Annotated in this window: 199 protein-coding genes and 3 tRNA genes; 140 read left to right on the forward strand and 62 right to left on the reverse strand. The window is 69.5% G+C overall.

The annotated features are described in order from the left end of the window. The first annotated feature begins 69 nt into the window (after positions 1-69). From ACFYWM_RS20815 to ACFYWM_RS20830, 4 genes are all read left to right on the forward strand, one after another. A complete protein-coding gene (locus tag ACFYWM_RS20815) occupies positions 70-243 on the forward strand; it encodes a hypothetical protein (protein ID WP_389917020.1) in 174 nt (57 codons plus the stop codon). Beyond that, positions 240-494 (forward strand): excisionase family DNA-binding protein, encoded by a 255-nt coding sequence (locus ACFYWM_RS20820; protein WP_362807591.1) that lies wholly within the window; start codon positions 240-242, stop codon positions 492-494. Before ACFYWM_RS20815 ends, ACFYWM_RS20820 begins: the two co-directional genes overlap by 4 nt. Next, the gene (locus ACFYWM_RS20825; protein WP_389917023.1) at positions 494-1,666 is read left to right on the forward strand and encodes a tyrosine-type recombinase/integrase; all 1,173 of its coding nucleotides are present in this window, start codon (positions 494-496) and stop codon (positions 1,664-1,666) included. Before ACFYWM_RS20820 ends, ACFYWM_RS20825 begins: the two co-directional genes overlap by 1 nt. Before the next feature lie 247 nt (positions 1,667-1,913). Beyond that, a complete protein-coding gene (locus ACFYWM_RS20830) occupies positions 1,914-2,612 on the forward strand; it encodes a DUF6188 family protein (RefSeq protein ID WP_389917025.1) in 699 nt (232 codons plus the stop codon). 532 nt (positions 2,613-3,144) lie between these two features. Here ACFYWM_RS20830 and ACFYWM_RS20835 read toward each other — a convergent pair. Beyond that, entirely contained in the window at positions 3,145-4,098 is a 954-nt protein-coding gene (locus ACFYWM_RS20835; protein ID WP_389917027.1) for a hypothetical protein, read from the reverse strand. Positions 4,099-5,084: 986 nt separating this feature from the next. On the opposite strand from ACFYWM_RS20835, the gene ACFYWM_RS20840 reads away from it, so the two are divergent. Beyond that, positions 5,085-5,738 carry a response regulator gene (locus ACFYWM_RS20840; RefSeq protein ID WP_389917029.1) on the forward strand — a complete coding sequence of 218 codons (654 nt, stop codon included), beginning with the start codon at positions 5,085-5,087 and terminating at the stop codon, positions 5,736-5,738. A 100-nt stretch (positions 5,739-5,838) separates the two neighbouring features. Here ACFYWM_RS20840 and ACFYWM_RS20845 read toward each other — a convergent pair whose 3' ends face one another. Next, complete coding sequence (locus tag ACFYWM_RS20845; RefSeq protein ID WP_389917031.1) at positions 5,839-6,237, reverse strand: hypothetical protein; 399 nt, start codon at positions 6,235-6,237, stop codon at positions 5,839-5,841. 377 nt (positions 6,238-6,614) lie between these two features. Here ACFYWM_RS20845 and cutA point away from each other — a divergent pair, with 377 nt between their 5' ends. Next, on the forward strand, positions 6,615-6,875 hold the full coding sequence (gene cutA, locus ACFYWM_RS20850) for a divalent-cation tolerance protein CutA (protein ID WP_389917033.1): 261 nt from the start codon (positions 6,615-6,617) through the stop codon (positions 6,873-6,875). On the opposite strand, the gene ACFYWM_RS20855 is transcribed toward cutA, so the two are convergent. Next, entirely contained in the window at positions 6,841-8,334 is a 1,494-nt protein-coding gene (locus tag ACFYWM_RS20855) for a helix-turn-helix domain-containing protein (RefSeq protein ID WP_389917035.1), read from the reverse strand. The two genes, cutA and ACFYWM_RS20855, sit on opposite strands and share 35 nt — an antisense overlap. 316 nt (positions 8,335-8,650) lie before the next feature. Between ACFYWM_RS20855 and ACFYWM_RS20860 the strand changes: the two genes are divergently transcribed. The 9 genes from ACFYWM_RS20860 (at position 8,651) to ACFYWM_RS20900 (ending at position 15,987) form a co-directional block, all read left to right on the forward strand. After that, positions 8,651-9,001 carry a hypothetical protein gene (locus ACFYWM_RS20860; RefSeq protein ID WP_389917037.1) on the forward strand — a complete coding sequence of 117 codons (351 nt, stop codon included), beginning with the start codon at positions 8,651-8,653 and terminating at the stop codon, positions 8,999-9,001. A 428-nt stretch (positions 9,002-9,429) separates the two neighbouring features. Beyond that, positions 9,430-10,161 carry a GntR family transcriptional regulator gene (locus ACFYWM_RS20865; protein ID WP_389917039.1) on the forward strand — a complete coding sequence of 244 codons (732 nt, stop codon included), beginning with the start codon at positions 9,430-9,432 and terminating at the stop codon, positions 10,159-10,161. A 122-nt stretch (positions 10,162-10,283) separates the two neighbouring features. After that, positions 10,284-10,709, forward strand: a complete 426-nt coding sequence (locus ACFYWM_RS20870; RefSeq protein WP_389917041.1) for a plasmid replication, integration and excision activator — start codon at positions 10,284-10,286, stop codon at positions 10,707-10,709. Further along, positions 10,706-11,029, forward strand: a complete 324-nt coding sequence (locus ACFYWM_RS20875) for a hypothetical protein (RefSeq protein ID WP_389917043.1) — start codon at positions 10,706-10,708, stop codon at positions 11,027-11,029. The genes ACFYWM_RS20870 and ACFYWM_RS20875 overlap by 4 nt, the downstream gene beginning before the upstream one ends. 84 nt (positions 11,030-11,113) lie before the next feature. Next, the gene (locus ACFYWM_RS20880; protein ID WP_389917045.1) at positions 11,114-12,538 is read left to right on the forward strand and encodes an FtsK/SpoIIIE domain-containing protein; all 1,425 of its coding nucleotides are present in this window, start codon (positions 11,114-11,116) and stop codon (positions 12,536-12,538) included. After that, on the forward strand, positions 12,535-12,729 hold the full coding sequence (locus ACFYWM_RS20885; RefSeq protein ID WP_389917047.1) for a hypothetical protein: 195 nt from the start codon (positions 12,535-12,537) through the stop codon (positions 12,727-12,729). The genes ACFYWM_RS20880 and ACFYWM_RS20885 overlap by 4 nt, the downstream gene beginning before the upstream one ends. Then, entirely contained in the window at positions 12,726-14,432 is a 1,707-nt protein-coding gene (locus tag ACFYWM_RS20890) for a replication initiator (protein WP_389917049.1), read from the forward strand. The genes ACFYWM_RS20885 and ACFYWM_RS20890 overlap by 4 nt, the downstream gene beginning before the upstream one ends. Positions 14,433-14,452: 20 nt before the next feature. After that, positions 14,453-14,659, forward strand: a complete 207-nt coding sequence (locus ACFYWM_RS20895) for a helix-turn-helix domain-containing protein (RefSeq protein WP_030924563.1) — start codon at positions 14,453-14,455, stop codon at positions 14,657-14,659. Continuing rightward, positions 14,659-15,987, forward strand: coding sequence for a tyrosine-type recombinase/integrase (locus tag ACFYWM_RS20900; RefSeq protein ID WP_389917051.1), 1,329 nt, complete (start codon positions 14,659-14,661; stop codon positions 15,985-15,987). Before ACFYWM_RS20895 ends, ACFYWM_RS20900 begins: the two co-directional genes overlap by 1 nt. Before the next feature lie 101 nt (positions 15,988-16,088). Here the strand turns inward: ACFYWM_RS20900 and ACFYWM_RS20905 are convergent. Further along, positions 16,089-16,162 (reverse strand) — tRNA-Gly (locus ACFYWM_RS20905). Positions 16,163-16,286: 124 nt separating this feature from the next. On the opposite strand from ACFYWM_RS20905, the gene dcd reads away from it, so the two are divergent. The 3 genes from dcd to ACFYWM_RS20920 all read left to right on the forward strand — a co-directional run bounded on the left by dcd (position 16,287) and on the right by ACFYWM_RS20920 (position 18,901). Further along, on the forward strand, positions 16,287-16,862 hold the full coding sequence (gene dcd, locus ACFYWM_RS20910) for a dCTP deaminase (RefSeq protein WP_389917053.1): 576 nt from the start codon (positions 16,287-16,289) through the stop codon (positions 16,860-16,862). A 416-nt stretch (positions 16,863-17,278) separates the two neighbouring features. Next, positions 17,279-17,896: a DUF47 domain-containing protein gene (locus tag ACFYWM_RS20915; RefSeq protein WP_030924556.1), complete on the forward strand. Its 618-nt coding sequence runs from the start codon at positions 17,279-17,281 to the stop codon at positions 17,894-17,896. Then, the gene (locus ACFYWM_RS20920) at positions 17,897-18,901 is read left to right on the forward strand and encodes an anion permease (RefSeq protein ID WP_389917055.1); all 1,005 of its coding nucleotides are present in this window, start codon (positions 17,897-17,899) and stop codon (positions 18,899-18,901) included. It abuts the gene before it with no gap. 297 nt (positions 18,902-19,198) lie between these two features. On the opposite strand, the gene mshD is transcribed toward ACFYWM_RS20920, so the two are convergent. Further along, positions 19,199-20,122, reverse strand: coding sequence for a mycothiol synthase (mshD, locus tag ACFYWM_RS20925; RefSeq protein ID WP_389917057.1), 924 nt, complete (start codon positions 20,120-20,122; stop codon positions 19,199-19,201). Between the two features lie 131 nt (positions 20,123-20,253). Here mshD and ACFYWM_RS20930 point away from each other — a divergent pair, with 131 nt between their 5' ends. From ACFYWM_RS20930 to ACFYWM_RS20940, 3 genes are all read left to right on the forward strand, one after another. Beyond that, positions 20,254-22,062, forward strand: coding sequence for a bifunctional metallophosphatase/5'-nucleotidase (locus ACFYWM_RS20930; RefSeq protein WP_389917059.1), 1,809 nt, complete (start codon positions 20,254-20,256; stop codon positions 22,060-22,062). A gap of 294 nt (positions 22,063-22,356) precedes the next feature. Then, positions 22,357-23,490: a sensor histidine kinase gene (locus ACFYWM_RS20935; protein ID WP_389917061.1), complete on the forward strand. Its 1,134-nt coding sequence runs from the start codon at positions 22,357-22,359 to the stop codon at positions 23,488-23,490. A gap of 126 nt (positions 23,491-23,616) precedes the next feature. After that, positions 23,617-24,348, forward strand: coding sequence for a response regulator (locus tag ACFYWM_RS20940; protein WP_389917063.1), 732 nt, complete (start codon positions 23,617-23,619; stop codon positions 24,346-24,348). A gap of 120 nt (positions 24,349-24,468) precedes the next feature. On the opposite strand, the gene ACFYWM_RS20945 is transcribed toward ACFYWM_RS20940, so the two are convergent. Continuing rightward, complete coding sequence (locus ACFYWM_RS20945) at positions 24,469-25,182, reverse strand: winged-helix domain-containing protein (protein ID WP_389917065.1); 714 nt, start codon at positions 25,180-25,182, stop codon at positions 24,469-24,471. A gap of 206 nt (positions 25,183-25,388) precedes the next feature. On the opposite strand from ACFYWM_RS20945, the gene ACFYWM_RS20950 reads away from it, so the two are divergent. The 9 genes from ACFYWM_RS20950 (at position 25,389) to ACFYWM_RS20990 (ending at position 30,423) form a co-directional block, all read left to right on the forward strand. Beyond that, positions 25,389-25,640 (forward strand): MoaD/ThiS family protein, encoded by a 252-nt coding sequence (locus ACFYWM_RS20950; protein WP_389917067.1) that lies wholly within the window; start codon positions 25,389-25,391, stop codon positions 25,638-25,640. A gap of 235 nt (positions 25,641-25,875) precedes the next feature. Then, positions 25,876-26,556, forward strand: coding sequence for a DUF2993 domain-containing protein (locus ACFYWM_RS20955; protein ID WP_389917069.1), 681 nt, complete (start codon positions 25,876-25,878; stop codon positions 26,554-26,556). Positions 26,557-26,604: 48 nt separating this feature from the next. Beyond that, on the forward strand, positions 26,605-27,117 hold the full coding sequence (locus ACFYWM_RS20960; RefSeq protein ID WP_350969222.1) for a sigma-70 family RNA polymerase sigma factor: 513 nt from the start codon (positions 26,605-26,607) through the stop codon (positions 27,115-27,117). A 2-nt stretch (positions 27,118-27,119) separates the two neighbouring features. Beyond that, entirely contained in the window at positions 27,120-28,052 is a 933-nt protein-coding gene (locus ACFYWM_RS20965) for a zf-HC2 domain-containing protein (RefSeq protein WP_389917323.1), read from the forward strand. A gap of 167 nt (positions 28,053-28,219) precedes the next feature. Continuing rightward, a complete protein-coding gene (locus ACFYWM_RS20970) occupies positions 28,220-28,636 on the forward strand; it encodes a TlpA family protein disulfide reductase (RefSeq protein WP_389917071.1) in 417 nt (138 codons plus the stop codon). 91 nt (positions 28,637-28,727) lie between these two features. After that, positions 28,728-28,811 carry a putative leader peptide gene (locus ACFYWM_RS20975; protein ID WP_350969279.1) on the forward strand — a complete coding sequence of 28 codons (84 nt, stop codon included), beginning with the start codon at positions 28,728-28,730 and terminating at the stop codon, positions 28,809-28,811. Between the two features lie 62 nt (positions 28,812-28,873). Continuing rightward, positions 28,874-29,272 (forward strand): DUF4395 domain-containing protein, encoded by a 399-nt coding sequence (locus tag ACFYWM_RS20980; RefSeq protein ID WP_389917073.1) that lies wholly within the window; start codon positions 28,874-28,876, stop codon positions 29,270-29,272. A 15-nt stretch (positions 29,273-29,287) separates the two neighbouring features. Continuing rightward, positions 29,288-30,127, forward strand: coding sequence for a sulfurtransferase (locus ACFYWM_RS20985; protein ID WP_389917075.1), 840 nt, complete (start codon positions 29,288-29,290; stop codon positions 30,125-30,127). Beyond that, a complete protein-coding gene (locus tag ACFYWM_RS20990; RefSeq protein ID WP_344746938.1) occupies positions 30,127-30,423 on the forward strand; it encodes a DUF1416 domain-containing protein in 297 nt (98 codons plus the stop codon). The genes ACFYWM_RS20985 and ACFYWM_RS20990 overlap by 1 nt, the downstream gene beginning before the upstream one ends. 115 nt (positions 30,424-30,538) lie before the next feature. On the opposite strand, the gene ACFYWM_RS20995 is transcribed toward ACFYWM_RS20990, so the two are convergent. After that, a complete protein-coding gene (locus tag ACFYWM_RS20995; RefSeq protein WP_389917078.1) occupies positions 30,539-31,549 on the reverse strand; it encodes a DsbA family protein in 1,011 nt (336 codons plus the stop codon). A gap of 215 nt (positions 31,550-31,764) precedes the next feature. On the opposite strand from ACFYWM_RS20995, the gene ACFYWM_RS21000 reads away from it, so the two are divergent. After that, entirely contained in the window at positions 31,765-32,979 is a 1,215-nt protein-coding gene (locus tag ACFYWM_RS21000; protein ID WP_389917080.1) for a hypothetical protein, read from the forward strand. Here ACFYWM_RS21000 and ACFYWM_RS21005 read toward each other — a convergent pair. From ACFYWM_RS21005 to ACFYWM_RS21015, 3 genes are all read right to left on the reverse strand, one after another. Then, positions 32,969-33,784, reverse strand: coding sequence for a hypothetical protein (locus ACFYWM_RS21005; protein WP_389917082.1), 816 nt, complete (start codon positions 33,782-33,784; stop codon positions 32,969-32,971). The two genes, ACFYWM_RS21000 and ACFYWM_RS21005, sit on opposite strands and share 11 nt — an antisense overlap. Before the next feature lie 779 nt (positions 33,785-34,563). Further along, positions 34,564-35,133, reverse strand: a complete 570-nt coding sequence (locus tag ACFYWM_RS21010) for a hypothetical protein (RefSeq protein ID WP_389917084.1) — start codon at positions 35,131-35,133, stop codon at positions 34,564-34,566. 338 nt (positions 35,134-35,471) lie between these two features. Continuing rightward, positions 35,472-36,119 carry a hypothetical protein gene (locus ACFYWM_RS21015; RefSeq protein WP_389917086.1) on the reverse strand — a complete coding sequence of 216 codons (648 nt, stop codon included), beginning with the start codon at positions 36,117-36,119 and terminating at the stop codon, positions 35,472-35,474. Positions 36,120-36,295: 176 nt separating this feature from the next. On the opposite strand from ACFYWM_RS21015, the gene ACFYWM_RS21020 reads away from it, so the two are divergent. The 4 genes from ACFYWM_RS21020 to ACFYWM_RS21035 all read left to right on the forward strand — a co-directional run bounded on the left by ACFYWM_RS21020 (position 36,296) and on the right by ACFYWM_RS21035 (position 43,889). Further along, complete coding sequence (locus ACFYWM_RS21020; RefSeq protein WP_389917088.1) at positions 36,296-38,236, forward strand: hypothetical protein; 1,941 nt, start codon at positions 36,296-36,298, stop codon at positions 38,234-38,236. A 307-nt stretch (positions 38,237-38,543) separates the two neighbouring features. Next, positions 38,544-41,516, forward strand: coding sequence for an ATP-binding protein (locus ACFYWM_RS21025; RefSeq protein ID WP_389917090.1), 2,973 nt, complete (start codon positions 38,544-38,546; stop codon positions 41,514-41,516). Positions 41,517-41,896: 380 nt separating this feature from the next. Next, positions 41,897-43,183: a MurT ligase domain-containing protein gene (locus tag ACFYWM_RS21030; protein WP_389917092.1), complete on the forward strand. Its 1,287-nt coding sequence runs from the start codon at positions 41,897-41,899 to the stop codon at positions 43,181-43,183. Then, entirely contained in the window at positions 43,173-43,889 is a 717-nt protein-coding gene (locus tag ACFYWM_RS21035) for a type 1 glutamine amidotransferase (protein ID WP_389917094.1), read from the forward strand. The genes ACFYWM_RS21030 and ACFYWM_RS21035 overlap by 11 nt, the downstream gene beginning before the upstream one ends. Before the next feature lie 273 nt (positions 43,890-44,162). Here ACFYWM_RS21035 and ACFYWM_RS21040 read toward each other — a convergent pair whose 3' ends face one another. Continuing rightward, entirely contained in the window at positions 44,163-44,525 is a 363-nt protein-coding gene (locus ACFYWM_RS21040; RefSeq protein WP_389917096.1) for a DsrE family protein, read from the reverse strand. 67 nt (positions 44,526-44,592) lie between these two features. Here ACFYWM_RS21040 and ACFYWM_RS21045 point away from each other — a divergent pair, with 67 nt between their 5' ends. From ACFYWM_RS21045 to ACFYWM_RS21055, 3 genes are all read left to right on the forward strand, one after another. Further along, on the forward strand, positions 44,593-45,102 hold the full coding sequence (locus tag ACFYWM_RS21045) for an FABP family protein (RefSeq protein WP_389917098.1): 510 nt from the start codon (positions 44,593-44,595) through the stop codon (positions 45,100-45,102). A gap of 115 nt (positions 45,103-45,217) precedes the next feature. After that, a complete protein-coding gene (locus tag ACFYWM_RS21050) occupies positions 45,218-45,523 on the forward strand; it encodes a DUF2470 domain-containing protein (protein ID WP_389917100.1) in 306 nt (101 codons plus the stop codon). 321 nt (positions 45,524-45,844) lie between these two features. Beyond that, complete coding sequence (locus ACFYWM_RS21055; protein WP_389917102.1) at positions 45,845-46,780, forward strand: NAD(P)-dependent oxidoreductase; 936 nt, start codon at positions 45,845-45,847, stop codon at positions 46,778-46,780. A 657-nt stretch (positions 46,781-47,437) separates the two neighbouring features. Here the strand turns inward: ACFYWM_RS21055 and ACFYWM_RS21060 are convergent. The 3 genes from ACFYWM_RS21060 to ACFYWM_RS21070 are packed head-to-tail and all read right to left on the reverse strand — an operon-like array spanning position 47,438 to position 48,759. Then, entirely contained in the window at positions 47,438-47,956 is a 519-nt protein-coding gene (locus tag ACFYWM_RS21060; RefSeq protein WP_389917104.1) for a DUF6941 family protein, read from the reverse strand. Further along, complete coding sequence (locus ACFYWM_RS21065; RefSeq protein ID WP_389917106.1) at positions 47,956-48,369, reverse strand: helix-turn-helix domain-containing protein; 414 nt, start codon at positions 48,367-48,369, stop codon at positions 47,956-47,958. The genes ACFYWM_RS21060 and ACFYWM_RS21065 overlap by 1 nt, the downstream gene beginning before the upstream one ends. Before the next feature lie 30 nt (positions 48,370-48,399). Continuing rightward, positions 48,400-48,759, reverse strand: coding sequence for a hypothetical protein (locus ACFYWM_RS21070; RefSeq protein WP_389917108.1), 360 nt, complete (start codon positions 48,757-48,759; stop codon positions 48,400-48,402). 192 nt (positions 48,760-48,951) lie between these two features. Here ACFYWM_RS21070 and ACFYWM_RS21075 point away from each other — a divergent pair, with 192 nt between their 5' ends. Together ACFYWM_RS21075 and ACFYWM_RS21080 are read left to right on the forward strand one after the other, a co-directional pair. After that, entirely contained in the window at positions 48,952-49,365 is a 414-nt protein-coding gene (locus ACFYWM_RS21075) for a Fur family transcriptional regulator (protein WP_389917110.1), read from the forward strand. A 135-nt stretch (positions 49,366-49,500) separates the two neighbouring features. Then, on the forward strand, positions 49,501-50,484 hold the full coding sequence (locus ACFYWM_RS21080) for a YgfZ/GcvT domain-containing protein (protein WP_389917112.1): 984 nt from the start codon (positions 49,501-49,503) through the stop codon (positions 50,482-50,484). Positions 50,485-50,733: 249 nt separating this feature from the next. Here ACFYWM_RS21080 and dtd read toward each other — a convergent pair whose 3' ends face one another. Beyond that, positions 50,734-51,159 (reverse strand): D-aminoacyl-tRNA deacylase, encoded by a 426-nt coding sequence (gene dtd / locus ACFYWM_RS21085; protein WP_389917114.1) that lies wholly within the window; start codon positions 51,157-51,159, stop codon positions 50,734-50,736. A gap of 57 nt (positions 51,160-51,216) precedes the next feature. Here dtd and ACFYWM_RS21090 point away from each other — a divergent pair, with 57 nt between their 5' ends. Beyond that, a complete protein-coding gene (locus tag ACFYWM_RS21090) occupies positions 51,217-52,173 on the forward strand; it encodes an asparaginase (protein ID WP_389917116.1) in 957 nt (318 codons plus the stop codon). 52 nt (positions 52,174-52,225) lie between these two features. Here ACFYWM_RS21090 and ACFYWM_RS21095 read toward each other — a convergent pair whose 3' ends face one another. Beyond that, entirely contained in the window at positions 52,226-54,067 is a 1,842-nt protein-coding gene (locus ACFYWM_RS21095) for a DUF2207 domain-containing protein (RefSeq protein WP_389917118.1), read from the reverse strand. A gap of 134 nt (positions 54,068-54,201) precedes the next feature. Between ACFYWM_RS21095 and ACFYWM_RS21100 the strand changes: the two genes are divergently transcribed. From ACFYWM_RS21100 to ACFYWM_RS21110, 3 genes are all read left to right on the forward strand, one after another. Continuing rightward, the gene (locus ACFYWM_RS21100; RefSeq protein WP_389917120.1) at positions 54,202-55,230 is read left to right on the forward strand and encodes a neutral zinc metallopeptidase; all 1,029 of its coding nucleotides are present in this window, start codon (positions 54,202-54,204) and stop codon (positions 55,228-55,230) included. A gap of 315 nt (positions 55,231-55,545) precedes the next feature. Continuing rightward, positions 55,546-56,118 (forward strand): SGNH/GDSL hydrolase family protein, encoded by a 573-nt coding sequence (locus ACFYWM_RS21105; protein WP_389917122.1) that lies wholly within the window; start codon positions 55,546-55,548, stop codon positions 56,116-56,118. Between the two features lie 242 nt (positions 56,119-56,360). Beyond that, positions 56,361-56,681, forward strand: a complete 321-nt coding sequence (locus tag ACFYWM_RS21110; protein WP_389917124.1) for a hypothetical protein — start codon at positions 56,361-56,363, stop codon at positions 56,679-56,681. A gap of 199 nt (positions 56,682-56,880) precedes the next feature. Here ACFYWM_RS21110 and ACFYWM_RS21115 read toward each other — a convergent pair whose 3' ends face one another. The 4 genes from ACFYWM_RS21115 to ACFYWM_RS21130 form a co-directional block, all read right to left on the reverse strand. Then, positions 56,881-58,440 (reverse strand): cellulase family glycosylhydrolase, encoded by a 1,560-nt coding sequence (locus ACFYWM_RS21115; protein WP_389917126.1) that lies wholly within the window; start codon positions 58,438-58,440, stop codon positions 56,881-56,883. Positions 58,441-58,656: 216 nt separating this feature from the next. After that, the gene (locus ACFYWM_RS21120) at positions 58,657-61,182 is read right to left on the reverse strand and encodes a glycoside hydrolase family 9 protein (RefSeq protein WP_389917128.1); all 2,526 of its coding nucleotides are present in this window, start codon (positions 61,180-61,182) and stop codon (positions 58,657-58,659) included. Positions 61,183-61,374: 192 nt separating this feature from the next. Further along, positions 61,375-64,311 (reverse strand): glycoside hydrolase family 48 protein, encoded by a 2,937-nt coding sequence (locus ACFYWM_RS21125; RefSeq protein WP_389917130.1) that lies wholly within the window; start codon positions 64,309-64,311, stop codon positions 61,375-61,377. Positions 64,312-64,740: 429 nt separating this feature from the next. Then, a complete protein-coding gene (locus ACFYWM_RS21130; RefSeq protein WP_389917132.1) occupies positions 64,741-65,955 on the reverse strand; it encodes an ice-binding family protein in 1,215 nt (404 codons plus the stop codon). A 391-nt stretch (positions 65,956-66,346) separates the two neighbouring features. Here ACFYWM_RS21130 and ACFYWM_RS21135 point away from each other — a divergent pair, with 391 nt between their 5' ends. Next, the gene (locus ACFYWM_RS21135; protein WP_389917134.1) at positions 66,347-66,535 is read left to right on the forward strand and encodes a DUF397 domain-containing protein; all 189 of its coding nucleotides are present in this window, start codon (positions 66,347-66,349) and stop codon (positions 66,533-66,535) included. Between the two features lie 83 nt (positions 66,536-66,618). On the opposite strand, the gene ACFYWM_RS21140 is transcribed toward ACFYWM_RS21135, so the two are convergent. The 11 genes from ACFYWM_RS21140 to ACFYWM_RS21190 all read right to left on the reverse strand — a co-directional run bounded on the left by ACFYWM_RS21140 (position 66,619) and on the right by ACFYWM_RS21190 (position 75,112). Continuing rightward, on the reverse strand, positions 66,619-67,998 hold the full coding sequence (locus ACFYWM_RS21140; protein ID WP_389917136.1) for a serine/threonine-protein kinase: 1,380 nt from the start codon (positions 67,996-67,998) through the stop codon (positions 66,619-66,621). After that, complete coding sequence (locus ACFYWM_RS21145) at positions 67,985-69,046, reverse strand: LacI family DNA-binding transcriptional regulator (RefSeq protein WP_389917138.1); 1,062 nt, start codon at positions 69,044-69,046, stop codon at positions 67,985-67,987. The genes ACFYWM_RS21140 and ACFYWM_RS21145 overlap by 14 nt, the downstream gene beginning before the upstream one ends. A gap of 48 nt (positions 69,047-69,094) precedes the next feature. Beyond that, positions 69,095-69,646 carry a GNAT family N-acetyltransferase gene (locus ACFYWM_RS21150; protein ID WP_389917140.1) on the reverse strand — a complete coding sequence of 184 codons (552 nt, stop codon included), beginning with the start codon at positions 69,644-69,646 and terminating at the stop codon, positions 69,095-69,097. Between the two features lie 246 nt (positions 69,647-69,892). Continuing rightward, positions 69,893-70,222, reverse strand: coding sequence for a DUF2516 family protein (locus ACFYWM_RS21155; protein WP_329089733.1), 330 nt, complete (start codon positions 70,220-70,222; stop codon positions 69,893-69,895). 209 nt (positions 70,223-70,431) lie between these two features. Beyond that, the gene (locus tag ACFYWM_RS21160) at positions 70,432-70,902 is read right to left on the reverse strand and encodes a hypothetical protein (RefSeq protein ID WP_389917143.1); all 471 of its coding nucleotides are present in this window, start codon (positions 70,900-70,902) and stop codon (positions 70,432-70,434) included. A gap of 3 nt (positions 70,903-70,905) precedes the next feature. Next, complete coding sequence (locus ACFYWM_RS21165) at positions 70,906-71,436, reverse strand: helix-turn-helix domain-containing protein (protein WP_389917145.1); 531 nt, start codon at positions 71,434-71,436, stop codon at positions 70,906-70,908. A gap of 176 nt (positions 71,437-71,612) precedes the next feature. Next, positions 71,613-72,539 carry a M56 family metallopeptidase gene (locus ACFYWM_RS21170; RefSeq protein WP_389917147.1) on the reverse strand — a complete coding sequence of 309 codons (927 nt, stop codon included), beginning with the start codon at positions 72,537-72,539 and terminating at the stop codon, positions 71,613-71,615. Continuing rightward, positions 72,540-72,908 (reverse strand): BlaI/MecI/CopY family transcriptional regulator, encoded by a 369-nt coding sequence (locus ACFYWM_RS21175; RefSeq protein WP_362866522.1) that lies wholly within the window; start codon positions 72,906-72,908, stop codon positions 72,540-72,542. Between the two features lie 61 nt (positions 72,909-72,969). Next, positions 72,970-73,500 (reverse strand): GNAT family N-acetyltransferase, encoded by a 531-nt coding sequence (locus ACFYWM_RS21180; protein WP_389917150.1) that lies wholly within the window; start codon positions 73,498-73,500, stop codon positions 72,970-72,972. Positions 73,501-73,559: 59 nt separating this feature from the next. Beyond that, positions 73,560-74,372: a class I SAM-dependent methyltransferase gene (locus ACFYWM_RS21185; RefSeq protein WP_389917152.1), complete on the reverse strand. Its 813-nt coding sequence runs from the start codon at positions 74,370-74,372 to the stop codon at positions 73,560-73,562. Between the two features lie 2 nt (positions 74,373-74,374). After that, entirely contained in the window at positions 74,375-75,112 is a 738-nt protein-coding gene (locus tag ACFYWM_RS21190) for an SDR family oxidoreductase (RefSeq protein ID WP_389917154.1), read from the reverse strand. A gap of 107 nt (positions 75,113-75,219) precedes the next feature. Between ACFYWM_RS21190 and mshA the strand changes: the two genes are divergently transcribed. From mshA to ACFYWM_RS21205, 3 genes are all read left to right on the forward strand, one after another. Next, positions 75,220-76,503 carry a D-inositol-3-phosphate glycosyltransferase gene (gene mshA / locus ACFYWM_RS21195; protein ID WP_389917156.1) on the forward strand — a complete coding sequence of 428 codons (1,284 nt, stop codon included), beginning with the start codon at positions 75,220-75,222 and terminating at the stop codon, positions 76,501-76,503. Between the two features lie 127 nt (positions 76,504-76,630). Continuing rightward, complete coding sequence (locus tag ACFYWM_RS21200; protein WP_362866532.1) at positions 76,631-77,110, forward strand: YbjN domain-containing protein; 480 nt, start codon at positions 76,631-76,633, stop codon at positions 77,108-77,110. 51 nt (positions 77,111-77,161) lie between these two features. Then, on the forward strand, positions 77,162-77,905 hold the full coding sequence (locus tag ACFYWM_RS21205) for a phosphoglyceromutase (RefSeq protein WP_389917159.1): 744 nt from the start codon (positions 77,162-77,164) through the stop codon (positions 77,903-77,905). A gap of 70 nt (positions 77,906-77,975) precedes the next feature. On the opposite strand, the gene phoU is transcribed toward ACFYWM_RS21205, so the two are convergent. Beyond that, positions 77,976-78,635: a phosphate signaling complex protein PhoU gene (gene phoU, locus ACFYWM_RS21210; protein WP_389917161.1), complete on the reverse strand. Its 660-nt coding sequence runs from the start codon at positions 78,633-78,635 to the stop codon at positions 77,976-77,978. Positions 78,636-78,793: 158 nt separating this feature from the next. On the opposite strand from phoU, the gene ACFYWM_RS21215 reads away from it, so the two are divergent. Continuing rightward, positions 78,794-79,975, forward strand: a complete 1,182-nt coding sequence (locus ACFYWM_RS21215) for a sensor histidine kinase (RefSeq protein WP_389917324.1) — start codon at positions 78,794-78,796, stop codon at positions 79,973-79,975. Beyond that, positions 79,972-80,661, forward strand: coding sequence for a response regulator transcription factor (locus ACFYWM_RS21220; protein ID WP_362678267.1), 690 nt, complete (start codon positions 79,972-79,974; stop codon positions 80,659-80,661). The genes ACFYWM_RS21215 and ACFYWM_RS21220 overlap by 4 nt, the downstream gene beginning before the upstream one ends. 286 nt (positions 80,662-80,947) lie before the next feature. Here the strand turns inward: ACFYWM_RS21220 and ACFYWM_RS21225 are convergent, their stop codons facing one another. Continuing rightward, a complete protein-coding gene (locus ACFYWM_RS21225; RefSeq protein WP_389917163.1) occupies positions 80,948-81,529 on the reverse strand; it encodes a copper chaperone PCu(A)C in 582 nt (193 codons plus the stop codon). Positions 81,530-81,790: 261 nt separating this feature from the next. Between ACFYWM_RS21225 and ACFYWM_RS21230 the strand changes: the two genes are divergently transcribed. From ACFYWM_RS21230 to ACFYWM_RS21245, 4 genes are all read left to right on the forward strand, one after another. After that, a complete protein-coding gene (locus ACFYWM_RS21230) occupies positions 81,791-82,273 on the forward strand; it encodes a CarD family transcriptional regulator (protein WP_030924410.1) in 483 nt (160 codons plus the stop codon). Between the two features lie 17 nt (positions 82,274-82,290). Beyond that, positions 82,291-82,749 carry a 2-C-methyl-D-erythritol 2,4-cyclodiphosphate synthase gene (gene ispF / locus ACFYWM_RS21235; protein ID WP_389917165.1) on the forward strand — a complete coding sequence of 153 codons (459 nt, stop codon included), beginning with the start codon at positions 82,291-82,293 and terminating at the stop codon, positions 82,747-82,749. Between the two features lie 188 nt (positions 82,750-82,937). After that, positions 82,938-83,204, forward strand: coding sequence for a GlsB/YeaQ/YmgE family stress response membrane protein (locus tag ACFYWM_RS21240; protein WP_389917167.1), 267 nt, complete (start codon positions 82,938-82,940; stop codon positions 83,202-83,204). Between the two features lie 92 nt (positions 83,205-83,296). After that, on the forward strand, positions 83,297-83,563 hold the full coding sequence (locus ACFYWM_RS21245; RefSeq protein ID WP_389917169.1) for a GlsB/YeaQ/YmgE family stress response membrane protein: 267 nt from the start codon (positions 83,297-83,299) through the stop codon (positions 83,561-83,563). 792 nt (positions 83,564-84,355) lie between these two features. Here the strand turns inward: ACFYWM_RS21245 and ACFYWM_RS21250 are convergent. Beyond that, positions 84,356-85,786: a DUF2637 domain-containing protein gene (locus ACFYWM_RS21250; RefSeq protein WP_389917171.1), complete on the reverse strand. Its 1,431-nt coding sequence runs from the start codon at positions 85,784-85,786 to the stop codon at positions 84,356-84,358. An 81-nt stretch (positions 85,787-85,867) separates the two neighbouring features. On the opposite strand from ACFYWM_RS21250, the gene ACFYWM_RS21255 reads away from it, so the two are divergent. The 13 genes from ACFYWM_RS21255 (at position 85,868) to ACFYWM_RS21315 (ending at position 97,926) form a co-directional block, all read left to right on the forward strand. Next, entirely contained in the window at positions 85,868-86,272 is a 405-nt protein-coding gene (locus ACFYWM_RS21255; RefSeq protein ID WP_389917173.1) for a PPOX class F420-dependent oxidoreductase, read from the forward strand. Between the two features lie 104 nt (positions 86,273-86,376). Beyond that, positions 86,377-87,774, forward strand: coding sequence for a cysteine--tRNA ligase (gene cysS / locus ACFYWM_RS21260; RefSeq protein WP_389917175.1), 1,398 nt, complete (start codon positions 86,377-86,379; stop codon positions 87,772-87,774). Between the two features lie 23 nt (positions 87,775-87,797). Beyond that, positions 87,798-88,766 (forward strand): 23S rRNA (guanosine(2251)-2'-O)-methyltransferase RlmB, encoded by a 969-nt coding sequence (gene rlmB / locus ACFYWM_RS21265; RefSeq protein WP_389917177.1) that lies wholly within the window; start codon positions 87,798-87,800, stop codon positions 88,764-88,766. Positions 88,767-88,838: 72 nt separating this feature from the next. Then, positions 88,839-88,911 (forward strand) — tRNA-Thr (locus ACFYWM_RS21270). A 537-nt stretch (positions 88,912-89,448) separates the two neighbouring features. Next, entirely contained in the window at positions 89,449-91,413 is a 1,965-nt protein-coding gene (locus tag ACFYWM_RS21275; protein WP_389917179.1) for a glycosyltransferase family 2 protein, read from the forward strand. Positions 91,414-91,482: 69 nt separating this feature from the next. Then, the gene (locus tag ACFYWM_RS21280) at positions 91,483-92,559 is read left to right on the forward strand and encodes an energy-coupling factor ABC transporter permease (protein ID WP_389917181.1); all 1,077 of its coding nucleotides are present in this window, start codon (positions 91,483-91,485) and stop codon (positions 92,557-92,559) included. After that, positions 92,559-93,323: a cobalt ECF transporter T component CbiQ gene (cbiQ, locus tag ACFYWM_RS21285; RefSeq protein WP_389917183.1), complete on the forward strand. Its 765-nt coding sequence runs from the start codon at positions 92,559-92,561 to the stop codon at positions 93,321-93,323. The genes ACFYWM_RS21280 and cbiQ overlap by 1 nt, the downstream gene beginning before the upstream one ends. Before the next feature lie 2 nt (positions 93,324-93,325). Further along, a complete protein-coding gene (locus tag ACFYWM_RS21290; RefSeq protein ID WP_389917325.1) occupies positions 93,326-94,108 on the forward strand; it encodes an energy-coupling factor ABC transporter ATP-binding protein in 783 nt (260 codons plus the stop codon). Positions 94,109-94,244: 136 nt separating this feature from the next. Then, entirely contained in the window at positions 94,245-94,583 is a 339-nt protein-coding gene (locus ACFYWM_RS21295; protein WP_389917185.1) for an anti-sigma factor antagonist, read from the forward strand. Positions 94,584-94,648: 65 nt separating this feature from the next. After that, positions 94,649-95,422: an SDR family NAD(P)-dependent oxidoreductase gene (locus ACFYWM_RS21300; protein WP_389917187.1), complete on the forward strand. Its 774-nt coding sequence runs from the start codon at positions 94,649-94,651 to the stop codon at positions 95,420-95,422. A gap of 9 nt (positions 95,423-95,431) precedes the next feature. Continuing rightward, positions 95,432-96,196, forward strand: a complete 765-nt coding sequence (locus ACFYWM_RS21305; protein WP_389917189.1) for a crotonase/enoyl-CoA hydratase family protein — start codon at positions 95,432-95,434, stop codon at positions 96,194-96,196. A gap of 154 nt (positions 96,197-96,350) precedes the next feature. Beyond that, positions 96,351-97,001 carry a rhomboid family intramembrane serine protease gene (locus ACFYWM_RS21310; protein ID WP_389917191.1) on the forward strand — a complete coding sequence of 217 codons (651 nt, stop codon included), beginning with the start codon at positions 96,351-96,353 and terminating at the stop codon, positions 96,999-97,001. 517 nt (positions 97,002-97,518) lie between these two features. Then, positions 97,519-97,926 (forward strand): BlaI/MecI/CopY family transcriptional regulator, encoded by a 408-nt coding sequence (locus ACFYWM_RS21315; RefSeq protein WP_389917193.1) that lies wholly within the window; start codon positions 97,519-97,521, stop codon positions 97,924-97,926. A gap of 111 nt (positions 97,927-98,037) precedes the next feature. Here ACFYWM_RS21315 and serC read toward each other — a convergent pair whose 3' ends face one another. Both serC and ACFYWM_RS21325 read right to left on the reverse strand, forming a co-directional pair. Then, on the reverse strand, positions 98,038-99,147 hold the full coding sequence (gene serC, locus ACFYWM_RS21320) for a phosphoserine transaminase (RefSeq protein ID WP_389917195.1): 1,110 nt from the start codon (positions 99,145-99,147) through the stop codon (positions 98,038-98,040). A 231-nt stretch (positions 99,148-99,378) separates the two neighbouring features. Beyond that, on the reverse strand, positions 99,379-100,485 hold the full coding sequence (locus tag ACFYWM_RS21325) for a citrate synthase 2 (protein WP_389917197.1): 1,107 nt from the start codon (positions 100,483-100,485) through the stop codon (positions 99,379-99,381). A gap of 196 nt (positions 100,486-100,681) precedes the next feature. On the opposite strand from ACFYWM_RS21325, the gene pdxH reads away from it, so the two are divergent. The 5 genes from pdxH to ACFYWM_RS21350 all read left to right on the forward strand — a co-directional run bounded on the left by pdxH (position 100,682) and on the right by ACFYWM_RS21350 (position 106,642). Further along, complete coding sequence (pdxH, locus tag ACFYWM_RS21330; protein WP_389917199.1) at positions 100,682-101,308, forward strand: pyridoxamine 5'-phosphate oxidase; 627 nt, start codon at positions 100,682-100,684, stop codon at positions 101,306-101,308. A 56-nt stretch (positions 101,309-101,364) separates the two neighbouring features. Then, complete coding sequence (locus tag ACFYWM_RS21335) at positions 101,365-102,639, forward strand: MFS transporter (RefSeq protein ID WP_389917201.1); 1,275 nt, start codon at positions 101,365-101,367, stop codon at positions 102,637-102,639. A 131-nt stretch (positions 102,640-102,770) separates the two neighbouring features. Next, positions 102,771-103,475, forward strand: a complete 705-nt coding sequence (locus ACFYWM_RS21340; protein ID WP_389917202.1) for a metal-dependent transcriptional regulator — start codon at positions 102,771-102,773, stop codon at positions 103,473-103,475. Positions 103,476-103,592: 117 nt separating this feature from the next. After that, positions 103,593-105,818, forward strand: a complete 2,226-nt coding sequence (locus ACFYWM_RS21345; protein WP_389917203.1) for a SpoIIE family protein phosphatase — start codon at positions 103,593-103,595, stop codon at positions 105,816-105,818. A 50-nt stretch (positions 105,819-105,868) separates the two neighbouring features. Beyond that, a complete protein-coding gene (locus ACFYWM_RS21350) occupies positions 105,869-106,642 on the forward strand; it encodes an alpha/beta fold hydrolase (RefSeq protein ID WP_389917204.1) in 774 nt (257 codons plus the stop codon). A gap of 46 nt (positions 106,643-106,688) precedes the next feature. Here the strand turns inward: ACFYWM_RS21350 and ACFYWM_RS21355 are convergent, their stop codons facing one another. Next, positions 106,689-106,850 (reverse strand): hypothetical protein, encoded by a 162-nt coding sequence (locus tag ACFYWM_RS21355; protein ID WP_389917205.1) that lies wholly within the window; start codon positions 106,848-106,850, stop codon positions 106,689-106,691. 221 nt (positions 106,851-107,071) lie between these two features. Between ACFYWM_RS21355 and ACFYWM_RS21360 the strand changes: the two genes are divergently transcribed. Then, positions 107,072-107,473, forward strand: coding sequence for a hypothetical protein (locus ACFYWM_RS21360; protein ID WP_389917206.1), 402 nt, complete (start codon positions 107,072-107,074; stop codon positions 107,471-107,473). A 282-nt stretch (positions 107,474-107,755) separates the two neighbouring features. On the opposite strand, the gene ACFYWM_RS21365 is transcribed toward ACFYWM_RS21360, so the two are convergent. Then, entirely contained in the window at positions 107,756-108,901 is a 1,146-nt protein-coding gene (locus ACFYWM_RS21365; RefSeq protein ID WP_389917207.1) for an acyl-CoA dehydrogenase family protein, read from the reverse strand. Between the two features lie 401 nt (positions 108,902-109,302). Here ACFYWM_RS21365 and ACFYWM_RS21370 point away from each other — a divergent pair, with 401 nt between their 5' ends. The 3 genes from ACFYWM_RS21370 (at position 109,303) to ACFYWM_RS21380 (ending at position 114,047) form a co-directional block, all read left to right on the forward strand. Then, complete coding sequence (locus ACFYWM_RS21370) at positions 109,303-110,580, forward strand: hypothetical protein (RefSeq protein WP_389917208.1); 1,278 nt, start codon at positions 109,303-109,305, stop codon at positions 110,578-110,580. Between the two features lie 12 nt (positions 110,581-110,592). Next, complete coding sequence (locus tag ACFYWM_RS21375; RefSeq protein WP_389917209.1) at positions 110,593-111,426, forward strand: class F sortase; 834 nt, start codon at positions 110,593-110,595, stop codon at positions 111,424-111,426. Between the two features lie 1,391 nt (positions 111,427-112,817). Then, on the forward strand, positions 112,818-114,047 hold the full coding sequence (locus ACFYWM_RS21380) for a glycerophosphodiester phosphodiesterase family protein (RefSeq protein ID WP_389917210.1): 1,230 nt from the start codon (positions 112,818-112,820) through the stop codon (positions 114,045-114,047). Between the two features lie 203 nt (positions 114,048-114,250). Here ACFYWM_RS21380 and ACFYWM_RS21385 read toward each other — a convergent pair whose 3' ends face one another. From ACFYWM_RS21385 to ACFYWM_RS21415, 7 genes are all read right to left on the reverse strand, one after another. Beyond that, positions 114,251-116,353: a xanthine dehydrogenase family protein molybdopterin-binding subunit gene (locus tag ACFYWM_RS21385; RefSeq protein WP_389917211.1), complete on the reverse strand. Its 2,103-nt coding sequence runs from the start codon at positions 116,351-116,353 to the stop codon at positions 114,251-114,253. Next, entirely contained in the window at positions 116,350-117,399 is a 1,050-nt protein-coding gene (locus tag ACFYWM_RS21390) for an FAD binding domain-containing protein (protein ID WP_389917212.1), read from the reverse strand. The genes ACFYWM_RS21385 and ACFYWM_RS21390 overlap by 4 nt, the downstream gene beginning before the upstream one ends. Then, positions 117,396-117,986 (reverse strand): 2Fe-2S iron-sulfur cluster-binding protein, encoded by a 591-nt coding sequence (locus ACFYWM_RS21395; RefSeq protein ID WP_389917213.1) that lies wholly within the window; start codon positions 117,984-117,986, stop codon positions 117,396-117,398. The genes ACFYWM_RS21390 and ACFYWM_RS21395 overlap by 4 nt, the downstream gene beginning before the upstream one ends. 148 nt (positions 117,987-118,134) lie before the next feature. Next, on the reverse strand, positions 118,135-119,109 hold the full coding sequence (locus tag ACFYWM_RS21400; protein ID WP_389917214.1) for a sugar-binding transcriptional regulator: 975 nt from the start codon (positions 119,107-119,109) through the stop codon (positions 118,135-118,137). A 287-nt stretch (positions 119,110-119,396) separates the two neighbouring features. Then, positions 119,397-120,509, reverse strand: a complete 1,113-nt coding sequence (locus tag ACFYWM_RS21405; RefSeq protein ID WP_389917215.1) for an ABC transporter permease — start codon at positions 120,507-120,509, stop codon at positions 119,397-119,399. Then, on the reverse strand, positions 120,506-122,152 hold the full coding sequence (locus ACFYWM_RS21410) for a sugar ABC transporter ATP-binding protein (RefSeq protein WP_389917216.1): 1,647 nt from the start codon (positions 122,150-122,152) through the stop codon (positions 120,506-120,508). Before ACFYWM_RS21410 ends, ACFYWM_RS21405 begins: the two co-directional genes overlap by 4 nt. Next, positions 122,149-122,823 (reverse strand): DUF2291 family protein, encoded by a 675-nt coding sequence (locus tag ACFYWM_RS21415; RefSeq protein ID WP_389917217.1) that lies wholly within the window; start codon positions 122,821-122,823, stop codon positions 122,149-122,151. Before ACFYWM_RS21415 ends, ACFYWM_RS21410 begins: the two co-directional genes overlap by 4 nt. Positions 122,824-123,660: 837 nt before the next feature. Between ACFYWM_RS21415 and ACFYWM_RS21420 the strand changes: the two genes are divergently transcribed. The 3 genes from ACFYWM_RS21420 (at position 123,661) to ACFYWM_RS21430 (ending at position 126,737) form a co-directional block, all read left to right on the forward strand. Further along, positions 123,661-124,569 carry a hypothetical protein gene (locus ACFYWM_RS21420; protein WP_389917218.1) on the forward strand — a complete coding sequence of 303 codons (909 nt, stop codon included), beginning with the start codon at positions 123,661-123,663 and terminating at the stop codon, positions 124,567-124,569. A 13-nt stretch (positions 124,570-124,582) separates the two neighbouring features. Further along, on the forward strand, positions 124,583-125,434 hold the full coding sequence (locus tag ACFYWM_RS21425) for a class F sortase (RefSeq protein WP_389917219.1): 852 nt from the start codon (positions 124,583-124,585) through the stop codon (positions 125,432-125,434). A gap of 157 nt (positions 125,435-125,591) precedes the next feature. Beyond that, complete coding sequence (locus ACFYWM_RS21430) at positions 125,592-126,737, forward strand: acetyl-CoA C-acetyltransferase (protein WP_389917220.1); 1,146 nt, start codon at positions 125,592-125,594, stop codon at positions 126,735-126,737. Positions 126,738-126,898: 161 nt separating this feature from the next. On the opposite strand, the gene ACFYWM_RS21435 is transcribed toward ACFYWM_RS21430, so the two are convergent. Both ACFYWM_RS21435 and ACFYWM_RS21440 read right to left on the reverse strand, forming a co-directional pair. Beyond that, positions 126,899-127,090 carry a hypothetical protein gene (locus ACFYWM_RS21435; protein WP_389917221.1) on the reverse strand — a complete coding sequence of 64 codons (192 nt, stop codon included), beginning with the start codon at positions 127,088-127,090 and terminating at the stop codon, positions 126,899-126,901. A gap of 478 nt (positions 127,091-127,568) precedes the next feature. Next, complete coding sequence (locus ACFYWM_RS21440) at positions 127,569-128,279, reverse strand: class I SAM-dependent methyltransferase (protein ID WP_389917222.1); 711 nt, start codon at positions 128,277-128,279, stop codon at positions 127,569-127,571. A 385-nt stretch (positions 128,280-128,664) separates the two neighbouring features. Here ACFYWM_RS21440 and ACFYWM_RS21445 point away from each other — a divergent pair, with 385 nt between their 5' ends. The 3 genes from ACFYWM_RS21445 to ACFYWM_RS21455 all read left to right on the forward strand — a co-directional run bounded on the left by ACFYWM_RS21445 (position 128,665) and on the right by ACFYWM_RS21455 (position 132,327). Next, on the forward strand, positions 128,665-130,782 hold the full coding sequence (locus ACFYWM_RS21445) for an ATP-binding protein (RefSeq protein WP_389917223.1): 2,118 nt from the start codon (positions 128,665-128,667) through the stop codon (positions 130,780-130,782). Between the two features lie 179 nt (positions 130,783-130,961). Next, positions 130,962-131,534, forward strand: a complete 573-nt coding sequence (locus tag ACFYWM_RS21450; protein ID WP_389917224.1) for an RNA polymerase sigma factor — start codon at positions 130,962-130,964, stop codon at positions 131,532-131,534. Beyond that, complete coding sequence (locus ACFYWM_RS21455; protein ID WP_389917225.1) at positions 131,521-132,327, forward strand: hypothetical protein; 807 nt, start codon at positions 131,521-131,523, stop codon at positions 132,325-132,327. Before ACFYWM_RS21450 ends, ACFYWM_RS21455 begins: the two co-directional genes overlap by 14 nt. A gap of 143 nt (positions 132,328-132,470) precedes the next feature. Here ACFYWM_RS21455 and ACFYWM_RS21460 read toward each other — a convergent pair whose 3' ends face one another. Beyond that, positions 132,471-133,490 carry an adenosine deaminase gene (locus ACFYWM_RS21460; RefSeq protein WP_389917226.1) on the reverse strand — a complete coding sequence of 340 codons (1,020 nt, stop codon included), beginning with the start codon at positions 133,488-133,490 and terminating at the stop codon, positions 132,471-132,473. Positions 133,491-133,989: 499 nt separating this feature from the next. Between ACFYWM_RS21460 and ACFYWM_RS21465 the strand changes: the two genes are divergently transcribed. Both ACFYWM_RS21465 and ACFYWM_RS21470 read left to right on the forward strand, forming a co-directional pair. After that, positions 133,990-136,107, forward strand: coding sequence for an ATP-binding protein (locus tag ACFYWM_RS21465; protein ID WP_389917227.1), 2,118 nt, complete (start codon positions 133,990-133,992; stop codon positions 136,105-136,107). Positions 136,108-136,133: 26 nt separating this feature from the next. Then, positions 136,134-138,140, forward strand: coding sequence for an ATP-binding protein (locus ACFYWM_RS21470; RefSeq protein ID WP_389917228.1), 2,007 nt, complete (start codon positions 136,134-136,136; stop codon positions 138,138-138,140). A 110-nt stretch (positions 138,141-138,250) separates the two neighbouring features. Here ACFYWM_RS21470 and ACFYWM_RS21475 read toward each other — a convergent pair whose 3' ends face one another. After that, positions 138,251-139,456: a pyridoxal phosphate-dependent aminotransferase gene (locus ACFYWM_RS21475; protein WP_389917229.1), complete on the reverse strand. Its 1,206-nt coding sequence runs from the start codon at positions 139,454-139,456 to the stop codon at positions 138,251-138,253. Between the two features lie 256 nt (positions 139,457-139,712). On the opposite strand from ACFYWM_RS21475, the gene ACFYWM_RS21480 reads away from it, so the two are divergent. The 50 genes from ACFYWM_RS21480 to truA all read left to right on the forward strand — a co-directional run bounded on the left by ACFYWM_RS21480 (position 139,713) and on the right by truA (position 178,786). Beyond that, positions 139,713-139,785, forward strand: a tRNA-Trp gene (locus ACFYWM_RS21480). 75 nt (positions 139,786-139,860) lie between these two features. Next, positions 139,861-140,109 carry a preprotein translocase subunit SecE gene (gene secE, locus ACFYWM_RS21485; protein ID WP_329089906.1) on the forward strand — a complete coding sequence of 83 codons (249 nt, stop codon included), beginning with the start codon at positions 139,861-139,863 and terminating at the stop codon, positions 140,107-140,109. 76 nt (positions 140,110-140,185) lie between these two features. After that, a complete protein-coding gene (gene nusG / locus ACFYWM_RS21490) occupies positions 140,186-140,974 on the forward strand; it encodes a transcription termination/antitermination protein NusG (RefSeq protein WP_344746620.1) in 789 nt (262 codons plus the stop codon). A gap of 146 nt (positions 140,975-141,120) precedes the next feature. After that, positions 141,121-141,552, forward strand: a complete 432-nt coding sequence (rplK, locus tag ACFYWM_RS21495; RefSeq protein WP_389917230.1) for a 50S ribosomal protein L11 — start codon at positions 141,121-141,123, stop codon at positions 141,550-141,552. A 174-nt stretch (positions 141,553-141,726) separates the two neighbouring features. Next, positions 141,727-142,440 (forward strand): 50S ribosomal protein L1, encoded by a 714-nt coding sequence (rplA, locus tag ACFYWM_RS21500; protein ID WP_389917231.1) that lies wholly within the window; start codon positions 141,727-141,729, stop codon positions 142,438-142,440. Positions 142,441-142,585: 145 nt separating this feature from the next. Continuing rightward, on the forward strand, positions 142,586-143,419 hold the full coding sequence (locus ACFYWM_RS21505; protein WP_389917232.1) for a DUF1396 domain-containing protein: 834 nt from the start codon (positions 142,586-142,588) through the stop codon (positions 143,417-143,419). A 428-nt stretch (positions 143,420-143,847) separates the two neighbouring features. Beyond that, positions 143,848-144,372: a 50S ribosomal protein L10 gene (gene rplJ, locus ACFYWM_RS21510; RefSeq protein ID WP_389917233.1), complete on the forward strand. Its 525-nt coding sequence runs from the start codon at positions 143,848-143,850 to the stop codon at positions 144,370-144,372. A gap of 84 nt (positions 144,373-144,456) precedes the next feature. Further along, positions 144,457-144,846 (forward strand): 50S ribosomal protein L7/L12, encoded by a 390-nt coding sequence (gene rplL / locus ACFYWM_RS21515; RefSeq protein ID WP_389917234.1) that lies wholly within the window; start codon positions 144,457-144,459, stop codon positions 144,844-144,846. A 248-nt stretch (positions 144,847-145,094) separates the two neighbouring features. Beyond that, the gene (locus ACFYWM_RS21520; RefSeq protein ID WP_389917235.1) at positions 145,095-145,622 is read left to right on the forward strand and encodes a hypothetical protein; all 528 of its coding nucleotides are present in this window, start codon (positions 145,095-145,097) and stop codon (positions 145,620-145,622) included. After that, positions 145,619-146,143 (forward strand): hypothetical protein, encoded by a 525-nt coding sequence (locus ACFYWM_RS21525; protein WP_389917236.1) that lies wholly within the window; start codon positions 145,619-145,621, stop codon positions 146,141-146,143. Before ACFYWM_RS21520 ends, ACFYWM_RS21525 begins: the two co-directional genes overlap by 4 nt. A gap of 443 nt (positions 146,144-146,586) precedes the next feature. Further along, the gene (rpoB, locus tag ACFYWM_RS21530) at positions 146,587-150,054 is read left to right on the forward strand and encodes a DNA-directed RNA polymerase subunit beta (protein ID WP_389917237.1); all 3,468 of its coding nucleotides are present in this window, start codon (positions 146,587-146,589) and stop codon (positions 150,052-150,054) included. A 27-nt stretch (positions 150,055-150,081) separates the two neighbouring features. Beyond that, positions 150,082-153,969 carry a DNA-directed RNA polymerase subunit beta' gene (locus ACFYWM_RS21535; RefSeq protein WP_389917238.1) on the forward strand — a complete coding sequence of 1,296 codons (3,888 nt, stop codon included), beginning with the start codon at positions 150,082-150,084 and terminating at the stop codon, positions 153,967-153,969. Between the two features lie 567 nt (positions 153,970-154,536). Beyond that, positions 154,537-154,908 (forward strand): 30S ribosomal protein S12, encoded by a 372-nt coding sequence (rpsL, locus tag ACFYWM_RS21540; RefSeq protein WP_012887826.1) that lies wholly within the window; start codon positions 154,537-154,539, stop codon positions 154,906-154,908. A 2-nt stretch (positions 154,909-154,910) separates the two neighbouring features. After that, positions 154,911-155,381, forward strand: coding sequence for a 30S ribosomal protein S7 (gene rpsG / locus ACFYWM_RS21545; protein WP_012887827.1), 471 nt, complete (start codon positions 154,911-154,913; stop codon positions 155,379-155,381). An 87-nt stretch (positions 155,382-155,468) separates the two neighbouring features. Next, the gene (fusA, locus tag ACFYWM_RS21550) at positions 155,469-157,517 is read left to right on the forward strand and encodes an elongation factor G (RefSeq protein WP_389917326.1); all 2,049 of its coding nucleotides are present in this window, start codon (positions 155,469-155,471) and stop codon (positions 157,515-157,517) included. 161 nt (positions 157,518-157,678) lie between these two features. Continuing rightward, the gene (gene tuf / locus ACFYWM_RS21555) at positions 157,679-158,872 is read left to right on the forward strand and encodes an elongation factor Tu (protein WP_344913796.1); all 1,194 of its coding nucleotides are present in this window, start codon (positions 157,679-157,681) and stop codon (positions 158,870-158,872) included. 334 nt (positions 158,873-159,206) lie between these two features. Continuing rightward, on the forward strand, positions 159,207-159,515 hold the full coding sequence (gene rpsJ, locus ACFYWM_RS21560) for a 30S ribosomal protein S10 (protein WP_030912931.1): 309 nt from the start codon (positions 159,207-159,209) through the stop codon (positions 159,513-159,515). Between the two features lie 14 nt (positions 159,516-159,529). Then, positions 159,530-160,183, forward strand: a complete 654-nt coding sequence (rplC, locus tag ACFYWM_RS21565) for a 50S ribosomal protein L3 (protein ID WP_329089937.1) — start codon at positions 159,530-159,532, stop codon at positions 160,181-160,183. Next, a complete protein-coding gene (gene rplD / locus ACFYWM_RS21570) occupies positions 160,180-160,827 on the forward strand; it encodes a 50S ribosomal protein L4 (protein ID WP_344746698.1) in 648 nt (215 codons plus the stop codon). Before rplC ends, rplD begins: the two co-directional genes overlap by 4 nt. Then, positions 160,827-161,129, forward strand: coding sequence for a 50S ribosomal protein L23 (rplW, locus tag ACFYWM_RS21575; RefSeq protein WP_030912923.1), 303 nt, complete (start codon positions 160,827-160,829; stop codon positions 161,127-161,129). Before rplD ends, rplW begins: the two co-directional genes overlap by 1 nt. 91 nt (positions 161,130-161,220) lie before the next feature. Further along, complete coding sequence (gene rplB / locus ACFYWM_RS21580; RefSeq protein ID WP_329089941.1) at positions 161,221-162,057, forward strand: 50S ribosomal protein L2; 837 nt, start codon at positions 161,221-161,223, stop codon at positions 162,055-162,057. An 11-nt stretch (positions 162,058-162,068) separates the two neighbouring features. Next, a complete protein-coding gene (rpsS, locus tag ACFYWM_RS21585) occupies positions 162,069-162,347 on the forward strand; it encodes a 30S ribosomal protein S19 (protein ID WP_012887835.1) in 279 nt (92 codons plus the stop codon). A gap of 64 nt (positions 162,348-162,411) precedes the next feature. After that, positions 162,412-162,765: a 50S ribosomal protein L22 gene (gene rplV, locus ACFYWM_RS21590; RefSeq protein ID WP_030912916.1), complete on the forward strand. Its 354-nt coding sequence runs from the start codon at positions 162,412-162,414 to the stop codon at positions 162,763-162,765. After that, a complete protein-coding gene (gene rpsC, locus ACFYWM_RS21595) occupies positions 162,765-163,628 on the forward strand; it encodes a 30S ribosomal protein S3 (protein WP_389917239.1) in 864 nt (287 codons plus the stop codon). The genes rplV and rpsC overlap by 1 nt, the downstream gene beginning before the upstream one ends. A 2-nt stretch (positions 163,629-163,630) precedes the next feature. Further along, positions 163,631-164,050 (forward strand): 50S ribosomal protein L16, encoded by a 420-nt coding sequence (gene rplP / locus ACFYWM_RS21600; RefSeq protein WP_030912912.1) that lies wholly within the window; start codon positions 163,631-163,633, stop codon positions 164,048-164,050. Further along, positions 164,050-164,286 (forward strand): 50S ribosomal protein L29, encoded by a 237-nt coding sequence (gene rpmC / locus ACFYWM_RS21605; protein ID WP_030912909.1) that lies wholly within the window; start codon positions 164,050-164,052, stop codon positions 164,284-164,286. The genes rplP and rpmC overlap by 1 nt, the downstream gene beginning before the upstream one ends. After that, on the forward strand, positions 164,279-164,560 hold the full coding sequence (gene rpsQ / locus ACFYWM_RS21610) for a 30S ribosomal protein S17 (RefSeq protein ID WP_326635528.1): 282 nt from the start codon (positions 164,279-164,281) through the stop codon (positions 164,558-164,560). Before rpmC ends, rpsQ begins: the two co-directional genes overlap by 8 nt. 181 nt (positions 164,561-164,741) lie before the next feature. Further along, positions 164,742-165,110 (forward strand): 50S ribosomal protein L14, encoded by a 369-nt coding sequence (gene rplN, locus ACFYWM_RS21615; RefSeq protein WP_012887841.1) that lies wholly within the window; start codon positions 164,742-164,744, stop codon positions 165,108-165,110. After that, complete coding sequence (gene rplX / locus ACFYWM_RS21620; protein ID WP_389917240.1) at positions 165,110-165,487, forward strand: 50S ribosomal protein L24; 378 nt, start codon at positions 165,110-165,112, stop codon at positions 165,485-165,487. Before rplN ends, rplX begins: the two co-directional genes overlap by 1 nt. After that, positions 165,487-166,065, forward strand: coding sequence for a 50S ribosomal protein L5 (rplE, locus tag ACFYWM_RS21625; RefSeq protein WP_329089947.1), 579 nt, complete (start codon positions 165,487-165,489; stop codon positions 166,063-166,065). The genes rplX and rplE overlap by 1 nt, the downstream gene beginning before the upstream one ends. A 2-nt stretch (positions 166,066-166,067) precedes the next feature. Further along, on the forward strand, positions 166,068-166,253 hold the full coding sequence (locus ACFYWM_RS21630; protein ID WP_012887844.1) for a type Z 30S ribosomal protein S14: 186 nt from the start codon (positions 166,068-166,070) through the stop codon (positions 166,251-166,253). A gap of 147 nt (positions 166,254-166,400) precedes the next feature. After that, a complete protein-coding gene (gene rpsH / locus ACFYWM_RS21635; protein WP_329089949.1) occupies positions 166,401-166,799 on the forward strand; it encodes a 30S ribosomal protein S8 in 399 nt (132 codons plus the stop codon). Positions 166,800-166,817: 18 nt separating this feature from the next. Continuing rightward, the gene (gene rplF / locus ACFYWM_RS21640; RefSeq protein WP_362870057.1) at positions 166,818-167,360 is read left to right on the forward strand and encodes a 50S ribosomal protein L6; all 543 of its coding nucleotides are present in this window, start codon (positions 166,818-166,820) and stop codon (positions 167,358-167,360) included. A gap of 2 nt (positions 167,361-167,362) precedes the next feature. After that, a complete protein-coding gene (rplR, locus tag ACFYWM_RS21645; RefSeq protein WP_344913778.1) occupies positions 167,363-167,746 on the forward strand; it encodes a 50S ribosomal protein L18 in 384 nt (127 codons plus the stop codon). 73 nt (positions 167,747-167,819) lie between these two features. After that, the gene (rpsE, locus tag ACFYWM_RS21650) at positions 167,820-168,452 is read left to right on the forward strand and encodes a 30S ribosomal protein S5 (RefSeq protein ID WP_329089955.1); all 633 of its coding nucleotides are present in this window, start codon (positions 167,820-167,822) and stop codon (positions 168,450-168,452) included. Between the two features lie 3 nt (positions 168,453-168,455). After that, a complete protein-coding gene (gene rpmD, locus ACFYWM_RS21655; RefSeq protein WP_012887849.1) occupies positions 168,456-168,638 on the forward strand; it encodes a 50S ribosomal protein L30 in 183 nt (60 codons plus the stop codon). A gap of 2 nt (positions 168,639-168,640) precedes the next feature. Beyond that, positions 168,641-169,096, forward strand: a complete 456-nt coding sequence (gene rplO / locus ACFYWM_RS21660; protein ID WP_329089958.1) for a 50S ribosomal protein L15 — start codon at positions 168,641-168,643, stop codon at positions 169,094-169,096. Positions 169,097-169,275: 179 nt separating this feature from the next. Continuing rightward, positions 169,276-170,595 carry a preprotein translocase subunit SecY gene (gene secY / locus ACFYWM_RS21665; protein ID WP_389917241.1) on the forward strand — a complete coding sequence of 440 codons (1,320 nt, stop codon included), beginning with the start codon at positions 169,276-169,278 and terminating at the stop codon, positions 170,593-170,595. Next, the gene (locus tag ACFYWM_RS21670; protein ID WP_389917242.1) at positions 170,595-171,245 is read left to right on the forward strand and encodes an adenylate kinase; all 651 of its coding nucleotides are present in this window, start codon (positions 170,595-170,597) and stop codon (positions 171,243-171,245) included. Before secY ends, ACFYWM_RS21670 begins: the two co-directional genes overlap by 1 nt. 124 nt (positions 171,246-171,369) lie before the next feature. Next, positions 171,370-172,188, forward strand: a complete 819-nt coding sequence (gene map, locus ACFYWM_RS21675; RefSeq protein WP_389917243.1) for a type I methionyl aminopeptidase — start codon at positions 171,370-171,372, stop codon at positions 172,186-172,188. 32 nt (positions 172,189-172,220) lie between these two features. Next, on the forward strand, positions 172,221-172,667 hold the full coding sequence (locus ACFYWM_RS21680) for a DUF1707 domain-containing protein (protein WP_389917244.1): 447 nt from the start codon (positions 172,221-172,223) through the stop codon (positions 172,665-172,667). A gap of 111 nt (positions 172,668-172,778) precedes the next feature. Then, positions 172,779-173,261: a hypothetical protein gene (locus tag ACFYWM_RS21685; RefSeq protein WP_389917245.1), complete on the forward strand. Its 483-nt coding sequence runs from the start codon at positions 172,779-172,781 to the stop codon at positions 173,259-173,261. A gap of 627 nt (positions 173,262-173,888) precedes the next feature. Next, positions 173,889-174,110 carry a translation initiation factor IF-1 gene (gene infA, locus ACFYWM_RS21690; RefSeq protein ID WP_012887858.1) on the forward strand — a complete coding sequence of 74 codons (222 nt, stop codon included), beginning with the start codon at positions 173,889-173,891 and terminating at the stop codon, positions 174,108-174,110. A gap of 25 nt (positions 174,111-174,135) precedes the next feature. After that, complete coding sequence (gene rpmJ, locus ACFYWM_RS21695) at positions 174,136-174,249, forward strand: 50S ribosomal protein L36 (protein WP_003956441.1); 114 nt, start codon at positions 174,136-174,138, stop codon at positions 174,247-174,249. Positions 174,250-174,461: 212 nt separating this feature from the next. Next, positions 174,462-174,842, forward strand: coding sequence for a 30S ribosomal protein S13 (rpsM, locus tag ACFYWM_RS21700; RefSeq protein ID WP_012887859.1), 381 nt, complete (start codon positions 174,462-174,464; stop codon positions 174,840-174,842). Positions 174,843-174,887: 45 nt separating this feature from the next. After that, complete coding sequence (gene rpsK / locus ACFYWM_RS21705) at positions 174,888-175,292, forward strand: 30S ribosomal protein S11 (RefSeq protein WP_012887860.1); 405 nt, start codon at positions 174,888-174,890, stop codon at positions 175,290-175,292. Positions 175,293-175,312: 20 nt separating this feature from the next. Then, the gene (rpsD, locus tag ACFYWM_RS21710; RefSeq protein WP_030912875.1) at positions 175,313-175,939 is read left to right on the forward strand and encodes a 30S ribosomal protein S4; all 627 of its coding nucleotides are present in this window, start codon (positions 175,313-175,315) and stop codon (positions 175,937-175,939) included. Positions 175,940-176,037: 98 nt separating this feature from the next. Further along, positions 176,038-177,054, forward strand: a complete 1,017-nt coding sequence (locus tag ACFYWM_RS21715; protein WP_089210160.1) for a DNA-directed RNA polymerase subunit alpha — start codon at positions 176,038-176,040, stop codon at positions 177,052-177,054. A 152-nt stretch (positions 177,055-177,206) separates the two neighbouring features. Then, positions 177,207-177,761 (forward strand): 50S ribosomal protein L17, encoded by a 555-nt coding sequence (gene rplQ / locus ACFYWM_RS21720; RefSeq protein WP_389917246.1) that lies wholly within the window; start codon positions 177,207-177,209, stop codon positions 177,759-177,761. Between the two features lie 134 nt (positions 177,762-177,895). Then, positions 177,896-178,786 carry a tRNA pseudouridine(38-40) synthase TruA gene (gene truA, locus ACFYWM_RS21725; RefSeq protein ID WP_389917247.1) on the forward strand — a complete coding sequence of 297 codons (891 nt, stop codon included), beginning with the start codon at positions 177,896-177,898 and terminating at the stop codon, positions 178,784-178,786. On the opposite strand, the gene ACFYWM_RS21730 is transcribed toward truA, so the two are convergent. The 3 genes from ACFYWM_RS21730 to ACFYWM_RS21740 all read right to left on the reverse strand — a co-directional run bounded on the left by ACFYWM_RS21730 (position 178,776) and on the right by ACFYWM_RS21740 (position 183,281). Next, a complete protein-coding gene (locus ACFYWM_RS21730; protein ID WP_389917248.1) occupies positions 178,776-181,037 on the reverse strand; it encodes a hypothetical protein in 2,262 nt (753 codons plus the stop codon). The genes truA and ACFYWM_RS21730 overlap by 11 nt on opposite strands. Before the next feature lie 520 nt (positions 181,038-181,557). Next, the gene (locus ACFYWM_RS21735; protein ID WP_389917249.1) at positions 181,558-182,496 is read right to left on the reverse strand and encodes a hypothetical protein; all 939 of its coding nucleotides are present in this window, start codon (positions 182,494-182,496) and stop codon (positions 181,558-181,560) included. Between the two features lie 35 nt (positions 182,497-182,531). Then, the gene (locus tag ACFYWM_RS21740) at positions 182,532-183,281 is read right to left on the reverse strand and encodes a CAP domain-containing protein (protein ID WP_389917250.1); all 750 of its coding nucleotides are present in this window, start codon (positions 183,279-183,281) and stop codon (positions 182,532-182,534) included. 551 nt (positions 183,282-183,832) lie between these two features. Here ACFYWM_RS21740 and rplM point away from each other — a divergent pair. The 3 genes from rplM to glmM all read left to right on the forward strand — a co-directional run bounded on the left by rplM (position 183,833) and on the right by glmM (position 186,226). Next, a complete protein-coding gene (gene rplM / locus ACFYWM_RS21745) occupies positions 183,833-184,276 on the forward strand; it encodes a 50S ribosomal protein L13 (protein ID WP_344746717.1) in 444 nt (147 codons plus the stop codon). Positions 184,277-184,345: 69 nt separating this feature from the next. Then, the gene (gene rpsI / locus ACFYWM_RS21750) at positions 184,346-184,867 is read left to right on the forward strand and encodes a 30S ribosomal protein S9 (RefSeq protein ID WP_389917251.1); all 522 of its coding nucleotides are present in this window, start codon (positions 184,346-184,348) and stop codon (positions 184,865-184,867) included. 3 nt (positions 184,868-184,870) lie between these two features. Beyond that, positions 184,871-186,226, forward strand: coding sequence for a phosphoglucosamine mutase (gene glmM / locus ACFYWM_RS21755; protein WP_389917252.1), 1,356 nt, complete (start codon positions 184,871-184,873; stop codon positions 186,224-186,226). A 92-nt stretch (positions 186,227-186,318) separates the two neighbouring features. On the opposite strand, the gene ACFYWM_RS21760 is transcribed toward glmM, so the two are convergent. The 10 genes from ACFYWM_RS21760 to ACFYWM_RS21805 form a co-directional block, all read right to left on the reverse strand. Then, positions 186,319-186,786 (reverse strand): hypothetical protein, encoded by a 468-nt coding sequence (locus ACFYWM_RS21760; protein WP_389917253.1) that lies wholly within the window; start codon positions 186,784-186,786, stop codon positions 186,319-186,321. Positions 186,787-186,788: 2 nt separating this feature from the next. After that, positions 186,789-188,141: an AAA family ATPase gene (locus ACFYWM_RS21765; protein ID WP_389917254.1), complete on the reverse strand. Its 1,353-nt coding sequence runs from the start codon at positions 188,139-188,141 to the stop codon at positions 186,789-186,791. Between the two features lie 50 nt (positions 188,142-188,191). Continuing rightward, the gene (locus ACFYWM_RS21770; protein WP_389917255.1) at positions 188,192-188,908 is read right to left on the reverse strand and encodes an ABC transporter permease; all 717 of its coding nucleotides are present in this window, start codon (positions 188,906-188,908) and stop codon (positions 188,192-188,194) included. Positions 188,909-188,910: 2 nt separating this feature from the next. Continuing rightward, positions 188,911-189,825, reverse strand: coding sequence for an ABC transporter ATP-binding protein (locus tag ACFYWM_RS21775; RefSeq protein ID WP_362678441.1), 915 nt, complete (start codon positions 189,823-189,825; stop codon positions 188,911-188,913). Then, a complete protein-coding gene (locus tag ACFYWM_RS21780) occupies positions 189,822-190,712 on the reverse strand; it encodes an ABC transporter permease (protein WP_389917256.1) in 891 nt (296 codons plus the stop codon). The genes ACFYWM_RS21775 and ACFYWM_RS21780 overlap by 4 nt, the downstream gene beginning before the upstream one ends. After that, positions 190,705-191,610, reverse strand: a complete 906-nt coding sequence (locus tag ACFYWM_RS21785; protein WP_389917257.1) for an ABC transporter ATP-binding protein — start codon at positions 191,608-191,610, stop codon at positions 190,705-190,707. Before ACFYWM_RS21785 ends, ACFYWM_RS21780 begins: the two co-directional genes overlap by 8 nt. Before the next feature lie 84 nt (positions 191,611-191,694). Beyond that, the gene (locus ACFYWM_RS21790) at positions 191,695-192,642 is read right to left on the reverse strand and encodes a DUF389 domain-containing protein (protein WP_389917258.1); all 948 of its coding nucleotides are present in this window, start codon (positions 192,640-192,642) and stop codon (positions 191,695-191,697) included. Positions 192,643-192,747: 105 nt separating this feature from the next. Then, on the reverse strand, positions 192,748-193,335 hold the full coding sequence (locus ACFYWM_RS21795) for a hypothetical protein (RefSeq protein ID WP_389917259.1): 588 nt from the start codon (positions 193,333-193,335) through the stop codon (positions 192,748-192,750). A 199-nt stretch (positions 193,336-193,534) separates the two neighbouring features. Next, positions 193,535-194,068 (reverse strand): TetR/AcrR family transcriptional regulator, encoded by a 534-nt coding sequence (locus ACFYWM_RS21800; protein WP_389917260.1) that lies wholly within the window; start codon positions 194,066-194,068, stop codon positions 193,535-193,537. A gap of 98 nt (positions 194,069-194,166) precedes the next feature. Beyond that, entirely contained in the window at positions 194,167-194,940 is a 774-nt protein-coding gene (locus tag ACFYWM_RS21805) for a MerR family transcriptional regulator (protein WP_389917261.1), read from the reverse strand. A gap of 218 nt (positions 194,941-195,158) precedes the next feature. Between ACFYWM_RS21805 and ACFYWM_RS21810 the strand changes: the two genes are divergently transcribed. The 3 genes from ACFYWM_RS21810 (at position 195,159) to ACFYWM_RS21820 (ending at position 197,146) form a co-directional block, all read left to right on the forward strand. Then, on the forward strand, positions 195,159-196,415 hold the full coding sequence (locus ACFYWM_RS21810; protein ID WP_389917262.1) for a helix-turn-helix domain-containing protein: 1,257 nt from the start codon (positions 195,159-195,161) through the stop codon (positions 196,413-196,415). A 99-nt stretch (positions 196,416-196,514) separates the two neighbouring features. Beyond that, complete coding sequence (locus tag ACFYWM_RS21815; RefSeq protein WP_389917263.1) at positions 196,515-196,859, forward strand: hypothetical protein; 345 nt, start codon at positions 196,515-196,517, stop codon at positions 196,857-196,859. Continuing rightward, on the forward strand, positions 196,856-197,146 hold the full coding sequence (locus ACFYWM_RS21820) for a hypothetical protein (protein ID WP_389917264.1): 291 nt from the start codon (positions 196,856-196,858) through the stop codon (positions 197,144-197,146). The genes ACFYWM_RS21815 and ACFYWM_RS21820 overlap by 4 nt, the downstream gene beginning before the upstream one ends. The last annotated feature ends 109 nt before the right edge of the window (positions 197,147-197,255 follow it).

A 197,255-nucleotide genomic window follows, 5' to 3' on the forward strand; every position in this document is an offset into this window, starting at 1 on the left:
TCGGGCGGGTAGTTCTTCATCACCATCAGGGACATCTCTTCCCCTGGACCTCAAGATCCAGTCTCTAAGGTGTCCACATTCAAGGGGGAACGTCCCAACCGCACCCCGCTGGCCAAACGGCTGCTGCGCGAGGTCGCCAACCGCCAGCGCACCCGCGCACGCCTGATCGAACTCCAGGCCAGAGCGGACGGCCTACCTGTTCCAGATCTTTCGGCAACTACGGGACTGGAGGTGGCGGCATGACCAGGAAGACCAGGCAAGAGCCCACCTCTCCTCTCCCGGAACTCGCACAAGGCCGGTTGCTCACCGTCGAAGAGGCGGCCGAACGGCTCAACACCTCGGTCCGCTTCCCCCGCCGCCTGATCGAGGAACGGCGGATCGCCTTCATCCACGTCGGACGCAACGTCCGCATCCCCGAAGCGGCTCTTGAGGCGTTCATCGCCGCCGGGCTGGTCGAACCGATCACCACCACACGACGCAGGAGGGCCGCGTAATGGCCAGGACCACACTCGCCACCCCTGAGGAAGAGCCCCGGAACTCCGCCAAGGGCAAGCCGGTCAAGAGGCGCTTCGGGCGCGTTCGGCAACTGCCCTCCGGTCGGTTCCAAGCTCGCTACCGGGGACCGGATGACATCGATCGGGCGGCCCCGGAGACCTTCGCGACCAAGCGCGACGCGGAGGTCTGGCTGACCAAGAAGGAGGCCGAGATCCTCGTGGAGGACTGGAGCAATCCGGACCTCGGCAAGTACGGCTCCGACTGGGTGAACGAGCGCCCCGGCCTGCGGCCCAAAACGGTCCAGCTCTACGAGGGCCTGCTCCGCCTGCACCTGGTCCCGACGTTCGGCAACCTGGCCGTGAGTGAGATCAAGGCGGCTCACGTGCGCAAGTGGCGCAAGACGCTCCTGGACGGAGGAGTCGGGCCGGTCACCGTCGCCAAGGCGTACCGGCTGCTCAAGGCGATCATGAACACGGCCGTGGAGGACAAGATGATCAAGTCCAACCCGTGCCAGATCAAGAGCGGCGGTAAGGAGGAGTCGCCCGAGCGTCCGACGCTCACCATGGAACAGGTCTTCACGCTGGCCGGTGCGATCGAACCACGGTTCCGGGCGCTGGTGCTCCTGGCGACGTTCGGCAGTCTGCGGTGGGGTGAGCTGGCGGCGCTCCGGCGCAAGAGCCTCAACCTGGATGCCCGCACGGTTCGGGTCGTGGCCTCCACCACCGAACTCAAGGACGGGTCGGTGACCGTCGGCCTGCCCAAGTCCGTGGCCGGTACGCGGACGGTCGCTCTTCCCGAGCTGGTGGTCTCGGAGCTTCGCACGCACCTCGACACGTACACCGATGAGCATGACGAGGCATTCGTCTTCCTCGGCGCGAAGGGCGCGATGCTGCGGCGGCCGGCCTTCAGCCGGATCTGGGCCAAGGCGCTGAAGGAGGCGAACCTCTCCGGCGTCCACTTCCACGACCTTCGCCATACGGGCAACACGTTCGCCTCGCAGTCGGGTGCGACGCTGCGGGAGCTGATGAACCGGATGGGGCACTCGACCACGCGGGCCGCGCTGATCTATCTGCACACCGAGAACGGGCGGGATCAGATGATCGCCGACGGCATGGGGAAGCTCGCCGAGGCCGCTCTCAAGAAAGAAGATCCACCGGCATCGGGCACGTAACGGGCACGGAAGATCGAAAGCGCTCCGGAAACAACTAAGGCCCCGGTCTGGATTTACGTCCTGACCTGGGCCTTTGTGAGTGGAGCGGGTGACGGGAATCGAACCCGCGCTGTCAGCTTGGGAAGTGTATGGATCACGGCTTGTAGGGGCGCTGAGCTGGGCATTCGGCCGGCCGTGAGTGACCGTGGTTGACCCCTCGTCACCCTGTCTAATGGCACGCTAATGGCACGAGCGGCAGGATGATCCGGTGAAGCTGAACGAGAAGGTCGCGGCGGGGATCGCGGAGGAGTACCTGGACCGATGGCGACGTGTCGCGCGCTACGACGAGCTTGCCGGGATGGAAGAGAACGGTGACAAGGACTGGGAGAACGTCACCGGCGAGGACGGCCAGGAGTACAAGGTCCTCTCCTACGTGCTTCCACATGGTGACGAGACGCTTCGGATGGTGATCTCGGTGAACCACCGGAGGAAGGATGATCATGCGGCTGCTGACCCGCTGATCCGGGAGGCGATTATGCGCTCAGACGGCACTGTGACCACACCGGCAGATCTGGCTGAGCTAGAGGATCGTTGGCTTCTGCCCTATCGCGGTATGCAGGTAGTCCAGGTCCGGGTGAGCTATCAGTTGACGTTGCTCCTCGACGGTGACGCCCACGTGAACATCGAGACCACGGCGACCCTCACCAGCGGCCCGCTGAGCGCTCCCGACGCGAAGCCGGTCCAGCTGGCCCCTGAACGCCAGGAGGTCGCGCCGGCCCTGGCGCTCTTCGGCGCGACAATCGTGTCGTCGGTCGCCTTCAAGTCCGGTGCGCTGCGGCTGGTCTTCGACACCGGGACACACCTGACCGTGAAGCCCGATTCCCACTACGAGGCGTGGAGCACCTGCGGCCCTGACGGTTTGCTCTTCGTCTGCCTGCCGGGCGGCGGGCTTTCGATTTTTCGATGATTGGAAGAGCCAGTTCGGAAGACCTCGGCACGTGACTCTCGGACCTGCTACTTCCTAGGTCAGCGGCGGTCGCGCTGTGTCCGTAAGTCCCCCTTGTTTACCCTCCTGATGAGCACGCAACGGGCACGGCATAACGCCAAACCTAAACCGCATTAGCAGTTCTGATCTTTCCCGTCCTGATTGGTTCAACGTGGACCAACTGAGCTTACCGCTCTGCCCGGAATGCAATTGCATGGAGCTGAATTGCAACTAAAACTGCAATTAGGTGGGCTATGGTTTGTTGAGCTGGAAGTCTGTCCAGCTAGGGATGACCAGAGTGTCACCGATAGGTTTTCAAGCTTCGCCGAATCGCACGAATTCATCAACACGAGCAAGGGCAGACCATCGGCCGTCTTAACCGTACAGGCGAATGCATCGGCTGCGACGGAACGGCCGCCCTCTTCCTAGTAGCCGTTCTACGAGTACTTCGCGAACATAACGAAAAAACAGACATACAGGAAAGCGGATTACCGAACCTTGAAGATCCAAAGTGCTAGAGATAGCGATTTGGATCCAGGCGGACCCAGTAGTCGGGTTTCTTCCCGACACAAGGCGGGTGGAGTGGCAAATTACTCCACGTTAAAAAACAGTGACCATAGAGGACTTCGGTTCGCCCTGGAATAACAAATCTAAAAGGCCGTTCCCCATCGCCGACAGTGTATTTTTCCGCTTTTCCGCCCGGCTCCAATGCGATCACATCCACAAGCCATTCGTATTCGAATCCTTCGTCGGCATTTTTGGATTCGATGAAGAATATTTCCTGTTCGCCCGGTGCCAGCGTCACTGTTTTCTCTTCAAAATATCGATAGTACCGTAATTCCTCATTGAGCGCCGTAGCCGAAAGTGATGAGTCACTGAAGTCGATGATTAATGGAATGTTGTCAGCCTCTCCTGCCGATCCCGGAAGGAAAAAGGTCCCTCCAGCCAAAGGCTTGCGACTTACGATACGTCCTCGCACGTCAAGTATGTTGACTTGACGTCGCCCCTGGAGGGTTAGCTTTATTTTATTGCCACCGACATGCACCGCGTCGGGCCTATCTTCCAACCAAGAGTTAAGACTACCGTTGTTTATCGAAGCCAACTCTGTATCCGAGAGAATCAATGGCTTTTCAAAGAATGCGCTTGGCCCATTGGTGTACTTGGACGTGACGCTCACCGGCTGCACGAACGACGATAGGGTCAGAGACGGCCCACTCGTGATTGCCGCTGTCGGAGTTGGAGGCAATTGCTGAACCGGGCAATTCACGTATCCGGCATTGCCGCCAACCTGGCAATTATTGTTGTCTCCGCTCGGTATTTTCGAAGCCGGATCAGCGTCATTACCGCCACAGGAGATCAAGAGTGTGGCTATCAGGCTCAGTGTTCCTATCAGGGCACCCACTGGTTGCCACATATGTGAACTCAGAAATGTCACTACTGTAGATTTGCTTGGAAGCATGAGCATCATCGCCCTAGATCGTAGATCCGACAGATATCACAGGGGCGGCACTTCTGCATCAGTCTTACCATATTTTCATTTGCGGACACTGAATATGGCATGTCCTTTATAGGAAGTGCCTACCCAGCGGCCATACGTCACCTTCAGAAGGCGAAAGGTCAGTCGATCCTCGAAGCCGCAGTAAATGTCCAGATCTACCTAGCTCTCAGAGGTGCCCGCTTGGCCGAAGAACCACCAGCTAGAGAACCTGTGATTGACGCTGCCAGGCGGTGTGGGCTCAGTGCTGGCACGGCAACGACGAGTGCGCCGGTCGGTGGCCGAGGCCGCTGGCTCTCCGGAATCGGCGCCCATGCCGCACACCCGGACGGCAGCAACGGGGGCCGGATGTACCGCACGAAAGCTCTGGCTGAGAGCTTCCTGTGTTTGTAATTCCGAAGCTATAGACCTTGTCCATGACAGCCGTACTCTTTTTTACAAGATCTCGGTACGCGACCCTCTGAGCTGCTGCGGCGCTGGTCAGAGACGGTCTCACCCTGTCCGTGAGTCCCCCTGATTTCCCCTTGTTCCCCGGCCTTACTGGCACGCGAATGGTACGGCCTGAGAACCCCGTGCGGACGCATATACCTCGCCCGCCTGATCTTCCCGTCTGCCTCGTCCCACCCCGGAGGGGCAACAGCTCGGGGACGGAGGATCAAGGCCGTCTTCGCGTGTACGCCGGCCGGTAGACGTTCCTCGGCCATGGGATGCCAACGGTCACAGACGGCCTTGATCCGGAGGAGTCGAGATGTTGGGCTTGCCTGGGACGCGGCAGGCGGGAAGATCCGGCTTCCACCTCAACCACCTATGGCCCTCGTGGTGCAACGTCGATCATCCCGGAGCCGAGTACCCCCCGCCGGAGGCACAGTGCTGTAACGGATCCCCATTATTCAATACGTCCACTATCTAGGGTGCTATCCCTCGGAGGGGATGGACGGTGTCGGGTTTTCGGAGGTCTTGTGTCTGAAGCGTTGTGGGGCAAGCTGATCGACATGGTTCCAGCTGTACTCTGGGTGGTTTTTGCATTCGTGGTGTATTTGGGCTTACGGAAACCGCTCAAGGAGGCCCTACCGCGAATGACGAGGATCGGGGCGTTAGGTGTTGTCGAGGTCGAGTTCACGGAGGTTGAGCGACTGCTGACCAAGGCTGTCGAAAGCAGCGGTCAGGAGGAGGCAGAGCCGCTGGTCAGTCGTGCAGATCGTCAGGCGGTTATCCGAAGGCTGGACCATGCGGCCGTGTATCTCAAGGGTGGCCGGATGCTTTGGGTGGATGATCTCCCAGGAGGTAATTCGTATCTGACCGCCCTGTTCAGGCAGTTGGGCATGGTGGTAGATGAGGTCACTTCAACGGATGAGGCTTTGGTGCACCTCGACCGGAATGCGTACGACCTCGTGATCAGCGACATCCATAGAGGGATGGATGGTCAGGCTGGGATCAAGATGCTCCACACCTTCCGTGCGAGAGGTATCAACCTGCCGGTCGTAATCCACGCGGCGCGGTTTGATCCCACGTTGGGTGTCGACCCCATGATCTTCGGCGGTACGAATCGTGTCGATGATGTCGTGCACTACGTGATCGATGTCATGGAACGAGTACGGCTGGGAGATGGCTGATGCTGTGGATGGCGCGGCGCGCCGCCGCTCGATCTGCATACTGCCAAGGATCGGGATCGGGCCATCGCCGACGCACTAGAGGAGATCGTCAAGACGGGGATCAGCCCTCATCAGGCGATCGCCAGGGCAGTACCTTCGCGTCGGGATAGAGCAGCAAGATCTTGTCTAAAACCTCCTGCATGGTTGTCTCCACGTCCCACCACGTGCTGTCCAGGGCGCGTATCGTCAGATCGACGATCGCCCCGTCCGCATCGTGAGCGGTCAGCTCACCGTCAATGAGCTGAGCATCGTTTCCGAACATCGTGACAAGTTGCTCAGTTCCCATGAGACTGCCTTTGGCAGCTTCGGCGATCTCCTGATAGCGGGGGCTGAGGAGTTCGTCTATCACCAGCCGCCACCGGTAGCCCTCGGTTATCGAATCCAGAGATGTAAGAAGGTCCGCGAGGGTGACACGACCCTGGTCGCGCCAGCACTGAAAAGTCAGACCACTTTTTGCCATTGGATGGCCGCCTCTCGGGCCGGTGCGGACGGCTGCTACGCGACCAAGGCTGCCTTAACTGTCTCTGAGCCGCACCTTTGAATAGCCGATTCCTCAACACAGCGGCGGCGGGCCGGTGGTCGGCGAGTGCCTTGGGTACGACGGGTGCGCGGGTCGGTGGACGGCCCGGGTCGCCGCCGGCCGGGACCGGCGCCCACGCCGCACGCCCGGTCGGCGGGCGGCAGAGGGCCGGGTACGGCGGCGCGGCGCGCCGCCGCTTGATACCTATGAGAACAATTCGGCAGTGTGTTGGCATGATCCAAAACAGTGCGGATTGCATCGAGGTTCGCGTCACTGCCGGCAGCCGTGATGAGGCGGATCGGATTTGTTCGGCAGTGGTGGAGCGTCGGCTGGCCGCGGGGGCTCAGATCGTTGCGCTGGTCGAGTCGACCTACTGGTGGGCCGGGGAGATCCAGCGCTCCCACGAGTGGTTGTTGCTGATGACGACGACCACCGGGCGATTCGAGGATCTGGCTCGGTGTGTGCGGGAGCTGCACTCCTACGAGGTTCCGCAGATCATCGCCAGCGCCCTCGTAGCCGGCACTGCTGACTATCTGGAGTGGATCAGGCGGGAGACGGCCCCGCGTTCCGGCGGGTAGCGGCGATGTCGCCGAGCAGCTCGCGGACAGCCTGGTCGGTGTGCGGTGCCAGGGCCTTCTCCACGGTGGCGAGGTGCTCGATCCCCCAGGTGGATTCGCTGCGCTGGGCGGATTCCAGGGCGCGGCGGGCGTAGGTGATTCCTTCGGCAATGTCGCCGATCTGGAGTTGGGCCTGGGCGATGTCGGCGTAGACGATCGCGGCCTTCTTGTGGTCGCTTTCCTGAGCGACGGCCGACAGGGCGGTCTGGCCGGCTTCGATGACGTGGTGTTCGTCGCCGAGTCGTACATAGGTGGAGAGCTGGAAGGCGGCCATCCGGCCGGGGTCTAGGAAGCGGGTCCAGGCGCGTTCGCGGTGGGGGCGGGCTCGGCCGTATGCCTCTTCGGCCTGGTGCATCACCTCGATGGCGCGGCGGTCCCCGAGGGCGGCCAGTTCTTCGGCTTCTCGGCTGAGCAGCCAGGCGCGGGTGGCGTCGTCTCCCTGGGCGGGGAGGAACTGCTGGGCTTGGCGTACGGCCTCGTAGGCGGCGCGGCCTTCGACGGCGTACGACTTGTAGGCGTGGGTGCACGCTTGGATGATCTGGTGCCCGCTCTCTTTTGCGGCCAGGGCTGAGACGCGTTCGAAGGAGGAGGACTGTCCGGGCTGCTTGAGGTCCCAGGCGATCCAGGAGGCGAGGGTGGCGGCTTCGCCGGCGGTGGCGGCCAGGCGGCGGCGGAAGCGGTCGGAGGGGCCGCTTTGGAGCAGGGTGCTGAGTTCGTTGATGTGGGTGGTGAGCCCTTGGTAGATGGCTCGGGCCGGGAGGACGTACTCCAGGCGGTGAAAGCCGATGGTGCGTGCTTCGAGACGTTCGATGGTGTCGTCATCGAGCGCTTGGGGTCCGGTGAGGGCGCGGGAGAGTCGCTCCCAGGGGTCGCTGATGGTGGCCGCGGCTTCGGCGGTCATTCCGGCGGCGAGGAGGAGCATCGTTCGACGGTCCACGTGTGAGTCCAGCCTTCCCACGATCCAGGCCAGCGTTGGAAGGTCGACGTCCCAGGGGTCGTCGAGTCGGCGCGGGCCGGTGGCTACAACGCTTTCCACGTTAGGCAGAGAGCTTGTTGGCCTTCCATCCCGAGACGGGATGACTGCGGCGGGATGAGTGGTGGTGTCGATCACGCGAGATGGCGCGGTGGGGGTGGGGGCGAGTCCCAGGGCCATGCGGGCGGGGTTGGGCATGTCTAGGCCATCGGCGACGCGTTCGAAGACGTCGAAGGCGGTGACCTTGACGGTTCCCTTCATGATCTCGCTGATCTTGCCTTGGCTGAGATTCACGGCGGTGCCGATGCGGGTTTGACTGACCCCGGCGTATTGGCGGATGAGTTGAAATACTTGGCCGATATTGCGGTTTTGGAGGGCCGTTAGCATTTCGGGGCGCTGCCACAGTTCCGGCAGGATAACGACTGGTTTAGTCGCATCTGCGGGCATGCGTGGCGTCTCCCTTGCGGCCTCGGCTTCCGGATATACAACGCTTGCCGCTGAGAGTTATCCCGTCAAGGGATATCGACTATTCGGGGCAAGGATTCCGGCTCGGGATGGGTTGGGTAACCCCAGGTGACGAACCTTGATCCATGATTTCCGAGGATGAGTCGACGGGCGAGGATTGCGGGGCCTGCTGCGGTCGTGGCTGGCGGTGGATTCGCCGGAGCCGTGCCGATGTCGAATGCCGCATGGACGGCCAGGCGGTAAAGCCGGTCCGGATCAAGTGCTTCGACTGCCTGGGATCTGGCGAGGTGGCGGCCTGATGAGCGGCAACGAGATTCCGGCCATCAGCCGGCAGAAAGCGATCACCCCGGTACAAGCGGCACGGCGACTGCGTGATGAGTTGGCCGCGTTGAACATTGCCTCGGATGTTCATGACGGGTACGGGCTGGCGCTGGTGTCGGTCTGGTTCGGGTTGGTTGTGTGGACCGATGGTCAGGTGTTCCGCTGGTGGGCGGGACAGGAGGTGGGGCGGGCTCGTCTTCGGCGTTACGCCTTCTGCCCTGCGGGGGATCCGGTGACGGCTGCGCGCCGGGTGGCGAGTCGTTGCGTTGAGCTTCGCGAGCGGGGGCCGGTTCCGGTTCCCGGCCCGAACGGTTGTGCTCCGCAATGATCGAGCTGACGGGCTGCCTGAGTCCCCACGTGTCCACACCGCAGCGTGATTACACGCGGCTGGTCTGGCTGCCCCCTGACCGGGGGACGGTGCGCCTGCGGGTGATCACTTGGACCTGCCGGTGCCGGGCCACGCTGTACGAGTTGTGCCAGGCCGGAGGACAGGGCTTCATCCGGCGCACACTCCAGCGAAAAGGCAGATCGGAAGTACACGAGACCTATCGATGGCCGATCCGGCAGGCCAGCGATATATGGAGGGCGTTGCTCTCCGGGGAGGCCCGATAGGCGGACGCGGCGGCACGGCGAGCTTCGGTTGGTCGTGTCGTCGCGTCACGGGGTGAGAACTTCCTGTCGATCGAAGGGCTTCGCATCATCGACATGCGCTGATAGCCTGCTTGGCTAGACAAGCATGTTGAATGTGAGGCTCTAATGTCGTTTGAGTACACGCCTCCCAAATACGCGCAGTTGATCGCCGAGCTTGAACGGCGCATCGACTCCGGCGAGTATGCGGCGGGCTCGCTGCTGCCCAGCGAACACACGCTCATGGCGGAGTTCGGCATGGCACGACCCACCGTGGTCAAGGCTCTCGGCGTCCTACGCGATCAGGGATGGATCGTCACCCAACAAGGCAAGGGCCGTTTCGTACGCGGTCGCCCAGCGATCCCCAAAGACCAGAAGGCGCGCACGGGCCGCGAGCTCCTCGACCGGACAGAAACTCAGGCCGCGAGCAAGCTGCTGACGGCCGGACCGGTGGAGGCTCCCAACCGCATCGCCGCCTACCTCGGCCTGGAGCAGAAATCCACGGTCGTGCTGCGCAAGATCCTGGTGGAGCGCGACGGCGAACCCACCGAGATCTCCGCGACCTGGGTCCCGGCCGATGTCGCCGAAGGCACGGCCCTTGCGGAGTCGGCCGATCTGCGCCAAGGCATCCGGCGCTATGTGGAGAGCGCGGCCGGCGTCTCCCTGGATCACGTCATCGAGCACATCACCGCGCGCAACCCTACGGCGGAGGAACGCAAGCTCTTGGGCGTGAAGGCCTCGGCCGCGCTGCTAGCCGTGTATGCCGTCGCCTGTGATGCGACGGGTAAGCCGTGGGTAGTGGTGGAGACCGTCCTTCCTGGCGATCTTCACGAGCTGGAAGACGCCTACCCGATCCGGTAATCCAACTTTCCCCATGAAGCCCGCTTGGTGCACTTGACTAACCAAGCGGGCTTCGTGCTTAATGTAGAAGCAACTTGGTCAGTCAAGCTGACTGGCTAATCAAGAAGAGGAGCTGTTGCTTTATGGCCATCCAAGGCCCCATCCCCGTCCACTTCGAGCAGGTCTTCCCGCACGGCTGCTTCATCGTCGGCGAGGTCGAGCAGGTCAAGGACTTCGACGCCTCGTCCAAGGGCCGCACCGTCTACGCCAAGGACAAGAACACCGGAGAGCTGGTGTGGCAGGTCGCGGTCATGGACGCCGACCCGACCGTGAAGGCCGGCCAGAAGACGGTCTCGGTCAAGATCCTGTCCCCGGTCCAGCCGACCGTTCCGGCCGCGCTGCCGGGCCTGCCGTTCGTGCCGATGGAGTTCGACGGCATGACCGCCACCGCCTACGTCAACCAGAACACCGGACGCCTGGCCTGGTCCATCCGCGCAACGTCGATGCGTCCTCCCCGCACCGCGGTGTCTTCGGCCAAGGCATCGGCCGGTAAGGACGTGGCCGCGTGAGAGAGCACCTGCCCTACACCCGCGCCGCGGTGACCCTCGACGACGACGGCACCCGACTCGACACCTCGTTTCGCACCCCGCACCTGTCGGTCACGGTGCTGGGCACCGATGGCGGACGGCCGTTCCTGCACCTGTCCTCCCGTGAGGCACAAGTGGTCATCTCCACCACCGGCGGCGGACCGGTCACCGAGCGAGACGTGACCCTCGCCCGACAGATCGCCGATGCCGCCGCGCGCTACCTGGCCGACTGCGAGCGCCTGCACACCGACCAGTCCACCAACCCCCACCAGGCCGAGTCCGAGCAGGGCAAGGCAGCCTGACACGAAGTGGGGCCGCTGGAAGGTGCAACTTCCGGCGGCCCCTCGGTTCTCCCCAGACGCAAATCAAGAGAGGGCTCAAGCCTAATGTTCAAAAAACTGCCCGGCGACGAGGCACGCACCCTCGTCACCACCACCCCCGACACCGCCGTGGTGTTCCGCCCGGCCGTGGTGCGTACCCCGGCCATCTTCACCATCACCATCTTCCTGTGGCGGCTGCTGGCCGGACTCGTCCGACTCGTCTGGCGTCACCCGATCGCCGTAACTGTGCTCGCCGTTCCCGCGGTGCTCGGCGTCCTGTACGGCTGGCGCCTCGCCCTGGTCGTCGTCGCCGTTCCGCTCTCGCTGCTGGCGCCGTGGCCGTTCTTCGATCGGTCCTCGTTCAACCGCTGGATGGGCTGGCGGCTGCTGGCCTGGTGGCGGCTGGTGTGGCTCTACCGGCGGCACTGGCAACCGGTGATGATCGTCTCCGGTCTCGGCCGGAACCTGCGCGGCCGGGACTACCTGCCTCGCATCGTGCGCGTCACCTGCACCTCGTGGGCGGACCTGGTCACGGTGAAGATGATCAGCGGACAGTCGGTCAAGGACTGGACCGACCGCATCGAGCACCTCGCCCACGGATTCGGCGCCACCTCGTGTCGGGTGACGGTTGCCCGGTCGGGCCGTTTGCTGCTGGCCTTTCCCCGGCGTGACCCGCTGGCCACCCCCTTACCCGCCCTGCCCATCCCCGAGGTGGCGTCGGTCGGGCCGGTCGAGATCGGCCGATGTGAGGACGGCACGCCGTGGCGGCTCAAGATTCACGGCACGCACGTCCTGGTAGCTGGCGCCACCGGGGCGGGCAAGGGCTCCATCATCTGGTCCACCATCCGTGGCCTCCTGCCTGCGGTGCGGGCGGGTCTGGTCCAGGTGTGGGCGCTGGATCCCAAGCGGATGGAACTGTCCTTCGGACGCGCCCTGTTCGGCGACCGCTACGCCGCGAGTCCGGCGGCCTGTGCTGATCTGCTGGAAGCGGCGGTGACGGTCATGCAGGAGCGGGCCGATCGATTCGCCGGCCTCCAGCGCTCCCACACCCCCACCGTTGAGGATCCGTTCGTCCTGGTGGTGGTCGACGAGGTGGCGTTCCTGACCGCCTACCAATCCGACAAGGGCCTCAAGCTGCGCATCTCCGCTGCGCTGGCGACGCTCACCACCCAGGGCCGCGCGGTCGGGTTCGGTGTGTTGGCCGCGCTCCAGGATCCGCGCAAGGAGGTCATGAACGTCCGCAACCTGTTCCCCGACAAGATCGCGCTCCGCCTGGACGAGTCCGAGCAGGTGGACATGGTCCTCGGCGACGGCGCACGCGACCGCGGAGCACTGGCCGATCACATCTCGCCCATCCCCGAGCAGGGCGCGGGCATCGGCTACGTCCGCCTGGAGACCTCACCCGACCCGATCCGCGCCCGTGCCGGCTACGTCTCCGACGCTGACATCCGCGCCATGGTCGCCGACTTCGCCGAGGAGGTGAACCAGTGAAGATCATCATTCAGGGCACCCTCGTCGAGATCGACACCATCCCCTTTCGCCTCCTCAGCCCTCTGTCCGACTCCCCAGCGCGGTTTGAGCTGGTGCTGTCCGACCTGGTGAACATCCGGCTGCGCCGTGACCCCTACAGCGCTTCCTACCGCTTCACCGCCGACGTGCTCGTCCGAGAGGAGGGCATGTGACCGAGACCCCCGCCTCCTCGCCGGACGGCGCCGACCGCACTCTTCCCCGCCTCATTCGCGACACCCTGCCCTTCGCTCTGGACGTCGCGGTGGAGGTCGCCAAGAACAACGGCGTTTGCATCCGCCCGATCGAGTTGCGGCGCCTCGACACCCACACCGGTATGACCGAGTCGTTCAACATTCCTTGCGGCGCCACCCAGGAAGCCAAGTGCCCGCCGTGTGCTCAGCGCAACAAGCAGCTGCGTAAGGCTCAGTGTCGCGAGGGCTGGCACCTGGAGGCCGAACCCGTCGCCGAACCTCACCCCTCCACCGACGACCAGCAATGGCTGATCGAGTTCCGGGCCGACGTCCAAGCCAAGCGCGACGAAGCCGAACGCGACGGGGAAGACACCCTCGACTGGGACGAAGCCATCGCGGGCATCGACGCGGAGATCAACGCCGCGGGAATGCGCGGCAATGTCCTGGGTGGTCGGGCGACCCCGAAGCGTTCCCGTTCGACGAGGCGGCGTCAGGATGCGCCGGACCTGCCCAAGCGGGCCAAGCAAGACACCACCCTCGGCCGGACCTTCATCGCCCCCGATGGCAAGGTCTACCGGCCGTCGCTGTTCGTCACACTCACCCTGCCCTCCTACGGAAAGATCCGCTCCGGCCTGGGCGTGCCCGTCGATCCCAGCATCTACGACTACGCTCGCGCGGCCCGCGACGCGCTGCACTTCTCCAAACTCGTCGACCGCTTCGTGCAGAACCTCCGCCGGGTGGCGGGCTACGACGTGCAGTACTTCGCCACCGTCGAACCACAGAAGAGGCTCGCCCCTCACCTGCACATGGCAATCCGCGGGACCATGCCACGCGCGGAAATCAAGGCGATCGCCGCCGCGACCTACCACCAGGTGTGGTGGCCATCGGTCACTGAGGTCCGCTTCGACGGGGAGCACCTGCCCATCTGGGCGGAACGGGCCGACCTGGGCGACGGCGCCACCTACCCGGACGGACAGGCCGGCGACTACCTCGACCCCGCCACGGGCGAACTGCTGCCCACCTGGGACGAAGCTCTCGACCAGCTCGACGCCGACGAGGCGGCCGAACCGCTGCACGTGGTGCGCTTCGGTGCTCAGGTCGATGTTCAGGGCCTCGTCGCCGGATCACCGGACGCTCACAAGCGCATCGGCTACCTCACCAAGTACCTGACCAAGAACCTCGGCGACCCCCTCGACCCTGACGATCAGGACAACCAGGCCCGACGTGACCACGCCACCCGCATGGTTGAGGCGCTGCGCTACGAACCCTGCTCACCGACGTGCCCGAACTGGTTGCGGTACGGCGTGCAGCCCAAGGGGGCCAAGGCGGGCATGCTGCCGGGCCGGTGCAAGGGCAAGGCGCACAAGGCCGAACACCTGGGCTACGCGGGCCGTCGCGTGCTGGTCTCGCGCAAGTGGTCGAACAAGACCCTGCGCGAACACAAGGCCGACCGCCGGGCCTGGGTGCTCGACATGCTCGGCCTGCCCGACGACACCGTGACCGACCCGCACCGCTACATCTGGCGGCCGGTCTCCTCCAAAGACCCCAACCGCACCCCACTGGCCAAACGGCTGCTGCGCGAAGTCGCCAACCGACAGCGCACCCGCGCACGCCTGATCGAACTTCAGGCCAGAGCGGACGGACAACCCGTTCTAGATCTTTCGATGACTTCACTGGCCGCCTGACCTCTGACAGGAGAAATTCATTGGACGAACTACTCAAGGCACACGAGGCCGCCGCACTGCTTCACACCTCGGAGCGTTTCATCCGCCGACTGATCGCGGAACGCCGGATCGAGTTTGTGAAGATCGGCCGTCACGTCCGCATCCGAGAGTCCGCACTGCTCGCTTTCGTCGTCGCGGGGACGGTTGAGCCCCTGATGACTCACGACGTCACCGGAAAGGCGGCCTGATGGCGAACAAGGACGGTCACCGACGTTTCGGCAACGTCCGCAAGCTCCCGTCCGGACGTTTCCAGATCCGCTATCCCGGCCCGGACGGGCGTATGCGGACCGGCTCGGACACCTACGACCGCAAGGGGGACGCGGAACGGGCACTGTCCCTCGTTGAGGCTCAGATCATCAAGGGGGAGTGGACGGATCCGGATCGCGGGAAGATCAAGCTTCAGGACTACGCGGAGACGTGGATCTCCCAGCGCGCGGGCCTCCGCCCCCGCACCGTCGACCTCTATCGCTGGCTGCTCAAGAAACACATCGCCTCGCACTTGGGCGGGGTCCAGCTCGGCAAGCTCTCCACCGCGATGATTCGGCAGTGGCGGGCCGACCTGCTCGGCAACGGGGTCTCGGTCAGCATGGCGGCCAAGGCGTATCGCCTGTTGCGGGCCGTGTTGATGACGGCGGCCGAAGAGGATCACATCATCTCGCGTAACCCGTGCCGGATCCGTGGGGCCGGCGACGAGCACGCCCAGGAGCGCCCGGTGCTCACCGTGGCCCAGGTCTTCGAGCTGGCCGACCTCGTGGGCCGTCGTCCGGTCGGTAACGTCCGCAAGCTCAAGGACAACGCCTATCGGCTGCGCTTCCAGCGGCACGGCGAGATGCGCACCCATCCGGAGGTCTTCACAACACGGGCGGACGCCGAACGGGCGCTGTGGAAGATGGGCACGGACGGTCGGGCTGACTGCACCCATGACCGGCGTTTCCGCGCCCTGGTGCTCTTGACTACTTTCGCCAGTCTGCGATGGGGCGAGGTGAGTGCGCTCCGCCGCAGTGACATCGACCTCGATGCGGGGACGGTGCGCATCCGGGCAGCCTTCGTCGAGCGCTCCACGGGTGAGCTGGTCCTCGGCCAGCCCAAATCCAAGGCCGGGCGTCGCGTGGTCGGTATCCCCCAGGGCGTCATTTCGGTGCTGCGGGAGCACCTGGCCACCTATGTCCAGGAGGATCCCGGCGCGCTCGTCTTCCCCGGCGCCAAGGGCGGCCCGCTCCGGCGCAGCGGGTTCAACACCCGCACGCGCTGGGTGGATGTGGTCAGGGAGATGGGTCTTCCCGGCCTCCACCTCCATGATCTCCGTCACACGGGCAACATGCTCGCCGCAGAGTCCGGCGCGGGGCTCAAGGATCTGATGGCCCGTATGGGTCACGACAACGTGCGCGCCGCGATGATCTATCAGCATGCTGTGCGGGGTGCCGACAGAACGATCACGGACGCGATCGACCGGCAGATCAGTGGGCGCGACGACGAGGAGGACGGCTCGTCGGGGAAGCTGATCCCAATGCGCTGATCGAGAGCTAATGGCACGCTAATGGCACGCGAAGATCAAATAGCATTAGAAACAAACAAGGCTCTGGTCGGGAATCCATCCCTGACCTGGGCCTTCGCTCTTGGAGCGGGTGACGGGAATCGAACCCGCGCTGTCAGCTTGGGAAGCTGATGTTCTGCCATTGAACTACACCCGCGTGCGGCGTGCCGCGCGTCACTACTCTAGCGGAAAGTTGAGCGAGTCTCGTCCTCCCGGGAGCAAGATTCGTACGGCGCTCGGGGGAGCGGGATTCACGGCCCCGGCGTTGGTAGGTTCCACACGTGCTGCTTTCCGATCGTGACATCGCCGCTGAGATCGAGGCTGGAAGGGTCAGGATCGATCCCTTCCAGCCGGAGATGATCCAGCCGTCCAGCGTTGACGTACGCCTGGACCGCTACTTCAGAGTCTTCGAGAACCACCGCTACCCCCACATCGATCCGGCGGTCGAGCAGCCCGATCTGACGCGGATGGTCGAGCCGGACAAGGGGGAGCCGTTCATCCTGCATCCGGGGGAGTTCGTGCTGGCGAGCACGTACGAGGTCGTCACGTTGCCGGACGACATCGCCTCGCGGCTGGAGGGCAAGAGCTCGCTGGGCAGGCTCGGGCTGCTGACGCACTCGACGGCCGGGTTCATCGACCCGGGGTTCAGCGGGCACGTCACGCTGGAGCTCTCCAATGTCGCGACGCTGCCGATCAAGCTGTGGCCCGGCATGAAGATCGGTCAGCTGTGCATGTTCAGGCTCAGTTCCCCGGCGGAGCACCCCTACGGCTCGGAGAAGTACGGATCGCGCTACCAGGGGCAGCGGGGGCCGACGCCGAGCCGGTCGTACCTCAACTTCCACCGGACCCCCATCTGATCTCCACGATCCCGGCCGTGTACGGACCGTAGCGAAGATCCCGGACCCGGTTTAGTGGGGAGCCGTGATGGAAATCACCCTGATTGCTCGCGAGAGCTACCGGTCTGTCCGACCTTGGTAGATCTCGGGGAAACGCCGTGGAAGCGGGGGCTTCGGAGGGGAGTGTGGGCGACCAACCGGACGACGATCCGGGGGAGAGAGTCCCATACGTGACCTGCCTTCGGCATAATGTGGCCGAAAACTAGCAAAAACGGTCACCGGAAAGATGCCCGCAAGACTGCCTCAAGCTGTGTGTCGCCGGGTACCCGCCGGGTAACGACATCACGAAGAGTGTGTGTCTGGCGGGTGAAGTTCGCATTTCCGCTGGTAACCCGTACCCTTCTCTGCGGACCATCCCCGCACATCTGGAGAACGACGTGCGCCTGCGTCTCACACCTAGTGAGGACAGCTACTACGACTTGTTCGCCGACTCGGCGAACAACCTCGTCACAGCGTCCCGTCTGCTGGTAGAGATCATTAGTGACGGATCGGACCGGGAAGCCCTGGCCGAGAAGATGCGCGCATGTGAGCACGCCGGCGACGAGCGCACTCATGCGATCATGAACCGGCTCAACGAGAGCTTCATCACCCCCTTCGACCGCGAGGACATCTACCGTCTCGCCTCGAACCTCGACGACGTGATGGACTACATGGAGGCGGCCGCCGACCTCATCGTCCTGTACCAGATCGACCACCTCCCCAAGGAGGTCGTCCGGCAGGTCGAGGTCCTGGAGCGTGCCGCCGAGCTCACCGCCGAGGCCATGCCGAGGCTGCGCTCGATGAAGAACCTCAACGAGTACTGGATCGAGATCAACCGGCTGGAGAACCAGGCCGACCAGGTCTACCGCCGCCTTCTCGCCAAGCTCTTCGGCGGGGAGTACGACGCGTTGACCGTCCTCAAGATGAAGGAGGTCATCGATCAGCTCGAGATGGCCGCCGACGCCTTCGAGCACGTGGCCAACACGATCGAGTCGATCGCGGTCAAGGAAAGCTAAGTGGACCTCACGCTCGCACTCGTCATCGGCGTGGTGGTCGTGGCGTTGGTGTTCGACTACACCAACGGCTTCCACGACGCCGCGAACGCGATCGCGACCTCCGTCTCGACGCGCGCGCTGACGCCGAGGGCCGCCCTGTTCATGGCCGCGGCCATGAACTTCCTGGGTGCGCATCTCGGTACGCAGGTGGCGGCGACCGTCGGCAAAGGCATCATCGACGCCCCGCAGGGAAGCCACGGTCTCGTCATCGTCGGCTCAGGTCTGGTCGGCGCGATCACCTGGAACCTCGTCACGTGGTACTTCGGCCTTCCCTCCTCGAGCAGTCACGCGCTGATCGGCGGCCTGGTCGGCTCCGCGCTCGCCTCGGCGAGCACCGTCCACTGGGACGGTGTGATGGAGAAGGTCGTCATTCCGATGATCCTGTCTCCGCTGATCGGCTTCAGCCTCGCCGGGCTCATCATGATCGGGATCCTGTGGGGGTTCCGGCGATCCCAGCCCACGAGGACCAACCGGGGCTTCCGTCACGCGCAGACCGTGTCCGCGGCGGCGATGGCCCTGGGCCACGGTCTCCAGGACGCGCAGAAGACCATGGGGGTCATCTTCCTGGCCCTCGTGGTCGGCGGCTACCAGAACGACGGCGACCCGATCCCCCAGTGGGTCATCCTCGCCGCCGCCACGGCCATCTCGCTCGGCACGTACGCGGGCGGCTGGCGGATCATGCGGACGCTCGGGCGGCGGATCATCGCTCTCGACCCCCCGCAGGGATTCGCCGCGGAGACGGCCGCGGCCACCGTGCTCTACACGGCGGCCATCGGCTTCGGCGCCCCGATCTCGACCACCCACACGATCACCAGCGCGATCATGGGCGTCGGCGCCACCAAGCGCCTGTCGGCCGTGCGCTGGGGCGTCGCGGGAAACATCGTGACCGCCTGGATCCTCACGATCCCGGCCGCCGCGCTCGTCGCCGCGCTGTCCTACTACGCGCTCCACTGGATGGTCGAGTAGTCACAGTTTTCGGACAGTTACAGCTCTCGGACAGTTACAGCTCTCGGACAGTTACAGATCTCGGGTAGTCACAGCTCTGGGGTGACCGCGCCGGGCCGGAGAGGAATCCGGCCCGGCGCGCCTCGTGTCCGGGGTGCGTCTCTGCGCTCCCGCGTCCCCGTGTCCGGGGTGCGTCTCTGCGCTCCCGCGTCCCCGTGTCCGGGGTGCGTCTCTGCGCTCCCGCGTCCCCGTGTCCGGAGTGCGTTCCCGCGTCCAGGATGCGTCCCCGCGTCCGGGGACGTCCCTGCATCCGGTACGTCACTTCCGGTACATCACGTCGACGTCCCACCGGGTGAAGCCCAGCCGCTCGTACAGGCGGAGCGCCGCGGGGTTGCTCTCGTCCACGTACAGCATCACCTGGCTCAGGCCCCGCGACCGCAGGTAGGTCAGGCCCGCGAGGGTGAGTGACCTGCCCAGGCCGCCTCCGCGCTCGTCGGGGTCGACGCCGACGACGTACACCTCGCCGAGGGGCTCGTGCGCGTGGTCGCCGTCGCCGTGGACCTTGGTCCAGTGGAAGCCCACCAGCCGGTCGCCGTCCCCGGAGCCGTCGGGTCGTACGGCGAGGAAGAACCCGGCCGGGTCGAACCAGGGCTCGTGCTCGCGCCGCTCCAGGTCCTCGATGGTCCAGGCCCCCTGCTCGGGGTGCTGGGCGAAGGCTCTGGCGTTGAGCGCCACCCACGCCTCCCGGTCGGAGGTGCCGGGCCGGAACGTGCGCAGCCGTACCCCCTCGGGAAGGTCGAAGGCGGGGACGGCGGCGGACAGGGAGCGGCGCATCCGCCACAGGGACCTGATCTTGTCGAACCCCGCGGAGCGGGCGAGGGCCTCGGCGCCCGGGTGCCCGCCGTGCGCCCACAGGCGCAGGTGCCCGCCGGTGCGGTCGAGCACGGCCTCCAGCAGCCGCCGCCCGTAGCCCCTCCCGCGGAACGCCGGGTGGACGACCAGCTCCCCGCTGGGACCCTCGACGGGGTCGGTCGGGTCGACGTGGGCGTAGCCCGCGAGGGCGTCCCCGGCGTACAGCAGCACGGCTCCGGCCCGCTCGTCGCCGCCGTAGCGCAGGTGCAGCATCACATGTTCGTTGAGCGGCCTGACCCCGTCGGCCTCCGTGGCCGCCTCCACCACCGCGAGGACGTCGGACACCTCTTGCTCGCCGAGCGACCCCCGGTACTCCACACGCGCGTTCATGGTGTGGACTCTAAGCGGGCACATGTCTCCCGAGTGCACCGGGGACTGGCAAAAGGCGCCATGTGCCCGCCGGGTGAATCGTTACCTCTCGGTCATTCCATGCTCAGGCAGTCCCTTTAGTGTCGTGGTTCATGATGTCTCGTTCCTTCCAGCGGCTGGCCATGGCGGGCGTGCTCGCCGGGGCCGGTCTCGTGCTCGCGATGGGACCGGCCCAGGCGGGCAACAAGCCCGCTGCCAAGCCCGCCAAGACGGTGCCGGTCCGACTGCTCTCCCTCAACGACTTCCACGGCAACCTTGAGCCGCCGACCGGTTCCTCCGGCCGCATGGTCGACGAGAACGGCGCCACGGTCGACGCGGGCGGTGCCGCGTTCGCCGCCACCCACCTCAAGCAGCTCTCCGACAAGAACACGCTGAAGGTCGCCCAGGGCGACCTGATCGGCGCCAGCCCCCTGATCTCCGCGGCCTACCACGACGAGCCGTCGGTGGAGTTCCTCGGCAAGATCGGCGTCACCGCCTCCGCCGTGGGCAACCACGAGTTCGACGAGGGGTACGCCGAGCTCAAGCGGATCATGTACGGCGGCTGCCACCCGGTGGACGGCTGCTCGCCCGCCGGCAAGTGGAAGGGCGCGAAGTTCAGCTACCTCGGCGCGAACGTCCTCTTCAAGCGGCCGGTCCAGGGCGCCGAGAAGCAGGCTCTGGAGGCCCTGGGCGGGACGAACGGCAACTCGCTGCGCAACCTCCTCAAGGACTACGGCATCCCCGCGCTGCCCCCGGTCGCGATCCGCTGGATGAACGGCGTGCCGATCGGCTTCATCGGCCTGGTCACCCAGACCACCCCGAACATCGTCACCTCCGAGGGCATCAAGGACATCGAGTTCATCGACGAGGTGAAGGCCGCGAACGTCGCGTCCAAGCTTCTGAAGATCGTCGGCGTCAAGGCCCAGGTCGTGCTCGTGCACGAGGGCGACCAGGTCACCGCGGGCCAGTCGCCCGACGCGTGCAGCGCCCAGCCGGGCGCGGGCAACCGGATCGCCACCCAGGTCGACGCCGAGATCGACATGATCCTCAGCGGGCACTCCCACCAGGCGTACCTGTGCCGGGTGGCCGACCCCAAGGGCGGCACCCGTCTCTACAGCCAGGGCGGCTCCTTCGGCCGGGTCATCACCAAGGTCGACTTCCAGGTGGACGTCAGGACCCGTGACGTCGTGCGCTCCACGGTCGTGGCCGACAACCAGGTCGTGACCAGGACCGTCACCCCCGACCCGGAGATCACCACGTTCGTCCAGACGTGGAAGGACCGCGTCGCGTCGGTGGCCAACAGGCCGATCGGCAGGATCACCGCGGACATCACCAACGTCGCCGTGGCCTCCGGGGAGTCCTCCCTGGGCAACCTCATCGCCGACGCCCAGCTCGCCGCGACCAGGACCGGCGGCAACGCCCAGCTCGCCCTGATGAACCCGGGCGGCGTGCGGGCCAGCCTCAACTACGCGGGCTCGCCCGCCGGTGAGGGAGACGGCGTGGTGACGTACGGGGAGGCGTTCACGGTCCAGCCGTTCAACAACCTCATGCAGGTGGTCACGCTCACCGGCGCCCAGCTCAAGACCGTGCTGGAGCAGCAGTTCGTCGGCGGCCCCAACGCCCAGGCGTTCACCAAGATCCTGCAGCCGTCGTCGAACTTCACCTACACCTACAGCGCGAGCGCGCCGTGGGGGGCGAAGGTCTCCGACATGAAGATCGACGGTGTCGCCGTGACGGACACGCAGTCGATCAGGGTCGCGGCCAACAACTTCCTGGTCGGCGGCGGGGACGCGTTCCTCGCCTTCAGGGACGGCACCGACCTGTGGAGCGGCCCGCTGGACATCGACGCCTTCGCCGCCCACTTCGCGGCGAACCCGTCGATCACGCCCCCGGTGCCCAACCACATCACGGTCGTTCCGTAACGACCTTTTCGTAATGGTGGTTCCGTAACACGGAGGAAAGGCGTGCCGCGCCGCGAGGGCGTGACACGCGTGAGAGGCCCATCGGACGCGTCCGGTGGGCCTCTCGTACGTCGGACCGCGTGCAGAGTGCCCATGGGTGTCTCGCCGTGCGTCGCCGTGCGTGGTGCGGAGGGGACCGTACACCGGGAGCGGTGTCCGTGGCCCGGTGGAGGGCGGCGTACGGCGGGGGATGTACGGGCGACCTCCCCCTCGCGGGGGAAGGCGCGGCGGGTACGGTGACCTACCGTGTCAGGGGTGAGGACCCGGAGAACCGATGCGCTGGTCGCGGCCGGGGTGCTGGCGGGGATCGTCGCGGGCACCTACGGCGGGCTGTCCAGCTCGGGTTCCCCCGAGCGCCCGCTGGACACGTTCGGCCTGATGTTGATCACGGTGTCGTCGCTGGTGCTGGCATTCCGGCGGAGCGCGCCGCTGCCGGTGGGAACGATCACCGTGGCCTGCGCCGTCGCCTACTACGCCTGGCGGTTCCCGGGCATCTTCGCCGCCGCGCCCGCCCTGATGTCGATCTACACGGCGGCGGCCCTCGGACGGCGCCGCCTGGCGATCTGGCTGGCCGTCTCGATGAGCGTGGGGGTCTACGGCCCCATCGCGCTGTCCGACGTCGACCCCGCCCCCGACGGGGGTTTCACGCTGCTCAGCGGCTGGCTGGTGGCGATGGTGGTCCTCGGGGAGACGGCCAGGAACCGTCGCGCGTACCTGAACGAGGTCGAGCGGCGGGCGGTCGAGGCCGAGCGCACCCGCGAGGAGGCGGCGCTGCGCAGGGCGGACGAGGAGCGGCTGTGGATCGCCCAGGAACTGCACGACACCCTCACCCACAACATCTCGGTCATCAACGTCCAGGCCTCCGTCGCCGTGCACCTGCTCGACAGCGACCCCGCGCTGTCCCGCGAGGCACTGACCGTGATCAAGGAGTCGGGGCGGGAGGCGATGGGGGAGCTCCGCGCCACGCTGGGCGTGCTGAGGCAGGCCGGCCCCGACGGCCCCGGGGCGGGTCTCGCCCGGCTGCCCCGGCTGGTCGCCAGGGCGGAGGCGGTGGGATTGCCGGTCAGGGTCCTCGTCGTCGGGGAGCGCCGGGACCTTCCCCCGGACGTCGACCGGGCGGCCTACCGCATCGCGCAGGAGGCGTTCACCAACGTGCTCCGTCACGCCGGGCCCGCCTCGATCACGTTGACGACCGAGTACCGGCCCGAGACGGTCGTGCTGCGCGTCGAGGACGACGGGGAGTCGTCCGCCGAGGTCACGAGATACGGAATGGGGCTGATCGGGATGCGCGAGCGCGCCGTCGCGGCCGGAGGGTCGCTCACCGCGGGGCCGCGCCCGCGGGGCGGTTTCGCCGTCCGGGCCGAGCTGCCCCTGGCGGGACGGCCGTGATCGGGGTGCCGCCGGTCCACGGCCGGGCATTGGGGGTGTGATCGGGGTGCTGTCGGTCCACGGCCGGGCGTTGGGAGGCGTGATCAGGGTGCTGCCGGCCTGTGACCGGGCACCGGTGGGGTGGCCGTGATCAGGGTGCTGCTCGCCGACGACCAGGCGCTGATCCGCGCGGGCTTCCGGGCGCTGCTCGAAATGGCCGACGACATCACCGTCGTCGGTGAGGCGGGCAACGGCGTCGAGGCCGTCGAGATGTCCCGCGCGCTGCGGCCCGACGTGGCGCTGCTGGACGTCAGGATGCCGCTGCTCGACGGGATACAGGCCACCAGGAGGATCGGCGCCGACCCCGAGCTCGACGCGGTACGCGTGGTGATCCTGACCAACTACGCCCTCGACGAGTACGTCTTCGCCGCGCTGCGCGCCGGGGCCGGGGGCTTCCTGCTCAAGGACATCGAACCCGCCGAGCTGCTGAGGTCGGTCCGGGTGGCCGCCGCCGGTGACGCGCTGCTCTCGCCCTCGGTGACCCGGCGGCTGATCGAGGAGTACGTGTCCACCCCGCCCAGGCCCGTCGCCGGGCCCGGCCTGGAACGCCTGACCGGCCGCGAGCTGGAGATCCTGGCGCTGGTCGCCACCGGCATGTCCAACGCGGAGATGGCCGGGCACCTGGCCATCAGCCACGCCACCGTCAAGACCCACGTCAGCCGGTCGATGACGAAGCTGGGGGCACGCGACAGGGCGCAGCTCGTCGTCTTCGCCTACGAGTCGGGGCTGGTCACGCCAGGAGCATCCGGGGCATCCGGGACACCCAGAACGCCTGGCACGCCGGATGCGCCCGGTTCGCCGTCCGGTGGGCGTGCCTGAGGGCAGACGCCTCACACATCTGTCCGGCTCCCTTCCCCGTGAGAATTCCGCGGGGCGGGAGCGGGAACGTGCCACGGCCGGTTCCGGCGACTCCCGGAAGCGGTTCTACAGGAAAAGGGGCTAGTGGCGCGCGGGCTCGCGCTCCTCGGCGGGCTCGTTGCCGCGCTCGGGGACGAACCGGTAACCGACGTTGCGGACCGTGCCGATCAGCGCCTCGTACTCGGCGCCGAGCTTGGCGCGGAGCCGCCGGACGTGGACGTCCACGGTGCGGGTGCCGCCGAAGTAGTCGTACCCCCAGACCTCCTGGAGGAGCTGGGCGCGGGTGAAGACCCTGCCGGGGTGCTGCGCCAGGTACTTCAGGAGCTCGAACTCCTTGAAGGTCAGGTCCAGCGCGCGTCCGCGGAGCCTGGCGGTGTAGGTGGCCTCGTCGATCGACAGGTCACCGTTGCGGATCTCGTCCGGCACCTCCTCGGCGGCGGACAGGTGGAGCTTGCCCACGGCCATCCTGAGCCGCGCCTCGACCTCGGCGGGTCCGGCGGTGTCGAGGATGACGTCGTCGGCACCCCACTCCGCGGTCAGCCCGGCCAGGCCGCCCTCTGTGACGATCACCACCAGGGGGCAGGCGACGCCCGTGGTGCGCAGCAGCCGGCACAGGCTCTTGGCCTGGACGAGCTCGCGGCGCGCGTCCACCAGGATCGCGTCGGCGGGTGGGGCGTCGAGCAGGGCGGATGCCTCCGCGGGCGCGACCCGTACCGAGTGCAGTAGCAGCCCCAGCGCCGGAAGCACCTCGGTTGAGGGCTCAAGGGCGTTGGTGAGCAGCAGGAGATTGCTCACGATGCCTCCTTCCCGCGTAATGCCGGCGACAGCCGTACAAACACGTAAGGACCCGGGGGCTACGTTGCCCAGGTCCCGTAGTACGTGAGGATAACCCACAGGGGTTCAGCGTCCAGCGAACGTCCACCTGGTGAACACCGGTTCTCCATGTGAATTCGCCGTAATGGCAAGGTAACTCTACGTGTGCTTGAGGAGTTGATTCACTGATGGCGACGGTCATTGTCAGATATTGGGCCGCGGCGAAGGAGGCGGCCGGGGTCGCGGAGGAGCGCTCCGAGGCCGTGACGCTTGCCGAGTTGATGACCAAAATCACATCCGACCGTGAAGGGCTGGCCCGCGTGGTGAGCCGGTCGTCGTTCCTGGTCGACGGGGATCCGGTGGGCAGACGGGCCCACGAGACGATCATCCTGCCGGACGGGGCGACGGTCGAGGTGCTCCCGCCCTTCGCGGGCGGCTGAGCGGGAGGGCCTGATCGGGAGGACCTGATCGGGAGGACCTGATCGGGAGGACCTGAGGGAAGACCTGAGCGGGAAGATCTGGGCACGGTTTCGAGCGGGGAAGCCCGAGCAGGCGTTCCGGGTGGGTGCGCCCGGGCGGGGTGGGTGCTACCACCGGGGCGGCGTTTCGGACAGGATTGCGGGGGGAGGTCACGCCAATGGCCACCCTCGGGCCGGAGAACGAACAGGGAGTCGGATGCGCAAGCTGATCGGTTTTCTCCTCGTCCTGCTCGTTCTCGTGGTGATCCTCGACAGGGTCGCCGTCACGGGGGTCCAGCGCGAGATCGCCACGCAGACCACGGCGAAGTACGACCTCGCGACCCCGCCGGAGGTCACGATCGAGGGCATACCCTTCCTGACCCAGGCGATCGCCGGGCGCTACGAGGAGGTCAGGGTCGCCGCGGGCGCGATGACCGTCTCGGGCATCCGGCTGTCGAGCGTCGACTTCACCCTGCGCGGCGTCACCGCCCCGCTGGAGGACCTGGTGCTCCGTCCCCAGCAGGTGGACATGCGCGCCGAGCGCGTGGAGGGGGCGGTGGTCGTCTCGGTGGCGACGCTCAACCAGAGGGCGCCTCGCGGGATCAAGGTCAACATCGTGGGAGACGAGCTCAACGTCAGCGGGGAGATCACCGTGCTGGGGCAGAAGGTGCCCGTGAAGGCGGCGCTCAAGGTCGACATCGTCGAGGGCGGCCTGCGGCTCGTCCCCGGGAAGGTGACCCTGGGCGGGGGCATCCCCGTTCCCGACCCCGAGCGGTTCATCAACTACCGCATCCCGATCGGGAAGCTGCCCTACAACCTCAAGCTGACCGAGGTCAAGGCCGTTCCCGAGGGTCTGCGCATCTCGGGCGAGGCCTCCGACGTGCCCCTGCGAGGTTGAACGTGCGCCGTGCCTGAACCGGATCGTCCCGCCGTACGTCGTGAGGGTGTGAGCCAAGCCGGAACCGCCGACGAGCAACTCGTCAGGGCGCTCTTCGACGAGCACGGCGGGCCACTCTACGGCTACGTGCTGCGGCTGACGGGCGATTCGGGGAGAGCGGAGGACGTCGTGCAGGAAACGCTGTTGCGGGCCTGGCGCCATCCTGACGCGTTCGCCGGCCGCTCCATCCGCGCGTGGCTGTTCACGGTGGCACGCAACCTCGTCGTCGACCAGCACCGCGCGCGCAAGGCGCGTCCCCCGGAGACGGGTGACGAGGCGCTCGCCGTGGTGCCCGCCGACGACGAGCTGGAGCGGGCCGTCGAGTCGTGGGCGGTCGCCGAGGCGCTGGCCGCGCTGCGGCCCGAGCACCGCGAGGTGCTGGCCGAGGTCTACTACCAGGGGAAATCCGTAAAGGAGGCCGCCGAGTCGCTCGGCATCCCCGCCGGAACGGTTAAATCGCGCACGTATTACGCGCTTCGGGCGCTCAAGCTGGCGCTGGAGGAGCGGGGGCTCGCGCCATGATGATGACCTGTGAAGAAGTACGGATGTCGCTGGGGGTCTACGTCCTCGACGCCCTGGAGCCGGACGAGCGCGTGCTCGTCGAGGCCCATCTCGCCGAGTGCGCCGAGTGCCGGGCCGAGCTGGAGGAGCTGGCCGGGGTGACGACGTTCCTCGGCAGGGTGTCCGAGGGCGATGTGGCGCAGGTGGCGAGCCCGCCCACGGTGGTGCTCGAACGGCTGCTCAGCGCCAAGGTCAGGCGGCGCCGTACGAACCGCCTGATGCTCTCGCTGGCCGCCTCGGTCCTGGTGGTCGGGCTCGGCGGCGGGACCTTGTGGGCCGTCACCCAGAGCTCCCAGCAGGCCACCCCGGTCTCGGCGCCCATGATGGACGCGCCGTCGGCCTCCGCGGAGGAGCAGGGGGAGAGCGCCCGGTCCCTCTCGGACTCGACCCTGCCCGAGACCGACGCCAAGGCCAGTGCCAAGGTCAGGTCCTCCCCGTCCCCGGCGGACGGTTCCACCGCGGAGGCATTCAGGTCTCCGGCGACAGGCTCGGCACGGGAGTCCTCCGATTCGTCGACGGCCGGTCCCGAGTCCCGGACCTCCGAGTCCACGCTGTCCAGCCCCGCGCCGGAGGTCCTGCTCGCCCCGAGCGAGCTGCGGTTCAAGGGGGCGGACCGCACGGGTACGGTCCGCGCGACGGTGACCGCGTCCACCGGGGAGGGGGCGACCACGATCAAGGTCATGCTCACCGGGGTGGCCAAGGGCACGCGCTGCCGGCTGGAGGTGGTCGGGCAGGGCGGGCTCAGGGAGACGGCGGGCAACTGGGTCGTTAACAGGGCCGCCTATGACGAGTCGGGCGGCTTCGAGGGCACCACGACGATCCCGCCGGAGCGGATCACGTCATTCGAGATCACCACGGCCGAGGGACGGGTGCTGCTCACGGTTCCCGCTTCCTGATCCCGCTCCGTTCACGGTTGCCGCTTCCTGAATCCGGATCTGTTCACGCTCCCCGTTCCCCGATCCCGCTCCGTTCACGGTTCCCGCTTTTTGAATCCGTCCCGCCGGATCCGTCCCGCCGGAGCGGCGCGGGAATGGTCCGGGGGGCACGCCTGTTGTCGTGTTCCGTGACCGGTTTGACGGTGGTGGTCGTCACCCTCGCCCTCGCCACGCTCGTGGGCGTGGTGCTGCGGCGGCGGAACGGCGTGGCGCGGGAGGTGAGGGGCGACGTGGAACGGCTCACGTCCGGCGACATCCACGCGGAGCTGGGAAAGCGGGCCACGCTCGTGCAGTTCTCCACCTCCTTCTGCCAGCCGTGCCGGGCGACCCGGCGGATCCTCGGCGAGGTGGCCGAGATGGTGCCCGGTGTCGCGCACGTGGAGATCGACGCGGAGTCCCGCCTCGACCTGGTCCGATCGCTGAACATCCTGCGCACCCCCACCGTCCTGGTCCTCGACGCGTCCGGGCAGGTCGTGAAACGCGCCTCCGGTCAACCCAGGAAAGCCGACGTCATCGGCGCCCTCGGTCTGGCGGTCGGCGAATGAGCGGGGCACCCTATCGCCCATTGAACGATCATGTCTCAGAAATTGGACAGGGATGTGACAGATGGCGGGACGCCGGGGTAATGTCGTGGACATGAACTCCACGACAGAGCTGCTCACGAAGCGGCGCGCGGTTGATTTCTGCCGCGTGACCACCGCTCTCTGTCGCGTTTCCTAAGGGCGATCTCAAGCGGTCGTCGAGCCGCACCGATCTGCACGACCCTTCAGGAGCATCAGGCGATGCAGGTTGATTCCCGAGCCCTCCGCTTCTCAGCGGCCGTCACCACCGTCGTGCTCGCGCTCGTCCTCGTGACGGGCAGCGCATGGCTGCTGGCCGCACAGGCCGTCGTGTTCACGCTGGGCACTCTCGGCACCTCGCCGTACGGGATGATTTTCAAAGGGATAGTGAAGAGTCCGCCGAAGGAGCTGGAGGACGCCGGCCCGCCGCGTTTCGCGCAGGGGGTCGGACTCGCCTTCGCTCTGGTGGGCTTGGTCGGATACGTCGCACAGATAACGCCGCTGGCCCTCGGCGCCGTCGCAGCGGCCCTTTTCGCCGCATTTCTCAACGCCGCTTTCGGTTTCTGTCTCGGCTGCGAGATGTTTTTGATCATTCGCCGTTTACTACCCGCCGCACGATGATCCTGGAGGATCAAAATGAGCCGCTCCGCCGTCCTGGTCGACGCTGACTGGGTTGAGGCCAACCTCGACACTCCCGGCGTCGTTCTCGTCGAAGTGGACGAGGACGCCAGCGCATATGACAAGGGCCACATCCGTGGCGCAGTGAAGGTCGACTGGAAGCAGGACCTCCAGGACCCGGTTCGCCGCGACTTCATCGACCGCGAGGGCTTCCAGGCGCTGCTGTCGTCCAGGGGCATCGCCAACGACGACACCGTGGTCCTCTACGGTGGCAACAACAACTGGTTCGCCGCCTACGCGTACTGGTACTTCAAGCTCTACGGCCACGAGAACATCAAGCTCCTCGACGGTGGCCGCAAGAAGTGGGAGCTCGACTCCCGCGAGCTGGTCAAGGACGTCGTCGCGCGTCCCGAGACGAGCTACCAGGCCAAGGACCAGGACCTGTCCATCCGCGCCTTCCGTGACGACGTCGTCGCCGCGATCGGCAAGCTCAACCTGGTCGACGTGCGCTCGCCCGACGAGTTCACCGGCAAGCTGCTCGCGCCCGCCCACCTCCCGCAGGAGGCGGCGCAGCGCGGCGGCCACGTTCCCACCGCCCGCAACATCCCCTGGTCGAAGACGGCCAACGACGACGGCACCTTCAAGACGGACGAGGACCTCAAGGCCCTCTACGAGGGCGAAGGCGTCGACTTCTCCAAGGACACCATCGCCTACTGCCGCATCGGGGAGCGCTCGGCGCACTCGTGGTTCGTCCTCCACGAGATCCTCGACCAGGCAAGTGTCAAGAACTACGACGGATCGTGGACCGAGTACGGCTCGCTCATCGGCGTGCCGATCGAACTGGGAGAGGCACGATAATGACTCAGGGATGCGCTGCTCCGGAACAGACGGTTGCCCTTCCGGCCGGGATCGACCTTTCGAGCCAGGCCGTCATCCAGGGTGTGGTCTCGGGCGCGGGCACGGCATACGCCCGCCTGCTCGACCACGCGGGAGAGTTCACCGGCGAGGTCGTGGTGTCCGACGAGGGCATCTTCCGCTTCTTCGCCGCTCCCGGTGACTGGACCGTCCGCATCATCGCGGGCGGCGGGATCACCAAGGACATCCCGGCCCAGGCCCGCCTGGGTGAGGTCACCCAGCTCGCCGTGGCCGTCTGACCCTCGGGTTCCGACCGGTACGAACAACACGAACAGTACGAACCAGCAGGGTGAGAGGACCGGCGCTCCTTCGGGAGGGCCGGTCCTTTCCGTTACACCGGAGGTGTCGAAGCCGTCAGACCGTGAGCCGGTCCGCCAGACGGTTCTCGACACGGTCGAGGGCGTCGACGTAGTCGGGCTCCGGGGACATGGCCGCCGCCAGGCGCAGATGTGGCAGGGCCTCGGGGAGAAGGTTGGCGCGTTCGAGGGTACGGCCGAGCAGGAACCGGGCGTAGTGGTCACCGGGAGTGCGCTCCAGAAGCGACTCCAGGGTCTCCCTCGCCCTGCCGAGCTGGGCCGAGCCGAAGTAGGCGCGGGCCGCCAGCAGCCGTACGGCGGGGTCGTCGCCGTGGTCGGCCAGCAGCGGGCGCAGGATCCACAGGGCGCCGAGGGGGTCTCGGACGTCCAGCAGCGCCTCGGCCCGGCGCAGCCACCTGACCTCGTCGGGGAGTTCCCGCGGGGGAGCGGCGTGCCGTACCAGGTCGGCGAGGACCTCGGCCGGCTGCGCGCCCGAGACCATCGTGTCGCCGACCGCGAAGGTCGGCGAGGTGGTGATGCCCTCGGCCTTGCCGCGCAGCAGCTCGGAGCGGACCTCGTCCGCGCCGTCGCCGCGGTCGAGCGCCTCGGCCATGCCGTCCAGGCCGGCCTCGGCGGCGAGCGCCACCAGGGTGGCGCGGTCCCCGATGTCGGAGCCCTCGACGAAGTGGGCGCGCAGGATCCGCTCCACGACCGCGTCCTGGAGCGCGGCGCCGCCCCGTCCGCGGGCGAGGGCGATCACCCGGTGCGCGTCGAACGTGTTCGCCCGCCACACGGCACCCCGCGGCCGGCCGCCGTCACCGGCCTGATCCCCGGCCTGATCCCCGGCCCGGTCCCCGGTCGAGGGCGAGGTCGGGTGGAAGGCTCGCAGGGCGCCCTCGGCGACCGGGTCGCGAAGCTCCTCCTCCAGCGGTTCCGACGGCACCGGAGCCATCGGGTCGATGACGTACGGACGCCAGACGATCTCCACGTCCTCGCCGAGTTCCGCCTGCTCCAGGCGTCGCCTGCCGATGTAGGCCCACGCGCAGGCCATGTCGGCCCAGACTTCCATGCGCTTCATTGCCGCTGCAACAAACGAGGCCGGCCGTTTATTCGACGGGCACACGGGAGCGAGGGAGGGCGGTGTCGCGCCGGGCTCGGCCGGTCGGGCTGCGCTCCGTCAGGGGAGTCGTTAGCATGCGTCGGGTGCCTGAAACGCCTGTTATGCCCGCACAGTCGCCGGCAGTCGGCCGGAGGCCCGCCTCGCTTTCCGCGGCCTCGCTGCCCATGCACACGTTCAGGATCTTCGGTGCCTGCGCCCTGTCGCTGATCCTGTGGTTCTCGGCGGGCAAGGTGGTCCGGGGGCTGCTGATGGTGGCCGCCAGCGAGGTCTCCCACGGTGACCACAAGCAGGTACGGCTCGTCGTCACGATGTTCGTCTTCACGTTGATCGTGCTGAACGAGCTCGTCGTGATGGTCGGCATGCTGCACTCGGTGCGCGGGGCACTGCGGGAGATCCGGGCGCGCCGGGAGGGCGGCGAGGCGGACGAGAGCATGTTCGGCGCGCTGAACCGGGCCACGCTGGTCTTCGCCACCATCTACCTCGCCTGGAGCTTCCAGAACGCGGACGCCAGGGAGTTCATCGCCGTCGACACCGCCAGGCGGGTCGACCAGGACTTCGCGACGAGTCTCGCGGGGGGCGAGGTGGAGGGCGGCACCGGACTCTCCACGCTGGACGTGCGGGTCTCCATCGGGGTCGCCGTGGTCGCGTACCTGCTCAAGTCGCTGTTCAGCTGGTGGCACGTCAACGGCAAGGTGAGGGGCAGCGGCGTGTTCGCGACCTTCTTCGAGCTGGCCTTCGCCTTCTACAGCATCAACGCCATCTTCGCCTTCGCCGACGCGCGGACGGACTGGCTGGACCACCGGGTCGTCGTGGCCACGGCCAGGGACTGGGCGGAGCGGGCGGGCGAGGCCGTGCCCTTGTGGAAGACCTTCTGGGACGCGGCCGGGGACGTCTGGCCCCATGTGATCGACGGCCTGTTCGTCCCGCTCACCTGGCTCACGGTCGCCTCGCTCGTCTACGGGGCCTTCGCCGAGGACACCCGGGCCGTCGTACGGGGAACCAGACTCGACAACGTGGCCACCCGGATGGAGCGGACGCACAACCTCACCCAGACTACGATGACCCGTGCCACGGCCGGGTTCCAGGAGCGTTGGGTCCCCCCGGCGAACGCCTTCCGGCTCGCGGTCCGGGGCGGTCCCGCGCTGTTCGGCCTCTTCTGCCTCGGTTACGTCGGGATCAGGGTGGCCGCCGACTACGCGGACCGGGGCGTGCGGATGCTGATCGGCAACGAGGACCCGTTCGTCTGGCTGGCGCTGGCCGGGCCGGTGACGTTCTTCAGGGAGATGGTGGTGCTGACGCTCACCGTCTGCCTGCTGGCGGCCACGTTCGACATCGCGGCCACCCGCAGCCGTGAGGCGGGGGAGACCCTCACCGCCTGAAGCGCAGCACCTGGTCCTGGACGGGGTCCTTCTGCTCCGCGGCCTTCTTGAAGATGTCCTTCACGGACTCGTCCTCCACGACCTGGTACGTGGCGGGGCGGACGTGGACCTCGACCTGCCCGGCCAGCTTCTTGGGCACCATGCTGACCATGTTGTAGGAGTAGGCCGTACCGATCTTGTGGTCCTTGGCCTCGTCCGGGATGTCGTCGCTCTCGGGGAGGACCTTCCACACGCGGCCGTCGGAATGCCTCATCTCGACCTCGGGGTCACCGCGCAGGCCGACGCCCTCGGCGTCCAGCGCGGTCCTCGTCACCTTGATCTTCAACCACTGGCGGTCGGCCTGGGCGGGCTTCTGGCCGCCCAGGCTGTCCACCTGCTCGACCGAGGCCTTCCACGACACGTGCATCAGCGTCATGGCGCCCCCCGGCGCGACGGTGTAGACCCTGTCGGCGGGGTTGCCGGTCCTGTAGACGGTGTAACCGTTCCAGGTGGAGGCCACGATGCCGAGCCCCACGGCCACGATCGCCCCGCCGACCCGCAGCGCCGTACGACGGCGCCTCGCCGGTGCGGTCTCCTCCGCGGTCGCGGGGTTCGCCGGGGTGTCCGGGGTGTCCGGGGTCTCTGGGCTCTCCGGTGAGGGGTGTCCATCGGGTGGCGTGCCGGTAGGTACGGCGGCGGAGGGTCTGGGCAGTGGAGTCCCGGCGACGGAGGGGAACGGCTGGGTCGAGGCTCCCGGCGGCTCCTCCTCCGGCTCCTCCACGGGCGGCTTCGGGGGCCAGACCTGTTCGTCCGGGAAAATCTGCATGGGGCCGGGCGTCCACTGACCGCCACCGCCCGAAGGTCGCGGGCGCTGGGGCGGGGTGGGGCGGCTCCTGGCCTGAGAACCCCCGGCCTGAGGAGCAGGTACGGAGGGGAGGCTCGGGGCCGGGCCGGGTGGCGCGGCGGGCCGGGAGGTGGGGGCCGACCACGCTGAGGCGGGGGATCCCTGCCCGGCACGGCGGTTCCCGGGCTCGGGCGGGTTCAGCCGCCGGGCCCGGGGCAGGGGCGGCCGTTCCGGATTCTGCGCGGTGTGCGTCCGGGGGGCCACGGGAGGATCCGCCGGGCGTTCCGGGTGACGTTCCGCGTGCCGTCCGCGAGGTTGCGTGGGCGCGTCGTCGTCGGGGCCGGGCGGTGTCGGATGCTCACCGGTAGGGCCGGTAGAGGACGGATGCTCGCCGGCAGGGCCGGGGGGCGCCGGCCAGGTGCCGAGGGTGGTGGGCCAGGGACTGCCCCGGTAGGAGTCCTGGGAGGGCGTGGCGGAATCGCCTTCCGGGGCGAACCGGTCCTGTACGGGCCAGCTCGTCCCCACGGGCCCGTTCTCCCCTGTGGGCCAGGGCTCTCCCGTAGGCCAGGACTCTCCTGTGAGCCGGGGCTCCTCTATGGGCCGAGGTCCCCGCGCGGACCGTTCCTCGCGCACGAGTGGTTCCTCCCGCGTGGGCCGGTCGTCCCGCGTGGGCCGGTCCTCCCGCGTGGGAGGTTCCTCCCGTGAGGCGAACCAGTCGCGGCCCTGCTCGTCCTCGGGGCCTCCCCGGTGTGGCGTCCCCATCAGTTCCTGCTCGCCAACTCGTGGACGTCCTTCGCGGTGGAGGTCAGCCGTCGCGCGGCCGCCTCGTCCAGGCCCAGGTCTATCTCGATCTCGGGTCCGTTCGGCTCGACGATGAAACCGGACGAGGGGGCGAGCAGGATCCGCGAGTCCGGGAGCTCCCCGGGGGGAATCTCGAAGACCGTCACGCCCTCGGTCCACCAGCCCGGCTGGATGTAGGGATGGGTGATGGTCGACATCTGGTCCACCCTGTCGGAGGCCACGTAACGGTGCCCGCCGCCCGTCAGCAGGCGGGGAGGCCCCAGTTGCTGCGGCTCCCAGGTCGCCGTGGCGCCCACCTCGACGATGACGAAGATCCCCTTGGCGGTCACCCGCTCCTGCTCGCCGCGGGTGTTCTCGGCCGCGATGGCCTTGGCCGCGTGCACGGCCTTGACCCGTGCGGAGATCCGGGAGCCGGTGACCTCCTCGTTGATGTCACCGGTCGAGGTGAGGGGCGCGTCGTGGTCGGCGATCCCCGAGCCGAACGCCTGCAGCGCCACGGCCGAGGCCGCCAGCGCGATCCCGGCCAGCACGGCACCGGCGGTGCGCCACCGGCTCGGCGGCGCGGCGGTCCCGCGGCGGGCGGAAGTCCCGGAACGGGAGCGGGAGCGGGAGCGCTGATCGGGCCGGGGACGGGTCTCGGACCGGGCCTGGGCCTGGGACCGGGGGTAGGACTCGGGCCGCGAATGAGCCTCGGGCTGGGAGGACCGCGAGGACCGCGAGGACCGCGAGGGCTGAGAGGGCTGAGAGGATCGCGAGGGCTGCGAGGGCTGAGAGGATCGCGAGGGCTGCGAGGGCTGAGAGGGCTGAGAGGACTGCGAGAAAGGCTCGGGCTGAGGGTGGGTCTCGGGCCGGGGGTGGGAGGGGAGGTTCACGAGCGCGCTCCCTTCGGCACGACGGGAAGCGTGACCTGGGCCGTCACCACCGGCTTCGCCTTGCCCGCCTCGTTCTCCGTCACCAGGAACCAGCCGGGCGCCAGGGTGATCCCGTCACGCCACTCGTACTTGCCGACGTCGATCGTGAGCTGCTTGGGAGCCCGCTGCCCGTCCTCCAGCTCGTACTTGACCACGACGCTGGTCGGCAGGGCCGGGTGGAGTTGCGTGCTCTCACCCCCTCCGGTGGGGGAGAACAACGACGCGCCGTACTTGCCCTTGATCGCGGGGGTGATCCTGACCAGGGACGAGCCGAGGGATCCGCCGCCCAGGCCGCCCTCGTAGAGCAGTCCCGTGATCGCGGTCTCGTCGCCCTTGTTGACGACCCGGAGCTCGATCTCCAGGAAACGCTTGGGCGGGCTTCCGAACAGGCCGGGCTCGCTCAGCGTGCGGGACCCGACGAACGTGGTCGTGAACTGTTCCTGGTCCACGGTCGCGCCCTGGCCGAGCCGCTTGGGAGGCTTGTCGGGGGCCGTGGCGAAACCGCCGGTGGCGGCGGTGACTCCCAGGCCGGCGATCGTCACGAGGGCGACGAGCGGGACCGCGATGGGGCGCCGTCTGGTGGGACCCTCGGACGGGGGAGTCATGAGAAATGATGTTAATCGCTGACGTCCGTCCCATCCGACTCATCTGTCCCTTAAGTACTGGTGAACCTGGGGAAAATACAGCGGATTGATGGGAACGCTGCCCGAATATGATGTCGAACTCTTACGCTGTCTCCGAGGCTTTCGATGAGCCCGATGGCGGAGGTTCCGTGGCGGACGTGCATCCAGAGCATGCGCAGCTCCAGGCGGACCGGATCTACCTGGGCTGGCAGTACGCCTTGTTGCACCCTGATCCGGGTCCGGCTCCCAAGCGACCCTCGCCGGTCGAGAATCCTCCCGAGCCGATCGACCCCGAGTGGGTGCGCAGGGAACGCCTCAACGAGGATCTCCTGAACCGGCCGGTCAAGATCGTTCGTGGCTTCATGGCCGCGCTCGCCACCCTGATCCTCGTCCTCGGCCTCACCGAGATGCTCAGCTGGTCGTTCGCCGCCGTCGGGGTGATCGCCGCGGGCGGCATCGCGGCGTTCTGCAGCTACGCCGTCCACCAGGGCGACCGGGCCGTACGCCACCGCATCAAGGAGCGCGAGGTGGCCGGGGACCGGCTGCGGGAGGAACGTGACAGGGAGCTCTTCCTCGCCCAGGAGGAGCACGCCGCCCGTTACCGCGAGTGGGCCGAGAAGAAGGAGCGCCACGACCGCCAGCTGACCTGGTACGCGGTGGCGGTGCCCGACGAGATCGACCGGATCGACGTGGCCGGGGGCACGCTGCCCGGCTGGTCGGCGCTGATCACCCTGCTCGGCGCGACCCGCCTCTACAGCGGCGGCCACCTGACCGTGCTCGACCTGTCCGAGGGCGCGGTCGCCAAGGACCTGATCGAGCTCGCGCGCCGGGGCGGCGACGACCCGCTGGTCTGGGTGCTGCCGGTCGACCTGCCCCGGCTCGACCTGGGCGCCACGCTCGCCCCGGAGGCCTTCGCCGACGTCCTCGCCCACGTCGTGAGCGTCAGCGAGGAGCACCGTTCGACGAGGGACCTGTCGTTCGACAACGCCATCCTGGAGCGGGTCCTGGAGGTCCTCGGCGAGAGCGCCACGATCAACCAGGTCACCGCCGCCCTGCGCGCCCTGGCCCAGGTCGGCGACCCCCGTGAGGACCTGCGCTACGGCCTGATCACCGCCACCCAGCTGGAGCGGATCGGCACGCTCTTCGGCCGGGGCGTCAGCGACCGGGTGGTGATCGAGCGGGCGTGGGCGCTGGAGTCGCAGCTGCGCAAGCTGGAGACCCTCGGCTCCGAGGCGGTGCGCCTGCCGCCCGCGCGCCTGCGGGTCGTGTCGATGGACCGCCAGGCGGGCGTGTTCGGCAACCGCGTCCTCGGCACGTACGTGGCGACCGCGCTCACCCACATCCTGCGCCAGTCGCCCGCCTCCGAGCGGCCGTGGTACCACACGATCATCGTCGCGGGCGCGGACAAGCTCCGCGGCGACGTGCTCGACCGGCTGATGGACGCCTGCGAGACCTCCAGGACCGGTCTCGTGCTCACCTACCGCGCGCTCACCCCGACCGTACGGGAACGGCTCGGGCGCGGGCACGCGGCGGTGACGTTCATGCGGCTCGGCAACGCCGAGGACGCCCGGGTCGCCAGCGAGCACGTCGGCACCGAGCACCGGCTGGAGCTCGCCCAGCTCACCGAGACGATCAGCGCCGCCGGGGCCGGGATGGACGGCGGCTACGTCTCCACGGTCGGCCAGGCCGAGGAGGGCGACGAGGAACGCGACGTGAGCCACGCGGACCTCAAGGAGGACATCACCGAGTCCACCGAGTGGGGCCGCCGCGCGACCAAGGCGATGGGGGAGACCGAGCGGGTGCTGCACCGCTCAAGGGAGTTCCTCGTCGAGCCCCACCAGCTCCAGCAGCTTCCCACCACCTCGGTGATCGTCACCGACGCCACCGCCGACGGCCGCAGGGTCCGTCTCGCCGATGCCAACCCGGCCATACTGACCTTCCCCAAGACGACGCTGGGCGAGTTCGACGAGATCAAGGAAGCCGCGCTGGAACACGGGCAGCAGGAGAGGAAGTCCGAGCCACGGGCGTCGAGCGCGTTCGAGGACGCGCCGCCCAACCTCGGCCCGCCCCCGGCCAGGCTCGACTGGCGCCGCCGCTGATGAGGACCCGGCCCACGCCGACGAGGACCCGGCCGACGCTGATGAGGACCCGGTCGACGCGGGCCCGGGGGGTGAAGGTCCGGGCGGGGACCGTCCGGGCGGCGGCGTTCTCACCGGATGCGTCAACGAGCCGTCCGTATGTCGTAATGGGATGGTCAATGCCGGGGTGCGAGCCCCGAGTCAGGTTCGACCGTGGTTGCGGGGGTGACCTACCCTCGATCTCGATCATGCGTCGGCCGGTACGACGGAGCGATCCGTGAAGCGTCAACCCTCCGGCCTGGAGCCGGGTCCCCCGGGTGGAGACCAAATGCAGCCAAGTGTGTCCCGTCCGCCCAACGCCCTGACCGGTCCCTGGTACAGAATCCAGGCGATCACGGCGCCCTCGCGCAGCTCCTCCGCCGAGTGGGACTTCGTCACCGTCCTGCCCGCCGTACTCTCCACGGCCCAGCGCAACCGGCCCTTCGTGGTCGGCTGGCTCTCGCGCGGGTCCGGCGCCCCGCTGGAGCTGATCACCAACGCGGGGCCGCTCACCCCGCCGCGCCCGCCCCGCAGGGCCGCCACCGAGGCCGAGCACGCCCCCGGCGGTCCCGAGCCGCTGCTGTTCCCCAGCGGCGCCCGCGGCGTCCGGATCGGCGACGAGTGGCTCCGCGACCTGTCCGACCTCGCCTGGACCGTGTGCCCCGGACGGCAGGCCCCGCCGCTCGGCGGGCGCCGCGAGCCGGACGCCGACGAGATCAGGCGGCCCACGCTCTTCGAGTCGACGCTGGTCACGCTCATGTCCCGGCCGTTCGCCTGGCTGGTGGTGGCCGAGCAGACCGACCTGCTCGACGCCGAGGTCGCGCACCTGCGCACCCAGCTCAACGTGCTGCGGCAGTACGGCGACGCCTCCGAGCGCTCCCGCTACGACGCCGAACGGGCCGAGCGGCGCATGCAGGAGCTGGACGCCTTCCGCGAGGCCGGGCTCTGGAACGTCCGGGTGCTCGCCGGGGCCGCCGGGCCCGAGGAGCTGCGCCAGATCGCCCCGGTGCTCGTCGGCTCCGCCGAGATGAGCCACCACCCCTACCGCCTGCGCAGCGCGCTGTCCGGCCCCGTCTACGGCTTCGCCGAGGCGCTGGCCACCACCCTGCAGGACCCGGCGGACGGCGCGGCCTCCCCGTTCGCGGCCACCGCCGGGGCCCTCGCCGCCCTCGCCGGGCTGCCGCACCGGGAGGTGCCGGGGGTGCGGGTCCTCGACGCGGGCTTCTTCGACGTGACCAGCGAGGCGGACACCGTGCCCGGCGCGCTCACCGTCGAGCTCGGGTCCATCCTCGACGGCCAGGACAGGCCGGTCGGCTCGTTCAAGGTCCCGCTGGCCACCCTCAACCGGCACGCGTTCGTCACCGGCGCCACCGGCTCGGGCAAGTCCCAGACCGTGAGGCACCTGCTGGAACAGCTCACCGGCGCGGGCATCCCGTGGCTCGCCATCGAGCCCGCCAAGTCCGAGTACGCCTCGATGGGCGGCCGGATCGAGCACCTCGCCCCGGTGACCGTGATCAACCCGTCGGCCCCGGAGAGCGTGCCGTTCAGCGTCAACCCGCTCGCCCCCGAGCCCGGCTACCCGGTCCAGGCCCACATCGACATGGTCCGCGCGCTGTTCATGGCGGCCTTCGACGCCGAGGAGCCGTTCCCGCAGATCATGTCCCTCGCCCTGCAGCGGGTGTACGAGGCCAACGGCTGGGACGTGGTCACCGGCTGGGCGGCCCCGGGGGCCGCGGTCCGGCCCGCCGTGCCGACCCTCGAACAGCTCCAGCAGCACGCGATGGACGTGATCAAGGAGATCGGCTACGGCCGGGAGGTCCAGGCAGACGTGGAGGGCTTCATCTCGCTGCGGCTGCGGTCGCTGCGGGTCGGCTCCGCGGGCCGGTTCTTCGAGGGCGGCCACCCCGCCGACATCGGCGACCTGCTCCAGCGCAACGTGGTGCTCGCGATCGAGGACGTCGCCAACGACGAGGACAAGGCGTTCCTGATGGGCACCCTGATCATCAGGATCGTGGAGCACCTGCGGATGCGGGCCAGGAAGGAGCGCAGCAGCGGGCTCAAGCACGTCATCGTGATCGAGGAGGCGCACCGGCTGCTCCGCGACCGGGGCGCGGGACGGGCCAGCACGCACGCCGTCGAACTCCTGGCGGGCATGCTCGCCGAGATCCGCGCGTACGGCGAGGGCATCGTGGTCGCCGAGCAGATCCCCACGAAGCTCGTCTCCGACGTGGTGAAGAACACCGCGCTGAAGGTGATCCACCGCCTCCCCGCCGAGGACGACCGCCAGCTGGTCGGTGCGGCGACGAACCTGAGCGAGGAGCAGTCCCGGCAGGTCGTCTCGCTCCCGCCCGGCGTCGCCGCGGTCTTCGCCGACGGCATGGACCGGCCGTTGCGCATCCAGGTCCCGCTGGGCGAGGACCGCGAGCGCCCGGTCCCCGGCCACATGCCGCCCATCTGCGGGCGCCGGTCGGCGGCCTGCGGGCAGGAGTGCCGCAACGGCCGGGCGTGCACGCTGGTCGAGCTGCGCGAGGCGGACCTGCTCGCCGGGGCGTCCGAGTGGGCCTGGCTGCGGATCTGGGCCGACACGCTGGTGCTGGCGTTCTGTACCAACCGGCCGGTGCCCGGGGTGCCCAGGGCGCTGGCCGACCTCTGGGCGGACGTCCCGCCGCGCCGGCGCGAGTGCCTGCTGGCCACGGCGGTGGAGCGCTGCGTGGGCCGCCGCGCGTGGTCGCTGCGCACCGTGAGCGATCCGGCCAAGCTGACCGAGCAGGTCGCCACGGTCGCGACCAGGCTGCTCGGTCCCGACCGCGACCCCGGCGAGCGGCCGGGGCCCGCCTGGGTCATCCCGCAGGTGCGGTGGCTGCACGAGGTGGACAGGCTCTTCCCGCACGGCCAGCCCGCGCCCAACCCGCGCGGCTCCGCGCCGGTGATGGAGTACGCCCTGTTCAACCGTCCCGCGGGCGGCACGGAGCTGCTCGGCCACCGGGCCAAGGCGCTTCGCCACCACCCGCTGTCCATGGAGGTCGACAGGAACCGGGAGCTGGCCTGGCGGGTGATCCTCGGCGACGACGAGCGCGAGAGCGTGGAGCGCGACATCCTCACGGTCACCATCGGCGTCGACCCGGCCGACCGGCTCCGGCACGTCTCCCAGACCATGGGGGCGGGCTGGCTGGAGAGCGTGCTGTCGTGGCCGCACCGGTTCGTGCTGCCCTTCGACGCCGACTCGCCGGAGCCCGCGGAGCTCGCCTTCGCCGAGCAGTGAGGGCGGCGCTTCCCGCGGTGCTTCCCGGAATGTTTCCTGCAGTGCTTCCCGGGATGCTCCTCGGGATGCTTTCCGCGGTGGGCTCGCTCTGCGGGCCCGCTCCGTGTTTTCCACGGGCTTTTCCATGAGCGTTTCCGTGGGATTCGCCCGGGGCCTTTCCCGGGTGCTTTTCGACCGGGTCCGAGGGCTTTCGTACCTCACCGTCACCGAGGGGTACGTGTGACGTGCCGCCGGGGGTTACGGTGCCGAAGCAGGGCTAAGATCTGCGGCATGAACGATTCGGTGATTCCGGTCCCGCGGCCGGGCCGGTCGGCCGCCGGGTCGTCCCGCGACGGGTCGCCAAACTCGTCTCACGACGGGTCGCCAAGCGAGGAGACGGCATGACTCAGCTTCCGCTGCGGGCGCAGCTCGCCACCGCTCTCGGCCGGACGGCCGCCACCCTGTCCCGGGTCACCGGGCGCGGAGACGGATCGGTGATCGGGGGCCGGGTCAGCCTGGTCCTGGAGCCCGACCTGCTGCGCAAGCTCGCGCACGACCGCAAGCTCGCGCTGGTGAGCGCGACCAACGGCAAGACCACGACGACCCGCCTGATCACCTCCGCGCTGGCGGAGCTCGGCGACGTCGCCACCAACGCCTTCGGCGCCAACATGCCCGCCGGGCACGTCTCGGCGCTGTCGTCGGCCAAGCACGCCCCGTACGGCGTGCTGGAGGTCGACGAGAAGTACCTGCCCGAGGTGATCGAGACCACCGGGGCCGGGGTCGTCTGCCTGATGAACCTCAGCCGCGACCAGATGGACCGGGCGGGCGAGATCTGGCTGCTCGCCCAGAAGTGGCGGCGGGCGCTGGCCGGCAGGAACACGCACGTGATCGCGAACGCCGACGACCCACTGGTCGCCTGGGGCGCCTCCACCGCCGCCTCGGTCACCTGGGTGTCGGCCGGGCAGCCGTGGAAGGAAGATTCCTGGTGCTGCCCCGAGTGCGGCGGCCCCCTCGACCGCAAGGGCATGGAGTACGTCCCGCCCGGCAGCGCCGGCGCCGGTGCCCCCGCGCAGGCGGGGGAGAACGACTGGGCCTGCCGTGAGTGCACCTTCCGGCGGCCGGAGCCGTCCTGGGTCCTCGACGACGACGCGGTGATCGACCCGCGCGGGCGGCGCTGGGTGCTCGACATCCAGCTCCCCGGGCGCGCCAACCGGGCCAACGCGGCGATCGCGCTGGCCACCGCCGAGGTGTTCGGCCTGCCCGTCGACCGGGCGCTGCCCCGGCTGCGCGAGGTCAGGTCGGTCGCCGGCCGGTACACCACGGTGGAGCGCGACGGCCGGCACGCCCGGCTGCTGCTCGCCAAGAACCCGGCCGGATGGCTGGAGGCGTTCGACGTGCTCGACTCCTCGCTTCCGGTGATCCTGTCGGTCAACGCCCAGGGGCCCGACGGCCGTGACACCTCATGGCTGTGGGACGTCGACTACCGGGTGCTGCGCGGCAGGCCGGTCTTCGTGGCCGGTGAGCGGCGGCTCGACCTCGCGCTCCGGCTCGACGTGGCGGACGTGCCGTTCCAGCTGGCGGACTCGTTCGAGCAGGCGCTCGCCGCGCAGCCGCCGGGCAAGGTCGACGTGATCGCCAACTACACCGCCTTCCAGCAGATCCGATCGGAGTTCGGTCGTGCAGTCTGACAGCGCCCTGCGCCTTGTCTGGATCTATCCGGACCTACTGAGCACGTACGGCGACCAGGGCAACGTCCTGGTCCTGGAGCAGCGCGCCCAGCGCCGGGGCATCCCGGTCGAGACCGTGCACGTGCGCTCGGCCGACCCGGTTCCCGAGGGCGGCGACATCTACCTCATCGGCGGCGGTGAGGACCGGCCGCAGATCCTGGCCTCGGAGAGGCTCCGGCGCGACGGCGGCCTGCACCGGGCCGTCCAGCGGGGCGCGGCCCTGCTGGCCGTGTGCGCGGGCTACCAGATCATCGGCACCACGTTCGGCGGCGAGGAGGGCCAGCCGGTCGACGGCATCGGCCTGATCGACATCTCCAGCGGGCGCGGCCAGGGCCGGGCCGTCGGCGAGCTGGCCGGGGAGGCGGACCCGGCGCTCGGCATCCCGACGCTGACCGGCTTCGAGAACCACATGGGCGTCACCCGGCTCGGGGCCGGGATCCGGCCGCTGGCGCGTACGGCGGTCGGCACGGGCAACGGCGACGGCACCGAGGGCTGCTACACCGGCAAGATCGTCGGCACCTACCTGCACGGTCCCGCGCTCGCCCGCAACCCCGGCCTCGCCGACCTGCTGCTCACCTGGGCGGTGGGTGCCCAGCTGCCGCCGATCGACGACACCTGGTTCGACCGTCTCCGTGGGGAACGTCTGGCCGCGGTGCTGCCCCACTGATCACGTACGGCCCTGCCGGCGGGGACGTCTCCCACATGAAGGCGTCACCGACGGGGGCGTCCCGCCGATGGAGGCGCCCCGCTGACGGGACGTCTCGTTGATGGGGACGTCTCGTTGACGGGGGCGTCCCACCGGCAGGGGCGGCCCGTCCGAGCTCGGCGGCGTCTCACCGGCGCGAGAGGCGGGAGACCGGCTCCGGACGCCCGGCCTCGCCGGGCGGCCGGTGGTTCGACGGCCGCGGGATCGGTGGGCGGTGTTACGGAGGTCTCAGTCTCAGTAGACGAGGGCCTGGACGCCCTCGCCCAGCACCTCTTCCACGAAGGTGGGGGCGCCCGCGATGCGGATGCCCTCGATCACGTCGTCGACCGCGATGTCCCGCCGGGACGCGCACTGCGTGCACAGGGTCACCTTGCCCCCCGCGAGCACCGCGTCGAGCAGGTCGCCGAGCTGGGCCGCGTGCGGGAGGGTGAACTCCTTCGCCCGGCCGGGAAGGGCGAACCAGGCGGATTCGCCCGTCAGCCACAGGGAGACGGGAACCCCGCTCGCCAACGCCGCCGCGGCCACCGTGAACGCCTGATTGCAGCGCTCAGGTGAGTCTTCGCCTGCGGTAACCTTGATCACCAGTGATCGTGCCATGTTCGAAGCCTATGCGGCCCGGTGTCACCGGCGCGAACCATACCGGAGCGGCCCTAGGCTCGTTTCCATGGACGTTCCCGAACTGCATCCCGATCTTGAGCCGATCGCCTTCCTCGTGGGCCGATGGGAAGGCGCCGGGGTCGGGGGATATCCGACGATCGAGAGTTTCAACTTCGGCCAGGAGATCGTCTTCGGTCACAACGGCAAGCCGTTCCTGACCTACACCAGCCGCACCTGGCTGCTCGACGAGGCGGGCGGCAAGGTCCGCCCGCTGGGCACGGAGACCGGTTTCTGGCGCCAGCTTCCGAACCGCCAGCTTGAGGTGTGCCTGTCACACCCCACGGGCATCGTGGAGATCTACGTCGGTGAGGTGGTCTTCAACAAGATCGAGCTTCAGACCGACGTGGTGGCCCGCACCGCGACCGCCAAGGAGTACACGGCGGGCCACCGCCTCTACGGGCTGGTCAACGGCAACCTGATGTGGGCGTACGACATGGCGGCCATGGGACAGCAGCTCCAGTCCCACATCTCGGCCGAGCTCAAGCGGGTCGGTGACTTCGTACCCGACGTGGTGTGAGGTTCGCGCTCGGGATGTCTCGGGATGTCTCGGGATGTGAGGTCGCGCCCGGGGGCGGGGTCTCCGCCAGGTGCCCGCGACGAGGTGGGGCGGGGGCGCTGGCTACCCTCTGAGCATGAGCACCCCCTTCACCCCCGACGTAGTCGAGGCCATCAAGCGCCACATGAACGACGACCACGCCGATGACGCGCTGCTGATCTGCAGGGGTCTCGGCGGGCAGCCCGAGGCCACCGCCGCGACGACGACCGGCGTCGACGCCGAGGCGATCGAGTTCGCCGCCGTGGTCGGCGGGCGGGACGTCACGGTACGGGTTCCCTGGAGCGGCACGCTGACCGAACGCGCCCAGGTCCGTATGGAGGTCGTCCGCCTCTACCGTGACGCCTGCGCGGCCCTCGGCGTCCCCGCCCGAGGCGAGCACTGACCGGCTGAGTCCCGCTCCTCCCCGGCCGTCACGCCGCCCGCGTACAGACCCGGCCGGATCCGGTGGGGGTGGTGATCCGGCGCATGGCCCGTGTCGGCCGGCCGGACATGGGCCGAGGACCCCTTTCCGGCGGGGCCTTCTCCTCGCCGTGGCCTTTCCCTCCGACTGGGGCCCGCTGGGACCGGGCCCCTTCTTCCGGTGGGAAACGGGAAGCGGGAGGAGCCGGTGGGCCGGTTGATGACGGTCCGATCACTGTCGAGACCGATCGTGGTGTTCGTGGAAAGCTCCCAGATACCAAAATTTCCTGAAAAAGGAGGCGCGGTGAAACCACGAGCACTCGTACTGGCGCCGATGCGAGGTCAAGAGTGGAACCGCCTGAGAGAGTTGATCGACGTCCACTACGACCCGGCCGACCACCCTCCCCACCAGGCGGCCGAGCTCGCCCGGCAACTCTCGGACACCGGCGCGCGCATCCTCATCACCGAGTCCGACGAGGTCGCCGGTCCCGTCCTGGACCTTCCCCTGCTGGTGGTGGGCTGCGCCCGCAGCGAGGCGGGGAACGTGGACCTCCCGGCCGCCACGGCGAAGGGCATCCCCGTCGTCTGCGCTCCCGGACGCGACGCAGACGCGGTCGCCGAGCTCACCCTCGCCCTGATCCTCGCGGTGACCCGCCGGGTGGCGGTCGGCGACAGGGAGATCCGGCAGGGCATGGCCTCCTACCGGCGCCACCGCGCGTGGGAGCTCGCGGGCCGTACCGTCGGCCTGATCGGTTACGGGGCGGTCGGCCGTGCGGTGGCCTGGCGGATGAAGGGGCTGGGCATGCGCGTCATGGTCCACGACCCCGAGGCGGCGGAGAACCGGTACGGGCTCGACCTCCTGCTGACCCAGGCCGACGTCGTCTCCGTGCACGCGCCCGCGTCCACGGGCCGGTTGGTCGGGGCGGCGGAGTTCGCCGCGATGAAGCCCGGATCGATCTTCGTCAACACCGCGGACGCGGCCCTGCACGACATGGACGCGCTTGTCGGGGCCCTGAGGGCGGGCCATCTCGGCGGCGCGGCCCTCGACCGGTTCGCCGGGGACCGGCTCGACCCGGCCCACCCGCTCGCCGACATGGACAACGTGGTGCTCACCCCTCACCTGGGCTCGGGGACCTACGACACCGAGATCAACCACACCCGGATGATCTGCGAGGACATCGTGAGGGTTCTCGGCGGTGAGCGCCCGCTGCACTGCGCCAACCCCCGCTTCCAGGAGTGACGGCCGGCGCGACCCCGCGGTGAGAAGGCGGTTCTGTGGGGTCGCGACGGGGATGTACCGCTTCGTGAAACCTGTGAAGAGGGGCGGTCCCGCCGGAGGGAGACGGTTTCGTGAGGGAGGGGCGGCTTCCGGAGGGGGACCTCGCGGAAGCCGGAAGATAACCTCGCGGAAGCGAGGTGATCGAGGAGGAAGGCGCTGGAAAGGGAAGAACCCCGGGCCACTTCCCCCTGCTTCGCAGGAGGGCCGGTGGACTACAGGCGGGATCGCCCGCCTCCGGCGGCCCGGGGTTCCGGTGATTGTCGTGGATTCGCCGAACGTCGCCAGACGCCCGGACAGAGTCCGGTCGCGGCGTCCTAGCGGACAGCCACCTCGCTAGCCCAACTATGAGCAACCATCGTTCGGACCACCTCCTTTCGGCGTGCCTGTACGTTATGAAACTCCGGGCCCCCAGGGCAAATGTATTTTCCCGCCCGCCACAGCCGGCCGGATGCAGCCTTCTGACCGGCCCTGACGCGGCTCGACGAGGAACCAGCAGGACACCGCACGACCGGCCCCGCCCGCCCGCGCGGCCGGCACCCTGAACGAACGTCGGCACTTTCGGTACCGAAGCGGTCGCCGAAAGCGAGGAACTTGCCATAGATGAACGGTGCCATCCATCTATAAGAAGTGAAGCCGGGGCCGGACGGCGTGTCGAGCCGGTGAGGGCGTTGCGCGCGTCGAGGTCAAACCGGTTCTTCGGCGGGGAGGGAGGATCGGGCGTATCGCGAAGTCGGCGCACGCCAGCTCCCGCCCGTCGACGTCCAGCTTCCACTCGTAGCGGCGACCGGCCTTCAGCTGGAACGGGGTGACACTGATGGCGAAGCTGCTGTGGATGTCGGTCATCCGGATGAAGTCGTCGGGGCCCGGTTCCTGGGTGATGCCGAACTCGCCCCGGTGCTCGACCGGGAAGCTCTCCCCGTCCCGCGCGGCGATCACGGGCTTGTCCTCGTCATCCACCAGCCGGAGAGTGAAAGGGCGCGGTGACGTCGCCTGCTCCCAGGGGATGCGGAGGAACACCGCGACCGTCATCGGAGGCGTGGAAGAGTCGGCCAGGGACCAGTCGGCGCCCAGCATGTGCATTTTGCCGGTCGCCTGGTCGCGTTGGGCCGAGTCGCACAGCACGATGAACGCCTGCACTACGCGGTCACCTTCCGCTCTCCGCCGATGCCACGCGTGGAGATCTCGAGTCCGGCGGCGAACGTGGTCTCCTTCGGGCCGTCCGTCGAGACGACGAACACGGGTGCCGCCTGCGTCGTCGCGCCGGTGACCACGGTTGAGCGGACCACGTGATGCACGGACGCCCCGACCGCCAGCGCGTAGCGTCGAACGGTCGACAGATGCGGGTCGCCACCCAGCCGCTCGAAGTCCGACACCGAGGGCTGGCTGCGGCCCATCCGCTCCGCGACCTGGGCCTGGGTGAGCCCCTGGGCTCTGCGAAGCTCCACGAGACTCTCGATGAGTCGCATGTCGCGGTCGATGGCGGCGTTCTCCCGCCGGACGCCGGGATCGCTCAGATCGATGCCGAGCAGCTCGGCGACGTTGGGATCCATCACGGTCGACCTCCTCGTATCGGCTTAACCTTATATTCTCCGCAGCCAGTCGGCCGGCCGCTTCCTGGCGAGCGCGATGACTCGATCTTGAGCACCCTGGCCCCCTTTCTTGTGGAAGGCCAGCCCCAGGAGTATGTGTTCCTCCTGCGGGCCGCGCGCGTAGTACAGGCGGTATCCGATCCCCGTGTGGCTCAGCCGGGCTTCGTGGAGTCCTTTGCCCAGCGAGCCGATGTCGCGGGGCAGGTGTGTCCCGAACTGGATTCGTGACATCAACGCCCCGAGTTCCTTGAGGGGCGGCCCGCCTTCCAGGAGCTTGTGAATCTCTTTGCTGACCACCTGCTCCCCCGAGGCGGAGGCGTACAGCAGCCAGGTGGCTTTGGGCCTCTCCAACGCCTGCGCCCCCGTTTTCTGATGTGACAGCCGGAACAGGGCTGCCGAAGATATCCGCTCCGACCTCGGCTCCGCATACGGTTCGCGATGATGGCGGCCGTGCTTCTCGTATTCCGGCGGCAGTGATCCCCACCTCCGGTCTCTCGGACCGTAAAACGACGAGGAGAGTCCTGGTGCTCATAGACTCTCGGTATGACCGAGACGTCGTGGCATGAGGAACTGCGGGCGCGCGGTTACCGGGTCACTCCGCAACGCCAGCTGGTGCTTGAGGCGGTCAAAGCCTGCGAGCACGCCACCCCAGAGGAGATCTGCAACCGGGTGCGGGAGACCGCGCGCGGGGTGAACATATCAACCGTCTACCGGACCCTTGAGCTCCTTGAGGAGCTCGGCATGGTCACCCACTCCCATCTCGGGCACGGCGCCCCCACTTACCACCTGACGGCCGAGGCCGATCACGTGCATCTGGTCTGCCGTGGCTGCGGGGAGATCAGCGAGGTCAGCCCCGACCTGGTGGACAACTTCGTCACCAACCTCGACCAGAAGCTCGGGTTCCTCACCGACGTGCACCACCTGACGGTCTTCGGCCGCTGCCGCAACTGCCGCTGAACAGGCGAGGAGACCGCCGCCGGAGTACGTCGCCCGGTCACCGGGGGATCGTGCCGGGGTGTGCCGTACGGCCGTGGACCCGCCCGGGGAAGAGCCGCTGCCGCTCTCCTTGGCGGGGCCTCGTAGGCTGTGTCCATGCGAAGCCCTCTGCTGGACACTCCCGGCGCGGTCGCGGCTGAGACCCCCGACGCCGACGTCGCCGGACACTACGGCGACCCGTTCGCCGAGCAGCGCGCGCTGCTCGCCGGAGAGGCGATGGTCGACCGGAGCAACCGCGAGGTCGTCCGGATCTCCGGGCCCGACCGTCTGAGCTGGCTCAACAGCCTCAGCTCGCAGAAACTCGACGACCTCGAACCCGGGCGGCCCACCGAGACGCTGCTGCTGGACGCCCAGGGCAGGGTGGAGCACCACCTCGTCCTCGTCGACGACGGCGAGGCGGTGTGGGCCCACGTCGAGCCGGGCACCGGCGCGGAGGTGACCGCGTTCCTCGACAAGATGCGGTTCATGCTGAGGGTCGAGGTCGCCGACGTGACGGACCGCTACGCCGTGGTCTCCGTGGCGGGGGAGGCGCACCCCGACCTGCCCGAGGGCGCCGTCGCCGTCGGGCGTGACATCCTGCTCCCGCGCGACCTGCTGGCCGGGCGGCTCGGGCTGGGCCTCGCCGGGCTCTGGGCGTACGAGGCGCTGCGGATCGAGGGGCACCGCCCCCGCCTGGGCTTCGAGACCGACCACAAGACGATCCCGCACGAGGTGGGCTGGATCGGTTCGGCCCTCCACCTCAACAAGGGCTGCTACAAGGGCCAGGAGACCGTGGCCCGCGTGCACAACCTGGGCCACCCGCCGCGTCGCCTGGTCTTCCTGCACCTGGACGGCAGCGTCGACACCCTGCCCAAGCACGGCACCCCGGTGACGCTCGACGGCACGGAGGTCGGTTTCGTGGGGAGCTCGGCGCGCCACCACGAGCTGGGCCCGGTCGCGCTGGCCTTGGTGAAGCGGACCGTGCCGGTGGACACCACGCTGGAGGCCGGGGGGGTGGCCGCGTCCCAGGAGGTCATCGTGCCGCCGGACGCCGGGCGCAACGTCCAGATCGACCCGAGCCTGCGCCGCCGCATCCGCTGACGGGCCGGCACCCACACCTACGCCTGGCACCCGAGGGTTCACACCCGGCGGCGTCGCGTTCCGGGCGGTCCATCCCGGTTTTCCCGGATGCCACCGTCACGGTCCCGGACCGGTTCCGGGCTTCCGGGACACGGTTCCGGACCGGTTCCGGGCTTCCGGGACACGGTTCCGGACCGGTTCCGGGCTTCCGGGAACGGTCCCAGGGCTGCTCCGACCTTCCCGGGGCGCGTGCGCGGAGCCTCGGGCGGCTCAGATGTCCAGGACCAGGGTGATCGGGCCGTCGTTGGTCAGGCCGACCTTCATGTCGGCGCCGAACACCCCCGTCTCCACGCGGGCGCCCAGCCCGCGAAGCTCGGCGCAGACCGCCTCCACCAGCGGTTCGGCGACCGGGCCCGGGGCGGCGGCCTGCCAGGTCGGGCGGCGTCCCTTGCGGGTGTCGCCGTACAGGGTGAACTGGCTGACCACCAGCAGGGGCGCGCCGACGTCGGAGCAGGACTTCTCGCCGGAGAGGATCCGCAGGCCCCAGAGCTTGGCGGCGAGCCTGGCCGCCTCGGCGCGCGTGTCGGTGTGGGTCACACCGACCAGGACCAGCAGCCCCGGCTCGTCGATCGCCCCGACCGTCACGCCGTCCACCACCACCGACGCGGAACTCACCCGCTGTACGACCGCACGCATGCCCCCATCATCCCGCGCCCCAGGCCATCCCTAGACTTCGGACGAAAGGAGACAAAGGTGTCTGCTGAGTCATTGCTGGTCGAGGTTGTCCGCTCGGGGTTCGTGGAGTCCACCCATCGGGCGCGGATGCTCGCCGTGGCCGCCGACGGGTCGCTGGTGAGGGTCCACGGAGAGGTGGACGCGCTGGTCTCGCCGCGCTCGTCCATGAAGCCCCTGCAGGCGCTCGCCATGGTCCGCGCCGGGCTCACCCTGGAGGGTGAGCTGCTCGCGCTGGCGTGCGCGAGCCACGCGGGGGAGCCGTTCCATGTGGACGGGGTACGGAGGATCCTGGCCGGGGCCGGGCTGGACGAGGGGGCGCTCGGCTGCCCGGAGGACCTGCCCGAGGACGTCGCCTCCCGCGACGAGGTGCTGCGCTCCGGAGGGGGCCGGGCCAGGGTCTACATGAACTGCTCGGGCAAGCACGCGGCGATGCTCGCCACCTGCGTGGTCAACGGCTGGCCGCCGGCGACCTACCTCGACCCGGCGCATCCGCTGCAGCGGGCCGTGCGCGCCACGGTCGAGGAGCTGACCGGCGAGCGTGTCGCGGCCAGCGGGGTGGACGGTTGCGGCGCACCGCTGTTCTTCGTCTCGATGCTGGGCGTGACGCGGGCGTTCCGCGCCCTCGTCCGGGCCGGCGAGGACACCCCGGAGCGCCGCGTCGCCGACGCCTTCCGCGCCCACCCCGAGTGGACGTCCGGTACCACCCGCCCCGAGGCCCGGTTGATGCGGGCGGTCCCCGGGTTGCTGGTCAAGGCCGGGGCCGAGGCCTTCGACGCCTTCGTCTTCGCCGACGGGCGCTCGGGAACCGTCAAGATCGAGGACGGTGGCCAGCGCGCCCGGGTCCCGGTCACCGTCGCGGCCCTGACCGCCCTCGGCTTCGAGGCCCCCGAGCTCGACGAGCTCGCCGCCGGGGTCCTGCTCGGCGGGGGGCGTCCCGTGGGCGAGATCCGCCTGAGCGGGCCGGTCTCCGGGTGATTCCCCGGGAGACCGGCCGCTGAGCCGCTGAGCCGCTGAACCCGCAGGTCGCCTACAGCGAACGGAACTGGCGGGTGGTGGAGATCGCCCCCGAGGTGGTCATGGTGAAGGTCCGCATCGAGTCGGCGAACCTGGACAGGTCCCACTCGGCCGGGCCGTGGTACCAGTACAGGTGGTCGGCCTGCTGGCCGTTGCCGGTGACCGAGGAGACCACGCGGGCCCAGCGGTCGACGCTGTCGAAGATCACCGCGTAGGGCAGGTAGCGGGAGAACAGCTCCACCCGCTGGGCCACCGGGACGTCCGCGCCGATGTCGGCGCCGGACAGATACTCCCTGAAGCCCAGGGTGTGAGCGAGGGCGCCCGCGCCCTTGGCGGTCTTGGCGGGCATGTACTGGCCGCCCACGGCCAGGGCGGCACCGGCGATGATCAGAGCCAGACCGAGCAGCCCGTACGTCGTGAACCAGGCCAGCGCGACGGTGGCGAGGACGCCGAGGGCGGTGAGGACCACGCCCATGGTCGTCCAGCGGGTGCGGACGGTGTCGGGGCGGCGGGCGAACCAGCCCTGCGTGACCACGTCGCGGTAGAGCGCCTCGCGGACCTTGCCGAGCTTGGCCCCGAACGATCCCTGCAGCTCCGAGAGCAGCACCGTGTCACGGCCGTCGAAGATGGCGTCGTGGAGCTCCCGCTCGTAGGGCATCAGCGAGGTGACCTGGGCGGCGGGCATTCGTACCAGCCTCCAGTCGGGCGTCTCGTACGTCTGCCGGGGCTGCTCGTCGATCCTGAGGTAGCCGCGGACGGCCAGGTCGACGATCGTGGCGGTCACGTCGATCACGTCGGCCTGCTCGTCCATGAGGGTGCCGATCTGGCCGGGGCGGACGCCGTCCGGCGGGGCGAAGTGGCCGTTCTCGACACCGCTGAGCGAGCCGGACTCGTGGCCGACCACGCGGGCGTCGCGGCCCCGGGTCCAGTAGAGGAGGCCGAGGCCGCCGAGCATCAGGAGCAGCAGGCCGGCCAGCGCGCCGCCGGTGACGGCGTTCAGGGTGAAGGCGTTGGACAGCTCGAAGCGGCGCTCCAGGATCGGCGCGCCCTTGGTGGCGCCGGTGGGGTAACCGACGACCACGGTGAGCACCTCGCCGGTGCCGAGGTCCTGCTGGCCGAACTCGGCGGTGACGCCCGTGTGGTCCATGGAGGCCTCGGTGCAGGCGATCGCCGAGCTCAGGGGGCCGGCGAAGCACGACAGGTTCTGCATCGTGGCCGGCCCGCTCACGCTGACCTTCGCCTGCTCGACCGGGACGGACCAGGCGCCCACCGCGTACCACCGCAGCTCCTGGGCGTCGGCCAGCGGCGTGACGGCGCCCTGGACGTCGTACTCCAAAGTGGCGTTTCCCGCGCCCTTGAGGGTGATGGTCTCGCCGGTCAGCGTGGCGTCGCCCTTGAGGTTGGCGATCCGGTAGAGGCGGTCGTTGCCGTCGTCGTAGCGGATCCGGTCGACGAGGCCACGCGACGGCGCGTCACCCTCGAAGACGACCTCCTCCTTGACGTGGAGCACGCCGTCCTGCCGGAGCTCCAGCTGGACCGTCGTGCTCGTCACCTTGCCGGCCTGCGCGGCCTGCTCGGTTTGCACGTCCTGCCCGGTTTGCGCGGCCTGGGCGACCTGCGTGGTCTGCGCGGTCCAGGGGGACTCGGCGGCAGGGGCGCTCGCCAGGGCCGGGGACGTGAGGGCAGGGGACGCGCCGAGTGCCAGCGCGAGGATGGCCGTCGCGGCCAGGCTCCCGGCGGCCCTGCGCGGGAAGGCCGCCCTGCGCGGGAAGGCCGCCCGTCGCGGGGAGGCGACCCGGTGCGGGGAGGCCGCCGGGCGCGAGGGAACCGCTCGGTGCGAGAAAGATGCCGCCATGAGTCGGGAGCTTAGCGAGATCCACAGGCCCGTGATGGCCGACCGCGTATCCATTTTTTCCGGCTCATAAACGCATATGTGGTTATATCCGCTAGATTGCCGCCCGGAGATCCACTCTTTGGAGAGGCGGTCGCATGCGCCCACGGGGGTCGAACCCGCTGGCCTTCGGCGTGCTCGGTGTCCTCGCCCTGGCGTTCGCCACGGTCGTGGTGATCGCCGGTCTGGCCGGTGGGGAGAAGGCCGAGGCGCCCGCGGGCCCCGGGACCGCGCCGGTGGCGACGGGAGGCGCGTCCCCCCGGCAGACGGGTGACACCGAGATCACCACGCCGGACTTCACCCCGCCGGAGAAGCTGAACCTCGGCTCGCTGGGCGACATCGAGATCGCCCCGGTCGCCGCGGCGCGCACCATGGCCGTCGACCTCCGCTACATGCGGCGCTCGGACACCACGGCCCGGCTCAAGCGCAACCCGCTGTACGGCACGGGTCTGATGCGCCCGACCACCTGCCGCGCCCCGCGCCCCTCGACCCAGCCCCGCGACATGCTGTCCTACCTCAACGCCGTCACCGACTGCCTGGAGCGGGCGTGGTCGGCGAAGTTCTCCCAGGCCGGTGCGGTCTTTCTCCCGGCGCGCAAGGTCTACTGGTCCCGTCCCGGACGAGGTCCCTGCGGGACCTATCCCGACAAGTTCGCCTCCGCCTACTACTGCCCGTCCAACCGGGGCATGTACATCGGCCTGAGCCACGTGATCGAGCAGAGCGGTGACGTCGACCCCGCCAGGAACCACGTGCCCTACCTGAGCGTGCTCGCCCACGAGTACGCCCACCACGTGCAGAACATGGCCGGTATCGGCGGAGCCTGGTGGTGGGAGGTCTCCAACAAGTCCCGTGCCGCCCAGGACTCCCACTCCCGCCGCCACGAGCTGCAGGCGCAGTGCCTCGCCGGGGCCTTCGTCCGGACCGTACGGGAGCCGCTGGGCGTCACCAACGCCCGCTGGCAGGAGGTCCTGCGGACGGAGTTCGGGCGCGGCGACGACCAGAACGGCAACCCCCGGCGCGACCACGGCAGCGGGGAGCACTACGCGGCCTGGCTCCACCAGGGCTGGAAGTACGCCAGGATCGCCTACTGCAACACCTGGTCCGTCGGCCCCTCGGACGTGAGCTGACAGCAGGGAGCCGTCGCGATCAGGACGGCGCCGTCCTGATCCGGCGGGGCCGGGCCGGAATCGTGAGTCCGGTGATGTTCATGAGACGGAGTAGCCGCGCTCGGCGGCGGACATCTGCAATCATGTCAGGAGTCCGACGTTTCCCGAGGTGGCATGCGCGCGCCCGTACGCAGACGACCGTGGACATTGGCGGTCGCCTTTCTTGTAGCGATTTCCTGCTCTATTTCGGGATGCAGTCTTGGAGCGGGCGCGGCCACGCCGCCGACCGCCGGTACGGGAATTCCGGTCACCGCACCGCTCCCCGCCCCGCTCGTCATGATCGTCGGTGACAGCTTCACGGTCGGGTCGGGGCCCGTACGGGCGTGGGACGGCTACGCGGCCAGGGTCGCGCGGGAGCTGGGCTGGCAGCTGATCACGGCCGGCGCCGGGGGGACGGGCTTCGTCAACCCCGGCCGGGTGGGCCGGACCTTCCAGGACTCCTTCGTCAAGGAGCTCTCCTGGCGTCCCGAGCCCGACATGCTGATCATCTCCGGCGGGCGCAACGACCGCCGGATCGAGGCCGCGAGGGTCGAGGACGCGGCGGTCCGTCTGGTGGAGCTGGTCAGGCGGCGATGGCCGCACACCAGGATCGTGCTGGTCGGCCCGATCTGGATGACGAAGGCCCCCCACTGGGCCTACGGGGTGAGGGAGGCCGTCCAGCTCGCCGCCGACCGGCAGGAGGTGCCCTTCCTCGACCCGTTCGAGCCCCTCGGCCCGCACGGCCGGGGCTGGGGGCGCGGAGCGGTGCTGCCCGACGGCGTCCACCCCACCCTCGCCGGCCACGTACGCCTCTCGCGCTGGATGGTCTCCACGCTGCGGAAGCACGGCGTCGAGGCGCGTTCCTCCTGAGGGCACCGTGCCGGCCTGGATGGCACATAAGGGACATTTCACTACAAAGCGACTCGTAAGTGTTTAATAATCCCCATAAGGCGACGATAATAGTGCAAAAGGATTGAATTATCGTTTATGGGCAGAGATCGCAGGAAAGTATGACAAGCGGGGATGGGGCATATCTATCCATCGCTAATGGTTTCCGACTGATCCAGAAATGTCGGTAATCGGGGTAATTGAACCTTTCGAGGGGAAAAGCAATGCCCAAGTTCAAGAGTGTCATCACAGGACTCGCTTTCAGCATGGTGCTGACCGGCGGGGTTGTCGGTATGGGTGCGGCGACCACCGCCGCGAGCGCCGCCGCGACGACCACCGCGGTCACCGCGGCGGCCTTCCCGACCTGGGGCGGCGGGGGCTGTCGCCGCGGCTGCTGCGGCGGCGGGGGCTGTGGCCGATGGGGCGGCTGGGGACGGCACGGCGGCGGCCACCACCGCGTCAAGATCAGGATCAACAACCACAACAACAACAACAATTACCTGTCGAACAGGAGCCGCAGCGGCGGCTTCGGGTTCGACGACTGACGTGTCCCCCGAGCGCCTGACCACGCCCGCGATCTGATCCGGGCGCGGCACGGGGAAGCCCCGCGGCCGGTGTGAACCGGCCACGGGGCCGCGGCGGGACCGCCGGTGACGGCGGTCCCGCCGCCGTCGCACGCCGGAGCCGCCGGGAGCGGGGGAGGGGCATCGGCGTACGGCGTCGGTGTACGGCGTTGGCGTACGGCTAGGAGACGGTGGGGGCGGGCGGGGCGCCGGTGCCCGACCAGGTGCCGATGAAGCCGAAGGTGGTGGATCCCCCGGCGGGGAGGGAACCGTTCCAGGCGGCGTTGGTGAAGGTGAAGACCGGGGGAGCCGCGGAGAGGGTGGAGCTCCACGACTGGCTGACGTTCACGCCGGAGGGGTAGGTGAGGACGGCTCTCCAACTGGTGACGGCCGCGGTGCAGCGGACGGTGACCTCGCCCTGGAAGCCGCCCTGCCAGTGGCCGACCACGCGGTACGTCGGGGTGCAGCCGCTCGGCGGGGTCGAGGTGGTGGTGAAGGTCGTGGCCGCCGAGGCGGCCGAGGTGTTCCCGGCGGCGTCGCGGGCGACGACGGTGACGGTGTAGGCGGTCTGCGCGGTGAGGCCGGTCAGGGTGATCGAGTTGGTCGCGGACGAACCGATCCTGGTGCTTCCCCGGAAGACGTCGTAGCCGGTGACCGCGCGGTTGTCGGTGGAGGCGGTCCAGGACAGCCGGGCGCCGGTCGAGGTGACGTCCGAGGCGGCGGGCGTGCCGGGCCGGGTCGGCGCCTCGGTGTCGGGGGTGCCGGTGCCGCCGTAGACCGTGGCCTCGACGGAGGTCTGCGCGATGCCGTTCGCCCCGTTGAACAGGCGCTGTCCCCAGGTGGTGAGGCGGGTGACGTCGAAGTTGGTCACCTGGTCGAGATACTCGACGCCGCCGCCGTTGCCGCTCCACGACCAGCCGAGGTAGCCGACCCCCCTGGCCTGCGCCTGGGCCATGATCGTGTCCTCGTCGGGGTTGCCGTCGGAGTGGTTGAAGCCGAACTCGCCGATCACCAGTGGCAGTCCCGCCGTCTGGAACGCCTGCAGGTAGGAGGTGACCTCGGCCGCCGTGTCGAACACCCCGTACATGTGGACGGAGAAGACCGTGTTGCGCTGCGGGTCGGCGGCGGCGACCGTGGCCGCGTTGTCGCGCATGGTGAAGTTCCAGTCCTGGCCCCAGTTGGGCGCGTCCACCATGATCAGGTGCTGGAACCCGTTGCTCCGCAGCCGGGTGATCGCGGCCGTGGTGGCCTGGGTCCAGTTGGGGGTGGTCGGGTTGTTGCCGATGGGCTCGTTGCCGACGTTCAGGACGACGTAGTCCTCCTGGCCGACGATCGCGCTCTTGACGCTGATCCAGTAGTCCACGGCCTGGTCGAGGGTGTACGCGCCGCTCTGCTCGCCGTACCCCGTGGTGTCATGATTTTCCAGGACACAGATGAGTTTGTTCTGCTTGCAGAGCGAGACGACGTTCGCCACGTCGGAGGCGCCGTTGGCGGTCCACCGGCCGCCGCTGAGCACCACCCTGACGGTGTTCGCGCCCAGCGACTTGATGTTCGCGAACGAGCTGGTCTGGGTCGCGTACCAGGTGTGCGCGTGGCTGGTGCCACGCATGACGAACGCGTTGCCGTTCGCCTCGAGGATCCGCGTACCGTCCACACGGAGGCCCACGGCGGCGTGGGCGGGCGGTATGGAGACGAGGAACGGGAGAAGGAGCGCCGCGAGCAGCGCCAGTCTGATGCGCATGACCTACCTCGGTTAGGGGAGTGCCCGGCCGGGCGGAGGGGTCGTCGCGCCCGGCCGGGGCGGCAAGACGTCCGGGGAAGGGAGAACGGACGCCTGGACAAGGGGGAACACGGGGGAGCGAGTCCCGGATCGCCGATGTGGATCACCGGTGCGGGTCGCCGGGGGTTCCGCGGGTGCGGAGAGGGCCGCCGGCCCGGGGCGCGGGCCGGCGGGGGGTCAGCCGGTGGTGCAGTCCACCGGGGTGGGGACGCCGTTGGTGCCGCTCTGGCTCGCGGTGAAGCCGAAGGACGCCGAGGCGTTCGGGGCGAGGGAGCCGTTCCAGTTCACGTTCCTGACCGACACGTCCGCTCCCGTCTGGGTGTGCGTGCCGTTCCAGAGCTGGCTGATCGTCTGGCCGTTGGGGAACCGCCAGGTCACCGTCCAGCCGGTGATCGCCGAGGTGCCCGCGTTCGTGACGGTGACGTTCCCCTGGAAGGCGCCCTGCCAGCTGTTGCCGATCGTGTACGTGGCCGTGCAGCCGCCCGCCGGGGCCGTCGTCGTGGTGAACGCGGTGTTCTCGGACGCGGTGGAGGAGTTGCCCGCCGCGTCCCTTGCCACCACGGACACGGTGTACGCCGTCGAGGGGGTCAGCCCGGTGAGGGCGTACGAGGTGCCGGTGGAGGTGGCGACCCTCGTCGTCCCCCGGTAGACGTCGTAGCCGCTGACGCCCACGTTGTCGGTCGAGGCCGTCCAGGTCAGGGTGGCGCCGCTACCGGTGATCGCCGAGACGGCGGGCTTGCCCGGCCGCGACGGCGCCACGGTGTCGTCCTCCGGGGGAGGCTCGTCGCCGGGCGGGTTGCCCCAGATCTTCGTCGTCCCCGCGTAGACCGTCATGTTCTGCGTCCGCGCCGGCGTCGCGCCCGGTGTGGTGGGGATGCCGGTGTACGACCAGTCGTTCGACGGGTCCCACGTCCCGGTGCTGGCGATGCGGAACTGCACCTCGCGCCGGTGCTGCGACTGCCCCGCCGGGGCGATCGAGGTGTTCGAGCAGTCGACGGTGACGTAGTACGTCCTCCCGGACAGCAGGGTCGGCCCGGTCGGCGTCTTGCACTGGTTGTAGGCGGACGTCACGGAGACCTGGCTCGCGGTCGTGGTGCCGTCGAGGGTGAAGTAGTAGCGGAACGAGCCGTCGGCGAGCGGGCGGGCCGGCCAGGCCGACTGGTTCCGCACGATGGCCTTGATCTCGGTGAACGCCGAGCCGGAGGCGTTCACCCCGGCCTCCACGAAGATCTCGGGACCGTCGGGGGTCTCGGCGGCGGGGAAGTTCGCGGCCGGGGCCCCGCCGTACTCGCGGTAGAGGCGGGCGAGGGCGCTGGTGAAGCCCGCGTTGTAGTCGGTGGCGACCTCGTTCATCACGTAGTCGTCGCGCCTGTCGGTGTAGGCGTCGTCGGGGTCGGGCGGGCCGCCGACGAGGGCGCCGTACAGGGTGTGGCGGGTCTCGACCGGGTTGGTCATCTGGTCGGTCCACGAGCCGTGCGCGGTGCGGTGGTGCGGGTTCTTCGGCGGGTTCGCGCCGAACCCGATCACGTACGAGGAGTTGCGCGGGTTGTCGCCGAGCGCGTAGTTGATCTGCCTGACCGCGAAGTCGTGATATCTCGCCTTACGTGTCGCGTCGGTGATCGAGTCCGAGTGGACCAGCGCCGCGAACGAGGTGTTGGCCGCGTAGCGCAGCGAGCCCCACCGGTCGAGCACGGCCTGCCCGCCGGGGGAGTACCTCACCCGCTGCCCGTTGACCCCGACCGTCCAGAAGTCGAGCCAGCGGTTGGCGTCGTCGAGGTACTTCTGCTTGCCGGTCAGCTTGTTCAGCAGCACGTAGGCGCCGTAGGACTTGTCGTCCCAGGCGATCGTCCACTTGTAGGACTTGGTCGTGGACTGCGGCTCGGTGCCGAGGTTGTCGTAGTACGACTCGGCCTTGGCCAGGTAGGAGGCGTCCTGGGTGGCCCGGTGCAGCCAGATGGCGCCCCAGACCAGCTCGTCGTTGTAGCCGCTCCACGACTGGTAGTAGCCCGAAGCGTCGGTGATGCAGTCGCTGTACTTCTTCCGCACGGTGTCGGCGAAGGTGTAGAGCTGCTTGGCGTGCGTCACCAGGGTGTCGGCATAAGTCGGATTTGTCGGGCGGAAGACGATCGACGAGGCCGCCATCGCCGCGGCCGTCTCCCCGGCCAGGTCCGACCCGCCGCAGGAGGCGTCGATCTTGTACGCGGGCCGCTCCATCTGCATCGCCTCGGCCGGGCCCCACCAGGCGTGGTCCCTGCCGCCGTTGCCGACCTGCCCGTACAGCACGTTCGCCGACGGGTGGGCCTTGATGAAGTAGTCGTTGACGAACTTGAGGTTGTTCAGCAGGTGGGTGAGCTGCCCGGAGGAGGCGTACGCGTCGCGGTACTCCACCGCGCCCCAGGCCAGCATCGTCGCGCTCGCCGCCATCGGCAGGCCGAACTTGACGTGGTCGCCCGCGTCGTACCAGCCGCCGGTCAGGTCGAGCCCGGCGTCCTGGCCGTCGGTGAGCCCGGAGGGGCCGCGCCAGCCGACGCGGTTCCAGCTCGGCAGCGTCCCCGACTGCTGGGCCTCGTAGAACCAGATGGACTTCTGCAGCGCCTCGCCGTACGCGAAGGCGGGCGCCGCGGCCTGGGCGCCGGTGGCGGGAACCGTCACCGGTAGGGCCGCCAGCGCCAGCAGCGCGAGCGCCGCCAGGGATCTCTTCATCGGGGGGTGCGCCTCTCGGAGGTGGTGCTCAGGGCGTGGCGGCAGGTCAGGGGTACCGCCACGCCCCGAGGTCTCAGGGGGGTCGGGCCCGGCCCGGACTCGGGCCAGGCTCAGGTCGGGCTCGGGTCCGGCCCGAGGGAGGGCCGGACCCGAGGACGATCAGAGGGGGGTCAGCGGGAGGTCAGCGGGAAATCAGGGGAAGAGGCGGCCGTACTCGGCGAGGGCGACGGCCACGTCCACCTGCGCCCAGAACCGGTGGTAGTTGAAGGTCGGCGCGGGGCCGGTGCCCTTCAGGTAGGCGTCCACCTTCGGCCAGTCCGGGTCGTTCTTGTAGAAGGACCGGATGGACATGAAGGTCGAGCTGGAGTTGATCGTGTCGCCGTTGGGCATCTTGCCGGTCCAGCCCGGGGGCACGTAGACCGGGTCGTTGAGGCGCCGGTAGTCGGCCTTGGTCTCGGGGACCGACACGCCCCTGGCGTCCTGGTTGTTCCGCCACATGCCGTCGAGCAGGCCCTTGGCGACCGTCTTGGCCGTGGCGTCGCCGGACTTGGCCGCGTAGTACATCAGCACCTTGGCGTACGAGCCCGCCACGCCCACGTCGGTCGTGTAGTCCCTGATGCTCACGTGCAGGCCGGAGTTGGGGCCGGGGTTGTTCGGGTTCCAGGTGTCGGGCTGGCCGGTCCACACCAGCGTCGAGGGGATCTGGTAGGTCCCGTCGGCGTTGATCGTGGTGTTGTCGGTGGCCCACTTGACCCACTTGTCCAGCACGAGCTTGGCGTCGGCGTTGCCGGTCGCGTAGTACAGCTCCGCGACCCGCTCCATCGACCACGCCTGGAAGCCGAACCACTGGTTGGACGGCGGGTCGTGGTAGACCGGCTGCCAGTCGTACGCCATCCCGTAGAAGGTGGGCAGCGTCGACGGCGGGGCCGCGTAGTGGCCCTGCCAGCTGTTGGTGGCGCCACCGGCGATCGCGCCCTCGGTCGACTGCAGCCAGCGGTAGAACTCCAGCTGCCGCTTGGTGCTGGTGGTCCAGTCCTGCACGGCGGTCGCGCCCTTGGGCTTGAGCGCGTCCACGCTGGACAGCACCCACGCGGCCATCGGGTTCTGGTAGCCGGAGTGGTTGTGGCTGGAGCCGATCCGCCAGGCCCATCCGGCGGAGGTGTCGTAGGCGCCGCCCCAGGCGTAGTACCAGCTCAGCAGGTAGGCCGAGCTGTCCTTGCCGGTTCCGGCCGCGCACGAGGTGCTGGTGCAGCCCTGCTTCTTGAAGTACTTGTCGTACATCGCGTAGCGCAGGTAGTCGCCCATCTTCGCGGCCTTGGCCACCGTGGCCGAGACCTGCGAGGCCTTGTTCTGCTCGGTGGCCCAGGTGTGCGCCCAGTAGGCGACCTGGACGGCGCGGGCGTCGGCGTCGGGGGCGTTGGTGTACTTCCACTGCTTGGCGTAGGCGCTGTCGCCGGTGAACAGGTCCAGGAACCCGTTCGGGCCACCGTGCTTGAAGGTGTCGCAGGACGGCTGCGGGATGGTCTCGAAGACCGACTCCTCCGGGCCGCGCTGGTAGGTGTTGATGTACGCGGGCTTGGTGGTCCCGTCCCCGCAGCGGCCGAAACCGTAGGTGTTGTCCACGTCCAGCAGCCAGTGCATGCCGTAGACGTCACTGGTGCCGTACGCCGTCTTCAGCTCGTTGGCGATCGGGTCGACGCCGACGCTCACGCCGTTGTCCAGCTTGGACGGGTACTGCTTGATGTCGTCCCACTCACCGGCGTAGGTGGCGGGCTTGGACGGGTTGTAGTTGGCGTTGGTCGGCTGGTCGGCGGTGGCCGGGATGATGTACTTCTCCATCGAGGCCCAGGCGTCGTTGAACTTGCTCCAGTCGCCGGTCACCTTGCCGTACGCCGCCTCCAGCCACAGGTAGTAGCTGTAGGCCTCGGAGGTGGTCTCGTGCCCGTGGTCCGGCGCCTCGACCATGAAGGTCTCGACGGAGTGGTAGGGCACGCCCTGCGGCGAGAAGTAGCCGTTCGCCGGGTCCTTGAGCTTGTTGTACATCGTGATGAAGCGCTGGATGTACTCGTTGTCCCCGCCGCCCGAGTCGTTGTCGACCTCCGTGGCGGTCGCCTTGGCCGAGGTGTGGCCGGAGGCGGTGGAGGTGAACTCGGCGCTGCCGGAGGCCTGGTCGCTGTCCTCGGCCGCCGCGACCCGTACCGTCTGGGCCGTGTTCCAGTTGGCGGTGGTGAAGGTGAGCGACGCGCCGGAGGCGACGGTGAGGTCGGTGTCGCCGCTCGTCCTCGCGGTCGCCACCGTGACGCTCGCGGACGGGGCCTTGGAGAGCTTGACCGAGAGGTCGGCCGAGCCGCCCTCGGGGACGGCGACCGTGGCCGGGGTGACGACCACGGCGGGGGCCGAGTCGGCGGTGACGGTGATCCCCACCGGGGAGGAGGTGGTGGCCGCGCCCTTGTCGTCGGTCGCCCTCGCGGTGAGGGAGTAGCTCCCGGCGGCGACACCCGTCCAGTTGTAGGCGTACGGCGCGGTGGTGTCGGTGCCCAGCAGCGTGCTGCCGTTGAAGAAGTCGACCTTGGAGACGGTGCCGTCGCTGTCGGCCGCGTTGGCGGTGATCGGCACCGTCGCGGGCGCGGCGAAGGTGGCCCCGGCCGCCGGGCCGGTGACGCTCGCGGTGGGCGGCTGGTTGACGGGGGTCCCCCCGCAGGTGGTGCCGTTGACCGTGAAGGCGGCCGGCTTGGGGTTGGAACCGGACCAGGTGCCGTTGAAGCCGATGCTGGTCGAGGCTCCGGTGGCCAGGTTGCCGTTCCAGTCGAGGTTCCGGGCGGTGACGGCCTGGCCGCTCTGCGCCCAGGTGGCGCTCCAGCCCTGGGAGATCCTCTGGCCGGTCGTCGGGAAACTGAACCCGAGGGTCCAGCCGGTCAGCGGGTCGCCCAGGTTCTTGACGGACACGCTGGCGGTGAAACCGCCCTGCCAGTCGTTGGTGGTGTACGTCACGTCGCAGGCGACGGCGGCGAGGGCCGGAGAGGCCGCCAGGGCGGTGGTCGTCCCGGCCGCCAGGCTGAGCAGCGCCAGCGCGGCGATCCGTCTCCGGAAGCGTGGGAGCGCTCCCGCTTTACTGGGGAACAAATGCATGAAATGGGCCTCCGTGAGTGGGGATCGATGCGAATTCGCTGGTGATGGCTCCGCATCGGATCAAGCAAGGGAGAGAGGGGGTGGGAGCGCTCCCATAAAGAATTCTGGAGGCGGTGAACGGGATGTCAATGGCATGCGTCCCCGGTTACGCCGATGTTTCGCGACCAACGTCGCCAGGCTGCTGCGATCCGGACGGCCTTTTTCGCGAGCCGTGAAAGTTTCAGAGCTTCCGGCCTTTCCAGCCGAGTGCTTGCTTGTTCGCGGTCCTCGGGTTCCCCTCGCGACGACCCCGCCCCACCGGCCGACGGCCGATGGGGCGGATCCGCGATCTCGGAAGGCGCTTTCCGGACCGGTCCGACCCGGTCCAGCCCGGCCCGCGCGTCCCTGTCGGCCCGGCTCTGTCAGCGCGGCTCTGTCAGCGCGGCTCTGTCAGCGCGAGCGGCGGTGGTGCCCGGGGCGTGCGTGATGGTGACGGCCGCGCTCGCGGTTCTTCCCCTTGAACGCCCTTCTCGCGGGCGGCCACGTTATGGTGCTCCGGTTGTGCTTCGCGTTGCTGCCCGCCTTGTCACCGGGGGCGCCGCTACCCGCGGTGGCCGGGCTCGCCGGCGGTGCCGGGCAGATGCCCTCGGGGCCGACGACCACTTTCAGCACCGGTGAGGTGCTGGGCTCCAGCCGGTTCGTGCCCGAGAAGGCCGCCACGAACTCGTGGGTTCGCGGCGGGATCCTGGAGACGATCAGTTTCGCGTGGCCGGTGGCGTCCGTCGGGAACTGGTCCTGGCGCACCCCGTTGGCGAAGAACTCGACCGGCCCGACAGGCGGGACCGACCCCTCGGACGTGACGGTCGCGACGAGGGCGAGGTTGCCCGGCGATTTCGGGTCGCAGAACGCGCCCAGCTTGGTGACGGTCCTCCTCTGCGGCAGGGTCGCGCAGGCGGACCGTGTGACGGTGGCGGCGTCCAGGTTGACGTTGCCCGCGCGGGCCAGCAGGCGGCCGTTCACGGTCGCGCCACGGGCCGCGGTGATCGAGGTCAGCGCGAGGACGCTCCCGGTGAAGCGGGAGCCGGCCCCCAGCGTGGCCGAACCGCCGACCTGCCAGATGACGTTGCACGCCTGGGCGCCGTTGGCGAGCCGCACCACGCTGGCGGGCGCGGTGGCCAGGGCGGGAGCCCTGAAGACGAAGAGGGCGTTCGGATCCCCCTGCGCGTCCAGGGTCAGATCACCGCTGATCTGGAAGGAGCCCGAGACGGAGTTGTAGACGCCCGGGGTCACCGTGGTCCCGCCGAGCTGCGGCCGCAGGGAGGCGGTGCCGGGCCGCCCCACGGCGCTGTCGTAGGCGGCGGTCAGGTCGTCCTGAGCCTGTTCGGCGACGGGATCGTCCAGGTAGACGGCACCGGCCACGACGCCCGGCGGGAATCCGGCGGTCGTCGAGCCCGGGCTCACCCCGACCTCGCCGGTGACGACGGTGGCCCCGGTGCCGGTGACCGTCGTCCCCGCCAGGACCGCGAAGTTCGCGGCCGCGCCGAGCGACAGCGCCGCCGCCGGGCTCGGCTCGCTCGCCGTGCTCGCCGTACGGGTCGCGCTCGCCGCGCTCGCCGCCGTGTGCGGTGTCGCGGTGACGCAGCCCAGCGCGACCGCGACCGTCACGGTCCCCGTCAGCCAGGAACGGACGGTATTCCGCGAAACGATATGGGAGTGACCGATGACTGTCACAGTCTCATCCTTTTCCTTTGGTATTTCGCCTTCCAGGCGCATTGCCGATGATGCGCCATTTCTGTTAACCCTACTGATCGACGGCGCCGTACTCGTTATACGACATGCGGGGTATTTGGTTGCGTAGTTATCAATGCATATAGGAGGGATGTTTCTATGTTGCTTTTTGTAGGGATTCCCGAGATTCCCGATTCCTGGCCTTTTCCGCCACGCCCCGTACGGCCATCGCCCCGCCCGTCGTCGAACGGCTCCCGGTCCATCGGGGAGGGTCACGGCATCCGGTGGAACGGTGGGGCTGTAGTCGGACTGTCGCGTCTCACCGCACATGATTAGGACATGCCGCGAACTCGCCAACGCCGAATGGCGCGAATCCTCGCTGTCCGGTGGCGACGGCGGCGATCGCGCTGAGGCCGCCGATCCGTGCGGGGGACGTACGGCGGTCAGGGACGGTAAGAATCCGTCCGGGCGCTGGTGTTCACCCGGGGCGAATGGGCGGCCTTCGCCGGCGGTGTGAGAAGCGGCGAATTCGGCCGGCGGCCAAATCCTAAGCCCCCTCCACATTGAGATTTGAGGGGGCTTAGTCGTATATTTCGGTTTTTAACCGGCCAGGGCGACCGACACGAGCAGGAGCTGGGCCTCCAGAGCCTCGCGGAAATCGTCGGGCAGCGAGCCCTCACGGTGGCGGCCGACGATCTTTTCCCGGATCGGGGTGAGGTCGCGGGAGTCCCAGACGCTGCTGGCCATCACCTGCCGCAGGTCCAGGGCCACGTCGGAGCGGATCCTGCCCTCGTCCTCCCCCTTCGCCAGCACCGCGTTGAAGCGCCGCACGCTCTGGTTGAGGTTCGGGTCGTAGGAACGGATCGCCTCCACCCCCGGTGCCGGTTCCGCCGCGTGCCCATCCCGCTTGCGGGTGACGGTGGCCGAAGGAGAGGGGCCCGGTTCGGGGTGGGCGACGGTGGGGTCGAGGACCGTGGACGTCACCGCCCCGCGCCCCTGCGGACCGGCCACCCGCTCCTCGTGGGAGCCGGAGATCCGGCTCCACACCAGGAGGCCCGCGAGCACCGCCGCCACCGTCGCGACCACCGTCCAGCGCACCAGCCCGTGCCCGCGGGCCCAGTGGACCGGGACGGAGGCCGGGGGCCGCAGGGCCGCGGCCAGGTCGTCGGCCACCTCCTGCGCCCCGGGCCTGGCCTCGGGCCGGTGCGACAGGCAGACCTGGCAGAGCGCGCTGATCCGCGCGGGCATCCCCGGCACCTCCGCGACCGGCGGCGGTCCCTCCCGGCGGACGTTCTCGATCTCCTCCCAGGTCCGTTCCGGGTACGGGGGGTCGCCGGTGAGCATCTCGAACAGCAGCACGCCCAGCGCGTAGACGTCGCTCGCCGGGTCCGCGACCGTGCCGGTCAGCCGCTCGGGCGCCACGTAGGGAGGCGTCCCGTAGTCGGAGGCCCGGTCGTCGCCGTCCTCCCCGATGAACGCCGCGATGCCGAAGTCGAGCAGCTTGGCGCCCGCCGAGGTGAGCAGCACGTTCTCGGCGGTGACGTCCCGGTGCACGATGCCCCGCTCGTGGGCGGCGGCCAGCACGGTGGCCAGCCTGGCGGCGATCGTGACCGCCTCCGCCCACGGCAGCGGGCCCTCGGTGATCCGGTCCGCCAGCGGACGCCCCTCCAGCAGGCGCATGACGACGTACGCGGCCAGGCGACCGTGCGAGGTCACGGTCTCCCCGTAGTCGTAGACCTCGATCGCGTCGGGGTGGATGAGGCGCGCGGTGGCACGCGCCTCCCTGCGGATCAGCTCGCGCTCCCCCAGGTCGACGCCCAGCTCGCCGTCCAGCAGCTTGACGGCGACCATGCGCTGGAGCGACTGGTCGAAGGCACGCCAGATGACGCTCATGCCACCCCACGCGATCCGCTCCAGCAACAGGTACCTGCGGGTGAGCACGTCCCCCGCGCGAAGTCCGACCTGGTCAGGCGGACTCACGGACCACCAGCTCAGTGGGGAGGACGGGATTGTCGCGAGGAGAGCCGCCCGAGCCCATCGAGAGCAGCAGCAGCCGGGTGGCGAGCGCGGCGAACTCCTCCACCGGCTGGCGGACGGTGGTGAGCGTGGGGGAGGTCCGCCGCGCCGCGGGGGCGTCGTCGAACCCGATGACGGCCACGTCCTCGGGCACCCGGCGACCGGCCCGGCGCAGGGTCTGCAGCGCGGCGGCGGCCATCACGTCGGAGGCGGCGAAGACCGCGTCGACGTGCGGCATCCTGCGCAGCAGCCACTGCATGCCGTGCACCCCCGACGTGTGGCTGAAGTCGCCGTACGCCACCGGCACGCCGGTCATCCCGGCCAGGGCGAGGGTCTGCATGAACCCGTCGAGCCGGTCGCGCGCGGCCGGAAGGGCGGGCGGGCCCGCGATCACGCCGATGGACCTCCGGCCGCCGAGCAGCAGGTGTTCCGCCGCCTGCCGGCCTCCGTCGCGGTTGTCCATGTCGACGTGCGGGAGGTCGATGCCGTCCGGGGGACGGCCCGCACTCCGTACGGGAATGCCCGAGGCGGCGAGGGTCACCACGAGCGGATGCCTGTCGCGCGCGCCGATCAGCAGGACGCCGTCGATGCCTCCGGCGACGAGCGGCGGCGTGGCGATGGTGGAGGTGGCCGCCGTGGCGGTCATCACGGCGAGGGGGACGCCGTGCCCGGTGAGGACCTCCTCCGCAGCCGTGATCATCCGCGCGTAGAACGGCTCGGTGAAGAGCCGGTGCGCGGGCTCGCAGACCACGATGGCCACGACCTGGTCGGATCGGCGGCCGGAGCCGCCACGGGGAGCGCGATGTCTGACGTAACCGAGACGCGATATTGCGTCATGCACCTGCCTACGAGTCGATGTGCTGACTCTGACTGAACCGGTGAGTACCCGGGACGCCGTGGCGGGGGAGACCCCTGCCTCTGCCGCGACCTGGGCAAGTGTGGGTAGATCGGCCATAACTTCCTCCACACCAAGATTCCGCACAGGTGGGAGCGCTCCCAGTGAACCTAGCATTGTTTCGGAAGTGTCAAAAGATGTTTCCGAAAAATCACCATGTGTATGTCAAATTTCCCTGACAACCCAGTCAGGGGCAAGTATCGACATGATTACGGAGTCATACCATTCCCCGTTTAGACGCAGAGCGTCACGGCAGACGCCCTCCTGGACGAAGCCGATCTTGCGGTAGACGTGCGCGGCCCGCTCGTTGAAGGCGTAGACCTCCAGGGCCACCCGGTGCAGCGGCGTGGTGGCGAAGACGTGGTCGAGGGTGAGCCGGATCGCCTCGGTGCCGTACCCCCTGCCGTACGCCCGGGGGCCGATCAGCGCGATGCGCAGGTTGCAGGAGAGGTTGTCGGCGTCGAGCTCGTTGAGCACGATCTCGCCCACGTAGGCGTCGTCCGCGGCGGAGCAGATCGCCAGGTCCAGCCGGTCGGGCTGCTCGCCCCGCGAGCCGTACCAGACCTTGAGCCCCTCGTAGTCGGGCTTGCCGTGCGAGCCGGTCAGGCGGACGGTCTCGGGGTCGTTGACCAGCTCCCAGAGGCCGTCCACGTGCTCGGGACCGACCGGGCGGAGCGTCACGTGCTCTCCGGAGAGCGTGGGTTTGCGCGCGAACATCATCCGGCGTGTCTACCGGCCGGAACCCCGTCGGGCAACCCGGTTGTCCGGAGCCGTCCTCGGAGCCGCACCCGGATCATGCCGCCCGGCCGCGAGCAAGAGCCCCGCCCGGCCGCCCGGATCGTGCCGCCCGGCCGCGGGAGTCGAACCCGCCCGGCCGCGAAGACGAGCCCTGTCCGGCCGCGGGAGCGAGCCCTGTCAGGCCGGGTGCCGGGGCCGCGTCGAGCCCCGGCCCCGGGGCCAGGTTCACCAGGGTCCGTACGGCCCCTGGTTGCCGCCGCCCTTGCCGATCTCCCGCACGGCGGGACGCACGTCGGCCAGGTAGATGCCCGAGGCGATGACGGACGCGATCGTGAAGATGCTCAGCACGCTGAGGTACTGCACCGCGGCGGCGAAGCCGAACAGCGCCGCCAGCCCGAGGATGACCAGCCACAGATTCTTGGTCTGCTTGCCGGTGACCGCGAACGCCCTCGCCGGGGTCTTCACCGCGTGCACGAGCGCCCAGCCCGACAGCGCGAACACTCCGACGGCCAGGATCCAGAAGACCAGGTCCAGGGCACCGTGGATTTCGATCATCGTCTCTCCAGAACGTTCGCCTCGCCGGTCTCCCTCAGCCTAATGCCGAAAGCCCCTTTCGCGTCGTCCCCGGTTCGTACCGGCCGGGCCCGACGGCCCGTTCCTCGCCTCCGGCCGCTCCCGCCCTCGCCGGGCGCGGGCCCTGAAACGCCGAGGACCCGCCCCGGGGAGGATGCCGGGGCGGGTCTCAAGGGTGGTGAGAAAGGTGCTCAGCCCTTGGAGGTGCGGGCCGTGCGGGTCGTACCGGTGGTGCCGGTCGTGCCGGTCTTCGCGGTGCGGGTGCCCTTCCTGGGCGTCCGGGCGGCGGCGATCGCGGGCTCGGCGGCCTCGGAGACCTCCTCCAGCTCCAGGGCGATCTCGCCGCTGGTCTTGGAGACGACCTTGCGGCCGCGGTTGGCGAACTCCTCGTACAGCTCGCCGGCCCGGCCGGCGATCTGGTCGGCGTAGTCGCGGGCCTTCACGGGGAAGTCCTTGGCGTAGCCCTCGGCCCTGCCGGCGAGCTGCCTTGCCCTCTCCGGGATGTCCTTCGCGACCTCGCGGATCTCCTCGCGGCGGCCCTGCAGCTTCTGGATCTGCTCGGGAAGCTCGAGGAGCTTCTCGACGGCGAAGTCGCCGACTCCGGCGACGGCGTAGAACGGCTTGGACTCGGCCAGCTTCTTGACTTCGGAGGTGATGGGCATGGGTTAACCTTCCTTGGTTTCCTCGGTGATGTGGCCGTTGCCCGGGGGGACCGCGTAGGGCTTCAACGCGGTGAGGTATTCCCCGGGGAGCGGCGCCTCGTCGTCAGGCGAGGAGTCCGCGTCACCCCGCCGGGGCTCCGGTGCGAGGCGTGCTTTCTGGGAGGTCTGCACGTCCTCGTCCGGGGTCTCGGCCTGGTGGTTCTCCTTGCGAAACGACTCGTAGATGTCGATCAGCACCTGGCGTTGACGCTCGGTGATGAGGTGGTCGGCCCGGATCGCGGTCAGCACGTCGCTGTCCGGCTCGCGCTCCTCGATGAGGCCCGCCTGGACGTAGAGCGCCTGCGACGAGATGTGCAGGCCCTTGGCGATCTGGTTCAGGATCTCGGCGCTGGGCTTGCGCAGCCCGCGCTCGATCTGGCTCAGGTAGGGGTTGGAGACCCCCGCCGCCGCGGCGAGCTGTCGCAGGGAGATCTTCGCGTGCGTGCGCTGCTCGCGGATGTACTCACCGATCGAGCCGACCTTGGGTAGTGCCATGCTTCGAGTCTGCCGCACCGTGCTTGCAATTGCAAACGGGTTGGCTAACACTTGCAAGCACTTTGGGGTGAGTTTGGCGGAACCTGGAGGAAACCGCCCGAAGTCCCAAGAACGGGCTCGGGGTTCGGTGCGGGAGCCGGCCGTACGGTCAAGGCGGGTCAACGCGAGACCGGCTTCTAGTGCGGGACCAGCCAGAGCAGCGGAGCCGACGACGTCAGGATCACGGAGAAGGCGACGATGGCGTAGCGGACCCCGCGCGGCAGGACGGGCGCCGGGGTCACCAGGCGCTCGACCCTGGCCATCACGGCGGCGGCGGAGTTCGCGGCGCCCAGCGCGCCGTGCGGGGCCGGGACGGCGCCCGCCGTGCCGAAGCGCAGCAGGGCGGTCGCCAGGCGGCGCGCGGAGCACCCACGCCGGGCGACGTCGTCGGCGGCCATCTCCACGAGCAGGCCGACCTCGCCCTGCGCGTCCCTGACCACGCGCGACCAGGGCAGCGCCCGGCGCAGCGCGGCGAAGGGCAGCAGCACCAGGTCGTGCCGCTCGCGCACGTGGGCGGCCTCGTGGGCGAGCACCGCGTTCAGCTCGTCGGCGGAGAGCAGCTTGAGCGCCCCCTCGCTGACCACCACCTGGGAGCGCAGGCCGGGCACGCAGTAGGCGGTGGCGCCCGGGTGGTCGAGCACCCGCACGCCGGGGACCACCGGGTCCTCCCTGGCGACCAGGGCGAGCAGGGTGCGGTGGCGGTGGCGGGCGCGGAACGTCTGCGCGCCCGCGGCGAGCAGCACCAGGATCAGCACGGCCAGCGCGGTCAGCCCGGCGACGAACGCGACGATCCTCGGCGGTTCGTACGGCCGGGGAAGCCCGAGCCCGCCGCCGAACGCGGAGATCGCGAACTCGTGCATGCCGTGCAGCACGCCCTCGCCGTAGGGGGAGAGCGCGTAGCCGAGCAGGGCGCCCGTCCCGGCCAAGCCCCAGGTGACCCCCAGGGCCTGCCACAGGACGATGGCCACGTGCGGGGAGCGGTAGGTCCACCGCGCCCGGGTGAGCCGCCAGGCGCCGACCGCGCAGACCAGGGCGAGCGTCGCCAGGGCTGCCACGGCGGCCATCTACTCGTCCTCCAGCTCCCCCTCGAGGTCCGTCAGGGCCCTGCGCAGGATGTCGGCTTCGGTGCCGGTGACGGCCTGGGCGAACCGGGTGAGGGCCGCCGACCGGTCACCGGTCATATCCAGCGCTTCCAGCATAAGCTCCGCGACGTAGGCGTCGCGGCTCTCCGCCGGTGCGTACCGCCACGCGCGCCCGTCGCGGGTGCGGAGCAGGAACCCCTTGCGGGTGAGCCGGTCGAGCACGGTCATCACGGTCGTGGGCGCCAGGTCGCGGTCGGCGATGAGCCGCCCGACCTCCCGCGCCGTCACAGGGGATGGCTGTGCCCAGATGATGTCCATGATGCTGCGTTCAAGCTCGCCGAGACCCTTCACGCGTCCAAGCCTAACTCCCGCACCACGAGGGGTAGTACTACGGGTTGTCGAGTGACATGCGTCACAGCTGTTTGACCATGTAGATCTCGTCCCGGTCGTCGCCGGGAGCGAGGCGGATCGCGCGGGGGATCCGGCCGACCTCGACGTACCCCAGCCGGCCGTAGAAGCCCTCGGTCCCGGTGCCGCCGCGGACCGTCAGGTGCAGCGCCTCCACGCCCAGGTCGCGGGCGGCGGCGTCGGCGGCGCGCATGAGCAGCGTCCCGTACCCCCTGCCCTGGTGCTTGGGGTGGACCATCACCCGCAGCACCCAGCGCCAGTGGGCCCGCAGCCACGACTTCCCGTCGCCCAGGACCAGCCAGCACGCCACCCGGTCCTCCTCGTCGAACCCGACCAGCAGATGGTCGGGGCCGTGGCGGGTGGTGTCGCAGGCGGCGAAGGTGGCGGACGCCGTCTCCGCGATGTCGTCGGAGATGACCGGGGGGACGAAGCCCACCGACCCCCCGGCGTTGACCACCTCGGTCCAGCACTCGACGAGCTCCCCGGTGAGCGCGGGGGTGAGTTCGGGGTCCACCACGAACCGCAGTTCTGCCATGCGTGGACTTTACCAAATTCACGCGCCTTACTTAGGCTTGCCTTACCAAACTCCTTGGATCACTTCGGCGCTACCGCGGACCAGGGAAGGGTGATCTCGCCGAGCCGCCAGCGCGCCCGGCCGCCCAGCGGGGGGCGCTCGGCGAGCGGCCAGGTCCCGGCGAGCGTCGCGGCCGAGGCGATCCAGCGTTGCCGGGAGCCGTACGAGCTCAAGGGGGCGTTGACCGCCCAGGCCCGGTCGAAGTCGCGCAGGAACGCGTGGACGGGCTCGCCGGGCACGTTGCGGTGGATGAGCGTCTTGGGCAGCCGGTCGGCCAGGTCCGAGGGGCGCTCGAAGGAGTCGAAGCGGGCCGAGAGGGTGAGGGTCCGGGGGCCCGAGCGGTCGAGCCCGGCCCAGACCGCGCGGTGGCCCACCTCCGAGCAGGTGCCCTCGACGATCATCCCGCCCGGCGCGAGCCGCTCGCGGAGCATCGCCCAGTACTCCCACGCCTGCGCCTCCCCGTACTGCCGCAGCACGTTGAACGCCCTGATCAGCAGGGGCGGCCGCGCCACCGGCAGCTCGAAGCCGCCCAGCCTGAAGGACAGTCCCGGCCGCTCGTACGGCTTGGCCGCCGCCACCCTGGCCGGGTCGATCTCGACGCCGACGACCTCGACCGAGGGGCAGATCACGCGCAGCCGCAGGAACATCTCCAGGGTCGTGGTGTGCGAGGCCCCGTACCCCAGGTCGACCACGAGCGGGCGGACGGCGGAGCGCAGCGCGCGGCCGTGTGCGGCGACGATCCAGCGGTCGGCCCGCCGCAGGCGGTTGTGCCCGGTCGTCCCCCGGGTGATCTCCCCTACCGGCTTCGGCGCGGTCGGACTCGGCTTCGGCACGGTCAGACGCGGTGGACCTTGTGCTGGGCGGCCTGGGCCCGGGGGCGGATGACGAGGCGGTCGACGTTCACGTGGGCCGGGCGGGTCACGCACCAGGCGATGGCGTCGGCCACGTCGTCGGCGGAGAGCGGGTCGGGCACGCCCTCGTAGACCCGCCCGGCGGCGGCCGAGTCGCCGCGGAAGCGGTTCAGCGAGAACTCCTCGGTGTGGACCATCCCCGGGGCGACCTCGACGATCCTGACCGGCTGTCCGACCAGCTCCAGCCGCAGCACCTCGGTCATCGAGGTCTGCGCGTGCTTGGCCGCGTTGTAGCCGCCGCCGCCCTCGTACGAGACGAGCCCGGCCACCGAGGTCAGCATCAGCAGCACGCCGTCGCCCGACTCCACCAGCCTGGGCAGCAGCGCCTGGGTCACGCGGAGCGTGCCGAGCACGTTGACGTCGTACATCCGCTGCCAGTCGGCGACCTTCCCGCTCGCCACGGGCTCCAGGCCGATCGCGCCCCCGGCGTTGTTGACCAGCACGTCGCAGCGGTCGAGCGAGGCGGCCAGCTCGTCCACCGACTCCTGCGAGGTCACGTCCAGGGTGACCGGGCGGATGCCCGGGACCTCGGCGGCCAGCTCGTCGAGCCGTTCCCTGCGCCGCGCCGCTGCCACCACGTCGAAGCCCTCGGCGGCGAGCCTGCGGGCCGTCGCCTCCCCGATCCCGCTACTGGCCCCTGTCACCACAGCTGTCCTCTTCATAAACCCCCATCCTGCCAGGGGCCGTCAGTGTCGCCCTGTTCGGACCTGGTGTGGCTATGTGTCGGGAATGTTGCTGATTTCCCGATGGTTGAGCCCTCTCGGAGGTGGTGTCGGTGAGGCGACGACGGGTCAACCGGGTCGCGACGATCAGCATGCACACGTCCCCCCTGGACCAGCCGGGGACCGGGGACGCGGGCGGGATGAACGTCTACATCGTCGAGGTGGCGAAACGCCTGGCCGAACTCGGGGTGGAGGTGGAGATCTTCACCCGGCAGACGTCCCGGGACCTGCCACCGGTCGCCGAGCTCGCCCCCGGCGTCTCGGTCCGCCACGTCACCGCCGGGCCGTACGAGGAGCTCGACAAGGGCGACCTGCCCGGCCAGCTCTGCGCCTTCCTGTCGGGCGTGCTGCGCACCGAGGCCATGTACGAGCCGGGCCGCTACGACGTCATCCACTCCCACTACTGGCTCTCCGGCCAGGTGGGCTGGCTGGCCAAGGAACGCTGGGGCCTGCCGCTGGTGCACACCATGCACACCATGGCCAAGGTCAAGAACCTCCTGCTCGCCGAGGACGACAGGCCCGAGCCGGCCGCCCGGGTGCTGGGCGAGCAGCAGGTCGTGGACGTCGCCGACCGCCTGGTGGCCAACACCCCGACCGAGGCCAGGGAACTCGTCGAGCTGTACGGAGCCGCCCCGGCCCGCGTCGAGGTCGTCAACCCCGGCGTGAGCCTCCGGGTCTTCCAGCCCGCCTCCCGGGGCGCGGCCCGCCACCGGCTCGGGCTGCCGCAGGACGCCCACGTGCTGCTGTTCGTGGGCCGGGTGCAGCCGCTGAAGGCCCCGGACGTGCTGCTGCGCGCCGCGGCCAGGATGCTCATCGACGACCCCTCGCTCCGGTCGAGGCTGGTCGTCGCCTGCGTCGGCGGCCCCAGCGGCAACGGCCTGGCCAGGCCCTCCTACCTCACCGACGTGGCCGCCTCGCTGGGGATCTCCGACGTGGTCAGGATCGTTCCCCCCGCGCCCCAGTACGAGCTGGTCGACTGGTACCGCGCGTCCGACGTGACCGTCGTCCCCTCCCACAGCGAGTCGTTCGGCCTGGTGGCCCTGGAGTCCCAGGCCTGCGGCACCCCGGTCGCCGCCGCGTCCGTGGGCGGGCTGCGCACCGCCGTACGCGACGGCGTTTCCGGGGTGCTCGTCGAGGGGCACGACGCCCACGACTGGGCGCGGGTGCTCCGCAAATTCGTCTACGAGCCCGCCTGGCGGGAGACGCTGTCGGCGGGCGCGGTGGCCCACGCGGCGGCCTTCGGCTGGTCGGCCACCGCGGCCCGGCTGGCGGACGTCTACGCCGGGGCGATGACGAACCTGCACAGCGTCCCGGTCGCGGTCAGCTCGTGAGGCGCGAGCGGCCCGCTCGCGTCCAGCACGTCGCGGGAGTGGGCGCGCCGGTCGTGAGCCCCGCCCGCGCGGCCCGCTCGTGAGGCGCGGGCGGCCCGTCCGCCGGGCCCGCTCGTAAGCTGGGCGCATGCGCGAAGTGATCGAGGCGGCGCTGAAGAGCGCGGACGCCTCCTACGAGCAGCCCCGGCCGGGGGCCTTCCTGGTGAGGCTCCCGGGCCAGCACAAGCTCGCCACCATGACCTGGCTGATCGTCGGCGACCAGGCCCTGCACGTGGAGGCGTTCTTCTGCCGGCAGCCCGACGAGAACCACGCCGAGTTCTACCGCTGGCTCCTCACCAAGAACGGCTCCATGTACGGGGTGCACTTCGCCCTCGACCCCGTCGGAGACGTCTACCTCGTGGGCCGCGTCCCGCTGGAGGCGGTCACCGACGAGGAGGTCGACCGGCTCCTCGGATGCGTGCTCACCTACTCCGACGAGGGCTTCGACCGCGCCCTGGAGCTGGGCTTCGCCTCCTCGATCCGGCGCGAGTGGGAGTGGCGGGCCAAGCGGGGCGAGTCCCTGGCCAACCTCCAGGCCTTCGCCCGCTTCGCCGACCCCGAGCGCTGAGGGCCCGAGCACCCCGAAAACGCCAAGCAAGCGCCCACTAAGCTTGTCGGCATGTCGACTTTGGTGCTGCTTCGGCACGGTGAGAGTGAGTGGAACGCGAAGGGTCTGTTCACCGGATGGGTGGACGCGGGGCTCTCGGCCAAGGGCGAGGAGGAGGCACGCCGCGGCGGGCGGCTGCTGCTCGACGCGGGGGTGCGTCCCGACGTGGTGCACACCTCCCTGATGACCAGGGCCATCCAGACGGCCAACCTCGCGCTGGGCGCCGCCGACCTGCTCTGGCTGCCGGTCTCCCGGTCCTGGCGGCTCAACGAGCGCCACTACGGCGCCCTGCAGGGCAAGGACAAGGCGCAGACGCGGGCCGAGTTCGGTGACGAGCAGTTCATGCTCTGGCGCCGCTCCTACGACGTCCCGCCGCCCCCGATCGCCGACGACGACGAGTTCTCCCAGGCCGGCGACGCCCGCTACGCGCTCCTGCCGAGCGAGCTGCTGCCGAGGACCGAGTGCCTCAAGGACGTCGTCGAGCGCATGCTCCCTTACTGGTACGACCAGATCGTGCCCGACCTCGCGCAGGGCAGGAACGTGCTGGTCGTCGCGCACGGCAACTCGCTCCGGGCGCTGGTCAAGCACCTGGACGGGATCGGCGACGACGAGATCGCCGGGCTCAACATCCCCACCGGCATCCCGCTCCGGTACGAGCTGGACGACGCCTTCCATCCGCTCACCAAGGGCGGCCAGTACCTCGACCCCGCCGCCGCCGAGGCCGCCATCGAGGCCGTGGCCAACCAGGGCAAGTAACCCCGAGACGCGCGAAAAAGAGGAGGGGCCCGCCGGATCCGGCGGGCCCCTCCTCTTATGACCGAAGGGGTCAGAACGCGGAGGTGTCCTGGGGCCGGGAGCCCGTCACCAGATAGACCACGTCGTGCGCGACGCGGACCGCGTGGTCGGCGTAGCGCTCGTAGTAGCGGCCGATCAGCGTCACGTCGATGGCCGGCTCGACGCCGTACTTCCAGTCGGGGGCCATCAGGACCTTGAACAGCTTACGGTGCAGCTTGTCCATGGCGTCGTCGTCGGACTCCAGCTCCAGGGCCGACTCCACGTCGCGCGAGGCGATGCAGCTGCCGGTCTTGGTGACGAGGCGCTCGGCGATCTGCCCCATCTCCAGGATGGTGGAGCGGACCTCCGGCGGGATCGCGGAGTCGGGGTGGCGCAGCCTGGCGATCTTGGCCACGTGCTCGGCGAGGTCGCCCATGCGCTCCAGGTCGGTGCCCATCCGCAGCGCCGCGATGATCATCCTGAGGTCCACGGCCACGGGCTGCTGCCTGGCCATCAGGTCGAAGATCGAGGCCTCGATCTCCGCGAAGATCCGGTTCACCTCCTCGTCCTGGGAGATGACGCTCTCGGCGAGGTGGACGTCGGCGTCCAGGAGGGCCGTGGTGGCCCGCGATATCGCCGACCTCACGAGCCGGGTCATCTCGACCAGCCGCTCGGTGAGGGCGTCGAGTTCTTCGTGATAGGCGTCGCGCATGAGGTTCACCGTAGGGCGGTAACGGTGAACGAACCTCGACCGTAAAGTGAACTTTATGGGAAAGGCCGTGGTCATGCCTCCTCAGCAGTCCTCAATGGGAAAAGCCCGACCTACCATCGAGGGCGTGAAGCCTACGGGAGGACCACGTGAGTGAGCTGATGGCGAGCCTGGCCGCGCTGGCCGGTTTCGTCGTGGGAGCGCTGGCCGTGATGGTCGTCCGCCACACCCATGGACAGCGGAGTGCGATGACACCGGTCGACGGCGTTGAGCCCGGCGCGCTGCCGCAGGGGGTCGCCTCGGTGCTTGCCGTGCTGCCGTCCTCGGCGGTCGTGCTCGACAAGGAGGACCGCGTGCTGCGGGCCAGCTCGGCGGCCCGCGCGTTCGGCCTCGTCAAGGGGGACCACCTGATGGCGGCCGAGCTGCTCGCGCTGGCCAGGAAGGTACGCAGGGACGGCGAGATCCGCGAGAGCGAGATCGAGGTGGCCGGCCACAAGTTCGGCCAGGAGTCGACCAACTTCGCGGTGCGGGTCGCCCCGCTCGGCTCGCACGGCCAGGTGCTCGTCCTCGCCGAGGACCAGACCGAGCACCGCCGCGTCGAGGCGGTCCGCCGCGACTTCGTGGCCAACGTGAGCCACGAGCTCAAGACGCCGGTGGGCGCGCTGTCGCTGCTGGCCGAGACCATCCAGGACGCCGCCGACGACCCCGAGGCGGTCACCCGCTTCGCCGGGCGCATGCAGCACGAGGCGGCCCGGCTCACCTACCTCGTCCAGGACCTCATCACCCTCTCCCGCATCCAGGGCGCCGAGCCCATCCCCACCCCGGGCCCGGTCCTGATCGACGAGGCGGTGCACGAGGCCATCGACCGCTGCAACACCACCGCGGCGGCCAAGGACATCACCCTCGTCGCCGGCGGGGTCGAGGGCCTGCGGATATGGGGCGACGACGAGCTCCTCGTCACCGCCCTGCGCAACCTCATCGACAACGCCGTCGCCTACAGCCCCGAGCACACCCGGGTCGTGGTCAGCGCCCGCGCGGCGGGTCCCAACACCGAATCCGTCGAGATCAGCGTGAGCGACCAGGGGATCGGCATTCCCGAGAGCGCCCAGGAGCGGATCTTCGAACGGTTCTTCCGCGTCGACGCGGCACGATCGCGGGCGACCGGCGGCACGGGCCTCGGCCTGGCCATCGTCAAGCACGTGGCCGCCTCCCACAACGGGGCGGTCACGGTGTGGAGCAAAGAAGGTTCCGGTTCCACATTCACCCTCCGCCTGCCCGCCTTCGGCGGCATGGCGGTCACGGAACCCGTCACAGTCACCATTCCCCTGGAGGCCGCGCAGTGACTCGCGTGCTCGTTGTCGAGGACGAGGAATCGTTCTCCGACGCCCTGTCATACATGCTGCGCAAGGAAGGCTTCGAGGTGGCCGTGGCCACCACCGGGCCGGAGGCGCTGGAGACCTTCGACCGCAACGGCGCCGACCTGGTGCTGCTCGACCTGATGCTCCCGGGCCTGCCGGGCACCGAGGTCTGCCGCTCCCTCCGGCAGCGCTCCAACGTGCCGGTCATCATGCTCACCGCCAAGGACAGCGAGATCGACAAGGTCGTCGGGCTGGAGCTCGGCGCCGACGACTACGTCACCAAGCCCTTCTCCTCCAGGGAGCTGGTGGCCCGCATCCGTGCCGTCCTGCGCCGTCAGGGCGATGTGGAGGAGCTGGAGTCGGCGGTGCTGGCCGCGGGGCCCGTCCGGATGGACGTCGACCGCCACATCGTCGCCGTGCGCGGTGAGCCCGTACAGCTGCCCCTGAAGGAGTTCGAGCTGCTGGAGGTGCTGCTGCGCAACGCCGGGCGGGTGCTCACCCGGGGCCAGCTCATCGACCGGGTCTGGGGCGCCGACTACGTGGGCGACACCAAGACCCTGGACGTGCACGTCAAGCGGCTGCGGGCCAAGGTCGAGTCCGACCCCTCCAACCCGCGCTGCATCCTCACCGTGCGGGGGCTGGGCTACAAGTTCGATCCCGCGGAGGTCTGAGCCACCCCGCCCGTTCCCGGGCGCTTCTGAGGACGTTCCCGGACGCCTTCCCGTTCCCGAACGCTTCCGTGTCCGTTCCTGGACGCTTCCGTGCCCGTTCCCGGACGATCGCCCGCCTCAGGGGCGTCGTCCGCCCGGGCGTGCCCGCCTCCGGAGGGGCGCTCGCCTCCCGGTGACCGTTCACCTCGACCGACCGCTCGCCTCCGGACGATCCGAGGGGCCGTACGGCGTGCCCGCGCCGTACGGCCCCTCGGCGTGTCCGGAGGCCGTCACCGGCCTCCGGGAATCAGTGGCCGGAGTGCTCGTCCCCGGTGGTGGCGGAGGGCGTGGGCGTCGGCGTGGGAGCCGCGGTGGCGCCGGGAGCCTGCGGGTAGGCGGTGAACTCGCGGCTGCGGGTGACGACGGGGATCGTGAGCTGCACGATCCCGGCGTTGGCGAACTGCAGCTGCACCTTGAGGCCCTCGCCGCCCCTGAGCGGCTTCTTCAGCCCCTCGACGAGGATCGTGGGGGTCGGCTTGCCCACGTTCACCCGCTGGTCGTGAGGGAGCGCCACGGGCGCGCTCACCTTCGCCGTGCCGAGGGCGGGGTCGACGCCGAGACCGACGAGCTGGTCGGAGCCCGCGTTGGTGTTGACCAGCGACAGGTAGAGCGGGGTGGCACCCCCGGCCGGCAGCGTCGCGCCGGAGTCGGGCCCCAGGAAGAAGGCCTGGGAGATGTCGATGCCGTTCTTCTTGACCGAGAGGGCCTCGGTCGGCGAATAGGGCTTGTTGGTGATCGCGTCGGATCCGGCACCGCAGCCGGCCAGGACGGGAGCGGCTGCGAGGAACGCCGCGGCGACGATCGCCCGGTGGCGGATGTTGCGGGTCACGGTGCGAGTTCTCCTTGTCACGCGCGAGATAGGGCAAGGGCAACCCTATCGGCGACGTTTACCGGGTTTCCCGCCGACCCGCCTCATCATCCGATGGCGAGGAACGCAGGTCATAAGTGCTTTTTGCCCCTCTGATTCATACACTTCGGCACTTGTCAAGTCATAAGATGCGGCTTTGACCTGCAGTTATGGTGATTTCACTGTTCCGGGAGGCTGTGGATACGTGGTACTCTTGAGTACAGCGGAAGGGGTACTTGTCACATGACTTTCCAGGTCGGCGACACTGTCGTCTACCCCCACCACGGGGCTGCTCGGATCGAGGCGATCACGACCCGAACCATCAAGGGTGAGGAAAGGACCTACCTGGTTCTCAAGGTCGACAAGGGCGACCTTACCGTCCAGGTGCCGGCTGACAACGCAGAACTCGTCGGTGTTCGCGATGTCGTCGGACAAGAGGGCCTTGAGCGCGTTTTCGACGTGCTTCGAATGCCTCACACCGAAGAGCCCACGAACTGGTCCCGACGCTACAAGGCGAACCTTGAGAAGCTGGCGTCCGGCGACGTCAACAAGGTTGCCGAGGTCGTTCGCGACCTGTGGCGGCGAGACAGGGAGCGCGGACTCTCCGCAGGAGAGAAGCGAATGCTGGCGAAGGCCAGGCAGATCCTCGTCAGCGAGCTCGCGCTCGCGGAGAAGACGAACGAGGACAAGGCCGAGGCCCTGCTGGACGAGGTTCTCAACTCCTGAACAAGACATTTCCACGGGTGGGCGTCGGGGTCGACGTCCACCCGTTCGCTTCCGGCCGCGAGCTTCACCTCGCCGGTCTGCACTGGCCCGGTGAGACCGGCCTGGCCGGTCACTCCGACGGTGACGCCGCGGCCCACGCCGCCTGTGACGCGCTGCTGTCCGCGGCGGGTCTCGGTGACCTCGGCGGCCTGTTCGGCACGGCCGACCCCCGCTGGGCGGGTGCCTCGGGCGTCGCGCTGCTGGAGGAGACCGCGCGCAAGGTGCGCGCCGCTGGCTTCGAGATCGGCAACGTGGCCGTCCAGGTGATCGGTAACCGTCCCAAGCTCTCCCCCCGCCGCGTCGAGGCCGAGAAGGCTCTCAGCGCCGCCGTGGGGGCTCCCGTGAGCGTCAGCGCCACCACGACGGACGGGCTCGGCCTCACCGGGCGCGGCGAGGGCGTCGCGGCCGTCGCGACCGCGATCGTGGTGAACCTGTAGCGGGTGTCAGACGTCTTCTATACGGAACGTGCGAAACGTTCTGGCGGGCGGCGCGGAATGCCCGCCGATCCATATCGAGGCGGTGGCCCGTTTCCTGGCGCGGTACGGGCCACCCCTTTTTTGGCGTGATCAGTGAATGCGCTGGGTAACCCCTTGGTGACCGTGTCTCGTAACAGGGGGAGCCGGACATGATCGTCTCGATTGTCTCCGCAATCATCATCGGCGCCATCATCGGCGCCCTGGCGCGTCTCATCCTTCCGGGGCGCCAGAATCTCAGCATCGGCCTGACGCTCATCGTCGGCATCGTCGCCGCGCTCATCGGCTCGCTCATCGCCGGAGCACTCGGTCTGACCAACACGCGTGGGGTCAACTGGTGGGAACACATCATCCAGCTGGCGCTCGCGGTGCTGGGGGTGCTGCTTGTCGTCCAGATGCAGGCGAGAAAGACGCATTGAAGGTTTTTTGCCGCCTGTAGGAATATCCGTGACCCAGGGGGTAGCCACCTCCCTGTGAGGGTGAAGGTCTCACGCTCACTGGGAGGTTGAACATGACTATCGCGTCTATTCTCGGGGCCATCGTCATCGGCGCGGTTGTTGGCGCCCTCGGCCGTCTCCTGCTTCCCGGTAAGCAGGCGATCGGAATTATCCTGACCGTCGTCGTCGGTATCGTCGCCGCGCTCATCGGTACCGCCATCGCCCAGGTTCTCGGCGTCGCCACCACGGACGGTATCGACTGGATCGAGCTCGTCATGCAGGTGGGCCTCGCCATCGTCGGTGTCGGCCTGGTCGTCGGTCTCAAGCGCTCCAGGGTCTAGCGAACACCCGGGTGAACCATCCCGGCGATCTCGCCGAGACTCGACTGGACCCCCTCCGGTCCGGAGGTGATCGCGGTGACGCGCACGATGTCACCGTGCTCCAGGAGAAGACCCGCTCGGTTCCATCTGGCCTGCCGAGCGGGTCTCGGCCGTTCCAGGCCGGTTCGAGCGGTGTGCCGAACCGGCCTGGAACGGCCGATCCTGACACGGGCCCGGAGGTGAGCAAGGCGCCGGTCCGCAGCGGGGCGCCGCTCACACATGTGTGAGCGAATAGCTGCGGGCCGGTCCAGCAACCGGTGTCGAACGGCGGTTCCGGCAGGAGACCGCCGCTCGGCCCCAGCGCGGCGTGCGGCCCAGGGCGCGCCGCCGCCCCGCCGTCATCCCGGCCGCCGGACAGACCGGCCGGGATGACGGCGGGGCCTGTACGTGGCCGGGCTACTCCCGTCGATTCCAGCGCCACGGCGGAAACCACCTGAGAAGGGCTGGAACCGCCCGGGAAACAGCCCTGGGGGAACGGCCCGGCCCACCACCCGAAGAACGTGGTCCTCGAACGCCTGGACGGCCCGCCCAGCGCGTACGGCGGGGTCGACGGGACGCCGACCACGTAGCCGATCTCAGCGACCCCCGCTGAGCCGACGGCCCGAAGACCGGGTCAGCTCCTCCCAGGCCCCGGAGCTGACCCGACGGGCGTACGACCTCGACGACCCGAGCGCCTGATCGGCACCCGCCGCCGGATCACCCGGACGTCAGGTCCGGGTTCTTACCGTGCTCCACGGACGCCCGGAAGCTCTCTCACTCACCCGGTGGCACGGGCGTGCTGCGCATCCGCCCGGAGGGCGGTGCCGCGGCGCCGTCCTCGTCGTGCGACCGCGCCTCGGCCTCCTCCCCGGTGTCGGCGGCCTCGGCGCCGTGCGCGGGGTCGGGGGACTCCCCGGCCTTCCGGCCCGAGCCACGTGTCTTCCGGGCCGCCACGGGCGCCTCGGCGGCGCTCCCCGAGGCCGCCTCCGTGACCGTCTCCGCGGTCGTCTCCGGGGTTGTCTTCGTCGCCGGCCGGGCCTTCCGCTGCGTGGCCCTCCCGCCGGACGGGGCCTTCGCCGGGCGGTCCTTCACGGCGAGGATCGGCTGGGTGTCGGCGTCGCGCTCGCTCACCTCGCTCACCTTGCCCACCTCGGCCGCTTCGGTCGCCCGCTCCGGCTCCCGGGGAAGGTCGGCGTCGCTGTCCCACGTCTCCACCCGCTCGCTGACCCTGCCGCTCTCGGGCTCGGGCTCCCGTACGGCCGGGCGGGGCGGGTGGACGAGCAGGTCGCCCTGGCGGGGCCGGACCAGGTCGCCCCAGCGCATCGGCTTTCCCGCCCGGGGGGCCGCGGGTCCACGAGGGGGCGGCGGCGGGTCCTGCGGGATGTCGGTGACCTCGGGCGTCTCCGGCGCCGGGGTGGGGCCGACCACCGGTTCTCCCACCGGGAGGTCGTGGTGCGGGGCGTCCTCCAGGGGAGGCGCGGAGTGCGGGTCGAGCATGATCTCGGCCGCGGGATGGTGCACCAGCTGCCCGGGGTGACCCGGATGGTCCCCGTGGCCGGGGCGAGCGGGCTGCTCGGAGGGCGGCTGCCACCGCTCTCCGGGGTCGGGCGCGCCGGGCCGCTCCCGGGCCGCCCGGCCCGCCTCGGGGAACGGCACGATGTCGTGTCCGGGCGGCAGGCCGGACAGGGCCGCGTCGCTCGCGGCCCTCCGGGCGGCGGCGTGCTTGATCAGCAGGAGCCAGAGCCACAGGGCCAGGACCAGCATCACCCAGGGGGCGACGGCGACCACGACGGCCGCGCGCTGCTCGTCCACGCCTATTCGCATGGCCGTGGACACCTCGGCGGCGGCCGCGCCGGCGAACAGCAGCGTCAGGACCAGGCCCGCCTGCAGCCGTACCGGCCACCAGCCGCCCCTCAGCAGCAGTACGCCGATCATCGCGATGACGAGCAGGGCGTCGAAGGCGGCGGGGTAGAGGTAGGCGAGGTCGGCGGGCGCCCTGCCCGCCACGGCGAGGGCGCGCAGGTCCTCGAAGGAGAGCACGCAGGCCGCGGCGGTGAGCGCGGCCACGCCGACTCCGGTGACGGCGATCCCGGCGCGGCGCAGGGCGACGGCCACCCGGCTCGGCTGGGTGGTGGCGACGGGCAGGGGCGGGGGCGGGGACGGGCGGGAGAACGAGCCTGCCGCCCCGGGGGATTTGACGTCCATGGCCCTTTGAGCCTACAGAATCGGCATCTAGCATGATCGGGGAGTTTCCCGAGGAACGAAGAGATTGACCGAGGCGGAGAAATGGCAAAGCTGTCCGATCCCGTACGCGCGATGTTCGACGCCGCGAACTTCGCCACCGTGACGAGTCTGAACGACGACGGCAGCCCGCAGTCGAGCGTCGTCTGGGTGGGGACGGACGGGGACGACCTCGTGTTCTCCACGGTCAAGGGGCGGCGCAAGAGCGTCAACTTCGCGCGCGACCCGCGTACGGCCATCGTGGTGTTCGACCCCGCCGACCCGTACAGCTACGTGGAGGTGCGGGGGACGGTCACGGTGACGGACGACCCCGGAGGGACGCTCATCCAGGAGATGTCACACAAATACCGGGGGGAGGGGTGGGTCGAGGCGAAGCCCGGGGTGGAGAGAGTGATCGTCAGGATCATCCCCGAGCGCGTCGTCTGCCACGGCGCCGTTCAGTCGGAGTAGTTGCGTGACATTCGGCCGCTAATGGTCATAAAACACTCTGCTGAGTGTCTTCAACGTCCCGCAACTCGGTTTGTGAGGCGAGGTGAGGCATTAGCCTTGCCTTCGTGAGCCTGCAGCTATACGACACCAGCGTACGCGCCGTCCGCGAATTCGTCCCGGTCGAACCCGGCCGGGCCTCGATCTACCTGTGTGGTGCCACCGTGCAGGCTCCCCCGCACATCGGGCACATCCGCTCGGGCGTCAACTTCGACGTGCTCCGCCGCTGGATGATCAGGTCCGGCTACGAGGTGACCTTCTGCCGCAACGTCACCGACATCGACGACAAGATCATCAGGGTCGCCGCGGCGGAGAACGTGCCGTGGTTCGCCGTCGCCGAGCGCAACCAGAGGGCGTTCACCTGGGCCTACGAGGTCCTGGGCTGCCTGCCCCCGACCGTCGAGCCCCGTGCCACCGGCCACGTGCCCGAGATGATCGAGCTGATGGACCGGCTGATCGCCGCCGGGCACGCCTACGCCTCCGAGGGCGACGTCTACTTCGACGTCATGTCCTACGCCGACCGGTACGGCTCGCTGTCCAACCAGAAGCTCCAGAACATGCGGGCCGCCGGTGACACCGACACCGACACCTGCAAGCGCGACCCGCGCGACTTCGCGCTCTGGAAGGGCGAGAAGCCCGGCGAGCCGACCTGGCCGACCCCGTGGGGCCGGGGGCGCCCCGGCTGGCACCTGGAGTGCTCGGCCATGGCCACCAAGTATCTCGGGTCCACCTTCGACATCCACGGCGGTGGCGTCGACCTGATCTTCCCGCACCACGAGAACGAGCTGACCCAGTCCCAGGCGGCGGGCGACGGCTTCGCCCGCTACTGGATGCACAACGGCATGCTCAAGATCGGCGCGGAGAAGATGAGCAAGTCGCTCGGCAACTCCCTGCTGGTCCCCGAGGTCACCAAGAAGGTCCGCCCGGTCGAGCTTCGCTACTACCTGGCGGCCCCGCACTACCGTTCCCCGATCGAATACTCCGAGGAGGCGCTGTTCGAGGCCGCCTCGGCCTACCAGCGCATCGAGGGCTTCGTCACCCGCGCGGCCGAGGTCATCCACGACGTCGACGCGCACGCGCCGCTGCCCCAGGCCTTCTCCGACGCCCTCGACGACGACCTGGGCACCCCCCAGGCGCTCGCCGTGGTGCACGAGGTGGTCCGCGAGGGCAACGTCGCGCTGGCCCAGGGCAACAAGGAGCAGGTGGCCAGGCTGCTCGCCGAGACGCAGAACATGCTCGACGTCCTCGGCCTCGATCCGCGCTCGGAGCAGTGGCGCTCCTCGGGCGGCGAGACCGGCATGCGGGCGACCGTCGACGCGCTCGTCGCCGTGGCGCTGGAGCAGCGGCAGGCGGCGCGGGCCCGCAAGGACTTCTCGGCGGCCGACGGCATCCGTGACCAGCTTTCCCACGCGGGCATCCACGTCGAGGACACCCCCCAGGGTCCGCGCTGGGAACTCTCGCGGTGAAACCAGGCCGTACGCTATAGACCATGGCTGGTGGGGGTAAAGGGTCCGGGCGACCCGCGAAGAAGAAGAGTCCGACCAAGGGCACGGGCGGCAACGTCCGTCGTGGCCTGGAGGGCAGGGGAGCCACCCCGCCGGCACATCTGCGGCACTGGCACAAGGACAAGGCGCGCACCGAGCGGATCGAGCGCGAGGAGAAGACCGGCAGGTCCTCCTCCCCGCGCACCCCGGTCCGCACCCGGCGGAGCGACGACGCGCCCGAGCACATCGGCGGGCGCAACCCCGTCGTCGAGGCGCTGCGGGCAGGGGTTCCGGCCAGCACGCTCTACGTGGCCCTGCGGATCGACAACGACGACCGCGTCAAGGAGTCGGTCCGCATCGCCGCCGACCGGGGCATCGCGATGCTGGAGGTCGGCAGGGAGAAGCTCGACCGCCTCACCGAGGGCGGGATCCACCAGGGCATCGCCCTGCAGATCCCGGCCTATGACTACGCCCACCCCGACGACCTGGTCCGCGCGGCCCAGGACGCCGCGGAGGTCCCGCTGATCGTCGCTCTCGACAGCGTCACCGACCCCCGCAACCTGGGCGCCATCGCCCGCTCGGCCACCGCCTTCGGCGCCCACGGCATGGTCATCCCCTCCCGCCGCTCGGCGGGGGTCACCGGCGGGGCCTGGAAGACCTCGGCGGGCACGCTGGCCAACCTGCCGGTCGCCCGCGCCGCCAACCTCACCGCCACCCTGCGTGAGTACCGCGAGGCGGGCCTGTTCGTGATCGGCCTGGACGGCGAGGGCACGGTCGACATCGGCGAGGCCAACCTCCTCGACGGCCCGCTGGTCGTCGTCGTGGGCTCCGAGGGCAAGGGCCTGTCCCGCCTGGTCCGCGAGGCGTGTGACCTGGTCGTCCGCATCCCGATGCACGCCGCGGCCGAGTCCCTCAACGCCGGGGTCGCCGCCGGCATCGCCCTCTACGAGGTCGCCCGCCACCGCCGTTCCTAACGGTTCGCAATCGGCAGGGCATACCTCGGTGACGTACGGGGAACGAGCCGACTACACTCGTCTGGCAGCCATGCCGACGTAGCTCAATCGGCAGAGCAACAGTCTTGTAAACTGTAGGTCAGGGGTTCGATTCCCCTCGTCGGCTCGCATTGAGAGGCCAGGTCAACCGGTATCCGGCGACCTGGCCTCTCGCCGTTCAAGGGACTTCACGGTCTTCCGCGCTTGTTGCATGCCCGTTGCGTGCCCGGCGGCTTCTCGTGCCCGCTTGGACGTCGAAGGTGCTACCCGCGCGGCCCGCCGTGCCCGGAACGTTCACGGTCGTGCTTCAGGGCCAGGCGTACGGCGGAGTAGATGACCAGGAACTGGACGAGAGCGCCGAGCAGCATGAAGAGCACGCTCATGATCGAGACGCCGAAATTTATGATCTCTCCCTCGTCGCCGTGTGATCACCTTGCCCGCTCCGGCCCGCACTGTCCACCGTCGGCCGCGGGGGAGTGCGATCACAGTCCGGCGCGGTCTGTGGTGCCACGCAAGGCGTACGAAACGGTTGCTTCACTCCCTATGTGGTCTCTCGCCCCCGCAGATCGGGGAGGCAACCCTGTGGATTCGCCCCGTACGGGCCGCTCCTCGTCACATACTGAGACGCTAGATAAGCGGAAAGTGACCGACGAGGGGCGCGGCGGTGACAGTAACGATCCTCCAGCGAGTCCGCAGGGAGCGGGGCGGCTGCGATATCACGAGCACGGGGCGGGGCGGCCGTGACATCACGGGCACGGGGCAGGGCTGCCGTGAGATCACGAGCGAGGAGGCGATCCGGTCCGACGTCGACGTCACCGTGATCGTCCCTCTCCACAACTGCGGGCCCTATCTCGACAGGTGCCTGACCTCGCTGCTGATCCAGCGCGTCGCCCTGGAGGTGGTGGTCGTCGACGACGGTTCCACCGACGGCGGTGCCGCGCTGCTCGACCTGTACGCCTCCTGCCACCGCGGGGTGATCCGCGTCGTCAGGCAGGAGGCGTCCGGGGGCGCGGGGCGCCCGCGCAACGTCGGGCTCTCCCACGCGCGCGGCAGATACGTCTTCTTCTGCGACGCGGACGACTACCTCGGCCCCCAGGCGCTGGAGCGGATGCTCGCGATGGCCGACCGCAACGGCTCGGACATCGTGCTCGGGAAGATCGTCGGGCATGACCGCAAGGTGCCGATCTCGATGTTCAAGGAGAACGCCGAGCGGGTGCCGCTCGGCGACAGCGCGGTCTACAACAGCCTGAGCTGCTTCAAGCTGTTCCGCAGGGAGATGCTGGAGCGGCACGCCATCCGTTTCGACGAGACGCTCCTGGTGGGGGAGGACGTCGTCTTCACCACCCACGCCTACTGCCACGCGGACGTGATCTCGGTGGTCGCCGACTACGACTGCTACCACCTGGTCGCCCGGCCGGACGGCACCAGCATCATGCAGCGGGAGGGGAGCCGCGACCCGGTCTCCTGGCTGCGGATGATCAGGCGGCCGATCGAGCTGATGCTCGCCCATGTGCGTCCCGGGGACCTCCGTGACCACCTCCTGCGGCGTCACTTCCGGATGGACGCCTTCGGCAACCTCGGCAGGCCCTTCCTGGACGCCGGGGAGGTCGAGCGCAAGGAGATCGCCGCCGAGGTGGCCGACATGTGCGAGCGGTGGCTGACCGACGGGGTCCGCGAGCGGCTCCCCGCGATCGACCGGAGCCGGATCGCCGCGCTGCAGGACATCGACCGCCTGGTGCGGCTGGCGCACATCGAGTCGGCCTCGGTCCGCAGGGAGCTCACCGCGCTCCGCTGGGAGCGGGCCCGGGAGGGGCGGCTGGCGATCTCGGGCAAGGTGGCGCTGAGCACGCTGGAGCGCTACGACCGCCCGGAGATCACCGGAGGGGACCTCGCCCTGGTGCTGCGGCGCCGGCACGTCGACCCGGGCCCGTCCGACGAGGTCGTCGTCCCGGTGACCGGCGACTGCGCGGGGTTCACCGGGATCGTCGACGTCACCACCCTCTCCCCCGGCATCTGGGACGTCCACGTGAGCGTCGCCTTCGAGGGCGTCCCCCGGCTCGCGCGCCTGGGCGCCGACGGGGAGGGGCTGGTCGCGCCCCCCGCGCCGCGCGTGGTCGGCGACGTCGTCGCCCTCCCGTACTTCACCCACCCGTACGGCAACCTCAGCCTCGACATCGGCGGGTACGTCGTCGCGGTGCCGGGCAGCGCCAGGCTGGTGCGCGCCCGCTGGGCGGCCGGGCACCGGCTGGTGCTCGACGGCGAGGTCAGCGTGGGTACGGCGGTCCCGGCGGCCGACGCGGTGCGCTACCTGGTCTGGCGGGAGCGCGAGTCGAGCCGGGAGCGGCGCGAGCCGGTCACGGTCGGCGAGGGCGGCGGGTTCACCGCCTCCCAGGCGATGGGGCGGCTGGGGCCCGGCACCTGGGACGCCTACCTGGAGCTCGACCTGGGCGGGCCGCCCGCGCGCTTCAGGATCGAGGCGGTGCCGGAGGTGATCGAGCATCCGCGCACGTGGTGGCGCGGCGCGGTCCGGTGGAGCGTCAGGCCCTACGCCACGGCGGGGAAGGGCCGGCTCAGCACGGTGGTCCGCACCCTCGGCCCCAGAACTTTCATCAGACGTATTGTTCGTTAATGCCACATTCTTGCAACTACAAGCCCATGGCCTAAAGTGAAGTGCAAATCCGCACTTCGGAGGCTTGTCGTGCACGTACCCGATGGCTTTTTCAACGCCGCCGTCTCGGTGTCCGCGGGAGTGGTGGCCGCGGCCGGTGTGGCCGTCTGCCTGCGCGGCGCCCGCCGCGAGCTCGACGACCGCACCGCCCCGATGGCCGGGCTGGTCGCCGCCTTCATCTTCGCGGTCCAGATGCTCAACTTCCCGGTCGCCGCGGGCACCAGCGGCCACCTCCTCGGGGGCGCGCTCGCCGCGATACTCGTCGGCCCGTACACGGCGGTGTTGTGCGTGGCCGTGGTCCTGCTGGTGCAGGGGTTCTTCTTCGCCGACGGCGGGCTGACCGCGCTGGGCGTCAACATCACGCTGATGGGCCTGGTCGCCGTGCTGGTCGGGTGGGGCGTCTTCCGCCTGATCACCCGGAGCGTGCGGAACAGGGGGGCCGTGGTGGCGGCCGCGTTCGTCGCGGCGCTGGTCTCGGTGCCCGCCTCGGCGCTGGCGTTCACCCTGCTGTTCTGGGTCGGCGGCACCGCGCCCATCGAGATCGGCACGGTCGCAGCGGCCATGGGCGGCGTGCACCTGCTCATCGGCGTGGGGGAGGGCCTGATCACCGCGGTCACCGTCAGCACCGTGCTGGCGGTCCGGCCCGACCTGGTCTACGGCGCCCGCGAGCTCGTCGCGCCGCTGGTCCTGCGTGGCGCGGACGGCGACGTGACCGTCACTCCCCAGGCCGCGAGGTCCTCCGCGGCGCCGGTCGCCGCCCGCCGTCCCGGCTGGTTCCTGCCCGCCGGGATCGCGGTGGCGGGGCTGCTCGCGGGCGTGGTGAGCTTCTACGCCTCCTCCTCGCCCGACGGTTTGGAGTCGGTCGCCGAGGACAAGGGCTTCATCGGGCAGGCGGCCGACCACGCGCTGGGCGAGCAGCCGCTCGCCGACTACGGGGACGTGGGCGGCATCCCGGTGGGCGTGGCCGGGGTGATCGGCGTCGGGGTGACCCTGGCCGTCGGCGGCGGGGTGTTCTACGCCGTGCGCCGCCGCGGTGGGGGCGGAGACGGCGCTGACGGCGCCGACGACCTCGTCAAGGACGACAGCGGCAAGAAGGGCCTCGACTAGTGGGATCGGGCCATCACCACCAGCTCTACCGGCCGGGCGACACGCTCGCGCACCGGCTGCCGCCCCAGTGCAAGCTGGTGGCGGTGGCCGGGTTCGCCCTGGTGGTGGTCGTCACCCCGCGCGAGTGGTTCTGGGCCTTCGGGCTGTACGCCGTGCTCCTGGCCGCCGTCGCGGCCCTCGCGCGCGTCCCGGCGGGGTTCGTGCTGCGGCGGATGGCGGTGGAGATCCCGTTCGTGGTGTTCGCGCTGGCCATCCCGTTCATCGGGTTCGGCGAGAGGGTGACCTTCATGGGCCTCTCGCTCAGCGTGGCGGGCCTGTGGGCCGCCTGGAACATCCTGGCCAAGGCGACCCTGGGCGTGGTCGCGAGCGTGCTGCTGGCGGCCACCACCGAGCCGCGGCTGATACTGCTGGGCGCCCAGCGCCTGAGGTTGCCGCCGCTGCTGGTGCAGATCGCCATGTTCATGCTCCGCTACATGGACGTGATCCTGGACGAGATGCGCCGGATGCGGGTGGCGAGGGAGTCGCGTGGGTTCGTGGCCAGGGACGTGCGGCACATCCCGGTGATCGCCAGGTCGGCGGGGGCATTGTTCATCCGCTCGTACGAGCGGGGCGAGCGGGTGCACCTGGCGATGCTCAGCCGGGGCTACACCGGCTCGATGCCGGTCATCCAGGATCTCTCCGCCGCCTCGCGGCAGTGGCTCGCCGCCGGTATGTTGCCGGGTGCGGCACTCGCCGTGCTACTCGGGAGCTGGGGGTTCGCGTGACAGTGCCGTCCTCGCCGGCCGTGCCGACCACGGCCCCGGCCGGGCCTCCGCCCCCGCCGCCCTCACTGGAGGTGAGCCGCCTGGCGTACGCCTACCCCGACGGTACGCAGGCGCTGTTCGGCGTGGACCTGCGGGTGGAGCGCGGTGAGCGGGTCGCGCTGCTCGGGCCGAACGGCGCGGGCAAGACCACGCTGGTGATGCACCTCAACGGCATCCTGACCGCCGGGCACGGCACGGTGGCCGTGGCGGGGCTGCCGGTCGGCAAGGGGTCGCTAATGGAGATCCGCAGGCGGGTCGGGCTCGTCTTCCAGGATCCCGACGATCAGCTCTTCATGCCGACCGTCCGCGAGGACGTGGCCTTCGGCCCGGCCAACATGGGGGTCACCGGCGAGGCGCTGCGGCGCCGGGTCGAGGACGCGCTGGAGCGCGTGGGCATGCTGGAGACGATCGACCGGCCGCCGCACCACCTGTCCTTCGGCCAGCGCCGCCGGGTCGCGGTGGCGACCGTGCTCGCGATGGAGCCGGAGATCCTGGTCCTGGACGAGCCGTCGTCGAACCTGGACCCGGCCTCCCGGCGCGAGCTCGCCGAGATCCTCAGGGGGCTCGACGTGACCGTCCTGATGGTCACCCACGACCTGCCGTACGCGCTGGAGCTGTGCGAACGCTCGCTCATCCTCTCCGGGGGCGTCATCGCCGCGGACGGGCCGACCCGCGAGATCCTCGCCGACGCGAACCTTCTCGCCGCCCACCGGCTCGAACTGCCGTACGGTTTCGCCGCTCCCTGATTCCGAAATCTTCGAATCCGGGATCCCGGGTACCGGAGTACGGTCGGCGCGAACTTGCTGTGAACAACCGCGCATGACCTCGCGCGGAGTGACGGCGAAGTAAAGTAGGTCTGCCCTTCGGGCGCGAGGAGGACTGATGAAGCTACGGCTGGCTCGCCGCGCCGTCGGGGACGCCGTGGTGGTGGCTGTCGAGGGCGAGCTCGACCTGTTCACCGCTCCCTTCCTGCGGGACGAGGTCCGTGACGCGATCAAGCTGGACGGCGCGCGGCTGGTCCTCGACCTCACCGCCCTGTCCTTCATGGACTCCAGCGGCCTCTCCGTGCTGATCGAGGCGTGGCGGCTGGCCACGGGCGAGGGCGGCGGGGTCTCGCTGGCGGCCCCCCAGGCGCCGGTGGCCCGGATCCTCCGCACGACGGGGCTCGACCGGCGGATCAAGGTCTATCCCGACGTGACCAGCGCCGTCGGGGAGATCTGACACGGGCGGGTTTTTTACCCCACCCCGAGTAGAACTTCATTCGGTCGGCGCGTTAAAGTCCGCACATGGACCTGAACGGAGCAGCAGCAATCATCTCGGGCGGTGCCAGCGGCCTCGGCGAGGCCACGGCCCGCGACCTCGCCGCGCACGGCGCCACCGTCGTCATCGCCGACCTCAACGAGGAGCGCGGCAAGTCATTGGCCGACGAGCTCGGCGGCGTCTTCGTCAAGGCCGACGTGTCGGACGAGGCGCAGGTGCAGGCGGCCGTGGACGCGGCCGTGGCGACCGGCAAGCCGCTGCGCGTCGTGGTGAACAGCGCGGGCATCGGCTGGGCCAGCCGGACCGTCGGCCGTGACGGCTCGCCGCACGACCTGGCCTCGTACCGCAAGGTCATCGAGGTCAACCTGATCGGCACCTTCAACCTCATGCGCATCGGCGCCGCCGCGATCGCGAAGACGGAGCCGGTCGACGGGGACGGCCAGCGCGGTGTGGTGATCAACACCGCCTCGGTGGCGGCGCTGGAGGGGCAGACCGGTCAGGTCGCCTACTCGGCCTCCAAGGGCGGCATCGTCGGCATGACCGTTCCGGCCGCGCGCGATCTCGCCGCCATCGGCGTGCGTGTCAACACCATCTGCCCCGGGATCATCGACACCCCGATCTACGGCTTCTCGGCCAACTCCGAGGAGTTCAAGGCCAAGCTCGTGGCCCCGGTGGTCTTCCCCAAGCGAATGGGACAGGCCTCCGAGTTCGCGCACCTGGTGCGCTCGCTGATCGAGAACGACTACATGAACGCCGAGACGGTCCGTTTCGACGGCGGCATCCGCTTCCAGCCCAAGTAGGAGTCACCGGTGTCTGACGAGGTTCTGGTCGAAGTCGACGGCGGCGTGGCCGTCATCACGATCAACCGCCCCAAGGCCAGGAACGCCGTCAACGGCGCGGTCGCGCGGGGCGTCGCCGGCGCGCTGGACGAGCTGGAGGAGCGCAACGACGTGGCCGCCTACGTTCTCACCGGCGCCGGCGGCACGTTCTGCTCGGGCATGGACCTGAAGGGGTTCCTGACCGGGGACTTCCCGGTCGTGGAGGGCAGGGGGTTCGGCGGCATCGCCGAGGCGCCGCCGAAGAAGCCGCTCATCGCCGCCGTCGAGGGCTACGCCCTGGCCGGAGGCTGCGAGCTCGCGCTGGCCTGCGACATCATCATCGCCTCCGAGGACGCCAAGTTCGGGCTTCCCGAACCCAAGCGGGGGCTGGTCGCGGGGGCGGGCGGCGTGATGCGGCTGCCGAGGCGCATCCCGTACCACATCGCCATGGAGATCGCCCTGACCGGCGACCACTTCCCCGCCTCCCGGCTGTACGAGCTCGGCCTGGTCAACCACGTCACGCCCGCGGGCGAGGCGCTGGCCACGGCCGTCGAGCTCGCGAAGCGGATCGCCGCGAACGCCCCGCTGGCGCTCGCCGCGACCAAGCGCGTGATCGTCGAGTCGGCGGACTGGAGCCGCGACGAGATGTTCACGAAGCAGGGGGAGATCATCAGCCCGGTGTTCAGCTCCAAGGACGCCATGGAGGGGGCGGCGGCCTTCGCCGAGAAGCGCGCCCCCCGGTGGAAGGGCGAGTAGCCCCTCCGGGGAGACGGGAGATTCGGCGGGCCGGGCGCGATCCAAGGGGTCGCGCCCGGCGCGTTCACGGCCGGGAGTGCGTACGGTAAAGGTGTGGACGGGTGCGGCGGGGGCACTTGACATCCACGCCGACGCTCCAAGGCCAGGAGAGTGCATGAACGACCACCCGACCGGGATGTCCCCCACCGGCCGATCCTCCGGCGATCTTCTGAAGCGCAGGGCGGGGAACCTGGCCGCGGGCGCGCTGGGTGCCGCGATCATCAACGTTCTCATGGTCGCCGCCATGTGGGTGATCGAGGTCGCCGACTACGTCCTGCCGGGCGAGTTCGACGGCTACGGCATCCGCGCCTGGGATCCCGAGGGCCTGGGAGGCATCTTCCTCGCCCCCTTCCTGCACGCCGGGTTCGGCCATCTGATGGCCAACTCGCTGCCCCTGCTCATCCTCGGCTTCCTCGCCGCGCTGCGCGGGATCGGCCGGTTCCTGGCCGCGAGCCTGATCATCGTCCTGGTCAGCGGTCTGGGCGTCTGGTTCACGAGCTCGCCGCTGGCCGTCACGGTCGGCGCCAGCGGCCTGGTCTTCGGCTACTTCGGGTTCGTCGTCGCCCGCGGCCTGTTCGACCGTCGCGCCCTCGACATCGTGCTCGGTGTCGGCGTGGCGATCGCCTACTACTCGATCATCTGGGGCGTGCTCCCGGGCGAGGAGGGCATCTCCTGGCAGGGCCACCTGTTCGGGCTGGTCGGTGGCGTCCTCGCGGCCTGGGTGGTGCGCCGCAGGCGCCGCCGGGCCGTCACCCCCGCCTACTGAGACCTCCGCTCCCGGCCGTTTCCGGCCGGGAGCCTTTTCTCTTCGAACCTCCCGGCCGCCGGGCCTTTCCCGCCGTGCTTTTCCCGGGTGCCGGGCTCCACTCTTTGCCGGTACGCCGCTTTTCCCGCTCCCCGTCACCGGAGCGTGGGGGTCTTCGCCCGTAGATGAGGGCTGCATGGGGCTGTGGGCGCTATGTAGCGCTTCGTGGCGTAGTTGAATGACCGAGGCCGGGTCGGCCGGGATGCGGGCTCCAGGGGCGAATGAGGCCGATCCGGGGTGCCGTCCAACTGCGGGGGCCCGGGCGAGGGGGCGGTGTGTTTCGGCCGGACGCCTTTTCCCGGCGGTTTCTTCCGTGACCGCGTGGCAGAAGATTCTGCTGGAATTGACCAGCTATGGCCGCATCGGTTGATTTAAGTGACAATATGACAAAATTTCATGTGTGAACCTGCCTGGCCGCGTGCCCGTACATGTTCCAGGGCCATCACAGCCGGGCGCGACCCTCGAAAGGTGGCCGCGGGTGAACCTGGGATCCCTGGAACGCGCGATCATGGACGTGCTGTGGGGCTGCAAGCAGCCGCTGCTGGTTCGCCAGGTGCAGGACATGCTGAACCAGGACGCGGAACGGAGCCTGGCCTACACCACGGTGCAGACCGTCGCCGAGCGTCTCGTCAGGAAGGGCCTGCTGGAGAGGGCGCCCGCGCGCAACGCCTTCCGCTACACCGCCAGCCGCTCACGGGACGAGCACGTGGCCGGGCTGATGCTCGCGGCCCTGGCCGGCAGCCCGGATCGCGCTCCCGTGCTCTCGCGGTTCGCGGAGGGGGTGGATCCGGACGACGCCCTGCGCCTGCTGCACGAGCTGGCGCGGCGCGCGGGGGAGCGGGCGCACGTCCAGGGGACGGGCGGCACCCCGAGCACGCTGCCCTAGGCTCCCGCCCCCGGAGGCCGGGAGTCCGGCCTCCGGGGCGGGAACGGGGATCGTGGTCGTTCCCGCCGGTCAGGTGGGGACGGGTTCCGGCTCCCGGGAGGGAGCCGGGGACTACAGGCGCTCGACGACGTAGTCGACGCAGGTGGTCAGGGCCTCGACGTCGTCGGGGTCGATGGAGGGGAACATCGCGACGCGCAGCTGGTTGCGGCCGAGCTTGCGGTAGGGCTCGGTGTCGACGATGCCGTTGGCCCGCAGCACCTTGGCGATCGCGGAGGCGTCGACGCCGTCGGCGAAGTCGATCGTGCCGACCACGTTGGAGCGGAACTCCGGAGCCGCGAACGGGGTGGTGTAGGAGGTCTTCTCCGCCCAGGTGTAGAGGCGCTGGGCCGAGTCGGCCGTGCGGGCGGTCGTCCAGGCCAGGCCGCCGTTGCCGTTCATCCACTCGATCTGCTCGGCGAGCAGGAAGAGCGTGGCGACCGACGGGGTGTTGTACGTCTGGTCCTTGGAGGAGTTGTCGATCGCCACCGGGAGGCTGAAGAACTCGGGGACGTAGCGCCCGCCGGAGGCGATCTCGTCGACCCTGGCCAGCGCGGCCGGGGACATCAGGGCGATCCAGAGGCCGCCGTCGGAGGCGAAGCTCTTCTGCGGCGCGAAGTAGTAGACGTCGAACTCGCTCGCCTCGACGGGCAGGCCGCCCGCGCCGGAGGTGGCGTCGACCAGCACGAGCGAGCCCTCCTCGCCCACGCGCCTGATCGGCATCGCGACGCCGGTCGAGGTCTCGTTGTGGGTGAGCGCGTAGACGTCGACGCCCTCCTCCAGCCTGGCCTCGGGGTGGCTGCCGACCTCCGACTTGATCACGGTCGGGTCGCCCAGCCACGGGGCCTTCGCCGCCACGGAGGCGAACTTGGAGGAGAACTCGCCGAAGTGCAGGTGCTGGGACCTGTCGCGGATCAGCCCGAAGGCGGCGATGTCCCAGAACGCGGTGGTGCCGCCGTTGCCCAGGACGACCTCGTACCCCTCGGGGAGGGAGAACAGCTCGGAGAGCCCCGCGCGGACGCGCCCGACCAGCGACTTGACCGGCTTCTGGCGGTGGGAGGTGCCCAGGAGACTGGACCCGGAGGCCGCGAGAGCCGACAGCTGCTCGGGGCGCACCTTCGAGGGCCCGCAGCCGAAACGGCCGTCGGCGGGCTTGATGTCAGAGGGAATCACGATGTCAGCCACCTGACCAGCCTACTGAGCCCGGGGATCGATCCAGGAAGGGGTCCGGATTTTGAGACGAGCCGTGGGAGGGATTTGGGCAGGGCTGGATGATCGCGGGGGCCTGGCGGAACGATACGGGGGCCGGCGGGGCGGTCCGGGAGCAGGAGGGCGGGCCGGAGAGGGGCGTGGAGGGCCGTAACCGGCAACGGCTGCCGCGCGAGACGCCGCGCGACAGCCGTACAGGAGGGTGGTTCAGAAGGAGTGGACGACCTCGGTGGCTCCGGGGACGTCCTGGACCGAACGCTGGGACGGACCCACGTAGTCTGCGCTGGGGCGGACGAGCCTGCCCGTGCGCTTCTGCTCCAGGATGTGGGCGGCCCAGCCCGCGGTGCGGGCGCAGGTGAACATCGAGGTGAACATGGACGAGGGGACCTGGGCGAAGTCCAGGATGACCGCGGCCCAGTACTCGACGTTGGTGGCGAGCACCCGGTCGGGCTTGCGGGCGTGCAGTTCCTCCAGGGCGGCCTTCTCCAGCGCCGCGGCGACCTCGTAACGCGGTGCGTCGAGCTCCTTGGCGGTGCGGCGGAGCACGCGTGCCCGGGGGTCCTCGGCACGGTAGACGCGGTGACCGAAGCCCATCAGGCGCTGGCCCTTGTCGAGCTCCGACTGGACGTACTTCTTGGCGTCGCCGACCTGCTCGACGCCTTCGATCATGTGCAGCACGCGCGCGGGCGCGCCGCCGTGGAGCGGCCCGGACATGGCGCCGACCGCACCGCTCAGCGCCGCGGCGACATCGGCTCCGGTGGAGGCGATGACCCTGGCGGTGAAGGTGGAGGCGTTCATGCCGTGCTCGGCGGCGGACGTCCAGTAGGCGTCGATGGCCTTGACGTGCTTGGGATCGGGATCGCCCTGCCAGCGGATCATGAACCGCTCGACGATGCTCTCACCCTTGTCGACCTCGCTCTGGGGGACCATCGGCTTCCCCAGGCCGCGCGAGGACTGCGCGACGAAGCTCAGGGCGTTCACGCTGGCCAGGGCCAGGTCGGCGCGGGCCTGCGCGTCGTCGATGTCGAGCAGCGGCTTGAAGCCGTACGCGGGGGCCAGCATGGCCAGCGCGCTCTGCACGTCGACGCGGATGTCACCGGAGTGGACGGGGATGGGGAAGGGCTCCGCCGGGGCCAGGCCCGGCTGGAACTCGTTGTCGACAAGCAGGCCCCACACGTTTCCGAAAGAGACGCGGCCGACCAGCTCTTCGATGTCGACGCCCCGGTAGCGAAGGGCGCCCCCTTCTTTGTCCGGTTCCGCGATCTCCGTCTCGAAAGCTACAACGCCTTCGAGCCCGGGTTTGAAGTCGGACATTCTCGGCTGCCTCCCTTTCTTGAAGTCAAAGCCTTGATGTCGAGATACCGGCGGGTCATATTCAACCCCCTGGGCCGGGACGGTGTGCCGCCGGACCCGCCGGAACGCGATCGCCCCAGGTGGGGGGCGCCGCGCGGCCTTCCGGCTCGGCACGCGAGAATACCGTCCCGTGGATGCCACATCGCGACCGCCTTCGATGGCGGGCCTTCGACGCACGTACCAGGGGCTGCCCCTGATCGAGGCAGACCTCGCCGCCGACCCCTTCTCGCAGTTCGCCCTCTGGTTCGGCGACGCCGTGGACGCCGGGCTTCCCGAGCCGAACGCGACCGTGCTGGCGACCGCCTCGGCGGGCGGGCGGCCGACGGCCAGGACCGTGCTGCTCAAGGGCTACGACGAGAACGGGTTCGTCTTCTACACCAACTACGAGTCGCGCAAGGGCCGGGACCTGGCGGAGAACCCGCGGGCCGCCCTGCTGTTCCCCTGGCACTCCATCCGCCGCCAGGTGCGGGTGGAGGGCACGGTGGTGCGGCTGCCGCGCGAGGAGTCGGCCGCCTACTTCAGGTCCCGGCCCTACGGGTCGCGGATCGGCGCGTGGGCGTCGCGGCAGTCGGCCGTCGTGCACTCCAGGGACGAGCTGGACACCCGCTACGAGGAGCTGGCGGCGCGCTGGCCCGAGGACCCGCCGGTCCCCGATTTCTGGGGCGGGCTGCGCGTGGTGCCGTCCGAGGTGGAGTTCTGGCAGGGACGGACGGATCGCATGCATGACCGCCTCCGTTACCGGCGCTCCGGCGCCACCTGGGTCGTCGAACGTCTGGCCCCTTGAGAGCCTGCCCCCTCTTTACTGATATATCCATGTATGTCAGGTAGAGAGGTAACGGGGTGGGTTTCGGGGACTTCGTCCGTAGGCACGCGGCTGACACGCGCCCGCTCGCCATTCCCGCCTACCGGCGGCTGTGGGCCGGTCAGGGCGTGTCGTTCATCGGCTTCCAGCTCACCTCGGTGGCCGTCAGCGCCCAGATCTACGAGATCACGAAGTCGTCCTTCTGGGTCGGCATGCTCGGACCCGCCAACCTGATCCCCCTGGTCGTCTTCGGGCTGTGGGGAGGCGCGATCGCCGACGCGGTCGACCGTCGCAGGCTCCTCCTGATCGGCGCGCTGATCGCCTGGGCCGGGACGCTCGCGCTCCTGGTCCAGGCCGCCCTGGGCTCGACCAGCGTCGGCCTGCTGCTGGCCACCGTGGCCGTGCACGCCACCGGGTTCGCCATCACCGGGCCGACCAGGGGCGCGATCATCCCCAGGCTGGTCCCCGCCGACCTGGTCCCCGCCGCCAACACCCTCAACTTCCTGGTGGGCGGCCTCGGCACCGTCATCGGGCCCCTGCTCGCCGGGGTCGTGCTCGCCGGGAGCGGCTTCGCCACCGCCTACCTGATCGACGCGCTGCTGTTCGGCGCCGGTTTCTACGCCGCCGTACGGCTTCCCAGGCTCGAACCGGTCGGCGAGGTGACCCGGCCGGGACTGCGGTCGGTCGTGGACGGCCTGCGCTACGTCTCCGGGCACCCGGTCGTGCTGATGTCGTTCGTCGTCGACCTCATCGCCATGGCGTTCGCGCTGCCCAGGGCGCTCTTCCCGGAGATCGTGGCCGAACGGTTCGGCGGCTCCCCGGTCGCCTTCGGCTGGCTGTCGGCCAGCGTCGCCATCGGCTCGGTGCTCGGCGGCGTGCTGTCGGGCTGGGTGGGCCGGGTCCGGCGTCAGGGACTGGCGCTCACGTACGTGATCGCCGCGTGGGGGCTCACCGTCGCCGCGGCCGGGCTGGCCGGCCAGCTGTGGCTGATGGTCGCCCTGCTCGCCTTCGGCGGGGCCGCCGACCTGGTCTCGGCGGTGTGGCGGCAGACGATCCTGCAGACCCACGCGCCCGACGACATGCGGGGCAGGATGCAGGGGGTCTTCATGGTCGTCGTCGCGGGAGGCCCGAGGCTGGGAGATCTGCGGGCGGGGGCCACCGCCTCCTGGTTCGGCGCCACCGGCGCCTGGGTGGGCGGCGGGATCGCCTGCGCGGTGGCCGTGGTCGCCGTGGGCCTGGCCGTCCCCGCCTTCAGAAAATATCGTCCGTCGCGCGGAGCGTTTGGGCAGCTAGGGAAGGATTTGGCGTCCTGACGCGTTGCCGACCTTTGTCATCGTGGGCTGTTCTCCCAATAGGGTCGTCTTCTCAAACTTCCGAGGTCCCGCGCCGCCCTCCCGGGAACACCGCGCGATGGACGTAGCATCGAGAGAGGACGGGAGGAACCTTGACCGCACACGGCCTGATCGACACGACGGAGATGTACCTTCGTACGATCTTCGAACTGGAGGAGGAGGGCATCGTCCCCCTGCGCGCCCGCATCGCCGAGCGTCTCCAGCAGAGCGGCCCCACCGTCAGCCAGACGGTCGCACGAATGGAGCGCGACGGGCTGGTCCGCGTCGAGGGCGACCGCCACCTGACCATGACCGACCTGGGGCGCACGCTGGCGATCCGCGTCATGCGCAAGCACCGCCTCGCCGAGTGCCTGCTCACCCAGGTCATCGGGCTGCCCTGGGAAGAGGTGCACATAGAGGCGTGCCGCTGGGAGCACGTCATGTCCGACTCCGTGGAGTCCAGGCTCGTCAGCCTCCTCAACAACCCCACCGAGGACCCGCACGGCAACCCGATCCCCGGCCTCGAGGAACTCGGTGTCGTCGGCGCCCCCGGCGGCAGGCCGGAGTCGCTGCCGTCGATGGCGGCGATGGCCGGACCCAGAGATATACCCGTTGTCGTGCGGCGAATTAGCGAACAAGTGCAAAGCGATCCGGCTGTGATGCTTAAACTCAAGCAAGTTGGGATACAACCCGGACGCGAGGTGACGCTCGCGGCGAGCGACGACGGTGTGCGGGTGACAGGTGACGACGAGGCGGACAATTTTCTTGCGGATCTCCCGCGAGAGATTGCCGCGCACGTTTTCGTCTCCACACGCTGACCGAGGCCCCTTAGCTCGGTTGGATCCCGTTCGGGAGTCCCTCCGCTCCCAGGCCGAGACTGCAGGAGCAACCGTGGTTCGCTTTGCACACACCCGCCCCCGACGGGCGGTCACCGGATGAAGCGGTGGGGGGATGTTTCCCAGGACGCCGCCGATCACCTTACGGCCGGTTCCGTCCTGGATCACGCTGAGATGGCGGTGGTCGTCACCGACAGGTTCAGCAACCTTCTCTACTGGAACCCGTTCGCGGAAAGGCTGTTCGGGCGCCCCGGCACCTCGGGGCCCCGTGACCAGTCCCTCTCCCTGGGCATCATGGAGAAGGATCACCCGCTCGCCGTCGAGCTCTCCAAGCACGTCCTCAAGGGCGGCGTCTGGGAGGGCACGTTCGACGTCAGGCGCGGGGACGGGACGATCATCTACGTACGCGCGCAGGCCGTGCCGCTGCGCCATCCCTCCGGAGCGGTGACGGGCATCGTCATCACCGCCCGCGAGGCGATGCGCAGCAACGAGCGGGAGAAGGACCGCTTCGGCCTGCTGGAGCGGATCGGCGAGCGCCTCGCCGGGTCGCTCTACGTCGAGGAGACGCTCAAGCGCGTCGCCGAGATGCTCGTCCCGCAGTTCGCCGACCACTGCTTCATCGAGCTGATGGAGGAGGGGCGGCTGACCCGCAGGGTCTCCACCCACGTCCAGGGCTGGAGCCCGCCGCCCAACACCTGGGCGCCGCTGGGGGCGGAGATCCGCTACCCGGTGGGGCACTACGCCGAGATCGCGCTGCGTCGCCAGGAGACGATCCTCGTCGAGGACTTCTCCCAGACCAACTACCCCAGCCCCGGCGAGGCCAACACCCGCCTCGCCGCCGAGATCGGCATGACCTCGGCCATCGTGGCGCCGCTGTGCGTGCGCGGCGAGACCCTCGGGCTGATGTACCTGGGGCTGTCCAACCTGACCGACCGGCGCAGCCCGCACTACGACGCCTTCGACCGCGACTTCGTGGGGGCCATCGCCACCCGGGTCGCCCTCGCCGTCGACAACGCCCTGCTGTTCGAGGAGGAGCGGCACACCGCCGAGTCCTTCCAGAAGCACCTGCTGCCCCGCGCGCTGCCGCAGCTCGACGGGCTGGACATCGCGGTCCGCTACTACCCGGCCGCGCCCCTGGCCAGCCACGGGCAGGGCATCCAGACCCAGGTCGGCGGCGACTGGTACGACGTCATCCCGCTGTCGGCGGGCCGGGTCGGCATCGTCATCGGCGACGTCGAGGGCAGGGGGGCCAAGGCCGCGGCGGTCATGGGGCAGCTGCGGGCGGCCCTGCGGGCCTTCGCCCAGGACGACAAGCCGCCCGCGGAGATCCTCGCCAGGCTCGACGAGTGGACGCGCATCATCGCCACCCCCGAGCAGGACGAGAGCGGCGCCGACATCAGCGTCCCGCCCATCGTCACCTGCCAGTACCTGGTGTACGACGCCTGGTCGCGGCAGCTGTCGTTCGCCAACGCCGGTCACGCCCCCCCGTTGCTGCTCATCGGCGACACCTGCACCGAGCTCGACATCCGCGAGGTCGGCCAGCCGCTGGGGGTGCGGGCCAAGGGCATGCACGCCGACCTGGTCTACAAGGAGGAGACGCGGACGCTGCCCCCCGGGGCCGCGTTGCTCCTCTACACCGACGGGCTCGTCGACCGCCGCCCCGTCCGCGACGCCGACGGCAGGCCGCCCAACGTCGAGGAGACGCTGGCGCAGCTCTGCGGCAAGCTCATCGAGATCAGCGACGCCTCCGTCGAGCGCATCGCCGACGCCGCCACCGTCGCGGTGCCCGGCGAGATCGACGACGACATGGCCATCCTCGTGCTCAGGTCCGCCTCCGAGGACCTGGCCGTCGAGGAGCGGACCTTCCCCGCCCAGCCGATCATGGTCGGGGAGGCGCGCCGGATGGCGTCGGAGGCGTTCGTCGGCTGGAACGTCCCCGAGGAGCGCGCCGAGCTCGCCTGCCTGCTGGTCTCCGAGGTCGTCACCAACGTCGTGCTGCACGCCGCCAGCGCCAGCATCCCGCGCAGGGAGCTGACGATGGACGGCCCTCCGCTGCCGTTCGACGAGTCCTGGGACGTCCCCGGCTTCGAGGACGAGGTCGTCAACGAGAAGGAGTTCACGCTCAGGCTCCGCCGGGGCCGGGAGTCGGTCTGGGTCGAGGTCTTCGACCAGGATCTCCGGCTGCCGCGCATCCGCAGCGCGGGGGAGAACGACGAGGGCGGACGGGGTCTCTATCTCGTCGACCAGCTCGCCAGGCGCTGGGGTTCCCGCCCGACCAAGGAGGGCAAGGCCGTCTGGTTCGAGATCCCCACCAGATCGCGCTGAACCACCCGCAAGGCTGGAACACCTCCCCGATCGGTGGTTGACTCGGGGGCATGGAGCTGGCGTTCGAACGGCGCGGGACGGGTCCCTCCCTGGTCCTGCTTCACGGTATTGGGCATCACTGGCAGGCATGGCTGCCAGTGCTCGACCGGCTCGCCGCCGAGCGAGACGTGATCGCCGTCGACTTCCCCGGTTTCGGCGTCTCGCCGCCGCTGCCCTCCGGCACTCCGTACACGGCCGAGAGCCTGGCGGACGCGATCGAGTCCTTCTTCGCGGTGCTCGGCCTGCGCGACCCTCATGTCGCGGGCAGCTCCCTGGGCGGTTACGTCGCCCTCGAACTCGCCTCGCGCGGGGTGGTCCGCTCGGCCGCCGCCCTCTCTCCCGCCGGGTTCTGGAACCGCAGCGAGCTCCTGTACGCGCGAGCCGTCCTCCGCTTCACCAGGGCCTCCGCGCGCCGCATGTCCCCCGAGAAGGCCGCGGCCATGGCGGAGGATCCGCTGAGCCGCGCTCTCAGCGGTGGCGTCATGATGGCCCATCCGTCGAGGGTCACGCCCGAGGCGATGCTCGCGTCCCTCCAGGCGCTCAAGGACGCCTCGGGGTTCGACGAGACCCTCGCCTCGTTCGCGGGGCTGATGCCTCCCGCGCCGCCGAAGGTGCCGGTCACGATCGCCTGGGGCGAGCACGACCGGCTGCTCCTGCGCAGGCAGGCCGTCCGGGCGGCCAGGTGGTCGGGGCAGCGGGTGAGGCTCCTCAAGGGCTGCGGGCACCTGCCGATGACCGACGACCCCGAGCTGGTCGCGAGGGTGCTGCTGGAGGCGTCCCGGTAGGGGTGTCCCGTACGGTCCCGGGCGTCCGGGGCCGGGCGGAAGGGGGTCAGCGGATGGTCTGTCCCCAGATGGCGAGCATCGCGATGACGAACGCGACCATGACGCCCACGTAGGCGACCGGGCCGAGCCGGAAGGCGCGGCGCACCCGGTTCAGGCCCCAGGCGAACAGGAACGCCAGGAAGATCAGCAGAATCAGCCCGCTGTCCATCGTCACCACCTCGGGAGAGTCTCCGCTGACCAGTATGCGTCGGCGGGGCCGCCCGTGCGGCCGGTGAACGCAATCCCCGACCCATGGGATCGTTACCTCTCGTGAACAGAACATCGAAGGTAACGCGTGCCCTGCTGGTGGCAGCTCTGGGCGCAGGCCTCTCCGCATGTTCGGGCGGGGGCGTCACACCCGGGCCGTCGCCGGCCGTCGCCACCGTTACGGTGACGGCCTCCCCGTCCGTGGTGGCCTCCTCCTCCCCTTCCCCGTCCTCCTCCCCGTCCGCGTCCCCCTCGGTGGACGTCGACGCGCTCGTCACGGCGTCGCCGTCCACGAGCATTCCCGGGGGCCGGGGCGTCGACGCCACGATGAGCGGGCAGATCGCCCTGCGCGGGACGGACACGATCACCGTGACCTCCGAGAGCGACCAGGAGGTGAAGGCCCTCCTGCTGCCGTACACGATCGTGCTCGACGCGCGGGGGCTGGTCTGCGAAGGGGGTACGGCCCCGAACAGCTGCTCGGTGGAGCAGCTGCAGAAGGCGATCAAGAAGGGGGGTGTTCTTTTCGCCAAGGTGACGATCAAGGACGGGGTGGCCGTCCAGATCGAGGACATCAGCGAGAAGTGACGACCCCGGCGGGTCATCGGGAACCGCCGTCCCGCGGGCGGCGGTTCCCGATAAGGGTGTATCGGTGAGGGTGTATCGGCGGGGGTGCCTCTCAGAGGCCGCGCGCGTCGGGGGAGCGGGTGCGTGGCTGCCGGAGGACGCGGGCGTTTTCCGGAGGCCGCCGTTGTTTCCGAAAAGCCGCCGTGGTTCCCGGAGGCCGCCGTGGTTCTTGAAAGGCCGGTGCGCTTCTCGGAACCGGTGCGCTTCTCGGAACCGGTGCGCTTCTTGGAACCGGTGCGCTTCTCAGAAGCCGAAGGAGCGGCCGATGATCTCCTTCATGATCTCGGTGGTGCCGCCGTAGATGGTCTGGACGCGGCTGTCGACCCAGGCCTTGGCCACGGGGTACTCCATCATGTAGCCGTAGCCGCCGTGCAGCTGGAGGCAGCGGTCGATGACCTTGGTCTGCAGCTCCGTGGTCCACCACTTCGCCTTGGCGGCGTCCACGGCGCTGAGCTCCCCGGCGTTGAGGGCCAGGATGCACTTGTCCACGTAGAGGCGGGCGATGTCCACCTCGGTGTCCAGTTCGGCCAGGACGAACCGGGTGTTCTGGAAGCTGCCGATGTTCCGGCCGAAGGCCGTGCGGCTCTTGCAGTACTCGATGGTCGTCCGCAGGACCGTCTCCGCCGCCGCCACGGCCATCACCGCGATCGACAGGCGCTCCTGCGGCAGGTTGGCCATGAGCTGGAAGAAGCCCTGCCCCTCCTCGGGGCCCAGCAGGTTGGCCGCGGGCACCCTGACGTTGTCGAAGAACAGCTCTGCCGTGTCCTGGGCGTGCATGCCGATCTTCTCCAGGTTGCGGCCCCGGCTGAAGCCCTCCATGCCCCGCTCGACGACCAGCAGCGAGATCCCCCGGGCGCCGGCCGCCGGGTCGGTCTTCGTGACCGCGACGACCAGGTCGGAGTTGATGCCGTTGGTGATGAAGGTCTTCTGGCCGTTGACCACGTAGTCGTCGCCCTCGCGCACGGCGGTCGTCCTGATGCCCTGCAGGTCGCTGCCCGCGCCGGGCTCGCTCATCGCGACGGCCGTGATCAGCTCACCGGAGGTGAACCCGGGCAGCCAGCGGGCCTTCTGCTCGTCGTCGGTGAGGTCCACGAAGTACGGCGCCATCACGTCGTTGTGCAGCGAGTAGCCCAGGCCGGACGCGCCGATCGCGATGACCTCCTCGACGATCACCGCGTTGTAGCGGAAGTCCGTGATCCCGGCCCCGCCGAACTCCTCGGGCACCCCGAAGCCGAACATCCCGATCTCCCCGGCCTTCTTCCACACCTCGCGGGGGACGATGCCGTCCTTCTCCCACCGGTCGTGGTGGGGCGCCACCTCGCGGGCCAGGAACTCGCGCACGGTCTCCCGGAAGAGCTGGTGCTCTTCCTCGAAGAGGTCTCGCTGCATGGTGTGCCTCCTAGGGACTCGTGGCGACGCGTGACGGCTCGTGACACAGAATACGATTCTGTTACCAGCAGGTACACCCGGCCCCTTGGCGTTCGAGGGGGCCGCAGATCACAAGTGCGCCACGGTCTTCGGATCCACCCGCGATCTCGATGCGGCGAAGATGGTAGAAACCGTACGATCTACCCTCGGTGTGCTATGGGTATGCCCGTTGACGGCAGCCTTCGTGATCGGAGTGTGTGGTGGTTCGGTGGCGATCTGGGCTCCGTAGGTCTCTCACGGTTTCGGCCCTGTGCCTTTTCGGCGGTGCGCTGGTCGCGCTGCCCACCGGTGCGTCCGGTGCCAGCAATGCCGAACTCGTGGTCGACTACCGCTGTACCGGGGGGATCGCCCTGGGAACCAGCGTGGTGAACCTCCGGACCACGGTGACGATCCCCACGGTGCTCACGGTCGGGCAGCCGCTCAGCATCGGCTGGGACCTCAAGTACAAGGGCGGCGACCCGGCCAGGTTCGGTTCGCCGGGCTACTTCGGTCCCAAGGGCAAGGTCTTCGTCACCGGGAACGTGCAGCTCTCCGGGAGCTGGATCGGTGAGCTGCAGCCCAAGGGCTTCGTCGAGCAGCCGGGCAAGCTGCAGCCGGGAAAGATCCTGAAGCTCCCCGAGGGAATCTCCGACTCCGCCTACCTCGCCAAGGCGGGCACGGTCAACGTCAGCCCCCGGAAGCTGTTCGTGGACTTCATGCCTCCGTCCGACGAGTTCGTGGTCAACAACGACGATCCCCAGGTGAGCTACCACGGGGCGGGCGACTGGTACGAGCTGAACGACGAGCCGTTGAGCATCGGCGACCACGGCCGCGACCTGCACCGTACGGACAAGGTCAACTCCTTCTCCACCTTCACGTTCACCGGTACCGGGGTCGAGTACATCGCCCGGCGCAGCACGGAGGCGGGGCAGGTCGGATTCCAGATCGACGGTGTGGACGCCACGCCGTCCTCCGTCGACGCTTCGAAGAACCCCGACGGCTCGCCGACGAACGCGGCGCACCAGGGCGGGCTCACGCTGTGGAAGTTCCACGGCCTCAAGTACGGCCAGCACACCCTCAAGGTCATGAACCTGGAGGCCGGGAAGTTCGCGCAGGTCGACGCCTTCCGGGTGATCACGAGGGAGCTGAAGAACCCGCCGGCCGAGTACAGGGCCACCTGCACGCTCGTCAGCGCGCCGGTCTCGGTGAACGTCACCATCTCCGAGCCGGGCACATCCCCCTCGTCCAGCCCGACGATCACCGAGACCCCGGACCCTCCCGTCTCACCCACGATCACCCCCACCGTCACTCCTACGGTCACCCCCACCCCTACCCCCACGCCCACGCCCACCCCGAGTGGCAACGGCAACCAGAACGGCGATCAGAACGGGACGAACAGCACCACCAGGAGCACGACCACCTCGACTCCCAAACCGACCCTGACCGTGACCGCCACCGTCACCCCCACCAGGCCCACCCCCACCACGCCGCAGGTGATCATCACGCCCAGCGGCGGGGCGCAGACGGGTGAGGCTCCGGGGGGAGGCTCCGGGCTGGGGCTTCTCGGCGCGGGCACGGCGATGGTGACGGGAAGCGCACTGGGCGGTGTGGTCTTGATGAGGCGGCGGGCGGCACACGCGCGCGGCCAGAGGGACAGCTGAAGGAGGCGCCGGATGTACCAAGGACCCGTGCAGGGCGGTCCCGACCCCTACCAGGGGCGGGGCCCGGCTCCCAAGCCCAAGGGGAGCATGCTGATGGCCGGGCTCCTCGTGGCCGGGTCGCTCGGCGGGGTGGCCGCGATCATGGCGGGCCTGCTCGCGTACCTGTCCCCGGTGCCGGATGACGCGCCGTACGGCCCGCCCGTACCGCAGGCGGCCGACAGCAACGTCCAGATCCAGCAGGTCCCGGCCGCGGGCCAGCAGCCCGTGGGGGTGACGCCGTCCTCGGTGGGGCCGGGCGGCCTGGACGCCCCCCTGACGGCCGCCGCGCCCACGGCGGCGCCGCCGCTGCCGGTGATCATGCCTCCGGAGCCGTTGAAGAGCGACGGCGTGAGGCCACGGCGGCTCGCCATCCCGAAGATCGGCGTGATGGCCCCGCTGATGGCGCTCGGTGTCGACGCCAAGCGGGAGATCCAGACGCCCCCGCTGAGCAGGCCCAACCAGGCGGGCTGGTACAAGCACGGCCCGATTCCCGGGCAGCAGGGGCCCTCGGTGGTTCTCGGACACGTGAACACCAAGAAGGGGGCGGCCGTCTTCAGCAGGCTGAAGGAGATCAGGCGGGGGGACAAGATCAAGGTCTCCCGGTCCGACGGAAGCCTCGCGGAGTTCACGGTCGACGGCGTGGAACAGGTCAGCAAGGCGGCCTTCCCGTCGAAGCGGGTGTACGGCAACACCGGTGAGGCGACCCTGCGGTTGATCACCTGCGGTGGTGTCTACAACAGCAGGACCGGTCACTACACCGACAACATCATCGTCTACGCGACCCTGTCGAAGACCCGTCGCGCCTGATCGCACCATCCGGTCCGGCCCGGACCGGGTGCGGTTCCCGGTGAACCCGCAGGTCATGGCCTTGGCCACCCGTCTCCGATCGTTAGCCTCCCCGGCAATCCGGGTAGGGAATCGTTCAACAGGAGACAGCCCCCCGAATGATCAGAAGGCGGGGGTGTGCCCAGGTGAGCATCGTGCGGGCCGGGGTCGTAGCCGTACTCATAGGGGTGGCCGCTCTCGGTGCTGTCCAGCACCCGAAGTCGGGGAACGAGCGATCCACGGGCTGGGGTGCCAAGCGTCCCGCGCACTCGACGCCGAAGCACGCCGGGGGCTGGACGACCAAGAACTGGGGCAACGGCGGGCGGACGGCCGAGCGCTCGGAGACGAGGATCGAACGCGGGGGAAACTGGGGATTCGGCCGGCCGAGGCATTCGCACGGCGGGCGGCACAGGACCGGGGAGGCCGGGCGCCGGGGGCCGGAGCGGGAACGCCAAGGGAATCGCTGGTTCGGGCGGCGTGACCCGGGGGGCGGACGCGGCGAGAGGTGGGGGTCCGGAAGCCATCGGGATCGGGCCCTCGGGCGGCCGGGCTCGGACGCCGGGAGAGGTGACGGCCGGGACCGTGCGCGGCCGTACGGGGAAGCCGGGTCGAGAGAACGCGGGAGCGGATGGGGATACGGGCGTCCGGGGGACCGGGAGTCCGGCCGGACGGACAGCCCCTCCGACCGGTACGAGGAGGAGCTCGGGTTCAGGCGGGGCGCTCCGGGCGGTGAGCGCGGCCAGGGCTGGGGGGCCGGGCGCCACTGGGGCCGGGACCAGGGCCGGTACCGGCAGCTCTGGGGGAGCGGTCCGGAGGCCGGATGGCAGGGGGGCCGCGGGTTCGGACGGTACGGGTCCGACGCCCGGCGCCGCGGGGAGTGGGCCAGGCCCGGCGCGCGGCACCATCGTCACGGGCACGGCTACAGGCACGGGCACCGATACGGGCGCGGGCACGGCTACAGGCATGGACACCGGTACGGGCACGGGCAAGGACACAGGCACCGACACGGGTGAGGGCGCGTCCGGTTCGTCGTCCGAGGGCCCCGCGAGCCGGTGCGTCGCCTGAGGCCGACGCGGGGAACCGCCGGGACCGAGGCGGGGAGCGAGACCGGGCCGGGGGCCGGAAGCAGGGGACGCGCGGCCGTCCGTTGACTCCGGTTTCCCTTTCCCGCACCGAGGAGTGAGCGATCTGTCGCTCACTCTTTTTTGTGATCGACGACATCGGGAGACACCTAGGAAAATGTCCCAAGAGACGGTCATATGGTGTTATCTCAGCGAGAATCGCTTCTGATCGTTAATCGCATCTCCAGTCCGGGTATAGCCGTTTATGCGAATGTGTCTCCCCCGCTGAACCGGAGCGAGGGGTGTACACAGGTGAGCAAGGCGCGGGCCGGTGTGCTGGCCGTATTGATAGGTATCGCCGCGATCGGCGCCCTCCACCACGCCGATTCGACGGGCACACGATCCGTGAGCCCCGCGGACGAACGATCCGGTGGTTCGACGGCCGGACGACACGCGGCCTCCATGGACGGCAAGCGGGTCGCGAGGTCCGCGGCGGAGCGTCTCGCGAACCCGGAGGCCCGGCATTTCGGCCGCCACGAGATCGCGCCGATCGTCATCGCACACCGCGGGGCCAGCGCGTTCCGGCCCGAGCACACGCTTCTCGCCTACACGGTCGCCATCTCGATGGGCACCGACTACATCGAGCCCGATCTCGTCTCGACCAAGGACCACGTGCTGATCGCCCGGCACGAGAACGAGCTCTCGGCGACGACCGACATCGCCAGGCACCCCGAGTTCGCCGACCGCAGGACGTCCAAGGTCATCAACGGCCTCCGGCACACCGGCTGGTTCACCGAGGACTTCACCCTGGAGGAACTGCGCACCCTCCGCGCCAGGGAGCGCTTCCCCAGGGAACGGCGGGACAACACGGCGTACGACGGGACGGAGCGGATCCCGACGCTCGACGAGGTGATCCAGCTCGCGCAGAAGCACGGGGTGGGCGTCTACGCCGAGACCAAGTTCCCCACCTACTTCGCCTCGATCGGGCTGCCGCTGGAGGAGCCGCTGCTGGAGACCTTCGCGCGGTACGGCTGGGACGACGAGCGGGACCCGGCCTTCATCCAGTCCTTCGAGCCCGGGAACCTCAAGCGGCTGCGCCCCCTCACGAGGCTGCGACTCATCCAGTTCGTCGGCGCGACCGGCGCTCCGTACGACCTCGCGAGCGCCGGTGACCCGCGCACCTACGACGACATGGTCACGCCGGAGGGGTTGCGAGAGATCGCCCGGTACGCCGACGGCATCGGGGTGGTCACCAAGCGGATCGGCCCCGGTGATCCCGGAGGTCTCGACGGGAGGCCGGTGTCGCCGGTGGAGCTCGTCAGGAACGCCCAGCGGGAAGGGCTCCTGGTCCACGCCACGACGGTTCGCAAGCTCGCCGCGCGGCTCCGGGCGGAGCTCAGGGGCGACGCCTCCGGCGGGCGCGCCGACGAGGAGGTGAGGAAGTGGCTGCAGCGCCTGTACAGGCTCAGGGTGGACGGAGTGATCGCCGACGACCCCGGCCTGGCGCGCGCCGTACGGGACCGGCTGCGCACCGGCGGCTGACACCCGCGCCCGGCCGGGCGGGTGCCGCCCGGCGCCGTCAGGTACCGGCCGGGGGCTGACGCGCGGGTCGCGCGGCGTCGTCGGGTACGCCCATCAGGGCGGCGTCATCGGGTACGCCCATCAGGGCGGCGTCACCGAGTACGCCCAAGGCAGATCCATCGAGAAGGCACGCCCATCGAGTGCGTCAGATGGACCGGCGCGCGTCACCCGGCGCGCATGGCCGCCCGCACCCGCTCAAGGGTGATCGGCAGGTCGCGCTGCCGGAAGCCGGTCGCGTGGAAGACGGCGTTGGCGATCGCCGCGGCGGTGCCGACGATCCCTATCTCGCCGATGCCCTTGGCGCCGACCGGGTTGAGCTCGTCGTCCTGCTCGTCGATCCAGTGGGCCTCGATCCCGGGGACGTCGGCGTTCGCCGCGATGTGGTACCCGGCCAGGTCGTGGTTGACGAAGTCGCCGAACCCGGGGTCCAGCACCAGGGCCTCGTGCAGGGCCATGGAGATCCCCATCGTCATGCCGCCGAGGAACTGCGAGCGCGCCGTCCTGGCATTGATGATCCGGCCGGCCGCGAAGACCCCCAGCAGCCGCCCGACACGGACCTGCCCGCTGTCGCGGTCCACCCTGACCTCGGCGAACTGCGCCCCGAACGAGTGGCGTGAGAGGCGCTTCCACGCGGCGAGGTCCTCGGCGGTGTCCGCCCGTGCCTCCAGGCCCTCCGGGGGGACCACGCCGGCCCGCTCGTCGAGATCCTTGACCAGCGCCCGGCAGGCCTTGCTCACCGCCCAGCTCCAGGAGGCGGTGCCCATGGACCCCCCGGCGAGCGCGGCGGGGCCGAAGACGCTGCGGCCCACCCTGACCGTGACCCGGTCCATCGGAACGCCGAGCTCGTCGGCGGCCACCTGGGTGAGCGCGGTACGGGCGCCGGTGCCGATGTCGGCCGCGGCGATCTCGACCACGAACCTGCCCGTGGGCTCGGCGTGGGCGGCCGCGGTGGACGCCCTGGTGTAGACGGGGTAGGTCGACGACGCGACACCGGTCCCGACGAGCCACCGGCCGTCCTCCCGGACGCCCGGCGTGGGGTCGCGGTCGGCCCAGCCGAAGCGTGCCGCCCCCTCGCGCAGGCAGGCGACCAGGTTGCGGCTGCTGAACGGGAGCCCCGACCCGGGGTCGGCCGAGGGCTCGTTGACGATCCGCAGCTCGACGGGGTCCATCCCGAGGGCGTACGCCAGCTCGTCCATCGCCGACTCCAGGGCGAACATCCCCGGAGCCTCGCCGGGAGCGCGCATCCACGAGGGGCTCGGCACGTCCAGCCGCAGCAGCCGGTGGGCGGTGTGGCTGTTGGGCGTCGCGTACATCATGCGGCTGGGCGTGACCGTCTGCTCGGTGAACTCGACGAGCTGGGAGCTCTGCTGGAGCGCGTCGTGCCACAGCGCGGTGAGCCTGCCGTCGGGCTCGGCCCCCAGGCGTACGCGCTGCACGGTGGGCGTCCGGTAGCTGACGAGCGGGAACATCTGCTGCCGGGTCAGCGCCACCTTGACCGGTCGCCTGACGGCGCGGGCGGCCAGTGCCGCGAGCACGGTCGGCGGGCGGGGCGCCCCCTTCGACCCGAAACCGCCGCCGACGTGGTCCGCGACGACGCTCACCGCGCTCTCGGGAAGGCCGAACAGCCGGGCGATCGCGGCCGCCGACCCCCACGGGGCCTGGTCGGCGTTGTAGAGCGTCAGGGTCTCGCCCTCCCAGAACGCGATCGTGGCGTGCGGTTCCAACGGGCTGGCGTGCTCGGCCGGGGTCGTGTAGGCGGCGTCCACGCCGACCGGCGCCTCCGCCAGGGCGCGCTCGGCGTCACCCCGGTCGACCGTCCCCGTGAAGCCCGCGTTGACCTTCGCCGGGGAGGAGATCCGCGGGTTGCCCGGATCCAGCACGACCTCGTACTCCTCCTCCTCGTAGTCCACGCGCACCGCCGACGCCGCCTCGCGGGCGCCCTCCAGGGTGTTCGCGACCACGGCCGCGACGATCTGTCCCCGGTAGGCGACGCCGGCCGACTGCAGGACGGCCAGCTCGGCGTCCTGCACGGGACGCAGCCGGGAGACGTTGCCGCTGTCCAGCACGGCGACCACCCCCGGCATGGCCAGCGCGGCGGCGCCGTCGACGGAGCGCACCCGCCCCCGGACGATCGTGGACTGCACCGGCCAGACGTAGAGGGCGTCCGGTACGGGGTACTCGTACGCGTAGCGGGCCGTGCCGGTGACCTTCTCGCGTCCTTCGATCCTGACCGGTGTCCCGCCCACCACCTTGTCGAGCGTGGTCATCCCCGCTCCTCCCGAGTGAAGTCGTTCCCCGTGAGTCCGTTGGACCCCGGGGGTCCCGCCGGATCCGTGAGGTCGCGGACACCCGCCGCGATCAGGTCCCCGGCCAGACCGATCTTGAACTCGTTCCGCGGGAGGGGGCGCGCCGCCGCGAACTCCGCCTCCGCGGCGGCCAGCAGCAGCGCCCTGGTCGGCCGGTGGCCGATCAGCATCCCCTCGGCCTCCCGGGCCCGCCACGGCACGGGGGCCACCCCGCCCAGCGCCAGCCGGATCTCCCGCAGCGAACCGCCGGCCTCCGTCGCGACCACCGCCGCGACCGAGACCACCGCGAACGCGTAGGACCAGCGGTCGCGGACCTTGCGGTACAGCATGGCCGCGCCGTCCGGGGGCGGAGGCAGCTCGACCCCGGTGATCAGGTCGCCGGGCTCCAGCACCGTCTCCCGCTCCGGGGTGTCGCCGGGCAGCAGGTAGAAGCGGGAGAGCGGCACCGCCCGCTCGCCGCCCCCCGCGGACCTGATGTGCACCACGGCGTCGAGGGCGGCCATCGCCACCGCCATGTCGGAGGGGTTGGTGGCCACGCACGCGGCGGAGGTGCCGATCACCGCCAGGTCGCGGTGCTCGCCGCCGATCGCCGAGCAGCCGGTGCCGGGCTCGCGTTTGTTGCACGGCTTGGTGACGTCCTGGAAGTACGGGCAGCGCGTGCGCTGCAGCAGGTTCCCGCCGGTGGTGGCCATCGACCGCAACTGCCCGGAGGCCCCGGCCAGCACCGCCTGGGAGAGCGCGGGAAAGCGTTCCCTGATGCCCCGGTCGCCGGACAGGTCGCTGTTGCGGACCAGCGCGCCGATGAGCACGCTCCCGTCGGCCCGGTGCTCGATCCGGTCGTACGGCAGCCCGGTGACGTCCACCAGCGTCGCCGGCCTGGCCACGCCGAGCTTCATCAGGTCCACGAGGTTGGTGCCGCCGGCCAGGAACATCGCGTCGGTGCCGTTGAGGACGGCGGTGGCGGCGGCGCCGGGGTCGGTGGCGCGCTCGTAGGTGAAGGGCCTCATCGCGCGCCTCCGGGATTCCGCCCGGAGAGGACCGGCTCCGGGCCCCCCTCGCCGGCCACGTCGAGCACGGCCTGGACGATCCCCGCGTAGGCCCCGCAGCGGCAGAGGTTGCCGCTCATCCGTTCGCGGACCTCCTCGGCGTCCAGGGCGGCGCTGGAGGCGACGCCCGCGGCGACGTCCGCGGTGACATGGCTCGGCCAGCCCCGTTCCGCCTCGTCGAGCGCGCCGATGGCCGAGCAGATCTGGCCCGGCGTGCAGTATCCGCACTGGAAGCCGTCGTGTTCGAGGAACGCCTGCTGGAGGGGGTGCAGATCGTCCGCGCCGGACAGGCCGGCCACCCCCTCGATGGTGATGATCTCCTGCCCGGCGGCCATGACCGCGAGTGTCAGGCAACTGTTCACCCGGCGGCCGTCCAGCAGGACCGTGCAGGCCCCGCACTGCCCGTGGTCGCATCCCTTCTTCGTCCCGGTCAGCCCGAGATGCTCTCGTAGCGCGTCCAGGAGGGTCACCCGGTTGTCCAGGGAGACGGAGTGGTCGGCACCGTTGATGCGCAGCGTGACATCGCTGCTGAACGCTTCGACTGCCATGCGTTTATCCTGTCAATTCCCCGACAATGAGGGGATTTCTGGTTAATCCGAAAATCAAAAAGAAGCGGTAATCGTGGCGCTTCGAGAATTACGGTGGAACCAAGAGGGCACCAAGAGCGGTCATACCCCGGCCGGGGACGGCCCGGTGTCAGCGGAGGCCGGTGAGCAGGTGCCGCGCGGCCTCCAGGTCGGTGATCAGCACGTTGACCCACCCGCCCCGGAGCGCGGCCCTGATCGCGGCGTGTTCGCGCTCGCCACCGGCGACGGCCACCCGGCGCCCGACGGAGCGGAGGGCGTCGGCGCCCATCCCGACGACCCGCCGGTCGAAGGCCGAGCGGACCACGTCGCCCTCGGCGTCGAAGAAGCGCAGGCACACGTCGCCGACGGCACCGAGGGAGCGGAGTTCCTCCCGGTCGGCGTGGCCGACGACGTCAGCGCTCCCGAGCGGGGACGGGGGTGGTTCAAGACCTCCGATCCCGACCAGTACGACGGTCAGCTCCCGCCACTGCGCCGCCACCTCCGCGACGGCCGCGTCCCGCAGCAGCGCGTCGCGGGCCGCCGCCGTGCCGGCGACGCCCGCCGAGGGGAGGAGGACGGGCCTGGCGCGGGTGACGTCGGCGAGACGGCTGACCAGCCGGGTGGCGTGGGCCCGCGCCCCGGGGCCGCCCGCGTCCCCGACGACCTGCACGACACGGTCGGCCGCCTGGGTGCTCCGGGGATGCATGCGGTCGACGGCCGCCAGCAGGGTCTCGCTCCGGGAGGAGACGCCGATGACGTCCCCGCACCTGAGGGTGGCGCCGAAGTAGAACGCGGCGGCCGAGGCCAGGGCCGGGACGAGGCCTCCGGCCCCGGGGTCGGCCACCACGGCGTCCCGCAGGGAGTAACGGCGCTGGAGCCCCTCTTCGAGCTCGGTGTGCACCCCTTCGGGGAGGGCCACGACGGTGCGGACGACGCCCCGGGTGACGGCCTCCTTGAGCAGGCGGGAGACGCGCGGCTGCGAGATGCCGAGCGCCGTGGCGATCTCGGGTTGCCGCATGCCCTGCTCGTGGTACATCCGGGCCACCCGCGCCAGCAGGCGCAGATGGCCGGGGCCCTGGTCCCGCCCCGGCTCGGGGACGACCATGCACCGCCTCCTCGTCGTCCTCGTCGTCCTCGTCGGACAGGTGGAACAGGCCCGCTCCGGCCCGCGCGACGGCGGTGGCGGCGCGCGCGCCGGTGCCGTGGGACGGGGCGGGGTGGCGGAACCGCCTCACCCGCGGCAGGGTCAGGGGAGGGGAACCGCCTTACCCGCGACCGGCCACCCAGCGTACCGGCCCGGTGCCTTTCCGTGCCGGCGAGCCGGGACGCGCGATCCACGACCACGGGCTCGGGTCGCGAGCCTCCGGCCACGCCGACCGGGGAGCGGGCCGGTCAGGCCGGTCGCCTGCCCGCGGCCATCGCCGACACGGCGGCCTCCCGGCGCTGGAACCGCCGCCGGCCCTGATCCAGCATCACGACGAGAACGAGCACGGCCCCCTTGACGACGATCTGCCAGAACGCCGGCACGTCCATGAGCATCAGGCCCTCGGCGAGGAGGGCGACGACGCAGGCGCCGACGAGGGTGCCCCACACCGTGCCGCGTCCCCCGCCCAGCGCCGCGCCGCCGAGGATCACCGCGGTGATCGCGTTGAGCTCGTACGTCTCACCGGCCAGCGGTGTCGCCGAGGTCAGCTCCGAGGCGATGACGACACCCGCGAGCGCGGCGCAGGCGCCGGAGATCACGTACACGGCCGTCCTGACGCGGTCGATCGGGACCCCCGAGAGTTCCGCGGCCCGCTCGTTGCCGCCCGCGGCGTACAGCCACCGGCCGAACGGCGTCCTGGTGAGCAGCAGCGCGACGGCGGCGGCGAGGACGACCGCGATCCAGATCGCCACCGGGACGCCGAGCGGGCGCCCGTTGCCGAGCCCCCCGAAGCCGGTGTTGCCCAGCTCGGGGCTGCCGTCCAGATTGGGATAGGTCGAGCCGCCGGAGATCAGCAACGCGGCCCCCCGCGCCACGTACAGCATGCCGAACGTCGCGATGAACGGCGGCACCTTGAACCGGGTGATGACGACGCCGTTCACCAGACCGGCGAGCATGCCGACCGCGACGCAGAGCACGATCACGCCCCACACGGGCGGGTAGGCGACGGCGTCGGCGAACCTGAGTTCGAGACCTTCGAGCAACTCGCCGGCGACGACCCCGGAGAGCCCGGCGATCGACCCCACGGACAGGTCGATGCCGCCCCTGATGACGACCAGCAGCACGCCGAGCGCGATCACCGCGTTGATCGCGACGTGCTTGGACATCATGACGAGGTTCGGCACGGAGAGGAACGCGTCCGACAGCAGGCCGAAGACCACGACAATGGCCGCGAGCGCGATGATCGCCCGCAGCTCGAACAGGCCGTTCACCACGGAGAGGCGGCGGGCCTCGGCCGAGACCCTCCCCGGCGGGGAGTTGCCGGGCGACGCCGGTGCGGGGGGCGTTTCCCGAGGTGTCACCCCGCACCGCCCCTGTCCGTGCCCCTGTCCGTGCCGATGTCCGTGCCGATGTCCGGGTAGACGTACGCGCCCGGGTAAACGCCCGTCGCACCGTCGTGCTCGTCGTGCTCCTCGTCCTCGTCGACGGAGGTGCCGTCCGCCACCTTGAGCAGTTCCTCCCGGGTCGTCGTGCCGCGCCGGAACTCGCCGGCGAGGACACCGCGGGAGAGCACCAGCAGGCGGTCGGGGACGCGCAGGGCCTCCTCGGCGTCCGACGTGGTGAACAGGACGGCCAGGCCGCGCTCCGCCTGCGCGGCGATGAGCCGGAAGATGTCCGCCCTGGCGCCGACGTCGACGCCGCGCGAGGGCTCGTCCAGCAGGAGCACCCGGGGGTCGGTCAGCAGCGCCCTGCCGATGACCACCTTCTGCTGGTCGCCGCCGCTCAGCGAGGTGACGGGCGCCTCCGCGCCGCCCGTCCTGACGGTGATGTCAGCGATCATCCGGCGGACGGCGTCCCGCTCGCGGTCACGGGAGACGAGCAGCCGCCGGACGAACGCGCCCAGCCCGGCCAGGGAGAGGTTCTCCCCGACCGACATCGTCTGGACGAGGCCGTCGCGCCACCGGTCCCCCGGGACCAGGACCACGCCCCGGTCGACGCGCTCGCGGATCCCCTCGCCCTCCAGCGGGGTGCCGGAGAGCAGGATCCGGCCCGACTGCGAGGGGATCCGGCCGGCGAGCGCCTCCAGCAGCTCGGTGCGGCCCGAGCCCGTCAGGCCGTAGATCCCCACGATCTCGCCCTCCCTCACGGTCAGGGAGAGGTCGTCGACGGCGAGGCGGCAGGGGTTGGCCGGGTCGGCCACCACCAGGCCGCGCAGGGCCAGCACCTCCTCCCCGGTGACCGGGACGTCGCGCGGGAACCGGTCGTCGCGGCCGCGGTCGGACATCCGATCCACGATCCACCGGACGCCGACGTTCTGGGCGTCCGCCGTGGCGACGAGCCGCCCGTCACGCAGCACGACGACGTCGTCGGCGATCTCCAGCGCCTCCTCCAGGTGCGAGGAGACGTAGACGATCGCCACGCCGTTGGAGGTCAGCTCCCTGATGACCCGGAACAGGACCCTGACCTCCGGGGCGGTGAGCGCCGAGGTGGGCTCGTCCATGATCAGCACCCGGGCCTCCTGGAGGAGCGCCCGCGCGATCTCGACGATCTGCTGCTCGCCCGGAGTCAGTTCACGGACCGGCAGGTCGGGATCCAGGTACTCCTCCAGGCTGTGCAGCATCGCCGCGCTGGTGGCCCGCTGGGACGAGCGGTCGATCACCCAGGAGCCCCCGCGGATCTCCCTGGCCAGGAACAGGTTGTCCTGGATGCTCAGGTTGGGACAGAGGCTGAGCCCCTGGTGGACGATCGCGACGCCCCGGTCGGCGGCGTCGCGGGGTGACGCGAACCTGACGGGCTCCCCGTCGAGCTCGACGTGGCCGGTGGTGGGGTGCTCGATCCCCGAGAGGATCCTCATCAGGGTCGACTTGCCCGCCCCGTTCTCCCCGAACAGCGAGGTCACCCGCCCGGCGGCGACGTCGAAGTCGACCTCCCCGAGCACCTGCGTGTCCCCGTACACCTTGGTGACGTCGCGGGCGCTCAGGACGGTGACGGTCGGGATCCTCACGAGATCTCCTTGATCGAGACCGGGGTGATGGTCACGACGGAGGGGGTGAGGAAGCTGAAGGCCCCGACGAAGGAGATCTCCTTGCCCTCCAGCCGTGCCACGTCCAGGTTCCCGAGCAGCTTCTCCCGCATCTGGTCGTTCAGCGCGGTCGCGGCGTCGGCGTACTCCACCTGGTTCAGGAACTGCCCGAAGTTGATGAAGCCCACCACGTCACGCAGTGCCGTGCCGTTGATGACCGAGCCGACCTGCAGCGAGACCCGGGTGTCGGGGGGGAGGCCGGGCACGGTCACGTGCATCAGCCCCGACGTCACCGGCCCGGCCCTTCCGGTGCCCTTGACCGCGAAGGTGTAGGGGCCGGTGCCGTGCCGGACGCCGTAACGCTTCCCGGCCTCCTCCATGCCGGTGTGCATCGCCTTCACCAGTACGGGCAGCTCGACGGCCTTCCTCTCGACCGCGGGCACGACCCTGTCGTCGTACATCCGCGCTCCGTACGCGGCCGGGTCGAAGCGCCGTGGACCCGCCGCCGCGACCGACTCGGCCGAGCGGTACTGGGTGCTGAGCCCGACGGCCGTCAGGAGGGCCACCGCCAGGGCGGCGGCGATCCATCTCACCGGGACCCGCCGGCGGGGCGCCTGCCCGCCGCGCGCCCGCGGTGCGGCCGGCGTGCTCATCTCAGTCCTTCCAAAGGGGAAACCTCACAGGTGATCGCTGATCCATCCGCTGGGAGAGCCCCGGAAGGGACTCGTGGCCGGGCGGGGGGAGGGTTTCCGGGAGAGTCCCGGGGATGACCGTCGCCGGTCGGAGGGCGTTCGGCGGAGCCCTCCGGACGATGTGCCGTACCGCTGGGAAGTCCTCGCGCCCGCGGCCCGCCGGGCCGGGGCACGGCGGGTGCCCTTCATGACCCGTATACCCGTTCGCACGTCTTCCACCGAATCCTCTCCGAACGGGAACCGGTCGAGCCGCCCGCGTCGTCCATCCCGCCCGGCGGGCTCACGGGCGGACACGGAATCCCGTTCGGGTGGACCGGTTCGATGATCACGGTGCCTGTTTCGCCGAAATATCTCAGCAACGCATGGTGATATTCGGAGCGTCCGAATCGGGCCCACCGTGGGTTCCACCCTGCCCGATGGCGCTCCCGAATGGTGATCTTTAAGCTCGACCACACTAGGTTTGACCTGGTTTTTTCTATATATCCAGGCTCTGATTGCCAACCTCGGTCCGGCTGCCCGCCAGGCGGCCGGATTCGCGGCGGGACCCCTGGCAGGGCTCCGCGAGGCGCCCGCCGCGCGTTTCGCGTCCGGACGGGTATCCGCCCGACCCACCGTCACGGGCCTTACCGATGTACGGTGTCGTTTGCTGTGAGATAGATGGGAATTTATGTCCGTTTAGCCGACTTGCTCGCGCGCCAGGGTCTCTGTTCGTAGGATCTATGCCGAACCTTGACCACGACGCGTAAGCCTCGGCGGCCGGTGTGAGGCCGGTCGATCAAGCTGGAACGAGGAGAAACTGTGCTGAAGTCCAAGACGCGGCTGCGCGTCGCGGTCAAGACGGCTGTGGTCGCCGCGGCGGGCGCAGGCATCTTCGGTGCGTTTCCCGCGCTCGCCTCCATCTACGCCGCCCCCAAACCGGTGGCCTACACCTGCACGCCCGCCGCCGGCGGGGCGCCGGCGACGTACACGCTCCAGATGGACCTCACCGGTCCGGCGGCGGCGGTGACGAACTCGCCCGTCGTGGCGACGTGGAAGATCGCCCCGTCTCCCTCCCTCACCGCGCCGGTGGCCGTGACCACGCCCCTGTCCCTCGCCCTCGACGCCGACGTGCGGATCGAGGCGTCTCCCGCGGCGCCCGCCGCCGTTCCCTCGGAGCTTCGCGCGATCACCGCCAGCGCTCCCGCCGCGACGATGTCGGCCGGCCAGCCGCTCACCCTGCCGACGCTACTGGTCACGGTGACTCCCACCGCGACCGGTGTCGTGGCCTTCAAGCCCGACGCCTTCACCGTGTTCCTCGACTCCGCGACCGGGACCTCGCCCACCGAGCTGCTCGACTGCGCCCTGGCGGTCGACGCCGCGGCGTCCGCCCAGGTCTCCGCCGCCGCGCTGCGGGTGACCGTGGGGACGGGCAGCCCCAGCGCCAGCCCGAGTGCCAGCCCCAGCGCGAGCCCGAGCGCGACCCCGTCCAACTCGCCCTCCGCGACCCCCACGCCGACCCTCACCGTCACCCGGACCAAGACCGCCGACCCGACCCCCGACGACTCCGACGAGCAGATCGACGAGACCCCCAAGGGCGCCGCCTCTACGGGCGGCGGCGGCGACGCCGGGCCCGACGCTCGAATGATCATGTTCAGCGGTGTGCTGATGATGGCCCTGGCCGGCGTCGGCGGGCTCATGCTGCGGCGTCGCACCGCCGGTCGCGGTTGATCGGGGTGGCCGGATGACCACCCCACCTCCGGGCGGCTGGCCGCCCCCGGGGCCTCCACAGGGGCCGGTGCCCCACTACCGGCCGGTCCAGCCGCCGTACCCGCCGCCGGTCCATCCCCAGCAGTACGGCTCGCCGTACGAGGGGTGGCCCGGCCAGGAGCCCCCCGGCGGCGGCCGGATGATGCGGTCGGTGCTCATCCTGGCCGGTATCGCCGGGGTGGTCACGGTGCTGGTGGGCCTGCTCTACATGCTGGCCTCGCCCGAGGAGTACGGCATGGCCGACCAGCGCACCACGCTGCCGCCCCGCGACCTGGCCGCCGCGGCGCCGGCCAATCCCTACTTCCAGGCGCCCCCGACCGCCCCGCCGCCCCTGCCCAGCCTGCCCGCGGCCCCGGCCATGCAGCCCTCGTCCCCGGTGCGCCTGGTCATCCCGCGGCTCGGGGTCAACTCGCCGGTCAGGTCCGTGGGGCTCGACAGGAAGGGCGCCATCGAGGTGCCGCCGGTCGGCAACCCGAACCTGGTCGGCTGGTACCGCTCGGGTCCCACCCCCGGTGAGGCGGGTCCCGCGATCATGCTCGGGCACAAGGACACGCGCTCGGGCAGCGCGGTGTTCAGCCGGCTCGACGAGATCCGCAACGGCGACGTCATCGAGGTGCACCGCAAGGACGGGATCATCGCCGTCTACACCGTGGGCGGCCTGGAGCAGGCGGAGAAGTCGGTCTTCCCGACCCAGCGGGTGTACGGCCGGTCGCCGACCCCCCAGCTGCACCTGATCACGTGCGGCGGCACCTACGACCGCTCGACCGGCCACTACACCGACAACGTCATCGCCTACGCGACCATGACGAGCACCAGGAAGGCCTGAGTTCCCGGTTCCCCGGTGTTCCGGAAAGGGGTCGATCATCCTCGCCGCCGTGGAGGCGGCTCCCGTCCGGGCGCGGGCGAAAGTTCTGTTGTAACCTCCTACTAACCGAACATTGCTCGGTTTCGCAGGCAGCTCGGTTCCGCAAGCAGGAGGCACTGTGGCAGAGGCGTACATCGTCGGGGCGGTCCGCACCCCCGTCGGCAAGAAGAAGGGCGGTCTGTCCACCGTCCACCCCACCGATCTGGCCGCGCACACCCTCGGCGCGCTCATCGAGCGTACGGGCGTCGACCCGTCCGCGGTCGAAGACGTGATCATGGGCTGTGTCATGCAGTTCGGCCCGCAGAGCATGGACATCGCGCGCAACGCGTGGCTGTCGGCCGGCCTCCCGGAGAGCGTCGCCGGTGTGACCATCGACCGCCAGTGCGGCTCCTCCCAGCAGTCGATCCACTTCGCCGCGCAGGGAGTGCTCTCCGGCACCCAGGACCTCGTCGTGGCCGCCGGGGTGGAGTCGATGAGCATCGTCCCCATGGGGTCGAGCATCACCGCCGCCCTGGAGAAGGGCATGCCCTTCCCGTTCGGGGAGAAGTGGGTGGAGCGGTACGGCAAGCAGGAGATCTCCCAGTTCCGCGGCGCGGAGCTCATGTGCGAGAAGTGGGGCCTCAAGCGCGAGGAGCTGGAGCGGTTCGCGTACGAGAGCCACCAGCGGGCCTCGAAGGCCGTCGCGAACGGCTACTTCAAGGACCAGATCGCCCCGATCAACGGCGTCGAGGACGACGAGGGCCCGCGTCCGGACACCACGCTGGAGAAGATGGCGACGCTGAAGACGCTGAAGCCCGACGGCGTGATCACGGCCGCCACCTCCTCGCAGATCTCCGACGGCTCGGGAGCGCTCCTGATCGCCTCCGAGCAGGCCGTACGCGACCACAACCTGACCCCCAGGGCGCGCATCGTCACCCTGGCTCTCACCGGCGACGACCCGGTCTACATGCTGACCGCGCCGATCCCGGCGACGCAGAAGGCGCTGAAGAAGGCGGGCCTGTCCATCGAGGACATCGACGTCACCGAGATCAACGAGGCGTTCGCCCCCGTCCCGCTGGCGTGGATCAACGACCTGGGCGCCGACCCGGCCAAGGTGAACCCGAACGGCGGCGCGATCGCCCTGGGCCACCCGCTGGGCGGCACCGGCGCGATCCTGATGACCAAGCTCCTGCACGAGCTGGAGCGGACCGGCGGCCGGTACGGGCTGCAGACGATGTGCGAGGGCGGCGGCCAGGCCAACGTCACGATCATCGAGCGTCTGTGACACCGGCGCCCGCGCGTCATGGGGTGAGAGGGCACTGAGACGGGGAAGGCCCCGGTCCTGGATTCCAGGACCGGGGCCTTCCGCGTTTCCGCGAGGGAACTCGTGAGTCAGCTCTCCGCGAGGGAACTCGCGGGCCGGCTTTTCGCGAGGGAACTCGTGGATCAGCGGCCACCCCTGCCGGGGATCCGGCGCGGCTGCTGGGTCGGCCTCATCGGCGTCGGGGGCATCGGCAGGTGCCGGGGCGCCGGGGGCACGACGTGCTCGGGGAGCGGGGCGCCGGTCTTGATGGTCTTGGCAGTCTTGGACTTCCCGCCGCGCTTCTGCGCGAGTTTGTGAGCAGCGTGAATTCGCATATGGACTCCTTGAAGAATGTGACGACGCGGTGAGAACCCGGGCCGGAAAACTCAGCTGCCGCGTCGGACGAACGGGGCCGGAGGGCTGAGTGCGGGCGGATCGGCGAGGGCCGATCAACGCCGGCTCTTAGGAGTTAATCCACATGCGGACGAACATACGTCGTCCCTCCAGGGACGTGCAACCGATTTACCGGCGACCGGTTCCGGGCCGCGCCCAGGCGGCGGAACCTGCTGATCTCGTGGGAGTTCAGCCTGTGAACCCCGCTGATTCCGTCGAGGCCCGGGTGCGGAACCCGCTGATTCCGTCGAGGCCCGGTCGCGGGGCCCGTCGGCTCGTGAGACCGGTCGCCCGGCAGGCGCGGGGCCCGTCGGCGCGATCGGCGCCGTAACGGCCGCGCGCGGTGTCGCTCCCGGGCTTCCGGGAGCGACACCGCGCGCGGGTCACCGTGGGTCGTGCGGGCGCCTGCCCAAGGACGGACTACTTCGGCACGCGGGCGACGCAGAAGACGGTCTGCCCGAACGGCGGGCGGACGAAGCGCTCGATGAGGCGGGTCAGGGGGACCACCGTACGGTCGTAGATCTTGACCAGCCGGGGGTCGGGGTAGCCGACGCCGCCGCGGCGGACGGCGGCCCACCAGGCGATGCCGCCCAGGAAGTTGATCGGCTTGAGCACGTCGATGTCCAGGCCCGCCTTGGAGACCGTGCTGCGCAGGGTGGCGGGGGTGTAGCGGGTGACGTGGCCGACCTTGCGGTCGAAGTCCCCGTACAGCTGCATGTAGCCGGGCACCCAGATGACGATCCGGCCGCCGGGGAGGGTGACCCTGGCGAGGGAGCGCAGCGCCTCGACGTCGTCCTCGATGTGCTCCAGGACGTTCATCATCACGACGGTGTCGACCTTCTCGCCGATCGGGATCTCGGTCGGCAGGCCGAACTGGAGCACGTCGATGTCGTCGCGCCCCTCGAAGCGCTTCTGCAGCTGCTCCACGCAGTAGGGGTCGAAGTCACTGACCACCAGCCGGTCGAGGCGAGGCAGGAACGCCTCGGCGAAGTGGCCCAGCCCGGAGCCGATCTCCAGCATGGACCGGCCCACGTGCGGGGCGACCATGTCGAGCTCGTACTGCCGGTAGTTCTTGGCCTCGTCCCCACCCAGGTGGTTCTCCAGGGCCTCGTCACCGGCCGCGGGTTGCACTACGCGGTCATACCCAGACATGCGGTTCCGTCCAGCTCGCTTACGGAAGGGCCGCGGCGGGGCCACGGCCAAGGACAGCCAGAGTCTAGTGGCGCTTCCCTGGCGGCGTTCCCTTAAACGCTTCACGACCGGTGCCGCTCCCCGGGGCGGGGCACTCCCGGCGGGCGGCACGCCCCTCGTTCGCACCCCGATTACCGGCTCCGCCGAATCAGCCATAAAGCACCAGCATTTCCAAGCCTCACGCCGTACGGAGGAAGTTCGACCTCGACCCGGCGGTGAGATTTGCACCGGGGGACAAGGAAACCCCCCTGGGAAATGGCGGGCGGCCCGGTTCGTGATTTGGAAACGATGCGATTCCCGGTGAGTGAAAAAGGAGCGCGAATCGATGGAAAAGATCCAATGGTGGCGCGGGAACCTGCCCGCGGAGACGAATGGCTTCATCGGCAGGGAAAGCGAGACGCGGCGGTTGCTGAGATTCCTGGCCGGTACGCCGCTGACCACGGTCACCGGTGTCGGGGGCGTCGGCAAGTCACGGATCGCGGTCAGGGCCGCGCGGGAGGGGCAGGAGCACTACCCGGACGGCACCTGGCTGGTGGAGCTCTCCGGCGAGCGCGACGGCGACCTGCTCGCCCACACGGTCGCGGCCGTCCTCGGACTGCCGGAGCGGTCCGCGCGGTCGCAGGCCGAGACGCTCGTCGAGTTCCTCGCGAGCAGGAGGCTCCTGCTGCTCCTGGACGCCTGCGAGCACCTCCTGCCCGCCTGCCGCGACCTCGTCGGCCAGATCCTGGCGGCGGCACCCGGTGTACGGATCATCGCGACCTCCCGCCGCCCCCTCGGGCTGCCACAGGAGGCGCTGCTCCACGTCGAGCCCTTCGAGACACCCGCCCGGCGGACGAAAAGCGCTGAAGGCACAGAGGACACGGAAGACACGGAGGGCGCGGTCCCGGTGGGAGAACCCCCCGACGAGCCGGAGAGACCGGAGAGACCGGAGGAGAACGACGCGCTTCGCCTCTTCCTCGACCGCGCCGGAGGCGTGCGGCCCGCCCTGGAGACGACCCGGACCGGCATGGCGGCCGCGGCCAGGATCTGCCGGAGGCTCGACGGCGTGCCGCTCGCCGTCGAGCTGGCCGCCGGATGCCTGGGATCCCTGCCGGTGGAGCGGCTCGCCGACCACCTGGACGACCACTTCGAGGTCTCCCACGGCCGGGCGCCGGTCCCCCGCGACCGGATCGTGCGCGCCGCGATCGGCTGGAGCCACGAGCTGTGCGCCCCGGAGGAGCGCCTGCTCTGGGCCAGGCTCTCGGTCTTCGCCGGAGGCTTCGACACGGCGGCGGCCGAGTGGGTGTGCGGCGACGAGCACCTGGACGACGTACCGGCCCTGCTGGAGAGCCTGGCGGAGAGGTTCCTCCTCGTCCGCGTACCCGGCGGCTACCGGCAGCCCGCCACGGTCAGGGAGTACGGCGAGGAGCGGCTCGCCCTGCTCGGCGAGGAGGCCCGGCTGGCGCAGCGGCACCGCTACCACTACCTCGACCTGGCGCGCAGGGCCGAGGCCGACTGGTACGGCCCCGCCCAGGAGGAGTGGGCCGCCAGGCTCGCCTTCTCCATGACCGACCTCCGTCTCGCCCTCGACCCCGCCTCCCCGACGTCCGTCGAGCTCGCCGGAACGCTCTGGATCCTCTGGTTCTGTCTGGGCCGGCTGAACGAGGGCCGCCACCACATGGCGCGGGCGATCGAGGCGGCTCCCGTCACCGATCCCGGGCTGCCCCGGCTCCTGTGGGCCGACGGATGCGTGGCCATCGCCCAGGGGGAGCTGGAGGTGGGCCGCCGCCGGGCGGAGGAGGCGCTGTCCGCGGCCCTCGACTGGGGCGACTACGCGGCGGCCGGGCACGCCCAGCTCCGGCTGGCCAGCAGTTCCCTGTGCTCCGGCGCCCTGGAGGACGTCGAACCCTGCGTCGAGCGCGTCCGCGAGTACTTCCGCCGCGCCGACGCCGCGACCGTCAGCGAACCCCTCGCCCTGGTGACCGCGGCCATGGCGGTCACCTGGCGGGGCGAGTTCGACAGGGCGGTCTCCGTGCTCAAGGAGGTGCAGCGGCTCTGTGACGCGCGCGGCGAGCGCTGGGCCCGCGCCTGCGGCGACTACGTCCTGTCCATCGCCCAGCTGGGTCTCGGCAGGGTGGCCGAGGCGGCGGAGGCCGCCCGGCAGTCGCTCGACGTCAAGTGGCGCCTGCGCGACGCCGCGGGGGTGGCGCAGGCGGTCGACCAGCTCGCGGTGATCGCCGCGGTCGAGGGTGACGGCCGGCGCACGGCCAGGCTCCAGGGGGCGGGGGTACGACTGTGGGCCACCTTCGGACTCCAGGGCTGCCGCTCGGAGGGCATGTCCGAGCCGAGGACCGTCGCCGAGCGGACGGCCAGGCAGCTGCTCGGCGACGAGACCTACGACGCGGTCTTCGCCGAGGGCTACGAGGCCGACCCGGACGCGGCGGTCGCCTATGCCCTCCACTGAAGGCACGCACCCACCCGCGAGTCCTCACCCCATCGAGAAGCCCATCGAGAACCCCGTCGAGAACCCCGTCGAGAACCCCGTCGAGAACCCCGTCGAGAACCCCGTCGGAAGCTCCCGCCCTCGGCGGCCGATTTCGATCGCGCCCGCGGACAGGGGCTTCCGCAGACGGCCCATATGCGGTGAAATCTCTCACGACATTCGCGAAGGAGCCCCCGACGGACGACGACGAGGCGATCACCCGATCGCTCGCCGGTGACCTGGACGCCTATGAGGTGCTGGTCACCCGCTACAGCGCGCTCGCGCACCGGACCGCGGCCATGCTCGGGGCCGCCGACGAGGCCGAGGACGTGGTCCAGGAGGCGTTCGTCAAGGCACACCGCCACCTGGCCTCCTTCCGCAGGGACGCGCACTTCCGCCCCTGGCTGCTGCGGATCGTGGCCAACGAGACGCACAACCTGACCCGCTCCCGCGGACGCCGCGACAAGCTGGCCGCGCGGCTCACCGAGTTCGTCCCCGCCCCGGGGGAGGGGCCCGAGGAGGCGGCCGTCGCGACCGACCGCAGGGCGCGGCTCCTCGACGCGGTGCGTACGCTGCCCGAACGGGAACGCGAGGCCGTGGTCTGCCGGTACTTCCTACAGCTGTCGGAGGCCGAGACCGCCCAGGTGCTCGACCTTCCCGTCGGTACCGTCAAGTCGCGGACCTCCCGCGGCCTGGCCCGTCTGCGCGAGGAGGTGGCCCGTGACCTCACCTGACGACCTCGAAGCCCAGCTCCTCGACCTCGGCCGGTCCCTCGACGTCCCGTCCCCGCCCCCCGCCGACGTCGCGCGGGCCGTACGAGCCCGCCTCGAAGCACCACTCGCCCCCGAGACGCCGGCCCTTGAGCGACCGGCCACCGGCACACCCGCGGCCCCCGGCGGTCCCGGAGCGCTCCGGCGCGGGTGGGAGGCGCTGCGGGCCGGAGGCCGGGCGCGCCGGCGGGCCGCGGCCGCCGCCGTCGCGATCCTCGTCGCCCTGCTGCTGGGGGCGACGCCCGCGGGAAGGGCGGCGGTCGTGGAGATCCTGCGCTTCGCGGGGGTCGAGTTCAGGACCGGCGGTCCCGCGCCGCTGCCCTCGGGGGTGCCCCGGCCGCTGCCCGGCGAGCACCGGGTCACCCTGGAACAGGCGCGGAAGCAGGTCGCGTTCCCGATCTCCCTCCCGGCCGCGCTCGGCGACCCCGCCGAGGTCAGGGTGAGCGACGGCGGCAGGGTGGTCTCGCTGTTCTGGCCCGGCCTCAGGTTGGACGAGTACGACGGCAGTCTCCAGGTCGTCTTCCGCAAGGAGCTCGGCCCGCCCTGGCCGCAGGAGACCGGCGTGGGCACCTCGACGGCGCAGTGGATCCCGGTCCACCACGGCCTGACCTATCTGCCCAGGAGCGGCGGCCAGGCCGTGACCCGCCCCCGCCCGGCCGGACCCACCCTCATCTGGCAGCGGGACCGGGTCGGCCTGCGCCTGGAGGGCGTCGGGGAGCTCCGCCGCGCCCTGGAGATCGCCCGCTCGGTCCGCTGACGCCGGCTCGGCGGCCGGCGTGTCGCGACCGGAGATCGCCCGCTCGTCCACCGGCCGGACCCGCCGCTGGTCGCCGGGCCGTGACAGGGGAGTGCCGGCTCGGCGCGCCGGGCGGACACCTGGCCGGCCGGGGGAGCGCCCGCTCAGTCCGCCGACGCCAGCCAGTCGTCGATCTCCTGGAGAAGCTTCTTGCGTACGTCGTCCGGAGCCGCCGACGCCCGTACCGACTGGCGGGCCAGCTCGGCCAGCTCCGGATCGGAGAAGCCGTACACCTGCCTGGCGAGCTCGTACTGGGGCAGCAGCCTGGCGCCGAACAGCAGCGGGTCGTCGGCGCCCAGCGCGATCGGCACCCCCGCCTCGAACAGGCGCCGCAGCGGCACGTCCTCGGCGCGCTCGGCCACCCCGAGGCCGACGTTGGACGTCGGGCAGACCTCGCAGGTGATCTGCCGGGCCGCGAGGCGTTCCATGAGCCTGGGCGACTCGGCCGCCCGCACCCCGTGCCCGACCCGGTCGGCGTCCAGCACGTCGACGCACTCGGCCACGCTGGCCGCGCCCAGCAGCTCCCCGCCGTGCGGCACCGCCAGCAGCCCGGCCCGCTTGGCGAGCCGGAAGGCCCCGTCGAAGTCGCGGGCCCGGCCGCGCCGCTCGTCGTTGGAGAGCCCGAACCCGACCACGCCCTGATCCATGTAGTGCGTGGCGAGGCGGGCGAGCGTCTTGGCGTCGAGGGGATGGCGGGTGCGGTTTGCGGCCACCACGACGGCGATCCCTATCCCCGCGTGGTCCGCGGCCCTGCGCGTCGCGTCGAGCATCAGCTCCATGGCCGAGGTGAGCCCGCCGAACTTCGACGCGTACCCCGAAGGGTCGATCTGGATCTCCAGCCAGCGCGACCCCTCGGCGGCCTCGTCCTCGGCGGCCTCGCGCAGCAGCCGGTAGACGTCGCTCTCCCGCTGCAGGACCGAGCGCGCGATGTCGTACAGCCGCTGGAAGCGGAACCAGCCCCGCTCGTCGGTCGCGCGCAGCTGGGGCGGCCAGTCCTCCTCAAGCGCGTCGGGAAGGTGTGACCCGTGCTCGCGGGCGAGCTCGACGAGGGTCGAGTGACGCATGGAGCCGGTGAAGTGCAGGTGCAGGTGCGCCTTGGGCAGTTCGCTGAGGGGACGTGGCATTTCAACATGGTGCCGTAACCCCGGACGGCTCCGACCGACGACCCCGAGATTTTGGTCCTGACGTGACGGTCCCACCATGACGGTCCCGACGCGACGCCCCCGGCGCGACGAGCCGTCCGCACGCTGAGGATCATCCGGGCGGAACGGGGGAGGGCCCACCGCCGAGATCGCGGACCCCGGACCACGCGGGGAGACCAGGCGACGGGACCGGACCCCGGGCCCGCTCCGGACCCGAGATCGGAAAGGCCACCGAGGGAGCCTCGCGGTCCGGCCCGCTTCCACAGGTGTCCCTGATCCTCCCCGGTGTTTCATGAGCCTTTTCCCAATTGCCCATTTATAGGTTTTAAGGTGTTATTTCGGACGGCTGTCGGGGGGTTCAGGGCACACCCGCCCATACCCCATCCCCCGTTATATCGAGGAAATTTAGGAAACGGGCTTTCAGCGGACCATGTCTCCGTGCGACCGTGGAGGCACACGTTGTCAGGACGCTGGGGCTGCCATGGAAGCGGACGTCTTCGTCGGCAGGGAAACAGAACTCGCCGACGTATCCGCGCTGCTCGAAAGGGTCCGGCACGTCACGCTGACCGGTCCGGCCGGGGTCGGGAAGACCTGTCTCGCCCTGAGGCTGGCCGATGCCCTCGAACCCGCGTTCCCCGGCGGCGTCCACGTCGTGGAGCTGTCGGAGGCCCCCACCGACCTCGACTCCCTGGCCGAGACGCTCGCCGACGCGATCGGCGTCCGCCGCGAGCCCGGCACCCCGGCGCTGCGGGGTCTGGTCGAGGAGTTCCTCGCGCGCCGGACCCTGCTCGTCCTCGACACCTGCGACCGCGCCGTCGGCGCCACGGGCATCCTGGTCGGCCTGCTGCTGCGCTCGGTGGAGGGACTGCGCGTCCTGACCACCAGCAGGCAGCGGCTGGGCCTGCCCGGCGAGCACCTCTACCCGGTCGGCGGCCTGCCCGACGCCGACGCCGTCCATCTGATCACCGTCCTCGCCGGCGACAGGCTCGGCGACACCGATCCGGCCGAGCTCTGCCGGCGCCTCGACAACCTGCCGCTGGCGATCCGGCTCGCCGTGGCCGAGGGCTCTCCCGACAGCTGCGGCACCCTCGACGGGCTCGCCGCCTGCCTCGACGGCCGCCCGGTCTCCACCGCCGGGCTCGCCGCCTTCGACGGCCACGTGACCTCGCCCGACGAGCTCGCCTCGGCCCTCGAAGGCCGTACGGTCCCGGTGGCCGAGCGCGAGATCCACGCGAGCGGGATCGGCGCCGCCCCGCGAGAACGGACCGGGGCTCCCCGGCGGCACAGCTCCATGCGCGTCGCCCTCGGCTGGAGCCACGAGCTCTGCACCCCGCAGGAGCGCCTCCTGTGGGCGCGGGCCTCGGTCTTCGCCGGCACCTTCGACATCGAGGCCGCCGAGGAGGTCTGCGCGGGCGGGGCCCTCGCCGCCAAGGACGTCCTCGACGGATTGCTCGGCCTGCTCGACAAGTCCGTCCTCGTCCGCGAGGAGGGCGAGGGAGGGGTCCGCTACCGCCTGCTCAACACCGTCCGGGAGTTCGGCCTGGTCTGGCTGGAGCGGCTCGGCGAGACCGACGAGATCCAGCGCCGCCACCGCGACCATTACCTCGCGCTGTCGGCCCGCGCCGAGATGAGCTGGCAGGGCCGCCAGCTGGAGTGGTACCGCAGGCTGGTCCTCGAATGCGGCAACATGCGCGGCGCCATCGAATACTGCTACGCCCGGCCGGCCGAATACCGCAAGGGCCTCGACCTGGTCGGCAACCTGTGGTTCCTGTGGGCGTGCTGCGGAATGCAGGCGCCCGGCGACGACCTCCTCCAGCGCGGCCTCGACCTCGACCACACCCCCAGCCCCGAGCGGGTCAAGGCCCTGTGGGTGCACGCCTGGGTCTCGATCCAGCGCGGCGACCTCGTACGCGCCGAGCGCATCCTCAGCGAGTGCGCGGCCGAGGACGCCGACGGCTACGCCACGGCCTACGTGAGCCAGTTCAAGGCCCACCTGGCCGTCGTCAGGGGCGACGTGGTGGAGGCGCTGCGGCTCATCAAGCACGCCCGGGTGCGCCACCGCTCCACCGGCAACGTCTTCCCCGGCTTCCTGCCCACCTACACCGTGGTCGCCACCGCCATGATGCTCGCCGACCACAACGACCAGGCCGTCTCCGTGCTGCGCGAGGGACGCGAGCTCTGCGAGTCCTGCGGCGACTACTGGACGCTCATCCGCCTCGACCTCCTCCTGGCCCAGGCCGAACACGCCCTCGGCAACACCTCCTCCGCCCTCGAGTACGCCTGCACCTCCCTGCGTGGGGCCCGCCTGTTCGGCGACAGCATCTCCCTCATGGAGGCGCTGGAGGTGTTCGTCGTGATCGCCGAGGCGTGCGCCGACGACACCTTCGCCGCCACCATGTTCGGAGCCTCCGGCGCCGCCTGGAAGGACGCCGGGGTCCCGCCCAGCCGCTCACCCATGATCGCGAGCCGGTTCCGCGCGGCCGAGCTGAGGCTGCGCGGGCGTCTGGGCAGGGCGGAGTTCGACCGGCTGGAGGCGCGGGGAGGTTCGATCGGCCTGCGCGACGCCGTGGAACACGCACTCCAGGGAGACTTTTCTTGACGCGCTGCGGCAATCTGCCGGCCGAGATGAACAGCTTCGTCGGCCGCGCCACCGAGCTCGACGAGATCGCGAAACTCCTCACCCGGACGCGACTGCTCACCCTGCGCGGCCCCGGGGGCGTCGGCAAGACGCGCCTCGCCCTGAGGGCCGCCCGCGACGTGCGCGACGAGTACCCCGACGGCGTCTGGGTGGCCGAGCTCTCCGCGGAGACCGACGGCGGCCTGCTCATCCACGGCGTCGCCGGAGTGTTCGGCCTGCACACCCAGGCCGAACGCCCCGCCCTGGAGTCCCTCGTCGAGTACCTCGCCGACCGGCGGCTCCTCATCGTCCTCGACACCTGCGAGCACCTGGTCGACTCCTGCGCGGCCATGGTCGTGGCCGTGCTGACCGGCGCCCCCGACGTCCAGATCATCGTGACCAGCCGCCAGGAGCTCGGCCTGCCGCTGGAGGTCGTCATGGTCGTCGAGCCCTTCCCCGTCCCCCCGCCCGAGGCCCCCGACCTCGCCGACCACGAGGCGCCGAGCCTCTTCCTCGACCGGGCCAGGGCCGTCGCCCCCGGGCTGCGCACGGACGGGCGGGCCATGATGGCCGTCGCCAGGCTCTGCCGCAGGCTCGACGGCATGCCGCTCGCCATCGAGCTGGCCGCCAGCCACATGCGCGGCCTGTCGGCGACCCAGCTCGCCGACCAGCTCGACGTCCACTTCAAGCCGCTGACCGACGGTGAGGGGCCCCCGCGCCACCACACCCTCCGCGCCGCCGCCGGCTGGAGCCACGAGCTGTGCACCCCCGCCGAACGCCTGCTCTGGGCCCGCCTGTCGGTCTTCCCCGCCGCCTTCGACACGGACGCGGCGCGCGGGGTGTGCGAGGACGAGCGCCTGCCCGACGTCCCCGGAGTCCTCGCCGCGCTCGCGGCCAAATCCGTCGTCGCCCGCGTGGGCGGCCGCCACCGCCTGCTCGACACCATCAGGGACTACGGGCGCGACTGGCTCAACCAGCTGGGCGAGAGCGGCCTGATGACCCGCAGGCACCGCGACCACTACCTGTCCGCCGCCCGGCGCATGGGCGCCGAATGGTGCGGCCCGCACCAGCTCGAATGGGCCCGCTGGGCGCGCGAGGAGCTCCCCAACATCCGCGCGGCCCTCGACCGCTGCCTCACCACGGGCGACCACGGCGGCGCCCTGGAGCTGGCCGGGGCACTGTGGGTGCTCTGGTGCCACCTGGGGCTCGTCCGCGAGGGCCGCCACTATCTCGACCGCGCCCTGGCCGCCGCCCCCGTCACCGACCGGGCCAGGTCCAGGCCGCTCTGGGTCGCCGCCCACCTCGCCCTCGTCCGGGGGGACATGTCCCTGGCCCGCAGCAGGGCCGAGGAGGCCGTCGAGAGCGCGCGGCGGCACGGTGACGGCGACGCCGAGGCGCACGCCCTCCTCGCCCTCGCCGAGACCCGCCTGTTCACCGGCGACCTGGACCTGGAGGGCGCGCGGGCGTACGCGCTGCGCGTGGCCGCCGGGCTGGACCCCACCTCACCGGGGGCGCTCTTCCTGCCCTCCTTCCTCGCGATGGCCGCCACCTTCGGCGGCGACTTCGACGAGGCGGTGCGGATCCTGGGCGAGGCGCGCTCCCGCAACGAGGCGCGGGGGGAGGTGTCACAGCGCGCCATGGACGACTACGTCCTCTCCCTGGCCCTCTTCGGCCGGGGGGACGTCGCGGAGGCCGCCACGGCGGCCAGGGCGGCGCTGGAGGTCAAATGGCTGCTGCGCGACACGCTCGGCAGCGTCCTCGCCATCGACCAGCTCGCCAGGATCGCCGTAGCGGCGGGCGACGGCCACCGCGCCGCCTGGCTCCTGGGCGCCGCCCAGCGCATCTGGACCACCTTCGGGCCGCCCGCCGGCGAGGCCGACACCCTGACCGCGCTCCGGAAGGCCGCCGGAGCCCGCGCCGCGGACCTGATCGGCGAGATCGCGTACGCGCGGGCCTTCAACGAGGGCTCGGCCTGCCACTTCGAGGGCGCCGTGACCTACGCCCTGAAAGACTGACCGCCGCCTCGAAGGACTGACCGCGCCGAGGGGCCCGCGCCCCGAATGGTCATGCCCCGGCCGGAGCGTGCGAAGATCGCGCCCGACCGGCCGGGGAGGGGCCGTCGTGCTCAGCCGGCCTGGCCGAGGAACTTGGCGAGGCGGCTCACGCCCTCGGCGAGGTCGTCGTCGCCGAGCGCGTAGGACAGGCGGAAGTAGCCCGGGGTGCCGAAGGCCTCACCGGGGACGACCGCCACCTCGGCCTCCTCCAGGATGATCTCGGCCAGCTCGGCGGAGGTCGCCGGGCGCCTGCCGCCGAACTCCCTGCCCAGCAGCGCCTTGACCGACGGGTAGGCGTAGAACGCGCCCAGCGGCTCGGGGCAGAGCACGCCCGGGATCTCGTTGAGCATCCGGACCATCGTCCGGCGGCGCCGGTCGAAGGCGCCGCGCATCTCCGCCACGGCCGACAGGTCGCCGGTGACGGCGGCCAGCGCGGCGGCCTGGGCGACGTTGGAGACGTTGGAGGTGGCGTGCGACTGCAGGTTGGACGCGGCCTTGACGACGTCCTTGGGGCCGATCAGCCAGCCCACCCGCCAGCCGGTCATCGCGTAGGTCTTGGCGACGCCGTTCAGGACCACGACCTTGTCGCCCAGCTCGGGGACCACGGTGGCGATGCTCGCGAACGTCGCGTCGCCGTACGTGAGGTGCTCGTAGATCTCGTCGGTGACGACCCAGAGATCGTGCTCGACGGCCCAGCGGCCGATCTCGGCGACCTGCTCGGGGGTGTGCACCGCGCCGGTCGGGTTGGACGGGGAGACGAAGAGCAGGACCTTGGTGCGGTCGGTGCGCGCCGCCTCCAGCTGCTCCACGCTCGCCAGATAGCCGGTGGTCTCGTCGGTCACCACGTCGACCTGGACGCCGCCGGCGAGCTTGATCGCCTCGGGGTAGGTCGTCCAGTAGGGGGCGACGACCAGGACCTCGTCACCCGGGTCGAGCAGCGTGGCGAACGCCTCGTAGACGGCCTGCTTGCCGCCGTTGGTGATCAAAACCTGGGACGCGTCCACCCGGTAGCCGGAGTCGCGGAGCGTCTTGTCGGCGACCGCCTGCTTCAGCTCGGGAAGGCCACCGGCCGGGGTGTACTTGTGGAACCGGGGGTTCCGGCACGCCTCGACGGCCGCCTCGACGATGTAGCCGGGAGTCGCGAAGTCCGGCTCACCGGCGCCGAAGCCGATGACCGGGCGGCCCGCCGCCTTCATCGCCTTGGCCTTGGCGTCCACGGCGAGCGTGGCGGACTCGGAGATCGCGGAGATACGCGCTGAGATGCGAGGACGGGTCATACCCCCATGGTTACAGACCTGTGCCGATGTTTCCGCCGGGTATCCACCATGCGGACGCTTCCCCCGCAAGCCGTACGAACGCCCGTAAAAATCCGCTGACCTGGGCAATCTCGTTCCGATCTCCTGTCGGTTCGACGCGGTGGCCATTCACACGTAGACTCCGGCATGTTCTTTCCGCCGCATGCGTGAACCGGCGGTCAAGACCGTGAGCCACGGACAAACTTCGGTCCAACCGATGTATGGTGGTTCATGTCTTAGGGCACTAGCGCAATTGGTAGCGCACCGGTCTCCAAAACCGGCGGTTGGGGGTTCGAGTCCCTCGTGCCCTGCTAGGAGCGGTCCGCGCATCAGGCGTCCAGCGCGCCGCTTATGTGCGTTGGACTCGATGGATTCAGGTGAGGACTGTGGCGATCGACACGCGCGGCGAAACCGCAGACAAGCCGAGCGGTGAGAAGAAGACTAAGCGCACTTCTCCCGCCCTTTTCTACCGACAGGTAGTCGCCGAGCTGCGTAAGGTCATCTGGCCTACGCGCAAGGACCTCATTTCGTACACCATCATCGTCCTGGTCTTCGTTCTGATCATGGTCGGGATCGTGTCGGCTTTGGACGCGCTGTTCACCGAGGGCGTGCTGAGAATCTTCGGCGGAGCCTGAGACGCGGTCTCCGGCGGGGGCGAGTCAGTCCCGCGGACGAGCCCATCAGCCATCTGACGAAAAGAGAAAGAGCACCGTGTCCGAGTCTGCACAGTCGGCCGGCGAGCCCCGCGAGGAGCGCGAGGACGAGCTGGAGAAGGCCGTCGACGTCACCGAGGATTCGCTTGACGAGTCCGACGGGCAGGACGTCGACGCCGAGACCGACGCCGACGCCGAAACCGAGGCCGAGCAGGCCCCGGCCGGCGCCGTCGACGAGGACGGTGACGTCCTTCCCGACGTCGACCCGGTCGAGGAGTTCAAGCGGCACCTGCGGAGCCTGTTCGGCGAGTGGTACGTCATCCACTCCTACGCCGGCTACGAGAACCGCGTGAAGTCGAACATCGAGACCCGCACGCAGTCCCTCAACATGGAGGACTACATCTTCCAGGTCGAGGTGCCCACCCACCACGTGACCGAGATCAAGAGCGGCAAGCGCCAGCTGGTCAAGGAGCGGGTGCTGCCCGGCTATGTCCTGGTCCGGATGGAGCTCACCGACGAGTCCTGGTCCGCGGTGCGTAACACGCCCGGTGTGACCGGTTTCGTGGGCCTTTCCAACAAGCCGAGCCCGCTGAGCCTCGAAGAGGTCGCCAAGCTGCTCGCGCCGGAGCCCTCGGAAGAGGTCAAGAAGTCCACCGCGAAGGCCTCCGCCGCGACGGTCGACTTCGAGGTCGGCGAGTCCGTCACCGTCATGGACGGCCCGTTCGCCACGCTGCCCGCCACGGTCAGCGAGATCAGCGCCGAGTCGCAGAAGCTCAAGGTGCTCGTGTCGATCTTCGGTCGTGAGACCCCGGTCGAGCTCTCGTTCAACCAGGTCTCGAAAATCTAGACCGGTCGCGTAGACTTCGTCAGTCTGCCCCGCGGTCGCGGGGATGGTTCCAAATTCGCCGCATCGGTCAAGGTACGGATGCCGTGGGCCCCGCGGTCGCGGGGATCTGGAACATCGTTCAGAGAAGCAAGGACCCGGAGAGAAGCATGCCTCCTAAGAAGAAGTTCGCGGCGCTCGTCAAAGTCCAGCTCCCCGCTGGCCAGGCCACGCCCGCGCCGCCGGTCGGTACCGCCCTCGGTCCGCACGGCGTCAACATCATGGAATTCGTGAAGCAGTACAACGCTGCCACCGAGTCCCAGCGCGGCAACATCATCCCCGTAGAGATCACCATCTACGAGGACCGCACCTTCACCTTCGTCACGAAGACGCCCCCGGCGCCCGAGCTGATCAAGAAGGCCGCCGGTGTCGCCAAGGGTTCGGCCGTCCCGCAGAAGGACAAGGTGGGCAAGCTCACCAAGGACCAGCTGCGCCAGATCGCCGAGACCAAGATGCAGGACCTCAACGCCAACGACATCGCGGCCGCCGAGAAGATCATCGCCGGCACCGCCCGCTCGATGGGCATCACGATCGTCGACTAGCACCACCCGCCGTACGGCCCGGCGGTGATCTCGTGGCGGCGAACCGCATCCGCGAGACCGGCGAGGACCGGCGGCGAGCGCGATCCCGATCGCGCGAACCATCCAACGTCGAAGTAAGTGGAGGGGCCGGCGCAGGCCCGTACCACGGACACTCGGATCCACAGGAGTGAGCAAGTGAAGCGCAGCAAGGGATACCGCGCCGCAACGGCGCAGGTCGACCGCGAGACCCTGTACAGCCCGGTCCAGGCGGCCAAGCTGGCCAAGGAGACCAACGTCGCCAAGTTCGACGCCACCGTCGAGGTGGCCCTGCGGCTGGGCGTCGACCCCCGCAAGGCCGACCAGATGGTCCGCGGCACCGTCAACCTCCCGCACGGCACCGGCAAGACCGCCCGGGTCCTGGTCTTCGCGACCGGTGACCGCGCCGAGGAGGCCCGCGCCGCGGGTGCCGACATCGTCGGTGCCGACGAGCTGATCGACGAGGTCGCCAAGGGCCGCCTCGACTTCGACGCCGTCGTCGCCACCCCGGACCTCATGGGCAAGGTCGGCCGTCTGGGCCGCGTGCTCGGCCCCCGTGGCCTGATGCCGAACCCCAAGACCGGCACCGTGACCCCGGCCGTCGGCAAGGCCGTCACCGACATCAAGGGCGGCAAGATCGAGTTCCGTGTCGACCGGCACGCGAACCTGCACTTCATCATCGGCAAGGTGTCCTTCGGTGAGCGCCAGCTCATCGAGAACTACGCCGCCGCCCTCGAAGAGGTGCTGCGTCTCAAGCCGTCCGCGGCCAAGGGCCGCTACGTCAAGAAGGTCGTCTTCTCCACGTCCATGGGCCCCGGCATCCAGGTCGACCCCAACCAGACGCGGGCGCTGACCGCCGAGCTCGACGCCTGATAGCAGACGTCTTCCTCGGAAGGCCTCAACCGAATGGCCATTCGGTTGAGGCCTTTCTTCGTTCTCTCGGACGACGCGCCCGGCTTTGCCGAAGCGTAGTGTCTTAAGTCAGGATCATCGGGGGAACGAAAGGGTGGAAGACGAAATGCGCCGATTGGCTCCCGCACTTGCACTGGGAGCGGCCGCGCTCGTCGCGGTCGCGGGATGCGGTGCACAGGGCACCAGCTCCCTCGGAAACGTGAAGCTCGCCGCGGCGGACGCGGTGCAGCAGAGCGCGCAGAAGGCCGAGGAGGTCACCTCCTACTCCGCCGACGTGGTTCTCGACGCCAGCGGCGGTGGTGAGAAGCAGTCGGGCAAGGTCCAGGGCAGCATGCTCTACCAGAGCAAGCCCCAGCTGGCCACCGACATCAGGCTCGACACGATCAACTTCGGCGGACAGAACGTGCCCGGCGGGGCGCGGGCCATCCTGGCGGGTGACACGGTCTACGTGAAGTCCGAGCTCGTCAACAGGTTCGCCGGCACCACCAAGCCGTGGACCAAGGTGTCGCTCACCGAGCTCGACGCCAAGGGGCAGTCCGAGATCAGGAAGTTCATGGACCAGGCCCAGCAGTTCGACCTGGCGGGCACCGTCAAGCTGCTGACCGCGTCGAAGGACGTCAAGGCGGTCGGCACCGAGACGGTCGGCGGGGTCGACACGACGCACTACAGCGGCACCTTCCCGGTCGCCGAGGCCGCCCAGCTGATCGACCCGGCCAAGCGGGAGAACCTCCAGGAGCAGCTCTCGCACGCCAAGAACGTGAAGTTCGACCTCTGGGCCGACGCTCAGAGCCTGCCCCGCAAGGTGACGCTCAGCGGCTCCGAGAAGGAGGCGACGTTCAACCTGACGGCGCTCTTCAAGGGCTTCAACGAGCCCGTGGAGATCACCGCCCCGCCCGCCGACCAGGTGGGCGACCTTCCCGAGCACCGCGGCGGAAACTGACGTTTCCCCGAGATCCGCGCCCCCGGCCCGTCGGCCGGGGGCGCGAGCCCTTTTCAGGGCTCCTCTCCCAGGGCCCCTTCTCTCCGGGGGCGTGGGTCCGTGTGCGGCGTCCAGGGCCCGTACGAGGGCTTTCGGGACCTGTGTCCCCCCGCCGGGGCGGGAGGCGGCTCCAGGGTCGGCGTGCCCCCGGGTGGCTTCGAGTTGGCATTCGGAACGGCAGGACGTATGCTGTCAACGCCGAAGACCGCCGGTCGTCGTCAAGCCGCATGGCCTGATGACTTAAGGATCCACGTCAGTGGACGGCCCGCGTAGGTTGTGATGTGAGTTTTCATCTGGACTAACCTCCTCATGTGAGCCCCGTGCGCCTGCGCCGGGGCTTGTTCGCTTTCCGGGCCCTTTGCCCCGGCGGCACATCTGGAAGGAGGCCCATGGCGAAGGCAGAAAAGGCAACGGCTGTCGCTGAGCTGAAGAGCAGCTTCGACGGCTCCAATGCTGCCGTTCTGACCGAATACCGCGGTCTCACCGTCGCCCAGCTCAAGCAGCTGCGCGTTTCGCTCGGTGAGAATGCGAAGTTCGCCGTGGTGAAGAACACGCTGACCAAGATCGCGGCCAACGAGGCCGGGTTCAACCAGCTCAACGACCTGCTCGCGGGTCCGTCGGCGATCGCGTTCGTCAACGGCGACGTGGTCGAGGCTGCCAAGAGTCTGCGTGACTTCGCCAAGGCCAATCCCCTCCTGGTCATCAAGGGCGGTGTCGTCGACGGCAGGTCGATGACGCCGGACGAGATCACCAAGCTTGCCGACCTTGAGTCGCGCGAGGTTCTCCTCGCGAAGCTGGCCGGCGCCATGAAGGCGAAGCAGGGCCACGCGGCCGCCGTCTTCAACGCGCTGCCCACCAACATGGCTCAGCTGGTCGAGGCCCTGCGTGCCAAGCGCGAAGGCGCCGGCGAGTAGGTCCGCGCAGGCGGTCCCAGGGGATTAACTCGAACCGCGGTCCCAACTTTCCTTAGTAGTTCAGATCCGTATGGAGGAACCATCATGGCGAAGCTCAGCACCGACGAGCTGCTCGACGCTTTCAAGGAGATGACTCTTCTTGAGCTGTCCGACTTCGTGAAGCTCTTCGAGGAGACCTTCGACGTCAAGGCCGCTGCGCCCGTCGCCGTCGCCGCCGCTGCCGCCCCCGGTGCGGCCGCCGCCGAAGAGGTCGAGGAGCAGGACGAGTTCGACGTCATCCTCGAGGCCGCCGGCGAGAAGAAGATCCAGGTCATCAAGGAGATCCGCGCCCTGACGAGCCTGGGCCTCAAGGAGGCCAAGGACCTCGTTGACGGCGCTCCCAAGTCCGTCTTCGACGGCAAGGTCAACAAGGAGCAGGCCGAGAAGGCCAAGGCCGCCCTTGAGGGCGCCGGCGCTTCGGTCACCGTCAAGTAGTTCGTTCCACCGAGAAGAGCGGGTCCACCTGGTGCCGGTGGCCCGCTCTTTTCGCGTTTCCGGGCACGGTCGCCTCGTACGAGGTCGAGTGAACCGGGGGGAAATGACCCGGGGCATGTGCGCGAAGGCCGTTATGCGGATCTGCGTGGCGGGTTATGATCCGGCGATCGGGGAGCATGCCGTCCAGGGCGGCGAAGCAGCCGCGCTCGCCGGCCCGCGTTCCGCAGACCGTGCGATGGGAGAGACGCATGGCAGTGCAGGCCACTCGCTCCCGTCGCTCGCGCCGCTCCCGCCGCCCGCTCAGGATCGCCGGGCCGGTGCTGGGGGTGCTGATCGTGGGGCTGCTGGCCGCCGCGTTCTGGGTCGGTGCCACCCTGCGCGACGCCCAGACGGCCGCTGACGACAGGCAGGCGGCGCTGCGGGCGGCGGGGGCCCACGCCGTGTATCTGCTCTCCGTCGGTTACCGGAGCGTCGACAACGACATCGGGCGCATCCTCGACACCTCCACGGGCGCGGCCAGGGCCGAGTACGCCAGGACCGCCGCGGAGCTCAAGAAGAGCACGATCAAGGACAAGATCCTCCAAACAGGCGCGCTGCGGGCCTCAGGGCTCGTCTCGCTGCGGGGGAGCACGGCCCAGGTGATGGTGGTGGGCGACGCGGTGGTCCGGCGGGACGGGAGCAAGGACGCCCCGCAGGAGCTGTTCCACCGGTGGAACATGGAAGTGACCAAGGTGGGGGGAGCCTGGCTGGTGTCCAAGGCGGAGCTGGTGCTGTGAGACACGCCTCCAGGTTGGCGATCGGGCTCATGGTCGCCGTCGCGCTCGCGCTCGCGGCGGCCGTCTGGATCATGTTCACCGACCTGAGCCGGCTGCGCGCGGACGAGACGGCGGGACGGGAGGCGCTCGCCGCGGCCCGTGCGGTCGCCTCCGACATGCTCTCGTATGACTATCGTACGATCGAACAGGATTTCGCAAGAGCGGGCGGATACACCACCGGGGCGCTCAGCCTGCACTACCGGCAGCTGGCCAGGAGCATGGCCCCGCAGGCGAGGAAGCAGAAGACGGTTCAGCAGGCCGCGGTGACCGGGGCCGGGGTGGAGTCGGTGGAGTCCGGTGACTTCGGCAGGGTCGAGGTGCTGCTCTTCATGAGCATGAGCACCGTCAGGACCCCCGAGGGCGAGAAGGAGCCCCGCCGGGTCGTCAGCCAGAACCGGGCCAGATTCATCATGGTCAAGAAGGATTCCCGCTGGCTGGTCTCGGAGCTGTCCACGCTGCTTGGAGACCCTCCGCCACCTTGATCGGCGTGTCGCTTTACTCAATTGTTAGTAAAGCCCTGGTTTAGCTTCGGCATGGGGTTGGGTACATCGGCCATGGCAGCGTCGATCGTCAGTCGTTCCCTCGGCTAGCGTTCGATCCGCCGGGTGACTCAGCGTCAGCCGCACCAGGTCGGACATCGTCTCCGGTCTTGTGGTGTACGAAGGTCACCCGGTGGGAAAACTCCCAGGGTCTCGGCTATTTCCCGGCCGAAATGTCAGCTCCCGGGCTTGACGTTTCGACTCTGACGAGCGATGCTGCGACCAACGTGGAGCTTGCAGAGAGACTGAAGTGGACAGGTGTATGCCGTTCGGCTACACTGCCCCTTTGCGCTGCCCTTTGACGACCCGCTTCTTTTGGTGCTCTGATGCATGGTCGTCTGGCGTGCGTGTAGTCAGTCCGCCGCGAGCCCTCGGAAGGACATCTGTTGGCAGCCTCGCGCAACGCCTTCGCCGTACCCGCCGGTCCCCGTCGTGTGTCTTTCGCACGAATTCAGGAGCCGCTAGAAGTTCCTGACCTTCTCGCTCTTCAGACCGAGTCCTTCGACTGGTTGCTCGGCAACGAGAAGTGGAAGGGGCGGGTCGAGGCGGCTCGCCAGGCCGGGCGCAAGGACGTTCCGGCCCAGTCGGGCCTCGAAGAGATCTTTGAGGAGATCAGTCCCATCGAGGACTTCTCCGGGACCATGTCCCTGTCGTTCCGCGATCACCGGTTCGAGCCGCCCAAGTACTCAGTCGATGAGTGCAAAGACAAGGACATGACCTACTCCGCCCCGATGTTCGTCACGGCGGAGTTCATCAATAACACCACTGGTGAGATCAAGAGCCAGACCGTGTTCATGGGCGACTTCCCGCTCATGACCGGCAAGGGCACTTTCATCATCAACGGCACCGAGCGTGTCGTCGTCTCCCAGCTGGTCCGGTCCCCGGGCGTCTACTTCGACCGCAGTGTCGACAAGACCTCCGACAAGGACCTCTATGGATGCAAGGTGATCCCTTCCCGGGGCGCCTGGCTCGAGTTCGAGATTGACAAGCGTGACAGCGTCGGTGTCCGCATCGACCGCAAGCGCAAGCAGGCCGTCACCGTCCTGCTCAAGGCGCTCGGCTGGACCAGCGAGCAGATCCTCGAGCGTTTCGGTCAGTACGAGTCGATGCGCGCCACCCTGGAGAAGGACCACACGGCCGGCCAGGACGACGCCCTGCTCGACATCTACCGCAAGCTGCGCCCGGGCGAGCCGCCGACCAAGGAGTCGGCGCAGACGCTGCTGGAGAACCTGTACTTCAACTCCAAGCGTTACGACCTCGCCAAGGTCGGCCGATACAAGATCAACAAGAAGCTCGGGGTCGACAGCGAGATCACCCAGGGCACGCTCACCGAGGACGACATCGTCGCCACCATCGAGTACATCGTCCGGCTGCACGCCGGCGAGGTCGAGATGCCCGGCGCCAACGGTGAGATCGTCGTCGAGACCGACGACATCGACCACTTCGGCAACCGCCGTCTGCGCACGGTGGGCGAGCTCATCCAGAACCAGGTCCGCCTGGGCCTGGCCCGCATGGAGCGCGTCGTCCGCGAGCGGATGACGACCCAGGACGTCGAGGCGATCACGCCGCAGACCCTGATCAACATCCGCCCGGTCGTGGCGTCGATCAAGGAGTTCTTCGGCACCTCCCAGCTGTCGCAGTTCATGGACCAGACCAACCCCCTGGCCGGCCTGACGCACAAGCGTCGTCTGTCCGCGCTGGGCCCCGGTGGTCTGTCCCGTGAGCGGGCCGGCTTCGAGGTCCGTGACGTCCACCCCTCGCACTACGGCCGCATGTGCCCGATCGAGACGCCGGAAGGACCGAACATCGGTCTGATCGGCTCGCTGGCCTCCTTCGGCCGGGTCAACTCCTTCGGGTTCGTCGAGACCCCGTACCGCAAGGTCGTCGACGGCCGGGTCACCGACCAGGTCGACTACCTGACCGCGGACGAGGAGGACCGGCACGTCATCGCCCAGGCGAACACGCCGATCGGCTCCGACGGAACGTTCCTCGAGCCGCGCGTGCTCGTCCGCAGGAAGGGCGGGGAGTTCGAGTCCCTGCGCGCCAACGAGGTCGACTACATGGACGTCTCGGCACGCCAGATGGTGTCCGTGGCGACCGCGATGATCCCGTTCCTGGAGCACGACGACGCCAACCGCGCGCTCATGGGCTCCAACATGCAGCGCCAGTCGGTGCCGCTGCTCAAGAGCGAGGCGCCGCTGGTCGGCACCGGCATGGAGTACCGCGCCGCGACCGACGCCGGCGACGTCATCACCGCCGACAAGGCGGGCGTGGTCGAGGAGGTCTCCGCCGACTACGTCACGGTGATGAACGACGACGGCACCCGTACGACCTACCGGGTCGCCAAGTTCAAGCGCTCCAACCAGGGCACCTGCTTCAACCAGAAGCCGATCGTCAAGGAAGGCGACCGGATCGAGGTGAACCAGGTCGTCGCCGACGGTCCCTGCACCGACGACGGCGAGATGGCCCTGGGCAAGAACCTCCTCGTGGCGTTCATGCCGTGGGAGGGCCACAACTACGAGGACGCGATCATCCTCTCCCAGCGCCTGGTGCAGGACGACGTCCTCTCCTCGATCCACATCGAGGAGCACGAGGTCGACGCCCGCGACACCAAGCTGGGCCCCGAGGAGATCACCCGGGACATCCCGAACGTCTCCGAGGAGGTCCTGGCCGACCTCGACGAGCGCGGCATCATCCGCATCGGCGCCGAGGTCGTCCCCGGCGACATCCTCGTCGGCAAGGTCACGCCCAAGGGCGAGACCGAGCTCACCCCCGAGGAGCGCCTGCTGCGCGCGATCTTCGGTGAGAAGGCCCGCGAGGTCCGTGACACCTCCCTGAAGGTGCCGCACGGCGAGCAGGGCAAGGTCATCGGCGTCCGCGTGTTCAGCCGCGAGGAGGGCGACGAGCTCCCCCCCGGCGTCAACGAGCTGGTCCGCGTCTACGTGGCCCAGAAGCGTAAGATCACCGACGGCGACAAGCTGGCCGGACGGCACGGCAACAAGGGCGTCATCTCCAAGATCCTTCCGGTCGAGGACATGCCGTTCCTCGAGGACGGCACGGCCGTCGACATCATCCTCAACCCCCTGGGCGTGCCCGGCCGAATGAACGTCGGCCAGGTCCTGGAGACCCATCTCGGGTGGATCGCCGCCAGAGGGTGGGACATCACCGGCATCCAGGAGGCCTGGGCCGAGCGGCTGCGCGACAAGGGCTTCGCCGAGGTCGACCCGCGCACCAACATGGCCACGCCGGTGTTCGACGGTGCCAACGAGGAAGAGATCATCGGGCTGCTCGACAACACCCTGGTCAACAGGGACGGCGGGCGCATGGTCGGCGCGAACGGAAAGGCCCAGCTGTTCGACGGCCGTTCCGGGGAGCCGTTCCCGCACCCGATCTCCGTCGGCTACATCTACATCCTGAAGCTGCTCCACCTGGTCGACGACAAGATCCACGCTCGTTCGACCGGTCCCTACTCCATGATCACCCAGCAGCCGCTCGGCGGTAAGGCCCAGTTCGGTGGCCAGCGCTTCGGTGAGATGGAGGTCTGGGCCCTGGAGGCGTACGGCGCCGCCTACGCCCTGCAGGAGCTGCTCACCATCAAGTCCGACGACGTCCTGGGCCGCGTGAAGGTCTACGAGGCGATCGTCAAGGGCGAGAACATTCCCGAGCCCGGCATCCCGGAGTCGTTCAAGGTCCTCATCAAGGAAATGCAGTCGCTGTGCCTGAACGTCGAGGTGCTCTCCAGCGACGGCATGTCCATCGAGATGCGCGACACCGACGAGGACGTCTTCCGCGCCGCGGAGGAGCTCGGCATCGACCTGTCCCGGCGTGAGCCGAGCAGCGTCGAAGAGGTCTGATCTAGAAGCTGAGGAGGGGATTACATAGTGCTCGACGTCAACTTCTTCGACGAGCTTCGGATCGGCCTCGCGACCGCCGACGACATCCGCCAGTGGTCGCACGGCGAGGTGAAGAAGCCCGAGACGATCAACTACCGGACGCTCAAGCCCGAGAAGGACGGACTCTTCTGCGAGAAGATCTTCGGTCCGACCCGCGACTGGGAGTGCTACTGCGGTAAGTACAAGCGCGTCCGCTTCAAGGGCATCATCTGTGAGCGCTGTGGCGTCGAGGTGACCCGCGCCAAGGTGCGTCGTGAGCGGATGGGCCACATCGAGCTGGCCGCGCCCGTCACGCACATCTGGTACTTCAAGGGTGTCCCGTCCCGTCTGGGATACCTGCTCGACCTGGCCCCGAAGGACCTCGAGAAGGTCATCTACTTCGCGGCCTACATGATCACGCACGTCGACAAGGAAATGCGCGAGCGTGACCTGCCGTCGCTCGAGGCGAAGATCTCCGTCGAGCGTCAGCACATCGAGCAGCGCCGTGACGCCGACATCGAGGCTCGCCAGCGCAAGCTGGAGACCGACCTGGCCGAGCTTGAGGCCGCGGGCGCCAAGGGCGACCAGCGCCGCAAGGTCCGCGAGGGCGCCGAGCGTGAGATGCGGCAGCTGCGCGACCGGGCCCAGCGCGAGCTGGACCGGCTGGACGAGGTCTGGAGCCGCTTCAAGAACCTCAAGGTCCAGGACCTCGAGGGCGACGAGCTGCTCTACCGCGAGATGCGCGACCGTTTCGGCCGCTACTTCCGCGGCGGCATGGGCGCCCAGGCCATCCAGGAGCGTCTGACCAACTTCGACCTCGCTCTTGAGGCCGAGAACCTGCGCGAGACGATCCGCAGCGGCAAGGGCCAGAAGAAGGCCCGCGCGCTCAAGCGTCTCAAGGTCGTGTCGGCGTTCCTGAACACCCGCAACTCGCCCAACGGGATGGTCCTCGACTGCATCCCGGTCATCCCGCCGGACCTGCGCCCGATGGTGCAGCTCGACGGTGGCCGGTTCGCGACCTCGGACCTGAACGACCTGTACCGCCGGGTGATCAACCGGAACAACCGCCTCAAGCGCCTTCTCGACCTCGGTGCCCCCGAGATCATCGTGAACAACGAGAAGCGGATGCTCCAGGAGGCCGTCGACGCGCTGTTCGACAACGGCCGCCGCGGCCGCCCGGTCACCGGTCCCGGCAACCGCCCCCTGAAGTCCCTCAGCGACATGCTGAAGGGCAAGCAGGGCCGGTTCCGCCAGAACCTGCTGGGCAAGCGAGTCGACTACTCCGGCCGTTCGGTCATCGTCGTCGGCCCGCAGCTGAAGCTGCACCAGTGCGGTCTGCCCAAGCAGATGGCGCTGGAGCTCTTCAAGCCGTTCGTGATGAAGCGCCTGGTCGACCTGAACCACGCGCAGAACATCAAGTCGGCCAAGCGGATGGTCGAGCGTGCCCGGCCGGTCGTGTGGGACGTCCTCGAAGAGGTCATCACCGAGCACCCCGTGCTGCTCAACCGCGCGCCGACCCTGCACCGCCTGGGCATCCAGGCCTTCGAGCCGCAGCTGGTCGAGGGCAAGGCCATCCAGATCCACCCGCTCGTCTGCACCGCGTTCAACGCGGACTTCGACGGTGACCAGATGGCCGTGCACCTGCCGCTGTCGGCCGAGGCGCAGGCCGAGGCCCGCATCCTGATGCTGTCGACGAACAACATCCTCAAGCCGGCCGACGGCAAGCCCGTGACCATGCCCACCCAGGACATGATCATCGGCCTCTACTCGCTGACCACGCTCAAGGACGACGACGAGAACGGCGTCGGCAGGGGCCGGGTCTTCGGCTCGGTGTCGGAGGCGCTCATGGCCTTCGACCGCCGCGAGCTGGACATCCAGTCGCTGATCCAGATCCGGATGAAGGGTGACGTCCCGCCGCCCCGCGGCTGGGCCGCCCCCGAGGGCTGGGAGGCGGGTGACAGCTACCGCCTGGAGACCACCCTGGGCCGTTGCCTGTTCAACCAGACCCTGCCGGCGAACTACCCGTACGTGAACTCGCAGGTCGGCAAGAAGCAGCTGTCGGTCATCGTCAACGAGCTCGCCGAGAAGTACCCCAAGGTCGAGGTCGCCGCGGCGCTCGACGCCCTCAAGGACGCCGGTTTCTACTGGGCGACCAGGGCCGGTGTGACGATCTCCATCGAGGACGTCATCGCGCCGCCGAACAAGGCCGACATCATGGAGACGTACGAGCGCAGGGCCGACAAGGTCCAGCGTGAGTACGAGCGCGGCCTGATCACGGACGAGGAGCGCCGTCAGGAGCTCATCGAGATCTGGACGCACGCGACCAGTGACGTGACCGACGACATGCAGAAGGCGTTCCCGAAGACCAACCCGGTCTGGATGATGGTCCAGTCGGGGGCCCGAGGAAACCTGATGCAGGTCCGGCAGATCTCCGGAATCCGCGGCCTGGTGTCCAACACCAAGGGTGAGACGATCCCGCGCCCGATCAAGGCCTCGTTCCGCGAGGGCCTGTCGGTGCTGGAGTACTTCATCTCCACCCACGGCCAGCGGAAGGGTCTGGCGGACACCGCGCTGCGGACCGCCGACTCGGGTTACCTGACCCGTCGTCTGGTGGACGTCGCGCAGGACGTCATCGTCCGCGAGATCGACTGCGGCACCGACCGCGGCGTCCCGCTGCACGTGGCCGACCGCGACGCCCAGGGCAACCTGGTCAAGGCGGAGAACGCCGAGAGCAACGTGCACGGCCGCATCCTCGCCGAGGACGTGGAGGTCGACGGCAAGATCATCGCGCCGATGGGTGTCGACATCAACGACATCCACGTCACCGCGCTGGTCGAGGCCGGTGTGGAGACCGTCAGGACCCGCAGCGCCCTCGTCTGCGAGGCCAAGATCGGTGTCTGCGCCACCTGCTACGGCCGCTCGCTCGCGACCGGCAAGCTCGTGGACGTCGGCGAGGCGGTCGGCATCATCGCCGCCCAGTCGATCGGCGAGCCCGGCACCCAGCTGACGATGCGGACCTTCCACACCGGTGGTGTGGCGGGCGCCGACATCACCCACGGTCTGCCCCGTGTGCAGGAGCTCTTCGAGGCGCGCGTCCCCAAGGGTGTCGCCCCGATCAGCGAGGCCGAGGGCCGGGTCCGCGTCGACGAGACCGACAAGACGCGGAAGATCGTGATCGTCCCGGACGACGGTTCCGAGGAGGTCGCGTACCCCGTGTCGATGCGGTCGCGCATGCTCGTCTCGGACGGGCAGCGCGTCACGGTCGGCCAGCAGCTGATCGCCGGTGCGGTCAACCCCAACGAGGTGCTGCGCATCCTCGGCCCCCGGGCCGTGCAGCTGCACCTCGTGGCGGAGGTCCAGCAGGTCTACCGTTCGCAGGGTGTGTCGATCCACGACAAGCACATCGAGATCATCGTGCGGCAGATGCTCAAGCGCGTGAACGTGCTGGAGTCCGGCGACGCCGACATGCTGCCCGGCGAGCTCGTCGAGCGGCCGCGCTTCGAGCGGATCAACCGCGAGTGCGTGGCGGAGGGCGGCACGCCGGCCTCCGGGCGCCCGGTGCTGATGGGCATCACCAAGGCCTCGCTCGCCACCGAGTCCTGGCTGTCCGCGGCGTCCTTCCAGGAGACGACCCGAGTGCTCACCGACGCGGCGATCCACGCCAAGTCGGACTCGCTGCTCGGCCTCAAGGAGAACGTCATCATCGGAAAGCTCATCCCGGCCGGTACGGGCATGCCCCAGTACCGCAACATCCGGGTCGAGCCCACCGAGGAGGCCAAGGCCGCCATGTACACCGTCGGCGGCTACGACGGCTCCGCGGCCGACTACACCTTCGGCTCGGGCTCCGGTGAGGCCGTGCCGCTGGAGGAGTACGACTTCGGGCAGTACAACCGCTAGGCGGCACAAGCGCTGAGTGGTCACGGGCGGCGCCCGGTCCCCGTACGGGGACCGGGCGCCGTCGCCTTTCGTTTACCTCTCCGTCGTCCGCTTCTCGCCCACGGTTCCGGTGGCGGGGGATGTTGACCTTTCTTGACCGGAATGTTGCGGCGAAAGCCGTACGTTAATGCGGAGAACGGCCGGAGAAGTGCTCGGTGGCGGGTAAACTCGACACGGACCCGGAAGCGGTCGGTCGGAAACCGGTCGCGGGAGTCATGACACGAACACCGGCGCCTGGCGGCGCAACCGTTTTGACGTGTTGCGTTGGGCTGGGTAGTCTTTTCCTTCGTGCCCATGTCTTCATGGGCCTTCATGCGTGCGCGTCGACAGGTTTCCCGTTGGGGAGTCGGCAGAGGCGCCGTGTGGCCTCCTCCACCGGACCGGCCTTAACCGGGATGTGGCGCGGAACCTACGCGACACGCCCGACCGCGTGGGTCGGAGGGGATGAAAGAACCGCAGGTCATGACACCGGCAGCACCTGCAAAATGCACCACATTCGAATTACCGGCTAGCACGAACGGAGACGCGGTGCCCACGATTCAGCAGCTGGTCCGCAAGGGCCGCCAGGACAAGGTCACCAAGACCAAGACCCCGGCGCTCAAGGCCAGCCCTCAGCGACGCGGCACCTGCATGCGCGTTTACACCACGACCCCGAAGAAGCCGAACTCCGCCCTCCGCAAGGTCGCGCGTGTCCGGCTCACCAACGGCATCGAGGTCACGGCCTACATCCCCGGTGTCGGCCACAACCTCCAGGAGCACTCCATCGTGCTCGTCCGTGGTGGTCGTGTGAAGGACCTGCCGGGTGTTCGCTACAAGATCATCCGCGGCTCGCTCGACACCCAGGGTGTCCGTAACCGCAAGCAGGCTCGTAGCCGTTACGGCGCGAAGAAGGAGAAGTAGGAATGCCTCGCAAGGGTTCTCCTGGCCGTCGTCAGCTCATGGCTGACCCGGTTCACAACTCGCCCCTGGTCACCGCGCTCATCAACAAGGTGCTCCTGGACGGCAAGCGATCCATCGCCCAGTCCATCGTGTACGGCGCCCTCGAAGGCGCCAAGGAGAAGACCGGCAACGACCCGGTCGTCACCCTGAAGCGCGCGCTGGACAACGTCAAGCCCACCCTTGAGGTCCGCAGCCGCCGTGTCGGTGGCGCGACCTACCAGGTCCCGGTCGAGGTGCGCGCGGCGCGCAGCACCACCCTGGCCCTGCGCTGGCTGGTGCAGTACTCCCGCGCCCGCCGCGAGAAGACCATGACCGAGCGCCTCATGAACGAACTGCTCGACGCCAGCAACGGCCTCGGCGCAAGCGTCAAGAAGCGCGAGGACACCCACAAGATGGCCGAGTCCAACAAGGCCTTCGCCCACTACCGCTGGTAACAGCGGGTTCGACGAGACGACGAGGACGCGAGAGAAGTGGCCACCACGACCGCTCTTGACCTGGCCAAGGTCCGTAACATCGGGATCATGGCCCACATCGACGCGGGCAAGACCACGACGACCGAGCGCATCCTGTTCTACACCGGTATCAACTACAAGATCGGTGAGGTCCACGAGGGCGCAGCCACGATGGACTGGATGGAGCAGGAGCAGGAGCGTGGTATCACCATCACCTCCGCTGCCACGACCTGCGAATGGCTCGGCCACACGATCAACATCATCGACACGCCGGGCCACGTGGACTTCACGATCGAGGTGGAGCGTTCGCTCCGCGTCCTCGACGGTGCCGTCGCCGTGTTCGACGGCGTCGCCGGTGTCGAGCCGCAGTCCGAGACGGTCTGGCGTCAGGCCGACCGTTACGAAGTGCCCAGGATCTGCTTCGTCAACAAGATGGACCGGGTCGGCGCGGAGTTCCACCGCTGCGTCGACATGATGATCAGCCGCCTGAACGCGACCCCCGCCGTCATCCAGCTTCCCTGGGGCGTCGAGGCCGACTTCAAGGGCGTCATCGACCTGGTCAAGATGAAGGGCCTGCTCTGGAGCGCCGAGGCGGCCAAGGGCGAGATGTACGAGACCGTCGACATCCCGGCCGAGCACGCCGAGATCGCTCGCGAGTGGCGTGACAAGCTCGTCGAGACGGTCTCCGAGAACGACGACGAGCTGATGGAGCTCTTCCTGGAGGGCGTCGAGCCCACCGAGGAGCAGCTGGTCGCGGCCATCCGCCGCGCCACGCTGGCCAGCGCCATCAACCCGGTCCTGACCGGCACCGCGTTCAAGAACAAGGGCGTCCAGCCCCTGCTCGACGCGATCGTCGCCTACCTCCCCGCCCCGATCGACATCCCGGCCTTCAAGGGCCACGCGGTCGGCAAGGAGGAGGAGGTCATCGAACGTCACGCCGACGTCAACGAGCCCTTCTCCGCGCTCGCGTTCAAGATCATGAGCGACCAGCACCTGGGCCGTCTCACCTACATCCGCATCTACTCGGGCACGCTCGAGACCGGCACCGCCGTGGTCAACTCGGTGAAGGGCCGCAAGGAGCGGATCGGCAAGATCTACCAGATGCACGCCAACAAGCGCGAAGAGCGCCCGTCGGCGGTGGCCGGTCAGATCGTCGCCGTGATGGGCCTGAAGGACACCACCACCGGTGACACCCTGTCCGACCCGGCTCACCCCGTGGTCCTGGAGTCGATGAACTTCCCGGCGCCGGTCATCAGCGTCGCCATCGAGCCCAAGACCAAGGGTGACCAGGAGAAGCTGGGCACCGCGATCCAGCGTCTGGCCGAGGAGGACCCGTCCTTCCAGGTCCGTCGTGACGACGAGACCGGCCAGACGGTCATCTGGGGTATGGGCGAGCTCCACCTGGAGATCCTCGTCGACCGGATGCGCCGCGAGTTCAAGGTCGAGGCCAACATCGGCCGGCCTCAGGTGGCCTACCGGGAGACCATCCGCCGCAAGGTGGAGAAGGTCGACTACGTCCACAAGAAGCAGACCGGTGGTTCCGGCCAGTTCGCCAAGGTCATCATCGACATTGAGCCGCTGGGCGAGGGCAACGACGGCTACGAGTTCGCGAACAAGGTCTCCGGTGGCCGCATCCCGAGGGAGTACATCCCCTCGGTCGACGCGGGCGCCCAGGAGGCGGCCGAGTTCGGTGTTCTCGCCGGCTACCCCATGGTCGGGGTCAAGGTCACCCTGCAGGACGGTGCCTACCACGAGGTGGACTCGTCCGAAATGGCCTTCAAGATCGCTGGCTCGATGGCCTTCAAGGAGGCCGCGCGCAAGGCGGACGCCGTAATCCTGGAGCCGATGATGGCCGTCGAGGTCACCACGCCCGAGGACTACATGGGTGACGTCATCGGTGACCTCAACGGTCGCCGCGGGCAGATCCAGGCGATGGACGAGCGCTCCGGCGCCCGGATCGTCAAGGCGCTCGTGCCGCTCTCCGAGATGTTCGGCTACGTGGGAGACCTCCGTAGCAAGACGCAGGGACGCGCGAGCTACAGCATGCAGTTCGACTCCTACGCGGAAGTGCCTGCGCACATCGCCAAGGAGATCGTCGCGAAGGTGCGGGGCGAGTAGTCCAGCACCGTTCCGAGTGCGGGGCGACGATCTTCTTGTCGCTCCGCGACCGGAGGGGTGCGGGGCGAGAGCTTTCTCGCCGGCCGGTTCCGTGAGGGACCGGCCTCCCCAAGCCCGAATATGAAGACGCAAGTCACGTCAGAATCTCTAAGGAGAGAGCAGTGGCCAAGGCCAAGTTCGAGCGGACCAAGCCGCACGTAAACATCGGCACCATTGGGCACATCGACCACGGCAAGACCACTCTGACCGCGGCGATCACCAAGGTGCTCCACGAGCGTTTCCCGAACCTCAACGAGGCGACCCCGTTCGACAAGATCGACAAGGCGCCCGAGGAGAAGGCTCGTGGTATCACGATCTCCATCGCGCACGTCGAGTACCAGACCGAGAAGCGCCACTACGCCCACGTGGACTGCCCCGGTCACGCCGACTACGTGAAGAACATGATCACCGGCGCGGCTCAGATGGACGGTGCGATCCTCGTGGTCGCCGCCACCGACGGTCCGATGCCGCAGACGAAGGAGCACGTCCTCCTGGCCCGCCAGGTCGGCGTCCCCTACATCGTCGTGGCCCTCAACAAGTCCGACATGGTGGACGACGAGGAGATCCTGGAGCTCGTCGAGCTCGAGGTCCGTGAGCTTCTCTCGGCCCAGGAGTTCCCCGGCGACGACCTGCCGGTCGTCCGCGTCTCGGCGCTGAAGGCGCTCGAGGGCGACGCCAAGTGGGGCGACTCGATCATCGAGCTCATGACCGCCGTGGACGAGAACGTCCCCGAGCCGACCCGTGAGACCGAGAAGCCGTTCCTGATGCCGATCGAGGACGTCTTCTCGATCACCGGTCGCGGCACGGTCGTCACCGGCCGTATCGAGCGTGGCATCGTCAAGGTCAACGAGACTGTCGACATCATCGGCATCAAGGAGACCAAGACCACCACCACGGTCACCGGTGTCGAGATGTTCCGCAAGCTGCTCGACGAGGGCCAGGCGGGCGACAACGTCGGTCTGCTCCTCCGTGGCATCAAGCGCGAGGACGTCGAGCGCGGCCAGTGCATCATCAAGCCGGGCACGACCACCCCGCACACCGAGTTCGAGGCCCAGGTCTACATCCTGAGCAAGGACGAGGGCGGCCGCCACACCCCGTTCTTCAACAACTACCGCCCGCAGTTCTACTTCCGTACGACCGACGTGACCGGCGTGGTGAACCTCCCCGAGGGCACCGAGATGGTCATGCCCGGCGACAACACGGAGATGAACGTCGCGCTGATCCAGCCCATCGCGATGGAGGACGGTCTCAAGTTCGCCATCCGTGAGGGTGGCCGCACCGTCGGTGCGGGTCGAGTGACCAAGATCATCAAGTAGTACGATCGCGGAGAGGCGGTCGGCCCTCGAAGCAGGGCCGACCGCCTCCCCACGAGGGGACCGCGCCGCAGGGCGCGGACCCCGGCAGGACCCCACGAACCGTGATCTCGCAGTTGGTTCGGCCGAAAGATGACCGAACTAATTGCCAGATCACGGAAGAAAGCGCGGACTCACAGCGTCTGCTACGTGGGGCATGTGCTGAGAACGCCGCCCCAGGGCGACCCGTGCTCCGGCACGACGTGGCGGGACCGTCCCGGACGGACCCGGCCATGACACAGCGGCAACAGGCCGCACGTAACTTTTTCAGACGACAGTGAAGGACACCGAGGCCATTATGGCGGGACAGAAGATCCGCATTCGGCTCAAGGCCTATGACCACGAGGTCATCGACGTCTCGGCCAAGAAGATCGTCGAGACGGTGACAAGGACTGGCGCCAAGGTCGCGGGCCCGGTGCCGCTGCCGACCGAGAAGAACGTGTACTGCGTCATCCGCTCGCCGCACAAGTACAAGGACAGCCGCGAGCACTTTGAGATGCGCACGCACAAGCGGCTGATTGACATCATCGACCCGACGCCGAAGACGGTCGACTCGCTCATGCGACTCGACCTTCCCGCCGGCGTTGACATCTCGATCAAGCTCTGAGGGAACGCACTGACATGGCTAACAAGATCAAGGGCGTCCTGGGCAAGAAGCTCGGCATGACCCAGGTCTTCGACGCGGACAACCGGATGGTCCCGGTGACCGTCGTCGAGGCTGGCCCGTGCGTCGTGACCCGCGTCCGCACCGCCGAGAAGGACGGCTACACCGCCGTCCAGCTGGGCTTCGGCCAGGTCGACCCGCGGAAGGTCAACAAGCCGCTCGGCGACTACCTGCGCAAGCACGACATCACCCCGCGCCGTTACTTCGCGGAGATCCGCACCGACGACGCGAGCGACTACACCCTGGGCCAGGAGCTCCTCGCCGACACCTTCGAGGCCGGCCAGTTCGTCGACGTGACGGGCAAGAGCAAGGGCAAGGGTTTCGCGGGTGTCATGAAGCGTCACGGCTTCAAGGGCCTCGGCGCCTCGCACGGTACGCAGCGCAAGCACCGCTCGCCCGGTTCCATCGGTGGCTGCGCCACCCCCGGCCGCGTCTTCAAGGGCGTGCGCATGGCGGGCCGGATGGGCAACGTCCGCACGACCGTCCAGAGCCTCAAGGTTCACGCCGTGGACGCCGAGAAGGGCCTCATCCTGATCAAGGGTGCGATCCCCGGTGCCAACGGCAGCCTGGTCCTGGTCCGCACCGCCGCCAAGAAGGGGGCTGCCAAGTGAGCACCATTGACGTCCTCGACGTACGCGGCGAGAAGGCCGGCACCGTCGACCTGCCGGAGGACATCTTCGGTACGAAGGTCAACATCCCGCTGATCCACCAGGTCGTCGTCGCCCAGCTCGCCGCTCGCCGGCAGGGCACCCACAAGGCGAAGACCCGCGGTGAGGTCCGAGGCGGCGGCAAGAAGCCGTACCGCCAGAAGGGCACCGGCCGCGCCCGCCAGGGTTCGACCCGCGCCCCGCAGTTCACCGGCGGTGGCACCGTCCACGGCCCGGTTCCGCGGGACTACTCGCAGAAGACTCCCAAGAAGATGAAGGCCGCCGCCCTGCGCGGGGCCCTGTCCGACCGGGCGACCGGTGGCCGCGTTCACGTGGTCAGCGGTCTGGTCGAGGGGGAGACCCCGAAGACCAAGGCGGCTCTCGAGTCGCTTCGCAGGCTCACCAAGGCCCGCAGCGTCCTGGTCGTCGTCGACGAGGGTGACGAGCTCAGCTGGCTGAGCCTGCGCAACGCTCCCGAGGTCCATCTCCTGGACGCCGGGCAGCTCAACACCTACGACGTGCTCTGCTACGACGACGTCGTCTTCACTCAGGACGCGTACGACCAGATCGTGGCGCGTCTGAGCAAGAGCGGGAAGGAAGACGCCTGATGGAGAAGATCGCCGACCCGCGCGACATCATCATCAAGCCGGTTGTCTCCGAGAAGAGCTACGGCCTGATCGACGAGCACAACAAGTACACGTTCCTGGTGCGGAAGACGGCCAACAAGACGCAGGTCAAGATCGCCGTTGAGAAGATCTTCGGTGTCAAGGTCGCCAGCGTCAACACCATCAACCGCCAGGGCAAGCGGAAGCGGACCAGGTTCGGCTACGGCCAGCGCCCGGCCACCAAGCGAGCCATCGTCAGCCTGGTCGAGGGCGACCGGATTGACATCTTCGGCCAGATCGGCTGACGCGCTCGCTCAGTAAGTACAGGGAGAAAGCCCCTCACCGCCTGGTGAGGGGCATTCGACCGGATTAACCGACGAAGGATGAACGAAAAAGATGGGCATCCGTAAACTCAAGCCGACGACCCCGGGTCGCCGCGGCGCCAGCGTCTCGGACTTTGCCGAGATCACGCGCAGCACGCCCGAGAAGTCGCTGCTTGCACCCCTGCACAGCAAGGGTGGCCGTAACGTCCACGGCCGAGTCACCACCCGTCACCAGGGTGGTGGCCACAAGCGCGCCTACCGGATCATCGATTTCCGGCGTCACGACAAGGACGGGATCCCGGCCAAGGTCGCTCACATCGAGTACGACCCGAACCGCACGTCCCGCATCGCGCTGCTGCACTACGCCGACGGGGAGAAGCGCTACATCCTCTGCCCGACCGGCCTCAAGCAGGGCGACAACATCGAGAACGGCCCCACGGCCGACATCAAGCCGGGCAACTGCCTCCCGCTGCGCAACATCCCGACCGGTACCTTCATCCACGCGGTGGAGCTCCGTCCGGGCGGTGGCGCCAAGCTGGGCCGGTCCGCCGGCGCGCAGATCCAGCTCCTCGCCAAGGAGGGCCAGTACGCCACGCTGCGTATGCCCTCCGGTGAGATGCGCCAGGTCGACGTCCGCTGCCGGGCCTCGATCGGCCAGGTCGGCAACGCCGAGCAGGCCAACATCAACTGGGGCAAGGCCGGCCGTATGCGGTGGAAGGGCAAGCGCCCCACCGTCCGCGGTGTCGCGATGAACCCGGTCGACCACCCGCACGGTGGTGGTGAGGGTAAGACCTCCGGCGGTCGTCACCCCGTCAACCCCAAGGGCAAGCCCGAGGGTCGTACCCGTGCGGCGAACAAGGCCAGCGACCGGCTGATCATCCGCCGTCGTACCAAGCGGAAGAAGCGGTAGGAGCAGCCAAAATGCCACGTAGCCTTAAGAAGGGTCCCTTCGTGGACGACCACCTTCAGAAGAAGGTGGATGTCCAGAACGAGAAGGGCACCAAAAACGTCATCAAGACGTGGTCGCGGCGCTCCATGATCGTGCCCGACATGCTCGGTCACACGATCGCCGTTCACGACGGCCGCAAGCACGTCCCGGTGTTCGTCACCGAGTCGATGATCGGCCACAAGCTCGGTGAGTTCGCTCCCACGCGAACCTTCCGCAGCCACGTCAAGGAAGACCGCCGCAGCCGGCGATAAGCGCCTCAGGGCGAGGACGTCGCGAGACGGACTCGGCCAAAACGAAGGGTAAGAGGAGTAAGCGATGGAAGCCAGGGCTCAGGCGCGGTTCGCGCGCCACACGCCCATGAAGGCCCGCCGTGTGGTGGACCTCATTCGCGGGCTGCCCGCTTCGGAGGCGCAGGCCGTGCTGCAGTTCGCTCCCCAGTCGGCGAGCGAGACCGTGTACAAGGTGCTCTCGAGCGCCATTGCCAACGCGGAGCACAACTTCAAGCTCGACCGTGACACGCTCTTCGTGAGCCGTGCCTGGGTCGACGAGGGCCCGACGCTGAAGCGGTTTCGTCCCCGTGCTCAGGGTCGCGCCTATCGGATCAACAAGCGGACCAGCCACATCACCGTGATCGTGGAGTCCCGCGAGCCGAAGGGGAGGACCCGCTAGTGGGTCAGAAGGTTAACCCGCACGGGTTCCGCCTCGGCATCACGACCGACTTCAAGAGCCGGTGGTATGCCGACAAGCTCTACAAGTCGTACGTTGCCGAGGATGTGGCGATCCGCCGCATGCTCAAGAAGGGCATGGAGCGGGCCGGCATCTCCAAGGTGGAGATCGAGCGGACCACCGACCGGGTACAGGTCGACATTCACACCGCCCGTCCGGGCATCGTCATCGGCCGCCGCGGCGCCGAGGCGGACCGGATCCGCGGTGACCTCGAGAAGCTGACCAAGAAGCAGGTCCAGCTGAACATCCTCGAGGTCAAGAACCCCGAGATCGACGCTCAGCTCGTCGCTCAGGGTGTGGCCGAGCAGCTGTCCAGCCGTGTCTCGTTCCGCCGTGCCATGCGCAAGGCGATGCAGTCGGCGATGAAGAGCGGCGCCAAGGGCATCCGGGTGCAGTGCTCCGGTCGTCTCGGCGGCGCCGAGATGTCCCGTTCGGAGTTCTACCGCGAGGGCCGCGTGCCCCTGCACACCCTCCGCGCGGACATTGACTACGGCCTGTACGAGGCCCGCACCACCTTCGGCCGTATCGGCGTGAAGGTGTGGATCTACAAGGGTGAGGCCCCGACCAGCCGCGCCGAGCGCGAGGCGGCCGCCGCCGGTGCTCGTGCCGGCCAGCGTCGTGACCGCGACGACCGTCGCGGCCCCGGCGCCGGTGGCGGCGACCGTCCCCGTCGTGGCGGCGGCGCCGGTGGCGCCCGTCGTGGCGCCGGTGCCGGTCGTGGCGACCGCGCCCCCAGGAACGAGGCGGCCTCGCAGGCCGCCCCCGAGACCGGCCCGGCTGCGCAGCCGGGTGCTGAAGGGAGCTGACCATGCTGATCCCGCGCAGGGTCAAGCACCGCAAGCAGCACCGGCCCGACCGTCACGGCGCCGCCAAGGGTGGCACCAGGGTCGTGTTCGGCGAGTTCGGCATCCAGGCGATTGAGCACTCCTACGTGACCAACCGCCAGATCGAGTCGGCTCGTATCGCGATGACCCGTCACATCAAGCGTGGCGGAAAGGTCTGGATCAACATCTATCCGGACCGCCCCCTCACGAAGAAGCCCGCCGAGACCCGCATGGGTTCCGGTAAGGGTTCGCCGGAGTGGTGGATCGCGAACGTCAAGCCCGGCCGCATCATGTTCGAGCTTTCGGGTGTCGCCGAGCCGGTGGCTCGCGAAGCCCTTCGCCGTGCGATGCACAAGCTGCCGATGAAGTGCCGGTTCGTCAAGCGTGAAGTGGGTGAGGCGTGATGGCTAAGGGCCTGACCGCCGGTGAGCTGCGGGTGGAAGACCAGGACACCCTGGTCACGAAGCTGAAGGAAGCCAAGGAGGAGCTGTTCAACCTCCGCTTCCAGGCAGCGACCGGTCAGTTGGAGAGCCACGGGCGGTTGCGTGCCGTCCGCCGCGAGATCGCCCGTATCTACACCGTGATGCGCGAGCGGGAGCTCGGAATCGTCACGGTAGAGAAGGAGTCGATCGATGGCTGAGGCCACGGAAACCACGACCGAGACGCGGAACTACCGCAAGACCCGTGAGGGTCTGGTCGTCAGCGACAAGATGGACAAGACTGTCGTGGTCGCTGTCGAGGACCGCGTCAAGCACCCCCTGTACGGCAAGGTCATCCGCAGGACGACCAAGTACAAGGCGCACGACGAGGCCAACACCTGCGGTGTCGGCGACCGTGTCCTCCTGATGGAGACCCGGCCGCTGTCCGCCAGCAAGCGCTGGCGGGTCATCGAGATCCTCGAGAAGGCCAAGTAGGCAACGCGCCTCGTGGGGGGTGACACCGTCACCCCCCACGACGGCGTCCAAGGGGGCGAAGCGATCTTCGCCCCGCCTGCGGCGGCGGTCCTGGAAAGGGCTGTCGCCGGGGGAAAAAGACCCAGCAGGTTCCGCAAGGCTCACCCACGGGTGAGAACCAGCGAGACAAACAGGAGTTCAAGTGATCCAGCAGGAGTCGCGGCTCAAGGTCGCCGACAACACCGGTGCGAAGGAAGTCCTTTGCATCCGTGTGCTCGGTGGCTCTGGCCGGCGCTACGCGGGAATCGGTGACATCATCGTCGCCACGGTGAAGGACGCCATCCCCGGCGGCACCGTGAAGAAGGGCGATGTGGTCAAGGCCGTCATCGTCCGCACCGTCAAGGAGCGTCGTCGTCCCGACGGTTCCTACATCCGCTTCGACGAGAACGCCGCCGTCATCATCAAGGACAGCGGCGACCCCCGGGGCACCCGCATCTTCGGTCCCGTCGGTCGTGAGCTGCGTGACAAGAAGTTCATGCGGATCATCTCGCTCGCGCCGGAGGTGTTGTAATGCCGAAGCTTCATGTGAAGAAGGGTGACCTCGTCCTGGTCATCGCCGGCAAGGACAAGGGTGCCAAGGGTCGTGTGATCGCCGCCCACCCGCGCGACGAGCGCGTGGTGGTCGAGGGCGTCAACATGGTCAAGAAGCACTCCAAGGAGACCAACCAGGGTCCGCGCGGCGCCAAGGCCGGTGGCGTGCAGACCATGGAGGCTCCCATCCACGTGAGCAACGTCAAGAAGCTCAAGGATGAGAAGCCGGCCAAGGACGACAAGCCCGCCAAGAAGGAGTCGGCCGAGGCCGCTTCCGAGGAGACGGCCAAGGACGACAAGCCCGCCAAGAAGGAGTCGGCCGAGGCCGCTTCCGAGGAGACGGGTAAGGACAACTGATGACCGCGAACACCACCGAGACCGGACAGCGGGCCCTCCCGCGGCTCAAGCAGCGCTACCGCGAAGAGATCATCGCGAAGCTGAACGAGCAGTTCGAGTTCGAGAACATCATGCTGGTGCCCACCATCACCAAGATCAAGGTGAACATGGGCGTCGGCGAGGCCGCGCGCGACTCGAAGCTCATCGAAGGCGCCGTCCGCGACCTCACCGTGATCACCGGCCAGAAGCCGGCGGTCGTCCGCGCCCGCAAGTCCATCGCCCAGTTCAAGCTGCGCGAGGGCATGCCGATCGGCGCGCACGTCACGCTGCGCGGTGACCGCATGTGGGAGTTCCTCGACCGGCTGCTCTCGCTGGCGCTGCCCCGCATCCGTGACTTCCGCGGTCTGTCGCCCAAGCAGTTCGACGGCAACGGGAACTACACCTTCGGTCTCACCGAGCAGGTCATGTTCCACGAGATCGACCAGGACAAGGTCGACCGCCAGCGTGGTATGGACATCACGGTCGTGACCACCGCTAAGACCGACGACCAGGGCCGGGCGCTGCTGAAGCAGCTCGGATTCCCGTTCAAGGAGGCCTGATCATGGCGAAGACGTCGCTCAAGGTCAAGGCTGCTCGCAAGGCCAAGTTCGAGGTCCGGGCGTACACTCGGTGCTCGCGCTGTGGTCGTCCCCGCGCCGTCTACAGGAAGTTCGGCCTGTGCCGCATCTGCTTCCGCGAGATGGCGCACCGGGGCGAGCTGCCCGGCATCACCAAGTCGAGCTGGTAGCCCTCCGCGCGGCCCCGTGAGCGATCACGGGCCCGCGCGCGGCACCGGCCGCACACAGATAGTCGTATTCACCGGGCGCCGGTCACAGGCGCCCATGACCGCACCGTAGGTCCCCTGTGGAAACCGCGGTGAGGAAGGCCACCGGCCATGACGATGACGGACCCGATCGCAGACATGCTGACGCGTCTGCGAAACGCGAACTCGGCGTACCACGACAGCGTGGCGATGCCGTACTCGAAGATCAAGGCGCACATCGCCGAGATCCTCCAGCAGGAGGGTTACATCCAGTCCTGGAGCGTCGAAGACGCCAAGGTCGGAAAGAACCTCGTGGTGGAGCTGAAGTTCGGGCCGACCCGTGAGCGGTCCCTCGCGGGCCTGCGCCGGGTTTCCAAGCCCGGCCTGCGGGTTTATGCAAAGAAGGACAACCTGCCCCGAGTCCTGGGCGGACTGGGCGTCGCGATCATCTCGACGTCCGGCGGCCTCATGACGGACAAGCAGGCCGGCAAGCGTGGAGTGGGCGGGGAAGTCCTCGCCTTCGTTTGGTAAGAGGGGAGAACGAACAGCATGTCAAGAATCGGACGGCTGCCCATCCCCGTACCGAACGGAGTGGACGTCGCCATCGACGGCCGGGACGTCACGGTCAAGGGTCCCAAGGGCACGCTTTCACACACGGTCGCGGAACCCATCGCGATCGCCAAGGGTGACGACGGCAACCTGAACGTCACCCGTCCCAACGACGAGAACAAGGTCCGTGCGCTGCACGGCCTGTCCCGCACCCTGGTCGCCAACATGGTGACCGGTGTGACCCAGGGTTACTCGAAGACCCTGGAGATCGTGGGCGTCGGTTACCGCGTGCAGGCCAAGAGCCCGACTCAGCTCGAGTTCGCTCTCGGCTTCAGCCACCCGGTGATCGTCGACGCCCCCGAGGGTGTCACCTTCCGCGTCGAGAAGCCGACGCTGTTCCACGTGGACGGCATCGACAAGCAGAAGGTCGGCGAGATCGCCGCGAACATCCGCAAGTTGCGCAAGCCCGACCCGTACAAGGGCAAGGGTGTGCGCTACCAGGGTGAAGTTATCCGCCGCAAGGTCGGAAAGGCTGGTAAGTAGGCATGGCTGGCAAGACTGCGTTCGGCAAGCACACGGCCGCCCGCGCCGTCTCGCGGGCCCGCCGCCACGGCCGAGTCCGCAAGAAGGTGGCCGGTACGGCCACGCGTCCGCGCCTGGTCGTCAACCGCTCCACGAAGCACCTCTTCGTGCAGATCGTCGACGACACCCAGGGCCACACGCTGGTGAGCGCGTCCACCATGGACGCCTCCCTGCGCTCGGCGGAGGGCGCCAAGACCGACAAGGCCAAGCAGGTCGGCGAGCTTCTCGCTCAGCGGGCCAAGGCAGCCGGGATCACCGCGGTCGTGTTCGACCGGGGTGGCAACCGCTACGCGGGCCGCATCGCGGCGCTGGCAGACAGCGCACGCGAAGGCGGACTGGAGTTCTGATGACTCCGTCCCAGGATCGCAATCCAGGATCGCAACCTATGGCCCGTCTTACGAATGAGAAGAGGAACCACTAATGGCTGGAGCTCCGCGTCGCGGTGGCGCCGCCGGTGGCGAGCGGCGTGACGGTCGTCGTGACGATCGCCGCGGTGGAAACGCTGACAAGGGCGTCTCGTACATCGAGCGCGTTGTGAAGATCAACCGAGTGGCCAAGGTCGTGAAGGGTGGTCGTCGCTTCAGCTTCACCGCCCTCGTCATCGTCGGTGACGGCAACGGCATGGTCGGCGTCGGCTACGGCAAGGCCAAGGAAGTCCCCGCGGCGATCGCCAAGGGTGTCGAAGAGGCCAAGAAGCACTTCTTCAAGGTGCCCCGGATCCAGGGCACCATCCCGCACATCGTGCAGGGCGAAGAGGCCGCCGGCGTCGTCTTCCTGCGTCCGGCCTCGCCCGGTACCGGCGTCATCGCCGGTGGTCCGGTGCGCGCCGTGCTGGAGTGCGCCGGTATCCACGACGTGCTGTCCAAGTCGCTCGGCTCGGACAACCCGATCAACATCGTGCACGCCACGGTGGCGGCCCTGAAGGGCCTCAGCCGTCCCGAGGAGATCGCGGCCCGCCGTGGCCTCCCGATCGAGGACGTCGCCCCCAAGAGGATGCTCAAGGCTCGCGCCGAGGGCCTCGCGGAGGCCGCGGCCGCGAAGGCGGTGAGCTAGTCCATGGCGCGCCTGAAGATTACCCAGGTCCGTTCCAAGATCGGTGGCAAGCAGAACCAGCGTGACTCGCTGCGCTCGCTCGGTCTGAAGCGAATCGGCGACGTCGTTGTCAAGGAGGACCGCCCGGAGATCCGCGGCATGGTCACCGTGGTGACGCACCTCGTCACCGTGGAAGAGGTCGACTAGACATGGCAGAGAACACTCCGCTCCGCATCCACCACCTGCGTCCGGCCCCCGGCGCCAACAAGTCGAAGGTCCGCAAGGGCCGCGGCGAGGCGTCCAAGGGCAAGACCTCGGGTCGTGGTACCAAGGGCACGAGGGCCAGGAACAAGGTTCCCCTCGGCTTCGAGGGTGGCCAGGTTCCGCTGCAGCGGCGCCTGCCCAAGTTCAAGGGCTTCTCCAACGCCCTGTTCAAGACGACCTACCAGGTCGTCAACCTTGACAGGCTCGGCGAGCTGTTCCCCGACGGCGGCGACGTCACCGTCGACACGCTCGTCGCCAAGGGCGCGGTTCGCAAGAACCAGCTCGTCAAGGTGCTGGGAACCGGTGACATCTCCGTGGCGTTGAACGTGGAGGCGCACGCCTTCTCGGCGAGTGCCAAGGACAAGATCGCCGCTGCCGGGGGCTCCGTCTCCGAGCTGTAGGCGTTATCATCACGCGGCGCGGGGGCTCGTAATGGGCTCCCGCGCCCGTAGTGCGTTAGAGTTCGCTGGACAGTGGGCCTCGACTCATTTCCTTGGGCTCATTGACTGGATATGGCAAAGATGGAACACCCCCGCACCATCGCTGACCGACCTCGCCTTTCAGGCGCGCAGGAGGGACCGTGCTGACCGCATTTACCCGAGCGTTCCGTACGCCGGACCTGCGTAAGAAGTTGCTCTTCACTTTGGGCATCATCGCGCTGTTCCGACTTGGGTCGGTCCTTCCGACTCCGGGTGTGCATACCGAGAACATCAGCCGTTGTCTCACCCAGGCGCAGGCGGGGGACGCGGGCAACATCTACGGAATGGTGCAGCTGTTCAGCGGCGGCGCCCTTCTGAAACTTTCAGTTTTCGCCCTCGGCATCATGCCGTACATCACCGCGAGCATCATTCTTCAGCTGCTCGTCGTGGTCATCCCGCGCCTGGAAGCCCTCAAGAAGGAGGGGCAGGCCGGACAGACGAAGATCACGCAGTACACCCGTTACCTGACGGTCGGCCTGGCGGTCCTGCAGTCGACCGCCTTCGTGGCCCTGGCCCGCAGCGGCCAGCTGTTCCCGCAGTGCCGCGAGGAGATCCTCCTCGACAAGGACAACGTCTTCGCCATCGTCACGATGGTGCTGACCATGACCGCCGGTACCGCCGTCGTCATGTGGCTGGGCGAGCTGATCACCGACCGCGGCATCGGCAACGGCATGTCCATCCTGATCTTCACGCAGGTCATCGCGGTCTTCCCGTCCGAGCTGCTGAACATCGCCCGCCAGAAGGGCGGCTTCGTCTTCGCCGTGGTCATCGTCGTCGGTATCGCGATGATCGCCCTGGTCGTGATGGTGGAGCAGGCACAGCGCCGGATCCCGGTGCAGTACGCCAAGCGCATGGTCGGCCGCAGGATGTACGGCGGGACGTCGACCTACATCCCGCTGAAGGTCAACCAGGCCGGCATCATCCCGGTCATCTTCGCCTCCTCGCTGCTCTACCTCCCGCAGCTGATCACGACGCTCTTCACGAACACCCAGGAGGAGCCGCACCCGATCATCCAGTGGATCTCCCAGGAGTTCGGCGGCGGCGGGACCACCCCGACGTACATGATCACGTTCTTCCTGATGATCGTCTTCTTCACGTACTTCTACGTGTCGATTACCTTCAACCCCATTGAAGTCGCCGACAACATGAAGAAGTACGGTGGGTTCATCCCGGGTATCCGCCCGGGTCGCCCGACGGCCGAGTACTTGAACTACGTGCTCATGCGACTCACCGCTCCCGGCGCGCTGTATCTGGGCCTGATCTCCATGGTGCCGATCGTCGCGCTGGCGCTCGTCGGCGCGAGTCAGAACTTCCCGTTCGGAGGGACGAGCATTCTGATCATGGTTGGTGTCGGCCTTGACACCGTGAAGCAGATCGAGAGCCAGCTGCAGCAGCGCAACTATGAAGGCTTCCTGAAGTAGTGCGCCTCGTCCTGGTCGGGCCCCCCGGAGCGGGTAAGGGGACACAGGCCCAGTTCGTCGCATCGAACCTGTCGATCCCGAAGATTTCGACAGGTGACATCTTCCGCGCCAATGTCTCGGGCGGCACGGAGCTAGGCAAGCTTGCCAAGGAATACATGGACCGCGGCGACCTCGTGCCCGACGAGGTCACCATCGCGATGGTCCGCGACCGTCTCGCCGAGAACGACGCGCAGGACGGTTTCCTGCTCGACGGCTTCCCCAGGAACGTGCCCCAGGCCGAGATCCTGAAGAAGATCCTCGCTGAGTTCGAGGTCGGTCTGGACATCGTCCTGGAGCTCGTGGTCGACGACGAGGAGGTCGTCCGCAGGCTCGCGGGCCGCCGGACCTGCAGCCAGTGCGGCCGCATCTGGCACGTCGACTTCGACGACAAGAAGGACGACGTCTGCGACGCCTGCGACGGCCGGCTGTACCAGCGGGACGACGACAAGGAGGCGACCGTCAGGCACCGCCTGGAGGTCTACCAGGAGCAGACCGCTCCTCTGGTCTCCTTCTACGCCGACGAGGGGATCCTGGTCGGGGTCGACGCCACCGGTCCGGTCGAAGAGGTGACCCAGCGCGCGATGGAGGCCCTGAACCCCTTCATCGGCTAGCTGAGCGACAGCACCGAGCACGCCATCCATGGGTTTTCTCATGGGTGGCGTGCTGTCATTTAGGGCAGAATCGGGGGAATTGGGCTCCCGGACCGCCCGTTGAACCACCCCAGGGGGTGTGCACGTGTTCAAGAAGAACAAGCATGGAATCCAGATGAAGACGCCCGAGCAGGTGGACAAGATGCGGGCGGCGGGTCTCGTGGTCGGCCGTACCCTGCAGCTGCTGCGGGAGAGCGTCGAGCCGGGCATGACGCCCTTGGACCTGGACGCGATCGCGGAGAAGGCGATCAGGGCCGAGGGGGCGATCCCCTCCTTCAAGGGCTACCAGGGCTTTCCCGCGACGATCTGCGCCTCGGTCAACCACGAGGTCGTCCACGGCATCCCGAGCGACCGCCGCCCGCTGCGGGAGGGCGACATCATCTCGATCGACTGCGGCGCCATCCTGGACGGCTGGCACGGCGACTCGGCCGTCACGGTCCCGATCGGCGAGGTGGACCCCAAGCTGACCGAGCTGATGAGGGTCACCGAGGAGGCCATGTGGCGCGGCATCGCCGCGCTCACCGTGGGCCGCCACCTGTCCGACATCGGCCACGAGGTGGAGAAGTACGTCCGCTCCCAGGGGCGCTACGGCATCCCTCAGGAGTACGGCGGCCACGGCATCGGCACCGAGATGCACATGGACCCGTGGGTGGCCAACCACGGCAAGCCCGGCCGGGGCCCGAAGTTCGAGGCGGGCATGTGCTTCGCCGTCGAGCCCATGGTCAACCTGGGGACGGACAGGACCAAGGTGCTGGCCGACGACTGGACCGTGGTCACGATCGACGGGAAGGTCTCCGCGCACTTCGAACACAGCGTCGCCGTGACACATAATGGACCTTGGGTATTGACCGCCCTTGACGGGGGGAAAGAGCGGCTTGCCGACCTGTTGGGAGACGCGGGCTGACGCGAGCCCGCCGGCGAGCGGATGTGGTTGACATGGCGGCTGGTCCGGAGATGCGTGCCTCCGACGGAGATCGTGACAAGGTCGCTTCGGTCCTGAGGGAGCATTACGCCCAGGGCCGCCTGACCACGGAGGAGTTCGACGAGCGGCTCGAACAGCTCTACACCAGCAAGACGTACGGCGAGCTGGCCGTCCTCACCTCCGACCTTCCCGACGTCGACCTGCGACGGCTCCCGGAGGCCCCCTCCCGCGCCCCTGAGCGCGTCAAGCCGGGTGGCGGGAAGAGTTCGCAGGAGAAGGGCCTGGCGGCCGCCTGGTCCGTCTGGGCGACGGCCAGCGGCATCAACTGGATGATCTGGCTCATCATCGGGATAACCGGCGACTTCCCGTACCCATGGCCCCTGTGGGTGATGGGGCCATGGGGCGTGGTGTTGCTGGTGGCGACGATCGGCGCGGGCCTGGGGAAGGACAGGAAGCGGTAATAGTGCACGCTGGGCGTTGAGTGTGCATTCCTCCGCAGAAGAGCCCGTTGAATCTTCCTAACGTGAGCGGTGTCCGGACAGCCGGACCCCGGTTCACAGGAGGAAGATTCGATGAGCAAGATCCGCACAGCCCTGGTCGGAGCGGCGCTGGCAGGTTCGCTCGCCGCGGGCGTGGTCGCCGCCCCCTCGGCGATGGCCTCCGCCTCGCAGGCCCCGGCCGGGTCCGCCGTCGCGGCCCAGGAGACCCAGGCGTCGAGCAAGCACTTCTTCGGTCCGTACTACTCGGGCTTCGGCGGTGGCGAGGGCTTCGGCAAGCGCTCCTACTTCAAGGGCTACTGGACCAGCAGCGGCGGCCGCTACTGGTTCTACGGCGACCTGTTCGACCGCGACCGTGACCGCCAGCGCAGCTACGTGTGGTTCAAGTGGCACGACAGGTTCGGCTCGCACAGCAAGGTGTTCAGCACCTTCGGCCACTCCGGCTTCAGCAAGTTCGGCGGGTTCAAGAAGAGCAGCGGCTTCGACGACTTCAAGATCCGCGTCTGCGAGGGCGGCAACAAGTTCGACGACTGCGGCCGCTGGGGCGACGCCTTCTGAGGACTCCGTTTCTGAGGATTCCGTACGCCTTGCGGGGAGACGGTCCGAGAGGTCGGGGTCATCGGGTGAGGGCGGGGGCCCTTCGACGTGACGCCGGCCGAGGGGTGTTGATCAAGGAGTGTCTGTCGAGAAGTGCCGGTCCAGAAAGTTCGATCAAGGAACGATGATCGATAAGGTTGGCCGAGCAAGCCCTCCGGCGCCGGGTCGCCGGAGGGCTTTCCCGTGCCGGGGGCTTTCTCGTGAGGGGTGGGCGCGGGTCGATCGCCCGGGTGGCGCCGGCGGGGGCTGCCACCCGGACGGAGTCCCGGCGAGAGGGCCGGGAGCCGGAGCGGGAGCCGGGGTGCTGGCCTGACCTGGTCGGACGTGCCACAATGGGGCCGCGGGTTCTCACACGTCGAGCCGTGCCGTCCGTCCCGCTCGGGATCTGCGGTATCCTTTGTAGCGGTTGTGTCAAGGTACCGGCCGTGTGTTTCGCATTTCCTCGCCCGGTGCCGTACACTCCTTCTTCGGTTCACTATGACCATTGCGCATCGGCGGTGTCGCAACCGCCGCTCTCATCGAAGCGCTGGGTCGCGGCTGCTTAGTGTTCCGAAGCCTCAGACGACCGATCAGTGAAACGCGAGGGACATGGCCAAGAAAGACGGCGCCATCGAGATCGAGGGCACTGTGGTTGAGTCGCTCCCGAACGCGATGTTCCGGGTGCAACTCGACAACGGCCATAAGGTCCTGGCCCACATCAGCGGGCGGATGCGGATGCACTACATCCGGATCCTTCCTGACGACAGGGTTGTCGTCGAACTGAGCCCCTACGACCTCAGTCGTGGGCGGATCGTCTACCGATACAAGTAAGCGCGTCTGAGGGACGAATAGGACTATGAAGGTCAAGCCGAGCGTCAAGAAGATCTGTGACAAGTGCAAGGTGATTCGCCGGCACGGTCGCGTCATGGTGATCTGCGACAACCTGCGCCACAAGCAGCGTCAGGGCTAGTCGCTCCAAAAAAGGCCCCCGCGAGAGTCCGCTCCTAAGAGGCGGACTCGATCCATGTGGGGCTTTCATGTAATCGTGCTTCACACCTGCGCCGGCGGCTCACGCCGTACCCCGCAGGAGACCCCCGGTCGGAGGCCGGGGCCCTCACCCCGGGCATGGGGAGGGGAAGTGAGGCGCAGGACCTCCGCCACAACGAAGGAGAATGCCCGACCATGGCTCGCCTGGTTGGTGTAGACCTCCCCCGCGACAAGCGGCTGGAGATCGCTCTCACCTACATTTTCGGGATCGGCCGCACTCGTGCGCTCGAAACCCTCAAGGCCACCGGCGTCAACGGCGACCTGCGGGTTCACCAGCTGACCGACGAAGAGCTGGTGCCGCTGCGCGACTACATCGAGGCGAACTACAAGATCGAGGGTGACCTCCGTCGCGAAGTTCAGGCCGACATCCGTCGCAAGATCGAGATTCAGTGCTACCAGGGCATTCGGCACCGCCGTGGCCTTCCCGTGCACGGTCAGCGCACGCAGACCAACGCACGCACCCGTAAGGGCAAGAAGAAGACCGTGGCCGGCAAGAAGAAGCCCGGTAAGAAGTAGTCCGCGTAGCCGCAGGACCGAAGACCTCAGGAGTGAAGGCAAAGAATGCCTCCTAAGAGCCGCCAGGGTGCACCCAAGAAGGTGCGCCGCAAGGAAAAGAAGAACGTCGCTCACGGGCACGCCCACATCAAGAGCACGTTCAACAACACGATCGTCTCGATCACCGACCCGAGTGGGAACGTGATCTCCTGGGCCAGCGCCGGCCACGTCGGGTTCAAGGGCTCTCGCAAGTCCACCCCGTTCGCCGCGCAGATGGCCGCGGAGAACGCCGCCCGCCGCGCCATGGAGCACGGCATGCGCAAGGTCGACGTCTTCGTCAAGGGCCCCGGCTCCGGCCGTGAGACCGCGATCCGGTCGCTGCAGGCGACCGGCCTCGAGGTCGGGTCCATCCAGGACGTCACCCCCGTGCCGCACAACGGCTGCCGTCCGCCCAAGCGCCGTCGCGTCTGACGCCCAGGAGAAGATAGAAAATGGCTCGTTACACGGGTGCGGACTGCAAGCTCTGCCGCCGGGAGAAGACCAAGCTCTTCCTCAAGGGCAAGAAGTGCGAGTCCGCGAAGTGCCCCATCGAGATCCGTCCTTACCCGCCGGGTGAGCACGGCCGCGGCCGTCCCAAGGAGTCTGAGTACCAGCTCCAGCTTCGTGAGAAGCAGAAGACCCGCCGCATCTACGGCGTCCTCGAGAAGCAGTTCCACAACTACTACGAGGAAGCCAACCGCAAGACCGGCAAGACCGGCGAGAACCTCCTCCAGATCCTGGAGAGCCGTCTCGACAACGTGGTCTACCGCGCCGGTTTCGCGGAGTCGCGCGACGCCGCCCGCCAGCAGGTCCGTCACGGCCACATCCTGGTGAACGGCAAGAAGGTCGACATCCCGTCGTACCGCGTGCGCGAGCACGACATCGTCGAGGTCCGCGAGAAGTCGCGCAACCTCCTGCCCTACGAGGTGGCCCGCGCCACCGCCGGTGACAAGACGTACCCGGCGTGGCTGGGCGTCGTCCCGGACGCGCTGCGCGTCCTGGTCCACCAGCTCCCGGTCCGTCAGCAGATCGACACCCAGGTCCAGGAGCAGTTGATCGTCGAGCTCTACTCCAAGTAGCGGCTCACCGGGTGCCGTACGGCTTTGCCGTACGGCACCTATGCTGTTGTTCGAGCGGCGTCAAATAGCGGGCGCCGCCATGCAAGGGAGATTCACACATGCTGATCGCTCAGCGTCCCTCCCTCCTCGAGGAGTCCCTCGAGGAGACCCGGTCCAAGTTCATCATCGAGCCGCTGGAGCCGGGTTTCGGCTACACCATCGGCAACTCGCTGCGCCGCACGCTGCTGTCGTCCATCCCGGGCGCGGCCGTGACCAGCATCCGCATCGAAGGCGTGCTGCACGAGTTCACCACCGTGCCGGGCGTCAAGGAGGATGTCACCGACATCATCCTGAACCTCAAGGACCTGGTGGTCTCCTCCGAGCACGACGAGCCCGTGGTGATGTACCTGCGCAAGCAGGGCCCCGGTGACGTCACCGCCGCCGACATCGCGCCCCCGGCCGGTGTCGAGGTGCACAACCCCGAGCTGCGCATCGCCACCCTGAACGGCAAGGCGAAGCTGGAGATGGAGCTGACCGTCGAGCGCGGTCGCGGCTACGTCTCCGCCGCGCAGAACAAGCAGCCGGGCCAGGAGATCGGCCGCATCCCGATCGACTCCATCTACTCGCCGGTGCTCAAGGTCACCTACAAGGTCGAGGCGACCCGAGTCGAGCAGCGCACCGACTTCGACCGTCTGATCCTGGACGTCGAGACCAAGCCGTGCATGAAGCCCCGCGACGCGGTGGCCTCCGCCGGCAAGACCCTCGTCGAGCTGTTCGGCCTCGCCCGCGAGCTGAACGTCGAGGCCGAGGGCATCGACATCGGCCCGTCGCCGACGGACGCGGCCCTCGCCGCCGACCTGGCGCTGCCGATCGAGGAGCTGAACCTCACGGTCCGCTCCTACAACTGCCTCAAGCGCGAGGGCATCCACACCGTGGGTGAGCTCGTGGCCCGCAGCGAGCAGGACCTCCTCGACATAAGGAACTTCGGTGCGAAGTCCATCGAAGAGGTCAAGCAGAAGCTGCACGAGATGACGCTCGCGCTCAAGGACTCCCCGCCCGGGTTCGACCCGAGCGCGGTGGCCGGCGGCGGCTACGACGACGACGACAGCGCCTACGTCGAGACCGAGCAGTACTGAGTTCCGGGACGCCTCACGGCGTCCCGCGGCACCGGGTGACTCCTCGTCGCCCCGGGTGTCACCGAGTTTCACGATGACGGGAGCCCTCCGGCTCCCGGCCCGACCCCGGTACCTCGTACGGCCGGGGCGGGTTTACTCCCAAGGAGAACGTTATGCCTAGGCCCACCAAGGGTGCCCGTCTCGGCGGCAGCCCGGCCCACGAGCGGCTGATCCTGGCGAACCTCGCCACCCAGCTGTTCCAGCACGGCCGGATCAAGACCACCGAGGCCAAGGCGAAGCGTCTGCGTCCGGTGGCGGAGAAGCTGATCACCAAGGCGAAGAAGGGCGACATGCACAACCGTCGCCAGGTGCTGACGATCGTCAAGGACAAGAGCGTCGTCCACCACCTCTTCACCGAGATCGCCCCGACCTTCGCCGAGCGTCCCGGTGGCTACACCCGGATCACCAAGATCGGTCTCCGCAAGGGCGACGCCGCCCCCATGGCCGTGATCGAGCTGGTGTCCGAGCCGCTGAACGCGGTCAAGGTCGGCAAGACCCCGGCCGCCGCCCAGGCCACCGCGCCCAAGGCGGAGGAGGCCAAGGAGGCCGAGGTCGAGGAGACCAAGGCCGACGAGGCCAAGGCCGAGACCACCGAGGAGACGAAGGCCTCCGAGGAGACGACCGAGGCTCCCGCCGAGGAGACCGAGGCCAAGAAGGACAACGCCTGATCCCTCAGGCCCCGTGAAAGGGCCCGGCACCTCCCGCACGGGGGGCGCCGGGCCCTTTCCGTCTCCCGGACGGCCTCTTCCCGGACGGCCCGGGAGTTCCCGAGAGCCCGTGAGAGTTCCAGAGAGGAACCATCGTGGTACGGCTGAGACTCGATCTCGCCTATGACGGCACCGACTTCTCCGGCTGGGCCAAGCAGCCCGGCCGGCGTACGGTCCAGGGGGAGATCGAGGAGGCGCTCGGCAGGATCCTGCGGCTCCCCGAGCCTCCGGCGCTGACCGTGGCCGGGCGGACCGACGCGGGCGTGCACGCCCGCGGCCAGGTGGCCCACGTCGACCTGGACCCCGGCGCGCTCGGCGCGCTGGACGGCCGCGACCGCCGCGGGGGAGCGGGAGGAGCGGGGGGCCCGGAGCCCGGATCCGCGGGGGAGCTAGACGAGAGGCTCTCTGCCATGCGCAGGAGGCTCGCCGGGGTCCTGCCGCCCGATGTGCGGGTGCGTCTCGTCACGGTGGCTCCTGAGGGCTTCGACGCGCGGTTCTCGGCGCTGTCGAGGCGGTACGCCTACCGGATCTCCGACGCCCCGGGCGGGGTCGACCCGCTCCGCCGCCGCGAGGTCGTCTGGTACAACCGGCCCCTCGACGTGGACAGGCTGAACGCGGCCGCGGCCGCCCTCCTCGGCGAGCACGACTTCGCCGCGTTCTGCAAGAAGCGCGAGGGCGCGACCACGATCCGCGAGCTCCAGCGGCTCGACTGGGTCCGCGCGGACGGGCTCGTCGTCGCGACGGTGACGGCCGACGCGTTCTGCCACTCCATGGTCCGGGCGCTCGTCGGATCGCTGCTGCCCGTCGGCGAGGGCCGGCTCCCGGTCGACTGGCCGGGAGGGGTGCTGGCGAGGGCCGTACGGGACTCGGGGGTGCACGTCGCGCCCGCGCACGGGCTCTGCCTGGAGGAGGTGCGCTATCCCGGCGCCGAGGAGCTCGCCCGGCGGGCCGCGGAGACCCGCCGGGTGCGGACGCTCAGCTCGTGACGCGCCGCTCCACGACCTTCGCGGTCTGGTCGCGGAAGGCGCCGCTGACCTTGCCCAGGGCCTTCTCCTTGGCGGTCGGCGTGTGGCCGTCGCTGAAGGTGGCGTAGCTGAACACGATGTAGCGGCCCCACACCATCCCGGCCGCGTAGCCGCCCGCGATGTGCACCCGCTCGCCGCCCGTGCCGGCGGCCGAGGGCAGGCCGCGGAACCACAGGTTGTTGCTGAGGTTCTTGGCCTTGTCGGCCGCGACCGCGGACTCGCGGTTGGGCAGCACGGCGATCCCCGTGGTCACGGCGTATCTCCGCTTGCTGTCCACGTACGTCGCCCGCAGCACCCGGCGGCACTCCTGGGTGCGCAGGGTCCCGGCGAACCTGCCGGACGCGGCCTTCTGGCACTGCTCGGTGACGTCGGTCTTGACCCTGGTGAACGTCGTCCCGGCCACGGACACCTTCTTGCCGAAGGCGTCGGCCACGGTCATCGTGCCCGGGTCGGTCTTCTCGGAGTTGAGCATCGTGGTGTTGATCGGCTCGGGCTCGCCGGTGATGTCCAGGTCGTCGGTGGGGTCGAGGGCGCCGGAACTGGGGATCGGGTCCGTCGCGTTCGCCGACTGCTTGGCGCTGAACGACTGGTAGGCGAAGAAGGCGCCGGTGCCGATGCCGACCACCACGACCGCGACCACGGCCGCGATCAGCGTCGTACCGGCCCTGCTGCGGGCCGGCGCGGGGGGAGGGGGCGGGGGCTCGGGGGTGAACGCCGAGATCGGGGTGAACGCCCCGCGCGTCGCCGTCGGCTCGCCCGCCGGGGCGGAGGCCGTCGGTGGGGGCGGGAGCACCGGGAACGGCGGGGCGACGCCGGTGACGACGGGGATGCCGCCCGGCGGGGTCGCGTCCGAGACGGGAAAGGGTTGCACCGCCGTGGGGCCGGGATCGGTCCGGGGCGGTATGTCGAGGGGAGACGCGGGCACCGGTGAGATCGTCTCCGGTTCCGGCCGGCCGGCGGGCTGGGCCACCGGTGTGGGTGCGGGGGGCCGGTCCGCCGGGGCGGAGCCGGGCAGGGTGGCGGGGAGGGGCTCGTCCGGCGCGGCGGCCGGTGAGTGCGCGGGGGCCTGCTGCGGAGAGACCTGCTGTGGTGAGGGCTGCTGTGGTGAGGGCTGCTGTGGTGAGGGCTGCGCGGGAGCCTGCTGGGTGAGCGGGTCCCGCCGGGGGGCGAGGCCGAGGTCGGGCTCCAGGAGGTCCCCCTGCTCCGGGTGTCCCGGCACGGCTGATCCGGTGGCGCGGACGTCGACCGTGGTGTCGCCGCCGCTCTCGCCCGGCTCCTGGGGAACGGCGTCCGGCGGCCACACGGCGACGTCGCCGGGCTCTCCCGGGCGGGCGGCGCCGTCCTCGGGATCGGTCCACACCGGCTCGCCGGTCGCGGCGGGCCAGGGGGCCTCCTGACCGGACGAGGGCCAGACCTGCATGCCCGCGGCCGCTGCCGTGAAGGCGGGCGGCGGCTGCCAGGGCGGTGCGCCCGGCACGATGGGCGCGGTGGACAGCGGCTGGTCGCCCCGCGGCGCGGAACCGCCCTGCTCGCGGCCCTCGCCGATCCCGCCGGGCCGCGAGGGGGCGGACGGGTCCGTCGGCCAGGCGGGGGAGGAGTCGTCCCTGAGCGGGGGCGGCCAGGCCGGGGAGGTCGCGTCCGAGGCGGCGGGAGCGCCCGGCCAGGATGGGCCGGAAGGGTCGGCGGGCTCGGGGGGGCCGGGCCAGGGCGCCGACGGCCGGTCGGCGGGAGACGGCCAGGCGGGAGAGGTCGCGTCGGACGGGAGCGGGGGCGGCCAGGCGGGAGCGGTCGCGTCCGAGGTGGCGGTGCCGGGCCAGGAGGAACCCGAGGACTCGCCCGGCGCCGGCGGGGCGGGCCAGGCGGGAGGGGAGGGCTCCGGGGGCGTGGGGGAGTTGATCCACGCCGGAGGGGCCGGGTCGGGACGGGAGAACTCCGACCAGGCAGGGGGCGGGGGGCCGGGCGGGAAACCCGGTCGCGGGCCCGAGGGGTCGGTGGGCAGGTCGGTCCGGGTGCTTCCGGGGCGCGGGTCCGAGGGGTCGGAAGACAGGTCGGCCCGGGAGTTTCCCGGGAATCCGGGGCGCGGCCCCTCGGAGGGGGCGCTTCCCGAAGGGCCGGGCGGGAACCCGGGGCGCGGGTCCGAGGGCTCGGAAGGCGGCTCCGGCCGGGAGCTTTCCGGGAACCCGGGCGCGGGGCCGGAGGGGACGCCTCCCAAGGGGCCGGGCGGGAACCCCGGGCGTGAGCCTGGCCCCTTGGAGGGGGTGCTCCCCGGGAACCCGGGCCCGGCGGGGGCGGGGAGATCAGGGGAGAACCGGTGTTGCGGGGGGCCGGAGGGGTCCGGATACGGGAGCGGCTCCGGCCGGGGAGCGGAGGGCGAGGAGCCGGGCCAGGGGGCGGGTGGGTCGGCCTCCGGCTGGGCGTACCAGTCGTAGGGGGCCCCGTCGCCGGGGACCGTCCATGGCTGAGCGGCCCCGGGGGCGGCCTCCGGCCACGCGGAGGGACTGTGGGGCTGCTCGTCACCTGCGAGATCGGTCCGTAGCACGTGGGGCGAGGGCTGGCCGAAACTCGGCGGCGGCGTCGCCGGTGCTGCCGAACCCTCGGCTTCACGTTGGTGCTCGGACCCGGATTCCTGGCCACGCATACGACGCAGCCTAGCGACAGCCGGAGATCGTCATGCGAGTATGGCCGTATCGTCTGCCGGGTTCATGCCTCGAAGTGCTGGTATGACCTCACGATCAAGGCCGTTTTCCGGTGAGCGAACGTGACTCCAGCGCGGGGGTGACGGTCGCGTCCGCCGTGCCGAAGGCCGCCTGGTTCAGCTTCTTGACCTCGGTCTTCTTCGGCAGGTGGCCGTCCTTGTACTGGAACCAGACCATCACCGCGTAGTGCCCGTGGCGCCATTCGCCCACGAAGGCCTCGCCGGTGCCGAGAAGTTTGGTGACCTTATCCTTACCTGGCAGCGGTTTGAGGTATTCCTCCCGCTCCTTGCCGGAGCCGACCGAGACGACCTTGGACGCCCCCGCCGACGTCTTGAGGTTGGCGACTCCCACGGTGCCGATGATCTTCCCCGAGGCGTCGCGGAAGCTGGCCCGCAGGAGCTGGTTGCACCTGGCCGCGGTGAGGGCCTTCTGGAGCTTCTCCCCGACCACCGCCTTGTCGCACTTCTTGTCGGTCCTGCGCGTGGTCATCAGGTAGGTCTGCCCGCCGATCTTCACCTTCTTGCGCTTGAACACCTCGTTCAGGGTGAGAAGGTGCGGGTCACTGGTGCGGGAGGAGGCGAAGCCGAACTTGCCCTCCGCGGTGTTGGCGGGCGGCACGAGGGGGGCCTCGGCGGTGGGGCTCGTCGCGCCGGGCACCGGGGCGGGGTCGGAGTTGGCCAGCACGGCCAGGCCGATGCCCGCGGCGACCAGCGCGGCGAACGCCCCGGCCGCGATGAAGATCGGGCGGCGTGAGCGGGGCCCCTCGTCGTACGGGCTCCACATCTCCTGGCGGGGCCGTTCCCTGGGCGGTTCGGCGGGGCGTCCCCGTGGCCCGGTGGGCTGGGTGGCCTGCGGAGGGGACTCGGGGGCGCGCTTGTTCGGCGAGGCGTCGAACCAGTGCTGGCCCTGCGCGGGCGGCGACGCGTCGGGCCGGTTGTAAGGCTGGCGACGCGGTGGCTCCACGGGAAAACCCATGCGCCGAGCGTAGCTCGGTATCGGAGCCGGTTGGCTCAGGTGTATCCGAAGTCCTGGGTCCACCAGGGCCCGTCGGGCCCCTTGACGGCCCCGACCCCGGTGGCCGTGAGCTCGCAGTTGAGGATGTTGCGCCGGTGGCCGCTGGTCCCCATCCAGCTGCGCACCGCCTCGTCGGGGGAGGTGTAGCCGCGCCCGATGTTCTCCGCGCCGCCGTCGCGGTAGCCGGTGGCCTCCATCCGCTCCCAGGGGGACGTGCCGTTGGCGGAGGTGTGGGAGAGGTTTCCCGCCGCCGCCATCCCGGCCGAGTGCCTCCTGGCCGAGGTCGTCAGCCGCCTGTCGATGCGCAGTGGCGCGCACCCGGCCCGCTTGCGCTCGATGTTGACGAGCCGTACGACCTCGCGTTCCATCGCGCCGAGGGCGGAGGTGGCGCCGTCGCCGTCGCCGTTGAGGAGGAGGCGGGAGGGACCGTCCTCGCCGGAGCCGCCGAGCGACGCGCCGGGGCTCGGGGTGGGGCGCGGGCGCCGGTCCTGGGGGGCGTCGGGGGCGGTGGAGGAACGGGCGACCCGGGCGAGCGGGGCGCGGTCGGCCTGTCCGGCCAGCGCGCCGCTGGGTGTGGGCCTGGCCGGGCCGGTGTCGTTCAGGTAGATCTGGTCCGCGGCGTTCTCGTCGCGGCTGCCCCTGCCGATGATGAAACCGACGAGCAGGACCGCCAGCAGGCACACGAACACCCCCATGCGGCGCAGGCGCGCTCGCTGGGTATGCCCGGGGTGAGGAAGCTGCCACATACCGCTATCAAAGATAGGGATGTTTGCGGTGAGGAAGAAGGGAATGCTGAGAACATATTGGAACCGTTCCGTGAAGGTTCCGGCGCGGCCGTCCCGAGATCGTCGTCCGGCGTCTTCTCCGGGAGAGTCTTGACGTTCTTCTACGGAGGAGCCTCGGTGTCTTCTCCGGGGGAGTCTCAGCGCCTTTCTCCGGGGAGCGTGGTAAAGGCCGCGTCGCCCGGTCTCGGCCCTGGTGAGGGCCCCTCGGGGGCGTCGCCCCATCCTCTCGCCCCGCGCGCGGCGGTTTCCGGGCATCGCCGGGGGACGGGTAGACTGCCAGGGGAACCGGCGAAGAGTCATGTCGTTTTGCAAGCACTCCTTCGCGCCGGTATCCTGCTAGTTCGTTGTGTGCGAATTGGTCTCCTCTCTGTGGACCGATACGCGGCGCGTCCGGCGTCATCTCCTCTGTTCATGGAGACGGAAGGTCCGGGCTGTCGTGTGCCCGCACCTACCGACCATGTTGCTGTCCTCTCCGACAGCGCCGAAGACGCGACCAAAGAAGGCATACGACCGTGCGCACGTACACACCCAAGCCTGCCGAAGTCGAGCGTCAGTGGCACATCATCGACGCCACCGACATCGTGCTTGGCCGGCTGGCCAGCCACGTCGCGATCCTGCTTCGCGGTAAGCACAAGCCGACCTTCGCCAACCACGTCGACACCGGTGACTTCGTCATCGTCATCAACGCCGACAAGGTCGCGCTGACCGGTAACAAGCTTGAGCAGAAGAAGGCCTACCGCCACTCGGGCTACCCGGGCGGTCTGCGCTCCATGACCTACGGCGAGCTCATGGACAAGCGTCCCGACCGCGCCGTCGAGAAGGCCGTGAAGGGCATGCTGCCCAAGAACGCCCTCGGCCGGAAGATGATCAAGAAGCTCAAGGTCTACGCCGGTTCCGAGCACCCGCACCAGGCGCAGCAGCCGGTGTCTTTCGAGCTCACCCAGATCGCCCAGTAGTCACCAGCTGCTTGTCGCCAGCAGCGTTGGCCGACGGCCGACGCCGAGTAGGAAAGTTAGAGGAGAACCGTGGCTGAGTCCACCGGTGTCGAGACGCCCATCGAGGCCGATCAGGAAGCGTACTCCGCGGAGGAGTTCCCCTCCGAGTACACCTCCGAGTCCACTGCCAGCGGCGACGTCGCCGTCCGCAAGCCCATCACCACCGGCAACTCGTACGGTACGGGCCGCCGCAAGGAATCCGTGGCCCGCGTGCGCATCGTGCCGGGCACCGGCAAGTGGACGATCAACGGTCGTACGCTTGAGAACTACTTCCCGAACAAGGTCCACCAGCAGATCGTCAACGAGCCCTTCGTGGTGCTCGGTGCCGAGGACCAGTTCGACGTCATCGCCCGCATCAACGGCGGCGGCGTGACCGGCCAGGCCGGCGCCCTGCGCATGGGCCTGTCCCGCGCGCTGACCGCGCTGGACGTCGAGGTCAACCGCCCGCCGCTGAAGAAGGCCGGCTTCCTGACCCGTGACGCCCGCGCCACCGAGCGCAAGAAGTACGGTCTCAAGAAGGCCCGCAAGGCTCCGCAGTACAGCAAGCGTTAAGCGTTGGGGCGCCTCTTCGGCACCGACGGGGTACGTGGGGTCGCCGGACGCGACCTCACGGCCGAGCTCGCCATGGACCTGTCCGTGGCCGCGGCTCATGTCCTCGGCGATGCCGGGGCGTTCAGTACCAGCGTCGGGCGGCGTGGCCGTCCCGTCGCCGTCGTGGGCCGGGACCCCCGGGCTTCAGGAGAATTCCTGGAGGCCGCGGTGGTCGCCGGCCTCGCGTCGTCTGGTGTGGACGTTCTCCGGCTCGGCGTGCTGCCCACCCCGGCGGTCGCTTACCTGACGACGGCTCTCAGAGCCGACATGGGCGTGATGATCTCCGCCTCCCACAACCCCGCCCCCGACAACGGGATCAAGTTCCTCACCCGAGGCGGCTACAAGCTGCCCGACGCGGTGGAGAACGAGATCGAGCAGCGGCTCGGCGAGAAGTGGGAGCGTCCTGTCGGTGCCTCGGTCGGCCGCGTACGCGAGGCGTACGGCGAGGCCGACCGCTACGTGTCCCACGTCCTGTCCACCGTGAACGGCCGTCTCGACGGCCTGAACGTGGTCCTCGACTGCGCCCACGGCGCCGCCCACATGGTGGCTCCCGAGGCGTTGCTGCGGGCCGGAGCCACCGTGGAGACGATCGGGGCGCGCCCCGACGGTCTCAACATCAACGCGGGGGTCGGCTCCACCCACCTGGACAAGCTCCAGCAGATCGTGATCTCCCGCAACGCCGACGTGGGCATCGCCTACGACGGTGACGCGGACCGCTGCCTGGCCGTCTCGCACACCGGTGAGATCGTCGACGGCGACCAGATCATGGCGGTGCTGGCCATGGCCATGCGCGCCGAGGGGAAACTCGTCGGCGACACCGTGGTGGCCACGGTCATGTCCAACCTGGGCTTCAAGATCGCGCTCAAGAACGCCGGTGTCGACGTCGTCGAGACCGCCGTCGGCGACCGCTACGTCCTGGAGGCCATGAGGGCCGGGGGTTACAACCTCGGCGGCGAGCAGTCCGGCCACGTCCTGATGCTCGACCACGCCACCACCGGCGACGGCCTGCTGACCTCGCTGCACCTGCTGGCGGTCGTGGCGCGGGAGAAGAAGTCGCTGGCCGAGCTCGCCTCGGTGATGACCCGCCTGCCGCAGGTCCTGGTCAACGTGAAGGACGTCGACCGGTCCAAGGCCTCGGCCCCCGAGCTGTCCGCCGCGGTCAGCGCCGCGGAGTCGGAGCTGGGGGAGACCGGGCGCGTGCTGATCCGGCCGAGTGGTACCGAGCCGATGATCCGCGTCATGGTCGAGGCCGCCTCGGCGGAACAGGCCGAGCAACTGGCCGGCCGCCTGGCCGAGGTCGTCCGTACGGCCTGCGTCTGAACGGCCCGCGTCCGAACGGCTTGTGTTCGAACGAGACACGGCCCGCACCGGAAGGTGCGGGCCGTGTCTCGTTCGAACGGTCTCGCGGAGGTTCAGGAATGCGATCGGAGCTGCGCGTCCAGGGTCCAGATGCCGACGTCCACGCCGCTGACCCTGGCTCGGTAGAGCTCGCGTTCGGTGAGGATGCAGAGGTCGCCCAGACCGAGCTTGGCCATCATGTGGTCGGAGAACGGCGTTCCCGTCCCCGCCCCCGACAGGAGTGACCGCAGGAAACCCTCGCCCCATTCGACGGTGTGCAGCACCCACGGCGCCTGCCCGGTGATGACGAGTCCGAGGAGATCGGACAGCTTGCCGGCGTGCTGCCTGCGGAGCCGGCCGTCCGAGAGCTGGGCGATGTGGTTGCCGGTCTCGATGACCGCAGTGACGGGCAGGATGAGATCGCATGATCGTTTCTCGTCCCGCAGTGCCCGCAGCACGCTTTCCCGATCCTGGTTCTTCCCGGGGACGTCGAGGATGTTGCAGAGCACCGAGGTGTCGACGAACTCGACCCTGCGGACCATCGTCAGCCGATTCCCATCAGGCGGTCGAACTCGCTGAAGTCACGCTCTCGGGGTGGTTCCTGCTCCAGCAGGCCCGAGGTGACGATCGTGCCGAGATCCCCCTGAGCCATCAGGCTAGGGTAGCCGTCGATCTCGGGAAGCGTCCGGAGGTTCGACAGGCCTGTGGCGCGATCCCGGGAACACACCACGACGTTCTCGTGGTTTTCGGAACTCAATGCGGAGAGCAGGGCCGGGCTGTGCGTGGTGAAGATCACGCGGGCGGAGTCGTCCACGGTCGCCTGCTTCACGAGGTCGAGCACCTGCGTCGCCTGGGAGGGATGAAGTCCGTTCTCCAGTTCCTCGATGACCAGCATGGGCGATTTCCTGTCATCACTCGTATCGCGCCCGCCCAGGTCGAGATCGCGTCCCTGCCGCAGCAGCGTTGTGGCGATGGCCGTGAATCTCAGCAGGCCGTCGCTCATCTCGCGTGCGGGCGTGATCGAGGTCCCTTCCCGCAGGGCGAGCATCACATCGTTCAGATCCGAACGAATGGCCTCGATCCCCCTCACCTCGTGCTCGACGAGATCCTGCACGCGGTTGAGGAGCTGCTGGAACCGCTCGGTGTCATGCGTCGCCATGTGCCCGATGACGGCGGAGAGGTTCTCCGCCGTCCTGCGCAGCCTTGTGTCACGGCCAGGAACGTACTGCCTCATCAGGTGAGGGACAGGATCGAGATGGAAGACGCCGCGCAGGGCCTCCAGTATGTCCTCGGCCGCCGTGAGGACGGCGCGTTCCCTTTCGTTCCTGCCCTCCAGCCGGAGGGCGAGCTGGCTGGTCAGGAGCCGGGAGGAACGGAAGGGGGCGCGAGGGCTGCGACCGGGCCGGCCGTTGTACCAGGTGGCGTCGATGCTGCCCGACCCCGGCGAGGCGCCTTCGGTCGCGAGCAGCGTGTGACGGAACCGCTCCAACCGGTTTTTCGTGGATCGTTTGTGGCCTGACATGCCCCAGAGCGTTTCGCTGACGATCTCCGGCTCGGGGCGGACCTGAATCGTGACGTAGAGCTGGATGATCCAATAACCGCCCGGCCCGCTTCTGTGAGAGAAGACCGTGCAGCCCAGGCTGAACCGGTCCGTCCCGTGCGGGGGACATCCTTCGATGCCCCCCCGGAGGGGCCCCTCGTCGCCGCGCCTGCTGTCGAGCGCGTCCACGATGTCCGTACCGGCCGCCAGCCGGGAGAGCACCTCAAGCCCGTCGAGCGCGTTCGACTTCCCGCTGCTGTTGCGGCCGATGAGCGCCGTCATGCCGCCCAGCGGGAGTGTCGCGTCGCGAAACGTCTTGAACTCCGTGAGGTGCAGCTCGTGCAGGTACGGCTTCATATTCGAACGGTACACGCGCGTCCCCGGCCAGGGGGGACGCACGTGAGTCCCTACTCGTCGCCGGTGAGGGAGAAGCTTCGCAGGCGTATGCCCGCCCAGATGACCGCGCCGACGGTGACGACGGCGAGGGCGGGGACGGCGAAGCCGAGGGTGATCTCGGTGGAGAAGAACGCCGAGGACGACAGCTGGTCGGCGATCGTCTGGGCCCACTGCTGGATGGAGAACCTGCGGGCGCCGGGGACGAAGTTGCCGACCACGCCCTCCCAGACGAGGGCGTAGACGATGCCGATCGTGACCGCGTGCCGGGTCAGCACGCCCAGCAGCATGAACACCGCCGCGTACGCGATCCCGCCGACGAGGGAGCCGAGCGCGAAGCCGTACGCGATGCCGGATTCGAGGTTGACCAGGAGGTAGGCCGCGACGAAGGTCGGCACGGCGGCGAACAGGGCGAGCATCGAGGCGGCGACCACGAACTTGGTCCGCGCGATCACCGGGCGGGAGATCGGCTTGGACAGCAGGTGGATGATCGTGCCGTCGTCGATCTCGGGGGCGATCACCCCGGTCCCGGCGATCAGGCCGAGCAACGGCAGCATGGTGCCGATGGCGAAGGTCTGCATGAGCGTGACCGCGGTCCGCTCGTCGGCGGCGCCGATGAACCTCAGCAGCGCGGCCATCGCGACCAGCACCAGGGGCAGCATGATCAGCAGCCAGATCCGGCGGCGGCCGAGGAGCGCCCGGTAGGAGATTCCGGCGATGACACCGTTCATGGTCAGCTGCTCCTGTTGATCAGGTAGGAGAAGACGCTCTCCAGGTCTTCGTCGGCGGGGGAGACCTGCAGGATCCGGATGTCGGCGTCCTTGGCGACCCTGGGCAGCAGCCGGGTGAAGCGCCGGAAGTCGACGGCGTGCACCTCCAGGCCCGCCTCGGTCAGCGAGACCGAGCCCGAGGAGGCGTCGGCGATCAGCGCGGACGCCAGGCGGCGGTCGTCGCTGGAGCGGACCCTGAACAGGTGCGGGCGGTCGGTCATCCGGCGGCGGATCTCGCGGAAGTCGCCGGAGGCGGCGTGGCGCCCGGCGACGAGCACCTCGATGTGCTGGGCGACCCGCTCCACCTCCTCCAGGATGTGCGAGCTGAACAGGATGGTCTTGCCCGCGGTGCCCATGGCGCGGACCAGGTCCATCAGGTGCAGGCGCTGGCGCGGGTCCATGCCGTTGAACGGCTCGTCGAGCAGCAGGACCTGCGGGTCGTGGACGAGGGCCGCGGCCACCTTGACGCGCTGGCGCATGCCCTTGGAGTACGTCTCGATCCTGCGGTCCTTGGCACTCTCCATCTCCACCAGGGCGAGCGCCTTGCGCGCGGCGTCGTCGGGGTTGGGGAGGCGGTGCAGCCTGGCGCTGGACAGTACGAACTGCCAGCCGGTGAGGAAGCCGTAGACGGCCTCGCGCTCGGGGACCAGGCCGATGGAGCGGTAGATCTCGTGGTTGCGCCAGATGCGGTCGCCGTCGAGGGTGACGGTGCCGCCGGAGGGGGCGAGGAACCCGGCCATCATGTGCAGCAGCGTGGACTTGCCCGCGCCGTTCGGGCCGAGCAGGCCGGTGACGCCGGGGCCGACGGTCATGGTGATGTCGTTGACGGCGACCACGTTGCCGTACCAGCGGGACACCTGGGCCAGTTCGATCTTCATCGGGAGGCCGCCTTACGGTAGCGCGCGAGCAGGGCCGTGACGGAGAGGGCGATCAGCGCGATCAGGATCACTCCCGCGACCAGGGTTCCGCCGCCGGGAGGGTAGATGACGCCCGCGGTGGGCGTCGCCCCGAAGAGGCCGACATGTATGGCGGCGTCCACGAGGAAGAACGGGTTGATCAGCCACGCCCACGCGGCGGTGGTGTCGTCGCCCATCGACTCCAGCGTCGCGAACAGCACGGTCGACACGGCGGAGGCGAGCAGGTAGAAGGCGATGACCGCGGCCACGCCCAGCCCGCGCCTGGGGGTGAACGAGGCGATGGCCACGCCCAGGCAGGCCAGCAGCAGCGCGTAGCCGACCGCTCCGGCCATGCTCGTGAGGTACTCGGCGGTGTGCGTGTCGCCGGGCAGGTCGATGACCACCTCACCGATGTAGAGCACGGTGAGCGGTGCCGCCAGCAGCAGGAACATGGCGACGGTCATCGCCGCGAGCTTCGCCCCGACGTAGTCCCCGATCGTCACCGGGCGCGACAGGTAGAGCGGCAGCACCCGGAAGCGCAGGTCGGGCGCGACGGCGTACGGCGACTGCGAGGCGAGGAAGATCGCGAGCACGGCCTGCATGATGACGGCGTACTCGGTGTAGCGCATCCCCTCCTGCTGGGCCAGCGCCATGATGGCGATGGAGACGACCGCGGGCAGGAGCATGATGCCCAGGAGCGAGAACGGGATGATCTTCGAACGGGCCGTGCGGCCGAGCCCGAAGATCCCGCGCAGGCTGTGCACGGTGAGCGCGGCGGTGGCGTGGCCGCGGCCGAGCCGGGGCCCCTCGTAGTGGCGGTATCCGATGTCGTGGATGACGCCCGTGGGTTCGGAGACGGACTCAGACATTGGCGGGCTCCCTGAAGACGTCCTCGATGCGCTGGCGGCCCTGCTCCACGCGTACGAGGCAGAGGTCGAGCTCGCAGACGGCGTCGCGGAGGGTGTCGAAGGTCTCCGGCGCGCGGACGTGGACGAGCAGCAGCCTGCCGTGCGGGGTGACGGTCTCGCCCAGCTCGGTCAGGCGGGCCGCCAGCGCGTCCTGGCCCTCCTCGACCTCGACGGTCACGGTCTGGGTGATCTGGGTGAACTCCCCGATGGCCGAGGAGCGCAGCAGCTTGCCGCCGTCGATGACGATGACGTGGTCGCAGATCCGCTCCAGCTCGCCCAGCAGGTGGGAGGTGACCAGCACGCTGATGCCGAACTCGGAGCCGATCCTGCGGATCAGCGAGAGCATCTCGTCGCGGCCCCGCGGGTCGAGGCCGTTGGTGGGCTCGTCCAGCAGGACCAGGCGCGGGTCGTGCACCAGGGCCTGGGCCAGCTTGACGCGCTGCTTCATGCCGGTGGAGTAGCCGCCCATCGCCCGGTAGCGCTCCTCGTACAGCCCGACGTGGCGCAGGACGTCGGCGGCGCGCTCGCGGGCCGCGGTGCGCGGCAGGCCCGACATCTGGGCCATGTGCACGGTGAACTCGGTGGCGGACAGGTCGGGCGGCAGGCAGTCGTGCTCCGGCATGTAACCCACGACCCGGCGGATCTCCGCCCCCTGGGTCGCCGCGTCCATGCCCAGCACCCGGGCGCTTCCCGCGCTGGGTTCGAGCAGGCCGAGGAGGATCTTGATCAGCGTGGATTTGCCCGCGCCGTTGGCGCCGACCAGGCCGGTCACACCGGGGCCGACGGTGACGGTGAGCTGGTCGAGCGCCGTCACCCGGGGGAAACGTCTGGTTAGTCCCTCGGTGGCGAGGATAGTCATGCTCGGACACTATCCGTCGCCGCAGGTGCGCACCTCCGTCACGGGAAGGAGGCCCGCCTCGTCCGAAAGGGCAATTCTCGGCGGCTAACCCCCACCCGGACGGGCGGGCAGGCGTATCCCGAACCGGGACCAGTAGGCCTTCTGGACGAGGAGCGTCACCACGCCGGAGATGACCATGCCCGCGACGTTCACCCCGAGCTGGACGGCCGAGGCGGCCATGTCGCCCCAGCGGGCCAGCGCGGCGGCGACCGCGAAGTATCCGGCGGCGGGGACCGTGGTGACCGAGATGAAGACGCCGACCAGGGCCGAGGACTTGCCCGCGGTGACCGAGAGCACCCCGGCGGCCCCGGCGAGCAGCGCGACGATGAACGACCACCTGTCGGGCTTGACGATGAACTCGATCTCCTTGTGCCCGTTCAGTGAGTTCACGTCGATCCAGCCGAGCCCCCGTGAGACCAGTGCGCAGACGAAGGTGATCGCGATGGCGGCGGCGAAGCCCAGGACCAGGGTCCTGGACGCGCGGCCGATGAGGTCCCGGTCGGTACGGAGCAGGCCGAAGCAGATGGCCGCGATCGCGCCGAACTCCGGCCCCATCACCATCCCGCCGATGATGAGGATCGGTGAGTTGACGATCACGCCGATCGCCGCGAGCAGCGTGGCGATCGTCAGGAACGCCAGGAAGGCCCAGGTGAGCCGGGTGTCCTCGTCGACCCGCTGGGCGAACTCCGCCCAGACCACGGCGTCGTCGCTGTCACCGGGCGCCTCCTCCTGGGCGCGCTCGGCCACCTCCGAGATCGACAGGTCGACCTGCTCGGCCGCGATCGAGCCCTCCGCGTGCAGGCCGAGGTCCTGGAGGTGGTCGATCACCTCGTTGGCGGACTCGCGGGCGATGTCGAACTGAAGGAGGTCGCCGGCGGGGGAGCGCGCGGCGCCGGGGAACACGACGATGTTGACGACGCCGACGCACCCGTCGAGCACCTCCAGCACCTTGCCCGACAGCTCCGGTGGACTGATCACACGTAGATGCAGCACGGGCCAACCCTAGGACGTGTGTCCCGGCCCGCTGAAGCCCTGAGTCGTATGGGAATCCCTGGGCCGTGACGGGAACCTGTGGGCCGTTGTGGGAACGGGAGTCGCTCAGGGGATCTTGACGGCGGGGTCGGCGCTCAGGCGCCGGAGGAGGTCGGCCGTGCGGGCCGCCTGGTCGGCGTCCTCCCCCGTACGGTGGCCCGACTCGATGGCGTCCGCGAGGGCCGCCAGCTCGTGCGGCGGCAGGAAGGCGCGCGCCGCGCGCAGCCGCAGCAGGACTTTCCGGCCGCCCGGCTCCTGGGCGTACATGTACAGGTACGGGAGCCGGTGGCTCGTCAGGTCGCGGGCCCTTGAGCGCTCGGAGAAGGAGTCCAGCCAGACGCGGGCCCGCGCGAGGTCCACCCTGCGCGTCGTGAACGCGCCGTGGACCTCCACGACGCTTCCCTCCATCTCCGCCCGGAAGCGGAAGATGCCGAGGGCGACGACGAGGAAGACCAGCAGGGCCACGACGAAGGGCACCATCAGGAGCTGGAATCCGAGAGCGGATCCCTCGGAGAACTGAACGGCCCGTTCGAGCTTCGAGATCACAAACAGCGGGAAACCGACGAATGGGACGGTGAGGAGGATGGCGCCGATCTTCATACCGGTGCTCGCGCCAACGCTCAGCTTCAGCGGCCCATGGGATGGGATGCTCACATATCGGATACTAATTCACTTCACTGACGGGGTCTTGGCGCTATATCGACATATATAACCGCAGGTGGAAGCGTTTTTTACCTTTGATGGTGATTGGTTCTCGTGGCGGTCGCCCCGGGCGTGGCGTCGATCTTCCGTGAGCCCGTACGGGCGTTTCGGCGAACCTGGCGCGGGCCGCCGAGCTCACCGGCGCGGGCCCTCAGGCGAGTGAGTCGATCCAGCGCTCCAGGCGACGGCACTCCCCGGTCATGAGCTCGGGGTCCCTGAAGGTGTTGGTGAGGAGCGAGATGCCCTGGTAGGCGGAGACCAGAGCGATCGCGAGCTCGCGGGAGTCGGCTCGGCCCATGGACCGGAACTGCAGCTCGGCATAGTCGATCAGCAACCGCATGACCTCGGCCGCGGCGCGGTCCAGGCCGTCGGTGCGCTTGTCGAGCTCCGAGCAGAGGGTCCCGGTGGGGCAGCCGTACCGTGCGGTGAGCTCGCGTTGCTCGGCCCAGCCGCGCAGGAGCGCCTTCAGGCGGTCCCGGGGGCCGGTGCGCAGGTCGAGGGAGGCGGTCATCGCCTGGAAGTTGAGCGCGTGCGCGTCGATCGCCGCCTCGACGAGGCCGGTGCCGGTGCCGGTGAGCACCTGAACCCGGGGGCCATCCTCGACGTCGCGAAGGCGTCCGGGGTCCGGCGGGTCGTCCTGCAGTCCTCCCAGGCCGCCGGGACACGACCGGAGTCCGGCTCCCACTCACCCCTTCGGGCGTTGGAGGACACCGTCCTCAGGTCGGGCCTGGAAGCGTTTCAGGTCGTGGTCGTCCGGCCTGTGGTGAGCGTTTCAGGTCGTGGTCATCCGGCCTGCCGTGAGCGCTCCAGGTAGTGCACCAGGTTGCGCATGCGGTCCGCGGGCCAGGGGAGGCTCCGGCCGATCTCCTCGCTGTTCTCCCGCCACATCCGCCGCGCCGCGGCCTTGGTCCCCTCCCCGTCGTCGCTGTCGTCGTGGAACCGGTTCGCCGGCGCGTCCCAGCGGTGGACCAGGGCCCGCACCCGAGGGTCGTCGACGGGGGTGTCGTCCCGCACGTGCCGCAGGAGCTCCTCGACGAGCCCCGCCCATTCGGTTCTGGCCGTCTCGACGACCTCAGGGCCGAGGTCGGACCTGCGCCTGGCCAGCCGCTCCCGCTGTTCCGTCGTGAACGAGTTCTCGAACATAGAGATCATCTCCAGGGTCGTCATGAACTGGTCCGGATCGGGCATCGACGCGTTGTCGATCTGTCCCAGCAGGCCGTGCAGCCGCTGGGTGAGCCGCTGGATCCGTACGCCTTGCGCCTCCAGCTCGCGGAGCTGGGCCGTCAGCAGGTCGCGCATCGCCGCCAGGCCGTCCGTGGAGTCCGCGAGGACTTCCGCGATCTCCTCCAGGGACAGCCCGAGCGTTCGCAGGGCCCGCACCCGGTACAGCCGCCGAACATCGTCCCCGATGTAGCGGCGGTGGCCCGACGCTGTGCGTTCGCTCGCGCGCAGCAGGCCGATCGCGTCGTAGTGGCGCAGTGCCCGCACGGTCGTCCCGCTCGCCCGCGCCACCTCACCGATGCTCCACCGGCGCCCGGCGTCGTCTTTCCCGATCACGTCCACGACGGTACGACCTGCCGTCGCGGCAGGTTCAAGCCCTCGGCGGACATGTCGAGCCCCGGGACCGTCATGCGTAGGCTCACAGGTCTATGCGGTCCACCCGGACCGCACGGTCTCCCTCGCCTTGAGGGAACAATGGCGCTTCCGCCAAAAGAGGGCCGGCGGCCGGGATTACCCTGGAGGCAGGCCGACTCCGGATTGAGGTGTTCTGGATCATGGCGGTGGAACCGGCCCTCGGTGACAACCTGGCACGCATCCGGGTGAGCAAAGGGCTCACGCAGGAAGACCTGGAAGAGCGCTCGGGTGTCAGCGTGTCCACCGTCCGAAAACTCGAACAGGGCGACCGCAAGAGTGCCCGCGTCTCGACGCTGCGCAAGCTGGCCCAGGCGCTGAACGTGCGGACCTCCGACCTGTTCCAGCCCTCCCCCGAACCGGTGTCGCCCCTGGACGAGACCGTGCATGCGGACCTCTTCGCGCTGCGCCGGACACTCAAGCCGGTGCGCGGGCTGACCGGAGTCCAGCTGCCCGACCTCGACGGCCAGGTCACGTACGAATCGGTGCGTGCCTCGTTCCTGGCGGCGAACCGGCTCTACAGGGAGGACGACTACCGCGCGGTCGTGCAGACGATTCCCTCGCTGCTTCTGGAGGCCCGCTCACTGCTGGCCGACGCTTATGGCGGAGACGAGGAGCGCGCCGCGCTGACGCTTCTCTCACAGACCTTCCAGTTCTCCGCGCAGGCACTGATCCAGCTTCAGCAGTACGACCTCGCCTACCAGGCGATCTCCGAGGGGATCGCGGCGGCCGAGCGAGCCGACGATCCGCTGCTGGGCGCGTGGAACGTCTTCAACGAGTGCTGGCTGTTCCTTCGCGAGGGACGACTGGACGACTCCCGCCGTGCCGCCATGACGACCGCCGAGGCCATCGAGCCACGATTCTCGACCGGCACCCCCGCGCAGTTCGCCACCTGGGGTTGGCTGTTGCTGTGGGCGTCGGCGGCGGCCGTACGGAACAACGAGGGTGACGATGCCGACGAGATGCTGGCCCTCGCCAGGGCCGGGGCCCATCGCATCGAGGGACGGGAGCTGGAGGCTCCTTCGCTGTGGGCGGCTCGGGGTTCGGCGACCTTCGCGGGTTTCTCCCCGGAGCTGATCCAGATCAAAGCCGTCGAGTACGCCGTGGTCCAGGGGAAGAGTGCCAGGGCCCTGGAGATTCACGAGGGGGTGCGGCCGTCGGGCAGGCTGTCGAGCAGCACCCGGCATCGCCACCTGCTCGATGTGGCGAGCGCCCACGCCTCCGAGGGCAACACGGCCGAATCATGGGTGATCCTCCACGACCTCAGGACGCGGGTGCCGCACTGGCTCAGGTACCAGTCGTTCGCCCGGCGCGTGGTCGATCAGCTCATCGAGGACCGTTCGCGGGCGCTGCGGGCCGAGCACGCGGAGATCGCGAGCTTCCTGGGGATCGAGTCCTGACCGGACTGCCACCTCGCGTGGCAGGTTTCATGATCGCGACCTTCAACTGCCACATCACGTATCTGGAGTCAGATGTAACTCTCCGTGATGCTTGCGGGCATGGTCGCCATCTCTTCGGAAGCGGTGAGACCCGATACTCCCCGCGACGCCTGTGCCGCTGCGGAGGACCTGCGAACCGAACTCGCGGCTCTGGGCGTTCACGCCGATGTCCACCACGGGTTCGGCGTCGCCATGGTGTCGGTCTGGCGTGAGCTTCTCGTCTGGACGGACGGCACGGTTTACCGGTGGTGGACCGGTCACCTGTCATGGAAGACGGGACGGCGGCTCTACACCGCGTACGGTGTGGACGATCCGGTTGCAGCGGCACGATGCGTCGCCCATCGCCGCGAAGAACTCCAGCGGGCATATCCGCCATCCGAGGTGATCCCGGAGCGGGTGCCGTGATCGGGCTGGACGAGACGTGCCTGAGCCCGCATCTGGGCCCGGCACAGCGTGATCACACGCGGCTCGACTGGCGCGCGTCGTACGGCATGCCGGAACGGGTGCGGCCGGTGGCGTGGACGTGCGCGTGCCGGGCCACGGTGTACGAGCTGTGCGAGGGCGGTGGTCAGGGCTTCATCCGGCGCATCACACAACTCGACGGCGATCACCGGGTGGACGAGAGCCATCGTTGGTCGATCACCGAAACTCGGGCGATCTGGACGGCCCTGCTGTCCGGGAGGGCTCGATAGGCCGGCGTGGGGGGGGGGGGGGGGGGGGGGGGGGCGGGGGCCCCCCCCCGGAGGGGGGGGGGGGGGGGGTTGGGGGGGGGTGGGTTGGGGGGGGGGGGGGGGGCCCCGG

This window comes from Streptosporangium sp. NPDC002721, assembly GCF_042888905.1.
Lineage (GTDB): Bacteria > Actinomycetota > Actinomycetes > Streptosporangiales > Streptosporangiaceae > Streptosporangium.

What these genes read in the sequence shown, in the direction of transcription:
- ACFYWM_RS20820 (WP_362807591.1), top strand. Translation starts at nt 240, where the DNA reads ATGACCAGGAAGACCAGGCAAGAGCCCACCTCTCCTCTCCCGGAACTC.
- ACFYWM_RS20825 (WP_389917023.1), top strand. Translation starts at nt 494, where the DNA reads ATGGCCAGGACCACACTCGCCACCCCTGAGGAAGAGCCCCGGAACTCC.
- ACFYWM_RS20835 (WP_389917027.1), bottom strand. Translation starts at nt 4,098, where the DNA reads ATGATGCTCATGCTTCCAAGCAAATCTACAGTAGTGACATTTCTGAGT.
- ACFYWM_RS20845 (WP_389917031.1), bottom strand. Translation starts at nt 6,237, where the DNA reads ATGGCAAAAAGTGGTCTGACTTTTCAGTGCTGGCGCGACCAGGGTCGT.
- ACFYWM_RS20855 (WP_389917035.1), bottom strand. Translation starts at nt 8,334, where the DNA reads ATGCCCGCAGATGCGACTAAACCAGTCGTTATCCTGCCGGAACTGTGG.
- ACFYWM_RS20860 (WP_389917037.1), top strand. Translation starts at nt 8,651, where the DNA reads ATGAGCGGCAACGAGATTCCGGCCATCAGCCGGCAGAAAGCGATCACC.
- ACFYWM_RS20865 (WP_389917039.1), top strand. Translation starts at nt 9,430, where the DNA reads ATGTCGTTTGAGTACACGCCTCCCAAATACGCGCAGTTGATCGCCGAG.
- ACFYWM_RS20870 (WP_389917041.1), top strand. Translation starts at nt 10,284, where the DNA reads ATGGCCATCCAAGGCCCCATCCCCGTCCACTTCGAGCAGGTCTTCCCG.
- ACFYWM_RS20880 (WP_389917045.1), top strand. Translation starts at nt 11,114, where the DNA reads ATGTTCAAAAAACTGCCCGGCGACGAGGCACGCACCCTCGTCACCACC.
- ACFYWM_RS20900 (WP_389917051.1), top strand. Translation starts at nt 14,659, where the DNA reads ATGGCGAACAAGGACGGTCACCGACGTTTCGGCAACGTCCGCAAGCTC.
- mshD (WP_389917057.1), bottom strand. Translation starts at nt 20,122, where the DNA reads ATGAACGCGCGTGTGGAGTACCGGGGGTCGCTCGGCGAGCAAGAGGTG.
- ACFYWM_RS20930 (WP_389917059.1), top strand. Translation starts at nt 20,254, where the DNA reads ATGATGTCTCGTTCCTTCCAGCGGCTGGCCATGGCGGGCGTGCTCGCC.
- ACFYWM_RS20950 (WP_389917067.1), top strand. Translation starts at nt 25,389, where the DNA reads ATGGCGACGGTCATTGTCAGATATTGGGCCGCGGCGAAGGAGGCGGCC.
- ACFYWM_RS20955 (WP_389917069.1), top strand. Translation starts at nt 25,876, where the DNA reads ATGCGCAAGCTGATCGGTTTTCTCCTCGTCCTGCTCGTTCTCGTGGTG.
- ACFYWM_RS20965 (WP_389917323.1), top strand. Translation starts at nt 27,120, where the DNA reads ATGACCTGTGAAGAAGTACGGATGTCGCTGGGGGTCTACGTCCTCGAC.
- ACFYWM_RS20975 (WP_350969279.1), top strand. Translation starts at nt 28,728, where the DNA reads ATGAACTCCACGACAGAGCTGCTCACGAAGCGGCGCGCGGTTGATTTC.
- ACFYWM_RS20980 (WP_389917073.1), top strand. Translation starts at nt 28,874, where the DNA reads ATGCAGGTTGATTCCCGAGCCCTCCGCTTCTCAGCGGCCGTCACCACC.
- ACFYWM_RS20985 (WP_389917075.1), top strand. Translation starts at nt 29,288, where the DNA reads ATGAGCCGCTCCGCCGTCCTGGTCGACGCTGACTGGGTTGAGGCCAAC.
- ACFYWM_RS20990 (WP_344746938.1), top strand. Translation starts at nt 30,127, where the DNA reads ATGACTCAGGGATGCGCTGCTCCGGAACAGACGGTTGCCCTTCCGGCC.
- ACFYWM_RS20995 (WP_389917078.1), bottom strand. Translation starts at nt 31,549, where the DNA reads ATGGAAGTCTGGGCCGACATGGCCTGCGCGTGGGCCTACATCGGCAGG.
- ACFYWM_RS21000 (WP_389917080.1), top strand. Translation starts at nt 31,765, where the DNA reads ATGCACACGTTCAGGATCTTCGGTGCCTGCGCCCTGTCGCTGATCCTG.
- ACFYWM_RS21005 (WP_389917082.1), bottom strand. Translation starts at nt 33,784, where the DNA reads ATGCAGATTTTCCCGGACGAACAGGTCTGGCCCCCGAAGCCGCCCGTG.
- ACFYWM_RS21015 (WP_389917086.1), bottom strand. Translation starts at nt 36,119, where the DNA reads ATGACTCCCCCGTCCGAGGGTCCCACCAGACGGCGCCCCATCGCGGTC.
- ACFYWM_RS21025 (WP_389917090.1), top strand. Translation starts at nt 38,544, where the DNA reads ATGCAGCCAAGTGTGTCCCGTCCGCCCAACGCCCTGACCGGTCCCTGG.
- ACFYWM_RS21030 (WP_389917092.1), top strand. Translation starts at nt 41,897, where the DNA reads ATGACTCAGCTTCCGCTGCGGGCGCAGCTCGCCACCGCTCTCGGCCGG.
- ACFYWM_RS21040 (WP_389917096.1), bottom strand. Translation starts at nt 44,525, where the DNA reads ATGGCACGATCACTGGTGATCAAGGTTACCGCAGGCGAAGACTCACCT.
- ACFYWM_RS21045 (WP_389917098.1), top strand. Translation starts at nt 44,593, where the DNA reads ATGGACGTTCCCGAACTGCATCCCGATCTTGAGCCGATCGCCTTCCTC.
- ACFYWM_RS21050 (WP_389917100.1), top strand. Translation starts at nt 45,218, where the DNA reads ATGAGCACCCCCTTCACCCCCGACGTAGTCGAGGCCATCAAGCGCCAC.
- ACFYWM_RS21065 (WP_389917106.1), bottom strand. Translation starts at nt 48,369, where the DNA reads ATGGATCCCAACGTCGCCGAGCTGCTCGGCATCGATCTGAGCGATCCC.
- ACFYWM_RS21075 (WP_389917110.1), top strand. Translation starts at nt 48,952, where the DNA reads ATGACCGAGACGTCGTGGCATGAGGAACTGCGGGCGCGCGGTTACCGG.
- ACFYWM_RS21080 (WP_389917112.1), top strand. Translation starts at nt 49,501, where the DNA reads ATGCGAAGCCCTCTGCTGGACACTCCCGGCGCGGTCGCGGCTGAGACC.
- dtd (WP_389917114.1), bottom strand. Translation starts at nt 51,159, where the DNA reads ATGCGTGCGGTCGTACAGCGGGTGAGTTCCGCGTCGGTGGTGGTGGAC.
- ACFYWM_RS21095 (WP_389917118.1), bottom strand. Translation starts at nt 54,067, where the DNA reads ATGGCGGCATCTTTCTCGCACCGAGCGGTTCCCTCGCGCCCGGCGGCC.
- ACFYWM_RS21100 (WP_389917120.1), top strand. Translation starts at nt 54,202, where the DNA reads ATGCGCCCACGGGGGTCGAACCCGCTGGCCTTCGGCGTGCTCGGTGTC.
- ACFYWM_RS21105 (WP_389917122.1), top strand. Translation starts at nt 55,546, where the DNA reads ATGATCGTCGGTGACAGCTTCACGGTCGGGTCGGGGCCCGTACGGGCG.
- ACFYWM_RS21110 (WP_389917124.1), top strand. Translation starts at nt 56,361, where the DNA reads ATGCCCAAGTTCAAGAGTGTCATCACAGGACTCGCTTTCAGCATGGTG.
- ACFYWM_RS21115 (WP_389917126.1), bottom strand. Translation starts at nt 58,440, where the DNA reads ATGCGCATCAGACTGGCGCTGCTCGCGGCGCTCCTTCTCCCGTTCCTC.
- ACFYWM_RS21120 (WP_389917128.1), bottom strand. Translation starts at nt 61,182, where the DNA reads ATGAAGAGATCCCTGGCGGCGCTCGCGCTGCTGGCGCTGGCGGCCCTA.
- ACFYWM_RS21125 (WP_389917130.1), bottom strand. Translation starts at nt 64,311, where the DNA reads ATGCATTTGTTCCCCAGTAAAGCGGGAGCGCTCCCACGCTTCCGGAGA.
- ACFYWM_RS21135 (WP_389917134.1), top strand. Translation starts at nt 66,347, where the DNA reads ATGATTAGGACATGCCGCGAACTCGCCAACGCCGAATGGCGCGAATCC.
- ACFYWM_RS21145 (WP_389917138.1), bottom strand. Translation starts at nt 69,046, where the DNA reads ATGCTAGGTTCACTGGGAGCGCTCCCACCTGTGCGGAATCTTGGTGTG.
- ACFYWM_RS21150 (WP_389917140.1), bottom strand. Translation starts at nt 69,646, where the DNA reads ATGTTCGCGCGCAAACCCACGCTCTCCGGAGAGCACGTGACGCTCCGC.
- ACFYWM_RS21155 (WP_329089733.1), bottom strand. Translation starts at nt 70,222, where the DNA reads ATGATCGAAATCCACGGTGCCCTGGACCTGGTCTTCTGGATCCTGGCC.
- ACFYWM_RS21160 (WP_389917143.1), bottom strand. Translation starts at nt 70,902, where the DNA reads ATGCCCATCACCTCCGAAGTCAAGAAGCTGGCCGAGTCCAAGCCGTTC.
- ACFYWM_RS21165 (WP_389917145.1), bottom strand. Translation starts at nt 71,436, where the DNA reads ATGGCACTACCCAAGGTCGGCTCGATCGGTGAGTACATCCGCGAGCAG.
- ACFYWM_RS21170 (WP_389917147.1), bottom strand. Translation starts at nt 72,539, where the DNA reads ATGGCCGCCGTGGCAGCCCTGGCGACGCTCGCCCTGGTCTGCGCGGTC.
- ACFYWM_RS21180 (WP_389917150.1), bottom strand. Translation starts at nt 73,500, where the DNA reads ATGGCAGAACTGCGGTTCGTGGTGGACCCCGAACTCACCCCCGCGCTC.
- ACFYWM_RS21190 (WP_389917154.1), bottom strand. Translation starts at nt 75,112, where the DNA reads ATGAAGAGGACAGCTGTGGTGACAGGGGCCAGTAGCGGGATCGGGGAG.
- ACFYWM_RS21200 (WP_362866532.1), top strand. Translation starts at nt 76,631, where the DNA reads ATGCGCGAAGTGATCGAGGCGGCGCTGAAGAGCGCGGACGCCTCCTAC.
- ACFYWM_RS21205 (WP_389917159.1), top strand. Translation starts at nt 77,162, where the DNA reads ATGTCGACTTTGGTGCTGCTTCGGCACGGTGAGAGTGAGTGGAACGCG.
- phoU (WP_389917161.1), bottom strand. Translation starts at nt 78,635, where the DNA reads ATGCGCGACGCCTATCACGAAGAACTCGACGCCCTCACCGAGCGGCTG.
- ACFYWM_RS21215 (WP_389917324.1), top strand. Translation starts at nt 78,794, where the DNA reads ATGGCGAGCCTGGCCGCGCTGGCCGGTTTCGTCGTGGGAGCGCTGGCC.
- ACFYWM_RS21230 (WP_030924410.1), top strand. Translation starts at nt 81,791, where the DNA reads ATGACTTTCCAGGTCGGCGACACTGTCGTCTACCCCCACCACGGGGCT.
- ACFYWM_RS21240 (WP_389917167.1), top strand. Translation starts at nt 82,938, where the DNA reads ATGATCGTCTCGATTGTCTCCGCAATCATCATCGGCGCCATCATCGGC.
- ACFYWM_RS21245 (WP_389917169.1), top strand. Translation starts at nt 83,297, where the DNA reads ATGACTATCGCGTCTATTCTCGGGGCCATCGTCATCGGCGCGGTTGTT.
- ACFYWM_RS21250 (WP_389917171.1), bottom strand. Translation starts at nt 85,786, where the DNA reads ATGGACGTCAAATCCCCCGGGGCGGCAGGCTCGTTCTCCCGCCCGTCC.
- ACFYWM_RS21255 (WP_389917173.1), top strand. Translation starts at nt 85,868, where the DNA reads ATGGCAAAGCTGTCCGATCCCGTACGCGCGATGTTCGACGCCGCGAAC.
- rlmB (WP_389917177.1), top strand. Translation starts at nt 87,798, where the DNA reads ATGGCTGGTGGGGGTAAAGGGTCCGGGCGACCCGCGAAGAAGAAGAGT.
- ACFYWM_RS21295 (WP_389917185.1), top strand. Translation starts at nt 94,245, where the DNA reads ATGAAGCTACGGCTGGCTCGCCGCGCCGTCGGGGACGCCGTGGTGGTG.
- ACFYWM_RS21300 (WP_389917187.1), top strand. Translation starts at nt 94,649, where the DNA reads ATGGACCTGAACGGAGCAGCAGCAATCATCTCGGGCGGTGCCAGCGGC.
- ACFYWM_RS21310 (WP_389917191.1), top strand. Translation starts at nt 96,351, where the DNA reads ATGAACGACCACCCGACCGGGATGTCCCCCACCGGCCGATCCTCCGGC.
- ACFYWM_RS21325 (WP_389917197.1), bottom strand. Translation starts at nt 100,485, where the DNA reads ATGTCCGACTTCAAACCCGGGCTCGAAGGCGTTGTAGCTTTCGAGACG.
- pdxH (WP_389917199.1), top strand. Translation starts at nt 100,682, where the DNA reads ATGGCGGGCCTTCGACGCACGTACCAGGGGCTGCCCCTGATCGAGGCA.
- ACFYWM_RS21345 (WP_389917203.1), top strand. Translation starts at nt 103,593, where the DNA reads ATGAAGCGGTGGGGGGATGTTTCCCAGGACGCCGCCGATCACCTTACG.
- ACFYWM_RS21350 (WP_389917204.1), top strand. Translation starts at nt 105,869, where the DNA reads ATGGAGCTGGCGTTCGAACGGCGCGGGACGGGTCCCTCCCTGGTCCTG.
- ACFYWM_RS21355 (WP_389917205.1), bottom strand. Translation starts at nt 106,850, where the DNA reads ATGGACAGCGGGCTGATTCTGCTGATCTTCCTGGCGTTCCTGTTCGCC.
- ACFYWM_RS21365 (WP_389917207.1), bottom strand. Translation starts at nt 108,901, where the DNA reads ATGCAGCGAGACCTCTTCGAGGAAGAGCACCAGCTCTTCCGGGAGACC.
- ACFYWM_RS21375 (WP_389917209.1), top strand. Translation starts at nt 110,593, where the DNA reads ATGTACCAAGGACCCGTGCAGGGCGGTCCCGACCCCTACCAGGGGCGG.
- ACFYWM_RS21385 (WP_389917211.1), bottom strand. Translation starts at nt 116,353, where the DNA reads ATGACCACGCTCGACAAGGTGGTGGGCGGGACACCGGTCAGGATCGAA.
- ACFYWM_RS21390 (WP_389917212.1), bottom strand. Translation starts at nt 117,399, where the DNA reads ATGAGGCCCTTCACCTACGAGCGCGCCACCGACCCCGGCGCCGCCGCC.
- ACFYWM_RS21395 (WP_389917213.1), bottom strand. Translation starts at nt 117,986, where the DNA reads ATGGCAGTCGAAGCGTTCAGCAGCGATGTCACGCTGCGCATCAACGGT.
- ACFYWM_RS21400 (WP_389917214.1), bottom strand. Translation starts at nt 119,109, where the DNA reads ATGGTCGTCCCCGAGCCGGGGCGGGACCAGGGCCCCGGCCATCTGCGC.
- ACFYWM_RS21415 (WP_389917217.1), bottom strand. Translation starts at nt 122,823, where the DNA reads ATGAGCACGCCGGCCGCACCGCGGGCGCGCGGCGGGCAGGCGCCCCGC.
- ACFYWM_RS21425 (WP_389917219.1), top strand. Translation starts at nt 124,583, where the DNA reads ATGACCACCCCACCTCCGGGCGGCTGGCCGCCCCCGGGGCCTCCACAG.
- ACFYWM_RS21435 (WP_389917221.1), bottom strand. Translation starts at nt 127,090, where the DNA reads ATGCGAATTCACGCTGCTCACAAACTCGCGCAGAAGCGCGGCGGGAAG.
- ACFYWM_RS21445 (WP_389917223.1), top strand. Translation starts at nt 128,665, where the DNA reads ATGGAAAAGATCCAATGGTGGCGCGGGAACCTGCCCGCGGAGACGAAT.
- ACFYWM_RS21460 (WP_389917226.1), bottom strand. Translation starts at nt 133,490, where the DNA reads ATGCCACGTCCCCTCAGCGAACTGCCCAAGGCGCACCTGCACCTGCAC.
- ACFYWM_RS21465 (WP_389917227.1), top strand. Translation starts at nt 133,990, where the DNA reads ATGGAAGCGGACGTCTTCGTCGGCAGGGAAACAGAACTCGCCGACGTA.
- ACFYWM_RS21470 (WP_389917228.1), top strand. Translation starts at nt 136,134, where the DNA reads ATGAACAGCTTCGTCGGCCGCGCCACCGAGCTCGACGAGATCGCGAAA.
- ACFYWM_RS21475 (WP_389917229.1), bottom strand. Translation starts at nt 139,456, where the DNA reads ATGACCCGTCCTCGCATCTCAGCGCGTATCTCCGCGATCTCCGAGTCC.
- rplK (WP_389917230.1), top strand. Translation starts at nt 141,121, where the DNA reads ATGCCTCCTAAGAAGAAGTTCGCGGCGCTCGTCAAAGTCCAGCTCCCC.
- ACFYWM_RS21505 (WP_389917232.1), top strand. Translation starts at nt 142,586, where the DNA reads ATGCGCCGATTGGCTCCCGCACTTGCACTGGGAGCGGCCGCGCTCGTC.
- rplJ (WP_389917233.1), top strand. Translation starts at nt 143,848, where the DNA reads ATGGCGAAGGCAGAAAAGGCAACGGCTGTCGCTGAGCTGAAGAGCAGC.
- rplL (WP_389917234.1), top strand. Translation starts at nt 144,457, where the DNA reads ATGGCGAAGCTCAGCACCGACGAGCTGCTCGACGCTTTCAAGGAGATG.
- ACFYWM_RS21520 (WP_389917235.1), top strand. Translation starts at nt 145,095, where the DNA reads ATGGCAGTGCAGGCCACTCGCTCCCGTCGCTCGCGCCGCTCCCGCCGC.
- rpsG (WP_012887827.1), top strand. Translation starts at nt 154,911, where the DNA reads ATGCCTCGCAAGGGTTCTCCTGGCCGTCGTCAGCTCATGGCTGACCCG.
- fusA (WP_389917326.1), top strand. Translation starts at nt 155,469, where the DNA reads ATGGCCCACATCGACGCGGGCAAGACCACGACGACCGAGCGCATCCTG.
- rpsJ (WP_030912931.1), top strand. Translation starts at nt 159,207, where the DNA reads ATGGCGGGACAGAAGATCCGCATTCGGCTCAAGGCCTATGACCACGAG.
- rplC (WP_329089937.1), top strand. Translation starts at nt 159,530, where the DNA reads ATGGCTAACAAGATCAAGGGCGTCCTGGGCAAGAAGCTCGGCATGACC.
- rplW (WP_030912923.1), top strand. Translation starts at nt 160,827, where the DNA reads ATGGAGAAGATCGCCGACCCGCGCGACATCATCATCAAGCCGGTTGTC.
- rplB (WP_329089941.1), top strand. Translation starts at nt 161,221, where the DNA reads ATGGGCATCCGTAAACTCAAGCCGACGACCCCGGGTCGCCGCGGCGCC.
- rpsS (WP_012887835.1), top strand. Translation starts at nt 162,069, where the DNA reads ATGCCACGTAGCCTTAAGAAGGGTCCCTTCGTGGACGACCACCTTCAG.
- rplV (WP_030912916.1), top strand. Translation starts at nt 162,412, where the DNA reads ATGGAAGCCAGGGCTCAGGCGCGGTTCGCGCGCCACACGCCCATGAAG.
- rplP (WP_030912912.1), top strand. Translation starts at nt 163,631, where the DNA reads ATGCTGATCCCGCGCAGGGTCAAGCACCGCAAGCAGCACCGGCCCGAC.
- rpmC (WP_030912909.1), top strand. Translation starts at nt 164,050, where the DNA reads ATGGCTAAGGGCCTGACCGCCGGTGAGCTGCGGGTGGAAGACCAGGAC.
- rpsQ (WP_326635528.1), top strand. Translation starts at nt 164,279, where the DNA reads ATGGCTGAGGCCACGGAAACCACGACCGAGACGCGGAACTACCGCAAG.
- rplX (WP_389917240.1), top strand. Translation starts at nt 165,110, where the DNA reads ATGCCGAAGCTTCATGTGAAGAAGGGTGACCTCGTCCTGGTCATCGCC.
- rplE (WP_329089947.1), top strand. Translation starts at nt 165,487, where the DNA reads ATGACCGCGAACACCACCGAGACCGGACAGCGGGCCCTCCCGCGGCTC.
- ACFYWM_RS21630 (WP_012887844.1), top strand. Translation starts at nt 166,068, where the DNA reads ATGGCGAAGACGTCGCTCAAGGTCAAGGCTGCTCGCAAGGCCAAGTTC.
- rpsH (WP_329089949.1), top strand. Translation starts at nt 166,401, where the DNA reads ATGACGATGACGGACCCGATCGCAGACATGCTGACGCGTCTGCGAAAC.
- rplF (WP_362870057.1), top strand. Translation starts at nt 166,818, where the DNA reads ATGTCAAGAATCGGACGGCTGCCCATCCCCGTACCGAACGGAGTGGAC.
- rplR (WP_344913778.1), top strand. Translation starts at nt 167,363, where the DNA reads ATGGCTGGCAAGACTGCGTTCGGCAAGCACACGGCCGCCCGCGCCGTC.
- rpsE (WP_329089955.1), top strand. Translation starts at nt 167,820, where the DNA reads ATGGCTGGAGCTCCGCGTCGCGGTGGCGCCGCCGGTGGCGAGCGGCGT.
- rpmD (WP_012887849.1), top strand. Translation starts at nt 168,456, where the DNA reads ATGGCGCGCCTGAAGATTACCCAGGTCCGTTCCAAGATCGGTGGCAAG.
- rplO (WP_329089958.1), top strand. Translation starts at nt 168,641, where the DNA reads ATGGCAGAGAACACTCCGCTCCGCATCCACCACCTGCGTCCGGCCCCC.
- ACFYWM_RS21680 (WP_389917244.1), top strand. Translation starts at nt 172,221, where the DNA reads ATGGCGGCTGGTCCGGAGATGCGTGCCTCCGACGGAGATCGTGACAAG.
- ACFYWM_RS21685 (WP_389917245.1), top strand. Translation starts at nt 172,779, where the DNA reads ATGAGCAAGATCCGCACAGCCCTGGTCGGAGCGGCGCTGGCAGGTTCG.
- infA (WP_012887858.1), top strand. Translation starts at nt 173,889, where the DNA reads ATGGCCAAGAAAGACGGCGCCATCGAGATCGAGGGCACTGTGGTTGAG.
- rpmJ (WP_003956441.1), top strand. Translation starts at nt 174,136, where the DNA reads ATGAAGGTCAAGCCGAGCGTCAAGAAGATCTGTGACAAGTGCAAGGTG.
- rpsM (WP_012887859.1), top strand. Translation starts at nt 174,462, where the DNA reads ATGGCTCGCCTGGTTGGTGTAGACCTCCCCCGCGACAAGCGGCTGGAG.
- rpsK (WP_012887860.1), top strand. Translation starts at nt 174,888, where the DNA reads ATGCCTCCTAAGAGCCGCCAGGGTGCACCCAAGAAGGTGCGCCGCAAG.
- rpsD (WP_030912875.1), top strand. Translation starts at nt 175,313, where the DNA reads ATGGCTCGTTACACGGGTGCGGACTGCAAGCTCTGCCGCCGGGAGAAG.
- ACFYWM_RS21715 (WP_089210160.1), top strand. Translation starts at nt 176,038, where the DNA reads ATGCTGATCGCTCAGCGTCCCTCCCTCCTCGAGGAGTCCCTCGAGGAG.
- rplQ (WP_389917246.1), top strand. Translation starts at nt 177,207, where the DNA reads ATGCCTAGGCCCACCAAGGGTGCCCGTCTCGGCGGCAGCCCGGCCCAC.
- ACFYWM_RS21735 (WP_389917249.1), bottom strand. Translation starts at nt 182,496, where the DNA reads ATGGGTTTTCCCGTGGAGCCACCGCGTCGCCAGCCTTACAACCGGCCC.
- ACFYWM_RS21740 (WP_389917250.1), bottom strand. Translation starts at nt 183,281, where the DNA reads ATGTGGCAGCTTCCTCACCCCGGGCATACCCAGCGAGCGCGCCTGCGC.
- ACFYWM_RS21760 (WP_389917253.1), bottom strand. Translation starts at nt 186,786, where the DNA reads ATGGTCCGCAGGGTCGAGTTCGTCGACACCTCGGTGCTCTGCAACATC.
- ACFYWM_RS21765 (WP_389917254.1), bottom strand. Translation starts at nt 188,141, where the DNA reads ATGAAGCCGTACCTGCACGAGCTGCACCTCACGGAGTTCAAGACGTTT.
- ACFYWM_RS21770 (WP_389917255.1), bottom strand. Translation starts at nt 188,908, where the DNA reads ATGAACGGTGTCATCGCCGGAATCTCCTACCGGGCGCTCCTCGGCCGC.
- ACFYWM_RS21775 (WP_362678441.1), bottom strand. Translation starts at nt 189,825, where the DNA reads ATGAAGATCGAACTGGCCCAGGTGTCCCGCTGGTACGGCAACGTGGTC.
- ACFYWM_RS21780 (WP_389917256.1), bottom strand. Translation starts at nt 190,712, where the DNA reads ATGTCTGAGTCCGTCTCCGAACCCACGGGCGTCATCCACGACATCGGA.
- ACFYWM_RS21785 (WP_389917257.1), bottom strand. Translation starts at nt 191,610, where the DNA reads ATGACTATCCTCGCCACCGAGGGACTAACCAGACGTTTCCCCCGGGTG.
- ACFYWM_RS21810 (WP_389917262.1), top strand. Translation starts at nt 195,159, where the DNA reads ATGGCGGTGGAACCGGCCCTCGGTGACAACCTGGCACGCATCCGGGTG.
- ACFYWM_RS21815 (WP_389917263.1), top strand. Translation starts at nt 196,515, where the DNA reads ATGGTCGCCATCTCTTCGGAAGCGGTGAGACCCGATACTCCCCGCGAC.